The sequence below is a fragment of the Vibrio sp. SS-MA-C1-2 genome (assembly GCF_021513135.1).
Classification (GTDB): Bacteria; Pseudomonadota; Gammaproteobacteria; order Enterobacterales; family Vibrionaceae.
In genome coordinates this window covers 807,400-1,038,085 of sequence record NZ_CP090980.1, presented here as the reverse complement: position 1 = coordinate 1,038,085, position 230,686 = coordinate 807,400, and the positions used below count along the sequence as shown (strand labels likewise).

Annotated in this window: 191 protein-coding genes, 2 tRNA genes and 19 pseudogenes (2 of these 212 running past the window's edge); 64 read left to right on the top strand and 148 right to left on the bottom strand. The window is 36.7% G+C overall.

Annotated features, from left to right (window positions below; all coding sequences use genetic code 11):
- The 4 genes from L0B53_RS04570 to L0B53_RS04555 form a co-directional block, all read right to left on the bottom strand.
- A protein-coding gene (locus L0B53_RS04570) for a type VI secretion system Vgr family protein (RefSeq protein ID WP_235059268.1) crosses the window boundary here: on the bottom strand, positions 1-884 show its 5' end (the start). 1,180 nt of this gene lie to the left of the window's left edge; only the first 884 of its 2,064 coding nucleotides appear in the window; its start codon is at positions 882-884; the stop codon falls past the left edge of the window.
- Between the two features lie 63 nt (positions 885-947).
- Positions 948-2,009: an ABC transporter substrate-binding protein gene (locus L0B53_RS04565; protein ID WP_235059267.1), complete on the bottom strand. Its 1,062-nt coding sequence runs from the start codon at positions 2,007-2,009 to the stop codon at positions 948-950.
- Positions 2,006-4,129 (bottom strand): MFS transporter, encoded by a 2,124-nt coding sequence (locus L0B53_RS04560; RefSeq protein ID WP_235059266.1) that lies wholly within the window; start codon positions 4,127-4,129, stop codon positions 2,006-2,008. The genes L0B53_RS04565 and L0B53_RS04560 overlap by 4 nt, the downstream gene beginning before the upstream one ends.
- A gap of 12 nt (positions 4,130-4,141) precedes the next feature.
- Entirely contained in the window at positions 4,142-4,942 is an 801-nt protein-coding gene (locus tag L0B53_RS04555) for a cache domain-containing protein (protein ID WP_235059265.1), read from the bottom strand.
- A 377-nt stretch (positions 4,943-5,319) separates the two neighbouring features.
- Between L0B53_RS04555 and L0B53_RS04550 the strand changes: the two genes are divergently transcribed.
- A complete protein-coding gene (locus L0B53_RS04550; RefSeq protein ID WP_235059264.1) occupies positions 5,320-5,808 on the top strand; it encodes an acyl-CoA thioesterase in 489 nt (162 codons plus the stop codon).
- Positions 5,809-6,117: 309 nt separating this feature from the next.
- Here the strand turns inward: L0B53_RS04550 and L0B53_RS04545 are convergent, their stop codons facing one another.
- The 10 genes from L0B53_RS04545 to napF all read right to left on the bottom strand — a co-directional run bounded on the left by L0B53_RS04545 (position 6,118) and on the right by napF (position 13,516).
- On the bottom strand, positions 6,118-6,546 hold the full coding sequence (locus L0B53_RS04545; RefSeq protein WP_235059263.1) for a DUF1284 domain-containing protein: 429 nt from the start codon (positions 6,544-6,546) through the stop codon (positions 6,118-6,120).
- Between the two features lie 153 nt (positions 6,547-6,699).
- The gene (locus L0B53_RS04540; RefSeq protein WP_235059262.1) at positions 6,700-7,329 is read right to left on the bottom strand and encodes an energy-coupling factor transporter transmembrane protein EcfT; all 630 of its coding nucleotides are present in this window, start codon (positions 7,327-7,329) and stop codon (positions 6,700-6,702) included.
- Positions 7,323-7,994: an energy-coupling factor ABC transporter ATP-binding protein gene (locus L0B53_RS04535; RefSeq protein WP_235059261.1), complete on the bottom strand. Its 672-nt coding sequence runs from the start codon at positions 7,992-7,994 to the stop codon at positions 7,323-7,325. Before L0B53_RS04535 ends, L0B53_RS04540 begins: the two co-directional genes overlap by 7 nt.
- A gap of 29 nt (positions 7,995-8,023) precedes the next feature.
- Positions 8,024-8,566 (bottom strand): biotin transporter BioY, encoded by a 543-nt coding sequence (locus L0B53_RS04530; protein WP_235059260.1) that lies wholly within the window; start codon positions 8,564-8,566, stop codon positions 8,024-8,026.
- A 249-nt stretch (positions 8,567-8,815) separates the two neighbouring features.
- Positions 8,816-8,944 (bottom strand): TIGR02808 family protein, encoded by a 129-nt coding sequence (locus tag L0B53_RS04525; protein ID WP_235059259.1) that lies wholly within the window; start codon positions 8,942-8,944, stop codon positions 8,816-8,818.
- A gap of 9 nt (positions 8,945-8,953) precedes the next feature.
- Positions 8,954-9,529 carry a NapC/NirT family cytochrome c gene (locus L0B53_RS04520; protein WP_235059258.1) on the bottom strand — a complete coding sequence of 192 codons (576 nt, stop codon included), beginning with the start codon at positions 9,527-9,529 and terminating at the stop codon, positions 8,954-8,956.
- 25 nt (positions 9,530-9,554) lie between these two features.
- Entirely contained in the window at positions 9,555-10,010 is a 456-nt protein-coding gene (locus L0B53_RS04515) for a nitrate reductase cytochrome c-type subunit (protein ID WP_235059257.1), read from the bottom strand.
- A 127-nt stretch (positions 10,011-10,137) separates the two neighbouring features.
- The gene (napA, locus tag L0B53_RS04510) at positions 10,138-12,627 is read right to left on the bottom strand and encodes a periplasmic nitrate reductase subunit alpha (RefSeq protein WP_235059256.1); all 2,490 of its coding nucleotides are present in this window, start codon (positions 12,625-12,627) and stop codon (positions 10,138-10,140) included.
- Positions 12,628-12,708: 81 nt separating this feature from the next.
- Complete coding sequence (locus tag L0B53_RS04505) at positions 12,709-12,981, bottom strand: chaperone NapD (protein WP_235059255.1); 273 nt, start codon at positions 12,979-12,981, stop codon at positions 12,709-12,711.
- Positions 12,982-13,021: 40 nt separating this feature from the next.
- Positions 13,022-13,516 carry a ferredoxin-type protein NapF gene (napF, locus tag L0B53_RS04500; RefSeq protein WP_235059254.1) on the bottom strand — a complete coding sequence of 165 codons (495 nt, stop codon included), beginning with the start codon at positions 13,514-13,516 and terminating at the stop codon, positions 13,022-13,024.
- A 378-nt stretch (positions 13,517-13,894) separates the two neighbouring features.
- Here napF and narQ point away from each other — a divergent pair, with 378 nt between their 5' ends.
- From narQ to L0B53_RS04485, 4 genes are all read left to right on the top strand, one after another.
- Positions 13,895-15,595 (top strand): nitrate/nitrite two-component system sensor histidine kinase NarQ, encoded by a 1,701-nt coding sequence (gene narQ, locus L0B53_RS04495; RefSeq protein ID WP_235059253.1) that lies wholly within the window; start codon positions 13,895-13,897, stop codon positions 15,593-15,595.
- A gap of 37 nt (positions 15,596-15,632) precedes the next feature.
- Entirely contained in the window at positions 15,633-16,253 is a 621-nt protein-coding gene (locus tag L0B53_RS04490; protein WP_409202797.1) for a response regulator, read from the top strand.
- A gap of 381 nt (positions 16,254-16,634) precedes the next feature.
- On the top strand, positions 16,635-16,760 hold the full coding sequence (locus L0B53_RS19375) for a hypothetical protein (protein WP_260115528.1): 126 nt from the start codon (positions 16,635-16,637) through the stop codon (positions 16,758-16,760).
- A 73-nt stretch (positions 16,761-16,833) separates the two neighbouring features.
- The gene (locus L0B53_RS04485; RefSeq protein WP_235059251.1) at positions 16,834-17,454 is read left to right on the top strand and encodes a DUF3313 family protein; all 621 of its coding nucleotides are present in this window, start codon (positions 16,834-16,836) and stop codon (positions 17,452-17,454) included.
- A gap of 114 nt (positions 17,455-17,568) precedes the next feature.
- On the opposite strand, the gene cobA is transcribed toward L0B53_RS04485, so the two are convergent.
- The 3 genes from cobA to nirB all read right to left on the bottom strand — a co-directional run bounded on the left by cobA (position 17,569) and on the right by nirB (position 21,516).
- Positions 17,569-18,336, bottom strand: a complete 768-nt coding sequence (gene cobA, locus L0B53_RS04480) for a uroporphyrinogen-III C-methyltransferase (RefSeq protein ID WP_235059250.1) — start codon at positions 18,334-18,336, stop codon at positions 17,569-17,571.
- 289 nt (positions 18,337-18,625) lie between these two features.
- On the bottom strand, positions 18,626-18,955 hold the full coding sequence (gene nirD, locus L0B53_RS04475) for a nitrite reductase small subunit NirD (RefSeq protein ID WP_235059249.1): 330 nt from the start codon (positions 18,953-18,955) through the stop codon (positions 18,626-18,628).
- Positions 18,955-21,516, bottom strand: coding sequence for a nitrite reductase large subunit NirB (nirB, locus tag L0B53_RS04470; protein WP_235059248.1), 2,562 nt, complete (start codon positions 21,514-21,516; stop codon positions 18,955-18,957). Before nirB ends, nirD begins: the two co-directional genes overlap by 1 nt.
- Positions 21,517-22,034: 518 nt before the next feature.
- On the opposite strand from nirB, the gene L0B53_RS04465 reads away from it, so the two are divergent.
- Positions 22,035-22,649 carry an alpha-ketoglutarate-dependent dioxygenase AlkB gene (locus L0B53_RS04465; protein WP_235059247.1) on the top strand — a complete coding sequence of 205 codons (615 nt, stop codon included), beginning with the start codon at positions 22,035-22,037 and terminating at the stop codon, positions 22,647-22,649.
- A gap of 231 nt (positions 22,650-22,880) precedes the next feature.
- Positions 22,881-23,270: a hypothetical protein gene (locus L0B53_RS04460; RefSeq protein ID WP_235059246.1), complete on the top strand. Its 390-nt coding sequence runs from the start codon at positions 22,881-22,883 to the stop codon at positions 23,268-23,270.
- Positions 23,271-23,452: 182 nt separating this feature from the next.
- On the opposite strand, the gene L0B53_RS04455 is transcribed toward L0B53_RS04460, so the two are convergent.
- The 3 genes from L0B53_RS04455 to L0B53_RS04445 form a co-directional block, all read right to left on the bottom strand.
- Positions 23,453-23,854 carry a hypothetical protein gene (locus tag L0B53_RS04455; protein ID WP_235059245.1) on the bottom strand — a complete coding sequence of 134 codons (402 nt, stop codon included), beginning with the start codon at positions 23,852-23,854 and terminating at the stop codon, positions 23,453-23,455.
- 93 nt (positions 23,855-23,947) lie between these two features.
- Positions 23,948-24,154 (bottom strand): hypothetical protein, encoded by a 207-nt coding sequence (locus L0B53_RS04450; protein ID WP_235059244.1) that lies wholly within the window; start codon positions 24,152-24,154, stop codon positions 23,948-23,950.
- A 301-nt stretch (positions 24,155-24,455) separates the two neighbouring features.
- Positions 24,456-24,659: a hypothetical protein gene (locus L0B53_RS04445; protein ID WP_235059243.1), complete on the bottom strand. Its 204-nt coding sequence runs from the start codon at positions 24,657-24,659 to the stop codon at positions 24,456-24,458.
- Between the two features lie 518 nt (positions 24,660-25,177).
- Here L0B53_RS04445 and L0B53_RS04440 point away from each other — a divergent pair.
- Both L0B53_RS04440 and L0B53_RS04435 read left to right on the top strand, forming a co-directional pair.
- Complete coding sequence (locus tag L0B53_RS04440; protein WP_235059242.1) at positions 25,178-25,837, top strand: hypothetical protein; 660 nt, start codon at positions 25,178-25,180, stop codon at positions 25,835-25,837.
- A 20-nt stretch (positions 25,838-25,857) separates the two neighbouring features.
- Entirely contained in the window at positions 25,858-26,364 is a 507-nt protein-coding gene (locus tag L0B53_RS04435; protein WP_235059241.1) for a hypothetical protein, read from the top strand.
- 122 nt (positions 26,365-26,486) lie between these two features.
- Here L0B53_RS04435 and L0B53_RS04430 read toward each other — a convergent pair whose 3' ends face one another.
- Positions 26,487-26,711, bottom strand: a complete 225-nt coding sequence (locus L0B53_RS04430) for a hexameric tyrosine-coordinated heme protein (protein WP_235059240.1) — start codon at positions 26,709-26,711, stop codon at positions 26,487-26,489.
- A 529-nt stretch (positions 26,712-27,240) separates the two neighbouring features.
- Here L0B53_RS04430 and L0B53_RS04425 point away from each other — a divergent pair.
- The 10 genes from L0B53_RS04425 (at position 27,241) to L0B53_RS04380 (ending at position 40,082) form a co-directional block, all read left to right on the top strand.
- Positions 27,241-28,929 (top strand): ABC transporter substrate-binding protein, encoded by a 1,689-nt coding sequence (locus tag L0B53_RS04425; RefSeq protein WP_235059239.1) that lies wholly within the window; start codon positions 27,241-27,243, stop codon positions 28,927-28,929.
- Positions 28,930-29,027: 98 nt separating this feature from the next.
- A complete protein-coding gene (locus L0B53_RS04420) occupies positions 29,028-30,431 on the top strand; it encodes an OprD family outer membrane porin (RefSeq protein WP_235059238.1) in 1,404 nt (467 codons plus the stop codon).
- Between the two features lie 121 nt (positions 30,432-30,552).
- A complete protein-coding gene (locus L0B53_RS04415) occupies positions 30,553-31,539 on the top strand; it encodes an ABC transporter permease (RefSeq protein WP_235059237.1) in 987 nt (328 codons plus the stop codon).
- A complete protein-coding gene (locus L0B53_RS04410) occupies positions 31,539-32,519 on the top strand; it encodes an ABC transporter permease (protein WP_235059236.1) in 981 nt (326 codons plus the stop codon). Before L0B53_RS04415 ends, L0B53_RS04410 begins: the two co-directional genes overlap by 1 nt.
- Positions 32,520-32,522: 3 nt before the next feature.
- Positions 32,523-33,527, top strand: a complete 1,005-nt coding sequence (locus L0B53_RS04405) for an ABC transporter ATP-binding protein (protein ID WP_235059235.1) — start codon at positions 32,523-32,525, stop codon at positions 33,525-33,527.
- A complete protein-coding gene (locus tag L0B53_RS04400; RefSeq protein WP_235059234.1) occupies positions 33,517-34,524 on the top strand; it encodes an ABC transporter ATP-binding protein in 1,008 nt (335 codons plus the stop codon). Before L0B53_RS04405 ends, L0B53_RS04400 begins: the two co-directional genes overlap by 11 nt.
- A gap of 364 nt (positions 34,525-34,888) precedes the next feature.
- Entirely contained in the window at positions 34,889-35,215 is a 327-nt protein-coding gene (locus L0B53_RS04395) for a biotin/lipoyl-binding protein (protein ID WP_235059233.1), read from the top strand.
- 11 nt (positions 35,216-35,226) lie between these two features.
- On the top strand, positions 35,227-35,931 hold the full coding sequence (locus L0B53_RS04390) for an efflux RND transporter periplasmic adaptor subunit (RefSeq protein WP_235059725.1): 705 nt from the start codon (positions 35,227-35,229) through the stop codon (positions 35,929-35,931).
- A 1-nt stretch (position 35,932) separates the two neighbouring features.
- Positions 35,933-37,000 carry an efflux RND transporter periplasmic adaptor subunit gene (locus tag L0B53_RS04385; RefSeq protein ID WP_235059232.1) on the top strand — a complete coding sequence of 356 codons (1,068 nt, stop codon included), beginning with the start codon at positions 35,933-35,935 and terminating at the stop codon, positions 36,998-37,000.
- Positions 36,990-40,082, top strand: coding sequence for an efflux RND transporter permease subunit (locus tag L0B53_RS04380; RefSeq protein ID WP_235059231.1), 3,093 nt, complete (start codon positions 36,990-36,992; stop codon positions 40,080-40,082). Before L0B53_RS04385 ends, L0B53_RS04380 begins: the two co-directional genes overlap by 11 nt.
- A 79-nt stretch (positions 40,083-40,161) precedes the next feature.
- Here the strand turns inward: L0B53_RS04380 and L0B53_RS04375 are convergent, their stop codons facing one another.
- Positions 40,162-40,518: a hypothetical protein gene (locus L0B53_RS04375; RefSeq protein WP_235059230.1), complete on the bottom strand. Its 357-nt coding sequence runs from the start codon at positions 40,516-40,518 to the stop codon at positions 40,162-40,164.
- Between the two features lie 680 nt (positions 40,519-41,198).
- Here L0B53_RS04375 and L0B53_RS04370 point away from each other — a divergent pair.
- Positions 41,199-42,383 (top strand): BamA/TamA family outer membrane protein, encoded by a 1,185-nt coding sequence (locus tag L0B53_RS04370; RefSeq protein ID WP_235059229.1) that lies wholly within the window; start codon positions 41,199-41,201, stop codon positions 42,381-42,383.
- A 128-nt stretch (positions 42,384-42,511) separates the two neighbouring features.
- Here L0B53_RS04370 and L0B53_RS04365 read toward each other — a convergent pair whose 3' ends face one another.
- From L0B53_RS04365 to L0B53_RS04350, 4 genes are all read right to left on the bottom strand, one after another.
- The gene (locus L0B53_RS04365; protein WP_235059228.1) at positions 42,512-45,316 is read right to left on the bottom strand and encodes a sulfide/dihydroorotate dehydrogenase-like FAD/NAD-binding protein; all 2,805 of its coding nucleotides are present in this window, start codon (positions 45,314-45,316) and stop codon (positions 42,512-42,514) included.
- 1 nt (position 45,317) lies between these two features.
- Positions 45,318-50,030, bottom strand: coding sequence for a 2-oxoacid:acceptor oxidoreductase family protein (locus tag L0B53_RS19370; RefSeq protein WP_260115542.1), 4,713 nt, complete (start codon positions 50,028-50,030; stop codon positions 45,318-45,320).
- On the bottom strand, positions 50,000-50,347 hold the full coding sequence (locus L0B53_RS19365; protein WP_260115527.1) for a hypothetical protein: 348 nt from the start codon (positions 50,345-50,347) through the stop codon (positions 50,000-50,002). Before L0B53_RS19365 ends, L0B53_RS19370 begins: the two co-directional genes overlap by 31 nt.
- A 911-nt stretch (positions 50,348-51,258) precedes the next feature.
- Positions 51,259-51,603, bottom strand: coding sequence for a YajD family HNH nuclease (locus tag L0B53_RS04350; RefSeq protein WP_235059227.1), 345 nt, complete (start codon positions 51,601-51,603; stop codon positions 51,259-51,261).
- Positions 51,604-51,880: 277 nt separating this feature from the next.
- On the opposite strand from L0B53_RS04350, the gene L0B53_RS04345 reads away from it, so the two are divergent.
- The 3 genes from L0B53_RS04345 (at position 51,881) to L0B53_RS04335 (ending at position 55,366) form a co-directional block, all read left to right on the top strand.
- Entirely contained in the window at positions 51,881-52,687 is an 807-nt protein-coding gene (locus L0B53_RS04345) for an FTR1 family protein (RefSeq protein ID WP_235059226.1), read from the top strand.
- A gap of 361 nt (positions 52,688-53,048) precedes the next feature.
- On the top strand, positions 53,049-54,836 hold the full coding sequence (locus L0B53_RS04340) for a hypothetical protein (RefSeq protein ID WP_235059225.1): 1,788 nt from the start codon (positions 53,049-53,051) through the stop codon (positions 54,834-54,836).
- Positions 54,836-55,366 (top strand): imm11 family protein, encoded by a 531-nt coding sequence (locus L0B53_RS04335; RefSeq protein WP_235059224.1) that lies wholly within the window; start codon positions 54,836-54,838, stop codon positions 55,364-55,366. Before L0B53_RS04340 ends, L0B53_RS04335 begins: the two co-directional genes overlap by 1 nt.
- A 4-nt stretch (positions 55,367-55,370) precedes the next feature.
- On the opposite strand, the gene L0B53_RS04330 is transcribed toward L0B53_RS04335, so the two are convergent.
- From L0B53_RS04330 to L0B53_RS04295, 8 genes are all read right to left on the bottom strand, one after another.
- The gene (locus L0B53_RS04330; protein ID WP_235059223.1) at positions 55,371-55,529 is read right to left on the bottom strand and encodes a hypothetical protein; all 159 of its coding nucleotides are present in this window, start codon (positions 55,527-55,529) and stop codon (positions 55,371-55,373) included.
- A 114-nt stretch (positions 55,530-55,643) separates the two neighbouring features.
- A complete protein-coding gene (gene arsJ / locus L0B53_RS04325; RefSeq protein ID WP_235059222.1) occupies positions 55,644-56,867 on the bottom strand; it encodes an organoarsenical effux MFS transporter ArsJ in 1,224 nt (407 codons plus the stop codon).
- Between the two features lie 265 nt (positions 56,868-57,132).
- Positions 57,133-57,621 (bottom strand): cyclin-dependent kinase inhibitor 3 family protein, encoded by a 489-nt coding sequence (locus L0B53_RS04320; RefSeq protein ID WP_235059221.1) that lies wholly within the window; start codon positions 57,619-57,621, stop codon positions 57,133-57,135.
- Positions 57,621-58,622, bottom strand: a complete 1,002-nt coding sequence (locus L0B53_RS04315; protein ID WP_235059220.1) for an ArsJ-associated glyceraldehyde-3-phosphate dehydrogenase — start codon at positions 58,620-58,622, stop codon at positions 57,621-57,623. The genes L0B53_RS04320 and L0B53_RS04315 overlap by 1 nt, the downstream gene beginning before the upstream one ends.
- Before the next feature lie 112 nt (positions 58,623-58,734).
- The gene (locus tag L0B53_RS04310) at positions 58,735-59,073 is read right to left on the bottom strand and encodes a metalloregulator ArsR/SmtB family transcription factor (protein ID WP_235059219.1); all 339 of its coding nucleotides are present in this window, start codon (positions 59,071-59,073) and stop codon (positions 58,735-58,737) included.
- Between the two features lie 633 nt (positions 59,074-59,706).
- Entirely contained in the window at positions 59,707-62,058 is a 2,352-nt protein-coding gene (locus L0B53_RS04305; protein ID WP_235059218.1) for a hypothetical protein, read from the bottom strand.
- 348 nt (positions 62,059-62,406) lie between these two features.
- Positions 62,407-64,041, bottom strand: a complete 1,635-nt coding sequence (locus tag L0B53_RS04300) for a glycoside hydrolase family 55 protein (RefSeq protein WP_235059217.1) — start codon at positions 64,039-64,041, stop codon at positions 62,407-62,409.
- Positions 64,042-64,170: 129 nt separating this feature from the next.
- Positions 64,171-65,721 carry a glycosyl hydrolase family 28-related protein gene (locus L0B53_RS04295; protein WP_235059216.1) on the bottom strand — a complete coding sequence of 517 codons (1,551 nt, stop codon included), beginning with the start codon at positions 65,719-65,721 and terminating at the stop codon, positions 64,171-64,173.
- A gap of 822 nt (positions 65,722-66,543) precedes the next feature.
- Between L0B53_RS04295 and L0B53_RS04290 the strand changes: the two genes are divergently transcribed.
- A complete protein-coding gene (locus tag L0B53_RS04290) occupies positions 66,544-67,413 on the top strand; it encodes a glycosyltransferase (RefSeq protein WP_235059215.1) in 870 nt (289 codons plus the stop codon).
- 235 nt (positions 67,414-67,648) lie between these two features.
- Positions 67,649-68,107, top strand: coding sequence for a hypothetical protein (locus L0B53_RS04285; protein WP_235059214.1), 459 nt, complete (start codon positions 67,649-67,651; stop codon positions 68,105-68,107).
- A 671-nt stretch (positions 68,108-68,778) separates the two neighbouring features.
- Here the strand turns inward: L0B53_RS04285 and L0B53_RS04280 are convergent.
- From L0B53_RS04280 to L0B53_RS04185, 20 genes are all read right to left on the bottom strand, one after another.
- Positions 68,779-70,293, bottom strand: coding sequence for a glycoside hydrolase family 55 protein (locus tag L0B53_RS04280; RefSeq protein ID WP_235059213.1), 1,515 nt, complete (start codon positions 70,291-70,293; stop codon positions 68,779-68,781).
- Between the two features lie 442 nt (positions 70,294-70,735).
- A complete protein-coding gene (locus L0B53_RS04275; protein ID WP_235059212.1) occupies positions 70,736-71,554 on the bottom strand; it encodes a glycosyltransferase family 2 protein in 819 nt (272 codons plus the stop codon).
- Positions 71,555-72,120: 566 nt separating this feature from the next.
- Positions 72,121-74,019, bottom strand: coding sequence for an acyltransferase family protein (locus L0B53_RS04270; protein ID WP_235059211.1), 1,899 nt, complete (start codon positions 74,017-74,019; stop codon positions 72,121-72,123).
- Positions 74,020-74,176: 157 nt separating this feature from the next.
- The gene (locus L0B53_RS04265) at positions 74,177-75,202 is read right to left on the bottom strand and encodes a polysaccharide pyruvyl transferase family protein (RefSeq protein ID WP_235059210.1); all 1,026 of its coding nucleotides are present in this window, start codon (positions 75,200-75,202) and stop codon (positions 74,177-74,179) included.
- The gene (locus L0B53_RS04260) at positions 75,192-76,451 is read right to left on the bottom strand and encodes a hypothetical protein (protein WP_235059209.1); all 1,260 of its coding nucleotides are present in this window, start codon (positions 76,449-76,451) and stop codon (positions 75,192-75,194) included. Before L0B53_RS04260 ends, L0B53_RS04265 begins: the two co-directional genes overlap by 11 nt.
- A gap of 179 nt (positions 76,452-76,630) precedes the next feature.
- Complete coding sequence (locus L0B53_RS04255) at positions 76,631-76,915, bottom strand: IS1-like element transposase (RefSeq protein ID WP_235059208.1); 285 nt, start codon at positions 76,913-76,915, stop codon at positions 76,631-76,633.
- Positions 76,916-77,097: 182 nt separating this feature from the next.
- Entirely contained in the window at positions 77,098-78,375 is a 1,278-nt protein-coding gene (locus tag L0B53_RS04250; RefSeq protein ID WP_235059207.1) for an oligosaccharide flippase family protein, read from the bottom strand.
- Positions 78,372-79,541: a nucleotide sugar dehydrogenase gene (locus tag L0B53_RS04245; RefSeq protein ID WP_235059723.1), complete on the bottom strand. Its 1,170-nt coding sequence runs from the start codon at positions 79,539-79,541 to the stop codon at positions 78,372-78,374. Before L0B53_RS04245 ends, L0B53_RS04250 begins: the two co-directional genes overlap by 4 nt.
- Before the next feature lie 30 nt (positions 79,542-79,571).
- On the bottom strand, positions 79,572-80,519 hold the full coding sequence (locus tag L0B53_RS04240) for an ATP-grasp fold amidoligase family protein (RefSeq protein ID WP_235059206.1): 948 nt from the start codon (positions 80,517-80,519) through the stop codon (positions 79,572-79,574).
- Positions 80,520-80,576: 57 nt separating this feature from the next.
- A complete protein-coding gene (locus L0B53_RS04235) occupies positions 80,577-81,389 on the bottom strand; it encodes a glycosyltransferase (protein WP_235059205.1) in 813 nt (270 codons plus the stop codon).
- Positions 81,390-81,416: 27 nt separating this feature from the next.
- On the bottom strand, positions 81,417-82,520 hold the full coding sequence (locus tag L0B53_RS04230; protein WP_235059204.1) for a hypothetical protein: 1,104 nt from the start codon (positions 82,518-82,520) through the stop codon (positions 81,417-81,419).
- Between the two features lie 69 nt (positions 82,521-82,589).
- Positions 82,590-83,282: a WecB/TagA/CpsF family glycosyltransferase gene (locus L0B53_RS04225; protein WP_235059203.1), complete on the bottom strand. Its 693-nt coding sequence runs from the start codon at positions 83,280-83,282 to the stop codon at positions 82,590-82,592.
- 2 nt (positions 83,283-83,284) lie between these two features.
- Complete coding sequence (locus L0B53_RS04220) at positions 83,285-85,492, bottom strand: polysaccharide biosynthesis tyrosine autokinase (RefSeq protein WP_235059202.1); 2,208 nt, start codon at positions 85,490-85,492, stop codon at positions 83,285-83,287.
- 14 nt (positions 85,493-85,506) lie between these two features.
- A complete protein-coding gene (locus L0B53_RS04215; protein ID WP_235059201.1) occupies positions 85,507-86,043 on the bottom strand; it encodes a polysaccharide biosynthesis/export family protein in 537 nt (178 codons plus the stop codon).
- Positions 86,044-87,287: 1,244 nt separating this feature from the next.
- A complete protein-coding gene (locus L0B53_RS04210) occupies positions 87,288-89,492 on the bottom strand; it encodes a polysaccharide biosynthesis tyrosine autokinase (RefSeq protein WP_235059200.1) in 2,205 nt (734 codons plus the stop codon).
- A 14-nt stretch (positions 89,493-89,506) separates the two neighbouring features.
- Entirely contained in the window at positions 89,507-90,040 is a 534-nt protein-coding gene (locus L0B53_RS04205) for a polysaccharide biosynthesis/export family protein (protein ID WP_235059199.1), read from the bottom strand.
- A gap of 10 nt (positions 90,041-90,050) precedes the next feature.
- Positions 90,051-91,280 carry an outer membrane beta-barrel protein gene (locus L0B53_RS04200; RefSeq protein ID WP_235059198.1) on the bottom strand — a complete coding sequence of 410 codons (1,230 nt, stop codon included), beginning with the start codon at positions 91,278-91,280 and terminating at the stop codon, positions 90,051-90,053.
- Between the two features lie 352 nt (positions 91,281-91,632).
- Positions 91,633-92,082 (bottom strand): low molecular weight protein-tyrosine-phosphatase, encoded by a 450-nt coding sequence (locus tag L0B53_RS04195; RefSeq protein WP_235059197.1) that lies wholly within the window; start codon positions 92,080-92,082, stop codon positions 91,633-91,635.
- A gap of 71 nt (positions 92,083-92,153) precedes the next feature.
- Positions 92,154-93,032 carry a UTP--glucose-1-phosphate uridylyltransferase GalU gene (galU, locus tag L0B53_RS04190; RefSeq protein WP_235059196.1) on the bottom strand — a complete coding sequence of 293 codons (879 nt, stop codon included), beginning with the start codon at positions 93,030-93,032 and terminating at the stop codon, positions 92,154-92,156.
- A 150-nt stretch (positions 93,033-93,182) separates the two neighbouring features.
- The gene (locus L0B53_RS04185; protein ID WP_235059195.1) at positions 93,183-94,598 is read right to left on the bottom strand and encodes an undecaprenyl-phosphate glucose phosphotransferase; all 1,416 of its coding nucleotides are present in this window, start codon (positions 94,596-94,598) and stop codon (positions 93,183-93,185) included.
- A 610-nt stretch (positions 94,599-95,208) separates the two neighbouring features.
- Here L0B53_RS04185 and L0B53_RS04180 point away from each other — a divergent pair.
- On the top strand, positions 95,209-96,201 hold the full coding sequence (locus L0B53_RS04180) for a hydrolase (RefSeq protein WP_235059194.1): 993 nt from the start codon (positions 95,209-95,211) through the stop codon (positions 96,199-96,201).
- Positions 96,202-96,337: 136 nt separating this feature from the next.
- Here L0B53_RS04180 and fusA read toward each other — a convergent pair whose 3' ends face one another.
- The 7 genes from fusA to L0B53_RS04145 all read right to left on the bottom strand — a co-directional run bounded on the left by fusA (position 96,338) and on the right by L0B53_RS04145 (position 105,364).
- Entirely contained in the window at positions 96,338-98,428 is a 2,091-nt protein-coding gene (gene fusA / locus L0B53_RS04175) for an elongation factor G (RefSeq protein ID WP_235059193.1), read from the bottom strand.
- A gap of 492 nt (positions 98,429-98,920) precedes the next feature.
- The gene (locus L0B53_RS04170; RefSeq protein WP_235059192.1) at positions 98,921-99,442 is read right to left on the bottom strand and encodes a DUF2058 domain-containing protein; all 522 of its coding nucleotides are present in this window, start codon (positions 99,440-99,442) and stop codon (positions 98,921-98,923) included.
- An 86-nt stretch (positions 99,443-99,528) separates the two neighbouring features.
- Complete coding sequence (locus L0B53_RS04165; RefSeq protein WP_235059191.1) at positions 99,529-100,680, bottom strand: ABC transporter permease; 1,152 nt, start codon at positions 100,678-100,680, stop codon at positions 99,529-99,531.
- A gap of 45 nt (positions 100,681-100,725) precedes the next feature.
- Complete coding sequence (locus tag L0B53_RS04160) at positions 100,726-101,886, bottom strand: ABC transporter permease (RefSeq protein WP_235059190.1); 1,161 nt, start codon at positions 101,884-101,886, stop codon at positions 100,726-100,728.
- The gene (locus L0B53_RS04155) at positions 101,879-103,696 is read right to left on the bottom strand and encodes an ATP-binding cassette domain-containing protein (protein WP_235059189.1); all 1,818 of its coding nucleotides are present in this window, start codon (positions 103,694-103,696) and stop codon (positions 101,879-101,881) included. Before L0B53_RS04155 ends, L0B53_RS04160 begins: the two co-directional genes overlap by 8 nt.
- A 4-nt stretch (positions 103,697-103,700) precedes the next feature.
- Positions 103,701-104,672, bottom strand: a complete 972-nt coding sequence (locus L0B53_RS04150) for an HlyD family efflux transporter periplasmic adaptor subunit (RefSeq protein ID WP_235059188.1) — start codon at positions 104,670-104,672, stop codon at positions 103,701-103,703.
- Between the two features lie 38 nt (positions 104,673-104,710).
- Positions 104,711-105,364, bottom strand: a complete 654-nt coding sequence (locus L0B53_RS04145) for a CerR family C-terminal domain-containing protein (RefSeq protein ID WP_235059187.1) — start codon at positions 105,362-105,364, stop codon at positions 104,711-104,713.
- A 180-nt stretch (positions 105,365-105,544) separates the two neighbouring features.
- Here L0B53_RS04145 and L0B53_RS04140 point away from each other — a divergent pair, with 180 nt between their 5' ends.
- Together L0B53_RS04140 and L0B53_RS04135 are read left to right on the top strand one after the other, a co-directional pair.
- Positions 105,545-105,724, top strand: a complete 180-nt coding sequence (locus L0B53_RS04140; protein WP_235059186.1) for a hypothetical protein — start codon at positions 105,545-105,547, stop codon at positions 105,722-105,724.
- Positions 105,725-106,058: 334 nt separating this feature from the next.
- The gene (locus L0B53_RS04135; RefSeq protein ID WP_235059185.1) at positions 106,059-106,202 is read left to right on the top strand and encodes a hypothetical protein; all 144 of its coding nucleotides are present in this window, start codon (positions 106,059-106,061) and stop codon (positions 106,200-106,202) included.
- A 133-nt stretch (positions 106,203-106,335) separates the two neighbouring features.
- Here L0B53_RS04135 and L0B53_RS04130 read toward each other — a convergent pair whose 3' ends face one another.
- The 3 genes from L0B53_RS04130 to L0B53_RS04120 all read right to left on the bottom strand — a co-directional run bounded on the left by L0B53_RS04130 (position 106,336) and on the right by L0B53_RS04120 (position 111,114).
- On the bottom strand, positions 106,336-107,280 hold the full coding sequence (locus L0B53_RS04130) for a siroheme synthase (protein WP_235059184.1): 945 nt from the start codon (positions 107,278-107,280) through the stop codon (positions 106,336-106,338).
- 213 nt (positions 107,281-107,493) lie between these two features.
- Positions 107,494-109,395 carry an acetate--CoA ligase gene (gene acs, locus L0B53_RS04125; protein ID WP_235059183.1) on the bottom strand — a complete coding sequence of 634 codons (1,902 nt, stop codon included), beginning with the start codon at positions 109,393-109,395 and terminating at the stop codon, positions 107,494-107,496.
- Between the two features lie 231 nt (positions 109,396-109,626).
- Complete coding sequence (locus L0B53_RS04120; RefSeq protein WP_235059182.1) at positions 109,627-111,114, bottom strand: DUF3360 family protein; 1,488 nt, start codon at positions 111,112-111,114, stop codon at positions 109,627-109,629.
- 572 nt (positions 111,115-111,686) lie between these two features.
- On the opposite strand from L0B53_RS04120, the gene L0B53_RS04115 reads away from it, so the two are divergent.
- Both L0B53_RS04115 and L0B53_RS04110 read left to right on the top strand, forming a co-directional pair.
- Positions 111,687-111,763, top strand: a tRNA-Val gene (locus tag L0B53_RS04115).
- Between the two features lie 34 nt (positions 111,764-111,797).
- Positions 111,798-111,874, top strand: a tRNA-Val gene (locus tag L0B53_RS04110).
- A 647-nt stretch (positions 111,875-112,521) separates the two neighbouring features.
- On the opposite strand, the gene L0B53_RS04105 is transcribed toward L0B53_RS04110, so the two are convergent.
- The 7 genes from L0B53_RS04105 to L0B53_RS04075 all read right to left on the bottom strand — a co-directional run bounded on the left by L0B53_RS04105 (position 112,522) and on the right by L0B53_RS04075 (position 118,015).
- Entirely contained in the window at positions 112,522-114,105 is a 1,584-nt protein-coding gene (locus tag L0B53_RS04105; protein ID WP_235059181.1) for a glycosyltransferase family 39 protein, read from the bottom strand.
- A 56-nt stretch (positions 114,106-114,161) separates the two neighbouring features.
- Entirely contained in the window at positions 114,162-114,821 is a 660-nt protein-coding gene (locus tag L0B53_RS04100) for a TVP38/TMEM64 family protein (RefSeq protein WP_235059180.1), read from the bottom strand.
- 6 nt (positions 114,822-114,827) lie between these two features.
- Positions 114,828-115,559, bottom strand: coding sequence for a glycosyltransferase family 2 protein (locus tag L0B53_RS04095; protein WP_235059179.1), 732 nt, complete (start codon positions 115,557-115,559; stop codon positions 114,828-114,830).
- A 104-nt stretch (positions 115,560-115,663) separates the two neighbouring features.
- Positions 115,664-116,236 (bottom strand): cytochrome b/b6 domain-containing protein, encoded by a 573-nt coding sequence (locus L0B53_RS04090; RefSeq protein WP_235059178.1) that lies wholly within the window; start codon positions 116,234-116,236, stop codon positions 115,664-115,666.
- 636 nt (positions 116,237-116,872) lie between these two features.
- Positions 116,873-117,283: a YeeE/YedE family protein gene (locus L0B53_RS04085; protein WP_235059177.1), complete on the bottom strand. Its 411-nt coding sequence runs from the start codon at positions 117,281-117,283 to the stop codon at positions 116,873-116,875.
- Positions 117,284-117,292: 9 nt separating this feature from the next.
- Positions 117,293-117,712, bottom strand: a complete 420-nt coding sequence (locus tag L0B53_RS04080) for a YeeE/YedE family protein (RefSeq protein WP_235059722.1) — start codon at positions 117,710-117,712, stop codon at positions 117,293-117,295.
- A 9-nt stretch (positions 117,713-117,721) separates the two neighbouring features.
- Entirely contained in the window at positions 117,722-118,015 is a 294-nt protein-coding gene (locus L0B53_RS04075) for a helix-turn-helix transcriptional regulator (RefSeq protein ID WP_235059176.1), read from the bottom strand.
- A 206-nt stretch (positions 118,016-118,221) separates the two neighbouring features.
- On the opposite strand from L0B53_RS04075, the gene L0B53_RS04070 reads away from it, so the two are divergent.
- Together L0B53_RS04070 and L0B53_RS04065 are read left to right on the top strand one after the other, a co-directional pair.
- Positions 118,222-119,868 (top strand): FAD-dependent oxidoreductase, encoded by a 1,647-nt coding sequence (locus tag L0B53_RS04070; protein WP_235059175.1) that lies wholly within the window; start codon positions 118,222-118,224, stop codon positions 119,866-119,868.
- Positions 119,869-120,307: 439 nt separating this feature from the next.
- Entirely contained in the window at positions 120,308-120,577 is a 270-nt protein-coding gene (locus L0B53_RS04065; protein WP_235059174.1) for a hypothetical protein, read from the top strand.
- Positions 120,578-120,808: 231 nt separating this feature from the next.
- On the opposite strand, the gene L0B53_RS04060 is transcribed toward L0B53_RS04065, so the two are convergent.
- From L0B53_RS04060 to L0B53_RS04015, 10 genes and pseudogenes are all read right to left on the bottom strand, one after another.
- On the bottom strand, positions 120,809-122,014 hold the full coding sequence (locus tag L0B53_RS04060) for a tyrosine-type recombinase/integrase (RefSeq protein ID WP_235059173.1): 1,206 nt from the start codon (positions 122,012-122,014) through the stop codon (positions 120,809-120,811).
- The gene (locus L0B53_RS04055) at positions 122,007-122,243 is read right to left on the bottom strand and encodes a hypothetical protein (RefSeq protein WP_235059172.1); all 237 of its coding nucleotides are present in this window, start codon (positions 122,241-122,243) and stop codon (positions 122,007-122,009) included. The genes L0B53_RS04060 and L0B53_RS04055 overlap by 8 nt, the downstream gene beginning before the upstream one ends.
- 106 nt (positions 122,244-122,349) lie before the next feature.
- Complete coding sequence (locus L0B53_RS04050) at positions 122,350-122,973, bottom strand: hypothetical protein (protein WP_235059171.1); 624 nt, start codon at positions 122,971-122,973, stop codon at positions 122,350-122,352.
- 597 nt (positions 122,974-123,570) lie between these two features.
- Positions 123,571-126,795, bottom strand: coding sequence for a tyrosine-type recombinase/integrase (locus tag L0B53_RS04045; RefSeq protein ID WP_235059170.1), 3,225 nt, complete (start codon positions 126,793-126,795; stop codon positions 123,571-123,573).
- On the bottom strand, positions 126,777-129,209 hold the full coding sequence (locus L0B53_RS04040; protein ID WP_235059169.1) for a hypothetical protein: 2,433 nt from the start codon (positions 129,207-129,209) through the stop codon (positions 126,777-126,779). The genes L0B53_RS04045 and L0B53_RS04040 overlap by 19 nt, the downstream gene beginning before the upstream one ends.
- Positions 129,210-129,259: 50 nt before the next feature.
- Positions 129,260-129,823 carry a hypothetical protein gene (locus L0B53_RS04035; RefSeq protein WP_235059168.1) on the bottom strand — a complete coding sequence of 188 codons (564 nt, stop codon included), beginning with the start codon at positions 129,821-129,823 and terminating at the stop codon, positions 129,260-129,262.
- A 208-nt stretch (positions 129,824-130,031) separates the two neighbouring features.
- Positions 130,032-132,467 carry a DEAD/DEAH box helicase family protein gene (locus tag L0B53_RS04030; RefSeq protein ID WP_235059167.1) on the bottom strand — a complete coding sequence of 812 codons (2,436 nt, stop codon included), beginning with the start codon at positions 132,465-132,467 and terminating at the stop codon, positions 130,032-130,034.
- Positions 132,468-132,480: 13 nt separating this feature from the next.
- Complete coding sequence (locus L0B53_RS04025) at positions 132,481-133,062, bottom strand: class I SAM-dependent methyltransferase (protein WP_409202796.1); 582 nt, start codon at positions 133,060-133,062, stop codon at positions 132,481-132,483.
- Positions 133,063-133,517: 455 nt separating this feature from the next.
- Entirely contained in the window at positions 133,518-134,189 is a 672-nt protein-coding gene (locus L0B53_RS04020; protein ID WP_235059165.1) for a WYL domain-containing protein, read from the bottom strand.
- Positions 134,190-134,331: 142 nt separating this feature from the next.
- Positions 134,332-134,847 (bottom strand): annotated as a pseudogene (locus L0B53_RS04015) (transposase); the annotation flags it as partial.
- Between the two features lie 235 nt (positions 134,848-135,082).
- On the opposite strand from L0B53_RS04015, the gene L0B53_RS04010 reads away from it, so the two are divergent.
- A complete protein-coding gene (locus L0B53_RS04010) occupies positions 135,083-137,446 on the top strand; it encodes a tetratricopeptide repeat protein (protein ID WP_235059164.1) in 2,364 nt (787 codons plus the stop codon).
- 276 nt (positions 137,447-137,722) lie between these two features.
- Here L0B53_RS04010 and L0B53_RS04005 read toward each other — a convergent pair whose 3' ends face one another.
- Together L0B53_RS04005 and L0B53_RS04000 are read right to left on the bottom strand one after the other, a co-directional pair.
- Entirely contained in the window at positions 137,723-137,950 is a 228-nt protein-coding gene (locus tag L0B53_RS04005; protein WP_409202784.1) for an IS30 family transposase, read from the bottom strand.
- Between the two features lie 192 nt (positions 137,951-138,142).
- Positions 138,143-138,568, bottom strand: a pseudogene (locus L0B53_RS04000) (transposase); the annotation flags it as partial.
- Here L0B53_RS04000 and L0B53_RS03995 point away from each other — a divergent pair.
- A pseudogene (locus L0B53_RS03995) lies at positions 138,568-138,699 on the top strand (ISL3 family transposase); the annotation flags it as partial. The pseudogenes L0B53_RS04000 and L0B53_RS03995 sit on opposite strands and share 1 nt — an antisense overlap.
- A 287-nt stretch (positions 138,700-138,986) precedes the next feature.
- Here the strand turns inward: L0B53_RS03995 and L0B53_RS03990 are convergent.
- The 6 genes and pseudogenes from L0B53_RS03990 to L0B53_RS03970 form a co-directional block, all read right to left on the bottom strand.
- Positions 138,987-139,355 (bottom strand): hypothetical protein, encoded by a 369-nt coding sequence (locus L0B53_RS03990; protein WP_235059163.1) that lies wholly within the window; start codon positions 139,353-139,355, stop codon positions 138,987-138,989.
- Between the two features lie 91 nt (positions 139,356-139,446).
- Positions 139,447-141,102, bottom strand: a complete 1,656-nt coding sequence (locus tag L0B53_RS03985) for an arylsulfatase (RefSeq protein ID WP_409202783.1) — start codon at positions 141,100-141,102, stop codon at positions 139,447-139,449.
- Positions 141,103-141,649: 547 nt separating this feature from the next.
- Positions 141,650-141,931 (bottom strand): annotated as a pseudogene (locus L0B53_RS03980) (ISAs1 family transposase); the annotation flags it as partial.
- Positions 141,932-142,038: 107 nt separating this feature from the next.
- A complete protein-coding gene (tnpC, locus tag L0B53_RS03975; protein WP_409202795.1) occupies positions 142,039-143,181 on the bottom strand; it encodes an IS66 family transposase in 1,143 nt (380 codons plus the stop codon).
- Positions 143,182-143,198: 17 nt separating this feature from the next.
- A complete protein-coding gene (locus L0B53_RS19560; protein WP_409202794.1) occupies positions 143,199-143,372 on the bottom strand; it encodes a DUF6444 domain-containing protein in 174 nt (57 codons plus the stop codon).
- Positions 143,373-143,667: 295 nt separating this feature from the next.
- Positions 143,668-144,334, bottom strand: a pseudogene (locus L0B53_RS03970) (hypothetical protein); the annotation flags it as partial.
- A gap of 272 nt (positions 144,335-144,606) precedes the next feature.
- Between L0B53_RS03970 and L0B53_RS03965 the strand changes: the two are divergent.
- From L0B53_RS03965 to L0B53_RS03950, 4 genes are all read left to right on the top strand, one after another.
- Positions 144,607-145,227 (top strand): hypothetical protein, encoded by a 621-nt coding sequence (locus L0B53_RS03965; protein WP_235059162.1) that lies wholly within the window; start codon positions 144,607-144,609, stop codon positions 145,225-145,227.
- A gap of 119 nt (positions 145,228-145,346) precedes the next feature.
- The gene (locus L0B53_RS03960; RefSeq protein WP_235059161.1) at positions 145,347-147,068 is read left to right on the top strand and encodes a spermidine synthase; all 1,722 of its coding nucleotides are present in this window, start codon (positions 145,347-145,349) and stop codon (positions 147,066-147,068) included.
- Positions 147,069-147,512: 444 nt separating this feature from the next.
- Positions 147,513-147,791, top strand: coding sequence for a hypothetical protein (locus L0B53_RS03955; RefSeq protein WP_235059160.1), 279 nt, complete (start codon positions 147,513-147,515; stop codon positions 147,789-147,791).
- 481 nt (positions 147,792-148,272) lie between these two features.
- On the top strand, positions 148,273-149,697 hold the full coding sequence (locus L0B53_RS03950; protein ID WP_235059131.1) for an IS4 family transposase: 1,425 nt from the start codon (positions 148,273-148,275) through the stop codon (positions 149,695-149,697).
- Positions 149,698-150,387: 690 nt separating this feature from the next.
- On the opposite strand, the gene L0B53_RS03945 is transcribed toward L0B53_RS03950, so the two are convergent.
- The 10 genes and pseudogenes from L0B53_RS03945 to L0B53_RS03910 form a co-directional block, all read right to left on the bottom strand.
- Positions 150,388-150,594: a hypothetical protein gene (locus L0B53_RS03945; protein ID WP_235059159.1), complete on the bottom strand. Its 207-nt coding sequence runs from the start codon at positions 150,592-150,594 to the stop codon at positions 150,388-150,390.
- A 176-nt stretch (positions 150,595-150,770) separates the two neighbouring features.
- On the bottom strand, positions 150,771-151,088 hold the full coding sequence (locus L0B53_RS03940) for a BatD family protein (RefSeq protein WP_235059158.1): 318 nt from the start codon (positions 151,086-151,088) through the stop codon (positions 150,771-150,773).
- Complete coding sequence (locus L0B53_RS19360) at positions 151,069-151,200, bottom strand: hypothetical protein (protein WP_260115526.1); 132 nt, start codon at positions 151,198-151,200, stop codon at positions 151,069-151,071. Before L0B53_RS19360 ends, L0B53_RS03940 begins: the two co-directional genes overlap by 20 nt.
- Positions 151,201-151,339: 139 nt before the next feature.
- Positions 151,340-151,825: a hypothetical protein gene (locus L0B53_RS03935; RefSeq protein ID WP_235059157.1), complete on the bottom strand. Its 486-nt coding sequence runs from the start codon at positions 151,823-151,825 to the stop codon at positions 151,340-151,342.
- A 65-nt stretch (positions 151,826-151,890) separates the two neighbouring features.
- On the bottom strand, positions 151,891-152,367 hold the full coding sequence (locus L0B53_RS03930; RefSeq protein WP_235059156.1) for a hypothetical protein: 477 nt from the start codon (positions 152,365-152,367) through the stop codon (positions 151,891-151,893).
- 558 nt (positions 152,368-152,925) lie between these two features.
- On the bottom strand, positions 152,926-153,198 hold the full coding sequence (locus L0B53_RS19555; RefSeq protein WP_409202793.1) for a VWA domain-containing protein: 273 nt from the start codon (positions 153,196-153,198) through the stop codon (positions 152,926-152,928).
- A gap of 2 nt (positions 153,199-153,200) precedes the next feature.
- Entirely contained in the window at positions 153,201-153,413 is a 213-nt protein-coding gene (locus tag L0B53_RS03925) for a VWA domain-containing protein (RefSeq protein ID WP_235059155.1), read from the bottom strand.
- Positions 153,414-154,073: 660 nt separating this feature from the next.
- Positions 154,074-154,370 (bottom strand): hypothetical protein, encoded by a 297-nt coding sequence (locus L0B53_RS03920; RefSeq protein WP_235059154.1) that lies wholly within the window; start codon positions 154,368-154,370, stop codon positions 154,074-154,076.
- Positions 154,371-154,837: 467 nt separating this feature from the next.
- Positions 154,838-155,116, bottom strand: a complete 279-nt coding sequence (locus tag L0B53_RS03915) for a DUF58 domain-containing protein (protein ID WP_235059719.1) — start codon at positions 155,114-155,116, stop codon at positions 154,838-154,840.
- A gap of 203 nt (positions 155,117-155,319) precedes the next feature.
- A pseudogene (locus L0B53_RS03910) lies at positions 155,320-156,289 on the bottom strand (AAA family ATPase).
- Between the two features lie 407 nt (positions 156,290-156,696).
- On the opposite strand from L0B53_RS03910, the gene L0B53_RS03905 reads away from it, so the two are divergent.
- Both L0B53_RS03905 and L0B53_RS03900 read left to right on the top strand, forming a co-directional pair.
- Complete coding sequence (locus L0B53_RS03905) at positions 156,697-157,038, top strand: transposase (protein ID WP_235059153.1); 342 nt, start codon at positions 156,697-156,699, stop codon at positions 157,036-157,038.
- A gap of 176 nt (positions 157,039-157,214) precedes the next feature.
- Complete coding sequence (locus L0B53_RS03900; protein WP_235059152.1) at positions 157,215-157,442, top strand: hypothetical protein; 228 nt, start codon at positions 157,215-157,217, stop codon at positions 157,440-157,442.
- Between the two features lie 464 nt (positions 157,443-157,906).
- Here the strand turns inward: L0B53_RS03900 and tnpC (L0B53_RS03895) are convergent.
- The 3 genes from tnpC (L0B53_RS03895) to L0B53_RS19545 form a co-directional block, all read right to left on the bottom strand.
- Positions 157,907-159,333, bottom strand: a protein-coding gene (gene tnpC / locus L0B53_RS03895; protein ID WP_235059151.1) for an IS66 family transposase whose coding sequence is annotated in 2 segments (ribosomal slippage) — positions 157,907-159,141 and positions 159,141-159,333 — 1,428 coding nt in all. Because the reading frame shifts where the segments join, the coding sequence is not laid out codon by codon here.
- 62 nt (positions 159,334-159,395) lie between these two features.
- Entirely contained in the window at positions 159,396-159,596 is a 201-nt protein-coding gene (locus L0B53_RS19550) for a hypothetical protein (protein ID WP_409202782.1), read from the bottom strand.
- A 179-nt stretch (positions 159,597-159,775) separates the two neighbouring features.
- Positions 159,776-159,976 (bottom strand): DUF6444 domain-containing protein, encoded by a 201-nt coding sequence (locus L0B53_RS19545; protein ID WP_409202781.1) that lies wholly within the window; start codon positions 159,974-159,976, stop codon positions 159,776-159,778.
- A 172-nt stretch (positions 159,977-160,148) separates the two neighbouring features.
- Here L0B53_RS19545 and L0B53_RS03885 point away from each other — a divergent pair.
- Positions 160,149-160,352 (top strand): annotated as a pseudogene (locus L0B53_RS03885) (transposase); the annotation flags it as partial.
- Between the two features lie 10 nt (positions 160,353-160,362).
- A pseudogene (locus tag L0B53_RS03880) lies at positions 160,363-160,722 on the top strand (transposase); the annotation flags it as partial.
- Positions 160,723-161,473: 751 nt separating this feature from the next.
- Here the strand turns inward: L0B53_RS03880 and gltS are convergent.
- From gltS to L0B53_RS03865, 3 genes are all read right to left on the bottom strand, one after another.
- Entirely contained in the window at positions 161,474-162,703 is a 1,230-nt protein-coding gene (gltS, locus tag L0B53_RS03875; protein WP_235059718.1) for a sodium/glutamate symporter, read from the bottom strand.
- A 908-nt stretch (positions 162,704-163,611) separates the two neighbouring features.
- On the bottom strand, positions 163,612-165,768 hold the full coding sequence (gene katG, locus L0B53_RS03870; RefSeq protein WP_409202780.1) for a catalase/peroxidase HPI: 2,157 nt from the start codon (positions 165,766-165,768) through the stop codon (positions 163,612-163,614).
- A 141-nt stretch (positions 165,769-165,909) separates the two neighbouring features.
- On the bottom strand, positions 165,910-166,191 hold the full coding sequence (locus L0B53_RS03865; protein ID WP_409202779.1) for an IS30 family transposase: 282 nt from the start codon (positions 166,189-166,191) through the stop codon (positions 165,910-165,912).
- 136 nt (positions 166,192-166,327) lie between these two features.
- On the opposite strand from L0B53_RS03865, the pseudogene L0B53_RS03860 reads away from it, so the two are divergent.
- Positions 166,328-167,614, top strand: a pseudogene (locus tag L0B53_RS03860) (transposase).
- Positions 167,615-167,628: 14 nt separating this feature from the next.
- Here the strand turns inward: L0B53_RS03860 and L0B53_RS03855 are convergent.
- Positions 167,629-168,047: pseudogene (locus L0B53_RS03855) on the bottom strand (IS30 family transposase); the annotation flags it as partial.
- A gap of 412 nt (positions 168,048-168,459) precedes the next feature.
- Between L0B53_RS03855 and L0B53_RS03850 the strand changes: the two are divergent.
- Complete coding sequence (locus tag L0B53_RS03850) at positions 168,460-169,362, top strand: LysR substrate-binding domain-containing protein (RefSeq protein WP_235059149.1); 903 nt, start codon at positions 168,460-168,462, stop codon at positions 169,360-169,362.
- Between the two features lie 423 nt (positions 169,363-169,785).
- Positions 169,786-169,917: pseudogene (locus tag L0B53_RS19540) on the top strand (transposase); the annotation flags it as partial.
- Between the two features lie 58 nt (positions 169,918-169,975).
- On the opposite strand, the pseudogene L0B53_RS03840 reads toward L0B53_RS19540, so the two are convergent.
- A pseudogene (locus tag L0B53_RS03840) lies at positions 169,976-170,658 on the bottom strand (IS5 family transposase).
- Between the two features lie 642 nt (positions 170,659-171,300).
- Between L0B53_RS03840 and L0B53_RS03835 the strand changes: the two are divergent.
- Positions 171,301-171,471, top strand: coding sequence for a helix-turn-helix domain-containing protein (locus L0B53_RS03835; protein WP_235059148.1), 171 nt, complete (start codon positions 171,301-171,303; stop codon positions 171,469-171,471).
- 257 nt (positions 171,472-171,728) lie between these two features.
- Complete coding sequence (locus L0B53_RS03830; RefSeq protein WP_235059147.1) at positions 171,729-171,956, top strand: hypothetical protein; 228 nt, start codon at positions 171,729-171,731, stop codon at positions 171,954-171,956.
- A gap of 45 nt (positions 171,957-172,001) precedes the next feature.
- On the opposite strand, the gene L0B53_RS03825 is transcribed toward L0B53_RS03830, so the two are convergent.
- Positions 172,002-172,964, bottom strand: a complete 963-nt coding sequence (locus L0B53_RS03825) for an IS30 family transposase (protein WP_235059146.1) — start codon at positions 172,962-172,964, stop codon at positions 172,002-172,004.
- A 107-nt stretch (positions 172,965-173,071) separates the two neighbouring features.
- Between L0B53_RS03825 and L0B53_RS03820 the strand changes: the two genes are divergently transcribed.
- On the top strand, positions 173,072-173,335 hold the full coding sequence (locus L0B53_RS03820; protein WP_235059145.1) for a hypothetical protein: 264 nt from the start codon (positions 173,072-173,074) through the stop codon (positions 173,333-173,335).
- 725 nt (positions 173,336-174,060) lie between these two features.
- Here the strand turns inward: L0B53_RS03820 and L0B53_RS03815 are convergent.
- From L0B53_RS03815 to L0B53_RS03805, 3 genes are all read right to left on the bottom strand, one after another.
- On the bottom strand, positions 174,061-174,498 hold the full coding sequence (locus L0B53_RS03815; RefSeq protein WP_235059144.1) for a DUF6789 family protein: 438 nt from the start codon (positions 174,496-174,498) through the stop codon (positions 174,061-174,063).
- A gap of 659 nt (positions 174,499-175,157) precedes the next feature.
- Positions 175,158-175,850 (bottom strand): hypothetical protein, encoded by a 693-nt coding sequence (locus L0B53_RS03810; protein WP_235059143.1) that lies wholly within the window; start codon positions 175,848-175,850, stop codon positions 175,158-175,160.
- 520 nt (positions 175,851-176,370) lie between these two features.
- The gene (locus tag L0B53_RS03805; protein WP_235059142.1) at positions 176,371-176,835 is read right to left on the bottom strand and encodes a DUF302 domain-containing protein; all 465 of its coding nucleotides are present in this window, start codon (positions 176,833-176,835) and stop codon (positions 176,371-176,373) included.
- Positions 176,836-177,552: 717 nt separating this feature from the next.
- Here L0B53_RS03805 and L0B53_RS03800 point away from each other — a divergent pair.
- From L0B53_RS03800 to L0B53_RS03785, 4 genes and pseudogenes are all read left to right on the top strand, one after another.
- On the top strand, positions 177,553-178,977 hold the full coding sequence (locus L0B53_RS03800; RefSeq protein WP_235059141.1) for an IS4 family transposase: 1,425 nt from the start codon (positions 177,553-177,555) through the stop codon (positions 178,975-178,977).
- 3 nt (positions 178,978-178,980) lie between these two features.
- Positions 178,981-179,127 (top strand): annotated as a pseudogene (locus L0B53_RS03795) (ISL3 family transposase); the annotation flags it as partial.
- A gap of 114 nt (positions 179,128-179,241) precedes the next feature.
- Positions 179,242-180,225: a transposase gene (locus L0B53_RS03790; RefSeq protein WP_235059140.1), complete on the top strand. Its 984-nt coding sequence runs from the start codon at positions 179,242-179,244 to the stop codon at positions 180,223-180,225.
- 35 nt (positions 180,226-180,260) lie between these two features.
- Positions 180,261-181,295, top strand: coding sequence for an IS110 family transposase (locus L0B53_RS03785; protein WP_235059139.1), 1,035 nt, complete (start codon positions 180,261-180,263; stop codon positions 181,293-181,295).
- Between the two features lie 404 nt (positions 181,296-181,699).
- Here L0B53_RS03785 and L0B53_RS19535 read toward each other — a convergent pair whose 3' ends face one another.
- From L0B53_RS19535 to L0B53_RS03755, 7 genes and pseudogenes are all read right to left on the bottom strand, one after another.
- Positions 181,700-181,798 carry an IS630 transposase-related protein gene (locus L0B53_RS19535; protein ID WP_409202778.1) on the bottom strand — a complete coding sequence of 33 codons (99 nt, stop codon included), beginning with the start codon at positions 181,796-181,798 and terminating at the stop codon, positions 181,700-181,702.
- A 51-nt stretch (positions 181,799-181,849) separates the two neighbouring features.
- Entirely contained in the window at positions 181,850-182,605 is a 756-nt protein-coding gene (locus L0B53_RS03780) for a transposase (RefSeq protein WP_235059138.1), read from the bottom strand.
- Positions 182,606-182,641: 36 nt separating this feature from the next.
- Positions 182,642-183,019 (bottom strand): transposase family protein, encoded by a 378-nt coding sequence (locus L0B53_RS03775; protein ID WP_235059137.1) that lies wholly within the window; start codon positions 183,017-183,019, stop codon positions 182,642-182,644.
- Positions 183,020-183,316: 297 nt separating this feature from the next.
- Complete coding sequence (locus L0B53_RS03770) at positions 183,317-184,120, bottom strand: hypothetical protein (protein WP_235059136.1); 804 nt, start codon at positions 184,118-184,120, stop codon at positions 183,317-183,319.
- Positions 184,121-184,320: 200 nt separating this feature from the next.
- A complete protein-coding gene (gene tnpA / locus L0B53_RS03765; protein ID WP_235059135.1) occupies positions 184,321-184,749 on the bottom strand; it encodes an IS200/IS605 family transposase in 429 nt (142 codons plus the stop codon).
- Positions 184,750-185,356: 607 nt separating this feature from the next.
- Positions 185,357-185,732, bottom strand: a pseudogene (locus L0B53_RS03760) (transposase); the annotation flags it as partial.
- Positions 185,733-185,749: 17 nt separating this feature from the next.
- Positions 185,750-187,174, bottom strand: a complete 1,425-nt coding sequence (locus tag L0B53_RS03755) for an IS4 family transposase (RefSeq protein WP_235059134.1) — start codon at positions 187,172-187,174, stop codon at positions 185,750-185,752.
- Positions 187,175-187,385: 211 nt separating this feature from the next.
- Between L0B53_RS03755 and L0B53_RS03750 the strand changes: the two genes are divergently transcribed.
- The 3 genes from L0B53_RS03750 to L0B53_RS03740 all read left to right on the top strand — a co-directional run bounded on the left by L0B53_RS03750 (position 187,386) and on the right by L0B53_RS03740 (position 192,115).
- On the top strand, positions 187,386-188,582 hold the full coding sequence (locus L0B53_RS03750) for a patatin-like phospholipase family protein (RefSeq protein ID WP_235059133.1): 1,197 nt from the start codon (positions 187,386-187,388) through the stop codon (positions 188,580-188,582).
- 1,134 nt (positions 188,583-189,716) lie between these two features.
- Complete coding sequence (locus L0B53_RS03745; RefSeq protein WP_235059132.1) at positions 189,717-190,328, top strand: hypothetical protein; 612 nt, start codon at positions 189,717-189,719, stop codon at positions 190,326-190,328.
- A gap of 362 nt (positions 190,329-190,690) precedes the next feature.
- Positions 190,691-192,115 (top strand): IS4 family transposase, encoded by a 1,425-nt coding sequence (locus L0B53_RS03740; RefSeq protein ID WP_235059131.1) that lies wholly within the window; start codon positions 190,691-190,693, stop codon positions 192,113-192,115.
- A 55-nt stretch (positions 192,116-192,170) separates the two neighbouring features.
- On the opposite strand, the pseudogene L0B53_RS03735 reads toward L0B53_RS03740, so the two are convergent.
- A pseudogene (locus tag L0B53_RS03735) lies at positions 192,171-192,473 on the bottom strand (transposase); the annotation flags it as partial.
- Between the two features lie 281 nt (positions 192,474-192,754).
- Here L0B53_RS03735 and L0B53_RS19355 point away from each other — a divergent pair.
- A complete protein-coding gene (locus L0B53_RS19355; RefSeq protein WP_260115525.1) occupies positions 192,755-192,883 on the top strand; it encodes a helicase C-terminal domain-containing protein in 129 nt (42 codons plus the stop codon).
- Positions 192,884-193,220: 337 nt separating this feature from the next.
- On the opposite strand, the gene L0B53_RS03730 is transcribed toward L0B53_RS19355, so the two are convergent.
- On the bottom strand, positions 193,221-193,808 hold the full coding sequence (locus L0B53_RS03730) for a TetR/AcrR family transcriptional regulator (RefSeq protein WP_235059130.1): 588 nt from the start codon (positions 193,806-193,808) through the stop codon (positions 193,221-193,223).
- Between the two features lie 306 nt (positions 193,809-194,114).
- On the opposite strand from L0B53_RS03730, the gene L0B53_RS03725 reads away from it, so the two are divergent.
- Positions 194,115-194,666: a carboxymuconolactone decarboxylase family protein gene (locus tag L0B53_RS03725; protein WP_235059129.1), complete on the top strand. Its 552-nt coding sequence runs from the start codon at positions 194,115-194,117 to the stop codon at positions 194,664-194,666.
- A gap of 64 nt (positions 194,667-194,730) precedes the next feature.
- Here the strand turns inward: L0B53_RS03725 and L0B53_RS03720 are convergent.
- The 13 genes and pseudogenes from L0B53_RS03720 to L0B53_RS03660 form a co-directional block, all read right to left on the bottom strand.
- A pseudogene (locus L0B53_RS03720) lies at positions 194,731-195,190 on the bottom strand (hypothetical protein); the annotation flags it as partial.
- Between the two features lie 448 nt (positions 195,191-195,638).
- A complete protein-coding gene (locus L0B53_RS03715; protein WP_235059128.1) occupies positions 195,639-195,809 on the bottom strand; it encodes a hypothetical protein in 171 nt (56 codons plus the stop codon).
- A 374-nt stretch (positions 195,810-196,183) separates the two neighbouring features.
- Positions 196,184-196,696 (bottom strand): CDP-alcohol phosphatidyltransferase family protein, encoded by a 513-nt coding sequence (locus L0B53_RS03710; protein ID WP_311197291.1) that lies wholly within the window; start codon positions 196,694-196,696, stop codon positions 196,184-196,186.
- Positions 196,626-197,462: an ATP-binding cassette domain-containing protein gene (locus tag L0B53_RS03705; protein WP_311197277.1), complete on the bottom strand. Its 837-nt coding sequence runs from the start codon at positions 197,460-197,462 to the stop codon at positions 196,626-196,628. The genes L0B53_RS03710 and L0B53_RS03705 overlap by 71 nt, the downstream gene beginning before the upstream one ends.
- A gap of 48 nt (positions 197,463-197,510) precedes the next feature.
- Positions 197,511-198,719, bottom strand: a complete 1,209-nt coding sequence (locus L0B53_RS03700; protein WP_235059126.1) for an ABC transporter permease — start codon at positions 198,717-198,719, stop codon at positions 197,511-197,513.
- 47 nt (positions 198,720-198,766) lie between these two features.
- The gene (locus L0B53_RS03695; RefSeq protein WP_235059125.1) at positions 198,767-199,165 is read right to left on the bottom strand and encodes a hypothetical protein; all 399 of its coding nucleotides are present in this window, start codon (positions 199,163-199,165) and stop codon (positions 198,767-198,769) included.
- 39 nt (positions 199,166-199,204) lie between these two features.
- Positions 199,205-200,418: pseudogene (locus L0B53_RS03690) on the bottom strand (ABC transporter substrate-binding protein).
- Positions 200,419-200,430: 12 nt separating this feature from the next.
- Positions 200,431-202,590, bottom strand: coding sequence for a dihydrolipoyl dehydrogenase (lpdA, locus tag L0B53_RS03685; protein WP_235059124.1), 2,160 nt, complete (start codon positions 202,588-202,590; stop codon positions 200,431-200,433).
- Between the two features lie 283 nt (positions 202,591-202,873).
- Positions 202,874-203,431 (bottom strand): carboxymuconolactone decarboxylase family protein, encoded by a 558-nt coding sequence (locus L0B53_RS03680; protein WP_235059123.1) that lies wholly within the window; start codon positions 203,429-203,431, stop codon positions 202,874-202,876.
- Between the two features lie 655 nt (positions 203,432-204,086).
- Entirely contained in the window at positions 204,087-204,617 is a 531-nt protein-coding gene (locus L0B53_RS03675) for a rhodanese-like domain-containing protein (protein WP_235059122.1), read from the bottom strand.
- On the bottom strand, positions 204,598-205,449 hold the full coding sequence (locus tag L0B53_RS03670; protein ID WP_235059121.1) for an EamA family transporter: 852 nt from the start codon (positions 205,447-205,449) through the stop codon (positions 204,598-204,600). Before L0B53_RS03670 ends, L0B53_RS03675 begins: the two co-directional genes overlap by 20 nt.
- A 15-nt stretch (positions 205,450-205,464) precedes the next feature.
- On the bottom strand, positions 205,465-205,956 hold the full coding sequence (locus L0B53_RS03665; RefSeq protein WP_235059120.1) for a carboxymuconolactone decarboxylase family protein: 492 nt from the start codon (positions 205,954-205,956) through the stop codon (positions 205,465-205,467).
- A gap of 1,183 nt (positions 205,957-207,139) precedes the next feature.
- Positions 207,140-207,754, bottom strand: a complete 615-nt coding sequence (locus L0B53_RS03660; RefSeq protein WP_235059119.1) for a glutathione S-transferase family protein — start codon at positions 207,752-207,754, stop codon at positions 207,140-207,142.
- 152 nt (positions 207,755-207,906) lie between these two features.
- Between L0B53_RS03660 and L0B53_RS03655 the strand changes: the two genes are divergently transcribed.
- Positions 207,907-208,452 (top strand): TetR family transcriptional regulator, encoded by a 546-nt coding sequence (locus L0B53_RS03655; RefSeq protein ID WP_235059118.1) that lies wholly within the window; start codon positions 207,907-207,909, stop codon positions 208,450-208,452.
- A 377-nt stretch (positions 208,453-208,829) separates the two neighbouring features.
- A pseudogene (locus L0B53_RS03650) lies at positions 208,830-209,276 on the top strand (IS1 family transposase).
- Positions 209,277-209,369: 93 nt separating this feature from the next.
- On the opposite strand, the gene L0B53_RS03645 reads toward L0B53_RS03650, so the two are convergent.
- Together L0B53_RS03645 and L0B53_RS03640 are read right to left on the bottom strand one after the other, a co-directional pair.
- A complete protein-coding gene (locus L0B53_RS03645; protein WP_235059117.1) occupies positions 209,370-211,382 on the bottom strand; it encodes a bifunctional 2',3'-cyclic-nucleotide 2'-phosphodiesterase/3'-nucleotidase in 2,013 nt (670 codons plus the stop codon).
- Between the two features lie 324 nt (positions 211,383-211,706).
- Positions 211,707-212,587: pseudogene (locus L0B53_RS03640) on the bottom strand (IS5 family transposase).
- A gap of 599 nt (positions 212,588-213,186) precedes the next feature.
- Here L0B53_RS03640 and L0B53_RS03635 point away from each other — a divergent pair.
- The gene (locus tag L0B53_RS03635) at positions 213,187-213,435 is read left to right on the top strand and encodes a LysR substrate-binding domain-containing protein (protein WP_235059116.1); all 249 of its coding nucleotides are present in this window, start codon (positions 213,187-213,189) and stop codon (positions 213,433-213,435) included.
- Between the two features lie 235 nt (positions 213,436-213,670).
- The gene (locus tag L0B53_RS03630; protein WP_235059115.1) at positions 213,671-214,873 is read left to right on the top strand and encodes a multidrug effflux MFS transporter; all 1,203 of its coding nucleotides are present in this window, start codon (positions 213,671-213,673) and stop codon (positions 214,871-214,873) included.
- A 202-nt stretch (positions 214,874-215,075) separates the two neighbouring features.
- Here L0B53_RS03630 and L0B53_RS03625 read toward each other — a convergent pair whose 3' ends face one another.
- From L0B53_RS03625 to L0B53_RS03610, 4 genes are all read right to left on the bottom strand, one after another.
- Positions 215,076-215,756 (bottom strand): cytochrome b/b6 domain-containing protein, encoded by a 681-nt coding sequence (locus L0B53_RS03625; RefSeq protein WP_235059114.1) that lies wholly within the window; start codon positions 215,754-215,756, stop codon positions 215,076-215,078.
- On the bottom strand, positions 215,746-217,194 hold the full coding sequence (locus L0B53_RS03620) for a 4Fe-4S dicluster domain-containing protein (protein WP_235059113.1): 1,449 nt from the start codon (positions 217,192-217,194) through the stop codon (positions 215,746-215,748). Before L0B53_RS03620 ends, L0B53_RS03625 begins: the two co-directional genes overlap by 11 nt.
- A 26-nt stretch (positions 217,195-217,220) precedes the next feature.
- The gene (locus L0B53_RS03615; protein WP_235059112.1) at positions 217,221-219,764 is read right to left on the bottom strand and encodes a molybdopterin-dependent oxidoreductase; all 2,544 of its coding nucleotides are present in this window, start codon (positions 219,762-219,764) and stop codon (positions 217,221-217,223) included.
- A gap of 483 nt (positions 219,765-220,247) precedes the next feature.
- Positions 220,248-220,442 carry a hypothetical protein gene (locus tag L0B53_RS03610; protein ID WP_235059111.1) on the bottom strand — a complete coding sequence of 65 codons (195 nt, stop codon included), beginning with the start codon at positions 220,440-220,442 and terminating at the stop codon, positions 220,248-220,250.
- Positions 220,443-220,709: 267 nt separating this feature from the next.
- Here L0B53_RS03610 and L0B53_RS03605 point away from each other — a divergent pair, with 267 nt between their 5' ends.
- On the top strand, positions 220,710-221,597 hold the full coding sequence (locus tag L0B53_RS03605; protein WP_311197276.1) for a PA4780 family RIO1-like protein kinase: 888 nt from the start codon (positions 220,710-220,712) through the stop codon (positions 221,595-221,597).
- A 214-nt stretch (positions 221,598-221,811) separates the two neighbouring features.
- Here the strand turns inward: L0B53_RS03605 and L0B53_RS03600 are convergent, their stop codons facing one another.
- The 8 genes from L0B53_RS03600 to yhfZ form a co-directional block, all read right to left on the bottom strand.
- Positions 221,812-222,387, bottom strand: a complete 576-nt coding sequence (locus L0B53_RS03600) for a hypothetical protein (RefSeq protein ID WP_235059109.1) — start codon at positions 222,385-222,387, stop codon at positions 221,812-221,814.
- A gap of 346 nt (positions 222,388-222,733) precedes the next feature.
- Positions 222,734-223,945, bottom strand: coding sequence for a phosphopentomutase (locus L0B53_RS03595; RefSeq protein WP_235059108.1), 1,212 nt, complete (start codon positions 223,943-223,945; stop codon positions 222,734-222,736).
- Position 223,946: 1 nt separating this feature from the next.
- Positions 223,947-225,089 carry a YhfX family PLP-dependent enzyme gene (locus L0B53_RS03590; RefSeq protein ID WP_235059107.1) on the bottom strand — a complete coding sequence of 381 codons (1,143 nt, stop codon included), beginning with the start codon at positions 225,087-225,089 and terminating at the stop codon, positions 223,947-223,949.
- A 252-nt stretch (positions 225,090-225,341) separates the two neighbouring features.
- Positions 225,342-226,646 (bottom strand): YhfT family protein, encoded by a 1,305-nt coding sequence (locus tag L0B53_RS03585; protein WP_235059106.1) that lies wholly within the window; start codon positions 226,644-226,646, stop codon positions 225,342-225,344.
- Positions 226,647-226,651: 5 nt separating this feature from the next.
- The gene (locus tag L0B53_RS03580; RefSeq protein ID WP_235059716.1) at positions 226,652-227,014 is read right to left on the bottom strand and encodes a DUF2620 domain-containing protein; all 363 of its coding nucleotides are present in this window, start codon (positions 227,012-227,014) and stop codon (positions 226,652-226,654) included.
- 26 nt (positions 227,015-227,040) lie between these two features.
- Positions 227,041-227,922, bottom strand: a complete 882-nt coding sequence (locus tag L0B53_RS03575) for a phosphotriesterase-related protein (protein WP_235059105.1) — start codon at positions 227,920-227,922, stop codon at positions 227,041-227,043.
- Positions 227,912-228,304 carry a hypothetical protein gene (locus L0B53_RS03570; protein WP_235059104.1) on the bottom strand — a complete coding sequence of 131 codons (393 nt, stop codon included), beginning with the start codon at positions 228,302-228,304 and terminating at the stop codon, positions 227,912-227,914. Before L0B53_RS03570 ends, L0B53_RS03575 begins: the two co-directional genes overlap by 11 nt.
- A 21-nt stretch (positions 228,305-228,325) precedes the next feature.
- Entirely contained in the window at positions 228,326-229,225 is a 900-nt protein-coding gene (gene yhfZ / locus L0B53_RS03565; RefSeq protein WP_235059103.1) for a GntR family transcriptional regulator YhfZ, read from the bottom strand.
- A 147-nt stretch (positions 229,226-229,372) separates the two neighbouring features.
- Here yhfZ and L0B53_RS03560 point away from each other — a divergent pair, with 147 nt between their 5' ends.
- Complete coding sequence (locus L0B53_RS03560) at positions 229,373-229,564, top strand: DUF4250 domain-containing protein (protein ID WP_235059102.1); 192 nt, start codon at positions 229,373-229,375, stop codon at positions 229,562-229,564.
- Positions 229,565-229,690: 126 nt separating this feature from the next.
- Here the strand turns inward: L0B53_RS03560 and trxC are convergent, their stop codons facing one another.
- Positions 229,691-230,125, bottom strand: coding sequence for a thioredoxin TrxC (gene trxC / locus L0B53_RS03555; RefSeq protein ID WP_235059101.1), 435 nt, complete (start codon positions 230,123-230,125; stop codon positions 229,691-229,693).
- A gap of 269 nt (positions 230,126-230,394) precedes the next feature.
- Here trxC and L0B53_RS03550 point away from each other — a divergent pair, with 269 nt between their 5' ends.
- Positions 230,395-230,686: the 5' portion of an NAD(P)H-dependent oxidoreductase gene (locus L0B53_RS03550; RefSeq protein ID WP_235059100.1), read on the top strand. The gene runs 263 nt beyond the window's last position; the window shows 292 of its 555 coding nt (coding positions 1-292); it begins with the start codon at positions 230,395-230,397; its stop codon lies off the right edge, out of view.

Sequence of the window (230,686 nt, the reverse complement as noted above, 5' to 3'; positions counted from 1 at the left end):
ATTAAGCTGTAGTTAGAATCATTTTGTCCAATGGCAGTCTGTGCTAACGGTTTTGCTAAATCATCATAACTTTGAGATAAACTGGCAACGGGGTAATGTGTTTGAGTGAGCTTGCTATTCCCTGATAAACTATATTTAGACTTCTGAGTTTTACTGGTTACCAATTTACTTTGATTATAATCATAGGCTGTTAACTCCACAGAAGCGGTATGAAATTGATGTTGAGGTTCCCAACTATCTAAGATTTCATACTCTCCAGTCGGAGAAGTAATAGAGTCTAATGTCGTCAGTCCATCCTTAGAGAAAGGGTTGGTTGCTGTCTGTAGGTATAACGTCTCATTTTTATCATTTTTGCCAAAGTAAAAGTGAACACCTTCTTCTGACAATAATCGAGTCACAAAATCAAAATCACTCTCGTTAAATTGAATACAATAGGTTCTTTTCGTTGTTGGCATGCTTGAAACTTGATAGCACCCTTTAAAACCCAAATCATCAAAAATAGAAGTAACAATGGACTGTACACTTAATTCTTGAAAAACCCTTGAGGACTTAGAATATTTTAATAGATAGAACCATGGCTTTACGGTTAACCTAATAGAATAGTAGCCTTTCTCTGTATGGTCAGATTCTCGTTCCGCTTTGACGACATAACCAGAGTATTGGCGGCAACCTTTCCGATCATCACCCAAAAGATCATAAACATCCGTGGTAATTTGTTGACCTATCCAATCGGCAGCACTGGCTGAGGAACTCATTGCAGAGACAGTCCATTGATAGTCACCGTTTAATGCTTCCATCACCTTTAATTTTGATGCAACATACTCTTTGTTATTTGCATCCTTGACCGTTAAGTAACTACCACTTAACTCTAATAACTCATTCATAATTTGCCTCTTTTTTCCTACTCACCTCTGATCCAATCCCTTTTTATCTACCTTATAATGACGCTATTTCACCTTAATTAAATTGGCTATTCTAATTAGCTGTATGGGTGGGTAGAGTGAGAGTGATTGTGCAACAGACATGTTAATAGATACTGAATAGCTGCCTAACTCTGCAATATTCAGAGAACCTGGTTGCTCTTTTTCGATCAATATTTTTACAGCTTGATTTGCCGCCAACTCTCCAACTTGAAAATATTTATTGGAAACAGACATTAATGCTGATGATTTCGATACCATCGCCTCATAAGCACTGGCTACAGGGATCCCATATGTTAAGGCCGTTTGTGTAAACTGATCTCGATGAGCTAAATTATATGAACTTGATCCCACATAAATAAAATCTACACCACGATCGGCTAATTCTCTAATTTTAAGATCAAATTGATTCGCTATAGGTTTACCCGTGCTATCTAGTTGATAATGTAGCTCTACAAGATCAAACTTCATTTTGCTAGCAAGGTTTTTCAACCGTTTTGCATTTAGGACTGAGTTAAGCTCGGCATCAGAATAGATAACACCAATTTTATGAACAGGAATATATTCACGCATCGCCCGAATCTGGACATCTTCACTGATACGATTTCGAACGCCTGTGACGTTGTCACGCCCTGAGGCTGCACCATCAGTAATAATTCCTGCACCTAATGGATCAGCGACAATCATAAATAAGGTGGGTATATCGCCCAATACACTACTTTTGCCATATTGATCAACACTGCCAATTAACGCTTTACTGACACTGGTGCCCCAAGTCACGACAAGATCAGGGTTTAACCGTTTTAGTTGGTTGGGCAATGTCTTTAATCGACGTTTATCTCGAGCGACATCAATAACAGACACATCAATAGGATAACCTCTCTTCTGTAGGTAAGACTTGAAACCTAAACACGCCTCTTCACAACCTCGCCACGTCACCATAATAACCTGTTGCCGAGCTTCTCCATTCAGGTTGTGTTCAACGGAATAAAAAGACGAGTTTTCGGCTATCGAGTTGAAACTCAACATAGACAGAAAAAGAAGAGAGTTATAGATTAATATTCGCAAATAATTAGAGATAATACTCATGATCGCTCTCCTTGATGCTGTGGAATTTTACGTCTATTCAATAATAACAACATTACAATACCAGAAAGCATGATCCCCATCCCCATGATGGCCATCGAGACCCCATAGCTATAAACTGATATTAGTCCTGCCACAATAATCGGTCCAAAAACACTGCCTGCTCTTTCGGCTGTTCTCAAAAGAGCTAAAACTTCTGTTCTCGGTACTTCTGGACTTTTTTCTGCCGCTTCCAAAGCACAAGCGATTAGGGGGGCTTTCAAAATAGCATGCGCGACCCCCATTAAACCTACGGCCAATGTGACTTTTAATATCGATGCTTCACCATAAAGAGAGATAAGGACAGCACCAGATAAAATTGTTCCTAAAACCACCAGCTCACGTGATTTGTTTAACCTATCGGCGATTCCTGAAGCAATAGGGCTAAATGGAATGATTAGCAGAGAATAGACCATCATTACACGTCCAATCTCAGCTTGACTGGAATCTAACGAGACTAAAAATAATGGAACCATAAAATAGAGAAAGCCGGTTAATACAATTTTGGTTGGAATTGCGCCACAAAGCACGATGGTGACAAAGCGACGATTTTTTAGAATTTGAGTCAAGGTATTGCTACGTTGATTACTTTTGTTATTCGACTGTTTTCCAGACTGATTATTAAGATCTTTCGAAAACATAAACCAAGTTAAAATCCCCGCTACAACAGCTAATCCAGTCGAGATCAGAAATACCGGTGAATACCCTATTCTGTCAGCGATAATGCCACCCAATGCGGTTCCACACATCGTTGCCGTCATTAATATTCCAACAAAGATAGACATCCCTTTGGCCCGATTATCCGCAGTAATAACCGCCGCAATATAACTTTGGCTACTCATTAATATAATCGCGTACCCAATAGCCGTAATGCCTCTAGAGATAATAATATCTGTGCTATTGGTGGCAAAAGCACACCCTAAATAGCCTAAGATCGCTGGAATTAATCCCCATATAAAACATTGTCGTTGACCTAGGCGATCAACCCATTTAGCAGAAAAGGGAGTTATTAAAGCAATAACCAACATAAAGATAGAAATAGGTAACCCTAAAATAACATCACGAGATAACCCCCAGATTGGCGTATAAAGTTCATCAATATAAAGAGGCATAAATGATTTCTGTAATTCTTCTGCAAATGAAAAAATAAATAATGGGATCCGAACGTCTATCACTTCCCCCACATGTTTAATCTTCTGATTTAAATGATATTTTGATGAAATCGCATGTAATTGTTGCTGACTCTTTTCACTTAAGCCATGTTGCGCAGATTCAATTTGTTGAAACTCATTCTGTAATTTTTGTGAATCTTTATTTAAACTGGCAGAAAAGCGACCGATGATGCCATGTTGATGCGGGGTATCTGAAACAGAAAAATCACCATTGGCATGCCGCTCTAATGTTTGCTCCGACTCCTCTAAAGGTTTAGAGATATAGAGCATAATGAGCACTAATATCACTTCAAAGCAAATCAATAAAACGGCAATTAAAATAACACCAATATCGAAGAAAATATCAGTGAGTTGAAGTTGTATAAATTGTTTATCAAGCCCTAAATAGACTGCACTACCAAGCTGTAGGCTAGATGGTATATCTATCTTTAAAATGTCACTTCTATTTGCATTGCTGTCATAATTACTCTCAATTAAATGATAGAGGGTACTAACCGACTGCTCAATACGCTGCCATAACGTATCATGAAGAAAAGGTTCACTGTGCAACGAATGACTATTAATTACCGGCACAGTAAGATCTTCTACTATGCCTGCATGGAACAATACTTCACGATTCGAACTCACTGCTATAAAATTTAATTCAGGGTACTTATCCAAATTTTCTTGAAGATATATATCCATCCCTCTAATTTTATTCAGAGGTATTCCCGCCTCTAAGGCGATATTGAGATCATCAACAATCACTTGTCCAATAGCATCAGTTTTACGAACCAATTCAGGTTTAATCGCATAATTGAACTCTACTAGTGTGTAAAGTGAACTTAAAATGGTTGCTAATAGTGTACTTATCACCGTGATTGTGATGAGGCGCTTATTAATAACTTTTGAAAGACTTTTTAATTTGCTCATTCAATACCATGACTATTTTGATGTTTGACTGATTTGATGTTTTATATTTTTTAATTCAGTTTTTGCTTTTATTCTCATCTGTTCACTGTGGGTTATTTTTTCAGCGATATAGCTTGATTGGCTATTATTCAACTCCATTTTATGATGATTTTTTCGGTTAATCGTATACGTTTGGATAAAGCGAATAACTTGAGTAATGTCATTAAATGAAATACGAATAACTAAAAAAGCTAAAAGAGAAATGGCTAAAAAGATCGCTAATGTCATCTGTATCAAGTGATATTTAACTAAAGAAAAGAGCGAAAAGAGCGACGATTTATCATAATCAATAATGATTGAGCCACTTTTTTCAGAAAAATTATTAAATAATGTTTTTCCTATAATGATCTGTTCGCCCTGAGTAACAAGCCAAGTTTCATCTTGTGTAGTGACGGACTTTTTTATCACTTTACTGTCTATGCTGACGGAGTTCGTATCTGCATTATTAAGATTTGAAAGGCTAGCGCTTGATAGAACAATTTTTCCTTGACTGTCTGTCACAATAATCGATTTAATATTAGGGTTTCGATTCAGTGCTGACTCCATAGATGTTAATAAATTTTGTGAAGAATCTAATGACATTCCTAAGCGCTCAACACGCTTAATTGAACTATTTAAAGAGGTCACCACGACATCTAGTTTTGATGAAATAACCTGAGACATTAAGTTATCAAACTTAATAAAATTAATTAAACAGAGCAGGCTTAATACTGAAAATAGGATAAACCAAACCGCTACGACTAGCTTAAAATGAACATCTAAAAAAGCTCTCAATAATCACACTCCATTTATCAATAATTTTTAACCCATAAATAAAATATAACATTCATTTAACATTTTTGTGAGCTAGCACACAAAAAAGTTCAACTGTTTGCATAATGGAGTTTTTTACTTAATGACTGATGTCTAAAATAATCGTCATTACGAGTAGGCAAATGAATACAACAGTTACAACGATCAACCTAACCTTGATTGGCCTAACAATAACAAGGATGGCAGGGATATCTTGATATAATTAATATATCTAGTGATAAATAAAACCCTGTTGAGTATTTCTACTTTTACCATTACTCTCTATTTTTATCTTATTTTTCATGCTTTACTTAGCAGCTTCATTAATCATTAAACAAATTGACATAAAAGGAATTGACATGTCATCAGAGCAAAGAGAAATCACCCTTAAATTTTTAGCAGAACCGACAGATGTTAATTTTGGTGGCAAAGTTCATGGTGGTGTTGTCATGAAGTGGATCGATTTAGCCGCCTACGCTTGTGCAGCCGGTTGGAGTGGTAAATATTGTGTTACGGTTTATGCTGGAGGAATTCGCTTTGTTGCCCCCGTTCAAGTTGGCCAATTAGTCGAAGTAAAAGCTCAAATCATACACACCGGCTCCTCTTCTATGCATGTGGGATTGACGGTTAAAGCCAGTGATCCAACGTCAGTTAATAATAAAACTTTAACGACGCACTGTATTGTCATCATGGTGGCTGTTGATGAAAATGGTAAGCCAACCAAAGTCCCTCAGTGGATTCCAGAGTCTGCCAGAGATATTAAACTTCATCAGTCAGCACTTCGTTTAATGGAGATGAGAAAACAGATTGGTGAAGAGATGGAAGCCCATGTGTTAGAAGATGAGTAATCAGCGGTACTGAAGATAAAAAAATACTAAAGATAAAACAGCACGCAAGAGACTGTCACCTAATTAAAATGAATTAACGTTAAATCAGCTAACAGTCCCTGCTATATCTAAAATATTTGGCGTTGCTAATCGGCGGAAATTGAGTGAGGCCCCATGAGTACTCTATGATTGGGGCAAATGAATGCAGCTAACAACCTAACGACTTCAAGTATGAAGGGATAAACCATCCCTTTATTCATCCCTAAATATCCACCTTTATCGTTCCATTGTTATATAACTTTAATAACAATTAATTAAGAAAACAAGAAATTAAACCTCTTTTCTATTTAAAACAGCGGAACTAAAGTTATTCTCAGCCTCTAGATCACAAAGATCTTTCCACTGACAATCAATACAACCGGTTCGGATAAGATCTTGCTTAAAGAATTTTTGAATTTCGTCGTTAAATAATAAGTTTGGTTCGATGATTGAATCTACTTTTAAATGTAAGTCAGTATATCGCTCAAAGTCTTCTAGCACCGCTTGGTCTCGTGCTGTAATTCTTGATTCAAAACAGTGATGTGATTTATCTTGGCAAACGGGTGAACAAATATCGTCTGGGCTGGCCACAATTTTGACTTTTTCTTGCTTTTTTAACCGCCCAATAATTTGATAGTAATTATCAATAAATGCTTGGGTATACCCTTTTCCTGAAAATGTTAAACAACAAAGTAAATGGTGTGGACGTAGCTTTATCACAACTTTCCTTAATTCTCTTTGACTTGCTCTCTATTTACAAAGAAAGCTGAATAGATTCTTTTCTTTTACTTATACTTAAAATAATTGGATTTGCTAGTAGGCTGCAAACGAGCGACGCCAACAACCTAGCAGCGTCAAGTATAAGGCTTATATCTACTTGCTCATTACCACTGACTTGTCATTCTGGCTCAATAATCGACTTCGAGTATTAATAGCATCTGAAATGTCATCTGCTGATTTTAATACTCGAATTATGGTCACCGTTGCTAAAGCCCACCAATTATTTTTAACTCCTCGCGCCTTTTGAGCATCTTGAATCTCTAAATAGGTTTCTCGTACTTTAGGAATAAAACGGATAGTTAATGAAATAGCTAAACTAATTTTCTTCGCTCTTTCAGTGTTAACAACATAACTTAACCCTTTTTCAATCGAACCGAGCATTTGGTTAGTGGTCGTTGTGAATGTCACTAATGAAGCTAAAGAGAGAATAACGAGCAATCTTATAATGGTATATATCGCTATCGTGTAATTATTAATGACACATTGAGCAACAAAAATGAATAAAACAGGCCACAATGCCGGCTTTAATGCCTTAAAAAGAGTGTTAATTTCTATTTTTGCCAACCTATACATCAAAAGAGTCATAAAGGTTGTTATGGTTAAAATTTTCCAGCCACCAAAAATAAATACCATTGTACAAATTATAGTTAAAGCCATTAATTTTATCGCTGCAGATAAACGATGAATACAGCTTTGACGCTGGCTATAAATTGAAATTAACACCTTGATAGTTCCTGATATTTAGTAAGAATACGGGTCGGTTCACCGCTATCAACAATCGATCCACTATGAAAAAGAATTAATTGATCCATCTGTGACATCAATTCTAAATCATGGCTCACAATAATCAGTTTTTGTTGAAGATCATTTAGTATTTCAATCAATGCTAAGCGATTCTTTAAATCCAACAATGTCGTCGGTTCATCAAGAATAATGTATTCAGGTTGCATAATTAACACACCAATCAGTGCAATTAACTGCTTTTCCCCACCACTTAATTGATGAGTTAAACGTTGTTTTAAATGACCTAAATTAAACTTATTAAGAAAATCTTCGACTCGCTGTTGAATCTCTTTTTTGGGTAAGCCCAGTTGAGTCAGCCCAAATCCAATGTCTTCCTCTACAATGGGAAAGATAATTTGGTTATCTGGATTTTGAAATACAAAACCCACATGTTGCTGTTTTTCAATCGGCTCCATCTCTTGATTAAATAGTGACACCTCTCCGGACGTTGGTATTTCTAATCCATTTAACAGTTTACTAAACGTAGTTTTTCCACTGCCATTGTGGCCAATAATACCTATTCTTTTTGCAGTTAAATTAACTGAAATATCAGAAAGAATAGTGTGATTATCTTTTATTAATGTGACGTTTTTACAAGTTATCATTTTTATTCTTTTAAACTTATTCTTTTAAACTAACGGCATAAAACAGGATAAGATCGTGAAACTGTCATGATGACACTAGTGGCAATGATGCATTTAATCACACCACCAATAATAAACACCATTGAACCCGTAAACGCTTCAACTAATGATATATTAGCCATATAAGCTAACCAGGGGACGCCAATTGCGTTAATCAAACCAATACCACTGATTAAGCAACTAATAAACACTTTGGTTGCATTTAATGAATCCCAATTTTTTTCTACCAGCCATCCCATCAGTAACGCAGCAAAAGGCCAGCTAATTAAGAAACCGCCAGTTAGGCCAAAGAAAACGCCAATGCCACCATTGCCCCCAGGTAATAAAGGTAAACCGATAAACACTAAGAATAGAAACAACGAAATAGATAAAAACCCACGCTTCCATCCTAAAATTCCACCCGCCAATAGAACCCCCAAGGTTTGAGCGGTAATCGGTGCAGGGATAATGGGTAATGTTATTGGCGGAAAGATAGCCAATATTGCTATGATGGCAGCGAAAAGAGAGATCAATACTATATCTTTAATATTCATAGAACAGCTTATCCATAAGTTAATTAACTATTTTAGATTTGGTACACAGAAATCATGTAAACCTTATAACATTTAAAAAGTTTACATCTTTCATTTTTAATGTCAATAGAAGAAGTTGGAAGACTATGAATTATCGAGAACATAACAAAAAAACCGCCGCTTGATTAAACTATTTTTAGTTAACCAAACGGCGGTTTCTTATTCGGTAATTGCCAGATTAACGGCCATTACCTTTGACAAAATGTCATATTATTTATCACTGGTCATTGACAGGATCCAGAGGGAAAAAATGGCGACGACCACAAATCCTCCTAAGATAATCACTGGCATTGCACTATAACCTAACAGATGCCAAATAAATGATTCTAGTTGACTCATATCTACTCCTTACCAACCTTCAACGTTATGCATATCAGGTAATTTATGGGCAATCCCTTTATGACAATCAATACAGGTCTTCTCACCTGAAGCTAACGACGTCGAGTGTTGTTGACGGCTACGTGGATCTTGTTCTGAAAAATCCATGTACTCAAATTGGTGACAGTTACGACACTCTAATGAGTCATTCTCTTTCATTCTAGACCATTCTCGATTGGCGAGATATTCTCGACGCTCTTCAAACTTCTCTTGCGTACCAATCGTATCTAACACGTAGTGAGCAAACAGTTCTTTTGATGCTTGAACTTTACGAACGATTTTATCTGACCACTCATGCGGTACATGACAATCTGAACAGATCGCACGAACACCTGAACGGTTTGAGTAGTGGATCGTCTCTTGAATCTCTTTCACTAAAGGCGCATGACAATCAGAACAAAACTCTTCTGTATTGGTGGCTTCCATTCCAGTATTAAATGCCCCCCAGAATAGTAAGCCGCCCATAAAGCCCATAAAAAGGACAATACCTGCCGCCGCTTTACTCGGTGTACTTGCGCGTTTCCACAAGTTTTTTAGTAATTTCATAAATAGCCTCTCTTTAAATGGCTAATTAGCGCAATGCATCAACAGGTACGAACTCATTTTCCACTAATGGTTTAGCACTAGATTGAGTAACGTGACACTGTAGACAAAAATAGCGGCGAGGAGAAACATCAGCGAGAACAGCATCTTCACGATTAACAAAGTGAGTCACACTGATCTTCGTCGCATTCATCTCTTTGGCATTTTTCCAGCTATGACAGGCTAAACACTTGTTAGAGTTTAATGAAACTTCATAATTACGTACGGTATGTGGCACAAGTGGTGGCTGATAAACAAAATCACTCTCTAGTTCTTGAAAACGTGGAACTCGTTTCATCTCATCAGCTGGACGTGTTGTTTCTAACTCTGAAGCACCACGAAGTGACTCAACACCACCAATTCCGCCGGTATTTTCAATTTCAGCCATCACTGAACCAGAAAGAAGCGCAACAAAAGTCATTACAGTTACTAATAATTTTTTCATGTTATTAATTCGCTATTTTGATGGGCTGTTAATTTGTATCCGTCAATGAACAGATAGGCAATTAACAGCACCGTCTTTTATTAAAGTATTTAACTATTCTTATAATCTTAAATAGAGATAAGAGTCATTAAGCAATCTTGGTAATCTTCACTGGACACTTTTTAAAATCTGTCTGTTTAGATAACGGATCAGTGGCATCTAAAATCAGCTTATTAACCAAAATTTTCGCATCGAAGAACGGAACAAAAACTAACCCTTTTGGTGGACGGTTACGACCACGAGTTTCAACACGCGCTCTCACTTCACCACGACTGTTCTGAATTAACACTTCTTCACCACGACGTAAGCCACGTTGTTTGGCATCTTCAGGGTTGATGTAACATAGCGCATCAGGCACTGCTTTATACAGTTCAGGGACACGACGCGTCATTGTTCCTGTGTGCCAATGCTCTAGTACTCGCCCCGTACATAACCAAAGATCGAATTCACTGTTTGGCACTTCTGGTGGCGCTTCATAAGGTGCTGAGATAATTAATGCTTTACCATCGGGTTTACCATAGAAGTCCCAATCTGTTCCTGCTTTGGCATAAGGATCTGAACCTTCTTTATAACGCCATTTGGTTTCTTTACCATCGACAACAGGCCAACGAAGACCGCGAGTTTGGTGATAAACATCGTAAGGGGCTAAATCGTGTCCGTGTCCACGACCAAATTCTGCGTACTCTTCGAACAGACCTTTTTGAACATAAAAGCCTTGATCATGTGCATCATCATTTAGCTCTTTTGCTTCTTCAATTGGGAACTTATCAACTTGGCCGTTTTTAAACAGCATGTCGTACATTGTTTTACCTCTGTACTCAGGTGCTTGAGCTAATAACTCTTCACCCCAAATCTCTTCCATCTTGAAGCGTTTAGCGAACTCCATAATCTGCCATAAGTCAGATTTTGATTCGCCCACTGATTTAACTTGTTGATACCAAGCTTGTGTACGACGCTCTGCATTACCATAAGCCCCCTCTTTCTCAATCCACATTGCTGTTGGAAGGATAAGATCTGACGCTTGTGCGGTTACCGTTGGGTATGGGTCAGAACAAACGACAAAGTTTTCAGGGTTACGGTAGCCCGGTAAACGTTCACCATTAATGTTCGGCCCAGCTTGCATATTGTTGTTACACATTACCCAATAGGCATTAATTTCACCATCATGAAGTGCACGATCTTGTGCTACTGCATGTTTACCTGGTTTTGGTGGAATCGTTCCTTCAGGAAGCTGCCAGATCTTCTCTGCAATCTTTCTGTGCTTTGGATTCGCAACAACCATGTCAGCAGGTAGACGGTGTGAGAATGTCCCTACTTCACGAGCGGTACCACAGGCAGAAGGTTGACCCGTTAATGAGAATGGGCTATTTCCTGGTGTTGCGATTTTACCCGTTAGCAAGTGAATGTTATAAACAAGGCTATTCATCCAAACACCACGAGTATGTTGGTTCATGCCCATGGTCCAAAGTGACATCACTTTCGTATTTGGATCCGCATACTGCTTAGCTAAAACCTCAAGGTCTTTTGCAGGAACACCAGACATTTCAGACGCTTTTTCAGCAGTATAAGGGGCAACTGACGCTTTATACTCTTCAAATGAGATACTACTCATTTTTCCTGAATTCGGGTTCTTTGCTGCTTGCTGCAGTGGATCAGAATCGCGCAGACCATAACCAATATCTGTTGTCGCTTGCTTGAAATTGGTGTGCTTGTTAACAAAATCCCAATTTACTGCATCATTTTGAATAATGTAATTAGCAATATAGTTAGCAATCGCTAAATCAGATTGTGGCGTAAAAATATACCCATGATCAGCCAGTTCAAAAGAGCGGTGATGATAAGTAGAAAGCACATTGACTTTAACGTGCGGGTGACTTAATCGACGGTCAGTAATTCGCGTCCATAATACTGGGTGCATCTCCGCCATATTTGAACCCCAAAGTACGAACACATCCGCATTCTCGAAGTCATCATAACAACCCATTGGTTCATCAATACCGAAGGTACGCATAAATGCACCTACTGCAGACGCCATACAATGACGAGCGTTTGGATCGATATTATTGGTACGGAAACCTGCTTTCATCATTTTAGCAGCGGCATAACCTTCCATGACTGTCCACTGGCCAGAACCGAACATACCAACGGCATCAGGACCTTTAGTTTTCAGTGCTTGTTTCCACTTATCAGCCATGGTATCAAATGCCACATCCCAAGAAACTGGCTGAAAATCACCATCTTTATGATATTGACCATCTTTCATGCGAAGAAGAGGTTGTTGCAAACGATCTTGACCGTACATGATCTTAGATAAGAAGTATCCTTTGATACAGTTTAAGCCTTTATTAACAGGTGCCTCTGGATCACCTTGAGTCGCTACAACTTTACCATTTTGAGTACCAATGAGTACCGAACAACCCGTACCACAAAAACGGCAAGGTGCTTTATCCCATGTGATTTTGGTTTTATCTGTACTTGCAATTAAGTTCGTTGCCGATGCTGGCAGAGTTACACCTGCAACAGCAGATGCTGAGGCGGCTGCATTTGCTTTAACAAATGCTCTACGTGTCATTTTCATTGTTATTCTTCACTCCAGTTGATGTGAAAATATTCATTCCTTCATGCTTGATGAAGAAATATAATTTTTAACTTAATCTATTTATTGACTCACGATATCGCCATCGAGATTCGTTTCAATCTGGTGATAAACTAACGCCGTACTTAACACATTTGGCAAATTGTTTATCGCATCGATAGTTTCTGTCACAAAGCCTTGATTTTCGGTTTCTAATACCACCACAATTTTGCCATCTGGATTCGAACCATAAATTTCAGCATTGTTAAATTGGGCAATTTGTTGTTCAATTACAGCTAAATGAACAGGATTGGTATGAACAACTAAACTTGAAATATGAACTTCATTTAATAACATCAGAATTCCTTACCTGATCATTGAGATATTGACTTGTACTTTAAAGGGAGATGGCTGAAACGGGGCATCCAGCAACACATGCACCACAGCCATTACAACTTGTTATATCCACCTGAGGTTGGGCTACCTTGCCAATTTGTAATTTAAATTGAATCGAATTTTGGTCGCACTGTTCAGCACAGCTTCGACACTCTATATTGTTTTTAGCAAGACATGCCGAAGAGATATCTGCTTTAATTTGCCAAGGTAACGTTGTTTTTTCGTCAAACAGTGATTCAGGGCAATTTTCAGCGCATTGATAGCAGAAAGTACATTCCCCCACTGAAAACTCTACCGTTGGAAATCCTCCCACACCTTTGACAATAATGTTGCTTTCACACGATTGAATACACTTTTCACAACGTGTGCAAATATCCGTAAAACCATTATCGCTTTTCAACCACGGTAATTGGTGAATCGTCGTATGCTTAGATTCTGCTTGCCTACTGGGTTTAACTAACTGAGAAAAAAATCGTCGTCGAGATGGGTTTTCCATACTTCACTCTAATCACATTGAGTTAAACTAAGTTTGTTCTAATTTTATTATTATTTATTTCGATCATGATATTCAGAAATGAACGAATTAAGTAAAAAGCAACCAAAAGGTTAAAAACTTGTTACCCATAACCACAGAACTTGTTATCTCATCATCTTGTCAATCATTTATTTATGTGAATAACTTACTCTATTAGCCATCAATTTAAACTTTATTATTTCTAATAAATAGAATAACAATATTATAAGTTTCTCTTTTTTAACTGATATAATCCAAAAGGGTTAAACAAGATTAAAATTGTTCTAGATCAATAAATATTGTCATTAACTTAGATTTCAGTTTTAATACCGACTTCGAATTCCACTTATTGGTTACATAATGAAAAAAACAATGCATTCCGTTACCGCTAAAATAGCCTCCAGTTTATTAGCTATTTTGCTCTTAGCCGTTGTGACAACGAGCTTTTCTTTTATCTCATTTGCATTAATTTTAGATGATGGAAAAGTGATTAATGTCTCAGGATCAATGAGAATGCAAAGCTATCGTCTAGGATTAGAGCTTACTCAAAACCCAGATAAAATAAATCAGCATATTCGTCACTTTGAAGATTCCTTATATTCTCCAGCAATGAAAGGACTCAATGAATGGTGGGTGCCAGACCATGTAAAAAATGAATATAATGCAATCATTGTTAAGTGGAAAAAATTAAAGCCTCAAATAGATATTAATCAACCAAACCCTTTTATTAATCAAGTCCCCCACTTTGTTAATCAAATTGATACTTTTGTTAATAGTTTAGAAAGATATTCCGTCACCACATTAAATCAACTTGCTTATTTAGGAAGTCTTGGCCTCGGAAGTATCTTATTCATCTCCATTTATATTATTTATCTTTTAAGACGACGAATTATTGCACCGCTGAAAGAATTAATGTTAGCCAGTGAACAGATCCATAATCGTAATTTTTCTATTCGATTAAATGAAAATGAACTTTCTGAACTCGGCGTTTTAAATGGTACGTTTAATAAAATGGCATCAGAATTAGAGCGCGTCTACAAAGGATTAGAACTCACCGTACATAAAAAGAATCAAAGCCTAAGGGAAGCAAATGAGTTAATTAATACCTTATACCGCTCATCTCAAGCTCTCTCCTCGACCAAGGTAGGTAAAGTCGAATTTGAGTTAGTTTTATCCTATTTACAAGAGTTAACTTGGTTACAAGGTATTGAGCTGGAAATTAATGATAGAGAAGGTCAAACACGTCACTTCCTATCCGGCAAACTGGATGAAGAAAATATAAAGGTAATTCCGTTAGAGGTCGAAGGTAATCTACACGGACACCTTTATTGGCAACCTGTCGATGATCTAACAGATCAACAACGTGAATTTATGACCAATATTCGTGATATTTTCACTAAATCAATCTATTTTATCCATGTGCAAAAACAATCTGATCATGTTCTCATTATGGAAGAGCGCGCCACGATAGCGAGAGAACTTCATGACTCTTTAGCACAATCCCTCTCATATTTAAAAATTCAAAGCTCTATTTTAAAACGCACCATGTCGATGGAACCCAGTGAAAAAGTAGCTAAGCAGCGTGATACTTGCATGGAAGAGCTCGCAACCGGTTTGAATACCGCTTATGCACAATTAAGAGAATTGATCACAACCTTTAGATTATCGCTTAAAGAGGGGAATTTTAGTGATGCTCTTACTGAAGTCGTTACCCTATTGCAAAAACAGAGTCAGGCTATAATCACATTAAACAATCAAATTAATACCATTGATCTATCTAGTAATCAACAAGTCCATTTAATACAATTAATTAGAGAAGCGGTCATCAATGCAATAAAACACGCAAAACCGAATCACATCTCAATTAATTGCAATGAAAATGATGATACAATAATGGTTACCATCGAAGATAACGGGATTGGCTTTGATCAAAATATCTTAAAAGATGGGCATTTTGGTCTGTCTATTATGAAAGAGCGTGCTTCTCGTTTAGACAGTCATTTAACGATCCAATCTTCTGTTGGCAATGGAAGTAAAGTATCAGTTTCTTTTAAAAAATAATAACAGCTCCGAGGTTTATGTGAAAAAACATCAAATAATGCTTGTTGACGATCACCCTTTAATGCGTAAAGGGATCCACCAGCTACTTAGTTTTGAAGAAGATTTTGATGTCATTGCCGATATTAGTAATGGGGCTGAAGCGATTGCTCAAGCAAAAATCCTACAACCAGACCTTATTTTATTAGATCTTAATATGGAAGGTATGTCAGGCTTAGATACCTTAAAAGCATTACAAGTTGATAACTCATCAGCTAAGGTTGTCATCTTGACCGTTTCAGATAGTGCCATTGATATTGAAACTCTATTTAAAGCCGGTGCGGATGGTTATATCCTTAAGGATACTGAGCTTGATGAGCTATTAGCCATTATTCGTCAAGTTCTTGCTGGCCAGAAAGGATATAGCGCTAAAGTCTTAAATATTTTAGATAGCTTGAATGATGAAAATGATCCCTTTAATCAACTAACAGAAAGAGAAGCACAAATATTAAAAGAAGTCTCAAAAGGATACCGTAATCGAGATATTGCGACTAATCTATTCATCTCTGAAGCGACGGTCAAAGTTCATCTGAAGAGCCTTTTTAAAAAACTGAATGTCTCCTCGCGGACAGAAGTCACGATCCTCTATCTAGAGCGATATGGCGAAACATTAACAAGCTAAAGCCCTATCAAAGTTAATTCAGACTTAAATTAACGGGAGTTGCTAGTAGGCGAACGAATGTAGTCAACAACTTAGCAACTTCAAGTAAGATGGAGATAGTCAGCATTAACACAATACTAACTCCTCTCTTTTATTAAAACCCTACCTAAAATAATCGGACTGGCTAGCCAATTGCCAGCTCAAGAACGCCACATCAACACCATCAAATTTGAAAATATGATATCCAAATATCAACATGGTTAATATATCACCTACGTTATATAATATTTTGACTTAAATGGACGATTTAAGTCATCGGTTGTTGATAAGTCTATGCCCAGAGTCATTGGTGTTATTCGTAGGCTTCAAGAGAATGAGGCTCTATAATCATAGGTGTTCTATATGATTGGAGCTAACGCAGCCAACAACCTAGCAACGTCAAATAAGAAAACGGAATATGCTTTCTATTTAACGTTCAAGCTAACCCTGATGGAACTCCACTATTCTTTAACTTCAGTAAGTATCTAAAATCATGAGAATCTTTCTTCAAAAACACATTGTAATCGTAACAGTATTATTTTTATTTGGGTGTGCAAGTAAGATGCCAACTAAAGATGAAATGGCCATGGTTGATAAACAAGACTTGCAATTACAACCGATGAACTATGATAAAGGCAATCATGGATTAGAATGGATCTCTCCAGCGGCAAAACATAATCAATATGAGAAGTTAATGATTGCCCCTGTCATATTAGATAGCGCGAATATTCAAACTAACCGTATACCAGATAACGTGTTGTTAGAATTAACAAATCAAGTCAATCTTTCACTCACCGCTCAGGTAGAGTCAACGACAATGCCTGTTGTACAGAAAAAAGGACAGGATGTTGCAAAATTAGTGGTGACAATAGCTAAAGCCAATACGCATGGAGAGAATATGAAACCCACTGAGATTATTCCGGTAGGTGCATTAATAGGCCTTGTAGGAGAAGCGGCGGGATTTAGAGATGAAAGTGTACGACTCTTTGCTGTATTGAAACTTGTCGACAGTGAAACTGATCAATTAATTGCAGAACGAGTCGCTGTCTATAATGGCAATGGGGTCTTAGATAATAATCACAGTGTATTAACGTTAAAAGATCTCAAGAAAAAGGATAATCAACGTGCGGCCAATGATGGGTATGCATTTATCAAACACGTTGCTACCGAATTAAATAATTAATCTTGTTGATACCTACCACTGCTTATACCTAGAAGAATGGGAGTTCTAGTAGGCGAAAAATCACAGCCGTTACAGCGCTAACCCCAATAAAGTAACTTCAGTAAGCAGTCACCTTTAACGCCACTTTAGCTTATGATGCAGTTCTGTCACTCGACCAACAATGATGAGTGACGGACTCTCCACCTGAAATGAGGTTTTGACTAAATCAACAAGCTGACAAGTTAATACTCTTTGCTCTGGGGTTGTTCCTTTTTCTACAATGGCGCAAGATGTCGTTTCTGGTAATCCATGACTCATTAAATTAGCAACAATCTCTTCGCACTGAGTTAACCCCATATAAAAGACTAATGTATGGTTCACTCTTGCCAATGATGACCAATCTAACTCTTCACCATCTCGCTTGAGATGACCAGTGACAAACTGAACACTTTGTGCGTAATCTCGATGCGTTAAAGGTATTCCAGAGTAAGAAGCACACCCAGAAGCCGCGGTGACGCCTGGGACAACTTGATAACTAATTCCCTCTTCAACAATCTCTTCTAACTCTTCACCGCCACGACCAAAGATGAAAGGATCACCACCTTTTAAACGCACGACATCAACCCCCGTTTTAGCCCACTCAATTAAAGACAGATTGATTTGGTCTTGGGGAACGCAGTGTTGATCCCTTTTTTTCCCAACATAGATTAATTCCGCTTCCGAATTTGCCATCGCCATGATCGGTTCAGAAACGAGACGGTCATAGAAGATAACATCAGCATTCTGAATTAAACGATAAGCTTTAAGCGTTAATAATTCGGGATCACCGGGCCCAGCTCCAACTAATGAGATCATTCCATAGTGGCTATTTTCTTCTGTTTTTTCTTTTTTTGAATTCGTCATTAAACACTCTATTCACTGCAATTTTAATTATATTTTTATTCTCAATCTTAACTATAGTGTCAATTCTTATATTTTAGATAATAAAAAAGCCAACGACGGCTACTTATCTATTTCTAGAAAAGGTAGCGGCCATTAGCTCTTCTTTAACTTTGTATCACTTTGTCAGTAATCTGTCTTAGCTTCTAACTCACCCACGATACATATTTATGTGATTGGGCGTCACATCATTAATATCGTGAATGAGGAATCAGCTATTCTCAAACTAGCGATTACTTTAAAATATTTTTTACTAAGCGATACTCACTTCAACGTTATTATCAACAACACGAATCGGATAACTTGCTACGCTTTTATTTTGGTCTTCATAACACAGTCCATCGGTTAGACGAAAACGTTGCTTCTTCAATGGGCTTGCTACCCATAAATCATCTTTATGTTCACAAATAAGGCCACGAGATAATACGTTTGCGCCTGAGAACGGGTCACAGTTATCGATAGCGAATAGTGCATCGTCACTATTTGGACGGAAGATAGCGACTTGCTTACCTTCAATCAGAGCACAAACCGCCAAACCTGGGATAATGTCATCTAGCTGACAAACTTTAGTCCATGCACTCATTATGCGTCTCCTAATTCAACGTGTAAGATATCGCCAGTTCTTTTCTCTTGGCTTGGGGTGATAAGTGCTGGTTGATGTTGGTCACGAACCGCTTCAAAAGCAACACTTGGATCATTTTCATCACAGTTGATGAAGTTAGGGAAACGTTTAAGTTTCTCTGAATCGTTAATGGTATCTTTCCATTCACAACTATAGTTGCTGATCAGTTCTTCGATATCATGTTCTAATTGATCATTGATACCCAGTTTGTCATTAATCACAACTTCACGTAGGTAATCAACACCACCTGATAAGCTTTCAAGCCATACTGATGTACGCTGTAGTTTGTCAGCGGTACGGATATAGAACATCAGGTAACGGTCAATATATTTAATTAGTGTCTCTTGATCTAAATCACTCGCAAATAGATCACCGTGACGAGGGGTCATACCGCCATTGCCACCAACATACATGTTCCAGCCACTATCCGTAGCGATAATACCTAAATCTTTACCTTGTGCTTCAGAACATTCACGGGTACAGCCTGATACACCAAACTTCATTTTGTGTGGTGAACGAATACCTTTATAACGGTTTTCAAGAATCGCGCCTAATGAAGATGAATCTTGAACACCAAAACGACACCAGCTGCTACCTAGACAGGTTTTCACCATACGTAATGATTTACCGTATGCTTGACCAGTCTCAAAGCCCGCATCAATTAAACGAGTCCATACGATTGGCAGATCACCTTTCTGAACACCAAATAGACCGATACGTTGAGCACCTGTCACTTTAGTATACAGCGAGAAGTCACGCGCAATTTCAGCAAGCGCTAATAGACCTGCAGGTGTTACTTCACCACCCGCCATACGAGGAATAACAGAATAAGTACCATCACGCTGGATATTACCTAAGTAACTATCATTTGAGTCTTGTAGCTTAACGGTATTATCGCTAAGAATATGCTCACCCCAGCAAGATGCTAAAATTGATGCCACCGTTGGCTTACAAATTTCACAACCATAACCTGTACCATACTTTTTCAGAAGATCTTCAAAGTTTTTGATTTTCTCGATACGAATCAGGTGTAATAGCTCTTGACGAGAATAAGCAAAGTGCTCACAAAGCGAATGATTCACTTCTAAGCCAGATTTCGCAAGTTCTGCATTGAGTACTTGAGTCACAAGCGGCAAACAACCACCACAACCTGTACCTGCACCAGTCACTTCTTTAATACTTGCTAGCGTTGTGTGTCCGTCAGCAATTGCACTCGCAATCTTTCCTTTAGTCACATCAAAGCAAGAACAAATTACTGCGGTATCAGGCAAAGAGTCTGCACCCATTGCTGGCTTATCACCACCCGCATGAGCAGGAAGAATTAGTGTATCTGGGTGTTCAGGAAGTTCAATTGCATTTAACTCTAACTGTAACAAGTTGCCATAATCAGAGGTGTCACCAACAAGAACAGCACCGAGTAGCTTCTTACCATCTTCTGAAACAATAATGCGCTTATAAACTTCTTGCTCATCGTTTTGGTAAACAAAGCTTTTAGATCCCGGTGTACGACCGTGCGCATCACCAATACTACCGACTTTAACACCCAGTAGTTTTAGTTTTGCACTCATGTCTGCACCGGCAAACTTCGCATCACCACCAGTAATATGACTAACAGCAACCTGTGCCATTTTGTAACCCGGAGCCACTAAGCCATAGCACTTGTGTTCCCAAGCGGCACATTCACCAACAGCGTAAATATTTTGATCGGTAGTTTGACAATAATCATTCACTTCAATGCCGCCACGAGGCGCAATACCTAAACCTGCTTGGCGGGCTAGTTTATCTTGTGGACGAATACCTGTTGAGAAAACGATAAAGTCAACATCCAACGATGTACCATCTTGGAAACTGATCTTGTTGCGAGCAGTTTCACCATTTGCAGTAATCTCTTGCGCACTTTTACTTGTGTGAACTTGCACACCAAGTTTTTCAATTTTAGCGCGAAGTTGAGCACCGCCTTGAGCATCTAGCTGTTCAGCCATCAGTACAGGGGCAAACTCAATAACGTGAGTATCAACACCCAATGCTTTTAATGCACCAGCGGCTTCTAAACCAAGAAGACCACCACCGATAACAACACCACTTTTACTGCGTTTTGCTGTCGCTTCAATGGCTTTTAGATCTTCAATTGTACGATATACAAAACAGTCTTGAGACTCACGACCTTTAATTGGCGGAATCCAAGGATAAGACCCCGTTGCCATAATTAACGTGTCGTAACTCACTTCGCGCCCTGAGTTTGAATAAACAATTTGTTTTTCACGGTCAATGTTAATTGCACGCTCTTTTAACAGAACTTCAACACCATGCTTTTGGTAGAAATTCTCTTTAACTAAAGAAAGTTCATCTGCAGTGTGGTGTGAAAAATATGATGATAAATGAACACGATCATAAGCGATTCGTGGTTCTTCACAGAAGATAGTAATATTGAAGTTATCTAAACCTGTTTTTTCAACGAGTTCTTCAACATAACGGTGTCCAACCATACCATTGCCGACAATTACAATGTTTGTTTTACTCATAGGGTGCCCAATTAATTTGAAATAAAAATAAAAAAGAAAAAGAAATGTTAAAAAGAAATTACGCGGATTATAGATTTAGGTTCATATTGTAATATTGATCCAAATCAATCTTTATCTTTGTTGATCTAAATCATATATTTCAATTCTGGTGTTTAATTTTCTTTCTTTCTTTAAGTAATTATTTAATAAGAAATTAATTAAAATAGGATAGATCAAATTGAGGATTATTTATTTATGCACCCAACTAACACTAAAGAGGTATATTTATTAACATTAAAATATAAACCATATTAAAATAAAGGGTAAATTGTTAATTATCCTTATTTAAATAAGGGTTAAGAACTCAAAAAGGCCTTATATTAAAAATGGTTATTGAGGTGGATACCTTCATAAAGAAAAAGACGCGCCCTAACGTTAATAATGAAATAAATATCATTTTAACTGACTATCCACTCATAGCTTGAATAATCAATTTCCGTTATCATCTAAGCCTCATCTTCATTTTATAGGCTTTAATTATGCTACTCCCTTTAGATTTTGGTGATCAACCATTAAAGTTACTCAATAATGAAGGTCGAGTGACCTGTTGGGAGAACGTTTTATCTACAGAATTCACGGATCAATTGTGGCAAGAGTTATATTATCAAAGCCAATGGCAACAGGAATCCATTACCTTATTTAACCAAACTCACCAACAGCCAAGATTAACCTGTTGGTATGGTGACTTTGGTGTTAAAGCAGATAAAGGTTATCAAAAATTGACAACCGCGATACCATTCTCCCCGCTTTTATTACAGTTAAAAACGAAAATTGAACAAATAACGGGCTACCAATATAACAGTTTGCTATTGAACCTTTATCGAGATGGAGAGGATGGTGTTGGCTACCATGCTGATGATGAATCAATTCTAGGTTCCTGTCCTGCAATTGCCTCTTATAGTTTGGGGGCAACAAGACGCTTTTTAGTTAAGCATAATGACAATCAATTTCAAAGCTTAAGGCTCGATCTAAAACACAATGATCTGATATTAATGTCAGGGATGTTACAGCATAGATGGAAACACGCAGTTGCAAAAACCAAGAAATCAGTAGGGCCTAGAATTAATCTCACTTTTAGACAAATTCACCCATGAGGAAAGTCATTTAATTTTACGTTTAATGTAAAATAGTAGGTATCATTTCTACTCTTTTTTTACGATTGATCTTATAAGTCAGAACCTAATATTAACAAAGGTCATATTTTTGTCAGAGTTGACAAATTAATTTTTCAACTCTTAAAATCTAACTATAATTACTATCTCAGTATTACTTTTTATACCCACCTTCATTGAAGTCATTTGGGTTTATCACTATCAGAGAATCTTATGAAAAAAATTATTAGTCTTGTTTTTGCATTTTCAGTTTTATTAGTTAGTACAACCTCTTATGCAGCAACGTGGCAACAATTAGGAACCAAAAGTGTCAGAATGAATGGCGACATGGATATTATTCCTGTGACTGTGTATAAAGGTGGATTTACCAAGTTAAAACTAACCGTTCGTAAGAGCGCAGTGCATATCAATAAAGTTGTTGTTGAATACAGTAATGGCGCACATGATAGCTTACCTATTCGTGCGTTAATCGCACCAAAAGGTGAAAGTCGTGTAATGGATTTACGTGGTGGTAAACGTGCTATTAAAAAAGTAACGCTATATTACCGCTCTGCAAAAGATGGTCGCGGCACATCTGTCGTTACTGTTTGGGGTCGCAAGTAGTCCTTACCCAATAAATTATTTCTGTCTGCAACTTTCAATCCTTCTATACCCAAAGTCATTGGTGTTGCTAGTAGGCGGTAAATGAGTGAGGCCCCATGAGTATAGGTGTACTATATGATTGGGGCGCTAGCAACCTAGCGACTTCAAGTATGAAGGGCGTATACTGAAGCAATATCTCTGTATTATAAATGAGACTTTATTTGATTAATTTTATCTTCCAAAGCAACGATATATCCACTTAAAGTCCCAATTAACTCTTCTAACTCTTCTCTTCTTGCTCTTTTCCTCAGATTACTAAAAGTAACGAGCATCCAACAGGTTAAACTAACCATAACAATGAACTCTAAAACAGCGACATCATGTGTTGAGAATTGAAGAGGTGAAAGAAGGTATAAGCAGATTGAGAATATAATAAATCCAACCAGAACGTAAATTGCATTATTTACACTATTTAGTGTCTCTCTCGCCTTCGGTAGTTTCAATGCCTTTAATTCATTTTTAGACTTATTTAATTCATTTATGTATTGTTTTAAAGCGATCTCCTGTACTGAGAGTTCAGCTTCAGTATAATTCTCAATTGTCATCTGTTTTCCAAGAAAATGAAAAGTACTTAACAAAAATTAATACTTTTCACTTGTAAATCATTATTATAATAAAAGTCATTTTTATGGTGATAATTATTTTATCACTTTATCTTCAATATCTAACAAGTTACCTTTCAAATTATTCAACGTATTATTTAAAGACTCAGTGTGTTTAACATCTTCAACTTTATCAGCAATATCTGCTTTTAGTAAATTCCATTTTTTAAACAATGAATTATACGCCTCTGTATGAAGACTATCCGGTACCGATTCACCGATAGATTTAAAAAACTCTTTCACTTCTTGAGATTTATCATCATATAGGTCTTCAATTTTATCGACTTTTCCCTGCCAATCTTGGCTTTTAAAGTAACTCTCGATCTCTCTTTTTTTGGTTCTAATTTATCAGACAACTCTTTCGTATACTCGGATAAGTTTGACATCTTATTTTCCTTTTAGAATTAAGTGTAAATAGGATAGGAATACAATAAAATATTTACAAGTCGTATTCTGTATCAATTTAAAAATAGTTAGATTAAATTTCAATGAACTATAAATAGTTAACTAAAATGGTTCGTTCATTTTTCATCATTTATAACGATTAGAGCCAATTAAAATCAGTAGCAAAACGCGTTTTCCAACGATTAATTAAATGATAACCACCCTCTTCATCGGACTCTTTAAGTGATTCTTGAAGTCGTTGTAGTCGATAACCTCTTTTTATCTGTTGTAATGGGGAGTAGGCTTTAATCTCCATCTCATTCTCTTCACGATTTACTATCATATTTGTTGTTAACATTGCCATTTGTGAATCTCATGTTTAAATTAGTTCAAACAAGATAGTAAGTGATCTCAATAAATACAAGTAGCAATATGAAGATTATAACCAATTAATTTAACCGTATACATTAGCATTGAAGCTAAGCTTTCAATTCAACCATGATTAATGAATCCATTTCTAAAAATTTAGCTCAGATACCTAAAATAATTGGAGTTGCTAATAGGAGGAAAATGAGTGAGACCCCATGAGTATAGATGTACTATATAATTGATCTTTGGTTATTTCTACATGATTAGTGATAGTTAATATATCCAAAAATTAATAAGTGGAATATCAATTTTACGCATTTAATTATTAACACCTATCATTCAACACTTTATTTACAGTTTAAATGAATCATTGAATGCGTATAGAATAATAACACTAAACCCCACCTCTATTTATCAATTATATTTTTGTCAGAGTTATGTTAATTCTTTGAGGTTAATTATCTCTAATGCTAGTTTTAAATAAAGTAACCGATTATTCGCATGGAGAATAAAATGGATGATGTAAATATTAATACAGCAAAAAGGATATATGGTAATGATTTAAAAAAGTTAACAACTGTCACAAATATGAACAGTGGCTTTAAAGGTTTTCATTTTTTAAATCGCTCTAAAGCTGTCGATATTAGAAAATTTGACCGATGGATTAACGACTTAGTTAATAAAAAGAAAGGTTGTATAAGATTAAGACCATTTGCATCCTTCACTCTACCAGGTTCCCATGATGCAATGACCTATGCATACTCTGGTAATTTTTTCACTCGTCATACAGCCATAAAAGGAGGAACTAAGACTCAAAGTTTACGGTTAGTCGAACAGTTTAAAATCGGAATTCGTTATTTTGACATTCGAGTTAAAGCGAATAGCAAAGGATTTTTATACGGCGTCCATGGAAAAATAAAGTTTACTCATGTCGATGCGGCTCGTGAAATACGCGATCTTTTATTACTTGCAAGACTCAACGAAGAACCCATAGTGATAAAATTCAAACATAATGTAAAAGCCTACCCCATATTAAGAAATATCGCCTCAGGTTATGCTTCAAATCTTATTTCTCACAACGAATATTGGGAAGAACCACTTTATAACCTAGTCAAAAGAGATAAATTCTTTGCTTTTTTTATCAATGCAAAAAAGCCAAAGAATCTTCATTAGAGATCGATGAAGATCTATTTATGAGTTATAAAGATCACAAGTCCGGTGGTTTTTCGAATACTCATTGGTTAAGAAAACATAAAAGATATGTCAATAAAAATATTGATAAAGTTATTCCACCAACAGAGCATAAGTTAAAAGTCATCTCTCTCAATATCCCTTGTGTCTCTACCAAGAAAACTCGACTCTTAGGTGATGTGGGAGCGGGGTTAGTTTATCTACTAGGAAATATTGGTACGCCAATGGTCATCAATCCCTGGCCAAGTTGGGTTGGTGTATATAAAAGTGTAGAAAATATCGAAAACTTAAGTTTAGTAAGAAAATTAAATGAAGGTTTTGTTCTAAAAATGAATAGGTATGTAGATTCATGGTATGACCTAGCTATGTCTGGTACCAGTACACGCTTAGTTGTTAAACATGGTAATAAAGTCTCAGGTATGGTTTCTGGTGTCGTTGGAATGGATTTTGTAGGACAAAAAAGGCAGATGATTTTAAACTTAATTGAAGTGAATAATCGCGATTTTTAACCTTAATATCCCCATCATAATTGGAGTTGCTAGTAGATGTAATAGGTCACCTACCTAGCAACTTCAAGTCATAGGAATCAAGGTATTATTCATCATTCATTTTGACAAATAAAGTACACCTATCACTTCCAATAGTTATTTGCTGCTGAAATAGTTTGAAAGTTCATTGCAATTACTTTTGATGATTCAATCAAAAGCGCAGGATCCTCTGAGTACATCGGTCTCAATTTATGTAACACATCCATATTAGGCTGTGTTTTTTTTACTCCCATTCGACTCAATTTAATCGCTAACTCATACCCTTCTTCAGGTGTATCCGTAATTAATGTTGGTAACCATGAATCCATTTTATTCTCCTCAAATTTACTAGTATCAATTTAAGCATAGACCACAAATGTTAAAATACAGAAATCACGAAATAAATCGCACCAATTTTATTAATCATTCTTATTAAATAATAAAAACCTCAAATAAAACCTCTAACAAAAAAATATAGAGACTGAAAATTAAAATATAAATTAATTATCTTTAAATAAGTTGGAAATATAACAAAACACACAATATAGATATATTTAAAACACCTTAAAAAACGACCAGACAAACAAACAATAACTTAAAAACAACGAGTTAAACAGAAATTCACGTTAACAAAAAATAAGCCATTAATTTGCCCTGTTGCACAACCTCTATTTTTACTTTATTAATAACACCGAAAAAACAACTAGAAATAATTCAACGATAATTAAAAATAGTTATTAAAGATTAGTAATAAATAACTTCATATTAAAGATAAACACTTTTATCAACCTTACTTTGAAAATGTAAAAATTAAACTTTAGATATAAGAGTTAAATACTATTTAAATAAGGATAACTCATGTTAATTAATTTCAAACGGACATTTATCAGTGGCGCAATTATCGCAGCGGCCTCTTTAATCAGCCTCTCAACCCTTGCAGCTCCTAGTGCAGACCAAAACCAACTGACGATAGTTCCCGATTTCTATCCAACAATGGTCAAAAACTTTAACCCTTATCTTAATACCCATCTTAAGACGACAACGGATTTCATCTTTGAGCCGTTAGTGATTTTCAACCAAATGCACGGTAATGAACCTGTGATGCGGTTAGCTGAAAACTTCTCAATGAGTGATGATCTTCTCACTGTCACCTTTACACTCCGAGATGATGTCAAATGGTCTGATGGTAAACCTTTCTCTGTTGATGATGTGATCTTTAGTTTTAACTTGATCAAGGAGAATCCAGAACTTGATCAGCGAGGGATTAATAAGTGGCTTAAGGAGGTCAAAAAGTCAGACAATAAAGTCATCTTCACCCTTACAGAAGGTAACTCAAATGTACCTTTTGAACTCTCTTTCATCCCCATTGTACCTAAACATATTTGGCAAGATGTTGAAAAACCAGCCAGCTTTACCAATGATAACCCCGTTGGAACTGGTCCATTCACGGAAATAGCAACATTCACACCACAACTTTATATTCAGTGTCGTAATCCTAACTATTGGGATAATGATAATCTCAAAGTCGATTGTTTACGTGTGCCACAAATTGCTAATAATGATCAACTGCTCAATAAGATTATTAACTCTGAACTAGACTGGAGTTCTTCATTTGTTCCAGACATTGATAGTACTTACGCGGCTAAAAACCCTAACCACAAGTATTGGTATCCTGCTTCTGGTACTCAATCCTTTATGCTCAACTTTAAAACCCCGAAAAAAGGTAACAATGAGGCAATAAATAATATCGATTTCCGTCGTGCATTCTCAATGGCAATCGATCGTCAAACCATTATTGATATTGCATTTTATGGCAGCGGCATCCCAAATGACTATGCCTCTGGCTTAGGTGACAGCTTTAAATCTTGGTCTGATAACGCGGTATATAATCAATATAAAAAATTTAATACCTTTGATTTAGAGGGCGCAAAAGCGTTATTGAAAAAAACAGGCTTTAAAGATATCGATAATGACAAATTTGTCGAAACCCCTAGTGGTGAAAAAATTGAGTTAGAAATTCAATCGCCAAATGGCTGGAGTGACTTTAATAACACCGTCCAGCTAGCAGTTGAGCAGCTCAATGATGCTGGCATTAACGCCAAAGCTAAAACCCCAGACTTTTCTGTTTATAACTCTTCAATGTTAGATGGCAGCTACGATGTCTCGTACACCAATTATCTACATGGTGCAGACCCGCATCTCTATTGGAACAGTGCTTTCAACTCTCATCTACAAAAAGGTGAAGGGATGCCTCGTTTTTCAATGCACTTCTTTAGTAATGCAGAACTAGACACCTTACTAGATAGCTTTTACAAAACTGCCGATAAAGAAGAGCAGCTCTCCATTGCTCATCAAATCCAAAAAATCATCGCAGAGAATCAAGTCACGGTTCCCATGATGTCTGCAGCCAGCATGTTCCAGTACAACGAAACTCGCTTCACTGGCTGGTGGAATGCCGACAAGCCAAAAGGTCGTCCGATGGTTTGGGCGGGGATTCCAGAACGTTTATTACAGGTATTAGATTTAGAACCTGTCATTAAAAAATGAGTTCAAATTCAGAAAGATACACTTAGACAGCAAAACTTTAAACGTAATTTTACACTCACAAATATCATTTAAATTATAACTATAAATTTGGAGTTCATATGAGAATTCAAAAAGTAAAATTAACACTGATCAGTGTTGCCATTACATCAGCACTATTCTCTTATCAAACAATGGCTCAGCAAGATCCAATTGGTCCAGAATACGCGAATGCTGCGACCGCTTTTTTTAATGAATCAACCATTAGTGGTGGCTTAAACTTCTTTATGAGGGACAGAATCAGAGCCGCCACTGATGGTGGTGCTAAAGTACCAAATTTAGATCATGGTTCCATCTATCTAGGTTTAGGTTTTAACTCTGGTTACATCAACGATGTGGTTGGTGCCGATGTTAGTATTTATGGCACCTTTGATATGTGGAATAACGCCTCCCCTGACCATGAAATGAATTTTTGGGGTGTCAATAATCCATATGATTGGGATCCAACTGACTCAAGTGGTTGTTCCGAAATTGAAGGAGAATATGCTGAATGGAACTCAGACTGCACAGATAATAGTGCCGCGGTGCAAACAGCGGCACTAAAATTTAAATTTGGTGATAATGTCAGAGCTAAATTAGGTTTATTCCAACCTTCGGTACCGAGTGGTGTAGCACCTAACTGGTCTTTTGCTGCGGGTACTTATACCGGTGGTGAAATTGGGGCTACATTTAATAATTTAGACCTTGGTTTAGTTTTAGCGGATAAGTATCGTGCACCTTGGATCAAAAATCGTTATGACTTTAGAACAACAAATGGAGAAGATGCAGGAATGCTCTACTCTTTAGGTGCCATTTATAAATTTGCCAATAACTCAACCTTAGATGGTGCATATTCAGGTTTAACCGATGGCAATCGTTCAACATTCCATCTTAAATATAAGACTCAATTAGCAAACGGTTGGAAGCTTTCTCCTCAATTTTACTTTGTCGCTGATGACAAGCAATATGAAGATAATGCATTTCAGCTAGCATTAATCACGTCTAAGAAGTTTGGTCAATTTACCTTTAGAGCTGACGGTACTTACTCATCTGCTGACTCTGGTGATAGCGGAAAAGTGGGCTGGATTGCTTATCGATTAACTAAGCAATATGGCGGTGCTAATGGTCCATATGAAGTTTCATGGAAAAACTCATCAGATTACAACCATGATGGAGAAATGGCCTTATTCAGTTCAATTAGTCGTGATTTCTCAGACCTTAATGCGCCAGGGTTAAGTGCTGGCTTTAGTGGCGCTTACGGATTTGGCGCCAAAGCAGAAGGTTATGATGAGCTAATTGAATATGCAGGTAGTGTATTTGTCAATTATGATATTCAAGGCGGTGCATTGGAAGGCGCTAAGCTAGGTCTTCATTATACAAGCTATGTCAATAGTTCCGATTCTCCTACCTATGGTGCGTATACTAATGCATTTCAAAACCAAAATGATTTGATCGCAACAGTGATTATTCCATTTACCGTAAAATAGGCCATAAATTAGCCTAATATGAAAAAGAAGCGACATGATACTTAAGTCCACGATTATGTCGTTTCTTTCTATAAAAAGGCTATAACTTCATAGATATTCAATTCCCCATTAAGGAACTCATATGGGATTTTTCTTACGTCGTTTACTCTTTTATTTTATTGCCCTTTTGGTTGCTGCTACTATCAATTTTATCATTCCTCGTGCCATGCCGGGCGATCCCGTCACCATGATGTTTGCCAATGCCAGCGTCCAAGTGACACCAGAAAGAATCGAAGCAATGCGCCAACTATTAGGTTTTGTCGATGGTCCATGGTATCAACAGTATTATATCTATATTAAAAGTATTCTTAGCTGGGATCTCGGGACGTCGATACAATTCTATCCACAAACCGTCAATCAATTGTTAGGCAATGCTGTCGGTTGGTCACTCTTTTTAGCAGGAACTGCAGTGATTGTTGCTTTCTGTATCGGTTCAGTTTTAGGCATTTTTGCCGCTTGGAAACGAGGAAGTCGTTATGACTCTATTGTCTCTCCCGGTATGCTAATGATCCAAGCCATTCCTCCTGTTGTCGTCGCCATGTTAATGTTATTTACCTTTGCTATCGGTTTACGCTGGTTTCCGACCAGTTATGCTTATACGCCAGGCGAACTTCCCGATTGGAGTAGCCCCGCTTTTTATCTCGACCTACTTTATCATGCTGCTCTGCCCCTATTTTGTGCCACTCTGATTCAAATTGGAGGATTCTTAATTAACATGCGCAATAACATGATTAACCTGCTAAATGAAGATTACATCACCATGGCAAAAGGCAAAGGATTGAATGAAAAACGGATCGTCTTTAACTATGCGGCTCGAAATGCATTGTTACCGAGTGTGACCTCTCTCTCTATGGCGTTAGGAATGGCCATTGGCGGTCAATTAATTATCGAAATCATCTTCAATTACCCCGGTCTTGGCACCGTATTACTTAATGCAATTCAATCTCGTGATTATCAAGTTCTTCAAGGGCAATTGATTATTATGACCTTGTTTATGCTGTTCTTTAACTTCTTAGCCGATATATTAATTGTGATCCTTGATCCTCGTCTTCGTAAAGGAGGTCAATAATGTTTTCAGCACTATGGCGCCTACTAAAAGGTAACCCTAAAGCGATGACGGGAATTGTTATTATTTCAATCTTTCTATTTATTGCTATTTTCGCCCCTTTATTAACTAAATATCCTCCAGACAAACGGACAGGTAATCCTCATGAATATCCAGCGTTTATTGTTAAAGCGAGTCAAAATAATCCTGATGGGTTTATTGCTACCCAGTTAGCCGACAATCGACGTACCTTGTTAATGTCTAAAAAAGCAGAACATTCAATGGGAACCTCAAGAATGGGGCGTGATATTTGGTCACAACTGGTTTATGGAACAAGAACCTCATTAGCCGTTGGATTTGGAGCTGGCATCATGGTCTGTTTCCTTGCCACTATTATCGGTGTCTCTTCGGGTTATTTTGGTGGTCGAATTGACGATTTCCTCACTGCGGCAATGAATATTATGTTAGTGATCCCTCAGCTTCCTTTACTTTTTGTTATCGCCGCGTTTATTGGTCAAGCAGGGCCATTTACTATTGCTCTGGTGATTGCGCTCACCTCTTGGGCGTGGGGTGCAAGGGTCGTGAGAGCGCAAACCTTATCGATACGAGAAAAAGAGTTTATTAAAGCGGCTGAAGTCTTAGGTGAACCCGCTTGGCGCATTATCTTAGTGGAAATTTTGCCGAATTTAATCTCTATCGTTGGTGCTAGCTTTATTGGTTCTGTGATGCTTGCCATTATGACCGAAGCGACCCTCTCCTTCTTAGGTTTAGGTGATCCAAACTCAATCAGTTGGGGAATTATGCTCTACAACGTGCAAACATCCTCTTCAATGTTAGTCGGAGCTTGGTGGGAGTTATTAGCCCCTTGTTTGGCGTTAACCTTTGTTGCTATTGGTTTAGCCCTACTCAACTTTGCTGTCGATGAAATTGCTAACCCACAACTTCGTTCTCATAAAGGAATGAAACGCTGGAACAAGATGATGATTGAGAACCAAAAAGGATAACTTATGCAAAATCAGGTTTCTATTCGTAATTTATGTGTCGATTACATTATTGATGATGGCGATGTGCGTGCAGTCAGTGATGTGAGCTTTGATATTGGCAAAGGTGAAATTTTTGGGCTAGCTGGCGAGTCAGGTTGTGGGAAATCTACCGTTGCTTTCTCATTGATGGGGTTGCATAAGCCACCCGCCTATATTTCTCAAGGTGAGATTCTCTTCGAAGGCTTTGGTGATCTTCTCAAATACTCAGAGTCTCAAATGGCTAGCTTTCGTTGGAAAGAGATGTCAATGGTGTTCCAAAGTGCAATGAATGCGTTAAACCCCGTTTTAACGATGGAAGAGCAGTTTTGCGATGTCATCATGACCCACACTACCATGAGTCGAAAACAAGCTATCTTAAGAGCACAAGAGTTACTGAAGATTGTCGATATTCATCCAAATCGATTGCGTGATTATCCTCATCAATTTTCTGGTGGTATGCGACAACGTTTAGTGATCGCGATTGCCCTCGCGCTTAATCCTAAAATGATCATTATGGATGAGCCAACAACCGCTCTTGATGTTGTCGTACAGAGAGAGATATTACAGAAAATTTATGCATTAAAAGAAGAGTTTGGTTTTTCCATTCTCTTTATCACTCACGATCTCTCTTTAATGATGGAGTTTTCTGATCGAATTGGAATAATGTATTCTGGTGAACTGGTGGAAGTCGCCCCTGCAAAAGCGATTTTAAAGAACCCGTATCATCCTTACACCGAAGGACTTACTAGCTCCTTCCCTCCTTTAACGGGTGAAAAGCCCAAATTAACAGGCATTCCTGGTTCACCACTCAATTTACTCGATATTCCACCAGGTTGTCGCTTTCAAGCCCGTTGCCCGAAAGCCATTGCATGCTGTTTTGAATCGACAACCCATTTACAACAAATTCAAGAGAACCGTTTCTCTAATTGTCATCTTTATACCCAATTAAACCTCAGCCAATCAGCGAAAGGAGCGATAGATGGAAAATAAGCCGATCGTAGAAGGTGTTAACATTTGTAAAGACTTTCAAGTGAATAGTAATTCAATCCAAAAGTCGATGATGCGAGCACTTAATGATGTCTCTTTTCAACTCTATCAAGGAAGAGGCTTAGCGGTTGTCGGTGAGTCAGGTTCAGGAAAGTCGACCATTGCAAAAATTATTGCCAAAATGTACCAAACGACCTCAGGCGAAGTACGCTTTAATGGTATTAACATTGAAGAGATCAAAGGGAGAAAGCGATTATTAACCTATCGACAATCGGTTCAGATGGTGTGGCAAGATCCCTTTGGCTCTCTTAATCCAACCCATACGATTTATCACCATATTGCGCGCCCTTTATTAATTCATAACAAACTTTTTGATCAGGGTGAGTCTCTTTCACGATCCGAAACAAAAAAAAGATTAGAAAATAAGGTACATCAGCTATTAGAGCAAGTCGGATTAATTCCCGCAAAAGAGACCGCCAGAAAATTTCCTCATCAACTTTCTGGCGGACAACGACAACGTGTAAATCTCGCAAGAAATATCGCCGTCGGTGCAAAGGTTGTTTTAGCTGATGAACCCACCTCGATGCTTGATGTATCCATTCGGGCAGGCGTCCTTAATCTCATGGAAGAGATGAAAACCAAACAAAATATGGCGTTGCTTTATATCACTCATGATATTGCAACCGCCCGTTATATAGCGGAGGATTTGGCGGTGATGTATGTTGGACATATGGTAGAGTGGGGAGAGATTGAAACCATTATTCATCAGCCACATCACCCTTATACCCAATTGTTAATTTCTGCCGTTCCTGATCCAGACAAATCGATCCATACGCCATTGAAAGGTAATCAAGGTGAAATTCCATTATGGACACCAGAGAGTATCGGCTGCCCTTTCTCGCAACGCTGTTTACAAGCTACTGAGATCTGTTCAGTAGTATTACCAAATGTGACTAAGCTAGCTGATAATCACTTTGTTCGTTGTCATTTATACGTATAAAAATAAGTCATTCACCTCTATCTGTTTCTTACTTGAAGTCGGTAGGTTGTTGGTTGCGGTCGTTCTCCCCAATTACACACAACTATGTGCATGGAGTATCACTCTTGTTGCCGACTGACTAGCAACATCAATAATTTTTAGTGTGATCAATTTAGTGAATGTAAGCAAATGTAAAAACCAAACAATAGATATTTGTTAACCAAATAAATAATTATAAGTTATTTGGTTAACAGCTTTTATTCAGCTTGTTCCTTTGTGAACTGAATCGCATAACGCCCTACAAAATAAGATATTTACATAAGAATTATTAATTTCACTAGGTTAATATCCTCCTCATTATAGGTATATAAGATAAGTGAAATGGATGTATAAATTAGCGCCCTATCTACTCTCAACAATAATAAGTTTTCCCTTGTTTGCTGACCCAGTATTTAATTCAACAACTGAATTAAACACAGTAGTGACACGGCCAGCAAAGTTAATGACTATCTCTCTTGCGGATCAACAAAGCGAACGTACTTTTCCTGCCCGAGCAGAAGCATTGAATCGAGCAACACTCACCTTTCAAGTTCCAGGTCTACTTACTCATCTCCATGTTAACAGTGGAGAAAAAGTGAGCAAAGGAACGCTGCTAGCAGAAATTGATAACAAAGAATTTGCGCTTAAAATGCAACAAAAAAAGCACAACTAACATTAACTCAGCTGCAGTTTGAACGAGTCAAAAAGCTCCAACATGTACAAGTTGTCTCTGAAAGCGATTTCGATCAGATGGTCGAAGCATTAAGCAGTGCGAAATCTGACTATGAACAAGCAAAAAATGATTTTGAAGAAACCAAGATTTATGCCCCTTTTGATGGTGTGATCTCTTATACCTACCTGAATCAGCAAGAGTATATTTTTGCTAACGATCCAATTTTAAACCTTCAAAATCACCAGATGGTTCAAGTTATTCTTTCTATGCCGAGTAATTTATTATCTCAATACCAAGATGATGACTCATGGCAAGCAACCGCAATATTTGATACCTATCCAGATGAAGAGTTCTCACTTAAATTTCAAGAGTTAAGTAGTAATATCAATCCAAAAACAGGGACTTATGATATTACTTTTGTAATGCCAAAACCCAAAGGAAAACGCATCCTATCAGGATTAACTGGGCATATTACGCTCAAAGGAAAACCTTCTGAATCAATACAATTGAACAAGGAAAGTGTTCTTTCTATCGACAATAAAACCTACCTTTGGACAGTAACAGATAACAAGGTAAAACAGGTAGAAGTTAAATTAAATGACCAAAATAACATTATTAGTGGTGTCGAAAATGGCACTGTTATTGTTACAGCAGGTATTGAAGAATTAAAAGATGGAATGCATGTTAAAGAATGGATTAAAGAGCGAGGGTTATAAAATGATGAAATTGTTACCTATCGCCTCTGCGTTACTCTTTCTTTCTGGTTGTCAGCAAGAGGTCGAGACTCATGACATCACGCCACCGGTTGTCAAGGTTATCAGTGTCACAACAGAGACCAATAATAATAAAAGTCTTCCTGCGATGACTCAAGTCGCAGATAAAGCCCAATTAAGTTTTCAATTAAAAGGCGATATCACAACACTTCTAGTCAAAGAGGGGCAAAAAGTTCACAAAGGTCAGTTATTAGCAACCTTAAATACCACCGAACTTGATATTGTTCTTGAAAATGCAAAATCAAAATTGCAGGTTGCTGAAAATAATCTTAAACGCGCTGAGTATATCTATCATAGTGGCTCATTAGCTCAATCAGAATTTGATGAATTAAAAGCAAAGCGAGATATCAGTTTTGATGCTTATCAGCTAGCAGAATTGAGGTTGCAATATAGCCAATTATCCGCACCTTATGATGGTATTATCTCAATTATTAATGTTGAAAATTATGAATCTGTAAATATCGGCCAACCTATCTTGTCTATCTACAATCCTGAAATGATTGAGATAAAACTGCCTATCTCTGATGCCTTATTTATCAACTCAAATCAAACAAGCTTAGATAATTTAGAAGCTTGGATTAGCTTATCCTCCGGTGAAAAATATAGCGCAAGATTGAAAGAGTACACAACGCAAAAAGACCCTGATCTGGCTGTTTATACGGCTACCTTTGAAATGCCAATGCCAAATGGAAAATCATTAACCGAAGGGATTGGCGTTGAAGTTTCAGCTAAAGACAATAAGCAATTCGCTCCCATTATCTACCTTCCCATCGAAGCTGTGTTTACTCAAGATGGTGAGACTTTATCAGTAGAAAACTCAAATGTATGGGTTGTTGATAAGCAAAATCGAGTGCATAAAACCAAAGTGGAAATTGCTGCAATTTATGCGGATAAAGTTCAAATTATTGCCGGTGTTACCCATAACCAAAGAGTCGTGACAGCAGGTATTGATAAGTTAATAGATGGAATGGAAATCACCATTATGAATGGAGGTTATAATAATGATAAATAATAACCCTCAAAGTAAACCCAACTCAGAACGCGGAATTGCGGCTTACTTTATTAAAAATCGAGTTATTAGTTGGATGATTTCATTAATCCTGCTAATTGGCGGTATTCAAGCCTTTTTAGGGTTGGGTCGATTAGAAGATCCGGCATTTACCATTAAACAAGCTATGGTTGTGACCCAGTATCCGGGAGCAACCCCTCAACAAGTTGAGGAAGAAGTTACTTACCCGATAGAAAAAGCCATTGGTCAACTACCATATATTAAAGAGGTAACATCAACCTCAAGTCGTGGACTATCTCAAGTAAGCATCGAGGTAGAAAGCCACTTTACTGCTGAAGTACTCCCTCAAATTTGGGATGAACTGCGTCGAAAAATCAATGATCTTACTCCCTCATTAGCACCGGGGGTAAAGCCTCCTAAAGTCATTGATGATTTTGGTGATGTTTATGGCGTGTTGCTTTCAGTGACCGGTAATAGTTACTCTTACAAAGAACTACAAGATTATGTCGACTATTTACGACGAGAACTTGAGTTAATTGATGGCGTTGGAAAAGTCTCTGTTTCAGGAATGCAGCAAGAGCAAGTTATTATCGAAATATCAATGAATAAGCTCAGTCAACTTGGCTTATCATTAGATAATATTTATAACTTACTTTCTACACAAAATATTGTTAATGATGCAGGCGGTTTAAAAGTCGGAAATGAATATATCCGTATTCATCCGACTGGAAACTTTGCCAACGTTTCAGAATTAAATAATCTGATTATTTCGGGTGGCAACGACAACCTTATTCGTTTAGGAGATGTCGCAACCATCAGTCGTGATTATGTTGAAGTCCCAACCAATATATTAAAATACAACGGTGATTTAGCGCTCAATGTCGGAGTTTCATTTCAATCAGGTATTAATGTTGTCAACGTGGGCAATGTATTAGACAGTAAACTTAACCAATTATTAGGCCAACAGCCGATTGGAATAAAAATAAACCAACTATACAACCAACCTAAAGAAGTTGATAAATCTGTCTCTGGGTTTGTTGTCAGTCTTGCTCAAGCCGTCGCCATTGTTATTGTCGTTTTACTGTTCTTTATGGGCTTACGATCAGGGTTATTAATTGGTTTAATTCTATTATTGACCGTCCTTGGTACTTTTATCTTTATGAAGATTCAAGGAATAGAACTACAACGTATCTCTCTCGGTGCACTGGTTATTGCCCTTGGTATGTTGGTTGATAATGCCATTGTGGTGGTTGAAGGGATTTTGATCGGTACTCAAAAGGGTCGAACTAAACTACAAGCGGCTACTGACGTAGTTAAACAAACTAAATGGCCACTATTGGGAGCAACCGTCATTGCTATTACTGCATTTGCTCCAATTGGTCTATCTCAAGACTCTACGGGTGAATTTGTTGGTTCGTTATTTTATGTTCTATTAATCTCATTAATGTTGAGTTGGTTTACTGCTATCTCCATTACGCCATTTTTTGCAGATCTACTCTTTAAAGAGTCTGTAACTAAAGATAACCAAGCATCAGAACAAGATCCATATAAAGGTATTTTCTTTACTGTATATAAATCTTTACTCACTTTCTGTATGAAACGTGCGTGGCTGACTATTCTCGTTTTAGTCTTAAGTTTAGGCGGCAGTATTTGGGGCTTTGGTCACGTGAAACAAGCTTTCTTCCCTTATTCAATGACCCCGATGTTCTTAACCGATGTCTGGTTACCTGAAGGGACAGATATTCGCACCACCAATAAAAAACTTGATCACATTGAATCATGGCTACAACAGCAAGATCATGTTGAGTACGTTGCGACGACAGCAGGTCAAGGGTTAGAACGCTTTATGCTGACTTACGCAAAAGAGAAGAGTTATCCCGCTTATGGACAAATTGTCGTTCGAGCAGATGATTACGAAGCCCTTGATCCTTTAATTAAAAAACTACGTACTCATATTGCAACTTATTACCCAGATATCAGTGCAAAGCAAGATAAACTGTTATTTGGTCCTGGTGGTGGTGCGAAGATTGAAGCGAGAATTATTGGCCCAGATCCAGATATATTAAGAAAAATTGCTAAACAATACACCACTATCCTCAATCAGGATCCCAACGCGAAAAGTATCAGACATGATTGGCGATCTAGGACCAAAGTTATCGAACCGAAGTTCAACGAGAACCAAGCTAGACGTTACGGCGTCACAAAGCCTGATATTGATGAAGCATTAAAAATGTCTTATTCAGGATTAAATGTCGGTATCTACCGCGATGGTACATCCCTACTCCCAATTGTCGCTCGTTTGCCTCAACAAGAACGAGCCAATATTGAACAGATGGATCGTATTCAGATTTGGAGTCCGGTGATCAGTGACTACGTGCCTTTAGGGCAGGTCGTTAACGGCTACGATATTATTTGGGAGGACCCTCTTGTGGTACGTAAAGATCGAAAACGTGTACTTACAGTCATGAGCGATCCTGATATTTTAGGTGAAGAAACAGCCGCAACACTACAAAAGCGTATTCAACCATTAATTGAAGCCGTCGATTTACCTGATGGTTATTCTCTTGAATGGGGTGGCGAATATGAGTCATCGCAAAAATCTCGTAAAGCGTTATTCTCATCGATGCCAATGGGTTATCTATTTATGTTTTTAATTACAGTATTCTTGTTTAACTCAATTAGAGAACCGCTAATCGTATGGTGTACCGTGCCATTAGCATTAATCGGCGTGACGGTCGGTTTATTAAGCTTAAACTCTCCATTTAGTTTTATGGCGTTACTTGGTTTATTAAGCTTATCAGGCATGATCTTAAAGAATGGTATTGTATTACTCGATCAGATAAAGGTAGAACTTTCAGAAGGAAAATCTCAACTCGATGCGGTAATGAATGCGGCAGTGAGTCGTGTTAGACCTGTTTGTATGGCGGCAATCACTACTATTCTCGGTATGATACCACTATTAACTGACGTCTTTTTTGAACCAATGGCGGTAACCATTATGTTTGGTTTGGGATTTGCAACAATTCTAACTCTTGTTGTTGTTCCTGTACTGTATCGAGTTTTCTATCGAATTAAGATGGATTAATCACTAACAGGAAAAAGCCCTCCTTTAAATACCAGTAATAGGTACTTAAAAGGGGGCTTTTTTATATATTTAAAAATATCTATTTATAACAAAAAGCTAGTTTACCCTTCTTATAGAAGTTAACTTTTTCTATACTAGCAACAATAAAGATTAATAGATTTAAAGCGATTAAAGATTGGGTAGCCAGCGTCGCAACAATACCAGTATTGAGGACAAGAAGAATAGATATATAGCTTAACTTAGCTAAAATCAACGAACCGATAACAATTGAATAAAATTGCCCACGCATCCAAATATAAGAAGAAAGAACCACCATACTGACGAATATCAATACAGTATTAATGATGATACTTGTTTCTCCCAAAAGTGAAGGCTCTGTATACAAAAAACTGCCGATTGATAGAGGTAGAATTGACAAAAAAAGTTTAGTTTCCATTATTATTATAGTTATTCCTTTAATTGATATCACTATACCTAAAATAATTGGGGTTGCTAGTAGGTGACAAGTGAGATAGGCCCCATGAGTATAGGTGTATTATATGATTGGAGCGAACGAATACAGCCAACAACCTTGCAACTTCAAGTATGAAAGATATATATTACTACAGATTTCAACCACTGATAAGTGCGAGTTAATATAGTCTCTACAATTATCACAAAAATAAAGAGTTTATATAAAATAAATAACAATAAAATAAAAACATAACTCTATAATTTAATTATCATTATTAACTAAAGAACGATAAACTCAATTATAAAATATAAACTAAAATAATTAGAGTTACTATGTAGACGGCAAGTAAGTAAGGCTCAATGAGTATATACCTAAAATAATTGGAATTGCTAGTCGTCGGTAAGTGAGTGAGACAACAAGCGTTCTGTTATAAAAAACCTACTGTATCAATCATATATCTCTACCGTTCTATCCATTTTCACGATTTAATCCTATACCCAAAGTAATTGGAGTTGCTAGTAGGCGGCAAGTGAATGAGGCCCCATGAGTCTAGGTTTTCTATATGATTGGGGCGAATGAGTATCGCCAACAACCTAGCAAGTTCAAGTAAGAAGGGTATATAATAAAACATCATCATTAGACGGCTATACATTGGTATCAATATGGATTTTTTAAATATCAAACAAGGATCGCTGTTCTTTGTATTGGCAACCATCCCAATTTCTTCCTCTGCAATCTCTTTTACTGATCCTATCGATGGTAAGTTTGATATGGGTGAGTATCTGGCTGAGAACGCATATGGATTTATGCCTGTCCCTATTTTAATTACCGAACCTGCCATTGGGTATGGGGGTGGCGCTATGGGGTTATTTTTACATGAGTCTGATGCGCAAAGGAAAAAACGAAAACAGTTAGCAGAGAAATCACTTAACGGCGGTGCTCACCTTTTAACGCCTGCCATTTCTGTTGTCGGTGGTTTTGGTACAGATAATAAAACGTGGGGGGTGTTTGGTGGACACCGTCACTCTTGGAACCGCGATCACATCCGTTATACTGGTGGCGCAATTTACGGTGACTTTAATATGAGTTACTACCCCTTTAATAGTGAAAATAGCCAACTTCACGATTATAGCCTTGATCTTTCGATGAAAGGTTATGGCGTAATGCAAAAGCTACAATTTAGGGTAAAAGATACACCTTTACTAATTGGTATCACTCAACTATATGGTGGTGCCGATATTACCAGTCAAAACAATAATAAATTACAAGAAGCCTTATCTGACCATTTTGACTACTCACCGACCATTTCAGGGTTAGGTCTATTAATCGAATATGATGCATTAAACTCATTTTTATTCCCAACGAACGGTGGCAACTACACCGCTAAGTATCAATTTTTTCGAGAAGGGATAGGCAGTGATTATAATTACGATACTTTACAGCTAAAAGGGACTCAATATATTCCTCTTAACGAGAAAAAAAATTGGATTTTAGGTGTGAAAAGTGAATTCAATTCTTTGATTAGCGATGAGCGATTTTTGCCACCTCCGGTTTATCCTGACGTTAATCTTCGTGGTATTTCTCGTGGTCGTTATCAAGGTGAAAATACCATTACGGTTGAAGGGCAAGTTATGTGGAGTATTACCCATCGCTGGTTAGTTTCGGCATTTGGTGGCGTTGGTTCGACGGCCAGAGATGTCAATGGGCTGTTTTCTGACAATCACTATTCGGGTGGTGTTGGTTTCCGTTACTTAATGGCAAGACGTTATGGTTTACATGCAGGTATTGATTTAGCAGCAAGTGAAGAAGATAGCGCAATCTATTTCCAAGTAGGGACGGGTTTATAGCTTATAGAACGACAGTGCTCTTCGATAATGATACAAAATTCGGTGGTTTAATTCAGAAATAGCATTAAACCACCGATGACATCACATATATGACTAATGTTTCCAATCTATCAATGATAGATTATCGATCAAGCCTCAATCAACTTATGTTCAATCTGGCTTTGATACTCTTGTGGTTTGAATTGAGTAAATCTTGGTAAAAATTTATCCCATTCAATGGAATGGCTATCTAGTTCAGGGCCATCAATACAAGCATGCTTCCGCACCAGTTTACCATCGACCATCACTGGCACCATACAGGCTCCACACATACCCGTTGCGTCAACCATAATTGAGTTTAAGCTTGCCACACAATAAGTGTCATACTCTTTGGTTAAGTCACTCACGGCACGCATCATCAATGGAGGACCAATCGTCACCACTTCCGCAATAATATCTGAATTATCTAATGAAGAGTGAGCTTCGCTCTCTTTCACCTTCTGTTGCGACAACTTTAACATTGACTCTAATGGTGTGGTAACAAAGCCCTCAATACCCAATGAACCATCATTACTGGTGTAGATAACGTCTAATGTATCAGGGTATTGTTGTTTTAACGCTTCAATACGCTCATCTTTTGCAACCCAGAAGCTGTTCTCTTGACTTCTAAACCCTGAAATCAAGGTAACATTGTTTCCGATAGCTAAGTGAGCACAAAGAATAGGATGAACGGCAGGTAGACCAACACCCCCCGCAGTAAAGACAATCCTTGTATTCTGAGGGTATTTATGTACCGCACTTTGCTGCCCCAATGGACCACCAATCGCACAGAACTCATCACCGACTTGCATTTGATTTATCAGTTTTGAACTCGTACCCAAACCTTGAATAACCAGCTCAATCGTTCCTTGCTCTGCATTCCAGTCCGCTAAGGTCAATGGAATAAGCTCGCCTTTTTCATCTGCTAACACGCGAACAAACTGCCCAGCTTTGGCTGACTGAGCAATTAAAGGTGCAGTGATAGTCAACTCTACGATCTCATCAGTAAGTTGACGTCTTTTAACAATTGTCGGCTTAGTTTGACCAATGGATGTATATTTATCTGCACTCGCCACCAGCTGCTTAATTTGGCTTGGATTAAGATCAAGGGTCGACATGATCTCTTTTGCGGCCGCTTGTCCATCTCCCGCGGCTTTAATCGCCGTAGATCCACCTCGTGTTGCATCACCACCACTATAGACATCATCAATCGATGTTTCTTGGGAGTCATTATTAACCAGTAATGTTCCCCATTTAGATGTCGTCAGTTTGGGTTCTGAATCTTTAACAATAGGATTGGCGTTATTACCTAATGCCATAATGGCTAAGTCAACAGGAAGGTGTTCAACCTCACCAGTTGCAACGGGACGACGACGGCCAGAACTATCCGCCTCTCCCAATGCCATCACTTCGACTTTAACACCGTTGAGGTGATGATTTTTATCCCCTAAGAATTCACTTGGTGATCGTAGCTCGCAAACGTTAATGCCTTCTTCTAACGCATGATGTAGCTCCTCAACTCGAGCCGGCATCTCTTGCTTAGTTCGACGGTAAACGATGGTCACTTCAGCACCTAAACGACAAGCGGTACGGGCGGCATCCATCGCGGTATTACCTCCACCAATCACCATCACTTGCTTACCTTTAACTGCAGGTAATGGTGTCTCGTAATCGGGCAGGTTGGCATGCATTAAGTTAACTCGCGTCAAAAATTCATTAGCCGACATGATATTAACTAAATGTTCACCGGGTACATTCATAAAGCGCGGTAACCCGGCCCCTGTACCGATAAAGATCTTTGCAAAGCCTGCTTTTTTAAGATCATCCAATGTTGCTGTTTTGCCAACAATATAGTTGGTGACAAAGCGTCCACCTAATTGGCGGATCTTCTCGACAACATCATCAATCAAGCTATTTGGTAATCTAAACTCAGGAATACCATAGCGTAATACACCACCTAAAGCATGGAACGCTTCAAACACCGTGACAGGGTAACCTTCCTTCGCTAATAAGTAGGCATTGATCAATCCAGAAGGCCCAGATCCGACGATCGCAATCGGCGCTTTATTAGCGACAGCCCAAGGATTAGGCAAGCAATTTTTCTTATCAAGACGACGTTGTTTACCCGCATCACTCTCTTCTTTCGAACTTAGTTTGTCATATTGAGGCAAGAACCACTCTAACTGCCCAATTTCAATCGGGCGATCGTTATGAGTACAAACACCTTGGCACTGTAACTCTTGAGGACAAACACGTCCTGTCACATTAGGAAGAGGGTTTGCGCTCTGAATCAACTCAAACGCCTCTTTTAATTTTCCATCTCCCATAAGATCAAGCACTTCAGGAATATGAATTTTTACAGGACACCCACCATCCATTTCATTGGTCTCTTCCCCTTTATCGTTACATAAAGGCGCACCAATTTCACAAGGGCGATCTTCACACTGCTTATCGCGAATCACTTCTAACCAAACAAACAGTTCAACCTCACGCAGGCTATAGCCTAACCCCATATACCCTAAATAACCTTGACTCACTAAATCGAAATCACGATTACGCTCTTCAGCAGGACGGACATAAGGTGGAATATTATTACTTCCTGGCCACCCTTTTGATAGCCCTTTAAACATTGGGTAGCGCTCAGATAAGTGCTGATCTATACCGCGGATAAAATGACGCTTCTGCTTTAGAGGCACACGCCATAGATAACGTTGAAGTACCTGACTCAACGGGTTATCTTCTAGCAAAGCATTCCATAAACCGGTAATAAAATTTTCACTCAAATCACCTTTTTTCAAAGTTTTTTGAATCAACTCCATACTCTGCTTGGCTAATAAGTTGCTGTATTTTCTTGATTGTTGCTCTGCAGATCGTAATAGCAGATCTTGCTGAGCTTGAGATAACGTCATATTCATTTTATGCCTCCGTGACTTTCGGTGCACAGAATTCGATGATCTCTGCATCACACTCATCGGCAATTCGTTCTGCTCGATCGATGAGTTCAGGTGTTATTGATACCGTAGATAATGCGTTTTCAATCACTTTACTGACAACTTTAGGCTGTCCATCATCAACAATCGTCACTTTTTCAAACAGCTCGCCCAATTGCTGATAGCAGGTTTTACAATCGGTACATTGACTGATATTTTCTTCCGCAATATTCACTAATGGTTGAGTATCGGTTGATATTGGCGCAGAGCTTGTTGTTACTGAGGATTCAACCTGTTTGACAGGGATATTGTGACTAGAACTCACAAAATCACCACCAGCAAAAACATCCGATGTTAATGCCAATTCAGCTAAACCATTGGCAATATCATCAATCGTCTGCTCTTTATCAGCTTGAGACGCTTGGTAACGTTGTTCTAAATCAGTAATTTGCTGCTGATAACCACGTTCCATTGCAATGTTCTCTTGACCACTCAAATACTGCAACATATGCCAATTCTTAAGGCGCTCTTCACATAGCGCAATAATCGACTCAGACACCGTCAATTGAATAAGTTGATTCTTCTTATTGGTCGCCCATATAAATGGCGTATGGCTGTAACGATCACTGTCACTCATTGCCAAATATTCTGGCACCGAGATTAGGCTTTGTTGCTCTGTTGCAACTTTGAAGTGTTTTGCAAAGCGTCCCTCATACAGCGCAAAATCAGCAGGCGTAAAGCTACATTCTTTCAGTTGTGTCATACCATCTTGGTCAACAAAGCTAATGGTTTGGCTTGTCCAATCTTGAGTCAACTCAGGGTTCCCTTCAATAGAAAAACGCTCAGTTAAGGTTTCGCCTTGACGAGGATCATGAACAAAAACAGGACTCATTCTACTTTCAAGGGCTAAACGAGCATGTTTGGTACTCATATCATCGGCAATACCATGCTCACCCATACAAGGCGTATAGACATCAAGTAAGGCCGGTGAATCTTGATAGTTTAAGTACTCAATGACACTCGACATAAAGTGTCCTTGTAGCGCGGTGGTACTTTGGGCAACAAACACTTTAGGATGGAAGGTTGCAATCAATCCTAACTCTTTACGCTCCTCTTGCTTACCACTATGCACTTTACCAAAGCGACTTAAATCTGAGTCTTGTGCGGTAAAACTTGCCGTCGATGCTTGTCCTCCCGTATTTGAGTAACTACCGGTATTTAAGACTAATATTTTCATGGGTGTACGAGTAGAAAGCACACGAGATAGCGCACCAAAACCGATATCATAAACCGCACCATCACCACCAATACTTAAAATAGCGGGCATCAGTGATAACTCTTTATCGCTTAATTGTGTCCAGTCTAAATAGCGTAATTGGTTATCATGAGCCTCTGGCTGATAAAGATCTTCAACTTCCAATTGTGCTGTATGTAGAGCACGGATCTGAACCAATTGATTGGCCATTTCACCTTCAAAAATACCTTTTGCTAATGCAGGCGTATCTTGGAATAGGCTGTTGATCCAAGGTTCTTGATATGGATTAGCAGGGAATGTTGACGCATAAACACTACTACATCCCGTCGCATTGGCGATCATCGCATTGGCACGACCTTCACCCGTAGGACCAAACTCAAATTCATACAGGCGTTTTTCTAACTGAGCCAGCGTTTGAGTAATACGCGCGGCTCTAGTTGGATCACTGTTCACCAAATCTTGCTGAGATAACTTACTATTTAACTTATCAATTAACGTTTCTAACTGCTGACTATGAGCTTGATAGCTGTTCTGCTTAATTGCACGGTTAATCGAAGAGACCAAACGAAGTACAGTCACCTCACCACAACCACGACATGCACCATGACCTGATCCCATTGCATTATAATGGTCTCGATCAAGTAGAATTCGCTTAGCTTCTTGAGCAGATTCAATCGCGCCATCAATAAAGCGAATCGGGGTTTTTTCCATTTTATTAATAAACTCAAACTGATACTTCATTTTTTGAGTTAATTCATTGGTTTGTACCGTTTTCTTCAGTGCATTAGGGCCACAGACTTCGACACACTCCATACAACCGCTACATTTGGTTGAATCAACCGCAACCGAGAATAGGCCACCTGAACCTGGGCGATGCTTCTCCATCGCGTCAAAGAACGGTTTAGTTTTACTCATCGGTAAGTTTTCAACCACCACACAAAGTGCGGCTAAAGGTTGTTGTAATACTTGCTCTGTTTGTGGCAAGGCATCCACAGCTTGAGTGACGGCTTGGTGCAATAATGGCGCATCACCTTTACCGACTTGACGATAAATATGACGAACTTCATCGCTGATTTGTGGAACCATTCGACTAAGCTGCTCTTGAATACCCATTGGTAGGTTAACTTGCTTGATGGCGGTAGAAAGAATATCCGTCAAGTCATGAACCGCATTTGGCATCGCACCATCAGGACAAGCCAGCGAACACTCCATACAACCAGTACATTTTTGGGCATCAAACTCAGGTACATTCAAGCGGAATATTCCCTTATTCTTAGTGATTGCGCTTGATGGTGGAATAAACATGCCAGAGCCTGGAATAACCGGTGCCTCACCAATGGTTCCATCTGCGTAATATTGTCCTGCGATATTATCAAAATATTCTGCGTCAAAAAGACCGCAACTTGCAGAAGTCGGCTTAGCCGCAATCGTTGCACTTTCACTGCTCTCATTGGCATAAACCGCAGGGAACTTGAGGTAATCAACAGGTTGTGTTGCAGCAATACCGTCAATAATAACCGACATATTACCTTCAATCACTTTCTCCCCTTTTGCACCAAATTTATATTCAATCTGCTGACGAATTCTTGCTAAGACTTGATCTTTATCTTCACTCTTAATCTGCTTCACATTACCGCATAATGCTCCAATAAAGGCGATACCCATCATACGGATCTCTAACTCAGGACTTGGTGCATGCTGTTTCGCCACTTTAAAGGCATCAACAATATAGAATTTGATCTGATTTTCTCGAATATAAGCACGTGCTGCTCTTGGTAAGCTTTGCCAAACTTCTTCTGAACTACTAGAGCTTTGTAAGATAAACGTACCGCCTTTTTCTAAGCCCGCTAATGGATCGGTATGCATAAAGACTTTATGGTCAGGAGACAATACCACTTCAACCTGTTGTAGCTCGGCATTGGTTAGTTTAATTGGCTCTGGAGATAACGTAATAAAGAAATTGGTCGGCGCACCACTCTTCTCTGAACCATATTTTGGCATTGATTTTGAGTGTAGACTTAACACACCAGATAAAATATCAGTCAATAATTTCCCTGTTGCAATCGTTCCATATCCACCGACTGAATGGAATCTAATTCTCATTGCATCTTCAGGTAATAAATGTGGGTTCTCTTTCGTTTCTAACGCCATTAATTGTGTTTCTGGATACGCTGCTTGTAAACGCTGTTCAACGTCACTTAATGGTTTATCAGCCGAGAAAAATTGAGTACCAACATAATAGAAAGGCTTACAATTTTCATCGCTCATATTTTCGAACGCAGCCACTAAATGGCGAGGCTGTAAATCATGGCCACCTAAACCAAATACACCCGTACAGATAATTGGCAGATCACGCATCGCTGGAATATCTAAGTGATATTCTGTTGCTTTCAAGTGATTTTCTCGTGCTTTAAATAATGCTCTTGTCACTTTTTCTGTTAAACGGGTTTCATCACAACGCTCTAATACAGTGACAACTTTTTTGCCTTGCAATGACTCCACCAGCTCTTTTTCAGGGAATGGATAAAGTAACTTAATAGAGATAACACCCACTTTTTTACCTTGAGTACGAAGGTATTGCGCAACCACTTCTGCATCATCGGTGACAGAGCCTAACCCGATGACCACCTCTTCAGCATCATCGCACATAAACTCCATGACAGGTTGATACTGACGCCCAGTTAACTCTGTATAATCATCCATAGCTTGTTGAACAAAACGAGGCACATCAGCCATAAAGTGAGTTCGATGATCGACAATACCCGCTTGATAATCGGGTTGATTTTGAACTCCCCCGGTTAAACCTGGGTTATTTACATCCACTAACGCTGGAACTCGTTGACGCGTCCCTTTTTCATAAGCGTTTAACCAAGCTCGACGCCACTTTCCATGGAGCAATTCAGGCAACATTGCATAAGTTGATGCTAATAATTCACCTTGAGTGTCTTTCTCAATCTTTTCTTCTTGATTTGATAAGAACTGTTCTAAATTCGCAAATTGTTCCTGCCAAATCTGGTCTCGATTTTTCTCAATAAATTGTGTTAAGTGCCAAACTCGTCCTTTTGCGCCATACAGCATCTTCTGTGCTTCTGTTGGTGCAACGATACGCTCTGCGGGATCACCGATGTACTCTTTCAACAACTCAGGTTCAGGAAGTTTGACTTCACTCTGAATATGACTGGTTGCAAAACCATCCATGGTATTCGCCACTGGGATCAACGAAAGCGCACTGACACGATAAGAGATGGCCGCTAAATCTGCCGCTTCTTGAGCATTACTTCCAAATAAGGTGGTATAGCCTGCTGATAATAATGCATAAACATCATCATGACCGGCCATCACATTTAAAGAGTGACGAGAAACAGAACGTGCAGCAACGTGTAATACAAATCCAGCGGCTTTTTTACCTACCGTCACATAGTGAGATTCAAGGGCATAGAGAATCCCTTGACTTGATGAGGCATTTGAAATGTATTTCCCCCCGTTAAAACGGCACCTAATGCACCACTTTGCGCGGAGTGTTCCCCTTCAGGTTCGAAAAAGAATGAGTGTTGATCCCATACATTGCACCCGCCTTGGGCTCTAAATGCTTCATAGATCTCTGCGATTTCAGTCGAAGGCGTGATTGGGTATCCGATTACCCCACCGCAGACATGTTCCATCACATGAGCAACAGCACCATTCCCATGCATAACCATATTCATTCCCGGATAAGCGGGAGTTGCATTACCATTCTGTTCTGAGGATAAAATTGAAACCATTATTGTAATCTCCTTTACATAGACGAAAGGCAGATTCGATAGCGATACCTTTATAATTTGAAATTGAAAGGCATATAAATTTGAGCACTAACGTTCTACCATAATTGATAAAGCGCAAAAAAGCAGAATAAATGATGACAATATATTTGATTATCAACATGTTATTTGCTTATGGCTTTGATCTAAATGACACGCCAATAGTTGAATAGATGTAAAAATACCAAGACACTATTTAGTATCTTGTTGTTTTAAAATATTCTAATTTTACTTTCTCAAATTATTCTATCTATGGAACTGAAAAGAGAAGGGTTCTGCAGCATCTCTGCTGAGGTATTTAGTAACTTGTGATACCCAAAGGTGACAAATTTATCACCTATTATTAATAACTCATATAGCCCTTTCTACATTGAGTAATCAACGATGACAAAAGCAAGGTACTATCACTTACCTTACTTACCTTGACGAGTTGATAGGATCAATTAATAATTTCCCCCTTTCATCAAAGATATATTTTTATTATTGTTTATTGGTTAGCGTCACTGTTATAAACATATCATTCTCTTGCGCGTACAAAAAATCAATAGCTAACGAAAAAAACAGAACAACATTTGCGCATTACTTGAACTAACCTACATATTTTTATTTAATAATTTCAATGGTTACATGAAAAATATCGAATATATTTCGGTTAATATTTATACAACTGATAATACGAATAATCCGTAATAAGATCTATATCCAATGTAATCTGGGTTTCTAGTAGACAGCAAGTGAATAAGTGCAGCAACAACCTAGCGACGTCAAGTAAGAAGAGGGTAAAAGTATCGTAAATATCATAAAAAAAGCAGTATTAATAAGAGTATAACCGCTCTTATCAAGACTGCTTTTATTGAAAAATATCACTTTCCAGCTTATTTTTTCATCATTTTTTTCAAATCAGCAAATGGGTTATGCGTGGCTGCTTCATGATCATCTTCACCAGCAACAACATTAGTGCCATATTGATCATGCTCCGTATATTTTGAGTGTTCATGATCATGACAAAATAAACACAATAACTCCCAATTACTTCCATCATTAGGGTTATTTGTATGATCATGATCGACATGATGGACCGTTAACTCTCTTAAATTGGAATAAACAAATTCACGCGCGCAATGACCACATACCCAAGGGTAGAGCTTTAACGCTTTTTCACGATATCCACTCTCTTGTTTTGCATAACTGGCACTAGTGCCATAAAAATCAGAAGACATCTCTTTCTCACTTTCTAATCATTATTGTAAATTACATAAATATTATCATGCAGAGCTGAAATTGAGAAGTGAGTGACTTAACACTCTGTTTAAAGGGTAAAAAATTTAAACACAAAGTAATGCGAAGAAAAAGAAGGTTTAAAAACAAAAAAACGTCAAAAAGAAAAGCTGGATAGATCATTAATGCAAACATAAGTTACCTAATTTCTAATATAAATAAAAACAAATAAATGATTTAATGACAATCATTCTCACTTGTATTATCAATAGGGTTATTATGTACGCTAGCTTGGCAATTGTATTCCGTGAAGGTTTTGAAATGGTGTTAATCATCACACTGTTATTAGCCGCTTCACGTTCTTTAAAAGGATCTAAACGTTGGATTATCTCAGGAGGGATTGCCGGCGTCATTTTCTCTGCTTTTATAGCTTACTTAGCATTATCAAATGAAACGATACATCGGTTAATTGAAGCAAAAATTACAGGTGCTGTCATTCTTGTGTTTGCTAGCTTATTGATTGCTTGGACCGTTATCTGGATGAAATCACAAGGTAAGCAGCTTAGTGAGAAATTAAAAAGTACCGTAGAAAGCAGCTCACCACTTAAAAGTTTGACCTTAGTGGCATTTCTTACCGTCGTCCGTGAAGGAGGGGAAATAGTGTTGTTTCTTTTAGGGCTAGCATCACAAGACAACGCCTCTGTTCACTCTATTTTCCTAGGCAGTTTAATGGGTGCCGCTGGTGCCATTGTTGTCGGTATATTGATGTATTTAGGGCTGGTTCGCGTCAATATCAGCAAGGTGTTTAATTTCTTCGCCGTGGTTATGACTTTCTTATCGGCAGGCATGATGGCTTCGGCAGTCTCTAAGTTTATTTCTGCTGGCGTTCTTCCTTCAATTATTCCTCAATTATGGGATACTACGCCATACTTTGACCACCACAGTAACTGGTTTGCATTAGTACTTCACGTGCTATTTGGTTATACCGAAAAACCAAGCCTTTTACAGTTGGCGACTTATATTGTCGCTTTGATTGTTATCTTTAGTTGGTCAAAGAAAGTCAATCATCAACCGACTGAAGCGTAATTTTGCTCTTTATTTCAGATTACATGATGAGATAATTGAAGATGCGACGTTTATACCCTTCATACATGAAGTTGCTAAAGGGTTGACGTCGCTTATTCCCCCTATCATATAGAAAACCTATACTCATCCCCTCCTCACTCACTTACCGCCTACTCGCAATTCCAATTATTTTAGGTATATAAAAAATCAGGATTAAGTGCTGCATTAACCAATATTAATTCCCGAATATTGGACAACGACGTAACTGTTTTACCTATCCCCTTACTTGACGTTGGTCGGCCATTGACGACTGATTAAAAAATAGACACTATGACATAGAAGACAACTCACTAACGAAGGACAGTCAATACATAAGGATATTATGATGTCTTATCAGCTAATCACAACGCCCGAGTTCATCCTTGACCATGAAATAGCCCTGATTGAGGCAGATATCGACAATGTTCCTCAACTCGAGTTAAATATCATTGTGCCGACGGGTCAATCTTATGAAAGAATGGTTGCTCAGTTAAAGCGTGGTGATTATCTATTATTATGCGATCAGCCTAGCATCCCTCTATTTCTTAAAGCGCCTTTTAAAGAGTCATCTAGCGAATTCTCTCATGGTATGCATCGCAAACAGAATTGGTTGCTCAACCCCAAAGCCGATCCTCAACTGGCCTTCAATCTAGGGCACATTTCGTACAAAAGAAAGTCTGATGAAACCGCTCTAAATAAAACCGTCTCTCAAGAAAATATCGGCTCATACTTTCACATAGCAGACTCTTCAGCATACGGCGCGACAGAGCCTTCTATCCCCCAAGACAAAAAACCACTTCCCCTTGCGGAACGACTTAAAAAACAACGACGAGAGCAAGATAACCACAAAACAAACCAAGTCCAAGCCCGTTTTCACTACCGCAGTAGCCAGGGCAAGATCATGGAATACGGTAATTGGACGGGAGAGCGTATCTATGTGCCTGATGTCTCTTGGCGATTACTGCAAAACAATGTGGAGATTGCCGCAGGCACAAGTGATCAAAGTGGCAGTTTGCTTGTTCAAGATCTGTCACCAGAAGGCTCTTATTTATTGGAATATTGTCTTCCCCCCAGATCAGGTTTTACAACCGAGAACGTAAAACAACAACGCATCAAAATAAACGATTACCGCCATATCGTGCTTGATTCCTTAGTGCTAACACATTATTACGACGACTTAGAAAATACCCCAGTTCATCAAACCCCTTATCGAGTGACCCTCGAAAACGGGGATACTTACGAAGGCACCACCAATGCAGATGGCACGTTGGTGATTGGCCCTCTTCCTGCGGCAGCAAAAGAGATTGAGTTTTACCCACACGACAGTGAAGAAGAGATTCATGCCATACTGCGTGAACTGAACCAATTCCTCGACGAGACCATAACACAGTATGCCCGAGCTGCCGCAGACGAGATTAAAGCCAACTATGCCCCCATTCATACAGACCAAGATGAAGAAGAAAATAAAGTAAGCCAAGTCACAGCGGATTTTAAAGAAGCAATAGAAGAAGAGATTAACAAATTAAAGCAGCAATCTTTCGAATTTGATGCGCAAGCATGGTACGAACAACTGTGGGATGTAACCTTAGCGGCGGGCGGAGGCATGGCCGATGGCATCACCAATTACTTGCCTGACTTAGGGGCATTTGGTGAACTGCTGGATAAGATGCAACTTGATCTTGAGCCACAAATATTTATAAAAGCGCTTGTGAATGGCGATGTGGATGAACTGGAGCGGGTCTTTCAGCAATGGCAAGCCCGCGCCAGCGAAGGATATGAAGAAGCTTCCGCACAAATGGAAATCATCATCATATTATTAAAAGACCCACAAACCAGAGAAACGTTATTGAGCTTACCGCAACGCTTTTTAGAAGAGGCTCCCACAGACGCTCTCGTGGAACTCGCCGCGGCTCAGACTACCCAAACAGGCACGGATTTCGCGGTGGTGGCCACAGCAGGCGCGCTTGGCACCATGATCATTGGGCCTGGGGGGATCATCACCACGATGACTGCGTCAGCGGGAACCACAGTATATAAAGTTAGCTCCGTAGCAGAACAGATGGCAGATACCCTCATGTCACTCAGTAGCGTAAGAGATGATCTTAAACAGATAATAAAAGAGGAAACATAATGAAATATTGGGAGCTTTATGTGACAAATGAAGGCGCACAAATTTTTGTTGATGTAACAAAGGATTATGTTAACCAAACCATATTCGCCGACACCACAGGAAAAGAAGGGGAAGTAAAAGGTAATTTAAATGACGATTACCCCCTCTTTTTTGGCCCATCAGAAGAGGTATTTAGTCATCGCCTAGTAACGGCAATGTTGCAATTGAACCCAGAAGGTGTGACCACCTACCCCATAACACTAAAACTGCCCGATGGCACATTGAATACTAATTGGTGTGAAGTGACGGTGTCAGCCTATGTGGATTGCATCGACTTTAACGCGTCTACATTGAAATTACGAAATAATGGCAAGATTCGTTTTCTCAGAAAGCTGGTGTTGGACACCGAAAAAGCCGATCGTGCCGGGTATGACATTTTTCGACTGCATCACCGTTTTACCTCAATCATAGTGAGCGATCGATTAAAACAAGCCATCGAAGTCGTTAACCCGATCGGTATTCGTTTTAATCCCACCGATGGCAGTGAATAGGAGCCTATAATATGACAAATACACAAGAACAATACTGGCGTTGGGAAAATACACTATAAGATGCGGCTAATTCTCTTTCAGAAGGAAGCTTGTCAGAAAAGTGATGTTGATAGATTTTACTTAACAGGTCTTGAGCAATTAACTCAAATTTTTTCTTTGCCATAATATGCCTAAACCTTAATAAGCTTTATCTATTAATGTGGATAAACCTAACAGAAAAAGGAGAATAATGATAATAATTCATTATTCTCCCTTCGCTTCATTCAGCTCTTAAAATTTATATTCTAGCTTTACAAGTATCTAGTTTAGGCAACCACAATGAAATAATCGTTGTGATAACTAAAAACCCAAATGAGACCCATAAACATGCTGCGAGGCCAGCAGCTTGATAAACCCAACCAGAAAGAATGGTACCAATTAAGCGACCCATCGCATTAGCCATATAATAAAAGCCAACATCCAGAGATACGCCATCCCCTTTTGCATAACTGACAATTAAGTAAGAGTGCAAAGAAGAGTTAACCGCAAAAGCCGCACCAAAAATAAGTAAACCAACAATAATGGCGAACTCTGGCTGCCAATTGAATTGAATCGTCAGGGATAATACGCCGGTGATTATTGCTAAAAGTAGAGCCCAACGCGTTGCAGCATGTCCATCAGGTAACTTTCCTGAGGCTTTACCGGTAATGTTAGGCGCAATTCCCTGCACCACTCCGTAACCAATGACCCAAAGCGCTAAAAATCCACCTACTTCCGTATGATCCCAGCCAAATACCGATCCTAAATATACTGGGAGTGCAATCACAAACCAGACATCACGAGCGCCAAATAAAAACATTCTCGCCGCAGATAGAATATTAATACTGGCTGATTTTGAAAAGATCTCCGAAAATTTCGGTTTAGTTTTCGCTTTTCCAATATCGGCTTTTAACGAGAGAACACTGCCAATAAAAACGAAGGTTAACACTGCCGCCATGGCTAATACTGCATATTGAAAGCCAATCGTCGTTAATAACAGGCCACCAAGGAAAAACCCAGCCCCTTTGAGACTATTTTTCGATCCCGTCAGAATCGCGATCCATTTATAAAGCGCACCTTGAGCATCATCAGGAACTAAGGTTTTAATGGCACTTTTGGCACTCATCTTATTAAGATCTTTGGCGACCCCTGAGATCGCTTGAGACGCCATCACCCATGGAATCGTCAACCAACCTATTGGCAGTGCTAACATTAATAGCGCAATAATTTGCATCGCTAAACCAATATTCATGGTTCGATTCAGCCCTAACCTTGCCCCTAACCAACCGCCAATCAAGTTAGTCACGACACCAAAGAATTCGTAAAATAGAAAAAGAGAAGCAATCGCAAGCGTCGAGTAGCCAAGGTCATGAAAATAGAGCACCACCAACATTCTTAGTGCGCCATCCGTGACGGTAAAATTCCAGTAATTAAACGTCACCAACATATATTGACGGATATTTTGATTAAGGTTTGAAAACATATTTAACGTCCAAATGTCCCTAGAAATAAGAGCATTGATATTTAAATCTAGAAAAATGTATACCTTTCTTACTTGAAGTTGCTAGGTTGTTGGCGTCGCTCATTCGCCCCAATCATAGAGTACATCTATACTCATGAAGCCTCATTCACTTACCGCCTACTAGCAACGCCAATTACTTTGGGTATAGCTAATAAAAAAGAGCTACCTACGCAGCTCTCTACTTATGGCACAAATAATAGCAATAAAAATCACCAACACATGGCGCTTAAAGCGTATTGATATACTCAAGTTGTACCGGTTTGGTGAATGCTCCCGGGCGACGAGCTTGAACTTGTTCAATAATATTTTGTAATTGCCAACCGTGGTCTAGCAGGATATGCGCAGCGAGCAGCCCCGTACGACCAGAACCACCAAGGCAGTGCAAAACGACTTGATTGCCTTGTGCTAAATCAGCTTTCACTTGGTCTTTAACGGCTAACCATTGAGTTAAAAACTGTTCATCAGGGGCACAATCATCTTCGATTGGTAAATGAATCCACTGCATCCCTAAAGCTTTAACTTCTTTCCCTAACGTTTCAACTTGATGCTTGGCCATCTCTTGTTGATTAATCGCCGTAATAACAATGCTTGCACCCTGCTCTTTCAACTGTTGAAGACTCTCAATCAGAGCAACATCTTTTGTCCCTGGGCAAGGAGTAAGAATTAGCCCGCCACTCTCTTGTAATGGCAATTGCCAAGTTGGATGCTGACTCATTATGCCTCTCCTACGATACGAACAAGTTCAGCGGTACGCGTTGCATAGCCCATTTCATTATCATACCACGCATAGATTTTAACCATACGTTTACCAACTAACATGGTTGATTGCGCATCGACGATGGTTGAACGTTGATCACCTTTGTAATCAATAGAAACCAATGGACGCTCTTCATAGCCTAAAATGCCTTTTAGCTCATTTTCAGACGCTTCTTTCAGTAACGCATTCACCTCTTCTGCTGTGGTGTCACGCTGAACATCAAAAATAATATCGGTCAAAGAAGCATTTGCTAAAGGAACACGAACCGCATGGCCGTTAATACGACCGTTTAATTCAGGGAAGATCTCAACAATGGCTTTTGCTGAACCCGTTGTCGTAGGTATTAAACTCATACCACACGCTCTTGCTCGACGAAGATCTTTATGTGGCGCATCTAAAATAGTTTGAGTATTAGTTAAATCATGAATGGTGGTAAATGCCGCTTGCTCAATGCCTAATTTCTCTTGAATCACTTTCACTACAGGTGCAAGGCAGTTGGTCGTACACGAAGCCGCTGTCACAATTTGATGTTTTGTTGGATCAAAAATTGCATCATTAACACCAACAACAATATTAGCAACCGAGTCATGCTTTACAGGTGCAGACACAACAACACGTTTAACGCCTTGAGCTAAGTATTTATTCAGTAATTCAACATCACGATGAACACCCGTTGCTTCGATGACCACATCACAACCTGACCAATCAATAGCATCAATATCGCGCTCTTGGGTGGTTCTCATCACTTGACCTGCAACAATAATCTGATTCTCTGCAGCAGACACTTCATGATGCCAACGGCCTTGAATAGAATCAAACTCAAGAAGGTGAGCTAAAGTTGCAGCATCACCCGCCACATCATTAACCTGAACAAATTCTAACTCTGGCCAGTCAAAAGCTGCACGAAGAGCTAAACGACCGATACGACCAAAACCGTTAATACCAACTTTTATTGTCATGATGACTTCCTATAATAATTTTAAATAGAGTGTCGCTTAACTTTTTAAATTTTGACTCTACGTTGAACTAGGCACTAATGCAGCACAAAAACCATCGACTCACGACTTATCACTAGTTGCTTTCAGGTCGATTATTCATCTGTTCAAGGTTATCTATATCTTGCTGATACTCTTTTCTTAAACAGTTTGAATTCACCAAATCTTGGATCTGCTTTCTCATCCAACCCGGTAAATCCGCCGAGATACTATAGAAAACCCATTGACCTTGACGATTATCTACTACCACCCCACTAGAACGTAACATCGCTAAATGTCGAGAGACTTTAGGCTGGCTTAATTTTAAGGTTTCCGTTAACTCAGCCACACACAACTGCCCTTCACGCGCAATCATTAATAAGCAACGAACTCGAGTTTCATCCGAGAGTAATTTAAAAAATTGATGGGGTAACATCCCAACACCTCATATATGGATATGCGTATACATTAATTTAATAATTCGCTAATATCAATAAATTAATGAAAAAAAATGATGTTTTTTGTTAAGTCATTGATTAAATTATGATTATAGTTTTCAATTTTCATTCAATAACGAAATTTCAATAATCTGAAGATAATATAACAAATTGGAATAAAGTTATAGCCTGAACAGGCTAGTGTTAGGTACCTAACATCATTGACAATATTAGTTACCAACAAATGAGTAAAGTTCCTGATAAAAAATAGTCATCGATACCTGAGTGCTTCAAGTATAAAGGGTATATTAAGACATGATGAATCTATATCTAAAGTAATTGGAGTTGCTAGTAGGCGGCAAGTGAATGAGCCAGCCAACAACCTAGCAACTTCAAGTAAGACGAGTATAGAGGAATAGATAAGGAAGCAGTGTTAATTTATATACCTAAAGTAATTGGAGTTGCTAGTAGGCGGCAAGCGAGTGAGTGAGGCCCCATGAGTATAGAGGCTCTATATGATTGGGGTGAACGAGTGACGCCAACAACCTAGCAGCTTCAAGTATGAAGGGTATAGATAAAAAAACGGCCACATTACGCAGCCGTCTTTAGAATAGTGAGATTGAATGAGAAGATTAGAACTTCACTTGGTAAACTTTATTACCATTAATGATATAAGCACCCTGATCATTTAAGAAGTGTTTTACATTTTTATTCCATAGCTTATGAGCCTCTTGGCTTTCTAAATCTAAAACGAATAGCCCTTGTTGCGTCGAATAGCTAACTTTGTTTTGACCCATTTTTAGTAATGTTGCATTTTCAATACTTTCAACACCAGTACCATCTGGACGGTAAAAGTTAATGGTACGAGAACCTGCTACATTTTCTTGCCAAGCGATGGTGCCATTTTTATAAGCAACATTTTCAGACCCAAGAATCACTTCATTTGATGCAAGAATATTCCCTTTAATAAAACCAACGGCATTGTCAGTGACCAGCTCTGATACATTATTTGCAATGTCAAACTTAAAGATACTGTAGTCTGCAGAGTTATACTCACTCACTTTATAGAATGCAAACTGCTCATCGTTACCTAAACAGCTAACAGATTGACCGTCGTGATCACCAGTTACTTTAATTGGCGTCATCTCACCCATTGTATCGATTAAAAATAGATCCGAAACACCTTCAGTTGAATCTGTTGTACTTGTCGCAACAGCACAAACCCAATTGTTACTATGGCTTGTTGATTTATTGCTATTCCAAGTATAGCCTTCAGGAGCTGGAACTTGAGTTGGCATTAATGCGTTATTTTCTGTTTCAGTATTCCAAATATTTAAGTTCTGTTCTGATATTTCAATCAATAAGTTATCTTTAAATGTGAAGTTAGCTTTCTTTGATACATCGATATCTGAATGTAGATCGCTTTTGCCATTTGTGTAAAGTAATAAGCCCTCTTCACCATTAGAGAAATCTTGTGAATATACCGCTAATTGACCTTGTTCATTAATACGAGCATTATGCATATCCGCTTGGTAATTTTTTAAATGCGTCTCTATTACTGTATCACTCTGTTCAATCAGGTCTGTTATCGTATAATTGTAAGTTCTATCTAACTCATTGATAATACCTAAATCAGCAGATAATAAATGTTGGCCATTAATTTGAATAACGTTATGTCCCAGATCTAAAGTATGCACAAGTTCTGCATTAGCCGAATCTCTTGTCTCTGCAAATTTAGGTGTATAACTAAAGACCACACTCTCCTGGCTTTCAATCACCTTTTCAACTTCAGTACGTGTATCCACTGAATGAATAGTTATTGTGTGATCGGCTGCAATTTTATCTGTTAGATCGTACTCAATTTTGAACTTACCACGGCCAGTAAAGCCTTCAGGCTTAGGTAGACGTTCATTACCTAAATAGAATACTGTCGTTAGTTCATCATCTTCATTCTGTATTTCACCTTCAATAACTAAAGTATTGCCTGTGATAATCTCATTCTTGCGAGGATGTAAAATATTAATTTTAGGCGCATTAGTAATGTAGGTTGTCATCTCTTTACTTGCACTTTTCTCTACACCAAGCATTTCTACTTTAAAGGTATGTTCGCCAGTAGAGAAAGGACGGTGTTCAGAGTTAGTAAAATGACTGCCCCAAGTTCGACCATCAATTAATGTTTTTTCTTTCAATGTTGATTGTTGAGCTAAATATTCACCATCAATCGTATAAATAACATCAGTGACTTCAGAAAATCCACTCGCATCAGCTAGAATAGTCGTTAAATCACAGCCACAGAATTCGTCTAACAGACCAAGAGATACAATAGGGTTGTTATTAAAAATTTCGATCTCTTTATCTTTCTCAACATAAACACCAGGTGAAACTTCACCCATTACCGAGACAATATGCTTACCGGCTGAATAACCTTCAGTAGATAGTGTTAAGCTTTGTTCATCACAACTATTTGCTTCATCTAAACAAACGGTTTGATTATCCATTTCCCATTTAGCTAATGCGATAGGGCCTTCAACATTAAAATTGATCGTATCATTCAATGTGCCACTGTAAATTCCTGCTGGTGCATCAATTTGTACACTATCTGCTGCTTGTTTATCAAAATCAAATACCGTTGTGCCATTCTTAGATGCAAGTAAACGCTGAGTACCATTTGGCATATCCGCCATAATACGGTATTGACCAGAAACACGAGCAAAGCGCTTCTCCGAAATAACACCTTCTTTAACAGCACCAAAAACGGCAACATCACTCCATGTATTACTATTTTCATCTGCAATCTGAACGGTATAACGTTCTTCTTCATTTAAGGTTGATTGCCATTGAAACTTTAAATTTGTACCTTTAGAGATCAGCTTTACATCGCTTTGCTGTACTTCTACCGGTGGAGAGTTATCTGGATTACAACCTGCTAATAAGATAACTGATAAGAGAGATGCAATTTTCGTTTTCGTTAGTGTGTGTTTCATTTGTGTTACTCATTTGCTGACGTGAATAAAAAAGATACGGTGCTTTTTTTTTATACTACTTGTCATAAATGGGATCTAAAGTTTCACTATTGATGGGATGTAAAAATAATCACTATGGGATAGGCAATCAATATAGCTTATTAAACAATAGATTAGCGATAAGCAATGATACAAGCTAACGGTAAAAATTAAAAAATGGTATGAAAAAATAAAATCATTTAATTTAAAATTTATTCTAATTAATCTCATTTTCTCTTGAAAACTGACTAACGATAAAAATAAGAGGGAATATTGAACTTGCTGCGTGTTGACAAATGAGTCAACAGACGCAGCAAACACAAATGTACTTTAAACTTGGTGTAGAGAAAAAGAACATTGAGCAGACTGTTCAAGTTGATTAAAGGTGGTTAAAGAAAGTTGATTATTAAAACGCTTATCAAGGTGCAACCCCAAAGCATCAACTAAACCTTCTTTTGTTTCATATACAGTGTAGCTTTGTTGGTTATTATCTAAATTAGGGAAAATCACTTCCGCAGCATGAGATACCCCATCATCACTTTTTAAATTAACTTTTAATTTTATTGGTTTAGTCAAGTCAGAAAACGTCGAGAACTGAGTTAAGTCAAAATCTACACGTTGACTGCTTGCTCGACGGTTCAACCAAGTCGATTGTTTAGCGACATAGTTAGCGCTATTACTCTCACGGTAATTATCACTTGTCACTAAATTATTAATTCCAGCGAGATGCATTATCTCAACATTAGACTCTCTAAATATCGGGCTATTATGATAAGCATTCATGCCGTATGAGTTAGTCGCATCCCCACCGATAATCTGAAGTAGACCATCAATCTTATTACTCTCACCATTTGAGAATAGATAGTTTGGACGATAATGACCATCACCATAGTCATTACGGCCATAACGAAAACGACAACCATTCATCACTAAATTGCTCGAGCCTGAAACATTAATATGAGAGGATTCAGCAGAGCTATCTTTAATTTTATTACCTGGACGATAACTGGTAAACCCATTCGCGAGGATTTCTGCATCAATCACTGAAATGCCTTGTTTCCCTGCACTGTCTGACATTCCTCCCACGATGGAATTATTGAAGCATTGTTGAAAACGATAGTTTGCTCCATCATTCCATTCAACACGGCAGTCAACAAAACTGTTATTATCATGTCCCGAATTTTGAGAGATCCCAGTACCCCGGTTAGAGTTAATTTCACCATGGATCACTTGGCTGTTAATTAATCCACCAATGCCGATAGAGTTACAAGATGCATGACACCTCACTAATCGAGAGTTAACTAATGCATTGGCAGTCGCCCAACCTATCTTATGCGCCGCCATCGAGCAATCGATAAAGACCATGTCTGAAATTTGATCTTGATTTGAAATACCGTTGTAACTTTTGTGGCCATAAAAATTGAGCCTAGAGACTCGGCTACCACCAGCGAATGAGATCCCTCTTGAATAACTGCTATGGTAGGCAATCGTCCCACTCCCTTTCATTTTTTCTAGGGAATCAGGATAGTAAACTCTTTTACGGCTATTAGAGTAAAGGCTTACCCCATATGGTAACTCAACATCACCAACTAAATAGTAAGCGTTTGTGCGTGGAACAAAAACAGCTTGTGAACTTTTCACTGCAGCCGCAAAAGCATTCCTAAAGGCACTAGTATCATCGTTTCTTCCATCACCTTTAGCGCCAAAGTCCAATACATTGACACTTGCAATCTCAACCGGATCCTTATCTGGTGTAGGAGGTATAGGCTCTGGATCTGGCTTTGGATCTGGGTCTGGTTTTGGATCTGGCTTAGGTGGAATAGGGTCTGGCAAGTCGGTATCTTCGTTGGGGTCAGGGGTAAAACCATTTCCAGACGAACCACTACCACTGTTACAGCCTGCTAAAGCACTCGCAGCTACGCCAGCTGCAATTAACGTTGAGAACTTTCTTCTTGTATAAGCCATTATATATCCTTTTTAACGTATGACTGTGACGATTTAAGTAGCTTAAAGTCACAGTTCGTTACGGTGCATAATCTTTATTTATTCTTTTATGCGCCTTTTCTTTTTCTGAATCACGATTAATAATTAACGTTATGCTTCGCAAACAAGGGCAGAACAGTCAATTTGATTACCTAAACTATTCGTTAGATTTAAGGTAAATTCTGTTCCATATTCATTGACGTTATCAATATATGGATTCAAATTATCGACTAAGCCCTCTTTTGTTTCATATAGCGTATTGCTTCTTATATATACTGAGCTAGAGTAACCAGTGACAGCTAGGAAGATAAGCTCAGCCGCATGCGTTTCTCCATTATCATCGATAAGATTAAGCTTTACTTTGAGTGGTTGATTAACTTGGTCCGGTTCAATTACAGGTGCATCAATAACATCTACAAACATCGTTTGTGCTCTGCTCAAGTATTGTTGGTCTTTCGCAATATAAGTAGTCCCTCGACTCGTTTTATTCGCACCAAACGTCACGACATCATCTAAACCGGCAACATTAACAATCTGGATTTTTGAGTTTTTAAATAAACTCTCATCATCAAAAACATCACGAATAAAGCTATCTGTAGCATCACCACCAATAACCTGAAAAACATGAGTCACTTCCTCACCTTTATCATTAGCAAAAAGATAAGCAGGACGAATATTGTTATAACTGCTGTCACTTCCCGTACGGAAACGACTGCCATTCATGACCAATCGACTAGCACCAGAAACTGACACGTGCGCTGAACGATTCGTACCACTACTTATTCGCCCTGAACGATAAAGGGTGAAGCCCGTGGTTAATAGCTCGGCATCTTCAACAAGCAGACCTTGCTCTCCGGCGTTGTCTGACATACCGCCAACAATCGTATTATTACCACTGCCAACAAACTTATAGTTAGCTTTGGTATTTCTGACAACCTGACAATCGACAAAATTATTCGCATTATGACCTTTACGCAGATAGATACCATTGCCTTGGTTGTCATTTATTTCACCTTGCAGGAACTTACTATCCACAAGACCACCAACACCGGCATTGTTCATGGTTGCATGACAACGAACAAAACGTGAATTACATATTGAATAATCAGCTCCCCACCCCCAATGATGCTCGATCATTGAACAATCGATAAAGACCATTCCTGTCACTTCATGTTTGTCTGAGACCCCATCATAACTACGGTCAACACCATAAAAGTTAAGGTTAGAAACCAGACTACTACCCGAAAAAGAGATGCCTCGTGAATCACTTTGATTAAAAACAATTGCACTAGATCCCCTCATATCATCAACACTGTTAGGACGATAGATCCGCTTTCGGCTATCAGAAAAGAGCGTCACACCCTCTGGTAACTCAACATTACCGACTAGATAATATTCTGAGGTTCTGGGAACAAAGACAGCATGACCATTGCTATTCGCCGCGGCAAAAGCATGTCTAAATGCTTCTGTATCATCATGCTCACCATCTCCACGAGCACCATAATCTAAAACATTAACGCTATTTTCTTTTGCTGTTGATAACGACCCTGTCGCGGTTCGATTTGTATGATTAGCAAAAGCAGGAACAGATGTAGTAACGGCACCACCTGCAGCGAGTAATGTGCCAGTATGGGTTAAAAACTTTCTTCTGGTGTAACTCATAGAAACACTCCATTTTAAATGTGGAGGTGTTAAGGTTTATATGAATTCTTATATTCCCATTAAAAAATAGAACCTAAAACACCTGTTATTAAATACATACCAATTATGAAATATTATATTTCGATATTACCCACTAAAAAAAACAAAAACAATACCTATAATTTTATAAGTGTCATTCCATCTTTAGGGGTTTTCAATATTTAAAATTATAAAATTATTTTAGTTAACATTGTTATATTCATGTCAAGATCAAAGTCGAAACGTTTTACTACAATATTTAAACAGGATCTAAAAAACACAACAAACCATAAATTAATAGATAAAAATCAGTTAATTAAAAAATAAAAAACAAAATAGAATACAGAAATAAAAACAAATCAAATACACTAAAATAATTAGAAAAACAAAGTACAACTTAAAATAAAACAGGCAAAATCCGTATCCAACTTGTTTTTACCTGGCAAACAAAAACAAAAATAACAAGATCAAAAAACAGGAAAATAAATAACATCCAGCTCAAAAAACACGGGTGAAACCACATGAAAATTGAAAACAAAAACAAATCAAATACAATTTAATGAAAAAACCCAATCCTAATGAAAACATTTTAAATACAGAGCTGTGTTAAATTTGTTTTTATTACTCAGATTATGATTCACCCATAAAAATCCCCCTAATCCAACCAAAGAAAAACCAAAAATTCACAAAATCAGAATAAAGTACGCACTTATTTATGCTCGATTCAAGAAAATATAGAAATTTACCCTATAATTTGTTAACCCGTTTTTAATACACCATTTGAATTTCGAGCAATCTATAAAAATGTCTAAAAAAGTCACTGTTTATATAACAACGCTAAATCGATTAGATTTCTTCAAACGAGCCGTCAACTCTGTTTTAGCCCAAGATTACCCATCTATTGAGATTATTGTCGTAGATGACAAATCAGATAAAGATGTATCCCAAGCAATACAAGAATACATTGCTGATTATGACAATGTCCTCTATTTCTATAATGAAGAGCGTATGGGGGCTTGTTATTCACGCAATATTGCGATTAACCATTCGACGGGCACTTATATTACTGGATTAGATGATGATGATTACTTTGAATCTAATCGAATCTCTCATTTCGTTAATAAATACCAACAACTGGTTGATAATCACACTCAGTTTGCAGGTGTATTTTCTAACTTTAATGTTATTAGAGATGAGACACTTAAAGGCTTTGAACGTAAATCAAATGTTAGCTTTGAAGATATAAAAACTTGGAATCATGTTGGTAATCAATTATTTTCTGAAGTCAGTAAATTTAAGAAAATTAATGGTTTCGATCCTAACCTTCCGGCATGGCAAGATTTTGATGTCTGGTATCGAATGATCAAACAGTATGGTAATGCGATAAATGATGGCAGTTACTCGTATACCCAAGATATGTCTCACGATGCAGATAGAATTTCACTCAACTCGGTAAGAATTAATAAGGCTTTTGATATTTTCCAAGAGAAATTCAGTCTGAATAAACAAGAGACAGATATCATCCGACTCAGCCTCTTAAATTATTGTCGTCCAGACCAAAGCTTCCCTATTAGCTTGTTTATTAAAACGCTCTTCTCTTGCAGAAATGGTGCACAATTTTACTTAACTTGTAAAATATTCATGAAGTACGTATTAAAGATGAATAAGAAGTAAGATTTAATCTGAATTGAGATCATTAATCACGGATTAAGATCTCTCTTATCATTTACAGTGATATACCTAAAATAATTTGAGTTGCTAGTAGGCGGTAAGTGAATGAGCGTAGCCAACAACCTAGCAGCTGCAAGTATGAGGGGATAAATAGAGCGAACAGAGACTCCCTATTCGTGACTTCAAACAAAAAAGGTATAAACAACCTTATTCACATCGGTTAAAAAGCACCAAAGTTATGTTAAAACGAACTAAAATCATTATTTTAGCCTGCTTGCTTTGCTCCTCTTATTTGGGCTATAAAGCATTAAAAGTTTATAATTATTATCAAAATCAAGCACAATTGGCACTCTTTACCACTGAATTTGTGCAAGCGCTAGCACCTGAATTACAACCAGGGGAACATCAATTAATTTTTAAATCATCCTCTCCCTTTTCTCGACATAATAACTATATCGTTTTTCATTTTACGCCTGAGCAAGAAGAACTTTATAAGCAGAGAAAATTGGCAGTAAAAAGCGGTATAAATACTGAAATGGGTTTAGACTACGGTATTTTTTCCTCCCTTATGGTGGTATTAATCACTGGTGGAGGCATCATATTGACAACTATTTACTCATCCAAGTTCCAACACGCTATGTCGCTTATATCGATCTTTATTTGCCTTTATTCGATGAAGAAAAGGCAAACAAGATGAAATTAAACGATAATTATTGGGTAGAAGCGGTTCATTAATCTGCATCAATTAAGCGATAAAAATTAAGAAATAAGAAAAAAGGGGAGTCATTTTGACTCCCCTTTTTTTGCTTATTTAAGAGAGTCTCACATAATTACCATCACTCTTAATCAGGATGAGAGTCATCATCAGTATTTGATTACCCAATAGTGGAGAAGTTGAATTCATCTAACCATTTAGCCGCTTTAAGTATGAAAAGTACGAGTGAACATTTTTATTCTGGCTAAATTCAAACAAATGCATAATTACAATCGAATTTCATTAGTATAGCTACTACATATACATACCAAAAATAATTGGAGTTGTTATTAGTAGACGACAAGAAGAGAGGCCCCATGAGTACTATATTACTGGGGCGAACGAACGTAGCCAACAACCTAGCGACTTCAAGTATGAAGGGTATATACTCAAAATAATTGGAGTTGCTAGTAGGCGGCAAGTGAGTGAGGCCCCATGAGTATAGATGTACTATATGACTGGGGCGAATGAACGTAGCCAACAACCTAGCGACTTCAAATATGAAGGGTATAAATGAAATGGACTAAAAGTCATTAGCTAAGTGAATTCTATTTAGTAAGAAATCAGACAATTATAAAGCTGCCGTTAAGTACCTAAAAGTAAAAGCGTTCAATTTATACATGCGAGATCATCACGGTCATATTTGCATTTCGTTTTGATTTATTCTTTAGACTCAATCTCACTTTTCCACTATTTTCAACGAACTCTGCACCAAATAGCGTATCCATATTTGTTGTTTGGTATAACATCTGCTGTTTACGCATTTTAGGTATGTCCCCACTATTATCTAATAGGTAAAGATATTGAGCACTGTGAAATTCTCCTTTTGAATTCACAACATCAATCTGAACTTTAACAGGAAGTTGAGGCAGCTCTGTTTTTAAATCTAAATGATCAATGTTTCTTGAACTCGTCGCTTTCAGCTTCACACCTGAGCGGTCAATAAAGCGTAACCCTTCATCCTCTTTCTCTTCACCAAAGGTGACAAGGTTGTTCATACCAGCAAGATTCATAATTTGAATATTTGAGTTATTAAACAATTTTTTATTATGGATAACAGACTTCACCGCAGAGTTACTTGCATCCCCACCAATCACCTGTAAAAGACCTGTAATTTCTTTATAGCTCTCACTGGTAAAAGTATAATCTGGACGAGTGATACCACTACCATTATCGTTCGCTCCCATACGGAATCGACAACCATCCATAATTAACTTACTGTCGTCAGAGACACTAACATGAGCGGACTGAATAGAACCTTGGCTTCTTCTTCCTGGACGATAAATAGTAAACCCTGTTGCTAGCACTTCAGCACCAATCACTGAGATACCTTGAAGGCCAGCACTGTCTGACATACCACCAACAATGGTATTGGTGCCATTTTTATAAAACTTATAGTTTGCCCCTTCATTCCACTCAACGCGACAATCTACAAAATTATTTGCATTATGACCTTTACTTAATGAAATCCCGGTTCCTTTGTTTGCATTAATTTCAGCTTGTAGTACTTTGCAATCAACCATTCCTCCCATGCCTGTTGTATTCATCGTTGCATGGCAGCGGACAAATCTTGAATTGCCAATGAAGTATCCAGCGCCCCAACCGACTTTATGGCCAATCATCGAACAGTCAATAAAAACCATCCCTCTAACTTCCGTTTTACTTGAGACACCATTATAGCTGCGATTAACACCATAGAAATTTAGTTTAGAAACCGTACTTCCACCGGCAAATGAAATTCCACGCTTATAGTCACGATGATAAACAATGGCACTAGAGCCTCGAACATGATCAGTTTTATATGGCTGATAGATTCTCTCTCGACTATCAGAAAAGAGTGCAACCCCACGTGGTAATTCAACATCACCAACAAGGTAATACTCTGTCGTTCTGGGTACAAAGACGGCTTTTTTATTCTTTTTAGCAACCTCAAATGCAGCACGAAATGCGTCGGTGTCATCATTAAATCCATCACCTTTAGCACCATAATCGAGCACATTGATATAAAAAGAGGATTCAATATTATTTTTAGCCACAACATCAGCATCATCACTCATTGCTTTACTACACGCTGTTAAAGCAACAATTGAGGTTCCTGCTGTTAATAATTTTCTTCTTGAAATAGACATAATTTACCTTATAAAACTGCCCTAATAAATGTTATATACCCTTCTTACTTGAAGTTGCTAGGTATAAGAGCGAATTAATTTAGATATGCCTCAAAGCGATATACCCCTCATACTTGAAGCTGTTAGGTTGTTGGCGTCGCTCGTTCACCCCAATCATATAGAGCCTCTATACTCATGGGGCCTCACTCGCTTGCCGCCTACTAGCAACGCCAATTATTTTAGGTAAATAGGTAATATCCCACATTCATTGAAATGATTAGGTTAGATCGGTGAAAATAAACATGATCTTGTCTCTACTATATAGATATCTATATATTGTGACTTTCATGTCATATTTATCACGCGTACCACTTCAATGATTTTAGGTATAGAAAAGTTTAAGCTTTGAGGCAAAAATTTTGATTAATAAAAAGCCCCTGAATAAAGGGGCTATTTTTAACGATTAGGACATTATTCGATGAACTAATTTATAAGAGACAAACTTAATGCTTGTTCTCCCACTTAATAGATATTTAAATGCATTTTTTACAAAAATACTGCTGGTATAGTATCTAGGATATTGAGCTAACAGATGAAAGACAATATTATCATTAAGTACCGACATCTCTTTTAGCTTATTGATCCAAGCTAGAGATTTTTCCCCACCTGAACCTCGAGACAATGACTTTCTGTCCGATCGGTCAAAATAGATAGTTCCATTGCCTTTTTTAACGGAGAACCCTTTCTTTAACACTGAGAAATAGACAAAGTCCCAATCTTGATGTTTTGGTAAAGACTCATCAAAAAAGAAATCATTCGACCGTTTAAAATAGAGACTCGATGTCTGACAGATATGAGGATACTTGTAAAAAATATAATCAAAATAGTCTTCAAGTTTAATTTCATCAGGGTATGAACTGGAATAAGCTTGAGAGTCAATACCAGAATAATAAAGTACACCAGGTTCACTCTGCTCATGATCGAGAATAAAATCTTTTTCGACAAAGTAATCATCGCTATCCATTAAATAAATAAGATCGCCATGAGATGCTTTAATCCCAATGTTTCTTGATACAGCAGCACCAGAGTTTATTCCCATCTCTATATAGATGTCATGCTCTCTCAAAGAGCTCTTATCAAAGATCTCTTTTGAACAATCATTAACAACAATAATTTCAACACTATCACTGCCATTGCTGGATGTTATACTCTCGATTGCTCGATATAACAGATTGGCATCTTTATAAAACGGAATAACTACTGATGCAATTATTTTTTTCATTATAAATAACTCTAAAATTAGGTTTAGTAAACCAAAGTGACTAGCTTCATGCGTTAAAACACTCATTAGTCATGTGATTATGTTAAGAGCACTATTATTATTATTAAACTCTTATTTATAAATCAGGATAAAGGATGATATATACCCCCTCCCTTCTGTTAGTACACATATTTAGTACATTACAAATACTTAGAACTATATCAAACACATAAAACTGATCAGATGAAAAACTTCAACTGACAACGCCACTAATGTAGATACAAAATTATTGAAATCTAAGTTAACAAATACTGAATATATAATATAGCCACTAAAAATTATTATACAAATCTAGTAAAAAAGAATTTTTATGCTTCTGTTAAATAAATTAGAAAACCATATTCAATAAAAACTAAATCGTATAATAATAACTTTTATACCTAAATAATTGGAGTTGTTAGTAGCTGGCAAGTGATTGAGACCCCATAAATATGATTGGGGTGAACGAACATAGCCAACAACCTAACAAACTCAAATATAAAAGGTATATCGATAACGTATCATCACATCTACCGTTATCATTATCGTTACTGAATATTCATTTCATTTACCAAAGCTTCTGCACCATAAATTGATAGATGGTTATCATCAAAATACAGTGGGATACCATCTTTCATCGCAAAACATTTATCAGCTTGACAGAAGATATCTTGTGGTTTAATAAAATGAACATTTTCTGGATATGTCGCATTATCAAAATGATCTACCATAAAACGATTTCTCTCTTCGTACCAAGCTTTACTTGTCCCATCAAGTTCTTGAATACTATCACCACTGTCTCGATAACCGATATGAAGCGTATGGTGAATATCTTCTGGTAGCTCTGGAATTGGATAGAAAAGATAAACATTCTCTTTTGAATTCGCTAACACTAAAATTAATGAATCCAATGCCTCTACCATAACTTGAGTTTTATTCGTTAAATTTTGATCTGCAATCGCAGGATAATCACTTAATTGATCACCAAAAAGATCAAGCGTATATCGATGATTAAGTAGAACATTCTTAATATTTGTATCTTTTAGAATATACTCAACTGATTCGTTATACCATTTAGAACACTGACTAAAACCATTGTTCTGATTATAAGATGGAACACATCCAGAAAAGCTAAAGTGCTTAATACCTTCGCCTTTTTTATCAAGTTCCTTTGCTAATGCATAAACGAGTTCTACCGTATGACTATCACCTAGCGTTGCCCATGTCACATTATCATTGAAATATTCACAAGACGTACTTGGATCTTTGTATTTGCTAATATGACAACTATCTCTATATGGGCTAGCTTCAGCCATGTTGACTAGTTTGTTATATTGCTCTGAAAATCGATTAGGAATTCCATGTTGAGTCGTAATATAAAAAGAGAGTACAAGCACAACAGCTGAATAAATAAATGGCTTAACCTTATAACAATCCCTAACTCGAGAATAAGAATTGAACTTTAATCTCTCAATAAAATGATAATTAAGGAAACCAAGCAGCACTGAAAGCACAAGCCCAGTCAATATCCAATAAGGAAAATCAAAATAGTAACCTAGAACGACAATTGGCCAGTGCCATAAATAGATAGAGTACGACCATTTACCAATATATTGAAATAAAGGGTTATTGGTTAATACACTATCTTGACGATTAGCGATTAAAATTAAGTAAGTACCAAATACTGGAATAAATGCCAAATAACCAGGCCAAGCAATATCATCAGAGATAAAAATATATGACGCAATGATTGCTAAAAACCCAATAAATTCAATGCTCTTTTTCTTATTAACACCTAAGTTATTAAGTGGGTATAAAAATGCTAATCCACCAAACATCATTTCCCAAGCTCTAGTCGGCAATAGAAAATAAGCTGGATTAGGCCATTTAAGTGTAATATAAGCACATGCTAAGAAACCTAAAACGGTACTTAACAGTAATAATTTTTTTACCGTAGATAATGATAAAACTCGACTTAAACAGACAAGCACAACAGGGTAAATAATGTAAAACTGCCACTCAGCAGAAAGAGACCACGTATGTAATAACCATTTTGTATGTGAAGATGCATCAAAATAGCCTGATTCTTGCCAGTAGGTAATATTTGAAAGAAATAATACCGAACTCGCCACGTGTTTACCTAATTGCTTATACTCCAAAGCAGGAAGAATAAACCATCCTAGCGCTAAAACAGCTAAGCAGACAACCACCAATGATGGAATAATTCGATTGGCTCTAGCAACATAAAATTTAAAAATTGAAAATGTGTTAGATTCTAGGCTTTTGAATATTATTCCGGTCATAAGAAAGCCAGAAATTACAAAAAAAACATCGACGCCAGCAAAGCCACCTGGTATCAAATTGGCATTAAAATGGAAGATGACAACTGCAATAACCGCAATAGCTCTCAATCCATTAATATCATACCTAAACGTTAAATTACTCATTTATTACCTAATTATGTCCTGCTCTAATACGATTAATTTCGTATTATAAGTTCATATTAATTAATGGGTTATACTTTTATATCATTCACAATAAAGAGCAGTTAAGTACAAAATACTTAACTGCAACTTCATTAATTTAAATTCTATAATTTAAAGATTAAAAAATAATTTTTAGCAAGTCATTATATCGATTGACAGCATACTCTTTGATTTCATGAAAATTTTCATCCTTGAAATCTTTAATATTAGAAAATTGCTCTACTTTAACATTTGCATCTTTAAACAAGCCTTCAATCTTATTGTTATTAACACCATCAGAAACTGGAATGATTTTGCTGCCGCGTAATGTCGAAACCAGTAAGACATGAAGACGATTTGAGATAACATTAAACTGATTCTCTGTAAAATAAGCTAATGTTTCTTTTAGGCTAGTGCTTTTATCAACATGTTGACAGTTATAGCCTAATTGTGAAAAGTGTTCGCTACACTCTTTCATAAAAGGAGCATCACGTTCTACTTGTGAATAGAAAACAACGTTACGCTCTTTTTTATCAGCAAGGAAACCGGTCACTTGTTCTAAGATTTCAGCTTTTAATTTTTCAGACTGATCAACTCGAAATGAGAACAATAAATCTTGTGTCTCTTTGCTGCTTTGAATATCATCATAATAGTAAGCAAGATCTGGCTTCACTTCAGTAACAGAAATGTTATTATCGATACAATAATCGTAAGTCTTTTTATCTCTCACATAATTAAACTTACTAAGTTTAGATCGTAACTTGATGAAAAATCTGTTTTTCTTTCCTAGTGATTCGTAAGAAACACCTAAGCAGATAAAATTCACACCAATCAAAAGTAAAAATAGGTAACTTAAAGTAAGGATGATTTTGTTGAAAAATTTAGCATTAGACAACTCACCAATATAGCCACCTGGGCTAAAGAAAAAGTTACATTTTTTCCCACTCATTCTGGCTTTTAAAATTTGAATACACAGTGAAAGATAGCCATTAACATCAGTATAGTTAGAGTCAGAAAATTCGTTTTTGAACGTTTGAGGACAGCGACTAAAATCAGCATAACAATCAGAATTATTTGAAACCAGATCAAGTAAATTCTTATTGATTAATGTATCTCCAACATTTTCAAATTGAGTGCCAAATGAAAAATATGAATTAGTGTTCATTTTTATTACCTTTATTATTATTTTTTAGTAAGCCAAATATTGTTGGATCAACACCCACTTTCTTAATTAGCAAGGTTACTGCTAAAATATTCCAGAGAAATTTTGAAATTGCATAACCGATAATCAAAGAATAGATTCCGAAATAATCCATTGTTAGATATATCGCAATGACTGACAATATAAGAGATATAGATTGTATAACTACATGATGCCACTGTAATCCACACAATTGCAGTAAAGAACCCGTACTACCACAAAGTGAGTTAAAAAGAACAATGCCCATAAGTAACTGTAAAAACAGTGCGTATTGTTTAAAATCTGCGTTATATAGTCCAAGTAGGAAACTTGATAAGAAAAACACGATCAATACACAAACGATTGTTGGTACTATTTGTAATATCATTTGTTTATTACAAATAGATTGCAGTAAGTCCACTCTATTTTTTCTAACTGCATCAGCAATTTTAGTTGAGTAAACTAATGAAACAACCATTAAAAACATACCTATCAATTCGACTGTTTTAAATGATGAAAATGCAGCCGAAACATCTAGGTTGGAAAACTCTTTATGTGCAATAATGGTATAAAGATAAAAATCAGCACCAGAGATAAGTGCAATTAATGCTAATGCAAAACTCGTCTTAACATCTGATTTCTCTGGTCTATTTCTTATAACATCTGTAAATTTAGCGTTTAATTTCACCTTAACTAGCTGTAATATGATCAATAGAAACATCAACAAGCCAGCCGTAAAGATGACATATTCAATACTTACATGAAACATTGAGAAAATCAGAATCGCAACAATCACTAAAAATCGCCAAACGATATCTTTAGAAATTAAGGCGTAATTAAGTTTGTTTTGAACTCGTAAAAACCCTAATGTTCCATGTGATAAAGAAAGAGACAGTGTAAGTAATAATGTTCCTGCAAAAATATAACCAGTATAATCAAGAATATAATAAAAATAAGTGACTGATACAACGGTACAAACAACAATGGATGCTAACAGTATACTTAAACTATTTAAAATTCGATTACTACTAATATCTTCTAAAGAAAATGTTTTTATAATAAAATTTTGTTGTCCTGCTCCAAAAAAAGAAGAGAGCAGCATTGAAGCACTAAAAATAGAGACGAACAATGAATAGTCATTTACTGAAAAAGTGTTTGATAAAGATATAAATAGTAAATAGTTTAGTGCACCGGCTGCTACTTTAATAAACAGCGCGATAATTGATGACTTCATTAAAATTAGCCTAATTTAAAATAAATATGAGCAATATTTAGAAAAACAATCACCCTCAACAATAATGGAGAGGGTGATATCTTAAACAACGAATATAATTATATCCAACTTCTTAAATTTTACATCGGCAACTTGCAATTATTATTATAATTTTGTAGCCAACATGAAAAAACAATAAGTTAAAGAGCGTTGCTATGTTGTGCTCTATTTCTTTTTACCGCTCTTACGACAGTATTAATACTCACATTTAATGCTCTAGCCGTTCCACGAATCCCTTCATTATGTCGAGTAAGATCTTCTATTTTCTCTTTCTTTCCAGGCTTACAGGCTTCATAAGAGTAGTCTGATTGGAATGTTTTATTACATGAAGTACAACGGTAACGTTGATGGCCATTTGCACCTTTACCATGTTTTTTTAATGTGTCACTTTTTTGACAAAAGCGACAATTGACATTTGAAGTCATTATTTAAATTGCCTTTTTATTATAATTATTAGATATTCATAGCTTATCAATTTTCTAGTTGGTATGAATGAACGCTATGTTTATAGATAAACGGTTAGATAAAGGGTAGAGTTTCTACCCCCTCTTAATATAAATTGAGTTATTTTATTAAAACTAAAAAAGAGAATAAATTAAGATCAGAATCATTGAACAAACTTCCTAATATAAGATAAAGAGATAAACTGTTTAATTTGTATTTTAGCAATGGATACTTTAGTAAAGAAAAAATTAGCCAACGTCGCTGATATAATTTCTGTAATTAAAACAGAATAAGCAGCTCCGATAATTCCATAACTTTTCACTAATACCAATGCTAGACATACATTAATCAAAGCCATGACAAACATTTTTACCATCATAAACTTGTAACCAGCATAGTTAATAATAATTCTATAACCGACTGTTCCCCACACAGAAAATAGTGTCGAAATAGACAGTATCATCAGGATATCAATGGCGCCCATAAATTCAGAACCAAAGGTATAAAACATTATTTGCTCTTGAAAAAAATAGGTAAAAGCTAATATTGGTAATGATACTAATGTTGTCATTAGGTATATAAATGAGAACCCTTTTTGTTTCTCTTTTTTATCAACTAAAACTTTCGTTAAACAGACTGTGATAATTGTGCCCGGTAAAAAGAACCATCCAGAACTAATCGTACTTGCAGCTCCATATAAGCCAACTTCAGTTAAATTACTATAATTCGCCAAAATAACTTGGTTTATTTTAATATAAATAGCAATTGAAAACCCAGATAAAGCAAGCGGAATGCCGGCATTAAGTGCAAATTTACTGTACTTCTTTTTTGCTTTGGTTGGAATTACATCTTTACACTCTTTTTTAAATCGATATTTTTTTATAAAGTATGGTATCGATGTATTAATAATATATGGAATAACAAAGAAGTAGAACTTTGCTGATAAAAATATTAATAATAATCGAACAGCATGAGATAATAACAGACCTAATTGTGATGCCCATACATTTATTTTTGAATTAAGTGTCGCATCAAAAAAAGGCTTGTAAGAATCTAACCCTGTAAAGTAAAAGCTGATTAAAATACCAATTAAAACAAGTAACTCTTCAGTTTCTAGTTGATTTGAATATTCATAGCCAATAACAATAACGGAGATAGCAACAAATATTAATCCTCGTAACCACTGACTAGAGAGCAAGAGCCTAATACCTTGCAATCGGCTCTTTGCTGCTTTATCAAAAATTAAAGAAACACTCCCCAATTGCGCCAGGGGTAAAATCATACTCGCAAGCGCAATGGCGTAATTAATACTTCCCATTTTACTTGGCCCTAAATAACGGGCCGTGTAAATAGTGATTAATAGAGTACCAATAATTGTTAATATTTTTTCGCTAAAAAGCCAGACTGCATTCGTTAGGAATTTATTTCCCTTTAAACTCATGAATCTGAGCCAAACAGGTCTCGGGTGTAAACTTTGTCTAATACGTCTTCCAGCTCTTCAACCATTCGGTTAGAAACAATGACGTCTGATTTTTGCTTAAATTCATTGAGATCTTCAATCACCTCAGAGTTAAAGAATTGACTCTCTTTCAATACAGGTTCATAAATAACAACTTCAATGCCTTTTGCTTTAAGACGTTTCATAATTCCTTGAATTGATGAAGCTCTAAAGTTATCAGAACCCGCTTTCATAATTAGTCGATAAACACCAACAACTTTTGGTTTTTTCTTAAGGATTGCATTAGCAATGAAATCTTTACGTGTACCATTTGAATCAACAATTGCTTTAATCAGACTATTTGGTACATCTTTATAGTTTGCTAATAGTTGTTTTGTATCTTTTGGTAAGCAATATCCACCATAACCAAAAGAAGGATTATTATAATGTGATCCAATACGTGGATCTAAAGAGACAGCATTGATAATCTGTTTAGCGTTTAAACCAAAACTTGCCGCATATGAGTCTAATTCATTAAAATAGGCGACTCGAAGAGCTAAGTATGTATTCGAGAATAATTTTACCGCTTCTGCTTCAGTTGGTTCAGTATATAAAATATCGATATTTTCTTTTTCTGCACCTTCAACAAGTAAATTAGCAAATATCTCTGCACGTTCACTCTGCTCGCCAACAATAATACGTGATGGATGTAGGTTATCGTATAACGCTTTGCCTTCTCGTAAAAATTCAGGAGAAAAGATGACATTTTCAGTCCCTAGTTCACGTTTTACTTTTTCGGTATAACCCACAGGAACCGTTGATTTGATAACCATCGTTGCTTTTGGATTAATCTCCATCACTTCTTTAATCACACTTTCAACTGAAGAGGTATTAAAGTAATTAGTTTCTGAATCATAATCCGTTGGTGTTGCAATAATAATAAAATCTGCATTTTTGTATGCTTGATGCTTATCAAGTGTGGCAACAAAGTTTAATTCTTTATTTTGTAAAAAGTGAGTAATTTCTGCATCAACAATAGGTGATTCTTTTTTATTTAATAAATCAATTTTTTCTTTAACTAAATCAACAGCAACAACTTCATTATTTTGAGCAAGAAGCATTGCATTTGATAAACCTACATAACCTGTACCTACAACGGCAATTTTAATCATTTTATTTGTACCTTTATTTTATAATTTTTATTTGTCAGTCTTAAATACAAGGCTGCTATCTAATTTTGGTTTTGGTGCGTTAGCTTGATATAAATTTTCATTATCATAATCAAGTGCCCAATGTTTTCCCCATTTAACATCTTCGTTAATTGGAAGAAAATCATCATGGCCGCTACCATGGGTTTGCGTTAGTTCACCGAAGTATATTTTGTCATTAACGCTATAAAGGTCGACACGGATATAATCAAAACCTTTCGCTAATTCTTTTGTTACCTTAATCATTTCTTCTAAGTTTTCTGGTGGATAACACTCCTCCACTTCAGCAATTTTTCCTAGACGAAATGGTAATCGTTGCCAATCAAGCGTAAAAAGGCTACGTCGATGGTCTTCATATCTACCGGTATCTACTTGAATATATATTTTTTCTTTAAAGCAATGAAACTTATAATCATTTGGTGTTGACTGTTCGGATTCAATATATTCTTCAGCTAAAATCATTTTATCAATATAAGCATAAAAAGGTTCATGCATCGGTGCACTTTGACACTCATCAATTGCACGGTTTAGTTTTGCAATAATTCGTTCTTTATCAGCGCTCTTCTTATCTGTAACAATTTCAAGATGATTAGGACCACTTCCATGATTGGTTTTTAAAACAAATTTTTCTGGAAGTTGCTCCCAATCTTCAATCGTTAACTTTTTATAAGTACCATAGAACTTAGTTAAGTACTTATCACCGACTCTTTCAGCGACAATATCTCTGACCTTAACCTTATCCGCAATTGTTGCCATTGTTTGACAATTACCAAAATACTTTCTATAGAATATTTTATCATTAAAAGTTACAGGATTTTTTAAATTCAATTCATAACCATGTTCATTTTCAAATCGACTTTTATATGTTAACTCGTACTTTATCTTTTTAAGTTGGTCAAATGAACTCACTGGTATCATTTTTTTTATTAGAGACTTCATGATATTTCCGCTAAATTTTATTTTATGTAAATAATTTAAATGGTGTTGAAAAAATAACTACTTGTACAATGCAGATATTGGCTTATCGATCACTTTCAACATACTTGAATAACCTATTCGTTTAACATGAAGAAAAGCGGGTATTAATAAACACTCTTTCTTCAGTTTTAAAGGTTTTTTAAATGTTAATATTTCATATCTGTCTGCATTAACATATTCCCATCCACTGTTCCTATTAAATAAAAATGGTTCAATGGACAGTGATTTGCCGAAAAACTCAAAACCTCTAAAATACAGGACATCAGGCATCTTATTTTGCAATACATTCTGTATTTTTTCGACAGATTTCAATGTAAACACATAATGAGCATCAACTTTTATTAAATAATCACCCTTACCAAGCGAGAAAGCATAATTATAAAACTCAGCTAAAGATTTAGTATTTGGCTGTTTCATTCTCTCTTCATAACCAGAACCAGCAAGAGCAATATTATAATTATAAGAGTAAATATTTATCTCAACACAACCTTTTAACTCTTCTTTTAAACGCTTAGCAATATCAATAGTTGAGTCAGTACTATTATTATCAATAATAACAATCTCATCAACGAAAGAGGCAATAGAATAAATGCTTAACTCTAAGCTCTTCTCTCCATTTTTAACCCGATAAATTGCGGAAATAGAAGGCCCTTTCTTTTTATTTTCTTTTACATCTACATATCTTGTAGAAATATCATCATCTTGTTGATCCCTATCTAATTGATAATTACTAGAAGATAGCGCAGCTGCCATAATCTGATTTTTATAAATAGGAGACTTAGCGACTATTTTGTCTAAAGCTCTTTCAACGGTATATCTTAAATTTTTCATTATTATGCTTACTTAAGTATATATAAATTATTTTTTAGCCAAAAATGGAGCAATAAACAATGGCCAAATAATAATAGAATTAGAGAAACCAGAAACAGACAGCGAGGATATAAATATTATAGCATAAATATTAAATCCTATTTTAAAATTAAATATTCTAACCATCCAATATAACCAAGAAGAAAGTATTAAACCTGCTCCAACAAACCCAAAGTCATAAATCAATCTCATTAAGAATGAATGTAAAACTACCGAATTACAATACGCTGGTGATGCTGAAATATTATTTGCAAAATAACTCATGCTTAAACATGTTTTAAATGGCAAATCTGAAGCTAAACCATGACCAAAAAGAACTTGTTGTACTGAAGCAATATTCAAAGAGTAAATAAAGTGATCCATAAATTGTGCACGGTCACTTGGATTCCCGGTATCACGGATGAAGAAAACTAGTCCTAGTGCAGCAACCATTCCAACAGCCATTAAAATCACTAATACTTTATTTCGCTTATCACTCTTCATAAAGAATGTATAAGCTGCTTCTAATGCACCAGATTTAGAAAGTGATACAAAAGAGATAATGTAAACTAATTTATTAATTTTATCTTTAACGAGCCAAGCAAAAATTGAGGCAAATATTAAAAGTGACGGCACTTCAAAGTTATTTTCAGAAAACAATCGAGGACGAATATCACCTAAGACAACTATTTTAAAAAGATAAACAACAACAAAAAGAACAATTAGAAACTTATAAAAACCTTGATATTCAGAAATATCCAAACTTCTAAAATCCACATCTTTAAATGCCAAGTAAATAATATATAAAGATGCTGTATAGTACACAAATCTAAATGATCGTAAAAACTCAAAACTGATTTTAAAATGTGGTGTTGCTGTAAAATAAAAGGTGTAAACAGAGTAAAAGATATAAAATAGTACGATTAAGCCTGTAACAAAAACCCCTGAGTCAAATTTAAAATTCTTAAGCCTTGGTAGAGATAATATTACTGCCAGCAAAATATAACCATCAAATGCTGCAGAGCTAATTGTTGGACTGTTCATTAAAGAGTAGATAATAATACATGCAATTATCAAAAAATAATGAAAGAAGACGCTCTTATTTTTAATCATTTTATTTCCAATTTATATCTTAATTTTATAACTGCACCACATAAATAGACTTAGTGGTGCAATTTTTTCTTATAGCTTTATATAATCATACGCATACTGGAAAACAAACTTAGGATATTCAATAAAGTATCGTTTCATCAGTTTAGGTTCATCATAAATTCGATAAGCAAATCGCAAGTTTAACTTATTAATCATAGATGGATAATATTCATGCCCTTTATTCGCAGTTTGATGAATAAATCCGCCACAAGTATAACCTTGACCTTGCCAGCCTAAATCTTTCAGCTTAATTAAAAAATGTTCTTGTTTAGGTGTTGCCATTCCAGCAATAACATAATCGATATCATTATCGATTATTTGATTTGCAATGTTAATTTCTTCTTTATTATCGAAGTAACCATCACGCATAATCACCAAATTTAAATTTGGATAAGTCTCTTTTAAATAAGCTTTGAATTTAGCATTACTTTCGACATCACTACCAATTACCGCAACTCTTTTGTTTTCATTTTCAGCTTTAGAAAAGACAATCGGTGCTAATGAAGTATTATCAAAACTAACACGGTCTAATTGCTTAACACCCGCCCATTTTAGAAAGTGACACAACCATTGTCCATCAATAAAGATATTATCTGCATTTTGATAAATCTCTTTTTTATTACGAACAACTAAATAACTATAAGGGTTTAGGCAAATATTCATTGCCCCTTTTGCGAGGGGGTCATCTGACCCAACCTCTTTAATACGTTTAAGCAAACTCACTATTATGCACCGTACTTTTCATTCTGATATTTAAATGTATGCTGAACAGATTTCTTATCAATTTGATTAACGATAACCCCTTCAATATTAACATCTTGATTCATCATTTTAGCGATTGTACTTTTAATTAAACTCGTTTTTGTCGAGTTCGATTTAACGACTAACAACATTGAACCTACAATTTTACCGACAATAAATGCATCACTAACCGGTATCATTGGCGAAGTATCTATAATAATGCGATCAAACATACCTTTTAGTTCTTCAAGTAGATTAGCAAACTCATCCGAAGCTAAAAGCTCTTGAGGGTTTGGAGCAATCATCCCTGCAGGCATGACTACAACACCTGAATGTGCATCTTTATGCAAACAATCTTCTAAATCTGTTTCTGTAAATAGGTAGTTAACTAAACCTGGCTCAGATTTTGTTAAACCAAAACGATCACCAACTGTAGGTTTACGTAAATCACAATCAATAATCAGTGTTCTTTCCATTTTCGCAAAGTTTTGCGCTAAATTGATTGCGACTGTAGACTTACCTTCACCTGGAATTGCTGAAGATACTGCAATTAACTTTTGTTTACGCTGCTTTAATGAGAAAAGTAACGATGTTCTAATCGACTTAAATGTCTCATTAAATACCACTAATTTTTCTTTATCAAAACTCGACTTTTCAAAATCTTTTGACTTACACTCACCTTTAGAAACTTTAAAGATTTCACCAATTGGCATTAATCCAAACTTATTTTCAAAATCGCCTGTTGATTTAATGGTATTCGTCAGCATATCTTTCAGTAAAACAATTGTTGTTGAAAGAATTAACGTTAATAAACCGGCAATTAAAATAATTAAAGGCTTATTCGGTTTAACAGGGTACTGAGGTACCATTGCTTGGTCTGTTACCATTGCATTTGCAGCATCATAATTATTTGTTGCAACTGTCTCTTTCTTTCTATTAAGAAATAGATTGTAAAGACGCTTATCTGTTTCAACTTGATTCTTTAAAGATTCATAATCATTACGCTTATCAACTAACCCTTGAAAGTTCGTTTGTTGATTTCTTAATTCACGTTCAATTAACTGCTCTTGGTTTCGGGCTGTCTGTAATTGCTTATTAATACCTGCACTTAATTTAACAATTGTTGCACGTTCTTGTTGTTCAATAGAATCTAATTCAGCTTCCGCCGCAATCATCTCATCATGCTTTGGTCCATAACGTTTCTTTAATTCGGCAACTCGACGTTCAGCATTAATCTTTGCATTATTTAGTGAACGAATCTGATCGTTATTAGAAATTGAAGTTAATGCACTTAAATCAATGTCATTATTTCGTGTCATTGAGTTTAACTCATTCGCAATCGCTTCAGCTTCAATTCGAGCACTTGTTGCATCTGATAAACGAGAGGTTAAATCATTAAGTTGGTTATTTGCTAAAGATTCAATACCGTTATCTTCTGTTAAGTTCTCTTTCTTTAAAAAGAAGCTTAACTCAGCTTGTGAACGCTTAAGTTGTGTTCTTAACTCAGTAATTTTACTCTCTAACCAATTTGATGCTTCTTTTGTTGCGATTAAACGTGTGTTTAAATGATTCTTTATATATGCTTGACCAATTGAGTTTGCAACATCTGCAGCCAACGTTGGATCTGAAGATTGGAATGTAATCTGCACCAACTGAGTTTGTGCAACAGGCTCAATCGCTAAATGCTTTTTAAACTCAGAAAGTACTTCTTGGCGTACCGCATAAGTTTGATCTTCATTATTAACAACTGGTTGATCATTTGATACATAATCACTAATAATAGGTAGTGAAAACAATTGCTCTTTAAGCTTTGTTGTCACAGATGGCCCATTGAGTCTTTTATTAAACTCAGGGTTATTCTCAAGACCGTATTGATCGATAACAATACTCGCAACGGCATTAGAACTCATAATATTATATTGAGTTAAATAATATTCTTGCTTTGTTGTATCTAAAGAAACAATCTCTTGAATTGAAACCGCTTTATTTTCTTCTGACTTTAATATCAACGTAGATGTTGCTGAATATTGAGGTGTGATTGTTGTTAAAACACCCGCTGTACCAGCAGTTACTAAAGCAGTTGCAAACAGAATTTTACCAAAGTTATTTTTAGCAACGTTCCAATAACGACCAATATCAAATGATTCCATTGCGTTATCATTTTTTAATGTAATTTTATTTAATGTATCCATTTTATTTCCCAAATTTAGAAGAAGCTTTCACTAACAACAATGACATCACCTGGTTCAACTTGTTGACCAAGAACCGCTTTACTCTTCTTCGCACCTGCATCATCAGATTTTATTGTAATCTTGTTCATTGATGCTCTTTCAGTAAAGCCACCGGCTAACGCAACAGCTTTATCAACAGTAAGGCCAGGTTGGTATGGATAACCACCAGGGCGTTGTACTTCACCGTTTACATAAATATTTCTAAAAGAAACGATGTTCACTCGTACTTTTGGGCTAATTAAGTAATCCCCCTTTAATCCTTTATAAATCAAAGCCTGAAGTTGCGCTGGTGTTTTTCCTAAAACATTTATTTGGCCAAGGTATGGATAATTAAATGTTCCATTATTTGAGATATATAAGCTGTTAATGGATAAATCAACTTCACCATAAACAGAGATTTGAACTGTATCGCCCGCACCTAATTTATAATTACTATCTGCTACATCAGCAAAAGTTGATTGGCTTATTATTAACAAAAAAGCCGATAAAAGATAAGAAACTACTCTTTTCATTTTCTCTCTATTCTCATAGTTATGATATGGATATTATTTATTTAGTTTTTTGCGATACATACAAACCAATAAAGAAGTTAATTAGAAAATTAAATTCTAGTTAATAAATATTTCAGTATTATCGCATTAAATATTTGTACTTTTGATAGCTTTAATGGCTCAAACAGTCGATTAAATTAAAACAACACACTCACCTAACATGATGATTATATTGACATTACACATTCAATCACTGTGGAAAAACACTTATAACATATTAAAATAAAAACCTCTTTTTTACTTTTACTCTTTTCATTTAAATTCCTAGTCATGTATAGATAGCAAAATTATCTTATTTTTATTATATTTTTTCTTCTTATTATTCTGATTTTTATTCTTATTCTTAAATTGCTACTCTATCGCCAACTATATTTCAAATTCAAACATATGCTTATAAAGCATTAATTTAGTGTAATTTCAAAAAGAGGTATAAATCTAAATTCATCCTTTATTTAAAAGACAAAAATAGACAACTTGATTAATATCTCAAGCTGTATCTCTTGACAAGTCCAATTTGTGGTTAATAAAAGATAGCCAGTAAATAATTAAATACAACCTTTAGTTCAAAATAATCTTAAAATAAACTCAATGTCATTAAATTTATTTACTCACTTTAAGTTGTATTTAACTTGTTTCTTAACAACCTGTAAATAGTATATCCAAAAAGTGTATTTCTGCATGAAAAATTCTTTATTTTTTAAAAAAAACCAAACATAAATCAAAAAGACATTTAAAATCAACAAATTAAAATGTTAAATTTCATGTAAAGAGCACTATTTATACTTAACCGCATGTAGTTCGGCCTCATACATTTTCAACTAGAAAGAGACAAGCCTAAAGGGGCAACCACCTAGCGTCTTCAAGTATGAAAGGGATATACTTATGATGTTTGACTCACTTCCCGCCTCATAACAATCCGAGTCACGGTCGGCATACGAGTCACCTCATCAGATTTAAAGTCATTGGTTACTGAAAACAACAGAGATTGAGGAAGGGATTAAATAGATATACCCAAAGTAATTGGCGTTGCTAGTAGACGGCAAATGAATGAGGCCTCATGAGTATAGGTGAACTCTATGATTGGGGCGAATGAGCGTAGCCAGCAACCTAGCAAGTTCAAGTAAGAAGGGGATAGGAATAAATAAAAAAAGAGGGCGAAATGCCCTCTTCTTGTTTAACTTAAATAATAGGTTTATGACACTGACTTATGCACCATACTTTTCATTTTTATACTTAAAAGTATGTTGAACCATCTTTTTATCAATCTGATTGACAATGACACCTTCAATATTGATATTTTGGTGCATTACTTTCGCCATTGCACTTCGAATCACATTAATTTTCGTTGAGTCAGCTTTAACTACCATCAGTATTGAACCGACAATCTTACCAACAACCAACGCATCACTAACCGGGATCATTGGTGACGTATCAATAATAATACGGTCAAACTGTTCCTTTAACTCTTCCAGCAAATCAGTAAACTTATCTGATGCTAATAATTCTTGTGGATTTGGTACCATCATCCCAGCAGGAAGAACGGTTAATCCAGAATTAGAATCATGATGCAAACATTCTTGTAAACTCGTGCCAGTGAATAGGTAGTTAGCCAAACCAAGCTCTGAACGATTTAAATCAAAACGTTCACCTATTGTCGGTTTACGTAAATCACAATCAATAATCAGTGTCTTTTCCATTTTAGCAAATTTTGATGCTAAGTTTATTGCGACTGTCGATTTACCCTCACCCGGAATTGCTGATGAAATCGCAACGATTTTCTGTTTTCTCTGTTTTAGAGAGAAAAACAGTGACGTTCGAATGGACTTAAAGGTTTCATTAAATACCACCAGCTTATCTTTACTAAATGCAGCGTTATTAAAGTCCTTCTCTTTACATTCATTCTTTGAAACTTTAAATACTTCACCAATTGGCATTAAACCAAATTTACTTTCAAAATCACCAGTAGATTTAATGGTGTTAGTTAATAAGTCTTTTACTAATATGATGATAATAGACAAAACAACACTTACTATTGCAGCAATAATAATAATCAATGGTTTTTTAGGTTCAACGGGATAATGTGGAATCATCGCATTATCTGTCACGATTGCATTCGTTGATGCGTAATTATTTGTTGCCACTGTCTCTTTTTGTCGATTAAGAAATAAGTTATACAGACGTTTATCCGTTTCAACTTGATTTTTTAATGATTCATATTCACTTCGGCTATCAGCTAAACCTTGAAAGTTTGATTTCTTTTTATTGACTTCTAATTTTAATAGGTACTCTTGGTCTTTAGCTGTTTTTAGTTGCTTATTAATCCCTGCACTCAATTTAACAACAATTGCTTTTTCTTGTTGCTCGACTGACATTAATTCTGCTTTAGCACCAATCATTGCATCATGTTTAGGGCCATAACGTTTAGAGTATTCAGCGACTTTTTGTTCTGCGATAATCTTCGCCTGAGCAATATCTTGTACCTGCGAATTGCTAGAAATCGAACTTAAAGAACCCAAATCAATATCATTCTGACTTTTCATCGAATTTAGCATATTCGCCATTGCTTCAGCTTCAATTCGACGACTTGTTGCATTCGAAAGGCGAACTGATAGATCATTTAATTGGTTACTTGCTAGTGTCGAAATGCCACTTTCATCAGTTAAATTTTCTTTTCTTAAAAATTGATTTAACTCTTTTTGTGATGTTTTTAACTGTAATTTTAGTTCAAGTACCTTCTTATCTAACCAACTTGTTGCTTCACGCGTTGCATTTAAACGCGCATTAAGATTATTCTCAATATATGCTTGACCGATTGCATTTGCTACATTTGCCGCAAGACGTGGGTCTTCTGAGGTAAATGTAATTTGAACTAACTGTGTCTGTCTTACTGGTTCGATAGTTAAATGTTTCTTGAATTTCGCTAATACCTCTTGACGGATAGCTTCAGTCAATTCAACATTATTAGTGACTGTTTTTTCTACAGGCGCAAAGTCTTTAATCACAGGTAGTGATAAGAATTTTTTATTAATTTTCTCACCCGCAGAGGGGCCATTCAGACTTAAATTAAATTCAGGATTATGATACAAGTCATACTCATCGATAACGATATTCGCTACCGCATTAGAACTTAAAACTGCATACTGTGTTAAATAATAATCTTTTTTTGTCGTATCGAAAACGACAACTTCTTGAATAGAAATTGGTTTACTTTCATCAGCCTTTAATAAAAGTGTCGCTGTTGCTGAAAATTTTGGTGTTAATGAAAACAGTACCAACACAGTAATAATCGTAATCATTACTGTCGTTAATATAATGTAATGAAGGTTGCTTTTAATTAAATTAAAAAAGCGAGTCACTTCAGCAGCATTATTATATTCTTCATTCATTTTTAATTTGTTTGATAGATCCATTTTGGCCTCAAAAATTAGAAAAAGCTTTCTTTAACATCAACCACATCGCCAGGCTTGACCTTTTGACTTAAATTAGCGTTGTGACTTTTGTTTTCAGATTCAGATTTTAATGTCACTTTGTTTACTGATGCTCTTTCAGTAAAGCCACCTGCAAGTGCTACCGCTTTATCTACGGTTAAGCCGGGTTGATAAGGATAACCACCTGGATTTTGAACCTCACCTGTCACATAAATATTTCTGAACTGAACAATACTGACTCGAACTTTTGGGTTAATTAAATAATCACCTTTTAAGCCTTTTGATATTTCAGCTTGTAAATGTGCAGGTGTTTTGCCAATCGCTTTAATATTACCAAGATAAGGATAATTAAACTGTCCATTAAGCGAAATATAAATACTGTCTATTGATAATGCTTGTTCACCATAGACTGAAATCTGAATAGTATCACCTGGGCCTAACTGATAACTTTTATCGACAGTCGCTGAGAATGCAAATGGCGTCATTATCAATAAAAATACTGATAATATATACGAAAATATCTTATTCATTTTAAACCTTTTAGTAAGTTAGTGCTGCTGTGATGAAGAAAATATTTTGCTCATAACTATCACCATCAGTATTAGAATCGTCAGAGTTATGTCTCCAACCCGCACTTAAATCAATTGAATCTTTAATTTGGTAGCCTATAGCTACACGACTATTCACATAAGTATCTTTTCGACCATCATCATAATCATCACGACCTTGACCAGCACCTAACTCACTATAAAATTTATAACTCCAGAAGTGTCTCCAGTTTAAGCTATACATACTATTGGTATATGCACCGTCAGTACCATCACCATCTTCCATGCGTTGTGAAGTGTTAAACTGAAAGGTTGAGTAGGTTTTTGGTTGCCAAGTTAGTCCTAAATTCCAACTCAGATTAGAGGTATCACTCTGGTCACTATTATTATAACTCTTGGTTTGAGCACCCACTCTTAATGAGCCGCTAGTTTTATCAGTAATATCCCAAGATGCACCCGTATAATAAAGAATCGTTAGGTTGTCATTTGACTCCCCGTCTTCATTTTCGTATTGATAAACTTTGTTACGAGCATCTACCTCAAATAATAAAAGGGTGCGGGAAAACAGTTGGTAATAAAAAGTGCCCACCCCTTGATATTCGTCATAGTCTTCATACTTTGAACTTAGTTCTTCATCATCTCCTGTTAGATCACGAAAATTATCATAATACACATTGCTATAACCGGCGGTAAACTCGAGTCGCCCTTTAGAATGCAATCCATATTTATAGGTTGTAGCGACACGATTACTGGTATACTTCACCACTTCATCTTGTTGGTCTTCAAAATCAGACCCATCAAAAAGACCGGTTCCACGATCTTCATGCAGCTTTGCAAACGTATAATTCAAATCGAGTTCTGACTTACTACCAATCCTAACGGTAGCACTAGTGTCAACTCTATGATCTGTATAGTTATCGGCTTCACTGTCTGCATACGTTCCGTTATCTAAGCGGTATTCAAATTCAAGTGCATATTTATTTTTATCAAAACGGGCAGCAACACCCGGTGTAACACCATAAAAGAATGAATCAATACTTTCTTCACCGTCATTCACATGTGTCACATTGTCGTTATACTCTCCTGTGACTTCTAATATTGGTGTGAACTCGACGCCTGCATCAGTTTTAACCCAGGTTCTTTCACCATTTGCAGCTGCCATCGCTGTACTGCAACACCCCAATAGGATGCTTGATAAAATTAATTTCTTTTTAAAACTCATTATGTTTCCAGATAGCGAACTCGGTATTAACCGACTATACCCACCCTACTTGAGGCTGCTAAGTCGCTGGCTGTACTCATGCACAGTCTGCTAACAACACCACTTATTTTAGGTATATATTTATATAAACTTATGTTTTCGATATTAATAATTCTTCTTTATCTCCGGAGTGATAAACAAACATTAAAAACAGAAGCTTAATAAAGAAATAAATATTAACTCGAATATATTATTCCAGTTGATATTCATATGATTTTTGATATATCGTTACAATAAAATAGCCAAAGATATTCTTAATACAATGCTTGTAATATAAATATCTTTGGCTTATTAGAAATAAATTAAACATCAATTAGAAGAAAGCTAACTTCCTTGCCCAAGTTGTCGTTGCTTTATCTAGCGTATTATAAGTTTGCGCAAAAAAGTCTTCATCACGTTTAATTGGGTCAATAATTTTACTTTGTCCAATCCACTGTCCCAACAACATCGTTTTACCTCGTGCGGTTGGAGAAATCTCACTGATTAACTCAATGAGATTATTATCCATGGTTAAAATCAATTCATAATCATCACACATGCTTTCTGTTAGCTGTCGAGCCTTATGCTCACTGACGTCAATCCCATTTTTTGAAAGCACCTTTTTAATATTCCTATGTGGCGGCGCTTTAGTTAAACCTGATTGCTCGACTAAAACGCCTGCTGAAGAAATTTCTTTATGAGGTAACAACTCTTTAAACATGACTTCAGCTGCAGGTGAACGACAGATATTACCAACACAGACGACAAGTATTGAATTAAACATATAAAACTATCCAATTATGATGATTCATTTCCCCCTCTCTTACCATTGCAGTAAGAGAGGGAGGTAAAAGATTACTCTTCGTTTTCAGAAGACACTTTTACTGTTGGGGTATCTTCTGTTTTATCTGCTAAATGGATATTCTGGTAACAGTAGTTTGTTGCTTCTAGGTAACCTTCTACGCTACCACAGTCAAAACGCTTACCTTGAATTTTATAAGCAATAACACAACCGTATTTCGCTTGTTTAAGAAGCGCATCAGTAATTTGGATTTCGCCACCCTTACCAGGTTCAGTCTCTTCAATTAGGTCAAAGATATCTGGCGTTAAGATATAACGACCAATGATTGCTAGGTTGCTCGGTGCAGTACCTGGTTCAGGTTTCTCAACCATATCATTAACACGGAAAAGATCATCACGAATTAATTCACCAGAGATAACACCATACTTATGTGTTTCATGATCCGGAACTTCTTGAACTGCAACAATTGAACAGCGGAACTGCTTATACAATGCTGCCATTTGAGCCAGAACATTTTCGCCTTTTAGGTTAACACATAAGTCATCAGCTAGAACAACACCAAATGGTTCGTTACCCACAAGCGCTTTACCCGTTAAGATTGCATGACCCAAACCTTTCATCTCACGTTGACGAATATAAGTAAACTTAGCTGCATCAATGATTGAACGAATATCAGTTAGAAGTGATTCTTTATTTGTTCCTTTGATCTGATCTTCTAGCTCATAGTTTTTGTCGAAGTGGTCGATTAAAGACGCTTTACCGCGACCTGTTACGATACACATATCTTCCATTCCTGCTTGAAGCGCTTCTTCAACACCAAATTCGATTAAAGGTTTATTAACAATTGGCATCATCTCTTTAGGCATTGATTTTGTTGCTGGTAAAAAACGAGTTCCGTAACCTGCTGCAGGGAAAAGACATTTCTTGATCATTGTAAAGCTCCTAATATACTAATCTTTTTAGTATTTATAATTTTATGTAATAAGGTTTAGCAGCAGTCTCTTTTGATAATGAAAGAGACTGACTGTAGATAAAGTTTTTAATTCAAATTGAGATATTTATTTTTGAAATAAATATATTTATTAATAGGCTGTCTTACTAACAAACCCTTTAAAAATAGTTAAGAAGATAATTTTAATATCCATACCAAAGTTCCACTTTTGAATATATTCTAAATCGTATTTAATGCGATTTTCCATTTTATCCAAAGTGTCTGTTTCACCACGGAAACCATTAATCTGTGCCCAACCAGTAATACCTGGTTTAACTTTGTGGCGTAACATATAACGTTCAACCAGCTTGCGGTACTCTTCATTATGCGATACAGCATGAGGTCTTGGTCCTACAATAGACATACGGCCTTGTAACACATTGAAAAACTGTGGCAGTTCATCTAAAGATGTACGACGTAAGAACCCACCAAATGGCGTAATACGAGCATCATTTTTCGTTGCCTGTTTAACAACATCCCCATTTTCCATTGATGTCATTGAACGAAACTTCCAGACTTCAATTTTTTGTCCACCAAGACCATTTCGTTTCTGTTTAAAGATAACAGGGCCTTTAGAGGTGAGTTTTATTCCAACTGCAATCCCAATTAAAATTGGAGAGATCAATAATAGAATAATACTCGATACAACAACATCCTGTAATCGCTTGAATCCATTAGCAAAACCATAGAATGGCGTATCATATACACTTAACATTTGTATATTGCCCATCTGGCGCCACTGTGGACGAAGCATATTGTAATTAACAAAACTTGGCATCAGTAATAAGTTAACTGTGGTATCCGAAAATAGGCTAAGTACTGCATTTATCTTGCTTTCATCACGTTGTGGTAAAGCCACATAAACTTGGTCAACATCACCATTCTTAGCAAGCTGGTAACCCTCTTCAACTCGACCGTTGTATGTTAAATCCATCGATTGAATTGCAGCTTTTAATTCGTCACTTGGCTCTTCGTCATCATAGAAGCCAATAATATTAATTGGTTCTTGTTTATTGTTGATAATTTGGTTAGCCATTAATAAAGAGTTTTCATTCAACCCAATAATAATTGCATTTTTACTGTTATAACCGATTAAGTATAAGTAGGTAACGACTTTATTCACTACTATTCTTAATGCAAACAGCGTAATAGGTGCAACAATAAACCAAGTTCCTAACACTACACGTGAAAAGCTTTCACTGCTCTTGGTTAAAAACATCACTAAGCTAAAAGACAATAGACTAAGTGTCCATGGAACGATTAACGCAATAGCTTGTTCTTTTAATAAATTAATTTTCCAAGTTTTATAAAGTCCAAATGCTTGAGCTAATATTAAAAATAAAGCGGTAAACCCACCAAATAGCATCAAGTAATTTTGATTAAATGAATAATCACTCAAGTATATCCACCGAATTATAAACAGTGATAAACCGAGACAAAAAACATCAGCAAACCGATATAGCAGATTAAACTGCTTATTATTGGTTGTGATATGGTTATCTTTCAATTTTTATTCCCCATATAAAAAAACCGATAAGCCTTCTTATTAACTACTTACCTTTATTTAGAACACAATTTCATATTTAATTACTTACACCCTTTTACTTAGGTATATATAATGAAACTCAGCAACAAATCAGCGTGCATCTCACTTGTGTCTAAAAAATATAACCAACAATTTTTTTTATACTAGGTCTTGTAATTTTGAGCAGCACTTATTAGTAGCCATGAATGCTTATATTTCAACTGAAAAACAAAAAAAATAAAACGATACTAATCAACACCTTAATAAAACTTTAAAATAAAAATTAAATTTAAAATACTTTAAATAATTTTAATTTATTGTCACTTAAATGATTAATCCAAGTCGATAATCCCACAAGGCATCTATACCCTCTTACTTTAAGTTAGTCAGTTGATGGCTGTACTCGTTCGCCCCAATCATATAGTACACCTATACTCATCGAGCTCCCTTGCTTGCCGTCCACTAGCAGCTCTAATTACTTTGGGTATATAACATTGAGAGATAAAATCGACTATAATTAAAATCTTATATAAATTTTTTGTCTGATAATAAACATTAATCTTCCTTCGATTAATGATTAATGGAGAGACGCTTGCCTTTTTTAGAAAACTGTACCTACACTCCCCCTTGGTGGGCTAAAAATCCTCACGTTCAAACAATTCTTCCGTTGTTTACTAAGCATCCAAAGTTGAAACTATGCCTTGAACGATTAGAACTTCATGATGGCGACTTTCTTGATTTACATTGGTTGAAAAAACCTAAAGCCAACCAGACAATTCTAGTGATTTTACATGGTTTAGAAGGCTGCTCTGAGTCTCATTACATCCGGCGCCTATTTTCTCAATACTATCAATTACCGCCAACGGTTCAACAACAATTCGCGCTTGTGGTCCATCATCACCGTGGTTGCTCTGGAGAACCGAATCGGTTGAGCCGTAGTTATCATAGTGGCGATACTGAGGATATTCAGTCCACGCTAAAACACTTAAAATGCCATTACCCTAATAGTCGTCTTATTGCCGTAGGCTACAGTCTAGGTGGTAATGTCCTTGCAAAGTATCTTGGTGAGCATCAGCAACAGAGTTTAATTCAGAAAGCGGTTATCGTTTCAGCTCCACTTTCATTAGCCTCTTGTGCAAAACGATTAGAAAAAGGGTTTTCGACGATTTATCAACGTTATCTTATCCGTCAATTACAAGCTAAAATCAGGCAAAAAGCTCTTGACCCTAATATCTCATCAGCAATCCCTGTTATGGAATCAGAAATTCATAAGCTCAATACTTTTTATAATTTTGATAACAAAGTGACTGCGCCTTTAGCCGGTTTTTCAGATGCTTCTGATTATTATAAAAATGCCAGTGGGCTTCCCTTTCTCTCTGATATATCTAAGCCAACGTTAATCATTCATGCCCAAGATGATCCTTTTATGACAGCCTCAGTTGTTCCCTCGGAAACTGAACTTTCAGAGTTCGTCAACTATGAATTACAGCAATATGGCGGGCATGTTGGATTTATTGACGGAGGTTGGCCTTGGAAACCCAATTACTATTTAGAAAAGCGAGTGTTTGATTTTTTGCAATCTTAGCGGCAAAGTGATGAATTTAAATTTTTGTGGGCAAGGATGAAACTCATAAGCATTAAATTAGTTCATTTTAAATATAAAAAAACCCCAACAGTTTTCACTATTGGGGTTTTAAAAGCAATTGATTATGCGTTAAGAATTACTTCCTAGCAGCAGCATCACGCTCTTTAACTTCAGCAATTACTGCTTCTGCAACATTTGCAGGACATGGTGCGTAGTGAGCGAACTCCATAGAGAACTGACCACGACCAGAAGTAATTGTACGTAGGTGTCCGATGTAACCAAACATTTCAGATAGTGGAACGTCTGCTTTGATACGAACGCCAGTAGTACCAGCCATCTGATCTTTGATCATACCACGACGACGGTTAAGGTCACCGATTACGTCACCAACGTGATCATCAGGAGTAAACACATCTACAGCCATGATTGGCTCAAGAAGCTGTGCGCCTGCTTTTGGCATAGATTGACGGAATGCACCTTTCGCTGCGATTTCAAATGCGATTGCAGATGAATCCACGGCGTGGAATGCACCATCATATAGCTCAACTTCAACGTCTAGCGTAGGGAAACCAGCAAGAACACCGTTATCCATCATGCCTGCGAAGCCTTTCTCAACTGCTGGCCAGAATTCCTTAGGAACGTTACCACCAACAACAACAGACTTGAACTTAAAGCCAGAACCAACTTCACCAGGCTGGATGCGGTAGTCGATCTTACCGAACTGACCTGAACCACCAGACTGTTTCTTGTGCGTGTAGCTATCTTCAATTGCTTTAGTGATTGTTTCACGGTAAGCAACTTGAGGAGCACCAACAGTTAGGTCAACGCCGTATGTACGCTTAAGGATATCGACTTTAATGTCAAGGTGAAGCTCACCCATACCTTTAAGGATAGTTTCGCCAGTTTCTTCGTCAGTTTCAACTTGGAAAGATGGATCTTCTGCAACCATTTTACCGATCGCGATACCCATTTTCTCAGAGCCGCCTTTATCTTTTGGAGATACAGCGATAGAGATAACTGGAACTGGGAATACCATTGGTTCAAGTGTAATAGGATCTTTAGGATCACATAGCGTGTGACCAGTTTGAACGTTCTTCATACCAACGATAGCGATGATGTCGCCCGCTTGAGCTGAAGTCAATTCTTTACGGTCATCTGCTTGCATCTCAACCATACGGCCAACACGCTCAGTTTTACCTGTGAAAGAGTTAAGGATAGTGTCACCCTTATTAAGCTTACCAGAGTAAATACGTACGAATGTTAGGGCACCAAAACGGTCATCCATAATTTTGAATGCTAACGCTTTGAATGTCTCTTCAGTAGATACTGTTGCGTGGTTACCAGTTTCTTCGCCTTCGTCATCCATTAGAGGTTGAGGATCAACTTCAGTTGGGTTCGGTAGGTAATCAACAACGGCGTCAAGAATTAACTGAACACCTTTGTTTTTAAATGCAGAACCACAGTAAGTTGGGAAGAATGCTAGGTCACGAGTACCTTTACGGATACAGCGCTTGATATCTTCTAGAGAAGGCTCTTCACCTTCCATATAAGCTTCCATTAGGTCATCGTCTTGCTCAACAGCAGTTTCGATTAACTCTTCACGGTAAGCTTCAACGTCATCAACCATATCCGCAGGGATAGCTTGAATTTCGTAGTTTTCAGGAAGACCAGAGTCATCCCAAACAAATGCTTGACGGCTTAGTAGGTCAACAACACCAACGAAGTCATCTTCACGACCGATTGGTAGAACCATAACTAGTGGGTTTGCACCTAGTACGTTTTTAACTTGGTCAACAACGTTATAGAAGTCAGCACCCATGCGGTCTAGTTTGTTAACGAAGATCAGACGAGATACTTCTGATTCGTTCGCATAACGCCAGTTAGTTTCTGACTGAGGCTCAACACCACCAGAACCACAGAATACACCGATACCGCCATCTAGTACTTTAAGTGAACGGTAAACTTCTACTGTGAAGTCAACGTGTCCAGGAGTATCGATAACGTTTAAACGGTGGTCATTCCAGAAACAACTTACTGCTGCTGATTGGATTGTAATACCGCGCTCAGCTTCCTGTTCCATGAAGTCAGTTGTTGACTCACCATCATGAACTTCACCAGTTTTGTGGATCTGGCCAGTCAGTTTAAGGATACGCTCAGTAGTCGTGGTTTTACCCGCATCAACGTGCGCGAAAATACCAATATTTCTATATTTAGATAAATCTGCCATTAGTTGTACTCTATTAGGTCAGTGCAAAAACCGCGGTAGTATACAGGAAAATAGTCACCTTTTTGAAGAGCTAACAGCACTTTAGCTGCAAACAAATCGAACAGTCACTACTTTTCAATCAGTTACAAAAATAAAAAATCGAGATTAGCTCTGATTTTTCACTTTAACATTCGTTATTGAACCATCACTTCCGCTTGTGTATGACGAAAGGGCAACGCAATGCGTCACCCTTTCACATAAATTAAGTATATTAATTCTTTCTTTAACTCAAGACTTAAACAAATCCATAGAAGGTATCCGTTAGTATTAAGTTTATCTGGCGCATTTTAGTACCAAATGAATTAAAAACCAAATAATTATATACTAAAACTTAATCCAACATATAGTCTATTCTAATGATTACTTATTTAATCACTTGAAAAATGGCTTTTTTTCACTTTTTCTTACTATATACACCAATAGCCTGATGATTTATTAAACAATGATGAAAAATTACCACATTAAATCATCAGGAATAACAAATTCTGCATAAGGGTCATCTTCATCAACCGAGCTATTATCTACCTCATTTTGAACCACGACCACAGCGTCATCACGTTGAGCAATTTTTTCAGCTACACCACCAGCAACGACTTCATAACCCTCAAGATAGTGAACAATCGCCAATTTACCATTATTTAATAAACGCTGTTGTTCTGAATCAACATAGATTTTTTTCACTAGGTTTTGATCGGTAAAATTGTAGCCAATATCCCCTTTGCTGCGGTCAAGTTTATTCACTTCAATCAGTTGTTTGATTTGAGCAACAATGGCTTTTTGTTTGACTTCGGCATCGCGTTTTTGATTTAGCTCTTTATCTTTTGCTAACTGTAATTCACGATTCTCTTCGGCTGCGGCTTTTGCTTCACGCGCTTGTACACGGCTCTTTTTAGCTTGCTTACCAGCTTTTTTTAGCTTCTTTTTATCAACAAGGCCTGCTTTTAGCATCTGCTCTTGCAAGGTTAGCTTTGCCATTTTGTTATATCCTGCATCTTAATGGGTCATCAAATTAGCTATATTATTCTTTTCTCTCGAACCGCGGTCAAGGATAAAACTCGTATTTATTCAGTTAACTTGGTTCGAACGAGTAGCACAGCACCGATAAAGAATAAAACAGCCATCCATAACATTGGCCAAATGTGAGACCAGACATCACTTTGTTCCATCCCTTTCAAATATATCCCTTGAACAATGATCAAGTAATGCTGAACTGGAATAAGTTGAGCCACCCATTGAAGAAACTCAGGCATATTCGCGACTGGAGTAGCAAAGCCAGATAACAACATTAAGGGGACAACCAGTGCAAAACTGCCTAATATCGCTTGTTGCTGAGTATTCGATATCGCAGAAACCATCAAACCTAATGCCGCAATAGAGATAATAAAAATCAGTAAGGTCACCTCCAATAGCCAAAATGATCCTAAAAATGGAACCTTGAAGATAAACACCCCAGCAGCAACCATAATGTTGCCAAGAATAAAACCTATAATTATCGGTGGAATAATTTTAGCTAAAATAATTTCTGTTGGCGTGCTGGGTGAAACTAAAAGTTGATCAAATGTACCTAATTCTCTTTCTCTTGCAATCGACAATGAGCCAAGCATTAAAGCAATCACCATAGATAAAATACCTGAAAGGCTCGGCACCACGAACCATTGATAAATTAAATTATTATTAAACCAATGACGAACAGAGATTGGCTCAAACTGCTGATTATTCGACGCCTGATAGTCTGCGATAAAACGATTGACCACTTGTTGAACATAACTCATGGTAACTTGACCCGAGTTTGCACGACGACCATCGATAACCACTTGCAACTCAGGATCTCCTCCCGCAATAAGTTGTTGAGAAAATTGTTGCGGAATCGTCACCACGACAATGGTTTTTCGTAAATCGATATTCTCTTTTAACGCTTGCTGACTATGAATCGCGACAACATCTTTGACAAAAGAGGCATGAGCAAGATCATTAGTTAACTGTGTGCCATAAGCGCCACGATCTTGGTTATAAATCCCGATAGTGGTATTGGTCACTTCTAAGGTAATGGCATAGGAAAAAATGAATAACTGCAACAACGGCGGCCCAATTAAAATAATTCTCACTTTAGGGTCACGAAGTATTGATAGAAACTCTTTTACTATTTGCGCTTTTAACATACTACTTATCTGGAAATAAGAGACTAAATTCGTCATAAATCGCCATTTTTTCATCAGATTAGCCCTTCCACCTTTAAATTACCGCTCAACAACGTATTTCTAATCATCAAGACTCTTGACCGTCTTTTTAATTGCTATCGTCAAAAACAGGGCGCCTAACCCTAACATGGCTAAAATATTTGGGATAAATAGCGGCCAAATATCTCCCGCAATAAAAACGGTTTGTACTGAACTAATATAATATTTCACCGCTAATACAGTCGTAATCTGCTGGATCAGCCAAGGCATAGAATCTATTTCAAACAGAAACCCTGACAACATAAATGCGGGAAGAAAGGCAGATAATAACGCCATCATGGCAGCGATAAATTGATTCTTTGCCACTGTTGAAATTAACAGGCCTTGCCCTAAAGCAGGGATCATAAAAGCGGAAGAGAGCGTTAATAAAGCCATCCATGATCCTCTCAATGGCACATCAAACAGGTATTCGGCCATCAACGCACAAATCACACACGCAATTAACCCTAAGCAAAAGTAGGGCAACAACTTACCGATAATAATTTCTGAAATTTTGGCTGGGGTTGAAATCAATGACTCCATGGTTCCTCTCTCCCACTCTCGCGCAACCACTAAGGCGGTGAGCAAGGTGCCAATCATGGTCATCACAATTCCAATTGCGCCGGGAACCAGAAACCGCTTACTTTCTACTTCTGGGTTATACCAAACTCTTGCCGCTATCTTAGCTTGCTGTGATCTCTGCTCCATTAATTCAGCATGAGTGAAATGTGGATTAGATAAATGACTTTGCAACCAATTTTCCACAACCCCTTGCGCATAATTGACCACAAAATTTGCGGTGTTGGGCTGTGAACCATCAGAAATAATCTGAATAAGATGATTCATTTCATTTCGTGATAACTTTTTATCAAAATCGGCGGGGATCACCACATAACCATTCAACTCACCTGCGACTAACTTCTCTTCAATCTCCCTTTTGTCTCTCACAGGCATAACATTAAAATATCGCGAACTTGAAAAAGCCTGAGAAAGCGAAATGGCTTGGCGACTGTCTGAAGCACGAACCACTCCAATAGGAACTTTTTTAATATCTAATGAAACTGAAGTCGCAAACAGTGCCAATAGAACCACAGGTAAGATAAAAGCAATAATAATTGCCGAGGGATCACGAATAATTTGCAACGACTCTTTGATCATTAACGCCCAAAGTCGAGAGAGTCGAAAGTTAAGAAGATTAGCCATTAAGTAAATTCCTATCTTCTTGTTCAATCAATCGAATAAAAGCTTGTTCCATGGTTAATGACTCACCTTCATTAGCAACGGACAGTTTTAACTTATCCGGTGCATCCAGTGCGATTAATTTCGCTTGGTACATCAACGCGATTCGATCACAATATTCCGCTTCATCCATAAAATGTGTGGTGACCATAATTGTCATTCCTTTGGCAACAAAACTATTAATATGCCCCCAGAATTCACGACGGGTAATCGGATCGACCCCAGATGTTGGCTCATCTAAAAATAACACACTCGGATTATGCATAATGGCACAGGCAAGAGCTAAACGCTGTTTATACCCTAATGAAAGCTCATCTGGCGATCTATTCAGATAAGGTTGCAGGTGAAACGTCTTCACCATCTCTGCAATTCGTTGTTTCTTTTGTTTACCAGATAAACCATAAACCCCAGCTGAGAACGCTAGATTTTGTTTTACAGACAACAAATTATATAGGGAGAATTTTTGTGCCATATAACCCAGTTGTAACTTGGCTGCTTTGCCACTTCTACCAAGTTCTAATCCCACCACTTTGGCGCTTCCAGATGTCGTTGCTAACAGACCACATAACATCTTAAAAGTAGTCGATTTACCCGCACCGTTGGGACCTAGCAGCCCAAAGACCTCCCCTCTTTTTACGGTAAATGAGACATTATCCGTTGCTGTAAATTGACCAAACTTTCGAGTTAATTGGTGACATTCAACCATATCCTGATGTTGCTGCTCTATCTCTGGAATCGTGTCAGCTAATGCGCCTTGATCAGATGAAACGCCACCGAGAAGATCAATAAAGGCATCTTCAAACCTCGGTTCAACTTCTGTCACTATTAACTGTCGCGTCTTACAAAAAGCTTTAAGCTCTTGTAATGGATAAACACTTCTCTTTCTCTCTAATTGAACCGTTGAAGTTGGATCAGTAGTCGAGATTAATACTGCTCGTAAATTATCGCCCTGAATCACACCATCGGAGACAAATGACTGTTTAAGTAAATCGGCTAACACTTGGCGCCGTTGTTGATAAGCTCCGGAGATAGCAAAACTTCGACCTTGTAGAGTTTCAGTCAACTCACTCGGTTGACCTTGATAGATCAATTCCCCTTGCTCTAATAACAAAACATCATCGCAACGTTCTGCTTCTTCAAGGTAGGCGGTCGCCCACACAACGGCCATTCCATCATCGGTGAGTTGTTGTACCATAGCCCAGAGGTCTTGACGACTAACCGGATCAACACCGACGCCTGGTTCATCTAATAACAACAGTTTAGGTTTGGCCATCAATGCACAGGCTAAACCCAGTTTCTGTTTCATTCCTCCGGATAAATTGCCCGCTAAACGAGAAGTAAACGGCTTTAAACGGGTAAATTGCAATAAGTTTTCAAAAATAGCACTCTGCTGCTGTTTTGGAATCGATCGTAATTTGGCGTACAGTTCTAAATTTTCTTGAATGGTCAAATCTTCATAGAGACCAAAGCGCTGAGGCATATAACCCACATCAATGGTTAACTGCTCACTCTCAGTTTTAGGGTTTCGTCCAACAACCTTTAACTCACCCTCTGTCGCAACCATTAGCCCTGTCATCATTCGCAATAACGTTGTTTTTCCGGCGCCATCAGGGCCCACAAGCCCCGTTAAACGCCCAGCTTTGATCTGTCCTGATAATTTTTTTATCGCGACGGTTTTATCAAAACGTTTTTCTAGTGCATGAAAATCAACAATGACTTCATCACCATGGGAAGAAAGCTTATTCGTTGAATTAACCAGATCGTCATTTAACATCAGCCTACTTTCCAAGCTGAATGGTGACAGGTTGACCTTGATTTAAACCGTGATCATCACTATCAACAATCACTTTAATCCGATAAACCAGATCGGTGCGCAATTCCGTCGTTTCTACCGATTTCGGCGTAAACTCCGCTTTCGATGAGATAAAACCAATCTGTCCCTGATAAATGGTTTTATTTCCATCAACCGTGACCGTAACGTTGTCACCACTGACTATCGTTGCTAACTGCTTTTCAGTGACATAAGCGCGGATATAAGTAGGATTTCGCAGAGATAAATTAAAAATCGGCGAGCCTGCCCCCACCATTGCCCCAGGTTCAACCACCCGAGTTAATATGGTGCCATTGTCTGGCGCATAGAGCTTAGTATCGTTCAGCGTAGTTTGTGCACTTTGGCGCTGGCTTTGAGCTAATGCCACTTTCGCTTTTGCAATTTCAATGACTTCGTTCTTTGCACCTTCTGTCGCTAATGAGTAATTTTGTTGTGCCGATTTTAATCCAGCACTCATCTCGTTAAAGACAGTTTGTGCATCATCAAGATCACGTTGACTGGTTGAGCCATCTTTAATCAATACTTTTTGACGAGTGAGACGGGCAGCCGCATTTTTTTTCAGCGCGGTAAATGAGAGCACTTCTTGTCGAGCACGTTCAATTTCTTGCTGACGATTACCGGATAACAAGTTGTTCAATTCAGCTTTTGCTACACTCACTTGAGCTTCACTGGTTGATAGCATATCTTGATAAGGCTGGTCATCAAGGGTCGCGACTAATTGACCTTTGTTAACTTTATCACCTTCATCAACCAATAGCTGCGAAACTCGCCCCCCATGACGAAAAGCTAAATTAACATCACGAATATCGACATTGCCGTATAGCACTCGGTGATCAACCTGCTGTTCTTGTTGCTGATAAAAATAGTAACCTGCCGCAGAGATGACTAATATAACGAGCGGAATGAGTTTTTTATTCATAACAATCTCTTCTCATGGTCTATTTATGATTATTTAAGTTATTGTTTAATTTCAGTAAGAAATTGACGTATTGCTATTTGTTGAACTTGATATTGGTACTCTGAAATAGGATTTTCAGTTTCGCCAAAGAAACGAGTAACCGTATTACCCATCATTTTCCATACGGTATGCTGAGTTAGAAAGCTAATAATCAATAACTTTTGTTGAGGTAGAGAAACCGGTTTTTCAATCAGTAAGGTGACAAGATCAAGAAAGTGATTCAATAAGAGTGAAAAGTAGCGTTGGTAAAGCGTATCAAATGCTTTAGACGGTCTGTTTTGAACAGCAAGAATCAATGAGACGATATGTTTATTCTCTTTATTTGTCATTAAAACCATCAATTGATCTGAAATCTGGGTCAGTATCGAACTAAAAAGTTGATGTTTATCTGCGGTCTCACCATGATTTAAGATCAGTTTTATTGCCTCTTGGTGCTTATCTATTTTCTGATTGATCATCTCATTAAGATAAAACGCAATATATTCAAATACAGCAATATACAGCCCTTCTTTGTTATTGAAGTGATAAGTTATCATCGCTGAATTGACGTTGGCTGACTCAGCAATCTGGCGTATGGTCACATTATCAAACCCTTTCTCAGCAAAAAGTTCAATTGACGCTTCAAGTAACTGCTGTTTAGAATCGATTTTCATGCAGGCTGTTCCTAGTATTATTAGGTTAACTCTACAAAGTATTAATCATGTGATTAATAAAATCCAGATTACATTAATCGCATGATTAAATTTTTGAGCCAAATCTCATTTAAGTGGTTACTTCCCTAGTATTTTGCAATTAATTACATATATTTAGATTATCAACTAAGGAGAATATTAATGAATAAGATCTTACTCGTATTTGCTGTAACGTTGTTTATTGCTGGCTGCAGTACCCCAGAATCAGAACGAAATGATGATGCTGCCGCTCAAACCCAAGCCCATGATGAGTATAAACAACAGGAAATGAATCGTTGTATGCTTCTTGGTGATGCGAATTGCTCTACCGGTAAAATGTAAGTAACTAATGAATATTAAATATTTTAAGTAATGGACATTAAAACGGATAGATATTGATCATTGATGAACGGAGCTTTCTCAAACTCCGTTTTCTAGCTATTTAGAGAAAATGAATCTTACCGACTCTGGTTAGAGTTAAATCGAACAATAGTTAGCCACATCACACAAATGTAAAATAATTGTTTATTTATTTGTTATTTGGTGTAAATTCAATGAGTGCTAATTGCGCAACATAACGAATATTAGTTTAATATTCATTATCGCAGTCAATGAAACCAGTAAATCCCAAGGTTATTTTAAGGGTAACTAAAATATTGTAGAAAGGAGTCTCGTAATGAAAGATAACATATTAACTTATCAAGATTTTTTAAACTATTATCAATTAGCTGATTCAGCATCAAGTCAAAGTGATTATCAAAAATTCGTTCAACATCTCGACTTGTTTGAAGAACTTGTCAAAGATCCTGCTCATTCATAATTGTGAGTACTGGCATAATATAGATAGAGACGCTCCCTTCTTTATATGAAGTGACATAATCGCTTAATTTGTTGAACGATTATGTCAAGTCTCTTTTTATCAATAAAATAGATAATGGCAATATAATAAGTATCTACAATTCAACAATTTGTTTCGTCTTTATCGCTATACTATCTACATCTATTTTATCGCTTTCAGACGCTATAAATAGGCAAACTCTCCCACCTTGTTTTAATTCTTGATTAATTTCAGAGTATGGAATCTGTTTGTTATAAACCATTTTATCTGCATCTCGACGAACAAAATCGATAGCTGCCACCTTAGTTTCTTGCGGATGGAAAAGAAACTCACTCTGTTGCATCAATCTTACCGCTTTAATGGTAAATAATTCGGGGTCATCAGGAACTGAGATAATATACAATTGGCCTTGTTCAATCCCTTTTTTATCTTCGATTAACTTCATAAGAACTTGATTAAAAACCCTATCCAAGGTTGAGTTATCTGTCACCCCTTCAAGCTCAGGCTGACGAAAGAAATGCTCCCAAAAGATTCGACGTAACTTTACGGTCGTGAAATTTTGCTTAACAATTTCTCGTTTAGTGGTCGCAAATTGTGACAACAAACCCAGATTTTGGGGTAATTGACCTTCAATTTTTTCACGAATCATCCGAATAAGAACAGGCGCTGTTCCTCCGCTAGAGATCGCAACTTGCACAGGCGAGCGATCAATCACAGCGGGAGTAATAAAATCACAATAATCAGGATCGTCAACCACATTCACCTGTAAGTTGAGAACTTTGGCGTCTTGGTAAACTTGATGATTTAAATCTGGATTATCAGTGGTTACCCACACCTGAATGTAATGACCTAGTTGGCTTTTATGGTAATTGGCTTCAATATATTGAAAAGCCCCTTGTTGTTGAAGAATGACCAACTGCGGATATAACTCAGGTGAAACTAACGTGATATTTGCTCCAGCCCTTAAAAGCATTTCTACTTTTCGGCAAGCGACTTCTCCGCCACCAATAACTAAAACAGGTCGATCTTTAAGTTTTACGAAAGTAGGGAAATAGTTCATCGTCGAAGATCCTTGATAAGAAATATTTAAATGCTTGAGTATTTATAACAAATAATGATCGAAAAAGCCTTTAATATCCTTCATATATAATATTTAAATGTTATATATAAAAGAAATTAAAGGCTCTGTTATTTACACATTGAAATTATCATTTCGTCGCTGGTACCTTTAGAAATACCACACCAACAAAACGTCATTTCAATCTATTTTTAATTACCGATTATCCACTGCATTGATTATCGCATCAATGGATTGTGGATTAAGTAACGTTGAGGTATCACCGAACTCTTTTCGCTCACCTTCGACAATACTACGTAAAATTCGACGCATTATCTTACCTGAGCGCGTTTTTGGTAATTCTCTAACAAAAACAATATGGTCTGGACGAGCAATAGGACCAATCATTTTTGAAACACCACCTGAAACATTTTTTGCCAATTGAGGTGAAACTTGATCAGCATCGCATGAAACAAAAGCAAAAATCCCCTCACCTTTAATATCATGCTTAAAGCCAACGACTGCCGCTTCATTGATCGCAGGGTGAGTATTAATCGCATTTTCAATTTCGGCAGTACCAAAACGGTGACCAGATACATTCAACACATCATCGACGCGCCCTAAAATACGAAAATAACCATCTTCATCACGACGAACACTATCACCAGAAAAGTAGCTACCGGGGAATTGAGAGAAATACGTTTCCTTATAGCGATCATGGTCACCCCAAACCGTTCTTGCCATCCCAGGCCAAGGGAATTTAATGCATAAATTTCCTTCAACACCTTTTTCAGTTAACTCTTTTCCACCTTCATCAATAATGACAGGGTTAATACCAGGCATTGGAAGAGTTGCATAGGTCGGTTTAGTTGGAATGACGCCCGCCATTGGGGAAATCATGATGCCACCAGTTTCTGTTTGCCACCAAGTATCAACGATAGGGCAACGTTCTTTACCAACATGCGTATGATACCAATGCCAAGCTTCTGCGTTAATCGGCTCTCCCACTGTGCCTAAAACGCGTAAACTTTTCATCTCTTTTTCACGGACATGTTCCGTTCCCATTGCCATCAATGAACGAATAGCCGTTGGCGCAGTATAAAAAATGTTTACTTGATGTTTTTCAATAATATCCCATAAACGGCCAGCATCAGGATAAGTTGGAACGCCTTCATACATCACGGTCGTACTGCCGTTTAATAATGGTCCGTAAACCAAATAACTGTGCCCCGTAATCCATCCGATATCCGCGGTACAGAAATAGACATCGGCTTGTTTTATCTGGAAGACGTTTCGATAAGTAAAGGCAGAATACACCATATAACCGCCCGTCGTATGAACGATTCCTTTGGGTTTACCTGTAGAGCCAGAAGTATAAAGAATGAATAGTGGATCTTCCGATTCCATTTGTTGTGCGATATTTTGATCATTCACACGATCTAGCTCACCATCCCACCACTTATCACGGCCTTCAGTCCAAGAAGTATCTGGTTTATTTGCTAAACGATCAGCAACAATCACACTAGAAATCGTTGGACTTTGCTCTAATGCTTCATCAACACTGGCTTTCATGTTGATCTCTTTCTCACCACGATAATACCCATTGGCGGTTAATAACATTTTTGCTTCGGTATCATTGATACGAGAAGATAAAGCTTGAGCAGAAAAGCCACCAAAAACAACAGAATGTATAGCACCTATACGAGCACACGCTAACATTGCAATGGTTGCCTCTGGAATCATTGGCATATAAAGAACAACCGGGTCCCCTTTTTGGACACCATTATCAAGTAAAACGTTAGCCATCTTTTTCACTTCAGAATAAAGCTCGTTATAGCTATATTTTTTAGCTTCTTCATTTGGGTTATTGGGTTCCCAAATCAACGCAGTATGATCACCGTGGGTATGCAGACGACTTTCAAAAATGTTTTCAGTGATGTTCAATTTAGCACCAGGAAACCACTCTACCGATGGGTCATTAAAATCCCAATTTAATACATTATCCCACTGCTTGCGCCAAAAGAAGGTCTCAGCAACCTCTTCCCAAAATGCTTCAGGGGTTGTCATACTCTTTTGATATTCGTGTATATAACCACTTAACGTATTGATTTTTCTCATGCTAAACTCCTGTAATGCCATCCTGAGATATAAAAGATATAATCACCATTGTCAATCTAGTATTAACAATGGGTTAATAATACAATTTCTTATTTTTTATCTATTAATTTAGATATCTATCACCTTTTGTTGATAAATAATCATTTCGTAACCAGAAATTAAAACCTTATAAGATTGAATTTTTAGGAATAAAAAGGCAGAGATATAGAGAATACCCATGCCCTTCTAATATTAAATTAGTGGTGCAATACCGGGAAGTTGACCAACCGTAGCTAAAGCCAATAAACAGATAATTAATGATATAGCAGGAATAATTAGCTTATCCGCACGTGATAAACGCTTTGCTCGTTCTTTATTGCCAATAAAGCCAGTATTATCTAGTAACATAGTTATTGCCCAACCAAATACTGGATTCACAAGTGCACAAGAGAAGATACATATACCTGCACTTTGTGCATTTTTTTCTGATTTAACCATCTGCATTCCCGCTTCTAGCAGTGGCAAGAAGACACCAACAATCAAAGCAACACGTAACACTGGCGCCCACATGGCTAAATCCATTGGATACCCCACGACAGAAGCAACAACACATAGAATTCCTGTTAGTAATGCACCACCTGGTATAGGACGTTTAGCAATCGCAGCTGGGATAATATAAGTCCCCCAAGATGAAGTTAAATTCCCCCCACCTAACCATGAACCAATCATTTGGCGAATCGAACACACCGTCATCGTATCATCAACGTTCATCAAGGCTTTTTTTGCCTTTGTTGGGTAATTCATCTCTTGGAATACACGGTGACCCAGAAAATCAGGCGACCACATCGCTACCGCTAAAATTGCAAAAGGAATAACCGCGATAAAATGTTCTAGATTTGGCCAACCTAATTGCCAACCCGTGTCTGTGCCCCACCAATAGCTCGGACTCATATTTGGCAGCCCTGGCTCTGTAACAAAGGCGAAAGGAACACCCATAAAATAAGCTATCGCGCCAGCAACAACAGAACAAAGTGGAATAGCTAACCAACGCTTATGGATTTTAGCTAAATAAGAATAAAGAATAATTGTGGTCAGAATAATGACAAACGATACCGCATCATAACCATTAGTAACGGTCCAAGTTTCAAAACTTGAAATTTGTCCGATCAAACCAATTGCACCCAGATAGATTAATAAACCACCTCGTACCCCTTTGCCGGTTAAATCTAAAAGACGGGAACCTCCCTTTGTCACACTGAGTAACAAGCCAAAAACGCCAACCATAATTCCTAAAGCTAATGGATGACCGCCAGAAGTCGCTATCAAGGGAATGAGTGGGATCATAGGACCATGTGTGCCAGCTAAATTGGCTTGTGGATTCAATATCGCAGAAAAAAGGATAACAAAAAGAATACCTGCAATAAGAAGCTCAAAACGAACATTTTCTGCAACAAACTCTGCAGATAAACCAAACTGAGTTGCAAAAGCCGCGACCATCGCCGTTACCATCACTATCTTACCAATCGTAGCCGCAACCGCAGGTACCCAATCTTCAATTTCAATACCAAAATCTCGAAATGGTAGATTCACCTTCCAGCGTTTAAGATCCATAATTGAAAGTTCATTCTCAAGATACGCTTCTCTTGATGCAAACTCACTTGCTGGCTTATGTTTCTGCTGATAATTGTCTTTCTCAGAATGAGTTTTTACATCTTGCTGATAATTTATATTGTCACTCATCGATTTTTCTCCGTGTGGTAACTCACATTAAATGTTAAATTCCTATTTAATATCACTTAATAGATTTAAAACTCCCTTTTTTCAATACCGTAGCACTATGCTTATCTTTGTTCTCCATCTTGATATAAATCATTTTAGATCAAAACAACTTAAAAAATATCCTTATTTATCAGTCGCTTTTCCACTTGTGATTTAGTCTTCAAATTTATAATGTAACAATGAAATACTTTATTTCATGATTTTATCTTTTATATTGCACCACAATAATAAGTAACAATATTTTAACATCATGAATTTGTTAATATTTCAATTAAAGCAATAATTAAGCCAAGTTAATAAAATGATGAGTTCGTGATCTTACATGTTCAAAATTAGATCACGTTACTATTCAAACAATGACACATGACCATCCAACATAAATTGTTTAATCTTTAATCTGAAAATAACGATTAAGATGAAAAAAACACCAAGATGATTAAAATTAAAGCATACAGTTTTTTCACTGTTGACAGTAAGTTAGAGTGATCGTAGTATATCCCCCGTAGCAGAGATTAAGACTCTCTATTACTTGTGCGTCCGTAGCTCAGTTGGTTAGAGTACCGCCTTGACATGGCGGGGGTCGGTGATTCGAGTTCACTCGGACGCACCATTTTTCTTGCTTAATTATGCAGAAAACACAATTTGCCCGCTTAGCTCAGTTGGTTAGAGTACTTGCATGACATGCAAGGTGTCACTGGTTCGAGTCCAGTAGCGGGCACCATATTTAAACAAAAAAGCCTACTCAATGAGTAGGCTTTTTTGTATCTATTCAATTAGTTAATGCTTTATATCTTTTACTTAAACCGTATACTTTTAAGCCTTAGTCATAAAAAAGTAAAAATCTTGAATATTAGGACTACCCACAAAAACCGTCTTCGCAACAAAAATTAAACATTTAATAATTATTCACGACGTTTGTCTGAGTTGTCACCAGCCGTCACCACGGTGACAGATGGTGACAAACCAGTAAATTTTAGACTCATAAATGAACGTGAATATAAGTGATTAAATCTTAATTTTAAAATGAATATAAAAAATTTTTAAACACTTTATACCACTACTCCCACTAAGATACCGAAGATGATTTACTGCCTTTATTTTTAGGGTAAATATCCATCTTCGAACCCCACAGTCAATCTAAAAAATCTTGATATAAATGAATATTCAAGCAAAGGTTATACTAACTAAGCAATCCATTAATCAGTAATAAGTTAACGAGCAAGGCTACTCTAACTCACAAGTGGACAAAAGTGTGTTAGGTATCCAATATATTAAGGGTTAATCAAAATGTAAGGATATTCTGAGTTATGGACGAATCTATTCGTCCACGACATCATTAAGCAAAAAGTTAGTAATTTAGTTTTTAACTTAATCACTTTCCTTTAGATAATCATATAATGTTGAAGCCTTAATTAAGGCTTGATAGCGATTACGAAACGCATGAATGAATATAGCCTTATTTTCTATTTTTTCTTTATGTTTAACTGTATAAACAATTACTGCATCAGGGTGTTCTGCTAGCCACGTCATTGTGTCTTGTCCCTTAACTAACGTTAAAGGGTGAGTTAATCTACCATTAAACTGATAGGTATCAGGATAGTCTCCCAAATACGCTACCTCCGTTCCTTTATCTTGTTCAGCTTTAACAGCCATTGACATTGGCTTAGTATCATAAGCGCTGTATAACATTGGGCTTGTGGTAGCTAAGGTTGCCATGATTGATAAAGGTAAGGATAGAAATAGTATGGATAAGTAATATTTTCCAAGTTTCTCACCTTTATACAGTAACCAACATAATATCAAAGGGACAATAAACAAAATTTCATAAACATGGACATCACTAACAGTTGTAAATACATAATGAACCCAAAATCGGCTAGATAGCATTGCTATAGATAAACTTAGCAATAAGGCAATTAGCCCATACTCTCTAACAAATTTATATTGTAGATTTAATTTTGAAGAGATATAGATGGCTAACATTGGAAACGTTGGAAATAGGTAGTGTATCTGTTTTCCACTCACTAAACTGAAAAGAACAAATGTTGAGGCGAAACCGATGAGCGTATAACGATCACCTAATGATATTAATCGCCAAGTATTTCTTTGCCAAAATCCCCGTAAAACAATCCAAGGTAGAGTTAAGACAGGTAAAACTTGAAGATACCAGTAGATTGGACGAGCATGTGCAAAAGAATGAAGCATTCTTCCTGCTGTTTGCCCCCAAAGTAATTCATTTCGATACTCTGCACCTCCCATAATCACGGCTGGTACTACCCAAAGCAATAGGATAACTACCGCAAGACCAATTGAGATAAATCCTTTTTTAAACCATGTTTTATTGTTTATCATTTCAGTATGAGACCAAAATGGATAGGTTAAAAATAAAGGAAGTGTATAAATAAAGACAGCAGGGCCTTTAGTTAATAGCCCTATACCTAGCGCAATACCGGAAATATAAACATATTTTGATTTATACGTTAATGCAAATTGATAGCTAGATAATAGATAACTTAGCACTGCCACAGTTAATAGTAAATCAAACATTGTCAGTGAACTATAAAGTAACCAGCCAGAAAAACCGAGTAGAAGTAATGGACTATATGATACCCCATCATTCTTTGGGTATACTTTTTTTGCTAAATGATAAATTAACACAAAATTGATTAGTGATAAAAAAGGAACAATAAGTCGTGTTGCTAACTCTGAAACACCAAAAATCCCCCATGTGATATTAATTAACCAAAACATCATTGGGGGTTTGTGTGCATATGTTGCGCCATTAATATGTGGGACTAACCAATTATTATTCATCCACATTTCCCAAGCGACAGATACATAACGAGTTTCATCAATTGGTAGTAGGGGGCGAATAGAAATACCAATAAATATTATCACTAGCGCGAAGAATAGCGTCACTATAAGGGGCTTTCGATGTTGAATTTGATTCAATGTTCTTTACTCCAAAGAATTACTCATATTGATAAAGTAAACTATAGTTCGAATTGTTACTGATTATCCATCACTATCATCGATTTCACATGGTGCTTATAAAGATAAGCAGTGAGTACAAGACTAATAAAGAAAAGTCCAAGACTGATACTTAACTGTAAGTGATTCGTATCACTAACTCCCGTTCCAGCTAAACAAAATATGATAACTTGGGGGATATACCCAATAAAGCTGGCACTAATAAAAGAGAGAAAAGGAATACCTAAACTTCCAGCAAAAAGGTTTGTAGCCAAATTACTTCCAATGGGGAAAATTCGTAATATCAACACCTTGATAAATGCTTTATCCCCTATAAACTGTTTGAACTTCTGTATTTTTTTTGACGAATGATGCCTGAAATATGACTGTAAAGAGAACGATGAAAAGCTATAGGTTAGTACAGCCACAAGCATATAGATTGCCATTGTCAATAATACCCCTTCTCTCAAGCCATAAATAAAACCATAGGAAAACGCAATAATTTGCTTAGGCCCTCCAACCCCGACTAATAGCATTGCAAATAAGAACAAGATAATATGACCTGTCGTACCATGACTACTTACATAATGATAAAGCCACTGGTTATTAAGCAAATGTTGTAAAAAGGCATTTTTTGATAAAAAATATAAACCAATGATAATTAGAAATATCATTATTGATTTTAACCATTTATTCATAACTAATTATTCAACATGCTCAATGGTATACGTAGGTTTCTTCGCTCTTTTAACTAGCCACATCACTCCGATAATATCAACAATTCCCACCCACACACGATTCCATGCTGTATAATTGGACGTCCCTTCCATTCTATCTCGATGATCAACTGGGAATATATTAATTTCCCCTCCTATACGCTTAATTAAGGCCGGAAGGAAACGATGCATATGGTCAAAGTAAGGCAGCGCTAAAAAGGTATCTCTAGGAAAGATTTTAAGACCACATCCAGAGTCGGGAACACCATCATTTAGCAAGCTTTGTCTAATTTTATTCGCAACTTTTGATTGAAATCGTATCCATTGAGTATCTTTACGTTTATTGCGATAACCTGCTATACAGTAATGATGATTGGTAATACATTCAGTTAATTCCAACATTTCTGGAATATCTGCTGGATTATTTTGGCCATCGGCATCCAATGTGACAATAACTGAACCCTTGGCATTTTTAACTGCAGAGTGAACAGCCGTACTTTGACCGCAACTATATTGATGTTTAATGATTTGAAGTGAGCAATTTAATGCTTTTGCAGTTGAAAGGGCTTCAGTGACTGTATTATCAGTACTTCCATCATCCGTAATCACAATTTCAAAGTTAGTTGAAAGGTTAAGTGCTTGATGGATTTCTGTTATCAGTTGACCAATATTTCCTTGCTCATTCTTTGCAGGGATAACTACTGAAACTAATTCGGTCATAATGTTCCTCTTTACCTTTTTGTAAAATAAGTACGTATTGACAATATAATGAAAATACTTTTAATGAATCTAATGGAATCTATTTATTACTGAAAGACGTATATTTATAGCATAGATGACTTTTTATACCTTCTTGTCTCTACGAGTATATGTAATACCCCCATCAGACCATGAGCATAGAAATAAGTTTCAATTAAGCCAACCGTAGTTTTATGAATAGTAAGAAAAAAAGATGCATCAAGCCCAGCTTTTATAGCAACAAACCAAGCAACACCGGTCAACAAGGATGATAGCAACGCTAATAATCCGAAACCTTCAACTGTTGCAGCTAAACCACTTGGAGAAGGCTGGGGTAACTTGCATTGCTTGAGAATAAGTAAATCAACTTTTAATTGATAAAAGTATTTGAATGCCCAAGGATAAAGGTCTTTGCATGTTCGACGTTTGATGATAATAAAAACAAATAGCAAGCAAATAGGCAATAAAAGTATACCACTGTATATATGTATGAGACTTAATGTAGAGATATCTGCCCAAATAGCGTGATGATTTATATGCATTAATCCTGACGAAAGAATTTGGATTAAAACCCAAAGTACAGTTAATCCATGTAGTATTTGCTCAACTTTCGGAAGCGTTGAAAAAACACGTTTTATCGCTGAAATATACTGATTCATATTAAACCTGAGGAAAAATTTCCGCCACTATACCAACTAAAAAAACAAACTCAGTTATTAATAATGAAAACTAATGTTGTTTATGACTTGTCATAAAGCTGTAATATAAGAATGGTAATTGTAGTTAATAATGAATAAGGTTTAGAGGTTTTATGAGTAAATACACTTATGTAGAAATAATTTTAGCTATATTGGGTTGGCTTATTCTGCTTTATTTAGCAATTACTCATTGGGATAAACTATTTTAGTTAATTTAATAAGTCATTATTGCAAGTTGGTAACATAGCAATACTACAACTTTTTCGTAGCCTAACTGAAATGAGTGTTCTGTTTAAATTATTCCCCTTCTAACTCGTTTTGGGGCATTTCCGAGTTAGAGATATGAGATAGTTTCTTGTTCGACAACCCCATTTTCGTTAAAGCTAAGCTAAAACCTTCTGAATAGCCAACACGAACCCATTCTTAAACAAAGGGCGACCATCTTCATCTTTGACCACAACATTGGAACTGATAATTGTTCAGGGTGTAACCTAAATATATTTGCAGCTCACTTCATTTGAACAAGGAATACTCAAAGAAGTAAGTAGCAACCTTTAATATAGAAAGAGTTGATTGAGGAGGGAAAGATTTAAAAGTTTATTTTATCCATTTTTTTGTGACAAACAAACCAAGCATCATAAAGAGAAAGAAGACAATTGCACCACTATTGCCACTTGCAAGCGATGAGACAACAGGGCCAGGACAGATCCCCCCCAATCCCCAACCCAGACCAAAAATACTCGCACCGACAATAAGGCGTTTATCGATAGATTGTTTATTACTTATAGCAAACTCTTTGCTATATACAGGTTTAGAGCATGGTTTAATAATTAGAAAGTAACAAGGTAAGAAAACAAGCAGAGCACCACCCATTACAAAGGCTAAATCTGGCTTCCAATTACCAGCAACATCCAGAAATGCCAAAACAACTTCAGGGATCACCATACCAGACAGAGCCATACCCATTCCAAATAAGAGTCCACTTATTAGTGCAATAAAGAAAAACATCTGTGTCCCCTATAAAACATGAAAACGAATAAATACAGTGATAGCAGCAACCAGCATAAATGTACAAGTTGCAGTGATGGAGCGTTTAGATAAACGGCCCATACCACATATACCATGGCCACTAGTACATCCATTACCGAGTTTTGTGCCTATACCGACAATGAATCCTATAAAGGCAAGATAAAAGTAAGAGTGATCATAACTCGATGGAAGCTCTGTTCCAAAAAGCTTAGAGCCTAAAATACCACCGATAACCATACCTATAATAAAAAGTACTCGCCAGAAGAAATCCTTTTGTGTCGGTGAAAGTAAGCCTGATACGATACCACTGATCCCCGCAATCTTGCCGTTAAAAAGAAGTAATAAAACAGCAGATACGCCGAGTAGCATGCCACCAAATAGTGACAGCCAAGGAAGTTGAAATGTCATCATTTAACCTTAAACACAGTAAATTGAGTGAAGACAACCAATTAATTGTCGAATTTTTTCATCAGCAAGTGAATAAAAAACCTGTTGCGACTCTTTTCTAACACTAACCAAATTGTGCTTTTTTAAAACACTCAAGTGTTGAGAAAATGCAGATTGGCTAAGTTCGGAGGTTTTTTGTAACTCACCCGCCCCTACTTCACCACCCATTAATGTGCACAATACAAGGAGCCTTTCAGGGTGTGCCATAACTTTCAATTGTTCCGAAACTTGTGCCGCTTTTGGTCTTAATTCTGCGATATTCATGATTCACCACTTTAAATTCTTTTTTCTAGTTTAGTTAATCTGTATATTAAGTCAAGCTAATTTAGCTTTTTTTGAATTAGCAAAAATTACATTAGTATTATCTAATTTAGGTGTTATTATAAATTTATAGCAACTGATCATGAAAAGCAGCTAAGGTGTGCAGATGATTAGGTGGAAATGATTAATTTATCTTTGGAGTATTTAAAATGCCTAAAATTCTTATTGTAGGTGGTGTTGCTGGCGGTGCTTCGGCCGCAGCAAGAGCACGAAGATTAAGTGAAGACGCTGAAATCGTTATCTTTGAAAAAGGACCTTATATCTCATTTGCAAATTGCGGCTTGCCTTATCATATTGGTGGCGATATACCAAAACGAGAAAACCTATTATTACAGACGCCGGAAAGCTTTCTTGCACGATTTAATGTCGATGTAAGAGTGATGAATGAGGTGATTGCTATTGATCGTTCAAAGAAGCAAGTGACGATCAAAAATCTATTGGATAATACACAATATCAAGAAAATTATGATTTTCTCCTGTTAAGTCCAGGTGCTTCACCTGTTATTCCTCCGATTCTAGGGTTGGATAACCCTTTAACGTATTCACTACGTAATATTCCCGATATGGATAAAATTATTTCAACCATTGAGGAGAACAGACCAGAACATGCAACGGTTGTAGGTGGTGGTTTTATTGGTTTAGAAATGGTAGAGGCGTTTCATCAATTAGGCATTAAAACAACGTTAATTGAGATGGCCGATCAGGTGATGACTCCAATCGACAGAGAAATGGCTGGATTAGTGCATGCTGAAATTAGAGAAAAAAATATAGATTTACAGCTAGGTGTGGCACTTTCAGCAGTTGAGCACAAAGACAAAACCCTCTCATTGACACTTTCGAATAAGACTAGTCTAGAAACAAACCTACTTATTATGGCGATTGGTGTAAAACCAGATAATCAATTAGCTAAAACTGCTGGTTTGGAACTGGGTGATTTTGGTGGTATCTCTACGAATAAATATATGCAAACAAGTGATCCTGCTATTTTTGCTGTGGGTGATGCAATTGAAGATGCAGATTTTGTCACGGGCAAACCTGGTCTAGTTCCTCTTGCTGGTCCTGCAAATCGTCAGGGGCGAATGGCGGCTAATAATATGTTTGGACGTCAAGAAGCTTATCATGGCACACAAGGCACTGCGATCTGTAAGGTCTTTGATCTTGCTGTTGCATCAACAGGGAAAAATGAGAAACAGCTTGTACAAGAGGGGATGGTTTACCAAAAAGCATATGTTCATACGGCAAGCCATGCGAGCTATTATCCCGGGGCTGAAACGGTATCATTAAAATTGTTGTTTGCGCCTCAAAACGGAAAAATACTCGGTGCTCAAGCTGTTGGTAAGGATGGTGTCGATAAGCGTATTGATATTCTGGCGGTAGCACAACGTGCAGGAATGACTGTTGAACAGTTACAACATTTGGAATTAACTTATGCGCCCCCATACGGTAGTGCTAAAGATGTGATCAATCAAGTCGCTTTTGTTGCTAGCAATATTTTAAAAGGTGATACAGACCCCATCCATTTTGATGAAATCGATAACTTAAATGGAAATCAACTGCTACTAGATGTAAGAAATCCGGGAGAGTTAGAAAAAGTTGGTTATATTTCTGGTGCCATCAATATTCCAGTGGATCAGTTAAGAAATCGACTTAACGAGCTGCCAAAAGAAAAAGAGATCATTATCTACTGCCAAGTTGGTTTGCGCGGTAACGTTGCATATCGTCAATTAGTCAACAATGGCTATAAAGCGAAGAATTTAATCGGCGGTTATCAAACGTATAAGTTTGCTAAACTATAACCTTGTTCAAATAAACCTCAGAATTAACAAACATCCCTTAATCAGCTCAATTAAGGGGTGTTTGTTTATATATAATTGAATAATTTTCCTTCCTTTTACTTTAACACGCTTTGGGGCCATTCAACGAGTTAGCCAGAACAATCTTTAGCACACCTTTGGACAAAAACATGTTAGATCCTCTAGTAATTTATACTTTCAAGCGGTTCATTATAAAATCTCATGTAACTTAGAGTTAACTATCTAGCAAAGGCCGATTCGAGCTTTTTGTTAAGCTTTACTTATCAAACAAGCCTCATTATGGTGTTTTTATGCCAAGAAGATTTTCTTTGTTTATCAGTTACGTAGTGATTTAATACACATAAGGTCAGATATATTAAATATTGTTTTAGAATGGAAAGAACTTATAATTAAATATTAAAAGTTATTTAGGCTTAGTATTATGGTTAAAGTGAGAAAGCAAATTACTGATGTATGGGAAACAGTTGAAGAACTAAAAAAAGATATTGAAATTGTAAGTAAGCCATTTGAAATTTGGCACTCCCATAATTCAACTGGTTTATGTGATACTAATTATTCTCCTGAAGATAAAGCGCTTGAAGCTCTTTGTCAGTTTAATGGTGTTGAGTTAGCATCCACAAAATTACAATTGATCCTTGATAATTGTTTTGATAAATCGACTCAAACTGGCGGTGGCTGGGTAAAGGGTTAGACATAGCTCTGTTGTGCGAATCCAAAAAAAGGAGCTGAAATAATCAGATCCTTTTCTAGTTGCTGTAACAAACTTTGAGGTACAAATGAGTTAACTAAACTTTCTAGTGACTCCTTTTGGATCACTTTCTGTTTCATGTTCCCTAGACACAAAAAACCCACTGATAAATCAATGGCTTTCCACATCTAATATAGAGGAGAAATAGGGATTTGAACCCTATCTTATTTAAAGTCAATCCAGTTCATTATCTTTCAATAGTTTTTCAAACGCACTACCATCATTTCTCGTTAAGTTAGGTACAAATCGGCTATACGTTTGAAAGAGCATTTTTGTTGTTGTATGTCCCATTTGCCGAGCAATCCATTCTGGTGCTTCCCCTGCTGCTAACATTAAAGTAGCATAAGTATGCCTTGTCTCATAAGGACGGCGATACTTCATACCCATCTCAATCAATGCAGGTTTCCAAACCCTATCCCGAACATTCTTTTTATCCAGCGGATTACCAGCTTTATTGCAGAAAACAAACTCATTATTACCTGTTTCTCTAAATTGAGCTTGCAGAGCTTCATAAACTGAGCTTGTCATTTGAATATCTCTTGCTGATCCAATAGTTTTAGCTGTATCCATACGCCCATGAACAAACGTCTCACGAACAGAAACCGTTCGACGTTTAAAATCAACATATTGCCATTTCAAACCATCAATTTCAGACGTTCTCATCCCAGTGAAAAAGCGTACAGTAAAATAGTTTTTAAAGTCTAAGCGAATATGCTGTAAAAAATACATCACTTCATCAAGATCAAATGGTTGTACATCTCGTCTATCAATTCGCAGGGCTTTAATATTTTCAAATGGTGTTCTGAAGCCAAATCGATCACCTGCTTCTGACAACATCATTCTAAGTGGTGTCATCACATGATTAATAAATTCAGCCGAAAGCTTCTTTCCATTGTCCCTCGGTTTCGCTATTTCAGCTCGAAACTTCAACAACTCATGCCGCTCTATTCTATCCATTTCTTTCTCACCAAAATGAGGAACTAAGTAGCTATAAAGATAAATTCTCATACTCTCTTTATAACTTTCTTTCCAACGACTTTCATTTTCTGCGTACCATTCTTCAGTGAAATCTTCAAATGTAATACAACCACGACCTTGAACTTGTTGAACTGCATTTTTATAATGGCCGAGCATCTCCTCCTTTTTTAATTCTGCGGCATTATCTTGTTTGATGAATTTAACAACACGGGGAGAGTCAGGAAAATAATCTCGATAGACAAAACACCCTAATCGAATATCTGCATCTATTTTCTTTAACAACTTCTGCAGCTTTCTCTCATTTACTAAATTGTTTGATAATTGAGTATGTTCTCTACAACGTACTTTTTGATACATAAAGTCCAAGTAAAGCTTTTCATTTCTTACACCTACACTAGCCATGACAAATACGTCCTCCAGCCATTGGAATATACATATGATTTCTTGATGCAGAACGATAAAGTTCAACTTCAATCGCTTCCCAAATATATAAAATTTTCCCACCTTTAAATGGTCGAATATAATGGATCCCTTCCATGAATATTGAATCTCGCAATTGTGAGCTAATATAGTTCGGCGTATATTTTATTTTCTCTGCGAGCTCTTTTGTTGTTAGCAATGTCTGATCCATAGGAACTCCTATGATAATTAATTTCAATAACCCAGTTAGCTCTTAAAAACAATTAAGAGCTAACTGTTCATAAATAAGGTAACGTTAGTAAAGTTCCATAAACACTCTACAACATCGGTTTATTTAAACAATTTTGATTAAGGATTGATTCATTAAAATATAATCTGACATTAGTAAATGTCATTCCATCAATGGTATAACTAGGGCTATTTGATTCGCAATAACAACGGAGGTGTTTATTATATTTGTCATCAACAAAGATAATAAACGCATTAAATCTTATTTCTGATTTAGGGTAAATAGATTGAAGTCTAATCGCTTGCAATAAATAACGACAAAAACGTAAATGTCGAATCCACAAAGACTCAATCTCTGTTTGATTAGAAATACGATTAATCACATTAAAGAAGAGGGATAACGGTAGAGTAAGATCCCGTTTCACTAGAGTAACCATATCAAATAAGGTCTTCTCAGAGGGTTGTTCAATGGTTAAATAGTCTCTATATTGAGCAAGGGCGCTTCTAACCGCTGTATTTCTTTTATATTTATTTATGAATAAACGAGCATTCTTTTTCATGTATATCCAAGAATGCCTTTGACTCAAATCATGACACTGCTTGAGTTTCGTTTCATTAAAAAATACATGGGAACTTAAACCTAAAGCAAAATGCTCCAAATTTGATTGACTGGAAAGAAAACAATCAGTCATAGAAATCATATTATTAAGCATATCTCTCTCCTCTTATCTGACAAATGGGAGAGAACCTAGTGCTTCCTATGAACCTGAAAGTGACATTGTCATAAAAATTATGACTTATTGAAAGGTTTGGTTTTTTATCAGCAAGACACTGCCAATAAGAAAAGAATATTAACAATGAACTTTCAATACTTTGCTTTAAGTTATGAAAGTAAAGGGTGTGAGTGTGAGTCATATCACGACCTCCATCAAATTAGATCTATCCCTAACCGATGGAATTCGCTAGAATATATCCATCGGCTGGGTTGGGTTTCAAAGTCTGGGCAGCCGGTACGGGGTAGAAGGGTTGCCGCCCTTCTACTCCAACTGCAAATCTTAACTACTGACACAATCTAAATAATCGAGTAGTTAATTAATTTCAATTCTAGCGTTTATTATTCAATTGTCCATAGCTTAAAATATAATTCCTTATAAATTACTGCTATCTTATTAATTTAAAATAAGAACTATTTTAAATTAATTTTATGATCAAACATTATATAAATAAGATAATTAAACCTCACTACTGCTGCCTGTCCAAATTGGACAATTAATAATATTATTTCTCATCAATCACACCTTTTTCACTCATTATTTCTTGATAGATGCTAAACAACCATAAAAAAATAATAAAAGCGCGCGTCCTTTTTTTCGCTCTTTTTTATTTGCACTTTGAGTGACATCTATAATAGCCGGCATATTACTCTCCAACCTTTCCAGATAATGAATAGACACATAACTTTTTTTATTAGTTAAATATTTTGCCTCATCAGTAATAATGGGGCGTCTTTTTACATTATTCAGATAAGGTAGAATCCCAGTTGAATCCTTTGAGATATAGACATCAAACTGAATATCATTCAAATTCAATTGATTTAATTTTTGATACCACCAGCTTAAGTATTGGGTGTATATCTCTCCTTCCTTTCTCATTTCTTCTCGCGAAAGAACGCTGACATCAATGTTAATGTACCATTTCAGTTCAATTTTATCTTGAGGTAGTTCCAAATCAGCCATTAACTTGAGTAAATGTATCGTTAGTTTCGTATCAGACGTTCTCAATAGATGGCTTTTAGCTCGAACTAAGTTTTTAAGTAAAGGATATAAAGGTTGATAAAACGATGTATCTACTCCATTACCATTAAAAACAAACCTTTGATATCGTTGTATAAACTCAGTCAATTGCTTGAGTTGTCTTTTATTTTTTAATAGCAGGCTCAATTGTCGTGTTAATAATCGATTCTGAGTAATAAGTTCATTAGCATGTTTATCAACAATACCAAATACGCCCTGAACAACACTGACCGGAATACCCAAATGATTTGCCACTTCATAAACATTCTGTTGGTTAAACTTACGTCTGATTATCTGCCAGCACTGAACTAATGTTAATGGGGCTTTCAATGCTTTCTCTTGTGGTAATAACCCACTGATCTCAACAATATCATGGAGCAGCGGATATTCAACATCTATTGGCTGATAAATACTAGACTTCTGTTCTTGTACAAGTGATAATCTCGGTCGTCCTGAAAACCCTTGTTCAACCTTATAACCCCAATGCTCAGTTAATAATTTCCGGGATGGTTTTAAATCACTCTTATATTTATAAAAATTGATAAAATCATCAATATGGATATAATTTGATGTCGTCACACTCACATGAGAATGACCAAGTAAGCTAGATAATGCCCATAATTTTTTCCGAGTTGCCGTTTCTAGTCCTAAGCGCTTTTCCAACTTCAATTGGTATTCTATACTTAGATATTTGTGAAGAAAGGCTTGATTAAATAACGTATCTTCAATTTTCATTTCGCTTCGATTAAGCAAGAACCAATTCCAACTCGCAAATGAATGACGTAAATACTGAAATCTAAATGAACTATCTCCAGTAACAACACGCATCACTTCTATTAATAATGTAAATGCTCGATTAATCATTGTTTTATTTGGAAAAATTAGGCTCCGATATTGTGTATATCGATGTTTATGGCGTTGTACATAATCACTAAAAAAACGTAATAACTCTTCTGGCATGAGAACATCAATAGGAAGGTTTCTGGCGCTACTTGTTGTTTTAAGCTTTCTATATTCATTCGCTCGAATCGACAAGACAGCATAGTTTCCAATGTGAACAAAATCTTGATACTGGAGTCCAGTAATTTCTCCACGTCGCAGACCACAATAAAACCCTAAACAAAAGATAATTAATGCGTAATCCGTCAGTACATGCTCTTCATCCAGTAACAATTTAATAACTTTATCAGCTTCATAATGACTTAAAATATTCGCATCCACATTTTGCTTGGAAATCGCGATATCTAAGTCAGTTAAGCTCATTCCTTGGCAAACGTCAGAATTAATTAAAAATTCAGTAAAGTATAATACATACTTTCTTTTGCTGGCAGCGCCAATAGATTCTGCCGTAAGATTAAGTTTTTCAGCCCATTCATCACTTGATAATAAACTAGGATCGCACCCTATAAATTCTAAAAGAAATGGCTCAGCCACATACCTAATATAACTTTCAATGGTATTCTCTCGTAAATACTTCTTCTTCATTCCACCTTGTTTTAACAATTTATAAAGCCAAGATTTTACTAACCATAACCATGGCAACTCGGTTGCAGAACGTGTACAACTAAGATCATCTCTTAGTTTTGATATCAATGCATTTCGAGCAAGTTGTAACTGTGTTTTTTTTAAAGGTTGATTACTTGCCCCTTTTAGTAACGAAAATAACTTCATCAATTGGTCTAATTGGCTAGAAACAGTCTTTTCCTTGATCAGGCTATAAGCCACAAGGTCACTCTCATTTAGAGAAGAACAAACTCTTTTCCATAAACTCCCTTGCCGCTTAGTAAGCATGTCTGTTGTCTGAATCACTCTTGATTGATGATTCTCAACGGGTTTATTATGGATAAGGCGAAATAGAGTATTATTGGATAAGTTAACTGTTGATAAAAGACCAGAATTCAATGCAAAACGACTAGCACTTCCCATTAAAGCGGTTTGTATCTTCTCTGCAGATTTTAGATGACTGAAGCATATAGAATATGGAAAATCTGTACCTTTCTTATCAAGATAAAGATTGATGCAACCAATTAAGCTTTTCTTTGGTTTTTTAGCATCCCAGTTTATGCGATACATCATAATTAAGGATTCGGCCAACGGTGACAACAATATATTATTATCACCTTGACGATAAACCCACTGTTGATGAAACCGAAGTAAATTATCTTGCGTTGTTATCAAATCGACGATGTCTTTTTGTATTGTTATTCCCTCTTTTAAGCAGAGAAACATCCCCAGTTGACCAAACTCTTGTTCCTGATCTAACTTACTATCTAATTGATTATCAATTATGCCATATAAGAAAGAAGATAAATTTTCCAAATAGAGCACCTCAGGTCTTAGTAATGGTTTCTCTCGCTTTATTTCCACACTATGCGAAAGCTCTGGATAACTAAACCCTGTTATTTTTTTATATATGATTAAAAAGAGTTCCAGTAAACCTAAATACAGATCTGACTGCTCAGTTTCTTTTGGGAATTTATTCTGAATAGTCGTTAACGATTTTGAGCTGATTGTCTTTTTCTTTAGATCAATTTCGAGTAAGCGTTGTATCCACTTTAAAACCTTATTAATCTGATTCTGTCGTTGTTTTTTTAGTTTCTCACGTCTAACAAAGGTCAACGAATCGATCTCAATAGGGCTTTTCGTATTTAACAGCATTAAGCCATCCAGCTTAAATTGATTTTGGATCTCAACTTGCTTCTTTTCAGTGAATAATTGATGATCTAAAGCTTTGATGGGCAAACCTCCCACCCTAACTCATTGACTAAGTAATCTAAAACCGGAGTTATCTCCTTAATAGCATCTGATGTACCTAATGTTGATTCAATACTAAGTGGCATTTCGCCAACGCTCCAATGACCTAATTGAAAATAGACTAATTCATTCCTAACTCCATGCTCTTCCAGATAATTCGCTAAAAAGTGCCTAGCATAATTGGAAGGAATGAAATCTTCCCCCGTATAAAATTTACTCATGAGCCAGCTTGTCGTTACATTAAGAGATTTAAATTTTCCAGCTTGGTATTCAATATAAAATAATGGCCCAACCTCTTTCATTTTAGCTTCTTTATATTTCATAATTTTATTTATTCTATCACTCGACTTTTCTCTTACAGAACGAACAAGTACATTAGTCGTTGTAATTGCATGTGTTGCTATAGGTTCATTAATTAAGGAGAAGGCTAGACCCAGTTTGATTAGGTGCTTTTTATATTCTTCTAATTGCTGATTCAATGCAGATGGTATTGCAATAACACGGGTGTGTGAAAAATCAATCGTATCTTTATCGCTAATACACATTCCTGAATAGGCATAAAAATGGAAGTTGAAAAATGGTAGAGGATGATTGACCGCTCGATACCCCGTACACGATTGAATAAAGTGTGTGATATAGAGGACATAATCATTGTGATATTGAATGAGTGCCTGAATATCCCCTGACTGATACAAGCTTATACTGCGCTTTAATTTAAGTAATAGTTCATTTACTAATGATTGGAGCTTGTCGGTTTTAAGTACATAAAAAGAGCCAACAGAACCATCTAATGGCCATTGTTCTCCCAACAAAGGCTCATCAAAATTATTGATCATACTCTTAACATGAGAATATACCTTTTTCCAGAATCCAAATATTCCATCTTGAAGTTCAGCATAGGTATAATGTTGATAATGCCGAGGTGCACGGGTTAAATAGCTCATTTTAGAAAAAGCAAAATCAAAAATCACCGGATTACATAAATTTGAAGCATGAAGATAGTTTTGGGTGAATCGAGTGATCCGTTTTAAACTCAACTGAAAATAACTTTTCTTTGAGAAGTTTTTCAACAACTGATTAATTGCAGTTAAAGTTAGTTTATCTTCACTGATTGCAAGAAGACGATCATTGATATTCTTACTATTGAGATGTAAAAAACTGACTAAGAATATAGGAACTTGCGTAATTGCCACATGTGAAGATGAGTTCAACATATCAGATTTAAGAATCTTATCTTTAATCACTGTTTTTTTTAATTGGAACTTAAAATAATAATGCTCATTAAGTTTAAAGACACCATTACCATCAGCGTATTGATCATTGATAATTGTCAAATACTGCAAGTCTATTAATGCTTTCCCTGTCCACAAAGTTAACATCAAAAAAGCAATGAGCTCGTGGCGAGGGATCCCTTTAATTTTATTCTTATTTGTCTTATGTTCTTCACACCAATTTAAGAAAATAAAGAGCTCATGAGGCTGAAGGATATTCTTATTCAACAATGTAAGATTATGACTTTTACCTATACTTCTCGAAATATTAAGTACTTTTGATGATTTAATACGATCATCATATAAAATAGACGCATCTGGCAAAATATGGCTAGGTTTCTCTTTTTCATCTAAAGGAAGCCTAACATTCATCAATGGCGGATACGCTTCTTCTGGAAGGAAATCACCCGGAATCCCTTTTTTCTTACTCTTTTTTAGCTTCAATAATAGAGCCATACTATTATCAGGTGCTCCAATTAACTGCTCTTCACTTCCAACTTTATTGAAACTCATTCTAAAATCAAAATTTCGGCGAGCAAATCGCCTTGTTCCCCACTCTAATTTATAAAAATTAGCGATAGCAGAAACTCTTGACGCAAAATTCTCGGAGTCTTTTAATGACTGATATTTCTCTTTATATGTATCACTAATCTGATAGGTATTATTAAACAATGTAACAACAGGAAAATTAAAATCAGCATAAGAGCTTAATAAGCGAAAACTTGTTGCAGCGCTGAGTGCTTTGTCTTTTTCAAGTAAAAACTCTTCATGTTTTCTGAAATGCTTAAAAAATAGAAGTGTATGTAACTCAACCCCTCTTTTAGATTCACACTCATGATATTTAAGTAAAATGACATATAAATAACGGCGCTCACACCAATTTTTTTGATAGGCTGTATTTTTAAATGTTTCAGTATCAGCCATAGTATTATTGACAATTAACTCACAAAATTGATGAAGTAACGTATTTTCAAGATCAAAGGTTTGTTTAAAAAGATCAGGGTAAGACTCCTCAAGCCTTAACAATGCATTTAATACAGGCCCGAGCCCTCGGCAATGAGGCGGGGTCTGAATACTCTGTAAAAACTCTACCATTAAAAATATTGATTGAGGTTCTAAACCATCAACCACACTATCTGGCAGATCCTCAATAGAAATGAGCTCTAATGGCAAATTATCGGTCATAAACCTCGCTCTGAAATATTTAAACGTCGAGCAAGTTCAGCTTTTGTCGTGATGTGCGGGTATAAGCTTTGCCACTCTTTTGATTGAAATAAACTCCGCTTCCCTTCATCGACATTAAACCATGATTGTAAATAATGTCCTATTTCATTTGAATGACTCGTAAATCCAAGATTTAGTAAATGATGTGTGAGTTCACTAAGAAAGATTTGTCTCTTTAAATGTAGTGGTGGTTTTTGATTAAAAACAGCAATAGGAAATAATGAGTCTTTATTGATGTATTCTTTTGCGGAACAATAAAGCAACTCTTTATATGTAAAAAATCCAGAAAGAAGGTAATAACGAGAACGATATTGATAAGCCAGCATCATATTTTGATAGGCTCTAATATTCAATAATGCGGGCTTTACATCCAATATTCCATAACTCAATCGTGTTCCTGAAACAGGATCTGCTTTTTGAATGAGATTCTGAAGATCAGGATCAACTTTGATATCATCAATGAGCGCCATTTTAACCTCAGGTTCTTTCATCAATAATTTTTCAAGATCGCGTTGCATCATCCTCTCTTCCCTATCAATCTTCTATTAAGACTAGATGAAAAAAAAGAATAATTCAAAATGATGTAACAAATAACTAATCTACCTTTCAAGTCATAGATACTAAACGGTCTCTTGACTACAAAAAAACCGACAAACTACGTCTATTTGAGCCATATGCATTACCCTCCTTGGTAAAAGGTTATTTTAATATAGAGTCAACTTGTTCGTGTCATGACCGTCTATCAGTATATTTAGCTATTTGAAAATCTACCAATTCTTTAACCGCATCATTAAAGTACTGGGTAAGTTCTGGTTCAATATCAAAATTTGCTACTAGAACATCATTAACATTACTAAACCATGAATTATTTTTGTCTGTGTTCCCACCTATAAATGCATTAATTGGGTTATCTAACCAATATTTTTGCCATTTAACAGAGTTTGCTGCTACTCCTTGCATCTTTTCTGTTAGATCTGAGTTCTTTAACTTAGGGTACCTTGATAATACATGCCAACTTTTTATTGAGAGTTTCTCAATCGAGGGAGGAGTAAGAAAACCATTAAGTTCAAGATAAGCTTCTAATAAAATAGCTTTAAAGCATTTCGTCATACTCATTTTTTGTATAACATTAAAAAAGAAAGCCCCATGCTGATCAACTAATCTCTGTAGCAATATATCATTAGACATCGTAGCAACGATATTAAACCAGCTCCCATGTTGCTTATTCACCTTCTTAAAATCACAATCTGCACGATAATATTCTACGGCTCTTGGTCTATGTCCTAAGTGATTAGTAAGGTTATTAAAGTCATCAATAGCGGTATAACGTAATTGTTTGGTCAATTCTTGCCAGAAATCAACTAATTCAGGTTCAAGATTAATAAAGCACCCAATTCCTAACTTTGGACTAGCAATAGACACTCCGCGATGTTGGTTATGAACTTTAGTAGATGTAATGCCAAGAGCTTCTTGTTTATTTAAAAATGAACGGTGATTACCAATAAAATCTAATACGACCAAATGTTTTTTATTTTCATGACAACGTAAGCCACGTCCAAGCTGTTGAAGAAAAATAATATTAGACTCAGTTGGTCGAAGCATCATTACAGTATCAATAGAGGGCAAATCAGTTCCTTCATTAAATAAGTCAACTGTAAAAAGTATTTGAACAACACCTCTATCTAATAAAGACAGCGCTTCATTCCGTCTAGTTGGAGAGCTACTATGTACAGACAGAGCTTTATACCCCAGCTCAAAGTAACGCTTGTTAAATTGTTCAGCCATGAAATCAGCGTGTCTTCGAGAAATACAGAAAGCAAGTGTCCGTGATTGATGTTTCAACTCCCAGTGCTTGAATATATGCTCGGCTCTATGTATTGTAGCGAACTGAGCATCAATAGTACTTGGATCAAATTTGCCATTACGCCATGGAATTTCTTGATAATCAACAGAACTATCCCAAATTCCAAAATAATGAAATGGAACAAGGATTCCCCCATCTATGCCATGTACTAAATTACGTTCAAAAACTAAGTTATCATGACAAAGTGATAAAATATTAGCTTGATCGGTTCGTTCTGGTGTTGCAGTTAACCCAAGCAAAAACTCTGGTTCAAAGTGATTAAGAATGTTTAAATATGTAGCTGTGCTAGCATGATGAAATTCATCAACTACAATATAATCAAAGTAATTAGGTTCAAATTTATTCAAATGCTTAACTTTACCTATACTTTGAACCGAAGCAAACAACATAGCTTTATCTTGTTCCTTGTTCTTTCCATTAAAATAACCAGCTGATTTTTCCGGCCACAGTTTAGCAAACGTATTTAATGCTTGAGTTAGAATTTCTTCTCTATGAGCAACAAATAAAACACGCTTAGCATTTAATTGTCTAGCATCAAATGCTGAAAGCCATGTTTTTCCCATTCCTGTACCCATTACGACTAACCCTCGTCTATTTCCTTCAGACCTAGTAAGAGCAAGAGCCTCAAGTGCATTTAACTGAACTAAATTAGGGGTGTAATCATCTTCATCTAAAAGTGTTGAATCACCAATAACAGATAGTTTCGGTGGCTTTCTGCGTTGAATGTAAGTATCAATCCACTTATCAGTAAGCTTTATTGAACAAGGGTGTTCAAATAGCAAGCCGAATTCCTTACGAATACTATTAAATTGAATTGCAGAAAATGAATCCTCTGGGGGGTAATAATCTAATCGAAGGCACCATTCGTAACCGTCTGTTAATGCAGATTTACTAATATTATTTGATCCAATAAAAGCAGAACCACTAAAAAAAGTTTGTGGTGAATCATTACAAACGAATATATATGACTTTAGGTGGAAGCTGCGGTTAGTGGTTACAAAAATTTTAACCTCGATATCATCATCAAGATCCATAAGGGAACGGAGAGCAATAGGATGTGTAATATGTAAGTAATCTGAAGTTAATACTTTTAATTTAAGAGGGCGTGAGTGTGATTTTTTTTGCTCTATTGCTTCATGAATACTTGGTAATAATAAATCTAACCCTGATGGCTGAATAAAAGATACTGCAATTTCTATTTCTGTCGCATTGTTAATAGCATGTATCAACTGTGGTAATAACGGATTATCCCCTCCCGTAGTAAGTAAGTTATCTTGAATAGTCAAAGGTTGTATTGACACTGTCACACCTCCATTAATCCTTAATTAAGATAGCATTTAACCATTGTTCTGATTCTCTTTCTGGTCTAGCATCCGAACTCACCCATGTACATTTAACTTTTAAAGCCGAATTAAAAATTATACTCTCTAAACTTTGCTCATTCATATCCGTAAAAAGGCGACCGTTACGTAACTTATCTCCCTCGCCATATTTAAATGAACAGTAAAAAACACCATTGGGTTTTAATAATTTCCCTAGCCGCAAAAAAACACTTGGAAGCTCTTTGTCTGGAACGTGTAATAGAGAAGCACAAGCCCATATAGCATCAAAGCTTGCTATTTTAGCAGAAAATGTCTTAAATGTTGATTTAGAAACAGTTAACCCCAAATACTCACTAGCCAATTTGACTAATGATTCACTCGCATCGAAAGCAGTAACTTGATAGCCTAAATTTAAGAAGTTTTTACTATCACGACCTGAGCCACATCCCGCATCTAATATAGTTCCATTATTAGGTACATGAGGTAAGAACTGTTCATAAAGTTCAGTGACATTTACATTTACTGTTGAGTCAAAGAAACCCTTAGCATTGTTATTGTAATATTGATTGGTAATGCTCATGATATTAACCATCTAAAATTTAAACTATTAAATTGTACTAATCAGAATTATTCTTCTAAGTAGCTACACGAAAGTCAAGCTAATTCAAGCTATTGATATTTAACAATAAATCTCCAAAATAAAATCCCAAAAAACTTTTTAGTGCCTACTTATTGATTCTAACTAATCATAAACTAGTTGTGATATCAATTCACGGATTAATAATCCATAAATTACGATTATTAAACTCACACATACTATTCAATGGTTTCTAGGGTATTCGAATTACAAGTCCATAACATTCCAATAAATCAAAAAATACACTTTATAGTCAGACACATACAACCATCCTCATCCAACACAGTCCATTCTCATGAATAGCCTCTATGAGAACTTCAGATACTTTGTTAGTTACCTATTAATATTTTAATAGCCTTTTTATTCGTTTTTAACAATTTTCATTACTTAAGCTAAACATTTTCCACCCCATAAAGTGTAGGCTTATTTTTCAACCAAAGCTGATACTGTTGACCAGTAGACGAAGCTGCAGCGGTACAATCCACATTCCAACGTCGTAATAAATACCCTGCTAGTGCGGCTCTTACTTCTAAATGGCAAACGTTATTCTCCATCCTGTAATCCAAGGCAATAGCTTCAAGGTGTTTTACATTCTTTGGGTGAAGCAGCATCCATTGCTTATCTGCGAGCTTTCTTTGATTGTCCTTTACCTCATCATCATTGATAGCAACAGATTTAATTATCGACAAAACAAAGTCCCTAAAAGCTTGATGCTCACAATCATAAGCACGCATATGCCAGCGCAGCCCATTATCGATAATGGAGTGCGGGATAACTTTCTTTTCTTTTTCACCACTCGACAATGATACATACGTCATTGTTAGCGCCTTATCATTCTTAATGGCACGACAGACTGTCGCGACATGATGAATATCTGGAATAATCAGTTTAGATGGGGCTTCAAAGGGTAAGTCTATTTGCCCGATGATAGTATCAGTACCGGAGAGCTGCGTTACTAACTCACTCATTGCCTTTTGGTTGTCATGACAAAAAAGTGGCTTAAATTCATCTGATGCAAAGTAACATTTAACCGAATTATCGTAATACAAATTTTGTGGGGCCATTTCTTTATACAAACTAATATCACGAGAGGCCACCGAGAGCCCCGACTTAAAGTGTTCAACCACTTCTGATTGTGTTGATTGAATTCTATGGAGTAAAAGAAAAGGCTCTTCGACGTTTCAAGTGGATTTCAATATTTCAGCGGCTATCAAACAGCGAGTCCAGATGGCTTTGTTTTGGTTGAATGCCTTGAGACCGGCATTGATAAATTCCCTTCTCAGTCAGCAAGTTAAGACCTACAGGAGAAATAGGCTCTCCCGAATCAGCATCAACGAGTAGAGAGGCTTGTAACTCGTACCCTACATCCAAAACATGGGACATCTGAGTCTTATCAAGCTTACTTTGATGTTTGTAAAAATTGATATGACACCAGTCATGCGCCATTAAGGCATAGCGACTTTTCGTCTCTTTTACTCCAGATCTTGCTAGTCCGAGCATCGGACTGCTCAGCATAGGAAGGGTCACATTGTCATTGTGGTAAAAGCGCCATGTGGCTTGAGTAGAAGCCCAAGATTGCGTATGGTGCTCTAATGATTTAGCGCCAGGGGCATTAGTCGAATTCACAGTCATATGTTCCATAATGATGGTCTGATAACGTTTAGAAAGTCTTGATTCTAAGAAGCATGGAAGTTGATGTTGTTCGAAAAGAGTCATAATCAGTACACGTAAAAAAAGAGTCAATTCTCTTGATCATTGATCTTTAGATCAGTTCCCCTAATCAAATCAATTGCTCAATACATGACCAATCTGTGTAGATACCTATGGCCTAAATGTGGTGCGGAATGTCGGATCTATTGTTTGAATTTGTTTAAAAAAATCAATTTATTATACTAATATTACTTAGTGGTTAAATAAATTTAAACTAGAGATAAGTACTTAAGAACAAGGATTGATAATGAATATAGCCTTTAATAAAATGCATTCTTTATTATTATTAATAATAATAATAATAATAATTTTATCTTCATACAAATCATTAGCTGAACCTATACACTCAGTAACAATATCTGCAGATTTAAAAACACCCGTATCTAAAATAAATAAAACGCCTTCAAATATTCAACAGTCCAACTTATTATACACTGGATCGGAAAGTTGTATTGATTGTCATAGAGGTCAGTACAAAGAATGGAAAGGTTCAGACCATGATATGTCAATGCGTCATGCTGATAAAACATCAGTTTTAGGTGATTTTAATGATGCATCTTTAATCAGTCGAGGTGTTGAACATAAGTTTTTTAGAAAAGGATCTGAATATTGGGTAGCAACTACAAACAAAATGGGGCAAATCAAGGAATACAAAGTGAGTTATACTTTTGGTTTTGATCCCTTACAACAATACATGGTCGAATTTGAAGATGGAAGAATTCAACTTATTGCTCTGGCGTGGGACTCAAGAACAAAAGAAGAGGGTGGACAACGTTGGTATGATCTTTACCCTACGATGACACCTGAAAATAATTTCTTTTGGCTTAATACTGGTCAAAATTGGAATTTTATGTGTGCTGATTGCCATTCAACAAATTTAAGGAAAAATTATAATGATAAGCAAGATCGTTATAATTCAACTTGGTCAGAAATTAATGTAGGTTGTGAAGCATGTCATGGTCCTGGTTCTAATCATATAGAGCTTGCAAAGGAAAAAATTCCAAATAAAAGTGAATTTAATAAAGAAAACAATTATGGCTTAGATCGAAGTATCAAAAAGTCAGTTAATCACTGGTTATACCGTGAAGGAGAAAATACACTTTATCCACAACAGACTAATCCAACAGCGCAAATTAAAATGTGTGCTCAATGTCATAGTCGTCGAACTCAATTAAATGAAGATAAAGCCAATGTGAATGGTGACTTTTTAGACAGTTATCAGCTAAGCTTGATAACGTCTTCTTTATATCATGATGATGGTCAAATTTATGATGAAGATTATGTATACGGATCATTCTTGCAGTCTAAAATGCATGAAAGTGGTGTTGTTTGTAGTAATTGCCATAACCCTCATACAACTAAACCTAAATTACCGGAACCCGCTCTTTGTACACAATGTCATGTAGCCTCTGAATTTACACCTGAAAATCATACTTTTCACAAAGTCAATTCTACGGGTTCTCAATGTAGTAATTGTCATATGTCTTCTACTGTTTATATGCAGGTCGATGGGCGGCGTGATCATAGCTGGAAAATACCTCGTCCAGATATTAGTGAGGTAACCAATGCACCAAATGCCTGTACCTCTTGTCATGAAGATAAAGATAATCAATGGGCTAGTAAACAATTACAACAATGGTTTCCTCATTCCAATTTTGATGAGGAGAAAAATTTCGCATTAGCCTTTGCTGCTGATAGGGTTAATAACCCTGCAGCAACTAATGCATTAGCATACATTGCACAAAATCAGGTTGAATCTCCAATAATTAATGCTTCAGCAATAGAAAGATTAAACAGATACCCAGGTAAAAATAGTTTAATTTCATTAGCACGTGGAGTAAAACATCAAGATAGTTTGGTCCGACTAGCAACAATAAAGGGCTCGGAACCATACGCTTATGATGATCGTTGGCCACTAATATCACCTTTGTTAGACGATGAAGTTCTTGCTGTTAGAACTAATGCGGCAAGTGCTTTATTACGCGACTGGCAAAAAATGACATTAATTGAAAGAGATAAGATTCATAAACCATTACAAGAATATATCGAAATTCAAAGATTTAATCTTGATAGAGGTTTTGGCAATGTTAATTTAGCAAATATTCATCGTGCTCAAGGTGAAGTTGAACAAGCTATTTTTTATTATAAAAGAGCAATATCTATAGAGCCTTATTATATTAATAGTTATATATCGCTTTCTGAAATTTATCGTTTGAAGAAGAATGAATCAGATGCGCTCAAATTCCTGTTGTTAGGAGTGAAAAATAACCCGAATTCAGCAGAGTTACATTATCGAATAGGGTTAGCTTATTATCGACAAAAGTTAGTAGATAAAACAGCATTACACTTAAAAAAATCTATAGAATTAAATAATATCAACCCACAATATTTATATGTTTATGGGTTATTTCAAGAAAACTATAATCTTAATGAATCAAAAAGATCATTAACAAATGCATTTTCAATTAGTCAGCAACCTCAACATCTTTACGCATTATGTGAGGTATTAATACGGAATAAGCAGCATGAAGCCAGAGCATGTATTGAACAATTAACACCTATTGCACCAAAAGGTGTGGTAGATAGATTAAATAAAAGTCTAGCACGGTAAATAGTCATCTAGGAGGCATTTAGTTAGAGTTGTTATTCTTAAGCAGTGTGAAAGTTTCTCGGTAGAGCTTGGATATATTGATTTATGGTTACAAGTTAATATTACTGAAAACTTTCACACAGCTGCTAAGTAGACAGCTAAAGATTAGGCTCTTCTCCGCTTAAGGGCATAGAGGAGAACTACACAAAATGTTTAATTTTTGGGCATTCAACATTTTATATGGGGAACTGATTTAAAGATCTCGCGGATTTCAGTCGCCAGTGCGACACCCGTTAATTATGCAACTAAACAAAGCTCATCGTAAACCTCATTTGGCGTTTTATATCCAAGGAGTTTCCGTGGCCTATTATTGAGTTTATCTTGGATAAGGCTGATTTGAGCATCCGTTACTTTATCCAATGCCATTCCTTTAAGTAGATACTGACGTATCAAGCCATTATGGTTTTCATTTAGGCCTCGTTCCCATGAATGATAAGGGTGTGCAAAGTACGTATCAACCGCCAAAGCTGCCTTTATTTGTGCGTGATAAGCAAATTCTTTCCCATTATCAAACGTGATTGTCTTCAGCTACTCTTTTTCTGACTGCAAAAGCTCAATGATCACGGCTGTGACTGCCTTCGCATGTTTTGACGATGCTCGGCCAATAAGCATCTTTTTACTCACACGGTCGTCAAGCGTCACTAGGACCATAGGTATCTACACAAATTGAGCAAAAAACGAACTGGATAACGCTTTCATCCTATTGATTTCCTCTGTCGTGTAAGTGTTTAATACCTCGCACATTTGCAAGAATACCCAGAGGCCAGCAAGCAAAGCTGAATGTGTCACTGGCTTTGAACGCTTCGTCAAACGCCCACTTAATTTCACTAAAAAACCTTTAAATTCATTCGCTTCTTCTGACTTATCCGAGTAAAGCTTGAAAACGAGCGTCGTCGCAACACTGGCTACTATTAATCGTTTGAGTATCAATTCACCCGTTGTTTGTTGCCATTTCTCAATCTGAAGTCCATTCGTTTTCAATAGTTTGAACCAAGACTCTATATTCCAACGGTGGCAATACCACATCGCTATCTCTGTCGCATCAACATCGAAAACATTCGACAATAAATACCACCTTGCCACGAATGGAAGGTCTGAATAGTTTGTTTCAAGCAGCGAGGTCGAGGGCTCGTGGCTATAGAAATACAGCCACGTTCATCACTATGATCTATATGATAGCGAGCCCCGCCGCTGAAATATTGAAATCCACTTGAAACGTCGAAGAGCCTCTTATTCTTACACGCTTTTTAGGATGATTAGCGTAAGCTTCTTGTAAAGTGATGAGCTCATTATGACTTAGTGGTTTTACGGCTTTCATTGTATTTTAAAACCCTGATTTTAAACTAAAAGTGAGCTCAAAAAAAGGACGGTATTTTACCGTTAATTTTTAAGCACCTACTTAATTAAGTAGCTGCATGAAAGTTATATTGATATTTCACTGACATTTATGTTAATGCGGGATTTTGAAATATGTATAGCGATATAAACACGCTCTTGATATTTATTCTTCCATTAGAACTTTTATTAGTAATAGTTTTTGCTTATCAGTTAATGGCATACTTCTTAGCAGTGCTGAAACTGCTGAAACTTGTGAGCTATTAGTTTCTCCAACCTGCGTGGATAAACTCTCTGAAGCTATGATTTCTTTGTGAGCACTTTCTTCAGTTTTGATTACTTTATTTTTTTGTTGTATAAGTACAGGTCTTTCCTGTGAAGAATGTTTAACCCTTGTCTCATATTGCGTCATGCGGTTTAAGTTTTCCATCACAGCATCTTGATTATTATTAGTTTCAAATAATATAGTGCTATTAGCACTAGATGTAGCAGAAAACACATATATTATAAAGAATAGATATTGTTGTTTGAACATAAATTCATTGTATTCCTTTGCATTTTAAATAAATTTAATAAAATTAAGGTAAGAATCTACCCTTACCTTAATTATTATTTAAATGTATAAATTATTTATCGACTTTAGATTCTCCAGGACCGATACCAAATTTATCATACACCATGTCACTTGCTCCTGACATTGTAAATGAGCCAGGTCGTTGCGATGGTGGATAATCTTTATATGTCATTAAGTGTTCTTTAACTAATTCATTTGCTTTATAGAAAACAAAAATGTGATTAAAATGCCAATCCCAATAAACATTTGAATTATTATCAGCTCTTTCAAATGGGTCTCGTCTTAAGTTAAATATCTTAGGTAGTCTTAACCAAGTAAATGGTTCTGCCCATAATTTAGCAGTTCTTTCTCGCTGCTCACCATAAACAATCTTCCAAGCAGTCGATACCCCATTTGGTGTTACTTTATTTGCATCACCAGATGAACCACTCATATTTGGCGTGCCTGTTTGATATTTATCTTGGTCGTAACGAATTGCTACTATTTGAGCATCTGCATTGTAATAAATGAATTCTTTACGTGCAGATTCTTTTACTTTTCCTTGTAAATAAGGCAATTGATTATAACCGTCTAAATGAACTTTAAATTCCTTATTATTGGCTTTATATCCACCTTCTAATAGCTTCGATTTCACATCTTGGTCGCCAGCTGCAGCAGCTAATGTAGGTAACCAATCCAAATGACTCATCATTCCATTTAGAATCTTACCACCAGAGATATCACCATCAGGCCAGCGTATCATCATTGGTACACGATAAGCACCTTCCCAGTTTGTTTCTTTTTCTGAGCGGAAGTTTGTAATTGCCCCATCTGGCCATTCATTGAAATGTGGCCCATTATCAGTACCATAAATAACAATTGTATTATCAGCAATACCTTTATTATCTAGATAATCTAATAAAACACCAATATCATGATCATGTTGCACCATTCCATCATTATAGAAACCTTGACCGGATGCTCCTCTCCATTCATCGCTAATGTGAGTAAACATATGCATACGTGATGCATTCCACCAAACAAAGAATGGTTTATTTTCAGCTACCGACTTATCCATAAATTTTATGGCTCTAGCGGTGATATCCTGATCTACTGTTTCCATGCGCTTGATTGTTAATGGTCCCGTATCTTTAACTTTACCATCAGCAAAAGAATGAATAACACCACGAGGCCCATATTTATTTAAGAATTCTGGGTCAGTTGGATAATCTTGATCTTCAGGTTCTTGCATAGCATTTAAATGGTATAAAAAGCCATAGAACTCATCAAAACCATGTGCAGTAGGTAGATTTTCATCTCTATCACCTAAGTGGTTTTTACCAAATTGACCAGTAACATAGCCTTGATTCTTCATTATTTCTGCGATGGTAACATCATCTGCAGCTTGCCCTTGGGGTGCTCCAGGAAGACCAACTTTAGTCATACCCGTTCTCAATCCAGCTTGCCCCGTAATAAAAGATGAACGGCCGGCTGTGCATGATTGTTCTCCATAATAATCGGTAAAAGTCACTCCTTCATTTGCAACTCTATCAATATTGGGGGTGTTATATCCCATTAATCCGTTATTCCAAAAACTAATATTTTGTAACCCAATATCATCTCCCCACATAACTAGTATATTGGGTTTTTCTGTTGCAGCTTGTGCCGTAATAGTTGGGACACTCAATCCAACTAACATCAGGCTTGCAATTAAATTACGCTTTAACATAGTTACTCCTTTATGAATACATATTAAGCAGAGAAGAAAATATTTCAGGATATTCCCTTGTGATCACAAATAAAGATCAACAACTTATATCATAAAATTTTCACACTACTAATTAAAGATAGTGTCTATAATTTTATTTATCTATAGGTTAGTTAATTTTAATTTTAATTTTATAAAATATAAGCGAAATGACTCTACACAAGTAGAAACTAAAATGTTTTTGAAAGTTGTATCATTGTGGTTATTATTCCATATCAATATGTTATATAAAAATAATTCTCACACCGCTACTTATCTTAAAAGTATTATTGAATTCGACTTTCCGCATCTAATTTAGAAATAAACCAGTTGATCAATGAATGCAGAAACGTGACTATCATTTTTAAATTGTTTACCATCCCCAAGAGCTCCATAAATCATTACAGCGAGAGAAGTTACCTTCAAGTCTTCTAAGTGGACATTAAAAAGTTTTCGAGAATTTCATCATACTTGTATTCTTTCAATATCAATAAGTTACATTAATATAACTTTCACTCTGCTACTTACAGTCCAAAACATAGCATTGGCGAGATTTTATACGACCATGTCCCTCTTTGAATAAGATATCATCTGCAACATTATTTGCACGCTGAGTTGAGAATGCATTTTCTATCGCTTTCCGAAGCTTTTCTTGGTTACTCTTCACTGCAAGCAAGTCATCTCCATCTTGACCTACCATGCCTTTTGCTATTTTGGTTTGGCAGGCCATCGTATCAATGGTCACCAAGGCTCCCTTAATGTCTAGCATCTTTATCAACTCAAGGATTACCGTTATTTCATTGCTTTTTTTGCTCAGCCTTCACGATGATATGACCCTCGTAGTGTTTTTCCATCTATTACTACGACTGTAAACGTTCACCGGGATAGTTTGATTTATTAAAAATGGGCGGGTACGCCCTAAAGATCAAAGACGTTCGGGTACGGTTTCTTCTCAACGACTGATGTGATGATATCGCTCAGCACTGACATTGCTGATAAGCCACGTTTTTTGCAGGTTTCGATAAGTGTATGAATACGGCTACGGAATTTATCGCCTGCATCCGAGGTCGTTCCGAAACTGATTTTCCTTTGAATGACAAAACCTCTAATACATCGCTCAGCTTCATTATTGGTTAAGGGGATTGATGTTTTCTTGAGGAAAACCCACAAACTTTCTTTATGTTTGAGCAGTAATTTACATCGCCCCCGATACCGCTTGACCATGACACCTGTCCCTTTGCTCAACCAATGATCAAATGATTTTTGTAGCCTGTGCATTCGCCTTAAGTACAGTGAATAATCCAATTTACCTTGCTCGTAACGATGCCGAGTATGGAAAATGACGTTTGTCAGTAAACAAAGGTGTTTGCCAATATAAGCAGTATGGCCACCGCCACTATAATCCGCCATTTGTTGAAGGTTACGCTTCACATGCGCCCAACATAACTGATGACGGTTTGCGGCTATCCAGTTATAGCTTGGGCACTGGTCGCTGACCACAATACCTGTATAGTTTTCATCAATGACCTTTTTCGCTGATGAGGTCGAGCGTGAATACAGTATTTGTTCATAGACAAGGTCATCACTGGCCACTAACCAACACCAACGAAGGCTTTGTTCATCATTTCGGTGGTGTGAGGTTTCGTCAGCATGAACCAAAGGCGCTTTCTTTAACGCGTGTTTTATTGCTTGATGTAATGGCGTCAACATTGAAGCGACTTTTGTTTGCGCTTCGCTAATCGCACCAACAGAAAAGGTTGTGCCAAGCTGCTCTTTGAGCAGTGATTGAATTTTTCGAACGCTGAGGTGATATTGTCCTGCAAGCACACCCATGCAGCTTAATAAATTGGGACCGATGATCCCTTGTGATACATTGTCAGGCTTTTGCGCTTTCACTGTCTCATTACAGTGGCGGCATTGACCTGAGAATAAACGGTATTCGGTGATATCAACAGTGGGCTTAGGTATATCAAAAACTTGATGACGGCGGTAGTAAGGTCCACCATGAACATCAATATCAGACTGAGCACAACAAGGACAAGTATCTGGGAAGCAATCGATAACGACATCAGTTGTTTTCAGTGGTGAGAGTTTTCGTTGATGCCCTGTGTGGCCTTCTTTAGCTCCTCTCGAATTGCGACCACCAGAGCATTCATCTTTTTTCGCTCATGGCGATCTTTAGGGCTATCTGATGAGGGAGATTTTGAAGAGTTTTTGGAGCTAGTGGTGAGTTTATCTTCATAAGTGGACACTAAAAAGTTTTCGGGAATTTTATCATAGTGGTGCTCATTCAATATCAATAAGTTACATTAAGATAACTTTTACACGGCTACTTAATGTCGGAGCTGTTCCCACAGCTCATCAATAAGTACCTTAGCCTCATTAAAATCAGAGACTTTAGGTGGTGCGGTTTGGTATTTAGGTGCTTTTTTTCGAGTCATATTATTATGATAAAGCTCTAAAGTGAGTATTCAATCGTTAAAATTGGTTCAAGTGAGTAAGATCACATTTTTTCTGTCAATAGGGTTTGGTGAACACTTACGAATGTGTCACTGGTTTTGAACGCTTCGTCAAACGCCCGCTTAATTTCACTAAAAAAACCTTAAATTCATTCGCCTCTTTTGACTTATTCGAGTGAAATTTGAACCAAGACTCAATATTCCAACGGTGGCAATACCACATCACTATCTCTGTCGCATCAACATCGAAAACATTCAACAATAAAATACCACCTTGCCAACTCATTGCCTTTTTTATCGGTCACTAAGTTCATAACAAGACGATATTCAGGCGCTTGCGCCGCCATCTTCTGCAACTCAACCATCGCCTTTCCGACAAAAAGATATCCCTCTCTCCCTCGTATTGAAACGACGCCTTTGATATCTGGAGTTAGCTGTCGGCCGATGACCTCAGCCGTTTTAAATTGCCCCTCATAACGGAGGTGGTGGTTTTTTTGTTCGTGTTAACCAATTTATAGCGCCTAAACGTCTTAGGTCTTTTGCTGAATCTGCTTCTCTGTCCATAACGTGGACTAAGGGCTTATCTAAACTCAATTGTTCTTGCTACTGAATACTATCAAACAGCGAGTCCAAATGGTTTTGTTTTGGTTGAATGTCTTGAGACCGGTATTGATGAATTCCCTTTCAGTCAGCAGGTTAAGACCTACGAGAGCAATAGGCTCTCCTGAATCAGCATCAACGAGTAGAGAGTCTTGATTCTAAGAAGCATGGAAGTTGATGTTGTTCAAAAAGAGTCATATTCAGTCTTAATATTAATGGAAGTTACTTCATTGATCACAGTTCTTTAGAGCACTTTCTCATATAAAACGTGGATTACTCAAAAATCAACTATTTTGTGTGGATGCCTATACCTATGGGCTGTTTTTCTGTGTCTAGAATCAAATGTGCCGGTTGTTATGAGAATCTAAGATATTTATAACAAAATAACGTGCTAATATTAATTAATAACAATTACTTGAGGTGAAAAATGGAACGTAAAGGAAGTAAATACCTCCTTATTCTATTGTCTGGTTTCTTTTCTTTGATCTATCAAACGATCTGGGTGAAACAATTGGCTTTAGTTATTGGAATTGATATTTATGCAACAAGTGTCGTTATTAGTGGTTTTTTTACTGGTTTAGCAATTGGTTCGTATTACTTTGCAAAACAGATTCAGAGTGTAAAACTAGCAAAATATGCTTATGTTGCCCTTGAATTCAAAGTAGCTATCTTCTCAATTATTTTGAGCTTAATTCTATATAAAGGTAGTGAACTTTATCTTTTCTTTGACCCCTTTATAGGTAAAGCAGTATTACTGATATTTTGGATACTGATTGCAATCCCTGCCTTCTTTATGGCGGGAACACTTCTAGCTATGTTAAAGCATGTGGAGCAAACACAAGGTAACAATGAGTTATCTGCTGGGCGTTTATATGGTATTAATATTATCGGTGCTGTACTTGGTACCTTATCAACACCTTTTTTATTGATTCCGATATTTGGTGTGATTGGTACAGCTTTAGCTGCAAGTATTTCAAATATTTTACTTGCTGTATTGGCACTGTTCATTTTAACATCAAAAGAGCAGATAGATCCCCCCAATATTTAAGTAATTCTGACTCTAAAAGCCTCAAATACGCGATACAGCCAATACTTTGGGTTTATGGAATATCTGGGTTTATTTCTCTTTCATTTGAAATTATTTGGATTCAACTTATTGTTCAATTCTTGAATACACGCGTTTATGCTTATGCAACTATTCTTGCCACATTTTTAACAGGATTGGCGATTGGCAACTTCTTTGCAAGTCGCAAAAAAATCACAATTAATCAAGCGTGGAATAAGTTAGCACTCGTCACTATTCTTTCTTCTTTAACGGCTATTATCCCAATATACTTTGTTAATGCTAATATTACACAATTACAATTAACAATTAAACATGCCGTTTATGACTTTACTCAACTACAGATGACAGCTAATTTAGTATCCTTTTTATTCATATCTGCTTTCTTTGTTATTATTCCAACATTTTTTTTCGGTTGTGTATTTCCTTATGCTCTGCGAATTGCAAAATCTGAACATACGATATCTGACCAATCTGGTAAATTACTTGCCGCAAATACAATTGCTGGTGTATTAGCTTCAGTATTGATTACTTTTATAGCAATACCAATGATTGGTATTATATGGACAATTAAAGTCATTGCTTTTATCTCATTAATTGCGGGAATTTATTGCTTACTCAGAAGTCATGAAAAATCAAAAGTAGTTATAACTTGTGCTACTGTCTTGTTTATTGGGTTAGTTATTCTTCCTCATGATAAATTAGTCCAGCTACTTCTAGACAAAGAAGGCGGCCATCTTATTTGGTATAATGAAGGTATTGGAAATACTGTCGCTGTGATAGAGCAAGGGCAAGAACCTAGAACATTCCGCCGTCTATTTATCCAGGGGGTATCTAATACTGGGGATATTATGGCTTCAAAACGTTATATGCGTTTACAAACTTATTTACCCCTATTAATCCATGACAATAACCCTAAATCAGCTTTAGTGATTGCATTAGGAACAGGCATTACAGCGGGTGCAATGACAAATTATCCAACATTAGAGCATCGTGATGTTTTTGAGTTATTACCAGAAGTGATCGAAGGCACAAAATATTTTTCAGGCAACTATAATGTCGGTGCTAATCCAAATATTAATATTATTGCTGGTGATGGACGACACCAATTGATGAAAAGTGATCATACTTACGATATGATTACTCTTGAACCACCACCACCAACAGCTGTAGGTGTTTCTAATTTATATTCAGCCGATTTTTATAAACTAGCTAAAAAACACTTAAATAAAGGAGGGATGCTTGCTCAGTGGTGGCCAATTGCAACACAAACTGTGAATGGTTCTAAATCCATAGTTTCCACCATGTTATCACAATTTAGATATGTTTCATTATGGTCGACAGAAATGCATGAAATGTTGTTAATTGGTTCTGACACACCACAAAAAATAGACTCTGCTCATATTAATAATGTAATGTTGCAATCACCAAAATTAAGAGAATCATTAAAAGAAGTTGGTATTTCAAATAGTAGTCAGCTACTCGCTACTTATATGGCAGATACTGAGGCACTGAAAGAATTTGTTAATAATGCACCTTTAATTACTGATAATTATCCATTATTAGAATTTGACCCATGGTCAAATGAATCAGTTATAACGGAAATTATGCCAACATTATTAAAAATGCAGTCATTGCCTCCCTCTTTACCTCAAAAACTAAAAATATCCGTTGATAAAGAGCAACAAAATTTACGATTTTTTTATATAGCGGGAATGGCCGCGTATGAAGGACAGGAGAAAATTGGTGCTCAATATATGAAGTGGGTGTTTGATAATAACCCTGATAACGCATACTTTCAGTGGTTTAATCCCAAAAGAAAATAGCTAAATGGCTATGTTCCCTTTAGCTACCACCAAAGACTTAATACACTGTTTTCGGAAAGTTCTTTGGTGGCGTAACCGCTCATTTTATGGCGTATTTAACCCACTCAGATTAACCTCTATTCTGACATTCATTCTCTTAAAGAGTATCAGATATGACTTCACGACTAACCCTAATTATTGGCAAACTATCATCGACCAATATCAAGCCAGTGGACTCAAAATGAGTGAATTTTTCAGAGAGAACAACATTACCTCTTATATTGCTGAGAAAAAGGGCTATTTTCAGAGGAAATAGCTCTATTGAAAGCAGATTCTTTAGCGAATCTTCTAACTGTTTTATCACAGAAAAAAGAAAGTAGACAAAGAATTAATTATTGAAAATAAGAAGCTTAAAAACAACTTCGCCGTAAAGATAAAGCACTTGCAGAAACAGATGCATTATTGGTGCGTTTACAAGGCGGAATAAGAAGATTAACTCTACTGATAGAGCGTCAATATATTATTCAACTCATTCATGAGGCCGTACAATCAGGTGCTCGCACGTTTGAGACCTGTAAAACTGCAGAAAGAAGTTTAAGAACTTATCGCCAATGGTTAAATAATGGCACGATTATCAAAGATAATCGTACAACAGCCATTCGTCCTGAGCCCGCGAATAAGCTAATAGAAAGTGAAGAGCAGGCAATTATTGACGTGTGTAATCAAGAAGAGCATGCGCATTGACCTCCATCTCAAATCTATCCTAAGTTACTGGATATAGGTGTTTATATTACCTCTCCTTCTACATTTTATCGTATTTTTAAACGGACAGATGAACTCTTCACTACTTAGGTGAGCTTGATTTTCGGATAAAAAATAGAATGAGTCTCTTGCATTGATGTTTATCTAATCTTTAATTTACATAGCTATGCACTTGAGCCAGTTTAGGTACTACTTGGAGTTTTAAAGAATGCTGAAAGTCCGATGGCAGATAAGCAAGTAAAGCTTGGCGAGTGAAAGAAAAGTGACGTTGGATAAGAGAAGTCACAACGACGCAAGTGGCTCGTTGGCATCGGACTAATTTCATCAAGTTTACACTTGACGAAATAGGAAGTTCAGAAGCTTTAGAGACCTGACTCTTCTACACAAATATTTGCGGTAAAAAGGGAACGATATTAAGGAATTATGATCAGATCATTAGAACTCACTTTTTTATGGTCTTAATATGTCACTTTTTAACACTGAACAATGGGCGGCTAATCATTTTGCAAATACAGAGCTAGGTGATAAACGCAGAACTGATAGACTTAAACAAGTCGCTTCTCAGTTAGCGTCTGCGGCTGGCAAGTCTCTCGCACGGACGTGCGAGGGAGATGAATCTAAATTAGAAGGAGCTTATCGCTTGATCCGGAATGAAAATGTCAGCGCGTCCGTCATTAGAGCCAATGGGTTTAATTGTACCGCTCAATTGGCCGCCGATGTCCCAGAAATACTGGCTCTAGAAGACACAACATCATTAAGCTATCGACACAGTGTTGCTCCTCAATTGGGCAAGCTCGGTAAGGAAACAGATACCTCTCGTGGTTGGTGGGTTCATTCTGTGATGTTGCTTGATAGTTCGACTTCAAAGACCTTGGGGTTAATACATCAAGACTGGTGGTGCCGACCAAATGACCCAAATGATGCTGACGAAAAAGAAAGTGGTAAATGGGCAGACGCTTCTCATTTTACTCGGCAGAGGCTTAAAACTCATATGTCACGTGTTATATCCGTCTGTGACAGAGAAGCAGACATAATGAGCTATCTCGCTGATAAACAATCACATGCCGAACGTTTTGTGGTTAGAGCTAAGCACTCAAGAAAACTCATTGATGAGAGCAAGCTATTTGCGCATATGGACAGTCAACCAATGACTGGCGGATATACCGTGGCTATACCTCAAAAAGGGATGAAAGATGCTCGCGGTAAGACGAAAAACAGAGTATCTCGCACAGCAAATTTAACGCTAAAAGCTAGCTCTGTCACCGTTAAGTTTAATGGGCAAGAGCACATTCTTAATGCGGTATATGCACAAGAGTCAGGAACGACACAAGAAAACGAGAAGCTCTCTTGGTTACTTTTGACGAGTGAGCCGATAGATACGCTAGAGCAACAGCTCCATATTATTGATATTTATACAACTCGATGGCGTATTGAGGACTTTCATAAAGCCTGGAAAACAGGTGCTGGTGTAGAAAGATTACGCATGACCTCCCCCGATAATTTAGAGCGAGCAGCCTCAATCCTAGCGTTTGTGGGCATTCGGTTGCTCCAACTTCGAGAAATTATGACTCTATCTTTGTACCTGCGAAAAAAAGGGAAGAGAGAAGAGGCTGAAGAACTAGAGAAGCAGAGTTGCCACCATGTATTAGAAAAAGATGAGTGGCGCATTTTAATGCAACACTACAAGCCCAGAGGACACAAAGGAAAAAATGCCCCGAGCTTGAAGTGGGCGTATCAATCCATAGCAAAACTTGGTGGTTTCACAGATACTAAAAGGACAGGAATGGCAAGTTGGACAACGATTTGGGAGGGTTGGGATAAGCTGCAATCGCAAGTTCAAGGCTACCGAGTGGCCAAGGCGATCTTTGAAGCGGAAGGATCGCTATGAGATCTGATCAAGAGACAGCTTTAGAGACAGTAAGAAAAGCGCTAGCCACCTTAGAAAAGCATTCAGAGAGAATACGTCAACGCTGGACTTAGACTTATACCTAATACGCGAATGGAAGGTCTGAATAGTTTGTTTTAAACAGCGAGGTCGAAGGCTCGTGGCTATAGAAATACAGCCACGTTCATCACTATGATCTACATGATAGCGAGCCCCGCCGCTGAAATATTGAAATCCACTTAAAACGTCGAATAGCCTTAAATTCTAGCTGAAAGTCAGTGATAACTAGATTAAATATCAAACAATAACCTAATCATTTTTTGTCCCGAACTTTTTATTTACTAAAATATAAAGTTGCCACCTTTTCCAAAAAGATAATACCTTTTTATCTTTAGCAAAGAAAGTTAATACTGTGTGGACTAAACTTCGCTTATCAGGACTAACCGATGTCGATAGTTGATTAATAGCTCCTTGATCTTTGTTATCTAGAACCATATATAAAAAATTGATATATTTAGCCTCTTCATGTCTAAACAATGGTTTAATATAGTTAAATTTACGACTCAATATATGTATACATAGATAAATAATTAATACTGATATAATTATTAATCCCAATAATTTACTATAATAAAGAATACTTTGCCAATTAACACCGCCAGCATCAATCCTTTCAATAATTTAAAGTGGTAATTAACTGCTTCGTTGCTTTATCGGATCCCACCAAGTCAATTTCTCACCACCTAATTGATAATGGCCTGGTCGATCAATAGAGTAACTAATTACTTGTATAATTTCAGCAAAATGCTCACCTCGCTTATAATCTTCACTCAGTACCGGTTCACTCAACAAAACAGAAACCCCATCAGGAGCATCCGCTTGTAATGTAGGTAATAACATGGAAGATGTATCATCAGCTTTTATAGTGATAGTCCGTTTAATGACATCACCAACATTTTATATTCTGTTCGTTTGATTCTGTTGATTGCCTATGTGTTAAAGTTCATCTTCAATTGACTTACTTTAGGAGACACTAAAAATCCAGGATTATTTGCCATAGCTAATTGGCGTTTTAGCTATAAAAACCATCGGCTGATGTCGTCACCTTCTTTTTGATACTGCTTTCCCTTATTATCAGCGACTGTGGCTACCGTAAATGACATAGACGGAATTGAGAAAACACCACTTTTGTTAGGATAAATCTGAAAACTAATATGCTGACTGGCGTAGCGTTTGTTATCATCGATATAGCTAGTACCACTGCTCACATTCGATGATAACTGTGATAATACAAGCGCATTCTTCATCAAAGGTAATTTATAGTCAGTACCCTCTAAAAAGTAACTGGGCGTCGCAAGTAAAACATTCACAAAGTTAACTTGTTGATTGACCACAACCTCTTTCGAAGATAACTTTACCTTCAAGAACTAAAGCAAAAGAAGATGTTGATGCACCGTCAGTAATGAAATAACAAATAAAAGAGTAAGAATTACTTTTCTGATTCATTTTTGCTTCCTCTTGATTCACCTTAGCATTATATTCAGCTAAGAACTTCAAACGAATAAACTCTTTAGGATCTTGACTGATGTCTCTTAACCATTTATCGGTTGCACGCTTGTCTTTTAAGATACTTCACTAGCCATCATCAAGTTGAACGAGGGATTATGCCGATACCTTTTTTCTTTGCACCATCAGCAATTTCTTTTGCCTCCTTGGGAGGCGCTTTTGATGGTGGTTTAGGGTGCTCATCTAATTGTCCTTTGTTAAAATCATTAATCTCTTTAATGATCTTGTTGACTTTTTCCAAGTTGAACTTAGCCGCTTTATTGTCGGGTTCAATCGCTAACAAGCCTTGATAAAGCTCACGTGCCGTTTTAAAACGACCATCTTGTCCAGCAGACACTGCCATATTGTAAATAGCAGTCGTATCTGCTACTTTCGCAAACTCTTTTTGAGCACATTTAAAATCTTCACTGTAGAAACAAGATACCGCCTTCCAATTTGGATCATCAAAGCTCTGCTCTGCTTTTTTATAGTCTCCCATATAGAGGTAAATCATCCCTTTTTGGTTTGGAGTAACAAACCAATCCAGCACATTCGCTTGGGCATTCTTCACCGGAGAAATCGTCATTAATAATGCAAATGTCCAATAAAGTGTCCAACCTTTTCTAAACCAAAACAGAAAAATGACAGCAATCAATCCCAGAAAATAATGAGACTCATCTTGCCAACGATTCGGATCAAATGAGCGTTGTCTTTACCTTTTAATAAAATCGCCTTTTTCAGACTTGAGTTATCTCCGGACAGTTTTACGCCATTAAATATATCACTGTTTAGCTGCGATCCTATCTGTTTACCTAAATCAGTAAAGTATACCGTCACTAAAGGGTCACTTTTTTCTTTAGCAAAAGCCTTTAGTAATTTGACACTGTCACTTAAACCATCAGTTAATAATAAAATTGTTGAGTTTTTAACACTTAATGCCGAAACAGAATTCAAAGTATCAACTAAGGCATTGATATCCCCACCATCAACAGGCATTAGCGCTATAGGTGAAAGATAAGATAAATAGAGGGAGGCCAATTTATAATCGGTTGTTGGTGGTAGTAAAACATGAGAGCTGCCACTGAAAGCCACAAAACTAATCGGGCGATGTACATCACTCTTAATCAACTGACTGATAATAAACTTAGCTTTATCCGTCCGGCTCGGTGAAATACGTCCATTTTCTTCTCCATTGAAATCGACTGATCGATCACTACAATTAAAGGCGGGCTATCGTCAGGATTATGAGGGTTTAGTTGCCAAACCGGCCTTGCCAACGCCGTTATAACACAATAAAGATCAAAAGCAATATAACTAATTTTATTGGACCAATTTTCCGTTTAGCTTTGTTTTCCGTTTGTAGTACTTCAGCTAAATGAGGGGCAATAATCCCCTTCCCACTCATATGTTGTGACTTTTTATTACGTTTAATCACATACAATCAGAATCAAAAAAAATGGGATCACGATAACCCAAAATACTCGGGGTACAAAAAGTGAAAATTATTTAAGTTAAAATTCATCGTTTCACTCTCCGGCGATCGAAATTTCAATAACGGTAAAACTCATCCATAACAGTAGATATGTAACCAATAAAAAACTGATCAAAGTATATACGGATATAAGTAAGTCATTGGTTGATATGACGTTGATGTATAAACCGTGGGAGCAACTTTATTAATATCATTTAAGTACAACGATTGTAAGGCCTGGTTCCCCATCGCAATATAACTTTTACCATCAGTGATGTTGGCCACCTGATTTGAAGGGTTGTTACATCGACCTTTTTATCTTTCATTTTAGTATTTGGGTTACCAATAGCAATGGTAAAAACATTAATTCCTCTTGTTTTGGCCACCTTTGCAGCTTCAACCGGAGGAAGTCGACTTGCAGTATCACTACCATCAGTAAATAATAATAACGTTTTTTGTTTTGCACTTGAATGCTCAAATGCACGGATACTTAAAGTCCAATTGCATCACCAATGGCAGTGGTTGGACCTGCAATTTCAGCATCCATACTGTCTAACATCATCTGCCACGTATCAATTTTCGTGGTAAAAGGAACTTGCAAATAGGCACCAGAGCCAAAAGCAATAAGCCCTAAACGATCACCCGTTCTTTGATGAGCAAATTTATCCAGTAACGCTTCTAAACCTTGCCAGCGACTAATCAATTGGCCACTTTTCTGTCAGGAAAGTCTATTTCTTGCATCGATTGAGAAAAATCTACTGCTACCATCAAATCTCGGGCACTCTTTTGCTCTGTGACGACTTTGCCAAGCTTCACAGGTTGTGCCAAGTCATCAGAATAGTTAAGCACCAACCAACAATTAAGAAAATCATTAACTGAATCTTACGACGTTGACGAATCATACTGGATTGATGCGCCTGCTGACCTGTAATATTTCAATTAAACGTCTAAAAAAAGGAACTTTAATGGCACTATCACTTTCTTTATATGCGGGTACATAGCGATAAACTAATAAAGGAAGCGGTAATAAGAGAAGTAACCACGGTTGTAATAAGGTAATCATACGTCGTTCCCTTATTATTTTTATTCATATCATATGTGATTTAATAAATCTTTGATTGATTCTGAACCGCTTGATGTTTTCGAATCCAATTCAATACTCGAACTAATTAAAGCCAAATCTGTTACTTGTGATGTACTAACATTCCATAAGTGACTTGGCGGCTGAAAGCTAATGATTTCTAATAAATTACCCTGTTCTTGTGCTGAAAATAATGTTCGCTCTTTTAGGACTTAATACTTGAGTTTAAAAATATTAACCAGCCATCACCCCATAAAGTCTTAATATGCGGTGCACTACAACTCACAGCAGTGCAACTTGTTTTAAAATAGAAGGTAATGCTATCAATGCTTGTTGATTAGGTAATTTTTTTAATTTACGTATACGCGGCTCTTCGGTAGGCATTATTACACCAAGTTTTATAACGTTTCGGCAAATAAACACAATAATAACAATGGCAATAATAAACACTAAAGCTAATTGCAGCCGGAGTCTCTGGTACCATAACGAGATAGAATCAGGCAAGACTATCAGTGACAACATATCTTTTATCATATAGTTGCCAAAATTATCAGGAACAGGGATGGAGAAAAAGGACATATTATCTCCCTATTAAAAGCTTAATAAGTTGCAAATGAGGTTCAGTAATTGTATTAATTTCACCAAATGGTAGACCATTTAAAGATAACGCTGTTTTTGTTGATTGAATCTTATTAACTTCATATCTTCTTGCTGGTATTCTGCGTCTACTCTCTTATTGAGTTAACTCGTACTTGCAAGCTGTAAATCTCCATCTGAAATAACAAGACCATCCGCTGAGACTATAATCATTTTCTCAATGCTGATCATTCACTAAAAACAACATCATATTATGCTTCATACTGATAGTCGCTTTAGTTTATCTAAAATAAGATCATTAATCCCTTCACCATCAGTAATAATAATTAAGGTACCACTGCTACCTAATAACCGTTCACTTTGTTTTATTGTCTCATTAATATCAACATCAATACGTTCTGTTTTTCTCGAGCGAGCTAAAAACTGTTGATTTGCATGTACAAGTCCATTTAAGTATAGTGAATAACATTTTTAGTTGAACGTTTAGGTTTTAATACAAAAGGTGCTGTTTCACTTAGTATAATACCACCAACACGATCCCCTTTATCAAGCATTAACCACGCCATAAATGTTGCAACTTGTGCTGCAACCACCGACTTAGTATATTTTTGACTACCAAAGAACAATGGTTCACGTTGATCACAAACGATAACCGCAGGTCTATCCGTCTCTTCTGTATAAACACGTACCATTTTTTTACTGGCTCGAGATGATGACTTCCAATCAATCTCTTTTAATGTATCACCTTCACGATAAGGTCTTAATTCTTCAAAATTGAGCCCAGGACCTCTTAATTTAGAACGGTTTCGCCCTGAAAAAATACCTGCAGGTTTAAATTTCGTGACCCTAATTTAATCTTTTTAGCAAAATTTCTCATAGCTAAAAGCGAGAGAAATCTCAACAAAGATTCGAGGATCCATCATATAAACTCCTAAGCAGTAATTGCAACCTGTTGAATCAATTCAGAAACAACATCTTTAGCTGTAACCTACCTTCAGCCAAAGCTTCATAGCTCAATACAATGCGATGCCCTAATACCGATAAAGCAACCGCTCGGACATCATCTGGATCAACATAATTCTTACCATTCAAATAAGCATGTGCTCGTGCACAACGTTCGAGTGCTATTGTTGCTCGAGGACTTGACCCTAGAGAAATCCATTTTTTTAAATTCACTATCTTGATATGCATCAGGCTTTCGTGTTGCCATTATAATATCTACAATGTATTGTAAAATAGAGTCTGAAACATAAAGCTCAGTTAATGCTTTTCGTGCAGCAAAAATAGTACTAGGATTAACTTTAATTATATCTGGAATAGCTTTTTCTTCTTGTATAATAAGTTTTAACACTTCTAATTCACCATTACGATCTGGATAATCCACCGTCACCTTCATTAAGAAACGATCTAATTGAGCTTCAGGCAAAGGATAGGTTCCTTCCTGTTCGACTGGATTTTGAGTTGCTAAAACAAGAAAAAATTCAGGTAATTTATGTGTTGTTCCTCCAACTGTAACTTGACGTTCTTCCATCGCTTCTAATAAAGCAGATTGAACTTTTGGTGGAGCACGGTTGATCTCATCAGCCAGAAGAATATTTGTAAAAGCAGGACCTTGCTTAAAACTTAATAAACCATCGTTTGATGCTATTTCATAACCAATAACATCACTAGGCATTAAGGTCAGGTGTAAATTGAACTCGCCCTAACTCTGTGTTTAAACTCGTCGCTAATGAACGTACAGAGCGCGTTTTTGCGGTCCCTGGTAGTCCTTCTAAAAGAACATGTCCATTAGCAATTAATGCAATAATCAGTGAGTTAACTACATGTTGTTGACCCACAACTTGATTACCTAACGTATTTGCTAAAGTAGAAAGTGATTGATTAATTTCAGATGGGTTCATCGTTACTCCAATTCAGGATTGTATGATTGTATGTTTAAAGGATATCAGAATTTCACTTATTATCAGTATACTCGACGAAAATCCCAATGATTAAATTTCGTACAAGTAGAGCAGGAAACCTAATTTTTCATTGTTTACATCGTTTATTAAAGTAGATATTTGATAATTAACGAGAAGATGTTATCTCTTATTAAACGTATCCTTAAGATGAAAATTGGCTCTTCGACGTTTCAAGTGAATGTCAATATCAGAGCATCAGAGCTCGATACATGTAAATCATTATGATGAAAACCCTCGACCTTGCTACTTGAAATATCTATTCACTACATGGTGATTTAGCTATAACAGCTCATGAAGAAAAAGGCAGGCCAGTTATTTATCTTGATGAGAGTGGTTTTGCCCAATATATGCCTAGAACTCACGGTTACTCCGATAAAGGAACTCGATGTTATGGAGTACACAATTGGCAGTCAAAGGGGCGGGTTAAAGTCATTGGTGCGATCATTAATCATCTATTCTTAACGTTTTCCATTTTTAGTGGAAACATTAACTCTGATGTATTTCATAGCTGGGTGGAACAAGACCTCTTGCCTAAAGCGCCCAAAGAGTCAGTTATAATAATGGATAACGCGAGTTTTCATAAAAGGACAGATACATTAAGGTTAATAGAAGAGGCTGGTATCACTATTTTATGGTTACCGCCTTATAGTCCAGAACTTAATCCAATAGAGAAAAGTGGGCAAAAATAAAATATGTTAGACGACGAGAAAGGTGCTCGATTGATGAGTTATTTGAAAGGCATGTTGAGTGTGATTTTATGCTAATTTAAGCTGATTCTGCTATAGATTGTGAGATTATTCATCGAGGCCCTAAGCAACTTCGTAAAACCTTTTCATCACATGCGTTTAGTATTGGCTTGCCTGAAATGTGGATCAGAGGAGTATTAGGGCATAAAGATAACAGTACTGCTGGGATTTATTATAACAAATATATGCCTTTGAAGTCTCGTGAAGACAGGCCTGAGGCCTTTCTTGACAAGTATCTAGCTTTACCTGAGTCTTCTGGGGTTGAAGATAAAGTAGAGACTAAAGCTATGGTTGAGCGTAAGCCAAACGGTCTAAAGAAATCGTTAAAGAAGTTTTTTCAATTGTAATGAGTAATAAAAGTTAGACACTGAATTGGAGGCTTTACTACATACTTGAGAATTTTCCCAAGCTAAATTAGTAAAGCCCCTGACTCGTTTATGCCCCAAAGTAAGCTAGCCTTCGCTGGTTTCACATTTCATTGAACAGCTTTTGACTTAATTGTATTAATGGATATAAAGTGTCATTTTATCCAACACATTACTCGTGGTTAACAATGTACTCAATTGAATCGAATGAAGTTTCAGAACGAATGAGAGCCGCTGTTTCACTTAGCTGGTCAATATTCTCAAAAAAAGTTGGTAACAACTTGGTTGCCATAAACAAAGAAGCGTCAATGCAGCTTCAATATGCCTATGTACTTCAGCAGCTGATTCCTCTTATAACTTTCAGTTCAAGTGATAGATTCAACATAGAATTAGAGTAACCGTTCACCGGGATCGTTTGTGATTTATTAAAAGTGTGCGGATCCCCCCTAAAGATCAAAGACATTTGGGTACGGTTTCTTCTCAACGACTGATGTGATGATATCGCTCAGCACTGACATTGCTGATAAGCCTCGTTTTTTGCAGGTCTCGATAAGTGTATGAATACGACTACGGAATTTATCACCTGCATCCGAGGTCGTTCCAAAGCTGATTTTCCTTTGAATGACGAAACCTCTAATACATCGCTCAGCTTCATTATTAGTTAAGGGGATTGATGTTTTCTTCAAGAAAACCCACAAGCTTTCTCTATGTTTAAGCAGTAATTTACAGCGACCCCGATACCGCTTGACCATGACATCTGTCCCTTTGCTCAACCAATGATCGAATGATTTTTGTAGCCTGTGCATTCGCCTTAAATACAGTGAGTAACCCAATTCACCTTGCTCATAACGATGCCGAGTATGGAAAATGGTGTTTGTTAACAAACAAAGATGTTTGCCAATATAAGCAGTATGGCCACCACCACTATAATCTGCCATTTGTTGAAGGTTGCGTTTCACATGTGCCCAACATAACTGATGATGGTCTGCAGCTATCCAGTTATAACTTGGGCACTGGTCGCTGACCACAATGCCTGTATAGTTTTCATCAATGACCTTTTTCGCTGATGAGGTCGAGCGTGAATACAGTATTTGTTCATAGACAAGGTCATCACTGGCCACTAACCAGCACCAACGAAGGCTTTTTTCATCATTTCGGTGGTGTGAGGTTTCATCAGCATGAACCAAAGGCGCTTTCTTTAACGCTTGCTTTATTGCTTGGTGCAATGGAGTCAGCATTGAAGCGACTTTTGTTTGCGCTTCGCTAATCGCACCAATAGAAAAGGTTGAGCCAAGCTGCTCTTTGAGCAGTGATTGGATTTTTCGAACGCTGAGGTGATATTGTCCAGCAAGCACACCAATGTAGCTTAATAAATTGGGACCGATAATCCCTTGTGGTACATTGCTAGGCTTTTGCGCCTTCACTGTTTCTTTGCAATGGCGGCATTGACCTGAGAATAAACGGTATTCGGTGATATCAACAGTTGGCTTAGGTATATCAAAGACTTGATGACGGTAGTAAGGTCCACCATGAACATCAATATCGGACTGAGCGCAACAAGGACAAATATCCGGGAAGCAATCAATAATAACATCAGTTGCTTTCAGTGGTGAGAGTTTTCGTTGATGCCCTGTGTGGCCTTCTTTAGCTCCTCTCGAATTGCGACCACCAGAGCATTCATCTTTTTTCGCTCATGGCGAACTTTAGGGCTGTCTGATGAGGGGGATTTTGACGAGTTTTGTGAGCGAGTAGTTAGTTTATCTTCATAATGTCGGAGCTGTTCCCACAGCTCATCAATAAGCACCTTAGCCTCATTTAAATCAGAGACTTTAGGTGGTGCATCTTGGAATTTAGGGGATTTTTTTCTAGTCATGCCATTATGTTAAAGCCCTAAAACGATCACTCAAGAGTTAAAGTTGGATCAAGTGCGTAAGATCACATTTTTTCTGTCAATAAGGTTTGGTGAACACTTACGCTAATCGCACCAATAGAAAAGGTTGTGCCGAGCTGCTCTTTGAGCAGTGATTGGATTTTTCGAACGCTGAGGTGATATTGTCCAGCAAGCACACCAATGTAGCTTAATAAATTGGGACCGATAATCCCTTGAGATACATTGCTAGGCTTTTGCGCCTTCACTGTTTCTTTGCAATGGCGGCATTGACCTGAGAATAAACGGTATTCGGTGATATCAACAGTGGGCTTAGGTATATCAAAGACTTGATGACGGTAGTAAGGTCCACCATGAACATCAATATCGGACTGAGCGCAACAAGGACAAATATCCGGGAAGCAATCAATAATAACATCAGTTGCTTTCAGTGGTGAGAGTTTTCGTTGATGCCCTGTGTGGCCTTCTTTAGCTCCTCTCGAATTGCGACCACCAGAGCATTCATCTTTTTTCGCTCATGGCGAACTTTAGGGCTGTCTGATGAGGGGGATTTTGACGAGTTTTGTGAGCTAGTAGTTAGTTTATCTTCATAATGTCGGAGCTGTTCCCACAGCTCATCAATAAGCACCTTAGCCTCATTTAAATCAGAGACTTTAGGTGGTGCATCTTGGAATTTAGGGGGTTTTTTTTCTAGTCATGCCATTATGTTAAAGCTCTAAAACGATCACTCAAGAGTTAAAGTTGGATCAAGTGCGTAAGATCACATTTTTTCTGTCAATAGGGTTTGGTGAACACTTACATTAGATGAATGGTTGATGAAGGATGTTCTTATTTGCTATTTACCCCCATATTCACCAGAACTAAACTTGATTGAAATATTGTGGCGAAAGTTAAAATACGAGTGGCTTACTTGTGATGCATTTGCATCGTTTGAATCACTAAAGAATTCAGTATTAGGCATACTGAATTCCTATGGTGATAAATTCACGATAACTTTTAGTTAAGCACTTAACAGGGCAGCTTTTCTTCGAGTCAACAGAAGACACTGTTTCTTCAGAAACAGTGATAAAAGCATTCGATAAATTTATAAGTGAAAGAGTATCTAATACGCCGTGCTTTATTATCTTAGATAATGCGTCAATGCATCGCTCGGCATTATTTAAAGCAAAATTAGATGGATGGTTGATGAAGGATGTTCTTATTTGCTATTTACCCCCATATTCACCAGAGCTAAACTTGATTGAAATATTGTGGCGAAAGTTAAAATACGAGTGGCTTACTTGTGATGCATTTGCATCGTTTGAATCACTAAAGAATTCAGTATTAGGCATCCTGAATTCCTATGGTGATAAATTCACGATAACTTTTAGTTAAGCACTTATTCAACTTATTACGCTAAGGTCTCACTGGCATCAGAATGGCTTCCTAACGGAAGCCAGTAAGGGGTTTTTAAATTACTTACTGATGTTACGCAGTTAATTAAAATAAAACGAGACAAACTCGATAGTACGTTTCAAATTAGACACATTTAGCCTCTTTCCATAACGTCCATATGTCATTCCTAGCGTTATATGCCCAACGATTTCTGCCACCTCATGATCTTGAAACCCTTGTTGCTTTAATTCGTCAATAAACGTGTATCATAATCCATAATCCATAAGCAGACGGTCGTTTACCCACGCCTTAAGTTCGACTTCATTTTATATTTTTCCAAATCGAGTCCGATACTGTTTCGACCAATCATTATCCGTACCATTCGGTGTAATTAAAAAATTTTTTACTTCCTGCATCTCGACGCTGCTGAATAGTCGTAAATACCGTTAATGATGCCTGATATCATATAATAAGCGCAACATTCATAGCATAGGTGAGAAGATCAACTACTGATTGTAGTATGTTCCTCATCGCCAAAATCAAAACAAGTACTGATATACCTAGTTTGATGACTATGGCTTAAGCCCATCTCAGATTAGATAAAAAAGCTATTTCATTTTCTCGGTTAGCACCAATATATGAAAAATTTATTGGATGAGAATATTACCTTTGCTCAACAGTTTTGAACTGTTACACCTTTTTTTGCAGGGGCGTTATAAAATTAGAAAAGTTAAAGATACTCGATACTTTCTCAATTAAAAATTGATAGGAAGTACGGAATCATAACCGCATTCACTAGGTCGATAAAAAAGGCACAAACTAAAGGCACAATAATAAAGGCCAAATGGGAGTTACCGTAACGTTTTGCTACCGCTGACATATTGGCCATTGCTGTCGGGGTTGAACCTAATGAAATTCCGCCAAAACCTGCACAAATTACAGCTGCATCATAGTTTTTTCCCATAAGTGGAAAAACTATGTAAAGATTAACAAATATCGCAATGATAAATTGAACACCAAGAATACAGAATATAGGTGCGGCTAAGTCGATCAAGGTCCATAATTTCATACTCATTAATGACATCGCTAAAAAAGCACCCAATGAAATATCAGCAATCAAAGCGATAGCAGGTGATCTTGCTGGCCACTCTGTCCCTGTGATTCTTTTAATATTTATTCGAAAAATCACATTTGTCATTACAATACCAGCGAAGAGACAAGTGACAAATAATGGTAACTGCAACCCGAGTTTAGCAATGGCTTCATTAAATAAATAACCAATGATGACACAAACATGAATAGAAAAAATGGCATCTAAAAAATCAAAACCAGAAATTGCATTATCTTTTTCATTTTCAGCTATACCAACATCTAATTTATCATGATGAGTCGGCGATAATTGATGTTTATTGATAAGATATTTAGCTGTTGGTCCCCCCATTAAGCTTGCAAGAATAAGTCCAAAGGTTGCACAAGCAACACCCATTTCCATCGCATTACTAATTTGAAAGTCAGTGGCAATTCTCGGAGCCCAAGCAATGGCAGTTCCATGACCACCAATCAGAGATATACTCCCACCTAACATACCAACGGCAGGTTTAAGATCAAACAAATGAGCTACCCCAATGCCCGTTAAATTTTGCACCACCATATACCCGATGGTAATGACTAAAAGAATAACGAGTGGTAACCCACCTTTTAAAAGATCTCGAAGGTTTGCATTAATACCGATAGTAGTGAAGAAGTAGACTAATAACACATCGCGAGCAAACAGGTTAAACTCGACAGTAATACCTGTAATGAAGTAAATAAGAGTAATAAGACCAGAAAAAAGAATTCCGCCTGTTACTGGATCTGGAATACTAAACTCTTTTAGCAGTTTGATTGCATGGTTTAATTGTCGGCCAATAAATAAAACCAAAATACCGATCGTAACCGTAAAGAAAGAATCAAAATTTAATGTCTGAGTTAGCCAATCCATTTCCATAGCCAATACCTTTAGTCATAAAATCATATTAGGCATTGTATCAAAAGGAATTAAAGGGGTATTGAGGAGATATTAAGTATCTATGTTGCTAAAAATAGAACAATATAAAGAGTAAATAACATCTATGACTACCCCAGCATAAACATCGCCAGATTTATAACCTTCTTAGTATTACTAAGCATCGTAACGCCAGATTGCATTAACATTTAAGGTTTAGACATGGAAGCACTTTCATAAGCAAAATCTGTATCCATAATTCGCCTTTTAAATGCTAATAAGTTCTCAAAACTTGATAATGAGACTCCATATCAAAGATATCACTCTCCTATATTTAACTAGGATATCCACAACACCTATGATCTTAATACATAAATTTTTGTAATAGCGTTCTAAGCACAAAAACATTACTGATTCACAGTGATATAGATTAAAATAATTACATTAAGTGGACACTAAAAAGTTTTCGGGAATTTTATCATAGTGGTGCTCATTCAATATCAATAAGTTACATTAAGATAACTTTTACACAGCTACTTATTAAATACATTATTGACTATTTGATTTTATCTAAACAAAGTAGCCTTATGGTGATAGACATTATCATAGATTACTATTTAACAATTAAGCATTCACCCTAGAATAACAGCCCCTCCCCTCCACCGTTAAAAACAGATTACTCAGTAAAATCAGATGGTTAATATGTTAATTTAATTATCTATTACTATCTTGACATGACGGGACCGGTGATTCGATTCCTCTTTACTTTTGGTCAAACAAAGAAGTTACATATACCGTTGTCACGGTCAAATCTATACGAGTAACCCCAGCATAGCTGGGGGTTTATTAATATTTAATTAGTGAATAAAATTCATCAATTTTATTCACAAAATATTCTTCATTAACTACCGTAGTTCGAAACGATCTGCATTCATTACTTTTACCCAAGCAGCAACAAAATCATGCACAAACTTTTCTTTATTATCATTCTGAGCATAAAACTCACTATAAGATCGTAAAATTGAATTTGAGCCAAAAACTAAATCGACCCTAGATGCCATCCACTTAACATCACCGGATTCACGATTCACAATATTATATGTATTACGTCCTGCTGGAAGCCACTCGTACTGCATATCCGTTAAGTTAACAAAAAAATCATTGCTTAATATGCCCACTTTATCTGTAAAAACACCAGACTGACTATCACCATGATTAGTTCCAAGTACTCGCATCCCACCAATAAGCACAGTCATTTCAGGTGCAGTTAATCCCATTAACTGAGCACGATCCAATAACATTTCTTCAGGCATCACAGCATAACGTTGTTTCTCCCAATTTCTAAAGCCGTCAGCAAGTGGCTCTAATACAGCAAATGAGGAAGTATCTGTTTCAGCTTCAGATGCATCTCCTCTTCCTGCAACAAAAGGTACAGAAATATTAATCCCACCTGCTTTAGCTGATTCTTCAATAGCCAGGTTACTAGCCAACACAATAACGTCAGCAATACTTGCACCTGTTTTAGCTGCAATCGACTCAATAACTGGCAATACGCGATCTAATTTATGAGGCTCATTACCTTGCCATTGTCGTTGAGGTGATAAACGAATACGAGCACCATTAGCACCACCACGCTTATCTGATTGACGGAATGTTCGCGCACTATCCCAGGCAGTTGTAACTCTTTCAGATATTGTTAAGTCACTTTCACGAATAAGTGCTTTAACTGCATCAAGATCATAATTCGTTTCGCCAGCAGCAACAGGGTCCTGCCAAATTAATGCCTCATTTGGACTATCTGGACCTATGTATCTGCTTTTTGGTCCCATATCTCTGTGTAGAAGCTTAAACCATGCACGAGCAAAAATATCTGAAAATAAATCAGGATTCTGATGAAATTTCTCTGCAATTTTTCGATATTCAGGATCAAACTTCAGCGCCATATCTGCATCTGTCATGATTGGATTACAGCGGATAGTCGGATCTTCAACATCAACAGGTTTGTCTTCCTCTTTGATGCTAATCGGTTCCCACTGTACTGCGCCTGCAGGACTTGTTGTTAGCCACCAATCATAACTCATTAAAAGATGAAAATAGCCATGATCCCACTGAGTAGGGTTGGTTGTCCATGCACCTTCAATACCGCTTGTTACTGTATCTCTACCTATACCTCGGTTTTTATGATTATTCCAACCCAAACCTTGCTCGCTAATATCGGCACCTTCCGGAGCTTCACCTAATTCACTAGCATCACCATTACCGTGAGCTTTACCAACTGTATGACCTCCAGCAGTTAATGCAACGGTTTCTTCATCATTCATCCCCATACGAGAAAACGTCTCTCGCATATCCTGAGCTGTTTTCAATGGATCTGGTTTTCCATCAACACCTTCAGGATTTACATAAATTAATCCCATCATTACTGCAGCTAATGGGTTTTCTAAATCTCTCTCTCCAGAGTAACGACTATTTTTGCCTCCACTCTCTTCAAGCCATTTCTGCTCAGACCCCCAATAAATATCCTTTTCTGGATGCCAGATATCTTCTCGTCCAAATGAAAAACCAAATGTTTTTAAACCCATAGACTCATAAGCGACATTACCAGCAAAGACGATAAGATCAGCCCAACTGACTTTATTGCCGTATTTTTGTTTAATTGGCCATAGCAAGCGGCGAGCTTTATCAAGATTGCCATTGTCTGGCCATGAGTTAAGTGGTGCAAATCGTTGATTACCTGTACTCGCGCCACCGCGTCCATCACCAATGCGATAAGTCCCAGCAGCATGCCACGCCATACGGATCATTAAACCACCATAATGCCCCCAATCTGCAGGCCACCATACTTGACTATCCGTCATTAAACGCATCATATCTTCTTTTAAAGAAGTGAAATCAACCTTTTCGACTTCTTTCCGATAATCAAAATCAGGATCATATGGATTAGTTTTATTATCATGTTGACTTAAAATATCTAAATTTAAGCTATTAGGCCACCAAATAGGATTTTTATCAGTTAATGTTGCTGTACCATGAATAACAGGACACATTTTATTTTCTTTCATAACCATACCTTATTTTAATTTCATTTCATTTCATTTCATTTCATTAAGAAAATACAATAATAAAATTAAAATTAAATTTAAATTTAACTTAAGTATATTTTAACTTCAAAGAGCGAATTCAACTCTGGAGTACAACACTCGTTAAGCTGTATCTTTTAATTGTTCAAATATAAACAGGGATTGTTTATAACCTAAACACTTTCTTGGTCGTTTATTTATTCGATCTTGTACAAGTTGAAGATAGTCATCTTCAACTTGCTTGAGATTTGTTCCTTTAGGTACATATTGTCTAAGTAATCCATTAAAATTTTCATTTACCCCTCTTTCCCATGATGAGTATGGGTGCGCAAAGTATGTTTTAGTCTCTAATTTCTCGGCGATATCTAAATGAACTGAAAACTCCAGTCCATTATCAAAAGCCATTGATTTAACATGATCCTTATAAGGTTTAAGCCATAGGTATCCACACAGATTGGTCATGTATTGAGCAATTGATTTGATTAGGGGAATTGATCTAAAGATCAATGATCAAGAGAATTGACTCTTTTTTTTACGTGTACTGATTATGACTCTTTTCGAACAACATCAACTTCCATGCTTCTTAGAATCAAGACTTTCTAAACGTTATCAGACCATCATTATGGAACATATGACTGTGAATTCGACTAATGCCCCTGGCGCTAAATCATTAGAGCACCATACGCAATCTTGGGCTTCTACCCAAGCCACATGGCGCTTTTACCACAATGACAATGTGACCCTTCCTATGCTGAGCAGTCCGATGCTCGGACTAGCAAGATCTGGAGTAAAAGAGACGCAAAGTCGCTATGCCTTAATGGCGCATGACTGGTGTCATATCAATTTTTATAAACATCAAAGTAAGCTTGATAAGACTCAGATGTCCCATGTTTTGGATGTAGGTTACGAGCTACAAGCCTCTCTACTCGTTGATGCTGATTCGGGAGAGTCTATTTCTCCTGTAGGTCTTAATTTACTGACTGATAAGGGAATTTACCAATGCCGGCCTCAAGATATTCAACCAAAACAAAGCCATCTGGACTCGCTGTTTGATAGTATTCAATGGCAAGAACAATTGAGTTTAGATAAGCCCTTAGTCCACGTTGTGGACAGAGAAGCAGATTCAGCAAAAGATCTAAGACGTTTAGGCGCTATAAATTGGTTAACACGAACTAAAAAAACCACCACCTTCCGTCATGAGGGGCAATTTAAAACGGCTGAAGTCATCGGCCGACAGCTAAATTCAGATATCAAAGGCGTCGTTTCAATACGAGGGAGAGAAGGATATCTTTTCGTCGGGGAGGCAAAAGTTGAGTTGCAGAGAAAGTCAGAAAAATTGACGGCACAAGCACCTGAATGTCGCCTTGTTATGAGCTTAGTGACCGATGAAAGAGGCAATGAGTTGGCAAGATGGTATTTATTGTCGAATGTTTTCGATGTTGATGCGACAGAGATAGCGAGGTGGTATTGCCACCGTTGGAATATAGAGTCTTGGTTCAAACTATTGAAAACGAATGGACTTCAGATTGAGAAATGGCAACAAACAACGGGTAAATTGATACTCAAACGATGAATAGTAGCCAGTGTTGCGACGACGCTCGTTTTCAAGCTTTACTCGGACAAGTCAGAAGAAGCGAATGAATTTAAAGGTTTTTTAGTGAAATCAAGTGGGCGTTTGACGAAGCGTTCAAAGCCAGTGACACATTCAGCTTTGCTTGCTGGCCTCTGGGTATTCTTGCAAATGTGCAAGGTATTAAACACTTACACGACAGAGGAAATCAATAGGATGAAAGCGTTATCCAGTTCGTTTTTTGCTCAATTTGTGTAGATACCTATGGGTTTAAGCATGTTTACAATTGTGGTCTTTACTGTTTTAGCTTCCTTATTAGGTACTTTTTTATAAGGTAAAGTCGGCTCTTTCTTTAAGCTAAAGTGACAATTGCTCCCGTTCCTTGTTTACCTAAAACCAAATCTGCCTCCCAGTCACCAAGACGACTCTTATCATTAATGTAATTGGGACACTCATCAATAAATACGCAGTGGCGTATCTTTCCTCTAATCGCTTGTTTTCCTTTACGATATTTTTTATGACCCTGTCTTAAATATTGGTAAAGAGTTCCACCTTGCATTTTATCTTTTAAAACATAACGACAAATCCATTCATGACTGACTTTTAGGGTTAATGACTTTGCTATATAACTAATTTGCTCAGGACTCCAGTCCCACAATAGTGCTATTTTAACAAACCAAATAGTTTCTTGGATATCTGATATTTATATGAATTAACTCGTCATTGACGAGTTAATTTGATGGCAGAGTATGGGTTATATACTTGATTAACATTGTTCCTTTTAATCTCTCGATGAATCGTAGAGCGATTCACTCCAAGCTTAATCGCAATTTTATTTTAGGAGTAACCCTCTGCAATTAGGAAAGAAATCTCGTATCTTTGTTTCTGGGTCAACTGTTGATAACTCAAAGTCGTACTTGTTTTGATTTTGACGATGAGATGCATACTACAATCAGCAGTTGGCCTTCTTACCTTGGCTATGAGTGCACACTTATTATATGAATTCAAGAAATTAATAAATACTCGTTTAATTATAAATTGATTGAAAAAAAAGGTCTATTATTAGTGTATATAAATAAATTAGTAATTTTAAAAGGATCATAATGAATCTAAATCTATTAAAAACTTTTGATATCATCATGAAAACTAAAAGTATTAGTAAGACATCTAGTCTCCTAGGGGTGTCTACACCCGCAGTAAGTTATACATTAGCAAAATTACGAGAAGAGTATGATGACCCTTTATTTATAAGAACCGCTGATGGGGTTGAGCCAACCATGTTTGCAATTTCTTTGCACAATCATATCCATAATTCATTGATGGAGATATTAAGCTTTAACAAAGAGGAGTTAAAATTTGATGCATCTCTTTCTACTAGAATATTTAAAATTGCCAGCCATCCAGATATAGATATACATTATCATTCTGATTTTATCAAAAAAATCAAAATATTAGCGCCACATGCTCAAGTAGTTTTCGTGCCGACAATTAGTAATACTGAAGATAGATTAGAAAGCCTAAGAGTAAGATCTGTAGATATTATTTTATCTGTAAATAATTATAATAGAGCTGGATTCAAATCAGTAAAGGTTATTGATGCTAATTTTTGTGTCTGCGCAGCCAAAAATCATCCAAGAATACAAAATGATTTATCGATAGAGCAATTATTTGAAGAAGACCATATTCAATGGGTATCTGGAAAATTTCAAGATGTTATCTTTAACCAAATAGGAAGAAGGCCAAATTATACATATCATGCACAATCTTCCATGTTAGGCCTTTATATGGCATCTAAATCAGAATTATTAGCATTAAGTAACACTTCCATTGCAAATCGATTAACAGATAAATTTGAGATTCAAATTTTACCATTACCATTCTATACCATAAAAACATCAGCTTACGTTTCATGGCATAAAAGTAGAGATACAGATATAGGTCATAAATGGTTCCGAGAAGTATTATTAGAAACAATTAAAAATAGTTTAAACCAATCAATGGATTAACTACAAAGACTGAGCATTATATAGTTAACCTCTTAAGTAGGTACTTAAAAATTAACGGTAAAATATCATCCTTTTCTTGAGCTCTCTTTTGCTTTAAAGCATGATTTTAAAATATAATAAATACAATGAAAGCCGTAAAACCACTAAGTCATGATGAGTTCATCACTTTACAAGAAGTTTACGCTAACCATCCTAAAAAGCGTGTAAGAATAAGAGCACATGCCGTTATGCTCAGTAATTAAAATTACCCAATTAAAGTCTTAGCTGATATTTTTGAAGCTAAATTTAAAAGCGTTTCATTATGGTTAGATATCTGGGAGCTGAACCGAATTATCGGGCTATTTGATGCTCCCCGTAAAGGAATACCATCAATCTATACACCTGAAGACATTAAAACTTTAAAAGAACTGATTGATGAAGGATGTTCTTATTTGCTATTTACCCCCATATTCACCAGAACTAAACTTGATTGAAATATTGTGGCGAAAGTTAAAATACGAGTGGCTTACTTATGATGCATTTGCATCGTTTGAATCACTAAAGAATTCACGATAACTTTTGGTTAAGCACTTATTATACTAGGGCGAGTTGATCTTTGCTGTACATTTCGCGTTCAACAATACATCGGTAGCCACATTAACATGAATGCCAGCGATAACATGCTGGCATAATTCCTTTCTAGCTTGTCATATCCACTTGAAATAGCACGATATTGCTTAATTCTCCCAAAGGCATTTTCGACCAAGTGACGATACTTGTATAGACACCAATCCATACTGTCTTTATCTATATCTTGTCCGTAATTACGTTTAGCAATTACCGTTTCTCCGCCACGTTTCTTAACAAATATACGGAAAGGTTCACTGTCATATCCTTTATCACAAACGATGGTATTAACTTCATCGAGTTGTTCAGCTAAGCTTTCGGCGTGTACTATATCGTGGCGTTGTCCTTCTGATAAATCAAAGCAAATCGGCAGGCCACCGCTAAGTGAATATTGGTTGAGTTGCCCCCGCGACTTTTTCCTATTTGTTCTGAGCTTTTAGTAGCTGAACCTGCACAATGTTGATGTGCTCGAACTATAGAGTCATCAATAAATACCCATTCAAAATCAGCCATATTAGATAAGCTTATCTAAAACTCCTTTCTTTGACCAAAGATTAAATCGTCTGTAAACGGTGCTCCGAACTCAGAGGGTAGATCTCGACAAGGAATACCTGTTCTCATTCGATAAAGTATTCCTTCAAATCTCATTCGATGTTCAGCTTTATCGTAAATACGACCTGTACTTTTCATCACTTAGAGTAGCAGTTACCATCGAATATCAGTTAGCATTGTTCTTGGCATGGTATTGGTTAAGATTTTACTTTTGGTGAAGTAAATTATAACTCTTTGCCATGCTCTTCAAAAAACACTTGCGAAAGATCTACACGCCCCAATTATAAAATAAAACCCTTATAACACTTATAAGGGTTTTTATTTCGCAACTAATTATAATTCAATTGGTAAATCAGAGCACAATAAAGATATAAAATTGTCTTTAACACTCTATTTAATGTATTAAGCACACATTAATTTATTACTTTTGCCTCTTAAGACCACTTAAGAGGCTTTTTTATACCCCACTAAGTAGCCGTATGAAAGTTATCTTAATGTAACTTATTGATATTTAATAAGCGGCACCATGATAAAAATTCCCGAAAACTTTTTAATACCTACTTAACTTGAAGTTGCTGAGGTGTTGACTACGATCTTTAACTCAATCATATTGTATATGGTCTACTAATATTGGTGAGTTATTAAGCCACTTTTATTAATTGCATATATTTTTCATCCGGAGTCATGTACGTGAGACTGCTGTGACTCCATTTATAGTTATATACCACTGATCATTGAAGGTACTTGCTTTTTAGTTGTTTGAGGATCATGATAAATAAGATGAAAATAACCTTAACTTATGAAGAGAAGCAAGACCTCCTATACCAGCATGCCATTACGCGTGACGGTCGCGTTCGCGACCGTATTAAAGTTGTTATTCATGTAAGTAACAACTGGTCGGTAACTGAGATTGCAGATGCATTACGCATTCATGAGACAACGGTACGCTAACATATTAAAGACTTCTTATTAAGTAAGAAGCTAAAACCTAAAAATGGGGACTCATCAAGTCCTTAATTCATATAATAAGTGCAACACTCATAGTCAAGGTAAGAAGGTCAACTTCTGATTGTAGTATACATCTCATCGTCAAAATCAAAACAAGTACGACTATGAGTTATCAACAGTTGACCCAGAAACAAAGATACAAGATTTCTTTCCTAATTGCAGAAGGTTACTCCTAAAATAAAATTGCGATTAAGCTTGGAGTGAATCGCTCTACGATTCATCGAGAGATTAAAAGGAACAATGTTAATCAAGTATATAACCCAGACGTTGCCATCAAATTAACTCGTCAACGACAAGTTAATGCATATAAATATCAGATACCCAAAGAAACTATTTGGTTTGTTGAAATGGCACTATTGTGGAATTGGAGTCCTGAGCAGATTAGTCATATAGCAAAGTCATTAAACCTAAAAGTCAGTCATGAATGAATTTATCGTTACGCGGATTTCAGTCGCCAGTGCGACACCCGTTAATTATGCAACTAAACAAAGCTCATCGTAAACCTCATTTGGCGTTTTATATCCAAGGAGTTTCCGTGGCCTATTATTGAGTTTATTTTGGATAAGGCTGATTTGATCATCCGTTACTTTATCCAATGCCATTCCTTTGGGTAGATACTGACGTATCAAGCCATTATGGTTTTCATTTAGGCCTCGTTCCCATGAATGATAAGGGTGTGCAAAGTACGTATCAACCGCCAAAGCTTCCTTTATTTGTGCGTGATAAGCAAATTCTTTCCCATTATCAAACGTGATTGTCTTCAGCTGCTCTTTTTCTGACTGCAAAAGCTCAATGATCACCGCTGTGACTGCCTTCGCATGTTTTGACGATGCTCGGCCAATAAGCGTCTTTTTACTCACACGGTCGGCAAGTGTCACGAGGACGCCTTTATGTCCTTTTCCAATAACAGTATCCGCTTCCCAGTCACCTAAGCGGATTTTTTCATCAACAATGGAAGGCCTTTCATCAATTGACACTCGGCCTACAATTTGGCCTCTAGCCTCTGTTGAACCTGTCCGCTTCTTATAAGGCTTTCTATGGCGAAGGTGCTTATGTAGCTCACCGCCAGACGCTTTGTCTTTCTGTATAAACCGATAGATGGTTGTCGCGCATACCCTTTCAAGTCCTTCGGCCTTTAAGCGCCCTTGTATCTGCTCTGGGCTCCAATCCTTCTTAATATTGATAGAGAGCACCTCTTGTACATCGGCAGTCAATTTGATGCGTCTAGGTCTACCTTTATGCCGTAGTTTAGCTTTTTCATTGGCTTGATTTGGTCTATAGCCCCGAAGTCCAGTGTTACGTTTGATTTCTCGGGATACAACACTAGGGTGTCTATTGATTAAAGAGGCGATTTTACGGTGAGAAAGTTTGTCTGTTACGCCTTCATAAATCTGGTATCGTTCATCTTCGGTCAGTCGGGTATATGTCTTGGGCATAGAGAGCTCACATTGGTTTTAGTCGGCCGTGAGTTTCGCTCACTGACCATTAAAATTCAACATGTCGCACTGGCGACTGAAATCCGCGTTATGTTTTAAAAGATAAAATGCAAGGTGGAACTCTTTACCAACATTTAAGACAGGGTCATAAAAAATATCGTAAAGGAAAACAATCGATTAGAGGAAAGATACGCCACTGCGTATTTATTGATGAGTGTCCCAATTACATTAATGATAAGAGTCATCTTGGTGACTGGAAGGCATATTGGGTTTTAGGTAAACAAGAAACGGGAGCAATTGTCACTTTAGCTGAAAGAAAGAGCCGACTTTACCTTATAAAAAAAGTACCTAATAAGGAAGCAAAACAGTAAAGAGCGCTATTGTAAACATGCTTAAACCTTATAAGAATCATGTTAAATCAATTACTTTTGATAATAGGCTGGAGTTTTCAGTTCATTTAGATATCGCAGAGAAATTAGAGACTAAAACATACTTTGCGCACCCATACTCATCATGAGAAAGAGGGGTAAATGAAAATTTTAATGGATTACTTAGACAATATGTTCCTAAAGGAACAAATCTCAAGCAAGTTAAAGATGACTATCTTCAACTTGTACAAGACCGAATAAATAAACGACCAAGAAAGTGTTTAGGTTATAAACAGCCCCTGTTTATATTTGATCAATTAAAAGATACAGCTTAACGAGTGTTGCACTTCAGAGTTGAATTCGCCGTTTAAGCTATTGAAAATCTGCGGCTATTAGCTAGATTAAATATTAAAAAAACAACAGGTTAATTGATATTCAAACGACTAATTACAGCCAGAGTTGCAACTGCGCTTGTCTTTAAGTTATATTTAGTTCGATCAACTAAAGCTATTGAATTTAAAAAGTCCTTAATCAAGCTGAGTAATCGTTCAACATAGCGTCCAAAGCCTGTAACGTATTATACGTTACAGGCTGGTGTTTAAGTTTTTTACAATTCAATGATATCTTAAATAATAACATTATAGAAAAATTAAATAAAATGAAGTAGTTGGCTTAGTTATATTTTGGTCAATTTATATAGGTAGCTATGCCTAAATTTAGATAAACATTTATTTTTCATTTGGCTTAAATACTAAACCTAAAACAACCCCAAAAATTATATGTAATACGAGTGTCATTATAGGTGCACCAAGTCCAATATTTAGCCCAAAGAATCCTGCACCACTCATTGGCATTGGACCGATCATCATCAAAACCCAGGCAATAATACCTAAAGAAATACCTTTACTTACTTTATTTGCTGTTGGAAGAACATGGTAGAAAACAGCAAATGCTCCGCCCCATGCTACAGTTCCCACTCCAAAATGCATTATCCATCCTATAATCGGAGACTCAATGATACCCAGTTTCATTGATATCATAGTAGACATCATATGAATAGGATCTAACTCAGGCATAACACCCATCACTTTTTTAACCATCATTATGATAGTTAATGCTATTGTTGCTATAAAACCTGAATAAAATCCACGTAATAAATTCGACATATTACTTCCTCAGTTGATTGTTTATTGTTTATTGTTTATTGTTTATTGCTGAATTTTTATTGTTATGCTCCTTATTGTCGTTTTAAGTATAATTTAGTTATGCTTAATTATTAAATTATCTTTACGTTATCTTCTCTATAATTTATGGGCTACCAATTAATATCATCATAAGTAGGCACAAAAAAGTTTTCGGGAATTTTATCATGGAAGTGGCTATTGAATATCAATAACTTGCATTAAGCCAACTTTCACACAGCCACTTACAAGAAATAACCTACAGTATAGACTAGATCTATGTCTTATAAGCTCATCTATACAAATATCATTCTTATTAAGTGGACACTAAAAAGTTTTTAGGAATTTTTTAATGGTGGCATTCATTAAATATCAATAACTTACATAAAGATAACTTTCATACAAATACTTACTATTAAGCCAACACACCTATTTTTCTCTAGAGAAAAATTTAGTTTAAAATACTTTATTTTCTACCTTATCAAATGAAGAATACTAGTAGAGATCCCTACATTAGAACTAATAATCACATATCAAAAATTAGTCATGACTTACTCTCTATATATCCTTCTTACTTGAAGTAGCTAGGTTTTTGGCAGTATCCCATATCTAGCAAAGAAAGCACTATGATATTTCAAGCAGAATTAATTATAGTGCTGCTTATTCTTTATTATAGTAAGTAAGTAAGAAAACAAAGACTTATAATTAAGTTTAGAATATTCATTGACTAAACCAAAAGTTATTCCCCAGGCTAAATGGGCTAAATATACCGTAACAGGAAAAGCAATAGGTGCAAAATCTTGACCGAAGTAACCAGCTCCTAACATATCCATGACTGGGCTTAACATAAATGTTGTCCCAATAAATAGAGAATATATAGCAGAATATTTCCAATTCACTTTTCCAAATAATGCAATAAAAATAAATGAAAATGAAATACCATTCCAAAAGTGATCACTATTTCCTACTACATTAGACCATAAATCAGGTCCAATCATAAATTGATTTGTTAATTTAACACCCATTAAGGTAGGCATGTCACCAGGCATTGCATTATAATATTGAAAACCAACAATTCTAATAACTTCCATTGCAACGGTTCCAATAATACCAGCCAACATTGATATTAACATTGTATTCCGAATATTTTTATTTCCAGTTATTATTGATATAATAAAAATGGAAAACCAAATAATAACAGCAGGGACAATTGCATGAGTCCCTAACCAGCCAAAACTAACAAGACCAGTTGCTGATAATGTGAATGATAATGGTGATACTGAAGCAGCAACCAAAGCAACACCTATTAATAATATATAATTAGTATTAATTTTCATTGTAATAAAAACCTCATACGTGTCTAGGATTCAAGCATACTTTTATTGATAATTAACCAGTCGATTGTCTAGATTAAAAGCTGAAGTGTTTTTATTAAAAAATAAAAGCCATGATTTTTTATAAAAAGCAAACTAAGTGACTGTATATTAAACTAATAAATTTAAATACTCTCACCTTGCATAAATGACGAATTTAATCAAGTGATATAAATATATATTCATTATCAAATGTATATTTATAAATAATCGCTATAAAATCACTTATAACTATTTGAATCTTATTGAATGTCAATGATCAATTTAAATTGATCATTGACATAATTAAGTAGATAACAGAAAGATTGCGGGAGTATTTCGTTGTCGTTATAGTGAACTAAGTGGGCACTAAAAAGTTTTCGGGAATTTTATCATTATGATGCTCATCTAATATCAATAAGTTACATTAAGATAACTTTCACACGGCTACTTATCTATAACTTACATCGAAAAGTATCTACACAATTTCTAAGAATATTATATATTACTTAACGGCATCTGCTACAACTTTTGAAAGCTGAGATTCTAACATTGAACCTGCTTTTTGTAGCTTTGGCGAAATACTAGTCATCAATACTTCTGGATTAAACCAACCAATAGTTGTTTTTCCCTGCTCTTCCCATACATAAATACGTAATGGAATATTTGCGCCGGCTGCAGGTGCCATTTCTAATACTTTCTTACCCATTTTTGGACTACCTACTAAGAAGCTTTGAGCTCCTTCCATTTTAAGCCCTGACATAGACATTACTTTTTGTTGATTAATATTACCCATAACCATCAAGCCATTACTTGAAATACTTTCTTTTAAAGCTTGAGTTGTTTCAGTAAAGTTATGTGTTGATGAAACATGGTTAAATGTAGATACTTCAGCTGCAGATGTAACTGTACTAGCTAATAGTAAAGAGGTTAAAACTGTAGATAATAAAATTTTTTTTGACTTAAACATGATATACCTTATGATTTGAATTATTAAAACCAATTAATTTATTGGCAACATTTAAATGTTATATCTTTCCTTAAAAGAATATATTTAAATCAATTATAAAAAAAACTTAACAATCAAATATTGACTTAAAGTTAAGTGTTTAATTTTTTAAAATATCACTAAAAATCATATCGTTCCAATTTTTACTTTGTGATATCTTTACTTGGTTTATTTTCATATAAGTAGGCATTAAAACGTTTTGGGGAATATGATAATGATCTACCCCAGCAATTTTGAAAATCGTGTTAAGTGGCTGTGTGAAAGTTGGCTTAATGCAAATCATTGATATTCAACGGCCACTTCCATGATAAAATTCTCGAAAACTTTTTTGTGACTACTTAAGATGAGTACAATAATTAATGAGGTGAACAATGATAAACACGAAAAAACGTACTATTCCTACTCCTGAATTAAGGTTGAAGCACTCCAGCTAGCTAAAACTGATACCCTTCTAAGAGTCAAAATAAAATTGGCTCTTCGACGTTTCAAGTGGATTTGGGTTAAAATATGCATCTCCTAAATAGCCGCCAATATAAGGTCCAGTCACGTTGAATTCTTCTGATATTTTTATGCTCGGGTTAGGGCCTGACTCTTCTACACAAATATTTGCGGTAAAAAGGGAACGATATTAAGGAATTATGATCAGATCATTAGAACTCACTTTTTTATGGTCTTAATATGTCACTTTTTAACACTGAACAATGGGCGGCTAATCATTTTGCAAATACAGAGCTAGGTGATAAACGCAGAACTGATAGACTTAAACAAGTCGCTTCTCAGTTAGCGTCTGCGGCTGGCAAGTCTCTCGCACGGACGTGCGAGGGAGATGAATCTAAATTAGAAGGAGCTTATCGCTTGATCCGGAATGAAAATGTCAGCGCGTCCGTCATTAGAGCCAATGGGTTTAATTGTACCGCTCAATTGGCCGCCGATGTCCCAGAAATACTGGCTCTAGAAGACACAACATCATTAAGCTATCGACACAGTGTTGCTCCTCAATTGGGCAAGCTCGGTAAGGAAACAGACACCTCTCGTGGTTGGTGGGTTCATTCTGTGATGTTGCTTGATAGTTCGACTTCAAAGACCTTGGGGTTAATACATCAAGACTGGTGGTGCCGACCAAATGACCCAAATGATGCTGACGAAAAAGAAAGTGGTAAATGGGCAGACGCTTCTCATTTTACTCGGCAGAGACTTAAAACTCATATGTCACGTGTTATATCCGTCTGTGACAGAGAAGCAGACATAATGAGCTATCTCGCTGATAAACAATCACATGCCGAACGTTTTGTGGTTAGAGCTAAGCACTCAAGAAAACTCATTGATGAGAGCAAGCTATTTGCGCATATGGACAGTCAACCAATGACTGGCGGATATACCGTGGCTATACCTCAAAAAGGGATGAAAGATGCTCGCGGTAAGACGAAAAACAGAGTATCTCGCACAGCAAATTTAACGCTAAAAGCCAGCTCTGTCACCGTTAAGTTTAATGGGCAAGAGCACATTCTTAATGCGGTATATGCACAAGAGTCAGGAACGACACAAGAAAACGAGAAGCTCTCTTGGTTACTTTTGACGAGTGAGCCGATAGATACGCTAGAGCAACAGCTCCATATTATTGATATTTATACAACTCGATGGCGTATTGAGGACTTTCATAAAGCCTGGAAAACAGGTGCTGGTGTAGAAAGATTACGCATGACCTCCCCCGATAATTTAGAGCGAGCAGCCTCAATCCTAGCGTTTGTGGGCATTCGGTTGCTCCAACTTCGAGAAATTATGACTCTATCTTTGTACCTGCGAAAAAAAGGGAAGAGAGAAGAGGCTGAAGAACTAGAGAAGCAGAGTTGCCACCATGTATTAGAAAAAGATGAGTGGCGCATTTTAATGCAACACTACAAGCCCAGAGGACACAAAGGAAAAAATGCCCCGAGCTTGAAGTGGGCGTATCAATCCATAGCAAAACTTGGTGGTTTCACAGATACTAAAAGGACAGGAATGGCAAGTTGGACAACGATTTGGGAGGGTTGGGATAAGCTGCAATCGCAAGTTCAAGGCTACCGATTGGCCAAGGCGATCTTTGAAGCGGAAGGATCGCTATGAGATCTGATCAAGAGACAGCGAATGGAAGGTCTGAATAGTTTATTTCAAGCAGCGAGGTCAAGGGCACGCGGCTATAGAAATACAGCCACGTTCATCACTATGATCTATATGATAGCGAGCCCCGCCGCTGAAATATTGAAATCCACTTGAAACGTCGAAGAGCCATAAAATTTGAGTACTATTGATGAATTCATTTCTATTTTTAAGTAACTGATGTTACGCAGTAGACTAAACTTTCACTTCTAAAATGGTTAAGATAGAACCATGAATAAAAATAAACAAATATTTGAGCTGTATATTGATTATCTTGTCACTTCATTCAGCTATACGACAGCAACGGGTCTATCAAATCTTTTAGATGGTGATATTAGTCACGACCAAGTCACACGTTTTCTCTCGCATAAACAGTTTAGTTCGGCTGACTTATGGCAAAATGTGAAGAAAGACGTACGTGATATAGAAGCTGATGACGGTGTGTTAATTTTCGATGACACTGTTCAAGCGAAACCTTACTCCAGTGAAAATGACCTGATTAACTGGCACTTTGACCATACCGTTGGTCGCTCAGTTAAAGGTATCAATTTATTAAATTGTATTTATCATGCTAATGATGTCAGTATTCCTGTCGCTTTTAAGTTAATAACAAAACCTATTCAATATAGTGATATTTCAACGAGAAAGATAAAAAGAAAAAGTGAAACAACAAAGAATGATGATCTGATCACCCTACTTAAAGCATGCCAACAAAACCAATTAAAATGGCGCTATGTCTTGGCTGATAGCTGGTTTTCCTCCATCGGTAATATGAAGTTTATCAACGATAAGATAAAGAAATATTTTTTACTTGCGTTAAAAAGTAATCGGTTAATCGCACTTAGCAAAGAAGATAAATTAGAAGGACGCTTTCAACGTATTGATTCATTAGATTGGTCAGACTCCCCGATCCTTGGTTGGGTAAAAGGAATGGATATACCCATTATTTTGCATCGACAAATTTTTAAAAACAAAGATGGAAGTGAAGGGATATTATATTTGATCAGTAATGATATTGAACTAGATAAAGAGTCGATGGAAGCAATCTATCAGAAACGATGGAAAGTTGAAGTATTTCATAAGAATATCAAATCGAATACAGGCCTTGCTAAATCTCCCGCTAAGAAAGAGAGAACTCAAAGTAATCACATTTTCATGTCATTGCTAGCAACCAATGGCATGGACACATCCTCACCCTATAATCTCCTAAACTGATAATGTTAAGTTTAACTATATAGGTGAGGTTCATTATGAAAACTATCATTCGTGTTGGTGTTGATATTGCGAAAAATTCATTTCATATATATGCAGTAGATCAAGATGAAAATAAAGCATGGAAAGGAAAGTATTCACGCTCAAAGTGGTTGAATGAAATAGTTAAGCGAGTGCCTAAAAATGCTATTATCGGCATTGAAGCTTGTGGCTCTGCTCATTATTGGTCAAGAGAGTTACAGTGCTTAGGCTATACAGTTAAGCTAATTGCTCCACAATTTGTAAAGCCTTATGTGAAAACAAATAAAAATGATATGGCAGATGCTGAAGCCATTTGCGAGGCGATAAGCCGACCAAATATGAGATTTGTTTCGACAAAAACTGTTGAGCAACAAGATATCCAAGCAATGCACCGCCTTCGCGAAGATCTAGTGACTCAACGAACAGCAAAGGCGAACCAAATAAGAGGCCTTACTGCAGAATATGGCATTGTTGCTCCAACTGGAATAAAAAAGCTCAGAGAATCTATATCATGGTGGCTTGAAGACGCTGAAAATAATTTAACACCACTATTTCGAGAAGTACTACAGATGCAATATGACGAACTTAAAGGATTAGATGAGCATCTGGAACTGGTATCATCTATGATCACAGCTAGTTTAAAAGGCAACAAAAATGCTGAGCGACTTATGGAGATAACTGGTATCGGTCCTCTAATTTGTAGTGCCTTATTAATTGACTTAGGGAATGGAAGCAGTTTTAAAAAAGGTCGTGATTTTGCCGCATCATTGGGCTTAGTTCCTAAGCAGCATAGTACTGGAGGCAAAGAGCGGTTATTAGGAATTAGTAAAAGAGGTAATGGCTATCTAAGAAAGTTACTGGTACATGGTGCAAGATCTGCTTTCCGTCATGTCAAAAATAAGACTGACCCTTTAAGCTTATGGATTAAAAAATTAAGTAGCAGAAAGCATTCTAATATAGCAATTGTCGCTTTGGCGAATAAAATTGCGAGGATATCTTGGGCACTAGTATCTAAGGAAGATAAGTACAACCCTTCCTTAGCCGCGGGGTAATATGAAAGAAATTGCTGTATTTCAGAGTTTAATTCGAGAACAATAAAAATTGCAAAAGTAATATTGATGGTTAATTGGTAAAACCAACGTTAGCAAAACCCTTATTTGGCGTAGAGAATAAACTCGTGCAACCGACTGGGAGTTAACGTGCGGAAATCGCCATTATGGTTCGATGTGTTATTATTGAATTCACATCATTAATGAAACCGGATACACGTAGGCAGTTATACCTAATTAAACAAAAATTTTACTTGCAAAAGAGGATGTGTCCATACACGCCAAATTGGAAGGGTTAAGTGTTAAAAAAGGCTTAACGACATTTGGGTTAAAAACGAGCTTTATATAAAAGCTCAAAAAGAAGCACTTAAGGCTTTGCGAGAGATAGACATGTTAACTGCGTAACATCAGTAAGTAATATAAAGGCGCTTAAGCGCGTAGTGCATAGCCGACTGACTCACATTAAATCGCTTAGCTCTTTCCCATTGGTAGCTGTCAGGATGCATTTTAATATCAGCACGTAGAGCATCGTCATTAATTTTAGGCTCTTCGACGTTTCAAGTGGATTTCAATATTTCAGCGGCGGGGCTCGCTGCTTGAAATAAACTATTCAGACCCTCTATTCGTGCATTCGTATAGGTCGAAGTCCAGCGTTGAAGTATTCTCTCTGAATGCTTTTCTAACGTTGCTAGCGCTTTTCTTACTGGCTCTAAAGCATCTGAGCTCCCTATTTCGTCAAGTGTAAACTTGATGAAATTAGTCAGGCGCCAACGAGCGGTTTGAGCCGTTGGCGCTTCTCTTATCCAACGTAATTTTTCTTTTACTCGCCAAGCTTTCGCTGTCTCAAGCTCATACTGCTCTAGGTCAGCTTGCTTATCTGTCATCGGACTCTCAGCAGTCTTTAACACTGCCCAACGAAGCGCCTTCGGCATGTCATTGTGCTTTCTTTCCTCTTTCCGAACCTCATCAACGGCTCGGGTAAATAACTGTACAACATGGAACCAATCAACGGTGACATTCGCTTTCGGAAATTCATCTTTGACACCGCTTAAAAAAGACGGAGACATGTCACACACGACTTCAAGGACTTGCTCTGAATTTGCTCCGTGCTTTTCAATAAAGGTGGTAAACTCAGTGACAGTTTTCTTGCCTTTTCCTGGTATAGCAAAGACAACAGGGAGGGTTTTACGCGCCATATCAATGAAAACAGTGACGTAATTATGTCCACGCTTTGACGCTGTCTCATCAAATCCAAAGGCATGGAGAGACGACAGGTCAAGTCGTGATAAAGCTTGCTCGACGTAATATTCCACCACTCGCCAAAGCCGCTTATCCGTCACTTCCATAAACTAAGCGGCAGCGTTAACGGGCATCTCTCTTACGAGTGTTAAGGCCACTTCTTCGAACAACAAAGTAAAGCCACTACCCGGCCTTGCCCAAGGCACTTCAATGCGCCTTACCCCGTGATTTTTGCAGTGAACTCTAGGTATCTTCGCAGTGATATAGCAATGGTGCTGAAAAAAGTTGAGATGACGCCATGTTTTCTCTTTGAAATCATGTGCTGGGCAAGCGATACCGCATTCTGGACACGAGTAAAGTACTCCACGTTCAGCCCCAACTTGTAGATGAAGCTCATAAGGAGAGTGTTCTGTATTAAGAGATTGGTCGATAAGTTTCCACGGAGCTTGTAGCCCTAACCCGAGCATAAAAATATCAGAAGAATTCAACGTGACTGGACCTTACATTGGCGGCTATTTAGGAGATGCATATTTTAACCCAAATCCACTTGAAACGTCGAAGAGCCTAATTTTAATGGCGGGACGATTTTTATGAATTAAGGGTTCTATCTCTTTTTCCCAGCGAAATAAAGTTCGAATAGAGATATTGAACCGTTCACTAGTTTGCTGGAAAGTAAGAGAGTTTTTGTCTTTGAAGGCCAATACATGTTGGCGAAAATCTTTGGAATATGTCATAACATCATTATGACACATTATGGTGATTTAGCTATATAGGTCATTACCGCTTTATTTACCAAATAAGCTTGGAGCCATAATGATAATAAGTATCTGATATTGCCAATTATGATATTCCATTTTACTCGGTGTACTTATGTTATAATATGCGTTTGCTGTAAACTTTACGGGAAGCTTTCCATTTACCTTAATAAACTTACCTAACCCAAACCCGATAGGAATATACCAGTCCTCCCCTTCTTTTTTAGTTAGAAAAGGAGCCATATTAATAGACATACCATTAACCCAATTATAAGCTGCCATAAACTGCATATTTTGAGTATTATTACCTTCTGACTTCAAAGCCCAGCTATATTGGTAAGAAACCATTCCAATGAATTTTTTTGTTTTAGCGAAAGCAACACTAGACAAACCTATAGCCCCACCATTTTTATCATCTACATAGTCAAAATTTGATGTATCAAAAGTAATATTTGGACCAAATCCTGTAGATAATTTTAATCCATTGGAAAATACAAAGTCTTTTGCATTACTAAAATACCCTGTATATGTAATATCGTTTAAAGAAGTTTCATTTTTAAGACCATTATTATTATAAGTTAATGTATCAACTGGCAATTTCAGCTTATTAATTAAATTTATTTCATCTGTTACAGGATATGGTGCAACTATATTTAATTGAAATTCATTTATATCAGGCTGTTCATTTTCAGCTGGTAAATACATGTTATCAATGATAATTTTAGTTGCAAATGCAACTGGATTACTTGCCTTTATAGACTCAGATCTTAAATCACCAGCATATGCTCGTGTTAAGAAATTTATCATGATGATTATAATATATAATATTTTCATTTTATACCTTTTAATTCTCATTACTTATCATTCAAATTTTTAGTTATTTAATTAATCAATTTAAATAACATAGTAAACCTATTAAGTTGCTGCGTTAAAGTTATCTCGACATATGCCATTGAAATTAACTTAACAACCACCTAAGGTGGGTTAGTATTACGGACTGAAAGTCCCGGATACCGGTCAAAGACCGGTTTTCTTTACCCCTCAGTTTTAAAATTATCTTCTGGACTAGGCTCAAAATGGTGCTCTAAATATTCTTTTATCATGTCTTCTGTTACATCTCCCGATGTAACGCAGAAATACCCTCGAGCCCAAAAATGACGTCCCCAGTACCTTTTCTTTAAATCGGGAAATGATTCAAATATCTTGCTGGAACTTCTACCTTTTATCCTTCGCATTATTTCACTTGGTGCCATATTGGGAGGAGCTGATATCAGAAGGTGTACATGATCTTTACTTACAACACCTTTTAATATTTCGATTTCAAAAGCATGGCATGTTTGCCGTATTATCTCTCTAATTCGAAGCGCAACATCTCCTCTTAATACAGCATACCTGTACTTAGTTACAAAGACGAAATGATATTGAATTTTAAAGACTGTATGACTGCCATATCTATAATCCATTTAGATTCTCCAGTGGCTGGGAAGACTAAAAGAATATCATAGCTAAAGCTAACCGACTAAAGTCGGTGGTTTTAACCTTAAAGGGGACTAATAAATACTGCTATAATTAAATTTTAGACCTTCATGCCATATGGTAAAATAAAATCTTTATCTATATATACACATTCAATATTGATAATCAATCATCTTGGGAAATATAATAAATAGTTTCATAAAAAAAACATTTACATCAATATTAAAAAAAACTTTCATTATAAATTAAATACTATAATCTTAGAAGAATCGATAAACTTGGTATAGACAAATATATTAACTTACTTCTTGATCAACCTCATAGCGATCCCAGAGCGGGTATATGGGCTTCCCTTTTATTGCAACAGTTGAATCGTAAAAAAGATTGATTGCTAAAGTATATTCGGCTTTTCATCTTTATATTGATATTAGCCATAATGAGCAATTCGCATCACTGGTCCTAGTTGATCGCTCGAGCTATTAGCTCATCCCACCCTTCAGGTTCTCCAGTGATCGATCCTATCTATTTTAATCATCAACCGGTATGCAATTCGATGTTGTAGCTAAATTAATTTATTATTTTAACTTGTTTTTTCTAAGCAGGCTGGTATTCCTGTTGTTTTGTTAATAATGCCCAGGCTATACGTGCATTTTTATTGGCTAATGCCACTGTCACAACATTGTGATGGTGCGTTTCACTTAAGTTCTGCACCCATTGACTGATCTTATCTTTTTTGTCTTTAGCACTATTTACCACAGCTCTGGCGCCATGTATAAAAAGAGTTCTTAAGTAGCACTCACCAGCTTTACTAATGCCAAGTAAAAGTTCTCGTCCTCCGCTGCTGTGCTGCTGTGCTGCTGTGCTGACGTGGCGTAAGCCCCAACCAAGCTGATAAGTTACGACCATTTTTAAATTGACTACCATCACCTATTGCTGCAATAAGTGCTGTCGCTGTTAATGGCCCAATACCTGTCTCTTGATCAGATCTCATAGCGATCCTTCCGCTTCAAAGATCGCCTTGGCCACTCGGTAGCCTTGAACTTGCGATTGCAGCTTATCCCAACCCTCCCAAATCATTGTCCAACTTGCCATTCCTGTCCTTTTAGTATCTGTGAAACCACCAAGTTTTGCTATGGATTGATACGCCCACTTCAAGCTCGGGGCATTTTTTCCTTTGTGTCCTCTGGGCTTGTAGTGTTGCATTAAAATGCGCCACTCATCTTTTTCTAATACATGGTGGCAACTCTGCTTCTCTAGTTCTTCAGCCTCTTCTCTCTTCCCTTTTTTTCGCAGGTACAAAGATAGAGTCATAATTTCTCGAAGTTGGAGCAACCGAATGCCCACAAACGCTAGGATTGAGGCTGCTCGCTCTAAATTATCGGGGGAGGTCATGCGTAATCTTTCTACACCAGCACCTGTTTTCCAGGCTTTATGAAAGTCTTCAATACGCCATCGAGTTGTATAAATATCAATAATATGGAGCTGTTGCTCTAGCGTATCTATCGGCTCACTCGTCAAAAGTAACCAAGAGAGCTTCTCGTTTTCTTGTGTCGTTCCTGACTCTTGTGCATATACCGCATTAAGAATGTGCTCTTGCCCATTAAACTTAACGGTGACAGAGCTGGCTTTTAGCGTTAAATTTGCTGTGCGAGATACTCTGTTTTTCGTCTTACCGCGAGCATCTTTCATCCCTTTTTGAGGTATAGCCACGGTATATCCGCCAGTCATTGGTTGACTGTCCATATGCGCAAATAGCTTGCTCTCATCAATGAGTTTTCTTGAGTGCTTAGCTCTAACCACAAAACGTTCGGCATGTGATTGTTTATCAGCGAGATAGCTCATTATGTCTGCTTCTCTGTCACAGACGGATATAACACGTGACATATGAGTTTTAAGCCTCTGCCGAGTAAAATGAGAAGCGTCTGCCCATTTACCACTTTCTTTTTCGTCAGCATCATTTGGGTCATTTGGTCGGCACCACCAGTCTTGATGTATTAACCCCAAGGTCTTTGAAGTCGAACTATCAAGCAACATCACAGAATGAACCCACCAACCACGAGAGGTATCTGTTTCCTTACCGAGCTTGCCCAATTGAGGAGCAACACTGTGTAGATAGCTTAATGATGTTGTGTCTTCTAGAGCCAGTATTTCTGGGACATCGGCGGTCAATTGAGCGGTACAATTAAACCCATTGGCTCTAATGACGGACGCGCTGACATTTTCATTCCGGATCAAGCGATAAGCTCCTTCTAATTTAGATTCATCTCCCTCGCACGTCCGTGCGAGAGACTTGCCAGCCGCAGACGCTAACTGAGAAGCGACTTGTTTTAGTCTATCAGTTCTGCGTTTATCACCTAGCTCTGTATTTGCAAAATGATTAGCCGCCCATTGTTCAGTGTTAAAAAGTGACATATTAAGACCATAAAAAAGTGAGTTCTAATGATCTGATCATAATTCCTTAATATCGTTCCCTTTTTACCGCAAATATTTGTCTAGAAGAGTCAGCCCTGCAAGGGTTCTAAGGAAAATTCCACTTCTGATCTAATTCTCAGATTAAGTAGTAATTTAATTTAGTATTTTTACATATTTTTTACTATCCTGAATAGTATTTATGGAGAAAAATATGAAATTATACCTTTTAGTATTCTTACTGCTAATTAGTGCATGTTCAACAGACATATCAAAATTTGAACAAGTCAATGAAAGTAATTATGAAAAAGTATTTATTAATAATAATCATAAAGATAGCAATATAACTGAACCATACCGTTTCTGGGGTGATTCAGCACCATTGAATATTGAGACAATTATTAAAAATAAAGAAACGAATAATGAACTTAATATTTTATTACTATCTGGAGGAGGCCAAAATGGAGCCTATGGTATTGGAGTTTTAAATGGTTTATACGATAGGAATGCTTTACCTAATTATACTATAGTTACAGGTATAAGTGCTGGTGCTCTTATTGCTCCATTCGCTTTCATTGGTGATAAAGACTCTTTAACTCAGGCAAAAAAAGCTATTTTATCTTTGAATGATAAAGAAAACTTAAATAAAAAAAGTATTTTTTGGCCATTAACCTCTGATTCGTATACAGTAGGTGATAAGTTTTTTAAAAAAATACAAGAGACATATGATGATGAAATAATATTAAAAATTAGTAATGAATATACTAAAGGTCGTCGCTTATTCATTGGTACTACTCACTTTCAATCAAGTCGATTAATGGTTTGGAATATTGGTCTTATTGCATCAAGTAATTTACCTAATAAGCGTTCATTAATTCATTCAATATTAGCTGCTAGTTCTTCTATTCCAGGCTTTTTTCCACCTCAAGAATTCACTGTTTATGATAAGAATGGGAAAAAGTTTTCAGAAATGCATTTTGATGGTGGACTATCAGCACAATTATTCTTTAATCCAAATAGTAATAGCCAGGATATAATTTCAAAGTTATCATTAACAGATAAAAAGCAAAATATGTATATTATACGAAACGGTTATATTAAGCCAAAATTCAAAAAAATAAAATCAAATATAATTCCAATTGCAAGTCACAGTCTTGATAGTTTGATTTTCGCTCAAACAAGAGGCGATTTATATCGAGAACAATATATTAGTCAATGTTCTCACTTAAAAAATCACTTAACATATATCGACAATAATTTTAACGACTTACCTCAGCCTGATAAATTTTTCGATAATGATTATATGAATAAACTTTATGAATTTGGTTATCAGAAAGCAAAAAATAATAAATTATGGGATGTTTTTTTTGATGGTTCTAAAAGTGGACCATGTATTAGAGAAAAAAACTAGCTTATTAATTGAATAATTAATATATTAATCATCCTAATTACAAGTGACTTTCAGTAGTGTCAATAATCTCTTAGGTATCGGTGGGCACACCGATACTTTCTTAATTAAAAATTCTAACAATTAATTCATTTTAAATTGGTTGTGAAACCTAAAAAACTCCTTCAAATATCGAAGAGTATGCTTATTTCTTATTCCTGTCATGATTCCATGATAAGTACCTCGAATTGATTTTTTGCATTACTTATCATCGTATCAACTCAATTCAATATTAGGGCATGATTTTCAAGCTTATTCCTAAATTTAGATATAACATCGTAATAAATATTATTACTAATTATTTTATGAAACGCAGGGAAATCATCAAGTATAACAAGTATTTTAAATAACGGAGTGAAAGTCAGCTTGATTTAAGTCATTGATATTAGATGAAAGATATCATGGAGAATTCCCAAAAACTTTTTGATGGCTAATTAGATCTAAGATTTGTTTTAATCTACTTTGATACTTATTATTTCTTAAAACTATTGATCAAACTAAATCTCATATAAATATGATTGCCCCCATCATTTAAAGATATCACTACAATGAAAGGACACATACCTACTGCATCTCTTATTATTTCACCTGCTTTTACCACCTAAATAAGTATCCAAAATCATTTAAATGTCGTTTCAATAAGCAGAAATGCAGTTTTTGCTTTGTGTAATCAGGATATTTTTTAACAATAAAATTGACTATATTTTTTGGATATGGAAATCAATACTCTTTTCATAAAGTTAATGCTACTTTATATTTTTATGAAAAAGCTCTATTCCTCACCTCTTCATTCCATACCTAAATCAATATCAAAAGATCATTTAGTTATCAAAACTAAGCACCTCTTATATTCCATTTAATTAAGTAGGTACTAAAAAGTTTTCAGAAATATTATCAAGGTAGCATTCATTCAATATCAATAAGTTACATTAAGATAACCACACATGGCTACTTAATTTATTATTTAGGATTCATTCAAAATTAAATACATTTTATTTACTAAATAAGACTTACTTAATTGACATATTCACCCATAACATTCAAAGTATTCATTACCTTTTTAACACTAAACAAATAATTGATTGAAAAAGTAATCGTATGGGTAGAAATAATAAAGTCGTTAACAATACTTATATCACTGGAAAAACAATGCTACATTTAAATCATGATCATGTACGTAAAGTTTTTAAACCCAGTGTTAATGCTGAAAAAAGATATAAATGTGAAAAAGAAGCATTATCTCGCTTAGAGGAGGCCCCTTTTATTCCCAATATGATTCACTCTATTAATTTCGGTATGACCCTCTATATAAAACGAATAAATGGCGCCTGTCCGAACAATTTAACGAGTCGAGACCTTGTTAGAGTACGAAATATCTTACGACAAGTGAGAAAATGTGGAGTGGCAAGGCACTCAACTCCAATTAGAGATCTAATAAAAAATGAAGATGGATTATTTATGGTCGATTTTGAAAGAGTGACTATTTTACGATGGTGGAATGCGCCTTATTGGATGATTGTCTCATTATTTTCTCACTACCACCTTTTACGGTTAGTCCATGAACATCAACCTCAACTACTTTCGCAAGCAAACAACATAAGACTTAATCGTATTGAAACATTTAGATTGAAATTAAATTGGTTGATTCAAAAGAAAAAACAAGTTAGTAGATTTAAGAAGCAATGCATAAATAATTGGCAATCATCTTAATATATTTACATTTTCTCAACTGACTTTATAGTTCTCAAATCTGATATACCTAAATTAATTAGATTTGCTAAGTAGCTGTGTAAAAGTTATCTTAATGTAACTTATTGATATTGAATGAGCACCACTATGATAAAATTCCCGAAAACTTTTTAGTGTCCACTTAGTAGACGGTAAACGAATAAAACCTTATGAGTATAGATATACTTTATGATTGGGGTGAAAGAGTGTGGCCTGTATTTGTTGACAGTTACAGACCGACACCCTAGGGCCTGACTCTTCTAGACAAATATTTGCGGTAAAAAGGGAACGATATTAAGGAATTATGATCAGATCATTAGAACTCACTTTTTTATGGTCTTAATATGTCACTTTTTAACACTGAACAATGGGCGGCTAATCATTTTGCAAATACAGAGCTAGGTGATAAACGCAGAACTGATAGACTTAAACAAGTCGCTTCTCAGTTAGCGTCTGCGGCTGGCAAGTCTCTCGCACGGACGTGCGAGGGAGATGAATCTAAATTAGAAGGAGCTTATCGCTTGATCCGGAATGAAAATGTCAGCGCGTCCGTCATTAGAGCCAATGGGTTTAATTGTACCGCTCAATTGGCCGCCGATGTCCCAGAAATACTGGCTCTAGAAGACACAACATCATTAAGCTATCGACACAGTGTTGCTCCTCAATTGGGCAAGCTCGGTAAGGAAACAGATACCTCTCGTGGTTGGTGGGTTCATTCTGTGATGTTGCTTGATAGTTCGACTTCAAAGACCTTGGGGTTAATACATCAAGACTGGTGGTGCCGACCAAATGACCCAAATGATGCTGACGAAAAAGAAAGTGGTAAATGGGCAGACGCTTCTCATTTTACTCGGCAGAGACTTAAAACTCATATGTCACGTGTTATATCCGTCTGTGACAGAGAAGCAGACATAATGAGCTATCTCGCTGATAAACAATCACATGCCGAACGTTTTGTGGTTAGAGCTAAGCACTCAAGAAAACTCATTGATGAGAGCAAGCTATTTGCGCATATGGACAGTCAACCAATGACTGGCGGATATACCGTGGCTATACCTCAAAAAGGGATGAAAGATGCTCGCGGTAAGACGAAAAACAGAGTCTCTCGCACAGCAAATTTAACGCTAAAAGCCAGCTCTGTCACCGTTAAGTTTAATGGGCAAGAGCACATTCTTAATGCGGTATATGCACAAGAGTCAGGAACGACACAAGAAAACGAGAAGCTCTCTTGGTTACTTTTGACGAGTGAGCCGATAGATACGCTAGAGCAACAGCTCCATATTATTGATATTTATACAACTCGATGGCGTATTGAGGACTTTCATAAAGCCTGGAAAACAGGTGCTGGTGTAGAAAGATTACGCATGACCTCCCCCGATAATTTAGAGCGAGCAGCCTCAATCCTAGCGTTTGTGGGCATTCGGTTGCTCCAACTTCGAGAAATTATGACTCTATCTTTGTACCTGCGAAAAAAAGGGAAGAGAGAAGAGGCTGAAGAACTAGAGAAGCAGAGTTGCCACCATGTATTAGAAAAAGATGAGTGGCGCATTTTAATGCAACACTACAAGCCCAGAGGACACAAAGGAAAAAATGCCCCGAGCTTGAAGTGGGCGTATCAATCCATAGCAAAACTTGGTGGTTTCACAGATACTAAAAGGACAGGAATGGCAAGTTGGACAACGATTTGGGAGGGTTGGGATAAGCTGCAATCGCAAGTTCAAGGCTACCGAGTGGCCAAAGCGATCTTTGAAGCGGAAGGATCGCTATGAGATCTGATCAAGAGACAGCCCTAGGGCATGTTGATCTTTGTTTTTCACATTTTATTTAACAATACATCAGCAACCACATTAACATGAATGCCAGTGATATCATGCTGGCATAGTTTCTTTCTAATTTATAATATTTAATTTTTAATTTTTGCAAAAGCGTTTTCTACTAAATGACGGTGATCCCCTACGCTCTTGGACAAAACGGCGAAAAGGTTGATTATTGTACCCTTTATCACAAATGATTGTATTCACTTCTTCTAGTTGATAGAGTAAAATTTTTACATGGAAAATATCATTTCTTTGCCTTCTGATAAATCAAAGCAAATGGGTAAGCGCCTCTATCTACTGCCAAGTGGATAGTTTCCTCTACAACTTTTTCTAATCTGCTCACGCTATGACCGGTGTGTTACGCAGTTCTCCAATAAAAATATCATTGTTAAAAGTCATAAATCACTGCTTTGTGGACTTTCATCACTATCAGAAGTTTTAGATTTCTAAAACAATATGTGAAAAATGTTATTATAACAAAACTACTATTTGTTATAATAACACACCACTGGCAAACGTAGTCTAGGAAAATATTACTACCAATGGTCGCAAGCCGTTCTTTAATTAACACTGCCAATAACGCCTCGAGCATTGACACAATCTGTCGGTCGATTAATTCGCAGTAAAGAAGATAAAGGCATCATTGTGATATTGGATAACCAATTAATCCAAAAAGGTTACGGTAAACAAAATAAAAAACTTGCCACCATTTCATGTTAAGAACAACTATCCACAGTAAACATCCTTCTTAACAGAGGTTTTTAGTTCTGTTAGGCGGGATTTCGTCAATTTTTGTAAGCCATAATTAAATCATAACTTAATTAATGGGCTTGCTGATGATTAAACCTCGTTGAACTCCTGTTACGCCTGTTCTATGCTTTTGTACAGATTTTATCTGATGACAAAACCGACAAACCATATCTATTTGAGTCATATGTATTATCATTCTCAATAAAAGATTATTTTAACATGGAGTCAATTGGTTAGCATTATGACCTAAAATAGTTTGTGTTTATATATCACTCTCTTCGCATAAATTCAATTCGATCTATTAAAATTAGGCGAACGGATGATAGCGAAATATGTCATCAATTTTCGCGTTAAGTAGTATCTTGTCACCATTCAATTTAGCGAAAGTACGTAACCCTGCTATTTGGATTTGCATATGGCTTGCCAGTTCTGAAGAATCGCGCTTGATATTAACTAAACCTAGCGTTTGAGCTTCTTTGATAAGCGCCACAAGGTATTGAGAAATCTCACCTAGATGCGCTTTAGCCACATCAATCAATTCTTGGTTTTCTTGAGTTAACTCACTGATTGTTTTTGTGAGCATACACACACCGTTAGGTGCATCGGTTTGGGTATCAATAACCTGAGCTTTAACAAACGTCCTTAAAACTGCTATAGGGTCATCAAATTCATTTCTCAAAGATTCGATTTGCGTGAGCGTCATATCCGTATAGTTACGAAGTGCCTCTTTAAACAACTCTTCTTTACTGCCAAAAGCAGAATAAATACTACCTGGTCTCATGTCGATCTCATCTTGCAAATTGCGCATTGAGGTCGCATGAAAGCCTTTTTTCCAGAACAAGTCGGTTGCTTTGTCTACCACAGCTTGTCGGTCAAATTTTATGTTCTTAGCCATAATAAGATCTTTTATAATTAAATATGAACACTCGTGAAATTATAAACTCATGACTTTAAATGGTAAAGATTAATTTGATTCCCACCCATTTAGAACAGTCAACACCAAGTAATACAAGATTTTTATTACTTTATAATCATAGATTTATCAACTAATCTCACACGATTATGAACGACCGTTCAAATTGTCACTTGAACGGTCGTTCAACTATAGGTATAGTTCACTCCACCGGTAGGTCACATGGCCTTCAAACGGGTAAAACGTACTTACCCCTTATTTCATAAAATATTAATTGGAGTTATCAATATGAGCAAATTTACCTTCCACACAGTAGAAACCGCACCAACCAAAAGTAAGCCAATACTAGAAGGCGCAGTGAAACAAATGGGGGCAGTACCTGGCCTGTACGCTGTAATGTCTGAGTCTCCAGAAATATTAACGGCGTATCAGCAACTACACCAACAATTTGTAAAAAGCTCATTTGATGCTGAAGAACTCACCGTAGTTTGGCAAACTATCAATGTTGAGCATGAATGTACTTTCTGTGTACCAGCACATACGGCAATTGCACATTCAATGAAGGTTGATCCTGAACTAACTGAAGCACTGCGTAGCGAAGATGTGATGCCAACTTCGAAACTTCAAGCACTGCATGACTTCACATTAGCTATGGTGCGTGAGCGCGGTAACGTTTCTGACGAGCAAATGGATGCATTTTTTGCAGCAGGTTACGGTCAACAGCAAGTGCTTGAAGTTATTCTCGGCCTTGCTCAAAAAGTGATCAGTAATTACACTAACCATGTAGGCAAGACTCCAGCTGGTCCAATGTTTGAGCAATTTGCATGGACTAAAAAATAATCAAACTATTCTAATAATATTCAAATAACATTGAGCGGGCTATAAGCATAGGTATCTACACAAATTAACCAAAATATAAAAAAGCCAATTGTAGCATTCTATTTAACTCTTCTATTGAGTAAGTATTTAAGACCTCAATGAACTATAAAAAAACTCAAAGATCCGCTAGTAACGCAGAATGCGTAGCTGGCTTTGAATGCTTTATTGAACGACCGCTCAATTTAATTAAAAATGCCTTATTTAATGGCTTCAGTTGATTGGTTTGAATATAATTTAAACCATAATTCTATATTCCAACGGTAACTGTACCACGTGGCGATTTCAGTGACATCAACATCCAATACATTTGATAGTAAATACCACCTTGCCAATTCTTTAACCCATTCATCCGTAATTAAACTCATGACCAAACGGCACTCTGATGACAACTTTTCTTATTTTCGCTGTAAACCTACAGTTGTTTCACCTACCCGAAGTTAACCCTCTACTCCCTTGATAAACACGACCTCTTTTATATCTGGAGTTTTTTTAGTAAACATTAAAAAGTTACTGAGAATTTCATCATGATGGTCTTTAATAAATATCAATAGCTTATACCAATATAACATCCACTAAGCTACTTATTATTTGAAACTTTTTTACAGAACCTATAAAAGAAATATTAATTATTTAATTTAAAATATAGAGAATCAACAACTGCTTTTGTTAGAAATTTCGTATTGACTAGGTCATTGTGGATTAAGCACATTGCGTAATCTGAAGGTTTATTTAACCCAGGTGTCTTGCACCATAGCGATATTGCCATATTATCATCAATATACCCTGTATTCTTTAATAACGTATACTTCCCATTTGACAAGTTATAAAGTTTAATCAAACTACCACTCATAATATTATCCATATTATTCATCCATCTGCTGTATAAGTTTGATTTACTCACCAACATTTCGCAAATTAATATTCTTATCATAACTATGCTTTGGTTAAAATAGAAACACAAGTCCCTTCTTTTTTAAGCATGTTACCCTCTTTATCAGCAATCCAGCGTGGAACTGATTGACCAATAAATTTATCAATATCAGGCGTGTCTAGATAATCGAATACGCCAACATCACCATCATTTAATTCCACGGTTATATCCATATCACCCCTTCCTGTTTTTCATTTCATCGAACAGTTAGTGTTAACATTAACTTAACTCAATAATTATAGACTATTTACTCTATATTTTGTTATTTCACACGAAAATGGTTTCCACTTTGAGACATGAAAGCCTATAAAACTTTTATATTTTAAATAGTTTTGTAATATCTTTTTTTATACTCCTAAGTGGACACTAAAAAGTTTTCGGGAATTTTATCATAGTGGTGCTCATTCAATATCAATAAGTTACATTAAGATAACTTTTACACGGCTACTTAATAGGCTTAGTAGATATCTAAAAGTTTACTCGACGTAAGTCACTGATTTAAATGATCACCGCCATTTTAAAACTCCCGAATTTTTTTAGTATCTACTTAACTACGTAATGGTCGATTCTTTAATGTGTGGTATCCTGCCCAAATACGACTAGCTGTAGTGATCCAGCATAAGATCGCAAACACCGTACTTATTATTACAAAACACCCCGGAAATAGACAAAATAGTACAAAGCAGATAATGGTTTCAGTGCCTTCTGTTAAGCCACCGATATAGTATAGAGATTTATTTTTATAGACGGGATTTTCAATGTTTTTCTTACTCGCCATAACCGCAAACGCTAGAAAACTACTTCCTGTGCCAATAAAAGCGTAAATAAGAAAAGCACCGGCAATGGCATTTTGTTCTGGGTTTGCAAGGATAAAGCCAAAAGGGATTAAAGAGTAAAAAATAAAATCTAAAGTGATATCTAAAAATCCACCACAATCTGTAATTCCTTGTCTTCTTGCAAGCGCCCCATCTAAACCATCAAAGATTCGATTAATGATAATTGCTACCAGAGCCAGGATATATTGTTGGTAAGCTAACGCGGGTAGAGCTAAAAGGCCGATGATAAATCCAATGATTGTAATCTGATTTGCGGAAAATCCAGCATGATCCAATTGCTTTGCCACCGTTGTTAACGGTGATGTAATGAGTTTGATACTCCAGCGATCTAACATGTGACACCTTCTTTTTTTCTGGCTTTAGGGCTGGCCACTGTAAACAATAGCCACTTTCTGGAATGTCTTGCACATCATGGGTTACCATTAATGTGGGGATCCCGCTATTTTTTATATGCTGAAAGACAAAGCTACGGAAAACCTGTCGTAATGAGCTATCTAGTTTGCTAAAGGGCTCATCAAGAAGAATCGCTTGAGGTTGTGAGAGTAGCATTCTCATTAAGCTGATCCTCGCTCGCTGCCCTCCAGAGAGTTGATCCGGTAATTTATTCGCATGTTCAAGTAGGGAAAGCTGCGCTAGGTGATCCAATGCAATTTGCTGCCTTTCATTTCCCTTAATCGAGGATGGAATAGCAAAGGCTAAATTTTGCCAAATAGTCAGGTGGGGAAAGAGCAGATCATCTTGGAATAAAATACCGATATGACGTTTTTCTGCGCTGATATCTAATAGCGATTTATCATTGAGAGAGATTTCACCTTGAGTGGTAAAGTAAGGGGACAAATGCCCTGCGATAGCGGTTAATAGTGTCGATTTCCCACAACCACTCGCCCCCATGAGGGTGACCACTTCTCCCGGTTTTACCGTTAAATTGATGGGCTGACAAAGTGCTCTTTCTGCCCCATTGATTGTGAAATTTTTAATTTTTAATGTCATAGCTATTCTTTATGGGCTACTAACGAGCCGAGGGAGTGATGAGTGTTTTTAAATGACTGTAATTTTTCGCTGAGTTATTTTAGGCACGACATGGCTCACCCACAATGCAAGGGAGAAAAAGAGTAAAGGTAGACCACCTTGCAATAGGCCATAAATCGCCATTACTCTTCGATCTTGCCCACTGACTAATGCAACAGCTTCTGTTGTGATAGTCGTGATACGCCCAGCCCCTAAAAGAAGCGTTGGAAGATATTGTGTCAAACTCACACTCATTCCTATGGCAAATGCAGAGAGAATGGCCGGAAGTAATAAGGGAAATTTCACTTTTAGCCATGCTTTTATTGGGCTATTCCCCAAGCTTTTGGCTACATAGATCAACCGTAAATCAAAGGCTTGCCAAGGGCCTTGAAGGGTTAAATAACAGTATGGAAATACAAAAATAATATGAGACCAAATGACCCAATAAAGATAGTCCACTCCTGGAAAATTAAGGGTAACAGCATGGAAGCCAAATAATAAAGCCAGTTGAGGCATAACAAGGGGGATCGCAATGAGCCACGTTGGGATATTTTTCCCAAGTTTGTGGCGTAATTCCTGACAAGCAATGGCACAGGCAAGGGCAATAGAGGTTGAGATTAAGGCTATGAGTAAACTACTTGCAATTAATTCGCTGGCACTTGACCACTCTTGTTGCCAAAATCGACTCGACCAACGGCTGGGAGTCAAATCTGGGTAGCGCCAGCGTAAGGCAAAAGACCATACCAGCAAGATACTCAGAGATACAATCGGTAATGAGAAGATAATTAAAGGTAAAGAGCGACCAAAAATAGGGTATTGACGACGTCCCATAATTAACCAGCTATTTTTCCGCTCAAAGAGAACAAACTCGATAGCCCTAAGTATTAATAGAAGTAAGCAAGCAATCAAGAAAAGATACAGTGCTCCCGCTGCCGCAAGTGGAAACTGAGTCAAATCGGGTTCATTTAACCATTGCCAAACAAGCGTCGCTAAAGGCGCTGGATGAGTCGGGCCGATGATCATCGTGATATCTACAACCGATAGACTGTAGGTCGCAATAGCGGCTATGGGGAGGCGAATATGTCGGATCCATTGGGGTAATACGACTTTCAACCAGCAGGCACTGGAGTGGTAACCTAAGCTGGTGGTGGCTGCCATTAATTTATTAATATTTAACTGATTAATGATGGGAATCGACACCAATAGAATAAAAAAAGCTTCTTTTAGTGCCAACGTCATGATAATACCCATCGCAAAGGGATCTTGAACAAGTAACCAGTGAGCGTTTATATCTGTTTCAAAAAAGGCATTAATAACGCGAAAAATCCCCCCGTTGGAGAGAATAAAAACAACAGTCCAATAGTAAAGGCGATGTGGGGAAGTGCGATTAACGGAGAGAGTAATCGCTCAATCCAACGCCAAGTTCGTTTTTGCCAATGAAAATAAAGCACTAAAAATGCAATAACTAGGGCTAAAAATGTACTAGAAAGGGCGATAAATAGGGCCAAAAAGGTGGCATGGGGCAGTGTTGGCCAGTTAAATAACGTTGTCCAAGCTGACAATGAAAGCTCATTAAGACCCAGTGCCGGTAACCAGCCGAGTGCAGGCGCAATAATGCCAAGAACCCCAGGAATCAAGGGGAGAAAGCAGATCATCGCAACCATAATAAAAATAATGGGGATCATAAGGTCATACTTTTCATGGCATCACAATTTATCATTAACCTACTTCCCATAGCGTTGTAACCATTCCATTTCAAGGGCGGCTTGCCAACTAGGGTGAGGCTCTGAAATTGATTTAAATAGGGTGAAACTAGGTTTTTGATCGATAAATGCTTGCTGTTTAAGTACCGATGGCTCTCCCCATCGAGATGAATCCGCTTTTCTTTGTTGAGCTTCTGGGCTTAAAAGAAAGTTAATCACCACCTGAGCCGCCTCTTTTGCAGAGCTATTCCAGGGAATAGCAAGAAAGTGGATATTTGTTAAGGAGCCTGATGCAAAGGCATAACTTTGCGCACTTTCCACCAAATTGCCATTATTGATTGCAGCTTCTGCGGCATTAGGATTAAAAGAAATGGCAATATCCAATTCGCCGTCGTCTAACAGCTGGATCATTTGAGGGCTACTTTGGGGAAACTGTTTTCCCTTGCGCCATGCCACAGGATGAAGTTGATCAAGGTAGTGCCATAATGGTTTAGTGACCTGTTGAAACATGGCTGGATTGACAGGCTGATAAAGCACCTTAGGATCCTCAGCTAATTCAATTAATGCCATCTTTAAAAAGCTAGAACCATGAAATTCGGGAGGTTGAGGATAACTGATTTTTCCTGGATGGATCTGGGCATAATTCAATAACTCCACAACGCTATTCGGTGGCATGGTCAGTTGATCATGATCATAGATAAAAGTGAGTTGTCCAACTCCCCATGGTGCTTCTAAATTATCAGTGGGCTCAGTAAAATCCTCAGTAACGGGTAATGATTTATCAACAAACTGCCAGTTTGGTAGCGTATCAACAAATGGCCCGAAGAGCAGGTGTTGTTGTTTTAAAGAGTAAAAATGTTCACCATTTATCCAGACCAAATCAACGCTACCTTGGCTATTTTTATTGGCAACTTTCTCTGCAGATAAACGATGAACTGTTTCAGAAATATCGGCCACTTTAACGTGCTTTAATGTGATGTCATATCGATCCTTTAGCTCTTTACTCGCCCAGCGCAGATATTGATTGACCTCCTGACTTCCCCCCACGCATTAAAGTAAACGGTTTCACCCCTTGCACTATTAATCTGGTGTTGCCACGCTTTTGATTCTGCTGTCGAGCTGTGAGCGTAGAAACTAACCACTAAACAGAGAAATAGGGGCAATAACGCAACGCCTTGTGATAACGTATTTTTTATCAGTGAAATACTGAGATTATTTCCAACAATCCTTGTCATATTTATAGCCTATTACTTATTCTTTTTATTTGATTGAAGCTGCCATTGATGGAAGCGTTTAACCCAAGCTAATACTTTTTCTGGGGCGTGATTACGTTTCCAAACACCTGCGGCGTATTTATTCGCCTCACTCATGGTTGGATAAGGGTGAATGGTTTCTAATATCTTATTTAACCCTAAGTTATGACGCATCGCTAGCGTGTATTCTGCCAGTAACTCTCCGGCCAAATGTCCAACAATCGTGACTCCTAAAATCTTGTCGCTATTAGGCACGGTTAAGATTTTGACAAAGCCTGCGGTTTCATCTTCAGCAATCGCACGATCAAGATCATCCAAAGAGTAAAGAGTCACTTCATAAGGAATTTGCTGTTCTTTTGCCTCTTTTTCATTAATACCGACTCGGGCTAACTCTGGTGATGTGTAGGTCACTGCGGGTAAGACTGAATAATCGGTTTTAAATTTCTTTAGTGAACCAAATAATGCGTTTACGGCAGCATACCAAGCTTGGTGGCTGGCTGCGTGAGTTAACTGGAAAGGCCCGGCTACATCACCGACGGCATAAATATTCGGGTATTTAGTTTGTAAATACGTATTGGTTGCAATGGTGCCATTACTGTTTAATTCAATCCCGAGCTCTTCTAAGCCAAAGCCCGTTGTATTCGCCGCTCGACCTAGAGCAATCATAACATAATCAAATTCAACCTCAGTAGGTTCTTTACTCTCTACGTGAACTAACCGAGCGCGCTGTTTCCCCTCTGCTTGTTCAAATTCCACTACATTATGATTTAATAAAACATTAACGTTATCGTCGAGTAAATGTTGCAGAACTACGGTAGCGGCATCTGAATCTTCACGGTTAAGTAATTGGTCACCTCGATCAACAAGGGTAACCTGAGCCCCTAATCGAGCAAAACTTTGGCTGATCTCCGAACCAATTGGCCCACCACCCAATACTAGTAATTTTTTAGGGAAAACCTCGAGATCCCAGATTGTATCTGAGGTGACATAGTGAATATTGTCTAAACCAGGAAATGGCGGAATAAAAGGACGAGCACCAGTGGCGATGACAATATTTTTACTGGTTAGGGTTTTACCATTCACGTGAACTTGCCAAGGGTTCAGAATTTTTGCCTCACCGGTGACACAATCGACCCCAAGTTCAGTGTAGCGTTCAATGGAGTCATGGGGTTCAACGGTTTTGATTACACGTTTTATCTGCCCCATTACTTGTTGAAAGTCGATATTAGAGATAGTGCTGTCAATACCGAACTGTTTCATTTTCTTCACTTCAGCCGCTGAGTGGGCGATTCGAATCAGTGCTTTAGAAGGTACACAGCCTGTATTTAGACAATCTCCTCCCATCTTATGTTTCTCAACCAACGTGACCTTGGCCTTGACGGCTGCTGCAATATAAGCACTCACTAACCCCCCAGAACCAGCGCCAATGACGACCATATTTTGATCAAACGTTGTTGGTTTTTTCCATTGGCGATAGACCTTTTGTTGCTGAAATAAATTAATAATCTTTTTTGCTACCAAAGGAAACAGGCCTAATAAAGCAAGGGATAGCAAGATAGTCGGTGAAATTAACCCACTGAGAGACTCTAATTGCCCGAGTTGTGTGCCGACATTGAGATAAACCATGGTTCCCGCTAACATCCCCAATTGACTGGCCCAGTAGTAGGTGACTGTACGAATTGGGGTTAGTCCCATTAATAAGTTAAGTAAGAAAAACGGGAAAACGGGAATAAGACGAAGGGTAAAGAGATAAAAGGCACCATCTCTTTCTATGCCTTGATTCATGGTTTTTAAGCGGTGACCATATTTCGTTTGCACCCACTCTTTAAGAAGAAATCGACTAAGTAAAAAGGCAACGGTAGCACCAATTGCGCTGGCAAATGAGACCAGAAGTAAGCTCCACCAAAATCCGAATAAAGCGGCTCCAAGGAGAGTTAAAAACGCAGCTCCAGGTAGAGACAGTGCGGTCATTAAGATATACAGAGTAAAATAAACAACACTTGATAGAAGAGGAGCATCAATGATAGTTTGCTGTAGGTTTTGTTGCTGTTGCTTTGCATACTCTAGGGAGAAAAAGCTATTAAGGTCAAAGATAAACCAACAAGCGATAACTGCAATAATGATGCTTACTATAATGAGCTTTTTACTATTCATCCGAGTCTAATTTCCCAGTGATTTAATTATTTATATTTATGGCTAAGTCGCCGTGTGAAAGTTACCTTAATGTAACTTATTGATATTGAATGAGTGCCATGATGATAAAATCCCAAAAAACTTTTTGCTGCCTACTTAGTTCAATTATTATATATAGCTATATAACGTTATTAAATCAACTCTCTACACCTAAAATAATTGGCGTGGTTAGTCGACAGCAAACGTATTAATTGCAGACAATATTCAAGTAACATTAAGTACGAAGGAGATATAAAAACCAGAGTTACTCTTTATGACGGCTCTCAGTCGGTAATGAACAAAATCCGTGAGCGGGAACATCAAGAGCCGTATTAAACTTGGCTGAGAGGTTCTGAAAGGCAATCAAAGCGGTCAGCTCAACAATATCTTCATCGCTATACCACTGCTTTAATCGGCTAATATCTTGGTCTGTAACCTTATTTCCAGTAATGCTCATCGCTTCTAAGTAGTGGAGTGTTGATCGCTCTTTTTCATTGAAGAGATCACTATTCTGCCATTCAGCAAGGGCGTAAGCTTGTTGTTCTGAGCCGTAGCGTTCAACCATCTTTTGACCATTGGTATCAATACAGAATGCACAATCATTCAATTGAGAGACACGGACACAGATTAGTGAACGTAATTTGGGGTCAATAGGTGATTTCTTTCGATCAAGAAAGCCAAAGAAGATGGCGACTAACCAAAAAAGAGTGGGTTTCTGTCCCCATAAGAGAGCGGGGTTTAAGACGGTTCCATAATGACGTTTTTGCAAGTAAAGAAGTGGCTTAACAGTCCAAGAGAGTCTTTTTTTTATGGCGATACGCATTGAATTTTTCCTAAATATCAAAATAATATTACTATTAGATTAGTGATAACTTACATCAAGATAACTTTCACACAGCTACTTATAATTCTTTTCGAGGTTGCAGATTATTAAATTTGCATATTCAAGTTGATTAAGAATAAGATTTATCCATGCGGCTTAATGAATGACTTACAGCTGCAATGCGTATAGTCATATCAATATCCTTATCTGTTACACCTGAGTTCCTTAATTGTGAAGCATGATTTTTAATGGATATAAAACCACAATTTATCAGGAATATAGAAATACAAGCATAGTGGTAAGCTGAAGTGTTTATAAGAATCACCCAAAATAACTTACACAGATCAGTGTAAATTATTGTATAAGCTTTACTGGTATAGATCAATAGGATTGATGTAAATTAACAACATCATGGCTGAAAATACAATCTGACCATTCGCTGTGGGTCGAAGAGCTCGGTGCTTTACTGATACTCCCTCTGATGTTCAAGTGAGTACGACATGATATGGCTTAACAGCCTTGGACCTGACTCTTACCTTCACACACCCTTATCAGTAAGCTACCGTACGCAGAGACGGTCGAAGCAATAGAAGTGCTTCTACCATAGAATCTAACCAAAGCCTAACGGCTTTGGTTCACCCCTTCTATACTCCGACTAATTGGCACTTACTCTCAGAGCATCCAAACCACCTTGTATATTAGTGAGGTTGTAATGTTTACTACGGTTTATCCAAGATATTGCAATCAAAGAACGATACCCACCCGCACAATGCACATAGTATTCAAGATCTATCTTTGGATTTTTTCCATTTAAGATTTCTGACAGAGGCATATTTTCAGAATTTTGCAATTTGATTTTATGTATCTGAGATCTTTCACGTACGTCTAAGATTCGACACTGTTGTAGGTGTTTCCGTAAATGAATAGGTGTAATGTTGGACATACGCTGTGTAAACAAGCTTAAATCATCAACTACAGTAAAGTTTTCATAATTCATCTTCTTCAACTGATAGCTGATTTCACTGAATTGACTCAATTCAACAACTAGACAGAATCGGGTGCTTGGATCAGGAATAACCTGCTTGAGCCAGTATTCAAAATTGCCTTCTGAGTAGCCGACAAAAACACTACCGGGTACATGAGCTTTAATGAAATCCTCAGTATTTCTAGTATCTATGGTGAGCATGATTTAACGAACTCCTTTTAAACGATGATATTAAGATTGAGACAAAGATAATGCTCAAAGCGTACTTCTGCCCATCAGAAACAGGGGTATGGAAGAACCAGATCGCTAATAAGAAATGGAGCGTTGGTTCAATATATTGAATTAGACTCATCTTGTTTAGTGGTATTTTCAACAAAGAAATTGCCACTAACAGTACTGGAATAAGCTGCAGTGGTGCAGTACCGGCTAGCAATAATAAATCAAAATTAGACATTAGGCTTTGAGAGTGCATAACGATATAAATTAAAGCAATAGGCATATACAAAACATGTTCCAGTAATAAATTACTAAAAGTCCCAATATTCATCATTTTTTTTAGTGCTATATAGACAGCAAAAGATGAAGCTATAAATAGACTTAAAACAGGGAAATGACCATCAGAGAAGGCATAGATAACTACAGCTGAAACCATAAGTACCAATGAGATTACTTGGTTTAGTTTGGCCTTTTCCTTAAAAAATACGTAACCAATTATAGATACAAAAATAGGTGTAATGTAAAAGGCCAATGACGCTGCCATTAGATTATCGTTGACACTAGCATAAACAAAGCCATACCAAGATATATTCATGAAAAAGCCTGATAATAAAGCCAATCCAACGTTTTTTTGAGTAAGTTCTTTTTTACTCGGCATCCAGTTAGTCTTAACACATCCAATAATAATTAGGATAAGTGCTGACCAAAATACACGGTGAGCGAGAATTAATAGTGGTTCGTGAGGACCTAACTCATGGAAGTAGATGGGGGCTAATCCCCATATTACAAATGCGAGAGAACCTAAGAATGTATACATAATTATGTCCAAGGGTTACTCTAGTATAGTACCTAAGATTTTTAGGGAGTGACTCACTGCAGCAATACGCATTGTGGTATCGATATCCTGATCAGGAACGCCTGCTGCTTGTAACTGAGTAACGTGTGAACGGAGACAAACGTAGCCGCCGTTAATTAGAGATACAGCAACACACGCGTGATGATAAGCAACATCATCTTGGACATCTAGTTGAGGGAAATCACGGAAGTTAAGTGCCTCCAAGGATCCTCCTGAACCAATAGATACAAATTGACGTGCAACAAAGTAAGGGTTAGTGACGCCCATACGTGCAACAGCGAACTCCACATCTCGCTTTTCTAGTTTAGAAAGAGTTTCGATTTCATTTGAAATAAGATCATGAACGTAAGTACTGCCTGTTGTAAATACTGCAGCCCATGCAGCATAAGAAATCGCACGATTATCTGTTTTTAATAGTTTTTTTAATAGAGCAACTTGATCAGCTCTTGATTCAATAACGTTGGACATAATATTACCTCGTAAAGATTTAAAATTAATTAGCAGTCTGGAATACAGTTACTGCAGCCTTCTTTTGGAAAGTTACACGCTCTGGATATCTTGTTAAAATCTCTTAGAGCGATTCTTCATACCTCTTCAATCACTGGATGATAAAAAGGTATATTGAGCATTTTAAGAACAATCATATTTTGTTGGTGTATCCATACTAATAATTAAGCAATGTATCCAAAGCCGAATCAAAAAATTTTGCAGCAAGAAATTTATTTGAATTAAATTCACCGTAAACATTCATTAAATATTTATTGTGTTGTATGACTCTCGCGCATCCTTGATTCACGAAAGACCTTTAACCGATAAAAAATTACTATGATATTAATAATTTATTAGTTCACAGTATGTTTGACCAATAGTACCTATTTGAGGAGCGGAGAATACGATACCGGTTGTAAAGTGACGTAGCTCTGATTCGATATCAGGGTAACTATTTATGTTAGCTCCAGTTATAAGTTATTACTCTACGGCTTCATTCAGTAAAGGCTGTTGATTACTCTCATCATCTACAATATAAATATTTATATTGTGCTTGAATTAGCCATTAGTACGCCACATTCATCAAAAGCGACATCTACATTTTGAATATCGACATTTTATCGATGACCTATTGCCGCTAATGGATCATCACAAATAAAAGTTTTAACTTCACCATTTAAGTTTATATGAGCTATTTCAACTGCAACATTGTCTTCATTTAATTCAATTGATTTAACTTCAACATTTCCAGTGATATCACCATCAATCTTAATAATGTGTTGGTTTACATACTTAAGTAAGCACTAAAAAGTTTTCGGGAATTTGCTAGATCTTCATAATGGCGCTCATTCAATATCAATAAGTTACATTAAGGTAACGTTCACACGGCTACTTAGTATAACCAATAAGACACTCTTGGCCTGGAATCGTATTAACACAACCCCAACAAAGCGTCACGTTCACTTTTCAAGTCGATCATGATTTGGCGACCATCAACTTGATACCCACAATGGAGGAAATACCAAATCTTTCCGATATTTCCAATTGATACCCTCTTTATAGTAGCAACATCACGGTTAAAGCTCTTTTCATAATAATGCCGATAAGTTGTAGGGAGTCATTTCTCTTATGAGTAATGACTCTGTAGGATGCGCCTAAAGACTTACAACAAGGTAGGTACAATAAAGCCTTCAGAGGTCTTAATTTCTTTCATCCATCGTTGAATATTTGGATGATTATCTAAAGAAAGGCCAGCTTCTTCGAAGTAAACTAATGTAGAAATAACAGCAATATCAGCAATAGTGATGTAATCAGTCACTAAGAATTTTGACTTTGCAAGTTCAGCATCAATTTGAGTAAAAAGATCATAAGCAAGAGATGAGCAAGCAGGGTACTCTGCTTCATCAATCATTTTAAAAGCCTTGATAATCCGGCCTTTTTCCACAGATTCGAATAGCTCATTTGCAACCATAGATAAGTAAACATCTATTTTCGCTGCAACATCTAATTCTTCTTCAGGGTACCAAACATTGCTTTCATTAGAGCGAGCCAAGTAACGAATAATTGCCATTGAATCGGAAATAACCAGTTTTTCGCCCTTATAGGAGTTAACTAGAGCAGGAACCTTTCCGATTGGATTAATTGTTAGATAAGACTCAGACTTTTGTTCACATGCCATTAAATCAATATTAATAGTGTTGAATTTGTAGCCTAGCATTGAAGCAGCTAAGCGAGCACGGTACGAAGGCAGTGAGTATGGGAAGCTATATATATCCATTATTAAACCTTATAGTTAAGTTTTTACACAGGTCGGTGTAATTGAATATTACAAGCATCCACTTAAACATACAAGTGATTTGTTATACCGATCTGTGCAATATTAGATTTACATGTTATAATTGGTTAAAAGAAAACAATACAAAGATGATTATGAATACAACTAAACGCGATCATTTGATTGATAGCTTCATTGCATTGGTATCTGAGCAAGGAATGAATGCTTCGGGTGTAGATTCAATAGCAAAATACGCCAATGTTTCCAAGAAGACGATTTACAATCAATTTGGTAGTAAAGAAGCTTTAGCGGTGGAAGCACTAACTAAATTTAGTAACAGGGTACAAGCTAACTGGAAGCGAGATAAAGTTGATATAACAGACCCTAAAGAGCTGTTTTTACGGTTTTTCACAGAGTTAGAAGAGATCATTAACGCCGGTTTGTTTCATGGATGTATCTTCGTAAACATGTGTCGTGAATACCCAGAGCTCGAACATGATATCCACATTGCCGCAAAGAAGCACAAGCAAGCTGTGCAACATGAGCTTTTGTCTAGGCTGAAAATAATGGGTTGTCAGGATAATGAACAGTTGTTACATATCGAGCTTATTTACGAAGGGCTTATATCTAAATTACTAGTTTACCAGGATGTTAGAATGATCCAGTCAGCCAAATCGATGGTGTTACAGATTATCGACTGAAAAGAAGAGCTACGCTAAATGTTATGGTCAATCCAAACACTTTTTTAATATTTGTTGCTCGAATTCTATTGGTGATAATCTACCATTAGACTCTCAACTTATTTAAGTTTGATACAACGAAGAAGATAAGCATGGCTCGGAAGAAAAAGAATCCAGCTCTGAACGATGAATCGCTCACTGCTTTTAAAGTTTGCGATTAAAATGCTCTAGCCTTAGCCTAAACGGGTAATAACCACTAACTTATGAATAAAACACTCAAATTTCATATAGATATTTAACCAATGCCTAATTATGAAACTCCACATCAAAGAATTCATCATGACGCCAACCAGTTGATTCTATGTTAAAATAACCTCTTACCAAGGAAGATAATACACATGGCTCAAATAGATGTGGTTTGTTGGTTTTGTCATCAAACAAAACATGTACGAAAGCATAAAACAGGCGCTGCAGGATTTCAACGTTTTGTTGTTTAGCGTGCCAACTCGATTATGCTTATAAAGCTTGGGAGCCTCGCTATAAACGAATTATTGCGCATGCCTTTGCCAAGCGTAATAATGAAGTATTCAAAGACTTACAAAAATTACTAACACCTTATTTAATAACATTTAATTGTACTGATAATTTCAACGTTTACTCACCACACTTGCCAGCCAATAAGCATATTATTGGTAATATACTATATACAAAGAATTGAACGTACAAACCTCACTGTAAGAACACGGATTAAATAATTAAACAGGAAAACTATCTGTTTTTTACGGTTAGCATTTATACATGATAAAGTTATTAGAACATTTATTGACCGAGAGCACTATCATTAATCAACAAATTGGAGTCATGACCAAAAGATAGGTCTATCAAGTTTAAAATGCTTAATAGACCGAGTCTTTAATCAGTATCGTAATTCATTAATCTTATTGAAGATGTAGACGATAAATACCAAAACCAATATTATTATCTTTAACAAACTCAGTTGGGTTCACTGAATGAGTTTTGATATAACTTTTTGCATTTTCACTTGGTGAACTTTCAAATTGAATATCAAGGTTTTTATTGCTTTGAATTGGAAGTAATCGCCAGTTATTATCTACTTTTGTATCAACATAACCTTGCTTCTTACTTTGCTTTTCAATGTAATTAGTTAATACTTGTCGATTCTGATCGGGAGCAGAGAAGACAATATGATCTTTACCTGTTCCTGCAAAATTACCTCCACCAAAGGCTCGATAATTATTAGTTACGACAATAAACTCTTGTTGTGGATTAATAGGTTTTCCTTGATAAGTCAAATTAACAACTCGATGACTATTAGGATTTTTTAACTTACAATTATCATCAAATCGAGCAGGTTTGGTGACATCAATTTGATAGTTAATCCCATCGATCACATCAAAGTTATAGCTACGATGATTCCAGTTGATAAGAGATTGTATTTCGCTACTTTGTGGATCAATTTGATTGTACATACCAACACTGCACTCTAACCAATTACTTACGTCCTCACCTGTCGCTTTTACTGCAATTAAGATATTAGGGTAAAGATAAAGATCTGATGCATTGCGGAAAGTTAACACGCCTTTTGGCATAGATGTATAACTTGAAGGATCATTTTTACGTCCACCCACCTTAAATGGAGCCGCTGCAGATAATACAGGAAGCTTACTTAATTCTTTATCATGTTTGAGAGCATTCTTTATATAATCTGTTTGTGCGTTATTAACTATCTGAATGGATGGATCATCTTGTACAAACGCTAAATAACTATTAATGTCACTATTGCTCTTGCCAATAGTTTTATTTAAATACTTGATTGTTTCTAAATGATCTTCTTTTAAAATCGTTTGTGTTTGTTTATCAGCTTTAACCAAGGCTTTATTATGCTTTTTATCATAAATAGCCTCCGTTGAGCCACGCTTATCAATAATTGACCATTTATTTCCATCAGTTAATTTTAATTTATAGTCAAGGATACCAATATGATCACCATAACGACCAGGCATAACGGATGGGATGCCATTTAATAAGCCATTTTTAATATCTGCACCAGGAATATGGCTAAAGTCAGATGAAGGAAAAACAGCATGAGCATGACCAAATAAAATACCATCGATACCTGATACTTTAGATAAGTAATAAACTTCATTTTCCATCAATTTATGGTAAGGATCATCATTAAGACCTGAATGTGGAATAGCAATAATTAGATCTGCGCCTTTCTTACGCATTTCAGGTACATATTTTTTTGCTGTATCGACAATATCTTTAACGACAACTTTTCCCTTCAGATTTTTAGCATCCCAAAGCATGATTTGAGGCGGAACAAAACCAATAAAACCAACTTTAATACTCTGCTTATGTCCCTCACTATCAATAACAGATTTATTTTCAATAATATAAGGAGTATATGCATGCTTTCCAGCGCCACCCTGTCCATTATCAAGATAGACATTGGCATTTATGTAAGGGAAATTAGCCTGATTCGTTGCTTGATGCTGATATTTCAAACCATAATTGAAGTCATGATTCCCTAGGTTACCAACATCATAGTGTAATGGATTCATTGCTTGATAAGCAGGGAACTTTTCACCATGATCAAGACCTCGATCTGCTGCCCAATCACCCATCGGACTTCCTTGAAGTAAATCACCATTATCAACCAGTAGAGAATTATCAACCGCTTTTCTCGCATTTTTTATCAACGTCACTGTACGAGCATAACCGAAGCGAGCAGTTGGTTTATTTTTATAATAATCATAATCCATAAAATTCATATGGATATCACTTGTTTCTATAATACGTAAGTCTACTGTAGATGCACTTTGAGCAAAAACAGCTGGAGATATCAATGTAAGAGTTAAAAAAGAAGTGGTCAAATATCTCGAAAATTTGTAGTTTTTAATTTTGTTAGCAGATTGTAACTGTTTCATAATTACGCCTTGATGATAAAGAGCAACAAATCATATTGTTTTTATACTTTCATTCAATTCATTATTCCTTCTTAAAATTAAAACAAAGATTCCATAATTAAAGACCATTCCCTCAAGTTAAATACTTAGCTGATGTTACGCAGTTGATGTGCGTATCTCTCGCAAAGCCTTAAGTACTTCTTTTTGAGCTTTTATATAAAGCTTCGTTTTTAATCCAAATGTAGTTAAGCCTTTTTTAACACTTAACCCTTCCAATTTGGCCATTGCTAACGGCGTTGTTGAGCAAATCAATAAAGGGCGCAGTTATCCTGCAGAACTTACCTGCTAGCCTCTAATAGGCATGCCTAGCCCTAGGATTTTATTAATTACGTTGACATTCACCAGCGCCTCACCAACTTGAGCGTTATAAGCCCTCAAACTTAATGTACCGCTAGTTAGCCCTTTGTATAGGGACATAGCCGTCTCTTAAATTGAACGGTCGTGATAACCAACATTAGTTTCCCACAGAGCTAGCGTATTGTATTTAAGTGACTCGGCTGCTTTATTCCTTGGGTGTCCTTTTTCTCAGTAACCCGCACTTTTCTAGGAGGAATAATATTTTTGCAGCCCTTAGTCTGCAATACTTCATGGCACTTTTTAGTGTTGTAAGCACCGTCTGCTGATACGGAATGAACCTTTCTGCGAAGTGGGTTCAATAAGGCTGGCAGGACTTCACTATCACCAACATTCACAAGGCTGACTTCTGCGCTAATAATGTCATGAGTATCAACGGCAAGATGCAGCTTACACCAAGTTCTACGTTTTTTTGCCCCATGCTTTTTCACTTTCCATTCAGCTTCCCCAAAGACTTTCAGATCATTTGAATCAATAACGATGTGGCGAATTGAGCCTGTAGATTTATTCTTATATTTTACCTGAACGATCTTTGAACGCTTGCTGGTACTCGTGTAGTTAGGGGAATGCAAAGGGAGGTTCATCAATGTAAATATAGAGTCGATAAAACCTTGAAGCATGTGTAGCGGTAGAGAGAATACTCCTTTAATCATCAAGACTGTTTCGATAGCGGTATCAGAAAATTGGAAGCCTCTACCATATTTACCATGATGGATCTTACATTACCATGCCTCAACAGCGGAGTCGTCAATCCAAAACGTCACTGAGCCTCGTTTGCATAAAACGAGGTTATATTCACTCCAGTTAGTTATCTTCTTTTTCGATTTTCCGACAACTCAGTTTCATTCTTAGTATAACCTCAGCAAGGAAATGTCCCTCTCAAATATCACCTAACTCATGCTAAAAATATAAATGATTATATTTATATACATCAATATCGACTTGTATTGACTATAGCTTAAGCGGACAAAAACCACTCTAAATGCGGTAGTTTTAGGTGCTAATAAAACAGTCAAAAATTTCAGATAAATATTCAATCAACATCTGATAGTGAGACTCCATATTAAAGAATAACTCCCCTATCTTTAACTTGGATATTCTCAACACCGATCATCTTATACATGCATTTTTATAACAGAGTTCTAAGCACAAAAAATTACCAATTCGCAGTGTAATCGATTAAAATAATTGCATTATTAAATACATTTTCGACTGTTTAATTTTATCTAAATAAAATGGCTTTATGGTGACAGATATTGTCGCCGCCTATTATTTAAACAATTAAATATTCATCTTAGAATCATAATAACTTACTGATAAAAATAACATTAATAACTAAAAACAGATATTTAACATTAAGAATAATTAAATCTAACTGTCTTGACATGGCGGGGGTCGGTGATTCGATTCTATGAGTATTGCTCGTTCTTTGGCAATAAATGGTATGGGTATTGCGCTGCTTCCTCATCATTTAGCAGTAAATTATGAATCAACAGGTGAGCTTGTGAAACTTTTTTCTGGTGAATGGTTTAAAAGCGGTAATATGCTGATTTTGTATAAACAAAATAGCCAACTACCTGAACGATTCAAAATATTTATCCAAGAGTTCAAGCAATTTTATCAACGCTATGTTCATAATCCTCGTCGAATTGAAGATTAATCAAACAGCATTAAAACTGCAAACATATCGATGATATTTCTATTTTTTCAATGATTTTTTTCGTTTAAGTTGGCAAATAAAAAGTAATTCCATTGCTTATAATACCTAATAATATAAACCTATTTTTTACCCAAATGAAACATAGAAAGAATTTCCAAATATAAGGTTTCTATTTTCTACATAACATTATTATGCATTCATTAATATAATAGGCTCAATTCACTCTGGAGCGATTATGAATAACAAAGCATTTGCTGTCCTCATGGCCATTATGATATCTATTGCACCTCTAGCAATGGATGGCTATATCCCTGCATTGCCCGATATGGCCATTTTTCTTCATAAAGATTTAAGCCTTGTTGCTACCACTGTCAGTATTTTCACTTTTGGCATGGCAATAGGACAACTTATCGGTGGACCACTGAGTGATAAATATGGTCGTTATCCAATGATATTAAGTGGCTTACTGCTATATATCTCTAGTAGCCTGATAATCACTATGGTTAATCATTTTCCTAGCATATTATTATTACGATTTACAGAAGCTTTAGGCGGCGGCTTTGTTATGGTTTGTGTCATGCCGCTTATCCGATCTCGAGTCTCTGGTAATGAGGCTGCGAAACTTCTTTCTCTTATTGGTTTAATTACCGTTATTGCACCGGCTATTGCTCCCTCTCTAGGCTCTTTGATTTTAATGGTAACAAACTGGCATGGTATCTTTTATTTTTTAGCTCTTTATGGCTTTTTTGCACTTTTTGCCATTTATCGATATTTACCGAAAGATAATTCTCGAGCAAAAGATAATCAGTCCGTTATTCAACGATATAAACATGTATTAGAAAACAAACTCGCCTGTCGGTATATGTACATACGCGGAGCCTCATTTAGTGTCCTATTGATTGTATTAACCAATGGATCATTTATTTATCAACGTCATTTTGGTTTATCACCAACACAATTTTCAATCGTTTTTTCTTTAAATGTTGTGGCGATGGCAATTATTAATCGTATCAACAATCGATTATTAGATACGTGTTCATCTTATTATCTCTTATCAAAAGGGGTTAAATTACTATTGGTCAATGTACTATTAATGATTGTGTTCATTTACTTTAACGCCTCTATTTATCTTATTTCCGCCACGATTATCTTAACGGTTGGCTCATTAGGTATGATATCGCCAAACTTAAATGCAATCTTCATTAGCTACTATAGTAAAAACACCGGATCAGCCTCTGCATTAATGGGCGCATTTCAAGCCTTAACAGGCGCTTTAATTGGTGCTCTTTCGACACTTCTTAATAATGGTACGTTATGGCCAATGGTTATATCGCTATTACTTGTCTCTATTACTGCAAATATCATCCAACTAAGAGCTAAAAAGGCGGAAGAGAACGTTTATGAAAAGTCCTTTATCCCAGCAAATTTTTCTGATTAAAAGGTTGAAAATACGTATATACCCAAAGTAATTGGAGTTGCTATGAATTTAGTCTTGTTTCAACACTACCCGTATTTCTATCCCATGATAGTAAAATCAAAGAAATAAGAACGTCAATTACATGAATTTATTATTGAACTAAAAATATTTGTTAAAAAAGGCCACTTAAAGTGGCCTTCTAAGTATTATATAAATAATACGTCTATTTTTTCAATTTCTTATACCATAACGGGTGATGCTTTTTAACTTCTTCCATAGGAAGTTTGCCATCACGAAACATTGCCCTAAATGCTTTACGATTCATTGGTAAGGTAGCAAAATGAATATGGAAAATTAGCGCTATAATCATCCCTGCAAATGCGACAACATGGAGTAAACGAGCAAGGTCAATATAGTAGTGTCCCATTAACATGATACCGCTAATAACAAGTCCGGATACGGCTGAAATCATCGTCCACGTCATCAATTTTTGACCCATATTGAATTTACCAAATTTAGCATGTTTACCTTCAAGGTATGCAATATTAAGTTGTTTGACTCCTTCAGCAATCGTCCCACCTTTCTCTGGGAATATATGCCAATTATTGATCTCTTTTAGCATCACAACCGCAAACGGTATAATAGTAATCATGAAAAATATAGATATACAACGGTGCAACATTTGAGCAAAAGCTATTCCATCTGAATATGTGGTTTCTTTACTTGTTAAGACACCATATACCCATTGATAAAACTCTCCTAAAAAGGAAAAGCTTGTAGAGAGAATTGGTAACCCCGTTAAAATAAATAATGCGACAAAATGAATTAAATGAATATGGAACCAGCGTTGCCAAGAGTTAAAGGCAATGACATTGTTTTCATCAATTAGCTCTTTATTTTTCATCGGTATCACCTTTACTTTGTTCAACATTGTTCTCTTTAGCTTTTTTTGCTAAGTGCACTCGATGAGCTGCTGTGACTGCAATAGCTCCTGCAACACCAACGGCAGCCCCAGCTTTTGTTAGGTCACGTAATGTCGATTCTGTACTGTTAGGATCTTCAATAAGAAGATGTTTACCTAGCTCTTTTTTATCAGCTATCGTAATTAGGCCAAGTTCACCTACATTATTGTTTACGGTATCTAAACCATAAATTAACTTACCTTCTTTATTTGCTTGTGCCTGTACACGATCCTGTAAGTCCTCCCTTGAACCAAAGGATAGGGCTTGTTGTGGACAACCTTCAACACAAGCTGGACGCAAACCGGCTTCCGTAAGATGGCTACAACCGTGGCATTTATTCATGGTGGCGGTTTTGTCATTGTATTGAGGAATATCATACGGACAAGCCATCGCACAAGTTCCACAACCAATACATTTCTTTTCATCAATCACAACTTGACCACCTGGACGACGAGAAATCGCATCAGCAGGACAATTATCTAGACAGTTAGCATGTTCACAATGCTGACAAGATTGACGGAAGTAATGTTCTATCCCATCAATAATTTCTTTTTTAATATTTAGATAAGTAACATTTTCAGGAAGTTGATTGCTATTCCGGCAATCTGCTTCACATTTTGAACAACCAATACAGAGTGAGGAGTCAAATACAATTGCATCCGTAAATTCCGTTTCTTCTATCGTAGTCATCGGAATATAGTCACGAATATAGAAAACTTTTTCACCGATATTTAAATCAGGATTCAATGGTTTAGCATTGTATTTTTTAATTAACTGACTAACTTCACTGTTGATATCATCAAGGTCACCAACGACTCTAGCCCCTGATGGACATGCATCGACACAGGCAGGGTTAACCCCTGCTCTTACACGATGGGCACAAAACGTGCATTTCTCAATGGTATTCTTTGGGCGATGAAGTGGATAAACACTTTCGGTTTCAGGATTGCCAAATGGAGAATATTCTTCTCCAGTCGTTTTTCGCATTTCTACTGCTGAAAAAACACCTTGAGGTAACAAAGGTTGCTTATTATTCCATGAGCTCCCTGTTGCTTCTTCATTGAAATGAATCACATTGTAAGGACAATGAGACATACACGATTTGCATCCGATACACTTATCAGAATCAAACAGAGTCAGATCATTTTCATCTTTATAAAGTGCATCTTTAGGGCAATTTGCAATACATGGTGCATCTGAACAGTGATTACACATGGTTGATGTGTATTCAAATTTTACATTAGGGTATTGGCCTTCGGTTGTGATGATTTTATCACACCAGTTTTTATCTGGATCTGTATTGTTTTCTGTCTTACATGCAAAAATACAACCTGCACATCCGACACATTTTTGGGTATCAATTACCATTCCATAACGCATGGTTCACCTCTTATTTTTTAATCTTTTTAGATCTTTTCAACTTTAACGCCAATCTGTCCATAGAAGGCAGATGAACCGGATAAACGCTCAAACGCTTGGGGCATAATTTCGTTATTTGAGCCACCCTTAGGGATCAAACCAAACTTCTTCGAGGCATGCTTACCATATGCCCAATGACCGCGACCAAAGGCTTTTGAAACTGTATTTGGACGAATGCCTTCAAATAAGCTAACTCGACATGTAATTGCTCCTTGAATAGTTGTTAGCCTTACCTCATCGTTATTTTTAAGACCGAGGCGCTTACCATCAATAGGGTTAATTTTTACTGTATCGTAGTCTGGGATTTCTCCCGGGTCGATATCGAAATTAGCGGAATACCAACTACAGTTAGCTGAGCGACCTTCTCGACTAAGACGTAATTTATGATCTACAAATAAGAAAGGAAAGTTAGCTTCTTCTCCATAACGGATTGGCTCCTCATAATGTGGAATCCAAGCATGTTCTCCACGAGCCTGATAATCACAAGCAGACATTACCTCATCAATACTGGCATTATGTTTATCACCATGCTTTTTCAATGCGTAATGAAGTGTCTCGCTGTAAAATTCAAACTTTTTAGTTTTAGTCTTCATTTTACTCCAACGCTTGTAATAAGGCATTTCGTCTGAATTCCAAACGCCAACTTTGATAAATTCTTCCCAGCCTGAGAATTTAGTACCTGATTGATATTTAGTTGGATCCCAAATATTTTGCGTCATGGTTTTAGCCATGTATAAACCAAACTCTTTGTGTGTTGTTGGTGTTTTACCACTTTCTGGATCTTTAAAGCTATCTAATAGATATTTCATCGGCTCATGAAAGCCCTTACGAGATAGTGCTTTTGCAATTAACCAAGGAAGGCCAGCTTCATCTTCGACTTCCGTAATATTCTGAATGATCGGTTTACTTAAGGCTAATGATGCGTAACGATTAGAAGACGATTTCTGCAGTCCCCATCGTTCAAACATAAAATGAGGGGCTGGTAGAACCAAATCAGAGAACCATGTTAATTCACTGATATTGGTGGTTACATGGACCATAAATGGTATTTTCTTTAACGCATCATCCCACATTTCATTACCTGGAGCTGAGAAGTTAAAGTTGTTGAAGTAACTTAATACCACTTCTGGTAAGTAAGGGTCAGCTTCTAAAATGCTGGTTGCAACAGCACCGGTTGATACACCACCACCACTTTTTCCTTTCTTAAGATTAGGGAACTCTAGTCGACCACGACGATCAATTTTCTCTTGTTTTAAACCTTGGTTTGCAATGTCATCTTGATAAGCAGCTGGCGATGGGTTAACTATCGATAGTGTTGACCCCCAATCCATCGTACCGCCGACGTTATCGACTGCACCTAATAACCCATTAAGTGCATTCATTGCCATGGCGGTATAGGCACCTCGCGCTTGCATTTGTGAACCACGAGAACGCCAAATTTGAATATTTGGTGCTTTATCACCAAGATCATTTGCGATCTGACGGATCTGTTTTGCTGAGATACCACATACCGTTTCTGCCCATTCTGGAGAACGATCTTTAAGTTCTAGGTTCCACCATTTAACAAGACCATAGGCATGATTATCGGTAAATTGACTCTCATCAACGATTTCACCAGGTTTAAAACGATTTTGGTGATCATTAAAGTCACCAACAAACTCTTTATACCAAGTACCTTTCACCAAAATCTCATGAGCAAGAGCAAGTGCAAGAGCACCATCTTGACCTGGTATTATCGGTAACCAATGATGTGCCTTTGCCGCTGATGCAGAAAAACGAGGATCAACAATTGTCACTTTAGCATTATCGAGCATATTGCCCCAATGCTGATTATGGTATGAGACTTGACGATTTGCAGATAGAGGGTCGACACCAAAAGAGAGAATATACTTGGTATTTTTAATATCCCATTGACGATAACCCCAGTTACCTTCAGTGAAATAACTACCAAACTTATCAGCCTCAGCACATAATGCACTATGGCTAATAGCATTTGCTGAACCAATGATTTTAGTCATGTTTTTCATTAATACATCACTAAACATTGAGTAACGACCGCGCAGCGTTACATATTTATGAGTTTCATTCTTCTCTCGTAGCGCCATGAGCTTTTCAGCAAACAGATCCATGGCTTCATCCCAGCTCACTTCTTTGAACATAGGATCAATACCACGACCTTTCATTGGATTGGTTCGGATCATCGGTTTTTTAATTCGATCAGGATCATAAAGCTCTTGTAGTGCTAGATATTGACGAGAGCATCCTGCTTTTCCATGAATCTTTGAGTGTTCATTCCCTCTAACGTGTATCGCTCTACCATTTTGTACATAAACTTGCTTGGCACAAAATGAGGTACAGCCGTTACATACTGTTGACTCCCAAGTTCCTGAGTTTACTTCAACACTCACAGAGTAACCAGCTCGTTCCATAGCATGAACAATTGGATTCACTGAGAATAAACTTAAGGTTGCAACAGCTGAAGAACGCCGTAAAAACTGACGTCTTGATAGATTGATATCACCATTACTCATATTTTTTATTCCATTACAATAATATTCACATAAGCATATATACATATAACAATAAGTTGAATTGATTTAATCATTAGTGCGTAAAACTGCAAGAGACATCAAATTATGAATATATAGGATAGGTTACAATAATTTTTCTTGATAAAGATCAAAGAATTATTCAAACACTCATGGGTAACCCCAAAGTAGTACATTGAGCAGTCGAACAGTTTTATCATTATTGGAAATAGAACTTGTGAATAGTATAAGGCGAGATTGGATTTTATCTTTAGTGTCGAATTCTAGTTTGTTTAATATCGACTTATATACCTAAAATATGTGGAATTGCTAGTAGGCAACAAACAAGTGAATGAGGCTCCATGAGTATAGGTGTACTCTATGATTTGGATGAACGAATACAGCCAACAACCTAGCGACTTCAAGTATGAAGGGTATAGAATAAATGATAACTTTCAAGTGTTCAGTGAAGCGCCTTCAAGTTAATTAGGTATATGAATAGCCTTTTAGCTCTCTATCATATGATATTGATGTGTCAAATGTGTCATTCACTTTCCGAAGCAGGCGTTTAAATATAGATTCTGAACACCCTAAAGCATCTAATAACATCTGTTTAGGTACCGGGGATTTTGAGTGGCTAAGTAATCGATGGATGATTGATAAACGAGAAAGTTGCTCCATTATTAATTCCCTTATCGAGGACATATATACTCAAAATAATTGGCGTAGTTAAAACACACCTTGTTTCCTGTCTATTTTTTAACCAGACAATAACAATAACACATCAAGATATTGAGTTTGTCACTGAGTCTACAGAGGAAAAATTTTAAGAATAAATAATAGATTAAACATAAAGTATACTTAAGACCGAAAAAAGGTAATGACAACGATGAAGTTAGTCAGAAAATATCCTTTACATATTAATGTTAATTAATGTATAAGCACTCTATGAAAATTCCAAAAAGAATCCAACCACTCGTTGACGACGGGTTAGTTGATGAAGTCATTAGTCAGCTAATGAGTGGCAAAGAAGCCTCTGTATATATCGTGCGCTGTGGCGAAACAATTCGATGCGCCAAAGTATACAAAGAAGCAACACAACGTAGCTTCAAAAAAGCCGTTGCCTATCGAGAAGGTCGAAAAGTCCGAAATAGTCGCCGTTCACGCGCGATGGAAAAAGGATCAAAGTTCGGCCGTGAGCAACAAGAAAAAGTCTGGCAAAGCGCAGAAGTTGACGCGCTATATAAACTAGCCGAAGCCGGGGTTCGTGTTCCACAACCTTTTGGCTGCTTTGATGGCGTTCTATTGATGGAGCTTGTCACTGATGAAGAAGGCTATGTTGCACCACGATTGAACGATGTTATTCCCACCTTAGAGCAAGCATTAAAAGACCACAAAGTCATGATGAACTACGCTGTTAGGATGTTGTGCGCTGGGCTTATTCATGGGGATTTGTCAGAATTTAATGTCCTTGTCGATAATAAGGGCCCTGTCATTATTGATTTGCCACAAGCCGTTGATGCATCTGCAAATAATAATGCTGAGTGGATGTTTACACGTGATATTAATAATATTCGTGATTATTACGCCCAATTTGCACCAGAGCTATTGAAAACAGAGTATGCGAAAGAAATTTGGTCGATATATGAAAAAGGCGACTTAACCCCAGAAACCGAATTGACCGGTACGTATACTCAATCAAATATTGATGCTGACGTTGATACTATTATGCAAGAAATTGATGCCGCTCGTGATGCAGAACGTTTTAAAAGAGAACGATTGCAAGAAGCAAAAAATGGTATTGATGAGAGTAAATTCAACTGGTCAGAATCTTAATAGACCGAGACCCAAAGCAATTGGAGTTGGCGTTGCTAACAGGCGGCAAGCGAGCGAAGTCTCATGAGTATATGTGTACGATATGATTGGGGCGAAACAGCGACGCCAACAACCTCGCAACGCAAAATATAAAAGGCGCTATATATACTTTTCACTAATAAGAGAACAATTTAACAGCGCCTTTTATCTAAAACTTTGATCGTTAAAATACCATTTAAAACATATGAGTAAAAACAAAAAAACAGAAGATAGCGGTGGGGGTTATCGGATGGGTAATCACGACGTTAAATAGTAACTCTTGATAATTACCCGTCGTTCGAGCCTGATAATAATCATCAATATCATTAAACTCACCTTTGATAATAATACCAAGGCTACAAACGGCAATAAGCTGAAGCAGGCCATAGCTAATAATACTTAATATTGAGAGATTAAAGATAGAATTGTCGTTAATAAAAACTTTCTGTTTAATACTATTTTTATGAATATCTAGATTCAAATTTTGTAATGCCTTTTTCGACAATTCAATATTTTCATTCTGTAACTTATGATTTAATAAGTTGCCTTTTGACTCAAAAAGCTGATTGATCTCATTAATCGAATAAAGGTGTTGATGGACAGGAGGTAAGACTTGCCCTTCGGCAAATGAAAGCGAAATAACGTCTTGATTTAATCCCTTCGCTAATTCTTGATTTTGACTAAGTTGTAGCCCGTAAAACATCGCGACAACCAAAATGAAACATAAACCATGTAATCGGCGAAACTTTTTCAAATAATATAGATAAATCATGATCACTTTCCTTGTGCTGTCTGTTTTTTAATTCAATATTCTTTTATTGAACCCAATAGAAAATCCTTTTCTATCTTTAACTATAGTTAAGAATTAAATATATTTTTTAAAAAACATATTTAACTCATTATTATTAATGCCATATGAAATCATTGACTTAATGACAACTTTCTCTCGATTGAATAAAAAACAGCCCTATATACTCAAGATAATTAAAATTGCTAGTAGGCGACAAGTGAGTGAGGCCCCTGAGTATAAGTGTACTCTATGATTGGGGCGAACGAGTGTAACTAACCATCGAGCGACTTCAAGTATGAAGGGTATATACCTAAAGTCATTAGAATGACTATTTCTTCAGTAGGGTTAAAAAAGATTCACCATATTCCGGAGATGGAGCGTTAAAAAATTCGCATACTGTCGCGCCAATATCGGCTAAAGTCTCTCTTTCTCCTAACTCAATCCCTCCTAATCCTGATTGATAGACCATTAAAGGGGCCATTTCTCTGGTATGTTGGCCATGTCCAATATAGGGGTCATTACCATGATCAGCGGTCACAAGTAAAAAATCGTCGTCACTTAATTGTTCAATCATTTTGCCCAAATACAAATCAGATTGAGTTAATATATTCCAATATTGTTGTGGATCTTGTTGATGGCCAGATAGATCCGTTTCTTGAATATTGATACAAATAAAGGCATCCGGATTTTTATCTATTTCAACTAAGCTGGTCTCAAATATTGATTTTGTATCAACCATTTTAGTATAACTTTTCCCTAATGGATTATGGACAATATCAGCCACTTTACCAATTAACACGGTTAGGATATTCTTCTGATTCAGTTTCGCGGGAACTTGACTCTCTTTATCTACACCATAACCTAGGTGTATCACTTCAAAACCATTCGCATAAATACCTGATTTAGGCGCATTAACACCAATACAATCACCATGTACTTCGATTGCATCATATAGCTGTTGAGTACTATCAAGTAACCCTCCAAAGGCAATATTCCTAGCAACTTGATTATTTTTTCGAACAATTTGTCCCACTTTTTCGACTTCTGAAAATCTCATTTTATTTAAATCTGCCGCAATATTATAAACCAACCCTAATTCAGCCTCTAGATTATCTCCAATCGCTATACAATGATTAACAAAAAGCAGTGATAACCCCTCTTTTTCCACTCTTTCAACATGATATCCGCCCTCAATTAATCCAGCTTCTATTTTATCGATGCTTTTATAAAAAGGTCTAATTAACGGAGCCTTAGGACGAGTTCCCATCATCTCTTGATGGCCAGCAAAAGTATCACACCCTTGATGTTTGAGTTTTAATTGACCAAAATTAGCAGAAGAAGATTGTTGATAATTGGAATTTTTGGTCATCACAATATTGTTTAACCCTAAACGAGTTAATATTGGTAATGGTTGGTCATTAAAGTCCTGCAACAACTTGCCCGCAGTATGTGCCCCAAGATCACAAGGTCGATCAACCTTAACATCGGGCATCTCTCCCACTCCAAAACCATCAAGCACAACAACAATAAATCGAGACATTTTAAACCTCCTGACCGATTGAGTTATAGGTGCCGGTAATTCGAGGTTGGTGATTAGATAGACCCTTAATTAATACCACATGGCTACGAGTGACAAAAATTTGAGTTCTAAATGACATCACAACAGGAGTACCAATTTTATGTTTTCCTTCTAATTGAAGGTGATAATCGATGGCTAAAGGATCGGAATCTTTTACTTTTACCTCTTGGGTACCGACAAGCGCATTTTCTAAATGACCTCGAGGATAAAAGCCACCAGCAAAACAGAATGAGTTACCTTGATAGTGATGAGAAACTTCTGATAGGTAAAGCATTGCTACTTTCTCTTTCTCCGTTCCTTCCGTATTAAAAGGCATCGTCCCCGTCAATGCATGTCCGGGTTCGCCATGAGTTCCTCCGCTCTGGGCAATAGATGGAATCGTTTTTATTGATGTTGCGGAAGGACAATTTACCTGATTAACTTTCACACCTAATAATTGTAAATGATTAACCGCTTTGATTAATGTTTTATAATTTTCAGTTTTTTCAATTGTGTTTGTGTTTTTATTGAATAAAAAGCAGGGAAAATGCGTAATACCTTCAATTTTAATATTCGGTAGTGATTGAATTTGATGGGTCACATTTTCAATATCACTTAATAAAAAGCCAGACTCTTGATTTGGATAGAGATAGTCATCATCATCGATAAACTTCAGTAATATCTTTTGTACACAATAATATTGTTGAGCAATTAACGAAATTTCTTTTGCCTTCTCAATAGAATAAACGGTGATCACTTCAGGTTGTATTTCGGTAACCAACTTAGTTAATACCGAATTAGGGGGTTGTACCAAATGCCCAACATGTGACACGTTTACACCTGCATCGTGTAACACCGAGGCCTCTTTATAATCAACGGCCACAATACCTTCATAACCTAAATCGATTAAAATTTTAGCTAAATAAGGATTCCTGCCAATTTGCTTGGTCATGCCATAAAGTTTTATTCCATGCTTTTTCGCACATTCTAAAATATGAGTCGCATTTTCTGTGTAAGTATCAACATCAATCACATAACTATCAGGGAGGATATCCCCTTTTTGATGTAACTTTTTTGCGATTTCTATTAATGATTGATTTTGTTTTTTTAGTGCCTTTAAAAACATAAGATCTCCCTCAATAATCACCTAGTGTTCATAAAAAGTTATATCCCCAAAGTAAGTAGCGTTGCTAGTAGGCGGCAAATGAATGAGGCCCCATGAGTATCGATAGACTATATGATTGGGGTGAACGAACGCAGCCAACAACCTAGCAACTTCAAGTAAGAAGGGGATATCCCTCTCTTAATTAAAACCGCTAGGGCATAAATCACGGCCACTAACCGCTCCAAGTATGAAAGGGATATATTGATAAAAATATTAAGCAGGGGTAAATAGCCCAAGGAAATACAGTATGTTCAGAATCACGCCGGTAAAAATGGCCGCTACCGCTGGTGACGCTATTTTCAGAACCGGCCTACCCATCACTTCATTAAGATAATAAAGAAGCGTGAAAATGGTAAAGCCCGTTGTTGCGCCCATCTTCATGACTGCAAGCACACCACCAATTAACAGTGCAAACTCCATCAAGGTATTCATACTATTACGGATGTTATCAGACGCATTTCTAATCGATGGGAATTGCTCCAGAAAACGACCAATACCACGGAGTAAGAAAATTTCTAAACAGATGGTAATCCCACCGAGTACTGCAGCGACAGGAATATTAGGAGATAGATACCCCACAACAAACACAAATGTAAAACCGACAACCCCATACACACCCGTCGCCAATGCAGTTGTTGCAATCAATGGAATAAAACCTAAACCACGCATAAATTCTGATAAGGCAACTTGATTCATCGCTTCTTGCTGAGCCGCAGGATCGGTCATTTTATAAACATCAGCTAAGGCATAGATAGACACCTCAGAGCCAGCAAAGATACCTGAAGCCGCAGCCGCTGAAATTAATGCGCCTGTTACTGCTAAAAAAGGCATATTCTTAAAGATTCGTTTAGTCCGCTCTTCAAAAAGACTCCTCATTCCACTCATATCTGGAGGGTTAATACCATTGGCTTTATCTTGCATATCTTTACGAATCGCAATTCCGACAAGCATCATCATACCGACAAAAATTTGAATAGATTCAGGGTAAATCGAGGTATACTTTATAATCAACAGACGAGAAATTAAAATAACAATCGCCGCAATAGCACCAGACTTCCAGCCAAACTGATAATAGATAGCCAGTAAAGGAAAGAGGGCGAAAGCCGACATCACAGGCGTACCCAATTCACCTAACGCGCCCAATGCATCAATCGGTAATCCGGTTAAAACGGCATTAACCGCCGCCAAACTGGTCACCACAAGTACACCCCAAATCCCGCCGCCAATAACAGCAATAATTCGGCTCCCCGCCATCACACCAATAATATCGGTTGGAAGAAACAGTAACCACGGATTTAACAACCCTGTTGAGAGGGTAAAAGAGATACCAACAGAGGCAACAAAACCAATCGATAGACCAAATGCAACCGAGCCAGCATCACGGCGAGTCATATTCCCTTCAATCAGTTGAGGTAGGATCGGGCGAATTCCGTCATGGAAAACCGCCGCTGACATATTCGCAATCAGCGCCGTCATTGCACACAAACAAGCAATAAGCGCAATATTCATCATATCCATAGTGACTACTCCACTTTAATCAATGATTGAATTAAAAGCGGAATAGCATGCTCGACATGTTCAATCGATAAGCCAAATGCCACTTTTCCTTCACTGATAAATTGCTCAATTTCCTCTTCTTTAGCTCTGAATGAAGGTTTTGCAATGGTACATGACTTGTTATAACCAATAATCGCTATTGCCATACTTAAGGCCGCTCCAGCCCCGGTATTACATGCGCCAATGTAATAATCAAGTTGCCCACTTTGTACCTTCATCGCCGCATCCATATCATTTAAAATGTGACACTCAAATTGTCCTGGGGCGATTTTTTCAATTTCGGCTTGAATCTGTTCTCGCTGTAGACCAGCAATGGCAATCTTTTTCATCATTAAATCCTTTTATTTGAAATTTATTATTTAATAAAAAATTGATTTGGATTTTCTTGCATTATTATTTCTATCTGCTTTTGGTTTAAACCTGCTTGACGTAGTTTGGGGATAAAGTCGGTCATTAAATAACTAAATCCTTTTCCCCCATTAGCCAGTAAATGAGACCTTCTGGTAATATCCATCGACAACATAATTTGATTGATATATCCACGTTCAACCAACTTAATGATTGATTGAATTCGCTTCTCATCAGGGTAATAACTATTTTTTCCAATCGTATCAAATTGAATTTTGCATCCTTGATCGAGTAGCCATAACAGCTGGTCAAAATCATCCTTTAGATCACAATGCCCAATGCTCACTCGGGTTAAATCGACACGATTTTTGGCTAGCAATTCAACTTGTTGCCGTCCCATCGTACTCAGGGATGTGTGGGTAGAAATAGGACAGCCTGTTTCACGTTGTGCGATTGCAGCCCCTTCAAACACCTTTTTCTCAAGATCAGAAAAATGATTTAAACTACTCCCTATCTCACCAATCACTTCTGCTTTTAATGAAGAGCCCCCAATCCCCACATTAATCTCCTCCATCATCACGTTAGCGATATCAACACTCGACATCGCGTCAAGACTCTGAGGAAAAAAGCCCTCAATATAGAAGCCAGTTGAAGAGATAATATTTATATTTGTTTCCTTTATTAAATCCTCAATAAAATGAGGATTTCGTCCCATAAAGTGATTTGTTACTTCAATAATATTTCTCACACCTAACGAGTGTAAAAAATCTAACTCATTTCTTATGTTTTCAAATTGATCTAATTTACAATCTTCATCTTGTTTTTGAGACGACAGATCAATATATAAGTGTTCATGGCAATAAGTATAACCAGCCTGATCAAGTGGCATAATTAACCTCAGTTTTATTTTGGTGAGATGTTTGATTTAGAGAGGCCTGATACAAGGACGTTAGATTACATAACAAAAAACTGTTTTCTGCATCGGGGAACTCATCAAACATAAAATAGACAGATAACTTTTTATTCATTTCTGCGATCAAAGGATAATAGTCAGCCGTTAGGATCTCATCCATCGTCTCTACATCAAGTCCCTCTAAAATGGCGTCATCCGCTCTTATCCTATCGACAGCTCGAGCTAAATGGGTCATCGCCATATTAAACTGTTCATCTGTTTGATCTAACCCCCACTCTTTGCACAAAGTATCGACGGCTTGCATAACGCCTTGGTATGAAAATTCCGTAATCACTCCAGCATTTAATAATATTGTCATCCTTTCCTTCATACTTGACCTCTAGTAAGTTGGCATAATTAATCGTTTAATCACTCTCTCTTGATGGCTCAATAATTGGTCACTATCAATACAACTTTGTATCATGGTTTTTAAATGGGTCGCTTGTTTAGGTGCGACAACCACAGCAATAGACGCATCAATAAAACGCTCAGAGTACTCAACTGATCTCTCTTCTAGTCCCATTGCTTCTAACGAACTTTGTCTTGATGCGTACCAAATAGCCGCATCGATATTGCCATTCGCGATCCGCTCAAGACATTCATTATAAGACGTCTCTTTTACGGTGACTTTTTTATCTTTTTTATAGATTTCGGTTAATAAAAATTGGTCTGGTGACTCACTATCCACCCCCATTACTTTGATATTATCGTGTTCACCCTTTCGATAAATAATACGATGCTCAGGTACATAACTATGTGGCCCCAATTCAAGAATAATTTCAAGCTCTCCTGCTTTAACGTATTGTTCACTGGCCATTTTTGACATGATCGCCATATCGTGAACGCCATTGATTAAACACTCGGCTCTAATATTGGCTCCCCTCATATGGGCAAAATAGAGAGGGATTGAGTTGATCTGCGCTTTTAAGCCTGAAGCCAGACCTTCATAATGTTTAGTATAAGGAAGCGGCATTGCACAGACTATATTGCCAATATCACACAATTCGATCAGTTTTGTCATATCAATAGCAGAAATAACCGTTCCATTCCTCCCTTGTCTCTTTAATGAGACAGCACCATCTTTTTCAATATATTTCAAAGACTCCGCCACATACCCAACAGAGCATTCTAATTGATTTGAGAGTTCATCAATGGTCTTTAACCTTTCTCCGACCTTCATTGCCATCAGATAACGAGCAAGATTTATAATGGTTGAACGATATTTCTTTAAATACTTCATATTAACCCTCAAAAATTTGAGGATATAGTAACGCATTTATTATTAGGATCATATGAAGCTGGTCACATTCTCTGGTTATAAACTATACTGGTTAGGGCAATCCATTGTTGTTTTTTAATGACCAAGTTTTATAACAGGAGCCAAGAGATGAATTTAGATAACTTTCAAAATATGGATCCAGCTACCTTACTAGGGATCGTTAATGGAGAGCTGCGGAATGACTTTCAGGGTGATCTTGATGACTTAGTCAGTTTTTATGGTATTAATAAATCGGAACTAAAAGATAAGCTTAAGAATGGCGGTTTTGATTATCTAGACGACGTTAAGCAATTTAGATAATGCTAATGAATTTAAATACAATTAAGTCCTTTAAAAAGAGTAAAGTCATTCAAGATCAGTAAGAATGAAAAAGGGTCAGTATGAAAATACATTCTGACCCTTTCTCTATAATATCAACAAGTAAAATTATTTAGTTAACGCATTATTCAACCATTGGTCAAATTGCGATTTCGGTAACGCACCATTAATCATATCGACGCGTTTTCCATTCTTAAAAACCATGATGGTCGGAATACTTCTGATCTGATATTGTGCAGCTATCGCTTGTTCTTCCTCGGTGTTGACCTTAACACAACGAACTTGATTCTCTCGATCTTTAGCGACATCTTCAAAAACTGGGGAGAAGCCCACACAAGGGTTACACCACGGCGCCCAGAAGTCGATAACAACAGGTTGTTCGCTGTTTAAAAGTACCGATAAATTACTTACCGTGCCTTCTATCGGTTTACCATCCAATAGCGGCTGCTGACATTTACCACACGTCGGTGACTCGGAAACGCGTTCGATAGGTAAACGGTTGATGGCTTTACAACTGGGACAACGAGAGTTAAAAGTGGTCATTATACTTCCTTAAAAACCAAATAAAAAAGGTAATAAAAGTAAGTCCATTGATATTATGAACTTATTCCTATGACTAATTATACATCTTAAATTAATGACCATACCAGATCAGTAATGATAATGAACAGAGAAGATAAAATAACTCAATTTCACGTTTAATAAGAAGTCTTATCTTAAGGTTTACCTTGTTATTTTCTTCATCCATCAAGTAAAAAAATTATCGATTATTGGCTATATTATGGAGAGTCTTATATTAAAAGGTTCTTTTTATGTCCAACAACCGTGTGTTAGTTCTTTACGCGCACCCTTCTCCAACACTCTCTGAAATTAATTACCCACTATTTAAGGTGGCGCAAGAGGTTGAGGGTGTCACTGCCGTTGATCTCTATTATGAATACCCAACTTATAATATTAATATCGAACGAGAACAGAAACGTCTGCTCGATCACGATATTATTATTTTTCAATTCCCATTTTATTGGTATTCGACGCCTTCCATTTTAAAAGAGTGGCAAGATTTAGTCCTTGAGTATGGCTTTGCCTATGGTTCAGAGGGTAATG

Bases quoted from the DNA above. Each gene is read 5' to 3' on its own strand.
- L0B53_RS04565 (WP_235059267.1), bottom strand. From the start codon at position 2,009: ATGAGTATTATCTCTAATTATTTGCGAATATTAATCTATAACTCTCTT.
- L0B53_RS04560 (WP_235059266.1), bottom strand. From the start codon at position 4,129: ATGAGCAAATTAAAAAGTCTTTCAAAAGTTATTAATAAGCGCCTCATC.
- L0B53_RS04550 (WP_235059264.1), top strand. From the start codon at position 5,320: ATGTCATCAGAGCAAAGAGAAATCACCCTTAAATTTTTAGCAGAACCG.
- L0B53_RS04535 (WP_235059261.1), bottom strand. From the start codon at position 7,994: ATGATAACTTGTAAAAACGTCACATTAATAAAAGATAATCACACTATT.
- L0B53_RS04530 (WP_235059260.1), bottom strand. From the start codon at position 8,566: ATGAATATTAAAGATATAGTATTGATCTCTCTTTTCGCTGCCATCATA.
- L0B53_RS04525 (WP_235059259.1), bottom strand. From the start codon at position 8,944: ATGAGTCAACTAGAATCATTTATTTGGCATCTGTTAGGTTATAGTGCA.
- L0B53_RS04520 (WP_235059258.1), bottom strand. From the start codon at position 9,529: ATGAAATTACTAAAAAACTTGTGGAAACGCGCAAGTACACCGAGTAAA.
- L0B53_RS04515 (WP_235059257.1), bottom strand. From the start codon at position 10,010: ATGAAAAAATTATTAGTAACTGTAATGACTTTTGTTGCGCTTCTTTCT.
- napA (WP_235059256.1), bottom strand. From the start codon at position 12,627: ATGAAAATGACACGTAGAGCATTTGTTAAAGCAAATGCAGCCGCCTCA.
- L0B53_RS04505 (WP_235059255.1), bottom strand. From the start codon at position 12,981: ATGTTATTAAATGAAGTTCATATTTCAAGTTTAGTTGTTCATACCAAT.
- napF (WP_235059254.1), bottom strand. From the start codon at position 13,516: ATGGAAAACCCATCTCGACGACGATTTTTTTCTCAGTTAGTTAAACCC.
- narQ (WP_235059253.1), top strand. From the start codon at position 13,895: ATGAAAAAAACAATGCATTCCGTTACCGCTAAAATAGCCTCCAGTTTA.
- L0B53_RS04490 (WP_409202797.1), top strand. From the start codon at position 15,633: ATGCTTGTTGACGATCACCCTTTAATGCGTAAAGGGATCCACCAGCTA.
- L0B53_RS19375 (WP_260115528.1), top strand. From the start codon at position 16,635: ATGATTGGAGCTAACGCAGCCAACAACCTAGCAACGTCAAATAAGAAA.
- L0B53_RS04485 (WP_235059251.1), top strand. From the start codon at position 16,834: ATGCCAACTAAAGATGAAATGGCCATGGTTGATAAACAAGACTTGCAA.
- cobA (WP_235059250.1), bottom strand. From the start codon at position 18,336: ATGACGAATTCAAAAAAAGAAAAAACAGAAGAAAATAGCCACTATGGA.
- nirD (WP_235059249.1), bottom strand. From the start codon at position 18,955: ATGAGTGCATGGACTAAAGTTTGTCAGCTAGATGACATTATCCCAGGT.
- nirB (WP_235059248.1), bottom strand. From the start codon at position 21,516: ATGAGTAAAACAAACATTGTAATTGTCGGCAATGGTATGGTTGGACAC.
- L0B53_RS04465 (WP_235059247.1), top strand. From the start codon at position 22,035: ATGCTACTCCCTTTAGATTTTGGTGATCAACCATTAAAGTTACTCAAT.
- L0B53_RS04460 (WP_235059246.1), top strand. From the start codon at position 22,881: ATGAAAAAAATTATTAGTCTTGTTTTTGCATTTTCAGTTTTATTAGTT.
- L0B53_RS04455 (WP_235059245.1), bottom strand. From the start codon at position 23,854: ATGACAATTGAGAATTATACTGAAGCTGAACTCTCAGTACAGGAGATC.
- L0B53_RS04445 (WP_235059243.1), bottom strand. From the start codon at position 24,659: ATGGCAATGTTAACAACAAATATGATAGTAAATCGTGAAGAGAATGAG.
- L0B53_RS04440 (WP_235059242.1), top strand. From the start codon at position 25,178: ATGGATGATGTAAATATTAATACAGCAAAAAGGATATATGGTAATGAT.
- L0B53_RS04435 (WP_235059241.1), top strand. From the start codon at position 25,858: ATGAGTTATAAAGATCACAAGTCCGGTGGTTTTTCGAATACTCATTGG.
- L0B53_RS04430 (WP_235059240.1), bottom strand. From the start codon at position 26,711: ATGGATTCATGGTTACCAACATTAATTACGGATACACCTGAAGAAGGG.
- L0B53_RS04425 (WP_235059239.1), top strand. From the start codon at position 27,241: ATGTTAATTAATTTCAAACGGACATTTATCAGTGGCGCAATTATCGCA.
- L0B53_RS04420 (WP_235059238.1), top strand. From the start codon at position 29,028: ATGAGAATTCAAAAAGTAAAATTAACACTGATCAGTGTTGCCATTACA.
- L0B53_RS04415 (WP_235059237.1), top strand. From the start codon at position 30,553: ATGGGATTTTTCTTACGTCGTTTACTCTTTTATTTTATTGCCCTTTTG.
- L0B53_RS04410 (WP_235059236.1), top strand. From the start codon at position 31,539: ATGTTTTCAGCACTATGGCGCCTACTAAAAGGTAACCCTAAAGCGATG.
- L0B53_RS04405 (WP_235059235.1), top strand. From the start codon at position 32,523: ATGCAAAATCAGGTTTCTATTCGTAATTTATGTGTCGATTACATTATT.
- L0B53_RS04400 (WP_235059234.1), top strand. From the start codon at position 33,517: ATGGAAAATAAGCCGATCGTAGAAGGTGTTAACATTTGTAAAGACTTT.
- L0B53_RS04395 (WP_235059233.1), top strand. From the start codon at position 34,889: ATGTATAAATTAGCGCCCTATCTACTCTCAACAATAATAAGTTTTCCC.
- L0B53_RS04385 (WP_235059232.1), top strand. From the start codon at position 35,933: ATGATGAAATTGTTACCTATCGCCTCTGCGTTACTCTTTCTTTCTGGT.
- L0B53_RS04380 (WP_235059231.1), top strand. From the start codon at position 36,990: ATGATAAATAATAACCCTCAAAGTAAACCCAACTCAGAACGCGGAATT.
- L0B53_RS04375 (WP_235059230.1), bottom strand. From the start codon at position 40,518: ATGGAAACTAAACTTTTTTTGTCAATTCTACCTCTATCAATCGGCAGT.
- L0B53_RS04370 (WP_235059229.1), top strand. From the start codon at position 41,199: ATGGATTTTTTAAATATCAAACAAGGATCGCTGTTCTTTGTATTGGCA.
- L0B53_RS04365 (WP_235059228.1), bottom strand. From the start codon at position 45,316: ATGAATATGACGTTATCTCAAGCTCAGCAAGATCTGCTATTACGATCT.
- L0B53_RS19365 (WP_260115527.1), bottom strand. From the start codon at position 50,347: ATGGTTTCAATTTTATCCTCAGAACAGAATGGTAATGCAACTCCCGCT.
- L0B53_RS04350 (WP_235059227.1), bottom strand. From the start codon at position 51,603: ATGTCTTCTGATTTTTATGGCACTAGTGCCAGTTATGCAAAACAAGAG.
- L0B53_RS04345 (WP_235059226.1), top strand. From the start codon at position 51,881: ATGTACGCTAGCTTGGCAATTGTATTCCGTGAAGGTTTTGAAATGGTG.
- L0B53_RS04340 (WP_235059225.1), top strand. From the start codon at position 53,049: ATGATGTCTTATCAGCTAATCACAACGCCCGAGTTCATCCTTGACCAT.
- L0B53_RS04335 (WP_235059224.1), top strand. From the start codon at position 54,836: ATGAAATATTGGGAGCTTTATGTGACAAATGAAGGCGCACAAATTTTT.
- L0B53_RS04330 (WP_235059223.1), bottom strand. From the start codon at position 55,529: ATGGCAAAGAAAAAATTTGAGTTAATTGCTCAAGACCTGTTAAGTAAA.
- arsJ (WP_235059222.1), bottom strand. From the start codon at position 56,867: ATGTTTTCAAACCTTAATCAAAATATCCGTCAATATATGTTGGTGACG.
- L0B53_RS04320 (WP_235059221.1), bottom strand. From the start codon at position 57,621: ATGAGTCAGCATCCAACTTGGCAATTGCCATTACAAGAGAGTGGCGGG.
- L0B53_RS04315 (WP_235059220.1), bottom strand. From the start codon at position 58,622: ATGACAATAAAAGTTGGTATTAACGGTTTTGGTCGTATCGGTCGTTTA.
- L0B53_RS04310 (WP_235059219.1), bottom strand. From the start codon at position 59,073: ATGTTACCCCATCAATTTTTTAAATTACTCTCGGATGAAACTCGAGTT.
- L0B53_RS04305 (WP_235059218.1), bottom strand. From the start codon at position 62,058: ATGAAACACACACTAACGAAAACGAAAATTGCATCTCTCTTATCAGTT.
- L0B53_RS04300 (WP_235059217.1), bottom strand. From the start codon at position 64,041: ATGGCTTATACAAGAAGAAAGTTCTCAACGTTAATTGCAGCTGGCGTA.
- L0B53_RS04295 (WP_235059216.1), bottom strand. From the start codon at position 65,721: ATGAGTTACACCAGAAGAAAGTTTTTAACCCATACTGGCACATTACTC.
- L0B53_RS04290 (WP_235059215.1), top strand. From the start codon at position 66,544: ATGTCTAAAAAAGTCACTGTTTATATAACAACGCTAAATCGATTAGAT.
- L0B53_RS04285 (WP_235059214.1), top strand. From the start codon at position 67,649: ATGTTAAAACGAACTAAAATCATTATTTTAGCCTGCTTGCTTTGCTCC.
- L0B53_RS04280 (WP_235059213.1), bottom strand. From the start codon at position 70,293: ATGTCTATTTCAAGAAGAAAATTATTAACAGCAGGAACCTCAATTGTT.
- L0B53_RS04275 (WP_235059212.1), bottom strand. From the start codon at position 71,554: ATGAAAAAAATAATTGCATCAGTAGTTATTCCGTTTTATAAAGATGCC.
- L0B53_RS04270 (WP_235059211.1), bottom strand. From the start codon at position 74,019: ATGAGTAATTTAACGTTTAGGTATGATATTAATGGATTGAGAGCTATT.
- L0B53_RS04265 (WP_235059210.1), bottom strand. From the start codon at position 75,202: ATGAACACTAATTCATATTTTTCATTTGGCACTCAATTTGAAAATGTT.
- L0B53_RS04260 (WP_235059209.1), bottom strand. From the start codon at position 76,451: ATGAAGTCATCAATTATCGCGCTGTTTATTAAAGTAGCAGCCGGTGCA.
- L0B53_RS04255 (WP_235059208.1), bottom strand. From the start codon at position 76,915: ATGACTTCAAATGTCAATTGTCGCTTTTGTCAAAAAAGTGACACATTA.
- L0B53_RS04250 (WP_235059207.1), bottom strand. From the start codon at position 78,375: ATGAGTTTAAAGGGAAATAAATTCCTAACGAATGCAGTCTGGCTTTTT.
- L0B53_RS04240 (WP_235059206.1), bottom strand. From the start codon at position 80,519: ATGAAGTCTCTAATAAAAAAAATGATACCAGTGAGTTCATTTGACCAA.
- L0B53_RS04235 (WP_235059205.1), bottom strand. From the start codon at position 81,389: ATGAAAAATTTAAGATATACCGTTGAAAGAGCTTTAGACAAAATAGTC.
- L0B53_RS04230 (WP_235059204.1), bottom strand. From the start codon at position 82,520: ATGATTAAAAATAAGAGCGTCTTCTTTCATTATTTTTTGATAATTGCA.
- L0B53_RS04220 (WP_235059202.1), bottom strand. From the start codon at position 85,492: ATGGATACATTAAATAAAATTACATTAAAAAATGATAACGCAATGGAA.
- L0B53_RS04215 (WP_235059201.1), bottom strand. From the start codon at position 86,043: ATGAAAAGAGTAGTTTCTTATCTTTTATCGGCTTTTTTGTTAATAATA.
- L0B53_RS04210 (WP_235059200.1), bottom strand. From the start codon at position 89,492: ATGGATCTATCAAACAAATTAAAAATGAATGAAGAATATAATAATGCT.
- L0B53_RS04205 (WP_235059199.1), bottom strand. From the start codon at position 90,040: ATGAATAAGATATTTTCGTATATATTATCAGTATTTTTATTGATAATG.
- L0B53_RS04200 (WP_235059198.1), bottom strand. From the start codon at position 91,280: ATGAGTTTTAAAAAGAAATTAATTTTATCAAGCATCCTATTGGGGTGT.
- L0B53_RS04195 (WP_235059197.1), bottom strand. From the start codon at position 92,082: ATGTTTAATTCAATACTTGTCGTCTGTGTTGGTAATATCTGTCGTTCA.
- galU (WP_235059196.1), bottom strand. From the start codon at position 93,032: ATGATCAAGAAATGTCTTTTCCCTGCAGCAGGTTACGGAACTCGTTTT.
- fusA (WP_235059193.1), bottom strand. From the start codon at position 98,428: ATGGCAGATTTATCTAAATATAGAAATATTGGTATTTTCGCGCACGTT.
- L0B53_RS04170 (WP_235059192.1), bottom strand. From the start codon at position 99,442: ATGGCAAAGCTAACCTTGCAAGAGCAGATGCTAAAAGCAGGCCTTGTT.
- L0B53_RS04165 (WP_235059191.1), bottom strand. From the start codon at position 100,680: ATGAAAAAATGGCGATTTATGACGAATTTAGTCTCTTATTTCCAGATA.
- L0B53_RS04160 (WP_235059190.1), bottom strand. From the start codon at position 101,886: ATGGCTAATCTTCTTAACTTTCGACTCTCTCGACTTTGGGCGTTAATG.
- L0B53_RS04155 (WP_235059189.1), bottom strand. From the start codon at position 103,696: ATGTTAAATGACGATCTGGTTAATTCAACGAATAAGCTTTCTTCCCAT.
- L0B53_RS04150 (WP_235059188.1), bottom strand. From the start codon at position 104,672: ATGAATAAAAAACTCATTCCGCTCGTTATATTAGTCATCTCTGCGGCA.
- L0B53_RS04145 (WP_235059187.1), bottom strand. From the start codon at position 105,364: ATGAAAATCGATTCTAAACAGCAGTTACTTGAAGCGTCAATTGAACTT.
- L0B53_RS04140 (WP_235059186.1), top strand. From the start codon at position 105,545: ATGAATAAGATCTTACTCGTATTTGCTGTAACGTTGTTTATTGCTGGC.
- L0B53_RS04135 (WP_235059185.1), top strand. From the start codon at position 106,059: ATGAAAGATAACATATTAACTTATCAAGATTTTTTAAACTATTATCAA.
- L0B53_RS04130 (WP_235059184.1), bottom strand. From the start codon at position 107,280: ATGAACTATTTCCCTACTTTCGTAAAACTTAAAGATCGACCTGTTTTA.
- acs (WP_235059183.1), bottom strand. From the start codon at position 109,395: ATGAGAAAAATCAATACGTTAAGTGGTTATATACACGAATATCAAAAG.
- L0B53_RS04120 (WP_235059182.1), bottom strand. From the start codon at position 111,114: ATGAGTGACAATATAAATTATCAGCAAGATGTAAAAACTCATTCTGAG.
- L0B53_RS04100 (WP_235059180.1), bottom strand. From the start codon at position 114,821: ATGAATAAATGGTTAAAATCAATAATGATATTTCTAATTATCATTGGT.
- L0B53_RS04095 (WP_235059179.1), bottom strand. From the start codon at position 115,559: ATGACCGAATTAGTTTCAGTAGTTATCCCTGCAAAGAATGAGCAAGGA.
- L0B53_RS04090 (WP_235059178.1), bottom strand. From the start codon at position 116,236: ATGAATCAGTATATTTCAGCGATAAAACGTGTTTTTTCAACGCTTCCG.
- L0B53_RS04085 (WP_235059177.1), bottom strand. From the start codon at position 117,283: ATGTTTTTCTTTATTGCACTAATAAGTGGACTCTTATTTGGAATGGGT.
- L0B53_RS04080 (WP_235059722.1), bottom strand. From the start codon at position 117,712: ATGACATTTCAACTTCCTTGGCTGTCACTATTTGGTGGCATGCTACTC.
- L0B53_RS04075 (WP_235059176.1), bottom strand. From the start codon at position 118,015: ATGAATATCGCAGAATTAAGACCAAAAGCGGCACAAGTTTCGGAACAA.
- L0B53_RS04070 (WP_235059175.1), top strand. From the start codon at position 118,222: ATGCCTAAAATTCTTATTGTAGGTGGTGTTGCTGGCGGTGCTTCGGCC.
- L0B53_RS04065 (WP_235059174.1), top strand. From the start codon at position 120,308: ATGGTTAAAGTGAGAAAGCAAATTACTGATGTATGGGAAACAGTTGAA.
- L0B53_RS04060 (WP_235059173.1), bottom strand. From the start codon at position 122,014: ATGGCTAGTGTAGGTGTAAGAAATGAAAAGCTTTACTTGGACTTTATG.
- L0B53_RS04055 (WP_235059172.1), bottom strand. From the start codon at position 122,243: ATGGATCAGACATTGCTAACAACAAAAGAGCTCGCAGAGAAAATAAAA.
- L0B53_RS04050 (WP_235059171.1), bottom strand. From the start codon at position 122,973: ATGCTTAATAATATGATTTCTATGACTGATTGTTTTCTTTCCAGTCAA.
- L0B53_RS04035 (WP_235059168.1), bottom strand. From the start codon at position 129,823: ATGATGCAACGCGATCTTGAAAAATTATTGATGAAAGAACCTGAGGTT.
- L0B53_RS04020 (WP_235059165.1), bottom strand. From the start codon at position 134,189: ATGGCCCCACAAAATTTGTATTACGATAATTCGGTTAAATGTTACTTT.
- L0B53_RS04010 (WP_235059164.1), top strand. From the start codon at position 135,083: ATGAATATAGCCTTTAATAAAATGCATTCTTTATTATTATTAATAATA.
- L0B53_RS03990 (WP_235059163.1), bottom strand. From the start codon at position 139,355: ATGTTCAAACAACAATATCTATTCTTTATAATATATGTGTTTTCTGCT.
- L0B53_RS03985 (WP_409202783.1), bottom strand. From the start codon at position 141,102: ATGTTAAAGCGTAATTTAATTGCAAGCCTGATGTTAGTTGGATTGAGT.
- L0B53_RS03965 (WP_235059162.1), top strand. From the start codon at position 144,607: ATGGAACGTAAAGGAAGTAAATACCTCCTTATTCTATTGTCTGGTTTC.
- L0B53_RS03950 (WP_235059131.1), top strand. From the start codon at position 148,273: ATGTCACTTTTTAACACTGAACAATGGGCGGCTAATCATTTTGCAAAT.
- L0B53_RS03945 (WP_235059159.1), bottom strand. From the start codon at position 150,594: ATGTTATTACCTACATTACAAGCGGATGCTCCTGATGGGGTTTCTGTT.
- L0B53_RS19360 (WP_260115526.1), bottom strand. From the start codon at position 151,200: ATGAATCAGAAAAGTAATTCTTACTCTTTTATTTGTTATTTCATTACT.
- L0B53_RS03935 (WP_235059157.1), bottom strand. From the start codon at position 151,825: ATGACGATTTCTCCGGTGAAGAATGCCCAAGCGAATGTGCTGGATTGG.
- L0B53_RS03920 (WP_235059154.1), bottom strand. From the start codon at position 154,370: ATGTCCTTTTTCTCCATCCCTGTTCCTGATAATTTTGGCAACTATATG.
- L0B53_RS03905 (WP_235059153.1), top strand. From the start codon at position 156,697: ATGCCTAGAACTCACGGTTACTCCGATAAAGGAACTCGATGTTATGGA.
- L0B53_RS03900 (WP_235059152.1), top strand. From the start codon at position 157,215: ATGTGGATCAGAGGAGTATTAGGGCATAAAGATAACAGTACTGCTGGG.
- gltS (WP_235059718.1), bottom strand. From the start codon at position 162,703: ATGGATTGGCTAACTCAGACATTAAATTTTGATTCTTTCTTTACGGTT.
- katG (WP_409202780.1), bottom strand. From the start codon at position 165,768: ATGAAAGAAAATAAAATGTGTCCTGTTATTCATGGTACAGCAACATTA.
- L0B53_RS03865 (WP_409202779.1), bottom strand. From the start codon at position 166,191: ATGGCTTTTGATAATGGACTGGAGTTTTCAGTTCATTTAGATATCGCC.
- L0B53_RS03850 (WP_235059149.1), top strand. From the start codon at position 168,460: ATGAATCTAAATCTATTAAAAACTTTTGATATCATCATGAAAACTAAA.
- L0B53_RS03835 (WP_235059148.1), top strand. From the start codon at position 171,301: ATGAAAATAACCTTAACTTATGAAGAGAAGCAAGACCTCCTATACCAG.
- L0B53_RS03825 (WP_235059146.1), bottom strand. From the start codon at position 172,964: ATGCCCAAGACATATACCCGACTGACCGAAGATGAACGATACCAGATT.
- L0B53_RS03820 (WP_235059145.1), top strand. From the start codon at position 173,072: ATGCAAGGTGGAACTCTTTACCAACATTTAAGACAGGGTCATAAAAAA.
- L0B53_RS03815 (WP_235059144.1), bottom strand. From the start codon at position 174,498: ATGTCGAATTTATTACGTGGATTTTATTCAGGTTTTATAGCAACAATA.
- L0B53_RS03810 (WP_235059143.1), bottom strand. From the start codon at position 175,850: ATGAAAATTAATACTAATTATATATTATTAATAGGTGTTGCTTTGGTT.
- L0B53_RS03805 (WP_235059142.1), bottom strand. From the start codon at position 176,835: ATGTTTAAGTCAAAAAAAATTTTATTATCTACAGTTTTAACCTCTTTA.
- L0B53_RS03800 (WP_235059141.1), top strand. From the start codon at position 177,553: ATGTCACTTTTTAACACTGAACAATGGGCGGCTAATCATTTTGCAAAT.
- L0B53_RS03790 (WP_235059140.1), top strand. From the start codon at position 179,242: ATGAATAAAAATAAACAAATATTTGAGCTGTATATTGATTATCTTGTC.
- L0B53_RS03785 (WP_235059139.1), top strand. From the start codon at position 180,261: ATGAAAACTATCATTCGTGTTGGTGTTGATATTGCGAAAAATTCATTT.
- L0B53_RS19535 (WP_409202778.1), bottom strand. From the start codon at position 181,798: ATGCATCCTGACAGCTACCAATGGGAAAGAGCTAAGCGATTTAATGTG.
- L0B53_RS03770 (WP_235059136.1), bottom strand. From the start codon at position 184,120: ATGAAAATATTATATATTATAATCATCATGATAAATTTCTTAACACGA.
- tnpA (WP_235059135.1), bottom strand. From the start codon at position 184,749: ATGGATTATAGATATGGCAGTCATACAGTCTTTAAAATTCAATATCAT.
- L0B53_RS03755 (WP_235059134.1), bottom strand. From the start codon at position 187,174: ATGTCACTTTTTAACACTGAACAATGGGCGGCTAATCATTTTGCAAAT.
- L0B53_RS03750 (WP_235059133.1), top strand. From the start codon at position 187,386: ATGAAATTATACCTTTTAGTATTCTTACTGCTAATTAGTGCATGTTCA.
- L0B53_RS03745 (WP_235059132.1), top strand. From the start codon at position 189,717: ATGGGTAGAAATAATAAAGTCGTTAACAATACTTATATCACTGGAAAA.
- L0B53_RS03740 (WP_235059131.1), top strand. From the start codon at position 190,691: ATGTCACTTTTTAACACTGAACAATGGGCGGCTAATCATTTTGCAAAT.
- L0B53_RS03730 (WP_235059130.1), bottom strand. From the start codon at position 193,808: ATGGCTAAGAACATAAAATTTGACCGACAAGCTGTGGTAGACAAAGCA.
- L0B53_RS03725 (WP_235059129.1), top strand. From the start codon at position 194,115: ATGAGCAAATTTACCTTCCACACAGTAGAAACCGCACCAACCAAAAGT.
- L0B53_RS03715 (WP_235059128.1), bottom strand. From the start codon at position 195,809: ATGGATATAACCGTGGAATTAAATGATGGTGATGTTGGCGTATTCGAT.
- L0B53_RS03705 (WP_311197277.1), bottom strand. From the start codon at position 197,462: ATGACATTAAAAATTAAAAATTTCACAATCAATGGGGCAGAAAGAGCA.
- L0B53_RS03700 (WP_235059126.1), bottom strand. From the start codon at position 198,719: ATGACGTTGGCACTAAAAGAAGCTTTTTTTATTCTATTGGTGTCGATT.
- L0B53_RS03695 (WP_235059125.1), bottom strand. From the start codon at position 199,165: ATGATCCCCATTATTTTTATTATGGTTGCGATGATCTGCTTTCTCCCC.
- lpdA (WP_235059124.1), bottom strand. From the start codon at position 202,590: ATGAATAGTAAAAAGCTCATTATAGTAAGCATCATTATTGCAGTTATC.
- L0B53_RS03680 (WP_235059123.1), bottom strand. From the start codon at position 203,431: ATGCGTATCGCCATAAAAAAAAGACTCTCTTGGACTGTTAAGCCACTT.
- L0B53_RS03675 (WP_235059122.1), bottom strand. From the start codon at position 204,617: ATGCTCACCATAGATACTAGAAATACTGAGGATTTCATTAAAGCTCAT.
- L0B53_RS03670 (WP_235059121.1), bottom strand. From the start codon at position 205,449: ATGTATACATTCTTAGGTTCTCTCGCATTTGTAATATGGGGATTAGCC.
- L0B53_RS03665 (WP_235059120.1), bottom strand. From the start codon at position 205,956: ATGTCCAACGTTATTGAATCAAGAGCTGATCAAGTTGCTCTATTAAAA.
- L0B53_RS03660 (WP_235059119.1), bottom strand. From the start codon at position 207,754: ATGGATATATATAGCTTCCCATACTCACTGCCTTCGTACCGTGCTCGC.
- L0B53_RS03655 (WP_235059118.1), top strand. From the start codon at position 207,907: ATGAATACAACTAAACGCGATCATTTGATTGATAGCTTCATTGCATTG.
- L0B53_RS03645 (WP_235059117.1), bottom strand. From the start codon at position 211,382: ATGAAACAGTTACAATCTGCTAACAAAATTAAAAACTACAAATTTTCG.
- L0B53_RS03635 (WP_235059116.1), top strand. From the start codon at position 213,187: ATGAGTATTGCTCGTTCTTTGGCAATAAATGGTATGGGTATTGCGCTG.
- L0B53_RS03630 (WP_235059115.1), top strand. From the start codon at position 213,671: ATGAATAACAAAGCATTTGCTGTCCTCATGGCCATTATGATATCTATT.
- L0B53_RS03625 (WP_235059114.1), bottom strand. From the start codon at position 215,756: ATGAAAAATAAAGAGCTAATTGATGAAAACAATGTCATTGCCTTTAAC.
- L0B53_RS03620 (WP_235059113.1), bottom strand. From the start codon at position 217,194: ATGCGTTATGGAATGGTAATTGATACCCAAAAATGTGTCGGATGTGCA.
- L0B53_RS03615 (WP_235059112.1), bottom strand. From the start codon at position 219,764: ATGAGTAATGGTGATATCAATCTATCAAGACGTCAGTTTTTACGGCGT.
- L0B53_RS03610 (WP_235059111.1), bottom strand. From the start codon at position 220,442: ATGGAGCAACTTTCTCGTTTATCAATCATCCATCGATTACTTAGCCAC.
- L0B53_RS03605 (WP_311197276.1), top strand. From the start codon at position 220,710: ATGAAAATTCCAAAAAGAATCCAACCACTCGTTGACGACGGGTTAGTT.
- L0B53_RS03600 (WP_235059109.1), bottom strand. From the start codon at position 222,387: ATGATTTATCTATATTATTTGAAAAAGTTTCGCCGATTACATGGTTTA.
- L0B53_RS03595 (WP_235059108.1), bottom strand. From the start codon at position 223,945: ATGTCTCGATTTATTGTTGTTGTGCTTGATGGTTTTGGAGTGGGAGAG.
- L0B53_RS03590 (WP_235059107.1), bottom strand. From the start codon at position 225,089: ATGTTTTTAAAGGCACTAAAAAAACAAAATCAATCATTAATAGAAATC.
- L0B53_RS03585 (WP_235059106.1), bottom strand. From the start codon at position 226,646: ATGGATATGATGAATATTGCGCTTATTGCTTGTTTGTGTGCAATGACG.
- L0B53_RS03580 (WP_235059716.1), bottom strand. From the start codon at position 227,014: ATGAAAAAGATTGCCATTGCTGGTCTACAGCGAGAACAGATTCAAGCC.
- L0B53_RS03575 (WP_235059105.1), bottom strand. From the start codon at position 227,922: ATGCCACTTGATCAGGCTGGTTATACTTATTGCCATGAACACTTATAT.
- L0B53_RS03570 (WP_235059104.1), bottom strand. From the start codon at position 228,304: ATGACAATATTATTAAATGCTGGAGTGATTACGGAATTTTCATACCAA.
- yhfZ (WP_235059103.1), bottom strand. From the start codon at position 229,225: ATGAAGTATTTAAAGAAATATCGTTCAACCATTATAAATCTTGCTCGT.
- L0B53_RS03560 (WP_235059102.1), top strand. From the start codon at position 229,373: ATGAATTTAGATAACTTTCAAAATATGGATCCAGCTACCTTACTAGGG.
- trxC (WP_235059101.1), bottom strand. From the start codon at position 230,125: ATGACCACTTTTAACTCTCGTTGTCCCAGTTGTAAAGCCATCAACCGT.